The following is a 227,395-nucleotide window of genomic DNA, read 5'->3' on the forward strand; positions in this document are numbered from 1 at the left end:
CCTGGACCATGCCCAGGGACTGCGCGACGTCGGCCTCCTCCTTCAGGCTCAGCCCGAGCGAGTCCGTGGAGCGGCCGTCGGCGGTCACCAGGAGGGTGCGGCCCTGGGCATCGGTGCCGGCGAAGGTGCGCGGGTTCCGCTTGTGCACCCAGCCGTAGTAGAAGCTGTTGGAGTCACCCTGGTGGACCATCCCGTCCTGGCGTGCGGTGACGTCCTCGTGGCCGTCCTTGACGAGCAGGGGGCCGCCGTTGACGACGCTCGTGTCCTTCGTGGTGGGAAGGGCACGGCCGTCCTCGCCCACGACGTCGGTGCTGACGCGCAGCTTCTGCCCGACATGGGCGAGGGCACGCAGCTGGGGGATGGCGGTGCCGGTCGCCTGGACGGTGCGGCTCCCTGCGGGGACAGCGGTGCCGCGGGCGTCGGCGACGGCGGTGACGGTGCCGTGGGCGTCGACAGTGACCTCGAGGCCGTCCCCGGACGGGGTCGTGGCCCCGAAGTCGGGCGTGAAGGCCACGAGCTCGTTCGGGTTGGTGCAGGTGACGTCCTGCTGCGGGAGTCCGGTGGGCTGATCGCCCTTCTCGCCGCAGTTGCGGATGAGGCCAGCGGCCCGGTTGATGCCGGTCAGGGGGATGACAGCCTCGGCGGCGGACACGGTCCCGTGCCAGGTGAGGCGCTGGATGCTCGTGGCGTTGGTGTCGCCGTTGAGGACGAGGCCGGGTCGGTCGCCGACCGGTTCGCGGAGGGTCCTGCCGCTGTAGACGCCGACGCCCGCCGGGTCGCCGGGCGCGCCGGCGGCGGGGTCGAAGACGAAGAAGCCGGCGTTGACTCCGGCGACGGCGTGCTGGGCGGCGGCGAGCTGGCTGGTGGTCTCGGGATGCTCGAGGTCCGTGCCGAAGCTGGCCGAGAGCTCGCCGCGGTACTGCTTCGGGTCGATCGTGACGACGTCGAGGTTCCATGGACCGCGCGTGTGGCCGATGGTCCCGGCGTCGCCGTCCCACCCGGTGTAGACGAGCGAGGATGCGTAACCGGCGGCCTTGATCTGCGCGAGGAGGGACGCGCCGTCGGCCTTCGCCGTGAAGTGGCCAGCTCGGACCCGGTAGCCGAGCTGTCCGCCGGCGTCGGCGAGCTGCGGGGAGGTGACCTGCTCGACGCGGGCGTCGACCCCGGCTGTCTGGAGCTTCGCGGCCACGGCTTGGGCGGCCGTCTGGCTGGACAGGGCCGAGGCAGGGGCGTCGGGGTCGGGGGAGTCCGAGGGGATGGCGACTTCGGCGGTCCAGAACAGCGAGCTGTCCGGGGCGCCGCGGTGGATCGTGGTCAGGGTGACGCCGGGGGCGAGGGTCTTCTGGGTCCGGGTCTCGGGCAGGCCGGGGGCGCCGAGGTTCAGGTGTGCCGAGGACGTGGCGGCAGGTGCCGCGTCGTCAGCGTGGGTGGGGGCTGCGGGGCTGAGCAGTGCCGAGGAGACGGCGACCGACATGCCGGCGGAGGCGAGAATTCTGCGGGTTCTGGGGGAGAGCACCGTTCAAGGGTAGGAGCCGGTGCGGGGCGCCCGGCCCGGGTTGGGGAACAGTTGGTGCACGCTTCGCGCGATGTTCACCCCACCCCCTCAGACCGCCGACGGAGGGGGCCGCCCTCCGAGCGCCGGTCAGATGGATCCCGCGAGCTTGTACGCGTACGGCGGGGACCCCTTCTCCGGGTCGAGAGGGCTCAGCACGACGCGCGCACGGCTGCCGTCGCGATAGGCCATCGCCCAGGACACGGTCCTGCCGTCCCGGTCGTTCTGCTCGGCGCCCAGCCGGTGAGGCCAGCGCGCCGCGCGAAGTCGTCGAAGACGGCCTGGGGCGCCAAGGCGCTGGTGAAGGTGACCGTGCAGTCGCCGCCACCCCGCGGATCGCTGGGCGACGGGGTGCACTTCTGCGCGGTCCTGGTCGAGCCCGGCGGCAGGGTGACGAAGAAGAGGTCGGTGGTCAGGTTGTAGAGCGCGTGCTCCGCCGCGCCGCCCGGGTGGGGCCGCGCCGGCGCCGCGCTGTCGCCGCCCTGGCCGATGCCGGGCGCTGCCCTGACATCCGCGGCCGTGGTGCAGCCCATCAGCACGAGCGCGGCAGACGCGCCCAGGACTGCTGATCCCCAGCCCCTGCTCATCCTGCGCCCCGCGACGGCCCCCATGGCCGCGAGCATATTCCTCAAGTCGGGGAGGGTGGAAGGATGCATGGTGGGGAACCGAGGGCGCGACTCGGACTACGCTCAGTGGCAAGCGGAAAGGGGTCCTGACGTGCTCAACGGCGGAAGCGCGGGAATCAGTGCCGGCGCCCTGGTGGCGGTGGCCGTCGTCCTGGGGTCGGTGGCCGTTGCCCTCTATATCGTGCTGGTGGTGCGCCGCAGGAAGTGAGGGGGGTGGCGCCGACTCCGGCTCAGCCTTCGCAGTCGCGGCAGGACTCGACTCCGTCGGGCACCACCTCGGCGGCGCAGTCCGTCTAGACGCAGACCCGGCAGTACAGCCGGGCCCCGGACCTACGCGCGGTACGGGCGAGCTCGCTCAGCTCGTCGAGGCGGGAGGCGAGGACCTCAGGGTCCGCTTCTCCGAAGAACGCTTCCGTCTGCGCCCACTGGCGGGCAGCTGTGCGGCGGCCGTCTGCGGTCGAGAGGGCCAGCGCCGAGGTGAGCTCATCGGTGAGCGCCACGACGTACCGTTCCCCGCCGTCGTGCTCGGCTACGAGGCGGCCCCATCCGGGACTGGCTTCGATCTCCTCGTACGCGCGCCCGATGAGGATGGCCTCCAGTGTCCCGCACTGGAGGACCGGGTCGAAGCCTGCGTCCTCGACCGCGGGTGACCCGCTGAGTGGGAGTTCGGCGGCGTCGGAAGTGCCGGACTGGCGGATGGTGCTCGCCGCAAGCTCGTCAGCGGGCGCGGCGAAGTACGTGTAGACGACTCCTCCGGGGGTGAGCGTGTCCTCTGAACTGGCAGCGGGGGCGGGAGGCCCTGCTGCCGGCTCCAGCCCGCCGAGGATGTCCAGCACGGTCTTGCAGGGCCAGGGCTCGCGGCAGGCTTTGCAGGGCTCCCCGGCCACCACGCCGGCAGGGGCATGGATCTCCAGCAGGAGTTCGCAGACCGGGAGCGAGTGCTCGCTGTGCGCCATGCCGCGCCGGCGCGCCTCGTGCAGCATCTCGAGCATCGTCTCGTGCAGCGGCGAGGCTGGTTCCGGGTGCGGCATGGCGAGGGAATTACCCGGGCGGCGGGACGAGGAAACCCGGGGTGTCGCGGAACTCACGGTCGGGTCAGCCTTCGCAGTCCCGGCAGTAGTCGATCCCGCCCAACACCACCTTCTGGGAGCGATGGCGTACCAGGAAGCAGGACTGGCACACGAACTCGTCCTCGCCCTGGGGAATCACGTGCACGGTGAGTTCGTCGTTGACGAACTCACCCCCTGCGAGGCCGGCGTCCTCGCCGCTGTCGTCCCCATCGAGCTCAAGCACAACGCTGCGGGGGTCGGGCTTGTTGGCCGACTTCACAGCCTCGAGGGACTCGTGCTGGGATTCCTTCACATCGGAGCGCAGTTCGTCGTAGTCGGCGGCCACGGGCCTGGTGTTCCTCTCGGTCAGCGGGGTTGAGCGAGGCTAAGTTACACCTCCGCGGACCCCGCAGCCACACAAGGTGTCCAGCATCACGACTCAGATCGCCCGTCAGGGCCGGGCGCAGGCTTGTGTGACGGCCGCCGATTCCGGGAAAGCATGTTCCCAACAGAAAAGGGTTGGGAGCACATGATCGACAGACATGCGGCACAGGTGCAGAGGGCGCGGATTGAAGGCATCGCGGCGGAGTTGGGTCCCGACGAGTCGCTCTGGTTCGAAGTCCGAAGCACCCGCCACAGGCCGGGGACGCGGTGGAAGGCGGCCGTCGGCCGGCCCGACCGGATCGGGACGGCGTTCTCCGGGGAGAGCCCTGAGTGCGTGCTGTTCGAATTGGACTACCCGAGCCAGCTGCCCGAGTGGCTCGAAGCCATGGGCCTCAGGCCGCAGCAGCCCCTCCCCGTGAACTGGCGCGGGATGGCCTTCTTCGGCTGCGCGGTCGACTGCACCCGGCCCGGCCCCCACTCCACCCAGGACGCGGCCTGAGAGGGCCCCGACGACCGAAGGACAGGCAGAACCGCATGGAAGCTCCGATGCCCCCTCTCATCCGCAGCGTGGTCGAGGTCGATGGCGCCGAACTGTCCTACTTGGCCGCCGGAGAGGCGGACAGTCCACCGCTGCTGCTCCTGCACGGCACGTTCTGGAGCAGAGTCTGGGCGCCGGTGCTGCCGGCCCTGGGCACTGCGGCGAGATGCATTGCGCTGGACCTGCCGGGCTTCGGTGCCAGCGCTGGGGAACTGACGCCCGAGGAGGCAACTGTCCCTGCCCTGGCCCAGACCGTGGTCCATGCTGCGGAGGCCCTCGGCTTCGAGTCGTTCGACGTGGCTGGTCACGACATCGGCGGAGGCATCGCCCAACACCTTGCTGCGACCACAGGGCGGGTGCGGCGGATGGTGCTGATGAATGCGGTGATGTTCGACTCATGGCCCGTGCCCGCCGTCGAACGATTCCGGGCCCCTGAGGTGCGAGAGTCCACGAGCGCAGCCGACCTGCTCGAAGCCCGCGAGGCATCGACCCGGGGCAGCACCCTCCGGCCCCTTCGCGACGACGAGATCGCCGACTACCTCAGCCCCTGGCATGAGCCCGCACGGGTCCGCTCGTGGACGGCGATGGCCGCGTCCGCCGACGCCCAGTACACGGTGGCGCTCGTCCCTGCCCTGAAGCAGGCCGCAGTGCCCACGCGGCTCGTGTGGGGCCGCGACGACGACTTCCAGAAGCTGGACTACGGCCGCCGCTATGTGGCGGAGATCCCCAACTCGGACCTGGTGGTCGTCGAAGGGAAGCACATCCCGACCGAGGACTCGCCGCACGAGGTCGCGCAGGCGATCGTGGAGCACCTCACCGCCGCGTGAGGCCCGACGGCGGGGCATCCGGTCAGCGGGGGTTGCCCTCGCGGTCGTGGGAGGCGGGGCGTGACGCGTGGGTGGGCTTCAGGCCGCCGAGGACCCCCAGCACCGTGTGGCAGGGCCATCGCTCGAGGCAGCCCTCGCACGGTGTTCCGGTGGTCTGGCCCGCGGGCGCATGGGCCACCAGCAGGAACCGGCAGGCCTGCAGCGAGTACCTGCTGTGCGACATACCGCGTCGGCGGGCCTCATGGAGCACCTCGAGCATCGTCTCGTGCAGCGGCGAAGCTGGTTCTGGGTGCGGCATGGGAGGTGGATTACCCGAATCGCAGCACGGAGAAACGATGGGTCCGCGGACTTGACAGTTTCCGCCGGCCGGCTTGTCATGCCGATCGCGGCGGTGCCCCGCGGTGACCGATCTCGCGCGGCCTCGCGTTCGACAGGACCGCTCGGCCTGTGTGACAAGGGCCGAAGGGGCGGTCCGAAGGCAGCCCGAAGGCCCTTGTAGGGAGCGTTACCGCGGCGTTATCTTCACGATCACTGGGGGGCCAGTCGGCGCTGGCCCCGCTTCACATCCGGCTATTGGGGGTCGCATGAACAGGGATCTGCACACACGGTTCGGTCGGGACATCACGGGGCTGCCGGCACTGCGGCAGCAGGGCGAGCAGGAGTTCGCCGCCAGGGCCAACGAACTCTCGGCCTTCATGCGCGAGCGCGACCGGGCGCCGGAAGCCGCCGCCGCGCACGACGCCGCGGAGGCGAGGCTCGGATCCTGGCTGGACGGGCAGCGGGCCGCCGACCGTCGCGGGAGGCTGAGCCCTCATCGTGCCGACGCCCTCCAGGGCGTTCTGGGCAGGGGCTGGTCCTCGGCGCGCTAGCAGGACGCTCCCGAAAAACTGCTGGCCGCTCCCGGGAAGTTCCGTTCCCGGGAGCAGCCAGCGCCTTCAGCAGGACAACGGTCAGGGGCGGAAGAGCTCCTCGAGCGTGCCCGAGGTGGTGGGCGAGCAGGTGTTCGCCAGGCAGCCGAGGTGCCAGAGGTGCTCGATGGTCGAGAGCAGCGTGTAGTGGTCGGCGAGCTTGTCCGTGGTCTTGTGCGGCCCCTGGGCCGAGTTGATCACGATGAACGGGGCGTCGCCGCCGCCGAGCACCGTTCCGTTGGCGCCCACGGGGCTCCCAGGGCCGCCCGAGTAGCCAGAGTAGTCATTCTCGTCCCACGCCAGCACGATGCTCGAGTTCGTGGTCTTCCACGTCGGGGAGTCCATGATCTGCGTGACCTGCTGCTTGAGGTAGTCGTCGCCGAGCTTGATCGCGCCGTGGTCGAGCCCGGAGTCCGGGTAGCCGCAGGACGGGATGCCGATCAGGTTCGCGCCCGAGGGGGAGGTGCCGTGCATGTCGTGGCACTGGTCGGGGCTGATCCACACGAAATTGGGGACGTTCCCAGAGGAGAGGTCGCTGGCCAGGTTGTTCTCGAGCGGGACGATCTTCGAGGTGCGGGCGGGGTTGTCCGCGATGTCGGAGAAGTACATGAAGGGGTTGTGCTTCTCGGCGTAGAGCTTGACTGTCGTCGAGCCGATCGTCGGCGCGTACTCGACGGTGGATCCGGCCGAGGGCATCGACTGCATGTAGGCCTTCCAGGAGAGCCCCTTGGCCTCGAGCTGGTCGACGATGTTCTTTCCGGAGAACATGTGCGGCTTGGCGGAGGCGCTTGCGATCTGCGCGGGAGTGAGCGAGGCGGTGTCCGTGGAGTCCCCCGAGCCCGGCACGAACTCCTCCGGGGCGCACGTGACGTCGGCGCCGGCCTTGCAGTCGTCCCAGATTCCCTGGAAGTCGCCCGAGATCGCGGCGAGGTAGTTCGTCAGGCTCGGATGCGTCACCCCGTGGTAGTTGGTCGCGACGTTGTACTTCTGCGCGAGGGAGGTGATGTACGGCGCGTCGGCGGTGTTGCCGATGATCTGGTCGCGGCCGTGGTTCTCCATCATGATCACGAAGACGTGGTCGGGCCCGTCGGCGCCGTGTGCCGCCGGCGCGGCGGGAGTTCCGGGGGCCGCCGAGGCCGCGGAGGGGATGGCCGCAGCGGCTCCGGTGAGCGCCACTGCGGCGGCCATCGCCGCCGCTGCGCCAGCGGCGCGGCTTCTGAGCAGGTTGAGCATGGGATTCTCCTTTGTCGGGGTGCGTCCCGGGCGGGACGCATGGTGCCTCGTTGTCTCTGCCGGGCTGGGGTCTGCCCCAGCCCGGGCTCCGGTCACCGGCCGAGCTGCGGGTCGCTCGTGAGGGAGCCTGCGTTCTCGAGCCGCCCGGCGACGACGCGGACGAGCGACGGGTCCTGCGCGGACGTGACCGTGAGGTCGTACCAGCCGCCGGAGGTCGGGAGGACCACGGTCCTGGCTTGGCCCGGGTTGAGCGAGAGGGCCTGCGTTCCGGCGCCGTAGGCGTCCTTGAGCGTGAGGTCGGCCTTGGCGGATCCGGCGTTCTCGATCCGGAACCGGGCATGGCCGGCGGTCCCGTCTGCTGCGACGGCCACGCGGACATCGGCGGCGGCCGCGGTGCCCGCGAGGCGGCGGTACCAGCCGGCAGGGCCGTGCATCTGCACGTCATACTCGGTGCCGAGCGTCCACGCGGCGTCCAGCGCCGCGCCGGCGCCGATCGTGTAGGAGTACGGGGCGGCCGGCAGGAGATTCGAGCGGACCTGCACGTGGGCGCCCAGCGTTCCGGAGTTCTTCCACCGCGCGGCGAGCTTCCCGCCGTCGACCGTCGTCTCGACGTCGAGCGCGTAGCCGAGGCCGCGGGAGGGCCGCGTCCCCTTCTCCTGGCTGGGCATGGTGTTGGCCGCCGGCGGCGCAGGGACGTAGCTGGGGTACTTCTTGGCGGCCGCGATGTCCGCGTCGCTCGGCTTGTACGAGGCGGTGTCCGGCAGTGCCGGGGCCGTGCCGGCCGTGGCAGAGAAGTCGAAGGCGCTGGTGAGGTCGCCGCAGACCGCCCGCCGCCAGGGGGTGATGTTGGGCGACTTCACCCCGAACCGGGCCTCGAGGAAGCGCACGATCGAGGTGTGGTCGAACGTCTCCGAGCAGACCCAGCCGCCCATGCTCCACGGCGAGACCACGATCATGGGCACGCGCACGCCCAGTCCGAAGTGGCCGGGGACGTCCGCCTTGCCGGAGTACGTCATGCGGCCGTCGTACCACTCGCCGTCGGTGGGAACCGTTGAGGCGCCGGGAATCTGCGGGGTGTTGGGGTGCGGCGGGACGATGTGGTCGTAGAAGCCGTCGTTCTCGTCGTACATGAAGAACACCGCGGTCTTGCTCCACACGTCCGGGTTCGAGGTGAGGATGTCCAGGATGTTGGCGGTGTACCAGGCGCCGTAGTCGGCCGGCCAGTTCGAGTGCTCGGTGTACGCCTCGGGGGCGACGATGTAGGAGACCTGGGGGAGCGTGCCCTTGGCGACGTCGTCCCGGAAGATGCGGAAGAGGTCGTCGTGGGCGCCGAGGACGTCGGTGCCGGTGCGGGCCTTGTCGTAGAGCGGCGTCCCGGGCTTCGCGTTCTGGTACTGCAGGAAGTACAGCAGCGAGTTGTCGCCGTAGTTGCCGATGTACGGGTTGCCGGTCCAGCCCTCGTAGTGCGCCGGGTCGAGGCCCTGCCCGATGTCCTGGTAGACCTTCCAGCTCACGCCCGCCTTCTCGAGCTCCTCGGGATAGGTGCTCCACGTGTAGCCCGTCTCGGCGTTCCACAGGTCGGGACCGCCGCCCGTGCCGGAGCCGTTGCCCTTCCCCGACGGATCGTCGCCGCCGGCGAACATGAAGTAGCGGTTCGGGTCCGTGGGCCCCAGGACCGAACAGTGGTACTGGTCGCAGACCGTGAACGCGTCGGCGAGGGCGAAGTGGAAAGGAATGTCCCCGCGCTCGTAGAAGGCCATGGTCGCGTCGGACTTCGCGGGGAGCCACTTGTCGTACTTCCCGGCGTTGAACGCCTCGTGGGTCATCTTCCACGAGTGGTCGAGGTCTTCCACGAACTGGAGGCCGAGGTTGGGGGCACTCGGGTGGAAGGGGGTGATCTCGCGCGTGGCGTTGGCCTGGTGGAACGAGTCCTTCCCGCTCGGGAGGATCGCCGGGTGGGGGTCCGAGAACCCGCGCACGCCCTTGAGCGTGCCGAAGTAGTGGTCGAACGCCCGGTTCTCCTGCATGAAGACGATGACGTGCTCGACGTCCTTGATGGAACCGGTGGCCCGGTTCGCCGGGATGGTCGCGGCGCGGGCGATGCTCTGACCGAGCATCTGGGACATCGCAGTCCCTGCGGCCGTGGCGGCCGAGAGTTGGAGGAAACGACGACGGTTCAGGCTTGTCATGGACTGCTCCTAGTGCACGAAGGTGGCGTCCCCCGCGAGGCAGCTTCCTCCGCGAAGGTGAAGGCCGTATGGAGATGCCGTGAACTTTGGGCGACCGTGCACCCGGTGCGGGGCTGGGGTGCGCCAGCGACAGGAAGGGAGGGGACCCTAGACTGGCCTCGACCGACCGACGAAAGTGACGCCGCCAGTGAACTTCAAGCCCGCATCTCCTTTCCTCCTCGCGGCGCTCGCTGTGGGCCTGGCAGGCTGCTCGGCGCCAGCGTCGGCGCCAGCGCCGAGCGCATCCGCCACCGCGTCGGCGTCGGCTTCCGTCGCCGCCTCGGGCGGGGGACAGGCCACCGGTGCCAGCTCCGGCTGGCAACTGGTGCCCGCGAACGGGGCAGCGGGGATCAAGGCCGCGGGACTCCAGGTCCTCTCCGAAGAGGGAAGCGCCGAGCACTACCACGCGCACCTCGACGTCGTCTCGGACGGCAGACCCGTTCCCGTGCCGGCAGACATCGGCTTCAGCTTCGGGGCGGACGGACAGCCCAACGGCATCTCCGCGCTGCACACCCACGACCCCTCCGGCATCATCCACATCGAGGCCCCCACAGCCGGCGTCACCTATACCCTCGGGCAGGTGCTCACTGAGTGGGGCGTCCTGGACGGTTCGGGCGGCGCCCCGGGCAGTGCGCACTCGAGTGCGGCCGACTGGCAGGCGTACGTGAACGGGGTCAAGCAGCCCGGGAATCCCCGGGACATCAGGCTCAAGGCCCACGATGAGGTGCTGCTCGTGCACGGCGCGGCCCCGGCCACCGTCCCGAGTTCGTACAGCTTCCCCGAGGGCTACTGACGCCACGTGCCGCTGGCCCGGCTCGGAGCAGCCGAGCGCCCCTCTCCAAGGGCCAGCCAATGTTTGCCCAAGGGACAGCCGAGGATTGCGCGGCGTCCGCGTTGGACGCGTCCAAGGTCCCCTAGGATCGGAAGCGCAGTGATCCCGCCTTTGGAGGCCCCCTCATGCGCCGACGCGCCCCCCACCACCGTGCCCAGCCCGCCAAGAAGCGCCGTCCCCGACGACCCGTCCGGCAGGGCAACGCGCCCCGCGCCCTCGCCACGGCCGCCGTCGTCCTCGCCGTCGCCGCGGTCCCGATGATGACCGGGCAGGGGGTGGCCCCAGCACAGGCCGCCCCGCCGCCCGCGATCGCCCCGGCTATCGTCCCCGCTGTCCTCCCGCAGCGGACCGCGCAGCTCTCGGTCACCATCGTCACGCTGCAGACCAGCGACAAGACAGCTGCCGACGCCGCCGCGCTGGACGTCAATGCCTACGAGAACGCTGTCTCCTCGGCGAGTGCCTACTGGTCCACGATGTCGGCCGGACGCATCAGCATGCACGTCGACAAGGTCATGGCGGGGTTCAAGACCACCGCCTCCTCGAGCGACGACTTCACGGTCATCATGAACACGGTCGCCCAGGAGATCGGATGGACCCCGGGCTCGTCCAATGTGCTGGTCCTCGCCGTCCCCCGCACCGACGTGATCGTGTACGGGACGACCGGCAACCTGGGAGCCGGGGCTGAAACGGGCCAGACCAGCGGCCTCGTCCTCCTGCCGAGCCCGTCCAACTTCACCTCCCCGGTCACCGCGCACGAGTTCGGCCACGTCCTCGGGCTAGGTCATGCCAACGCCCTGCAGTGCACGGACGGGGCCGCCGACTCGACCCTCGCCGGCACCGACTTCACGGACCCGGCCTGCACCACCCGCTTCTACGGCGACCGCCTCGACCTCATGGGCATCTCGCAGTGGAGCACCCCGCAGCTGAACTCCGTCCTGTACGAGTACGGCGGGTTCGGCACCGGGAACGAGATCCGCAACGTCGGCACCGCCGGGGCGCCCATGTCGATTACCCTCACCCCGTGGGCCGGGACCGGGGCCAACCGTGCGGCGAAATTCCAGGACCCGCTCACGGGGGAGTGGTACTACCTCCAGTACAAGGCCCCGGTCGGGTACGACGCCCCGACCGCCGTCAACGGGAACCAGGGCGTGGAGATCCTCAAGGGCGGCCTCGAACAGGGAACGTCCCTGGTCATCGCCCCGAGCACGATGCCGTTCCTCGGCTACTACGCGTCCAACTTGGCGTGGCAGCCCGGCCAGACCTTCACCACCGCGGGCGGCACCCGGGTCACGGTCAACTCCGTCTCGGCCGCCTCCGCGACGGTCACGGTCACCGGCGGCAACGTGCCCCCGCCCGGCGTCGCTGACCTCATGGACGCCAAGGCCGCCCAGTTCGGCCTCGGCGCCGGATTCGGTGGCTACGGCATCTCCCGCAACGGCGGCTGGTACCACATGTACCAGGGCGGCGCGGTCATCTGGACCCCGGCCAACGGCGCCATGGTCTCCCACGGGGCCATCCGCTCCGTGTGGCAGGCCCTCGGGTTCGAGAACGGCAAGATGGGATACCCCACCACCGATGAGGTGGGCGGCCTCAAGGACGGCGGCGTCTACCAGATGTACGAGGGCGGGGCGATCGTCTGGTCCCCGGCGACCGGCGCCCACGAGTCCACCGGAGCGATCCGCGGCCGCTATTCGCAGCTCGGGTACGAGAACGGCGTCATGGGCTACCCCACCGGCGCCGAGACGTCGGGGCTGAAGGACGGCGGCGTGTACCAGCTGTACCAGGGCGGCGCGATCGAGTGGTCCCCGGCCACCGGAGCTTTCGAGTCCAAGGGCGCCATCCGGGCCCGGTACTCCCAGCTCGGGTACGAGAACGGCGTCATGGGCTACCCCACGAGCGGGGAGACGCAGGGCCTCAAGGGCGGCGGCGTCAGCCAGGCCTACCAGGGCGGCGCTATCGTCTGGTCTTCGGCCACCGGCGCGTTCGAGTCCAAGGGCGCCATCCGCGGCGAATGGCAGGCACTCGGCGCCCAGGACGGCGGCCTGGGCTACCCCACGACCGGCGAGGTTCCCGGCCTCAAGGACGGCGGTGTCTACCAGATGTACCAGGGCGGCGCCCTCGTCTGGTCCCCCGCCACCGGCGCGCACGAGTCCACCGGCGCGATCCGGTCCCGGTACGCACAGCTCGGGTACGAGAACGGGCCCATGGGCTACCCCACGGGCGACGAGGTCTCCGGCCTCACCGGCGGCGGCGTGATGCAGGCCTACCAGGGCGGGGCGATCGTCTGGTCCCCGACCACCGGGGCGTTCGAGTCCAAGGGCGCGATCCGGTCCGCCTGGCTGTCCTTGGGCGCCCAAGACGGCCGACTCGGCTACCCCACCAGCGGTGAGTACGCCGTCGCGGGAGGGGTCGCCCAGGACTTCCAAGGCGGCCGGATCGTCTGGAGCCCCACGTCCGGGATCACCGTCACTCCCAATGGCACCGCGGCCCCGGCTCCGAGCTCGCCGGCCCCGACCTCGACCGCGGCGCCGACACCCAGCCCGTCCGCCGCGCCGACATCGAGCCCGCTGTCCACGCCGAACCCCAGCGTGTCCGCCACCTCGAGCCCGACCGGTACGGCCACTCCGAGCCCGACCGCGGCCACGACCGGCACTGCGACGCCGACGCCCTAGGCAGGCTGTGGCCGGCAGGGGCCCCGGACTCCAGCGGAGTCCGGGGCCCCTGTCGCTGCCTCGCGGCAGGCACGTGCCGGCAGAGTGGTCAGCCGGCGCTGCAGACGGTGTGGAGGTGGCTGACGGCGCCGCTCACCTTGGACGTGCTCAGCGCCGACTGGTCGCCGTTCGCGTAGCCCTCGAGCCCCTCGGCGATGGCCGCGATGTCCTTCTTGACGTCATCGGAGGCCTTCTGCGCGAGCGTGCCCATCTGACTGGCCACCCCGCTGACCTGGCTGGAGCTGGGGGTGCCTCCGAGGGTCGAGACGTTCTTCTCGATCGACTGGTACTGGGCACAGGAATCCTTCGTGGACAGCTGGGCCGAGCAGCCGGACAGGCCGAGCGCGGCGGCTGTGAGCAAGGCGGGCACGAGCACGACGGTCTTCTTCAATCTGGTCCCTACAGGTAGCTGGCCGGGCCCGGTGCCCCGCCTCGAGAAGCCACACTACCTCCATCAGGCATAGCACGTGACGTGCCCTGATCAGCCCTCGCCGCCCTCAGGCGCGCGCCCGCCGCTCGCTGATGAGCTCCTTGCTCCGCAGCAGCCGGAGCGCCGTCACCAGCAGCAGGCCGCCGAGGACGTTGAAGGCGGCGGTGTAGGCGAACCAGCCCAGCCACTGCCCGTAGCCGAAGGACGCGCCGGCATGGAGTGCGCCGAAGATCAGCAGTGAATCGAGCACCGAGTGGAACAGGGGCAGGCCCGAGAGCAGGAACCCGCCCCCGACGGCGGCGGCGATCTTGCCCGGGACCGACTCGGTGCCCTGCTGCATGCGCGTCATCAAAGTGATGGTGCTCCCGCCCAGCGTGGCCAGGCAGAGGGACTGGAGGGTCGGCGGTGCCTCGGCGAAGCGCCGGGCGGAGTCGATGACCGTGGGGCCCCACTCGGGGAAGGCCTTCATGACGAGCCACATGAAGCACCAGCCGCCCACCAGGTTCGCTGCGAGGGTTCCGATCCACAGCTTGACGAGCTGTCCGAGCCGCGCCTGCCGGGCCGCCACCGCGGCGATGGGCACGAGGAAGCCTTCGGTGAACAACTCGCTCTTGGCCAGCAGGAGGGCGATGAACCCGATGCCGAAGCCCAGGCCGGCCAACAGCCTGCTCCCGGTGGAGTGCTCGACGGCGAGGTACGCCATGACGCCGAGCCCGACGTCGACGCCCCCGAAGAAGCCGGTGATGAGGACCGAGCGCCATGTGCGGTGGAGCCGCTGTGCGCCTTCGGCCACGATGCGGTCGAAGGACTCCTCGATCTCCTCTTCGACCGGGGCATCGTTGCTGCCGAGTTCTCGCCGGCGGTCCTCATCACTCATGCGCGGGCCTCCTCTCGCTGGGCGGTCCTTGATGCCAGTCCCTGTGACGAGGCGGCCCATGCGCGCCTTCCTGGCGCTCCGGCGTCCAATTTAGCGCCGCCGCCAGCGGGCCGCCATGCCCCTGGCCCTGAAGGAGCCACCCGGGAATACCGGGCGGTTCCCGTGGTTGCATCCCACATGACAACGATCGGATTCATCGGCAGTGGACACATCGGCTCACAGCTCGCACGCCTCGCCGTGCGCTCCGGCTACGACGTGGTGGTGAGCAACTCGCGCGGCCCCGAGACGCTCTCGGAGCTCGTCGCCGAGCTCGGCGCGCACGCGCGTGCGGCGACCGCCCGCGAGGCTGCGGCGGCCGCCGACATCGCCGTCGTCACCATCCCGCTCAGGAACATCGACCAGGTTCCGGTCGGAGAGCTCGCCGGGAAGACCGTCATCGACACCAACAACTACTACCCCCAGCGGGACGGGTCGATCCCGGCGCTCGACGCCGAGGAGACGACGACCGCCGAGCTGCTCCAGGCACACCTGCCGTCCTCGCACGTCGTGAAGGCGTTCAACCACATCTACGCCAGCGACCTCACCTCCGACCCGCTCCCGGCGGGCTCGCCGGGCCGCCGCGCCCTGGTGATCGCCGGCGACGACGAGCACGCCAAGACCCAGGTGAGCGGGCTGATCGACGAGTTCGGCTTCGACGTCGTCGACGCCGGACCGCTCGCCGAGGGCTGGCGCATCCAGCGGGACACCCCCGGGTACGGCCCCCGCCTCGACGCGGCGGGGCTCACACAGGCCCTCGCCGCCGCCAAGCGGTACCGTGACAGGTAGGGCGGCGGGGCGCTCGCAGGGACGTCCTGACCCCTCGGATTGAAGGGCCCGGCTCGGGGTAATGGTCGCCGGAACCCATAACTCCATCGAAGGGATGTTTCTCGTGTCCGGCGCGGCAGTGGTGCTCAGAGCAAGCGGAAAGCAGAGCGAGGCGTTCCTCACGAGGGTGGAGGGCCTGCTGGAGCGACTCTGGCACGACGACCCCTGGGCCGGGCTCGCGGACAGGACTGCCTTCGAGATCGCCGTCATCGAGGCCGTCTCCAACTCGATCCGCCATGCTCTCCCCGCGCCGGGCCGGTCGATGGTCCTGGAGGTCGAGCTCCGTCCCTCCTACCGCAGGCTCGAGGCGGAGGTGCGGGAGGTCGGCGCCGAGCCGACCCCCTTGGCCCGCCACGACACGGGCTCGGCGCCCGACGCCGGCCGCGGCATGGCCATGCTCAAGCAGCTGATGACCGACGTCCGGTACGAGCGTGCAGACGACGCCAACGTGTGGACCCTGGGCAGGGACCGGACCGACATCTGAGCGCGTCCTGGGACGCCTCACTTGCGGGCGGCCCTGCGGTGCATATGCTGCTCCCGTGGAGAAGGGGGCCCGCGGCGCCTGAACCACGCCCGGACTCCCTCCCACCGCTGGAGAGCTGATGAAGCCTGCCCTGAGGGCACTGCAGAGCCTGGTGGGCGCTGCGGCGCTCGTTGCCTCCTCCCTGCTCGGACTCGCTCCCGGCGCCGAGGCCTCGGCCCAGGTGTACAACCCGTGCGCACGGCTCAGTGCCGGCCAGGTCCGCTTCTCCGCCTACGGGGCCAACCGTGTCACCTTCGCCACGGCAACCGACCGGAGCTCCGACGTCGTCGCGATCACCGGCTGCGTCCGATCCGGGTCGGGCTACGCGCAGGAGTGGCAGGACTGGGGCTACGTCGGCCAGAAGGGCTTCGCCGCGGGCGGTACGTGGGAGGATACCTGGAAGTCCCCGAGCGGCTCCTTCAGCATCACGGAGGCGCTGGGGCGCCGCAATCCCGGGACGGCTCTGAGCTACCACACCGTCAAGCCCGACTCCCGGTGGGGCGGCGAGCGGGGAGCCACCTACAACCAGTACTTCGAGGGTACGGGCGGCGAGTCCGACGAGAACCTGTTCTCCCTCATGAACCAGGGCTACTACGAGCAGGCCGCGGTCATCAACTACAACCGGCTCCCGGACATGCCGACGGTCCAGGGCGCATCCTTCGCGATCTTCTTCCACGCGGGGCGCGTTCCCTCCGCGGGCTGCGTCTCCACCTCCCTCGCCACCGTGACCCGCCTGCTGCAGACCGACCGCCCGGGAGACAGGATCATCATGGGCGCGGTCGACGACGTCTTCACCCCCTACTCGTCCAACCCGTTCGGAGCCATCAGCGCAAAGTACGGCAGCACCGGGGGCACGTTCGGCAGGCTCGGCGCGCCCACCTCGAACGAGGTCGTCGGCCGCCGGGACGGCGGCGCCTACCAGCTCTTCCAGAATGGCGCCATCAACTGGTCGCCCCAGGCCGGCGCGCACGTCTCCCAAGGCGGCATCCGCTCGGCGTGGGCCCGCAACGGCTTCGAAGACGGCCCCCTCGGCTATCCGACCTCGGAAGAGACCGGCGGCCTGCCGGGCGGCGGCGTCTACCAGATGTACCAGGGCGGAGCGATCGTCTGGGGGCCCGGAGCGGGTGCCCATGCCACGCGGGGTGCGATCCGTTCTGCCTATGCCGCCGTCGGCTTCGAACGCGGCCCCCTCGGCTACGCCGTCAGCGACGAAGCCGGCGGCCTCAGGGACGGCGGCGCCTACCAGCTCTTCCAAGGAGGCGCCCTCTACTGGTCGCCGGGCACCGGTGCCCATCTCTCCCTCGGCGCGATCCGCAGCACCTGGGCCAGCACAGGCTCCGAGGCCGGGCCCCTCGGCTATCCGACCAGCGATGAGCTGCGGATCAGCGGCGGGGTCTACCAGCGCTACCAGGGCGGGGCGGTCTACTGGTCGCCATCCACCGGCGCGCATGCTGTCACCGGAGCGTTCACGGCCGCCATGGCCGGCGGAGGCTTCTCCGCCGTCGGATTCCCGACCGCGGAGAAGGTGGCCGGGCTCGTCCGGGGCGGTGCGTACCAGAGCTTCCAGAAGGGGCTCCTCGTGTCCTCGCCCGCCACCGGCGCGCATGTGAGCTCAGGCGCACTCCGTGCAGCATGGGGCAGCACGGACTACGAGCGCGGGCCGCTCGGGTACCCGATCAGCGACCCCTACGCGGGGGCCGGCGGGGCTGTGCTGCAGGACTACGAGCACGGGAAGATCGTCATCACGTCCGGCGGCGCGGTGACGATCGAGGGGCCCCAGCCGTAGCCGCGGTCTCGCCAGAAGGGAGCAGCGCAGCGATGCGGAGCACCCGGGCGGGGTCAGCTCCCCTGGAAGTGCAGCTGCACCATGGCCACGGCCGCGGCCAGCAGCAGCCCGAGCAGGACGAGGCCGGTGATGCCGGCGAGCGCCAGGGCCAGGCGGCCCACGGCCACGAAGGGTCCCTTCGGGATCAGCCAGGCCCTCTGCCGCACCGCCGCGAGATCTGGGGTGCCGGCCAGGAGGGGGGCGTCAGCCGTGAATGGGCCTTCGGCGTGCCGGACGGACCGGCGGGCGGCCTCGCGGCCCAGGGCTGCGCGGAGGCGCGCGGACTCGCTGCTCCCGCGCCGTTCGCTGTAGGCGCCGCTCACTGACGAGTCCATCGTGTCCCCCTGATCATGATGTCCGCGATTCTCTCGGCCGCGGCCAGCCGGTGTCCGCGGCGGCCGCCCTCGGGTCTGAACCCCGGGCGGCTGCGCGTGGACACGCTGTCCACCGGCAGGACCCCAGCTCCCGCAGATGGACATGTACAACATATCGCATCGCGGGGGTGCCGAGCTCGCCGCCCGGGGGGGGGGGGGGGCACCACGGGGCGGATCGGGTTCAACGGCCCACCCAGTGGGCAAACTCACAGCGTCCGGAACGTCTTACCGCCCTATCAGGAGGTTGCTGTCATGCTCGAGAAGCTGCACGAAATGGGGATCAGGAGCGAGTACGCCTACATGGCCGGCTTCGGGTCCATCGGATTCTCCTTCGTCTCGTGGCTCCTGAGCCGCATGAATCCGCGCCACGACCGGGCCCAGTCCGACCGCTGGGGAATCTTCGTGGGCCACTGGGCTCCGACGTTCTTCACGATCGGGATCGCCCTCAAGCTCGAGGAGAAGGGCCGCTGACGCTCCATCGCTGACCCGTCACAGGGGCGCGGTCGCCGGCTAGCGGCGCCCGCGCCCCTGTGGTGACCGGCCGCCGTCGGCCGCGGCATGCAGCACGGCGTCGACCGCCGCGTCCACGCCGTCCCGCCACGGCGCCCCGTGCCCCGGGAGCACCCACCGCGCACCGGTGGGCCGCAGGCGCTCGAGGGAGTCGAGGGCCTGCGCGGGATCGTCGGTGAACGGCGCCGGCTGCGGGCCCTCCTGCCCCGTGAGGACGTGGCGCGTGGTCAGCGCGTCCCCGACGAACACGGCCTCGACAGCGGGCACGTGGACCGCGACGCTGCCGGGGGAGTGGCCGGGCAGCGCGATGATCCGCGGCGAGCCGGGGAGGTCCAGCACGTCGCCGTCGGCAACCTCGCGGACCTCGGCGAGGTGGACGGGCCGCAGCGCGCCTTTGGCCACCGCGTAGGCGAGGAACCGCACGAGGGGACCGAGGCGCATCCGTCCCCAGCCGGGGCTCGTGGACCCCTGGCCGCGCGCCCTCGCGCTGTCCGCCGCGTGCACGTAGACGGGAATCCCGTGGTCGCGGCGCAGCCGTTCGGCGAAGCCGAGGTGGTCCGGATCGCCGTGCGTCAGGAGCACGGCCCGGATGTCCGCGACGGAGCGGCCGAGGCCGGCGAGCTCCCGCTCGAGGTCGCGCCAGTGGCCCGGAAGGCCCGCGTCGACCGCCGTGATGCCCGAGTCGTCGACCACGAGGTAGGCCGCGACGATGTCATTGCCGATCCGGTGGAGCCCGGGGCGCAGTTCCATGGCGCCCATCGTAGCCAGCCGCCCGCCGCGCGCCACCCCCCGATGCCGAACGCCTGCGCCCCCTTGATGTCTCGATAGACGAGAAATATGATCATCGAGAAGAAATCCGCCCCGCACCCCGGAGGCCCAGCCATGGCACCCCAGTCCCGTCCCCTCCCCGCGACTGAAGCGTCGGGCGTCTCCGCCCCGGCCCCGGAGGCGGGTGGCTCAGGTGGACGACGGCGATGGCTCGGGCTCGTGGTCATCAGCCTCGCCGTCTCGCTCATCATCGTGGACTCGACGATCGTCAACGTCGCGATCCCGTCGATCGTGAAGGACCTCGCCGTGGACTCGACCGGGGTGCAGTGGGTCCAGGAGTCCTACACGCTCGTGTTCGCGGCCCTCCTCCTCGTCTTCGGCACGCTCGGCGACCGCATCGGGCGCCGGCGCCTGCTGCTGCTCGGGGTCGTCCTCTTCGCCCTGTCCTCCGTGGCCGCGGCCTTCGCCCCCACCGGGGGCATCCTCATCGCCTCCCGGCTCGTCCAGGGCGTGGGCGGCGCGATGGTCCTGCCCTCCACCCTCTCGCTCATCAACGCCGGCTTCAGGGGGGCCGAGCGGGGGATCGCCTTCGCCGTCTGGGGCTCCACGATCGGCGGCATGTCTGCGGTCGGCCCCCTGCTCGGCGGGTGGCTGACCACCTCGTTCTCGTGGCGCTGGGCCTTCGGGATCAACATCCCGATCGCCGCGGTCATCGTCGTGGGTGCGCTCGCCGCGGTCACCGAGTCCAAGGACGGCGGCCGCCGGCCCCTCGACCCGGTCGGCGCCGCCCTCTCCGTCGTCGCCTCGGCCTCCCTTGTCTTCGCCCTCATCGAAGGCCGGACCTACGGGTGGTGGACCGTGGACCACCGACCCAGGATCGGATCCTGGGAATGGCCCGGACCGGTCTCGCCCATCCCCTTCGTGTTCGGCCTCGCGCTCGCCGGCATCGCCGCCTGCGCGCACTGGGCGGTCCGCCGGGAGCGCCGCGGCATGACCAGCATGTTCTCGGTCGAGCTCCTGCGCATCCCCTCGTTCCGCAACGGCAACCTCGCCGCGCTCATCGTCTCGCTCGGCGAGTTCGGCATCATCCTCGCGCTGCCGATCTGGCTCCAGAACGTCCTCGGCTTCAGCGCCCTGGACACCGGCCTGATCCTGCTGGCCCTCGCCGTGGGCTCGTTCGCGGCGAGCGGCCTCGCTGGGGCGCTCAGCCACCGCGCATCGCCGGTCGTGATCGTCCGGGTCGGCCTCGCGGCCGAGATCGTGGGTGTGGCCGGGCTCGGAGCGGTGATCGGGCCCGACACCCCGTGGGGGCTGTTGGTGCCGTTCCTGTTCGTCTACGGCTTCGGGGTGGGCCTGGCGACGGCGCAGCTGACCGGAGTGGTCCTCAAGGACGTCCCCGTCGCCCTGAGCGGACAGGCCTCCGGCACCCAGAGCACCGCGCGCCAGATCGGCTCGGCGCTGGGCATCGCCGTGCTCGGCACGGTCCTGTTCTCCTCGGCCTCGGGCCTCTTGGGCGGCTCCCTGGACGGCCGCGGTGTGCCGGCCGCGCAGCGGGACTCCATCGTCTCCGCGGTCGTGGACAGTTCGGGCGCCGCCATCGCCGGGCTCGCCGGCTCGCCGGCCACCGCGCCGGTGGCCGCGGACGCGAAGGCGGCGTTCTCCGAGGGCACCCGGTACGCGGCCTTCTCGGCCGCGAGCTTCCTCGCCGTGGGGCTCCTCGCGACCCTCTCCCTCGGCCCGGGGCGCGAGCGCCGGCGCGCCTCCCACGGGGCCGCGGACCGCGAGGCCCAGCGGGCCTGAACCCGCGCCCAGCGGCCGCCGCTATCCTGTGCCCATGTCTACCCAGCTCATCGAGATCTCAGCCCCTGACGGCACCGCCGAGGCCGTCGTCGCCCGGCCCAGCACCGGCGAGGGCCCCTTCCCGGGCGTCATCCTCTACATGGATGCCTTCGGCATCCGGCCCCGCATCGAGGAGATGGCGCAGCGCATCGCGGACTGGGGCTACGTGGTGCTCGCCCCGAACGTGTTCTACCGCGAGGGCAGCGTGGCCCAGCTCGCTCCGAGCCTCGACATGACGTCGGCCGAGGGGCGCGAGGAGGCCGGCAAGGCGGCGTTCCCGCGGGTCGGCCGGCTGACCGCCGAGAAGGCGCTGCCGGACATCGACGCCTGGGTCGCGGCGCTCCGCGGTCTCGAGGGGGTGGCCGCGGGTCCCGTCGGCGTGACCGGCTACTGCATGGGGGCGCGCCTCGCCGTCCGGACCGCGAACGCCCACCCCGAGGTCGCGGCGTGCGGCGGCTTCCACGGCGGCGGCCTCGCCACGGACGACGCCGACAGCCCGCACCTGGGGCTGCCCGGCGCCCGGGCCCGGTTCGTCTTCGGCCACGCCGACCACGACCGGAGCATGGGCCCGGAGGCCGTGGAGCGCCTCGGCGACGCGCTCGCCGCGGCCGGCCTCGAGGCCTCCAACGTCATCTACCCCGGCGCCTCCCACGGCTACTCGATGGCGGACACCTCGGCCTACAACGAGGAGGCCACCGAGCGCCACTTCCGCGAGCTCCGAGACCTCTTCGAGGCGACCCTCACCGCCTGAGGCGCCCCCAGCGCGAGGAGGGCGGACGACGCGGGTGGGGGCCGCCGTCGTCCGCCTGCCCCGGACGGCGGTCCCGGCAGCGCTACTTCTTCTTGTCAGGGCTGATCAGGCTCGGCGGCGGCGCGTCGAAGGCGCCGTGGTTGTACAGGCCGACCGCCTTCTGCATGTAGTACGCCCACTGGGGGCCGGCGATGTAGGCGCCGTCGATGGCGGGCCAGAACCGGCCGTTGACGTAGACGTTGCGGCCGAGGTGGTCCTCCGGATTGTGGAGCGCCTCGCCGAAGTACGAGGCGGTCGAGAGCCCGCGGGTGTAGCCGACGAGCCAGGTCTCGCTGTTGTACTGGTTGGTCCCGGTCTTGGCCGCGTCCGGCACCCCGAGCGTGATGGTCTTGCCGGCGTTGTCCTTGATGTTGTAGCCGGAGCCCTTGGTCAGCACGTCCTGGAGCACGTTCGTGACGGCCTTGGCCACATCCGGCTTGACGGCGCCCTCGCGACAGTCCTTCGACTGGCCGCCGATCTTGGTGCCCTGGGCGTCCTTGACCGAGGTGATCGACCGCGGCGTGCAGTACGTGCCGTCGGCGGCGAAGGTCGCGTAGGCGGAGGCCATGGTCAGCGGGGACACGTTCATGCCGCCCAGGAGGTTGCCCAGGGTGGACATGTCCAGCTTCTTGCCGCCGCCCTCGCCGTCATGCATGCCGAGCGCGTCGGTGGCGCGCTGGATGTCGCAGAAGTCGCTCAGCCCGGCAGCGGAGGCGAAGGTGGCCGTGTTGATCGACTGGTAGATGCCCTCGCGCACCGACATGGGGCGGTACCAGTTGGGCTCGTCGTTCTGCAGGTCCGGGGCGGTGTTCCAGGGTGGGCGTGCGGTCGTGTCGTCGTAGGCTCCGGTGACCTTGGCGCACGTGTCGTGCCACGGATGGTTCAGGGGGTAGCGGCGCTGGGCGGCGTTGACCTTCTCATCGGTCGTCTTGCCCTCGTTCAGCCACGCGGTCAGCGTCAGCGGCTTCGCTGACGAACCGGGCTGGAAGCCGCCCGCTCCGCCGATGTCGTTGCCGTGCGCGTCCGTCCGGTCCACGTTGAAGTTGTAGCTCGTGACGAAGCCGAGGCCCTGGCCGGGGAGCATCCGGGTGTTCTGGGCCATCGCGAGGATCTTGCCCGTGCCGGGCTGGACTGTCACGAGAGCCGTGCCCCACTTGTCCGGGTTGGCGCCTGCGGTCGCGTCGACCTGGGCCTGCGCCGGCCCCTGGAGGCGGGGATCGAGTGTCGTGGAAATGGTCAGGCCGTCGCGCATGACCGCCGCGTAGCGGTCGTCGGGGGTCTTCCCGTACGTCGGGTCGTTGAGGACCTGGTGGAGGACGTAGTCGCAGAAGTACTGGGCCTGGGCGGCATAGGCGCAGCCCTGATGGGGCGGGCTGACCTTCAGCTTCAGCGGGCTCTTGGCGGCGTCGTCGTGCTGCTTCTGCGTCACGTAGCCGTGCTTGAGCATGGCGTCGAGCACGAGGTTGCGGCGCTGGACCGAGGCCTCGGGGTGTGCGGTCGGATCGTAGACCGAGGGCCCGTTGACGACTCCGGCGAGGAGCGCCGCCTGGGGGAGCGTGAGGTCCTTGGCGTCCACGGAGAAGAAGTACCTGCTCGCGGCCTGGATGCCATAGGCGTTCGGGTTGAAGAAGACGAGATTGAGGTAGCCGGCCAGGATCTCGTCCTTGGAGTACTTCGTCTCCAGGGCGATCGCGAGCTTCATCTCCCGCAGCTTGTCCCCGAGGTCCTTCTGGCCGTTGAGGACCACGGTGGGGTCCTGGCCCTGGGCGATCAGGTTCTCCTTGAGGACGTTCGCCACGTACTGCTGGGTCAGGGTCGAGGCGCCCTGCCGGTCGCCGCGCAGGTTCGCGATGACGGCCCGGAGGATGCCGGTCGTGTCCACGCCGCCGTGCTCGTAGAAACGGTAGTCCTCGATGGCCACGACCGCGTTCTTGACGTCGGGCGAGATCGCGTTCAGCCCCACCGGCGTGCGGTTCTCGCTGAAGAGCGATGCGATCGGCGAGCCGTCGGCAGCGACGATGCTGGTCACCCGCGCCGGGGGCGTGACGGTGAGCTCCGAGGGAAGGCTGTCGAAGAACTGGACGGTGCCGTTGGTGGCGCCCCAGGCCGCCGCGGCGACGGGCATGAAGAGGCCCGCGGCGAGCGCCCCGCACAGCACGCTCACCACGACGAAGGCGACAAGCCGCCCGAGGACTGCGGCTGCTCTGAGGACTCGGGCCATGCTCAGCAGCTTAGGGGGTCGGGCAGGCCCGGACGAGCAGTCATCGGTGGTCCTCGCCGAGCCGCCGCAGGTACGTCTCGAGGTCGTAGGGGCTGCCCCGGGGCGGACCCTCCGGGGCTGGGGGTCGGGCGGGCGATGGCGGCCGGGCGGGTGCTGCGTGCGATGGGTGCCGGGCGGCCGGGACCTCCGGGCGGGCCCGGTCCCCGGTGCGGCGGCCGTCCCGGCGGCGTCCCCGCACGGCCGCGCTCCAGGTCCAGACGAGGACGATGAGCACGATCGGCACGCCGCCGGCCCGGGCGACGTCGAGCACGGCCAGGCAGAGGGCCGCGACAAGGAGCCACCGGAGCACGAGGGCGGCGAGGGGGAGCGGACGCACCCTCCTCAGGGCCGCCCATTCGAGGACCGGCTGCGGCTCGTCCCGGGCGGGCGTGGGCCGTGGGGCAACGAGGGCGCTCCGGTTCTGGCCGATGCGCCGCCGGTGCCGGACCCTGTAGTGCCTGCGTCCCACGGGAGCCTCCTGCTCGCCTCCCTCCAGTGTAGGAGCACCTACCCTTGAGGCAGGCGGGTGGTGCGCACCCGCGCCGCATTCCATGACGTCCCCAGGAGAAGGTGCCCCATGTCCACGCTCAAGGAGCGGCTCCAGGCCGACCTCGTCACCCATATGAAGTCCGGCGACCGGACCGCGCTCACCACGGTGCGCAACGTCCTCGGCGAGATCGAGACGCGGGAGAAGTCCGGCAAGACTCCGGTGACGCTCGACGACGCGCAGGTCACCTCGCTGCTGCAGAAGGAGGCCTCCAAGCGGCGCGAGACCGCCGAGATTTACGCCGGGGCCGGCGAGGACGCCCGCGCCGCGGCGGAGGTCGCCGAGGCCGAGGTCATCGAGGCGTACCTGCCGCAGCCGCTCACCCGGGAAGAGGTCGAGGGCATCGTCGACGACGCCATCGCCGCGCTCAGGGCCCACGGCGCCGAGCTGTCCATGCGGCAGATGGGCCAGGTCATGAAGCCCGTCACCGCCGCCGTCGCAGGCCGGTTCGACGGCAAGGCCGTCAGCGAGATCGTGCGGTCGAGGCTGGCCTAGGCCTCTTCGAACCGGCTCGCGTCCCCTGCCCCGTAGCGGGCGACCTCGGCGGCGCCCGAGGTGAAGTCCACCACCGTGGTCGGTTCGGAGCCGCATTCGCCGGCGTCGATTACCGCGTCGACCACAGTGTCGAGCCGCTCCTTGATCTCCCAGCCGTCCGTGAGCGGGTCTTCCTCCCCAGGCAGAAGGAGAGTCGAGGACAGCAGCGGCTCGTCGAGCTCCCGGAGCAGGGCGCGCACCACGGCGTTGTCCGGGATGCGCACCCCCACGGACTTCTTCTTGGGGTGGAGCATGCGCTTGGGCACCTCCCGCGTGGCCGGGAGGATGAAGGTGTAGGGCCCCGGCGTGACGGCCTTGATGGCCCGGAAGACGTCATTGGGCATCTCGACGAGCTGCCCGAGCTGGGCGAACTCCGCACACACGAGGGTGAAGTGGTGCTTGTCGTCGAGGTGCCGGATCTGCCGGATCCGTTCCAGCGCCTCGCGGTTGCCCATCATCGCCCCGAGCGCGTAGCAGGAGTCCGTGGGGTACGCGATGAGTCCGCCGTCGCGCAGGATCTGCACGACCTGGCTGATGGCCCGAGGCTGCGGGTCCACGGGGTGCACGTCGAAGAATCTCGCCATGCCCGCCAGCCTACGCCTGCCCAATCCGCAACTCTCCGAGGCCGTGTGCGAGAAATGTCGGACCCCCTGCCTAGCCTCGAATCATGAGCACAGCAACGGTCCTGACGCCGGTCCCGGGCCTCCACGGAACCGGTCCCCACCCCCTCGACCCTGCCCGTCCGGCCCCGAGGCGCGAGGACGACTGCGCCGAGTGCGGGAGCGCCCTCGCGGAGTCCGAGGAGCACCGCTGCGCGGACTGCACGGACCTCGCCGCCCGTGCGTGGTGCCGTGACTGCGGCGCGGTGCTCGCCGACACGGACCTCGACGCCGGCGCCTGCGCCTCCTGCGAGGCCTGAGCCGTCCTGTGAGCACGACCGTTCCACCGTCCCGTCTCCGACGGGAGGGTCCCGCAGCATGATGGGGCCCCACCACGCGGCCTGTGGCGCAGCAGCCTGGGTCGCGCTGACCACCCGTGTCCACTTCGACCTCTCCGCGGCCACCGCGCCGCTCGGCCTCGGCCACGTCGCCTTCGACCTCGGCTGGCCGCTGTTCGAGGCCTCCCCGGTCGGCGTCGTCGTCGGCGCGCTCGTCACGGCGGGAGCGGCCCTCCTGCCCGACGCCGACCACCGCAGCGCAACGATCGCCCAGTCACTCCCGCCCGTCTCGAACGCGGTGTGCGCGGGGATCGGGGCGATCGCCGGCGGCCACCGCAACGGCACGCATTCGCTCGTGGGCATCGCCGGCTTCGTCACGCTGGCGTGGTTCGCCGGGCACTGGACCCTCCAGACGCCCCTGTGGGGGACCGTCTACCTGGGTGCCGGACTCGTGTCGCTGCTCCTGGTCTCCTTCGCGGCCAAGGTGCTCGGCATCCTGCCAGACGGCGTCCAGAAGCTGCCCTGGATCCTGGCCGTGCCGCTGGCCGTCTTCGTGGCCCTGTGCGCCCCGGACGAGCAGGACTGGTTCCCGCTGGCCGTGGGCATCGGGAGCGCGGTCCATATCGCCGGTGACCTCCTCACGACCGGGGGCTGCAACCTCATCTGGCCGTTCCGCTTCCGCCGGCCGAAGTTCATGCACAAGACCCCCGTCATCCGCTGGATCTGGCGGCGCGGCGGCCATCTGAGCATCCCCGTCCTCGGCGACGCAGGATCCTGGAGGGAATGGCTCATGCTGGTCCCCGTGAGCGTCTACGCGATCGTCGGGGTCGTGACCTCGCTCGTGGACCTCGGCCGTCCGGGAGTCCTGTGGGCCATTGCCACGTGGGGGGTGGGCGGCCGATGACGACGGCTGTCGGACGGATAGGGCACAGTAGAACCGTGAGCACCGAGACTTCCCTGTCCCAGCCGTCCCCTGCCCTGCCCAGCCTCCCGGGGGAGGAGGAGACGGCCGAGGCGATCGCCCGGACGATCGCCGCCGAGCTCGGCGTGGCGCCCTGGCAGGTGAAGGCCGCGGTCGGTCTGCTCGACGGCGGCGCGACCGTGCCGTTCATCGCGCGGTACCGCAAGGAGGCCACGGGCACCCTCGACGACGCCCAGCTGCGCGACCTCGAGGAGCGGCTGCGCTACCTGCGCGAGCTCGAGGACCGCCGCCGTGCGGTCCTCTCCGCGATCGCGGAGCAGGGTGCACTCACGGAGGAGCTGCAGTCGGCACTGCTCGCCGCCACGACGAAGTCGGAGCTCGAGGACCTCTATCTCCCGTACAAGTCGAAGCGGCGCACCCGCGCACAGATGGCCAGGGAGGCAGGCCTCGAGCCCCTCGCGGACTCGATCCTCGCCGACCCTTCCCAAGATCTCGACGCCCTCGCCGAGTCCTTCCTGAACGAGGAGAAGGGCATCACCGGCGCCGCCGAGGCGCTCTCCGGCGCCCGCGCGATCCTCACCGAGCGTGCCGGCCAGAACGCCGCGCTCGTGGCCGACCTCCGCGAGCGGCTCTTCCGCGGCGGTCGGCTGCGCTCTGCTGCAAAGTCCGGTGGTGCCGCAGCCTCAGCCGAGGGCAAGTACGCGGACTTCGAGGACTACGTGCACCCCGTCGATGCGCTGCCCGGCCACCGGGTCCTCGCCCTGCTGCGCGGCGAGCGCGAGGGGGCCCTGGCGCTCGAGATTGCCGAGGCCGATCCGCGCGACGAGGCCGCCCGGTCCGAGGCACGGGCAGCCTACGAGGCTGCCGTGGCGCGGGCGCTCGGCGTTCGGGCGGCTGCCGGTACCCCGGCCGGGAAATGGCTCGCGCAGACCGTCAAGGTCGCCTGGCAGGGCCGGCTCCTGGCCAAGCTCGAGTCCGACCTCAGGGCGCGCCTGTTCGATGCCGCCGAGGAAGAATCGGTGAAGGTGTTCGCCGCCAACCTCCGCGATGTGCTCCTCGCGGCGCCGGCGGGCAACCGGGCGGTGCTGGGCCTCGACCCCGGCCTGCGCACCGGGGTGAAGGTCGCGGTGGTCGACGGCACGGGCAAGGTCCTGGACACTGCCACTGTCTATCCGCACGCCCCGGCGAAGAAGTGGGACGAGTCGCTGGCCGTCCTCGAGAAGCTCGCGCGTCGGCACACCGTCGAACTCGTGGCGGTGGGCAACGGGACGGCGAGCCGCGAGACGGACCGGCTCGCGGGCGACCTCCTGGCCCGGATCGGCCTTCCCCGTGGTTCCAAGGTGATCGTCTCGGAGGCCGGGGCCTCGGTCTACTCGGCGTCCGCGCTGGCTTCCGCCGAGCTGCCCGACCTCGACGTCTCCCTGCGCGGTGCGGTCTCGATCGCCCGCCGGCTCCAGGATCCGCTCGCCGAGCTCGTGAAGATCGATCCGAAGTCGATCGGCGTGGGCCAGTACCAGCACGATGTCACCCAGTCCAAGCTCGAGCGCACCCTCGACGCGGTGGTGGAGGACTGCGTCAACGCCGTCGGGGTGGACGTCAACACGGCCTCGCCCGCCCTGCTGGCACGGGTGGCCGGCCTGGGCCCGACCCTGAGCCGCAACATCGTCGAGTACCGCGACGCGCACGGCGTCTTCGCCTCCCGGGCGGAACTGAAGAAGGTCCCGCGCCTGGGCGCGAAGGCGTTCGAGCAGTGCGCGGGCTTCCTGCGCATCACCGGCGGCTCCGAGCCGCTGGACGCCTCCGCCGTCCACCCCGAGGCCTACGGGCTGGCCGGCCGCATCCTCAGGGCAGCCGGGGGATCGAAGGAGCGAGTGGCGACCCTGGACCCCTCGCAGTTCGCGGACGAGCGGTTCGGCCTGCCCACGGTGCGCGACGTCATGACCGAGCTGGTCCGCCCCGGCCGCGACCCGCGCCCCGAGTTCGTCACCGCCTCGCTCACGGAGGGCGTCGAGACGATCAACGACGTCCGGCCCGGCATGATCCTCGAGGGCACGGTCTCCAACGTTGCCGCCTTCGGCGCGTTCGTGGATCTCGGAGTCCACCAGGACGGCCTCGTCCACGTCTCCGCGATGAGCACCAAGTTCATCTCGGATCCCCGCGAGGTGGTCCAGTCCGGGCAGGTGGTCAAGGTCAAGGTCCTCGATGTCGACGTTCCCCGCAAGCGCATCTCGCTGACGCTGCGGCTGGACGACGAGCCGGGCGGCGAGCGGGGCGAGCGGAAGCCCGCGCGCGGCGGCGAGGACCGGCGTCGTGCGCCCGGCGGCGGCCAGCGCGGGGGGAACCAGAGCGGTGGCCAGCGGGGCGGGAACCAGAACGGCGGCGGCCAGCGCGGGGGGAACGAGAACGGCGGCCAGCGCGGCTCAAGCCAGAACGGCGGCGGTGGCCAGCGGGGCGGGAAGGCCCAGCCGGCCGCCGACACGGCCCTGGCCGATGCCCTGAGGAGGGCCGGGCTCGCCCGTTGATGCCGGCCCGGCGGGAGGAAGGCGCCCAGCCTCGGCCTGTAGGGTAGTCCGGATGAATTTTCCCGTGACCTTGAATGGCTCCCGCGTGGCCCTGCGGGACTGGACGCCGGACGATGTCGAGGGCCTGCGGCGCTGGATCGTGCCGCCCGCCGCCGGGGTGCACGAGTGGCAGCTCTACGACGGGCCCTTCTATGGGCGGTGGACAGCCGAGGGCGCCAACGGCTGGTGCGACGGGCTGCTGGCCCGGGCGCACGACGGCGCGTGGCCGGCCGTGCGCGAGCACCTCCCCATCGTGGACACCGCCTCCGGAGAGTTCGTCGGGCAGGTGTCCTGGTACTGGGAGGAGAAGCCCGGCCCCGAGTCTGAGGACGGGACGGCCCTGCTGCCCTGGCGCAGGCTCGGGCTGGCCGTCTACGACCCGGCGCGCTGGTCCGGGGGCTACGGCACCCAGGCCCTCCGGCTGTGGACCGGCTACCTCTTCGCCTCCACTGACAGCGGCCGGCTCGACTTCGCGACCTGGAGCGGCAACGCCGGCATGTGCCGGGTGGGGGAGAAGCTCGGGTTCACCCTCGAGGCCAGATACCGGAACGCGCGCAAGGTCCGCGGAGAGCTGTACGACGCGGTCGTGTACGGGATCCTGCGCGAGGAATGGGAGGCTGCCCATGGCGGAGCGTGACGAGGTGCTGACCGACGAACTGCCGGTCGCTGCCCGCGCCGCGCGCAGGCGGGGACCAGCTCCCCGACGCCGGGCAGGGCAGGGGAGGGTTCGGCCGATGCGCGCGATCGTGCTGGCCCTGGGCGTGGCCCTCGTCGGCCTCGGCGTGGCCACGGTGCCCGCGCTCGTCCTCGCCGCCGCGGCCCTGGTGCTCGGCACGGCCCTGTTCTGGAAGTCCCGGGCGCCGCGCTCCGCGGGGGCGGCGGTCGTCCCGGCCGCCGCCGTCTGGGGCGCGGGAGCTGCCTCGCTCCTCTCCCTCGCCGCGCTCTCGCTCCACGTCATCACGGGGGCGTGGCCCGCGCCCCAGGCCGCAGCGCACGGGCCGCAGCAGGACAGCATTCCGCCCGCCGCGCCGTCCAGTGCCGTGCCGGCCGTCCGGGCGTCCTCCGCGACGCCCGCGCCCTCGGCCTCCGCCCCGGCCACCGCCAGCGCCGCGGCGAGCGGGGCGGCCCGGCCCGACGGGCCGCCCCAGCCGGCCGCCCCGGCTCCGGCGCCGTACGAGGCCCCCGCGCGGCAGGCTCCCGTCCCCGCCCCGCTCGCGCCCGCGCCGTCGTCCGCCTCCACCCAGCCGGCGGCGGCCCCCTCCGCTCCCGCCCGTCCGGCCCCGACCGCGCCGGCCCCGTCGCCGACGTGGGGCGGCTCCCCGACGCGGCCGGCACCGGCCCCGACGACGTGCAGCCCCGACCCGACGACGAGCCTGCCCACGGTCCAGATCGGCATCCTCGGAGTCGGCGCCTCGGTGTCCACGGGCGGCGACGGAGGCTCCTGCCCCTAGGGCCCGGGCGCCCGTCCGGCGCCGACAGCAGGGGTGTGGCCGAATTCACACAGGCCCTGCCCTGATCCGCGCCATTCCGGGGATCGCGGGCCCTCACAATAGGTGGTGGGCCCCTATGGGAGGGGCGCGGATCGAGTGGAGCGATGTTCGAGTTCAACCTTCAGACTGCCGTGTTCTTCGGCACCGTGGCGCTGGGAGCGCTGCTGTTCACCCTGGCTGTCGTGGCGCTCTTCGGGGCGACCCTGATGCTCGGCGCATTCCGGGGCATCAGGCATACCACTGAGGCGGCGCAGGAGCGGCTGCACCGCGACCATTCGCGCCTGGCCGGCTGAGACAGCGGCTTCAGCACGGCCCCGATCCGTCGGATCGGGGCCTTTCGCGTCCCCAGGGGTTGACGGCGCAGCGCGTCCGCCGATACTTAAGTATATGATTAAGTATTCGGAGGGGGAGGCGGGCCGGCTCGACGCCGCGTTCCACGCCCTCTCCGATCAGCGCCGCAGGGCGATCGTCACCCGCCTCTGCGAAGGGCCCGCGTCAGTGAGCGCCCTCGCCGCCCCGCTCGGGGTGAGCCTCCCCGCCGTCGTCCAGCACCTCGCGGTCCTCGAGGCAGCGCGGCTGATCACGACGTCGAAGTCCGGCCGCGTGCGCACCTGCACCCTCGCCCCGGACGGCCTCCGTGCCGCCGAGTCCTGGCTGCACTCACGGCGCCTGCCGCAGGAGCGCGCCGTCGACCGTCTCGAGGCCTTCCTCTCCGAGGCCTCCGATCCGAAGGAACAGCCATGAGCCAGCAGCTCCAGTCCACGTTCAGCATCACCCGCACCCTGCCCGCGCCGCCCGAGCGGGTGTTCGCCGCGCTGTCCGACTTCGAGGAGAAGAAGCAGTGGTTCACCGGCCCGGCCGACTGGACCCAGGTCGAGGCCTCGCTCGACTTCCGCCCCGGCGGCAGCGAGGTGAACATCGGCCAGGGGCCCGACGGCGACCGCAGCGAGTTCTATGCGCACTACTACGACATCGTGCCGAACGAGCGCATCGTCTACACCTACGAGATGCACCACCGCGGGGTGAAGCTCTCCGTGTCCCTCGCCACCTTCGAGCTCGAGCCCGAGGGGGAGGGGACCCTGCTGACGCTCACCGAGCACGGCGTCTACCTCGATGGGCACGAGGACCCGGCCCTGCGCGAGCAGGGCACGCGGATGCTCTTCGACCAGCTGGCCGCGTACGTCGGGCGCGTCCGGGCCTGACCCCCCCCCCGCGCCCCGTCTGGGAGTCACCTCCTGCGGGTCACCTTCTGGAAGTCACGTCCTGGGAGTCACCTCCTGGGGGCCGCTCCCAGGAGGTGACGCCCAGATGAAGCGGGGGCGTCCATGTGGCCCGAGGCATTTGCCCCTGTGACCTCCCGCATAGCAGAATGGTGTGTGCAGTCCCCAGTTGCGCGTGTCCGCGCGCGGTGGGGCGGCGACAACTGAACACAGCCTCTGATCTGCGGCGGGAGAGTCCTGCGAGCAAGAGCAAGCAGGCGCCGTAGGAGCAACACCTCCCCAGGAATCTCTCAGGCACCTGTACCGCTGCGGCAAGGCAACTCTGGAAAGCAGCGCCCTTCACAGGACGTTCACCGACGGTGCAAGCCGGATACGATCCGGCGGAATCTCTCAGGTCCCATACAGAGCGGGGAGGAACTGGAGTCAAAAGCCAGCCCGGCCGGGCCGGCCTGATTGATGGAGTTCCCCGTGACGGACCTTTTCCCCGCAGCCTTCGTCGACCGGCACATCGGTGCCCGCCGCGAAGCAGACATCAAGCACATGCTCAACGCCGTGGGCCTCGACAGCGTCGACGCCCTCGCGGCCGCGGCGGTCCCGGACAGCATCAAGCAGGACGCGCCGCTCCAGCTCGGCCGTGCCCTCAGCGAGCCCGAGGCGCTCGCCGCCCTGCGGGAGCTCGCCGGCAAGAACACCCCCCGCGTCCAGATGATCGGCCAGGGCTACTACGACACCGTGACGCCGCCGGTGATCCGCCGCAACATCGTCGAGGACCCCGCCTGGTACACGGCCTACACCCCCTACCAGCCCGAGATCTCCCAGGGCCGGCTCGAGGCCCTCCTGAACTTCCAGACCGCGGTCGAGGACCTGACCGGGCTCGAGATCGCCAACGCCTCCCTCCTCGACGAGGCCACCGCCGTGGTCGAGGCCGTGCTGCTCATGCGCCGCGCCAACAAGAACAAGGCGGCCGCCGGCGGCAAGACCGTCCTCGACGCCGACCTCTTCCCGCAGTCGATCGCGATCGTCAAGGGCCGCGCCGAGGCGCTCGGCTTCGAGGTCGAGGTCGCGGACCTGTCCGCGGGCCTGCCCGAGGGGCCGATCAACGGCATCGTCCTCCAGCAGCCGGGCGCGTCCGGTCTGGTGGCCGACGCGACGGGGCTCATCGCCGAGGCCAAGGAGCGCGGCGCCATGGTCACGGTCGCCGCCGACCTGCTCGCCCTCACGCTCATCAAGTCCCCGGGGGAGCAGGGGGCCGACATCGCGGTCGGCAGCGCCCAGCGCTTCGGCGTCCCGCTCTTCTACGGCGGCCCCCACGCCGCCTTCATGTCCGTCCACAAGGGCCTCGAGCGGCAGCTTCCCGGCCGCCTCGTCGGCGTGTCGAAGGACGACGCCGGTGTCCCCGCCTACCGCCTCGCGCTCCAGACCCGCGAGCAGCACATCCGCCGCGAGAAGGCCACCTCGAACATCTGCACCGCGCAGGCCCTCCTCGCCATCGTCGCCTCGATGTACGCCGTCTACCATGGCCCCGAGGGCCTCAAGGCCATCGCCGAGCGCACCCACGCCCACGCCCGCTCCCTCGCCGCCGCCCTCGAAAGTGCCGGCGTGGAGGTGGCCCACCGCAGCTTCTTCGACACCGTGACCGCCCGTGTGCTCGGCCGCGCCGCCGCGATCGTGGACAAGGCCGAGAAGGCCGGCGTGAACCTGCGCCTCGTCGACGCCGACACCGTGGGCATCTCGTGCGACGAGACCACGACGGCGGACCACGTCGCCACCGTCGCGGGCGTCTTCGGCGCCGGCGCTGCCGGAGACGGCCTCGACGCGCACGCAAGCAGCGAGGCGGCGGCCTTCGCGATCGAGACCCCGGCCGTGCGCACGAGCTCCTACCTCACGCACCCGGTGTTCCACGCCTACCGCTCCGAGACCCAGATGCTGCGCTACCTGCGCAGGCTCTCCGACCGCGACCTCGCGCTCGACCGCACCATGATCCCCCTCGGCTCGTGCACCATGAAGCTCAACGCCACGGTCGAGATGGAGGCCATCACCTGGCCCGAGTTCGCGGGCATCCACCCCTTCGCGCCGGACTCCCAGACCGCGGGCTGGCGCGAGCTCATCGCCGGCCTCGAGGCCGACCTCGCCGCGATCACCGGCTACGACCAGGTCTCGATTCAGCCCAACGCGGGCTCTCAGGGCGAGCTCGCCGGCCTGCTCGCCATCCGCGGCTACCACCACTCCCGCGGTGAGGCGCAGCGCGACGTCTGCCTCATCCCGGCCTCGGCCCACGGCACCAACGCGGCCTCCGCCGTCCTGGCCGGCATGAAGGTCGTCGTCGTGGCCACCGCCGCGGACGGGACCATCGACCACGCGGACCTCGAGGCCAAGATCGAGGCCAACCGGGAGAGCCTCGCGGCGATCATGATCACCTACCCCTCCACGCACGGGGTTTACGACGCCGACGTGCGCGAGGTGTGCGAGCTGGTCCACGCCGCCGGCGGCCAGGTCTACATCGACGGGGCCAACATGAACGCGCTGGTCGGCCTGGCCCAGCCCGGGAAGTTCGGCGGGGACGTCTCGCACCTGAACCTGCACAAGACGTTCTGCATCCCGCACGGCGGCGGCGGCCCCGGCGTCGGCCCGGTCGCGGCCCGCGCCCACCTCGCCCCGTTCATGCCCGGCGACGCCGCGGCGTGGCAGGGCGGCCCCGGCGAGCACGGAGTGCCCGTCTCGGCCTCGCGCTTCGGCTCGGCCGGCGTCCTGCCCATCTCCTGGGCCTACGTGAAGCTCATGGGCGGCGAGGGGCTCACCGAGGCCACGAAGTCCGCGCTGCTCGCGGCGAACTACATCGCCAAGCGCCTCGACTCCTCGTTCCCCGTCCTCTACACGGGCGAGGGCGGCCTCGTGGCCCACGAGTGCATCCTCGACCTCCGCGAGCTCACCGCCAAGACCGGCGTGACGGCGGAGGACGTGGCCAAGCGCCTCATCGACTACGGCTTCCACGCCCCGACGCTCGCGTTCCCGGTGGCCGGCACGCTCATGGTCGAGCCGACCGAGTCCGAGGACCTCGGCGAGATCGACCGCTTCATCGACGCGATGATCGCCATCCGCGCCGAGATCGACCAGGTGGGCGCGGGCGAATTCGCCGTGGCCGAGTCGCCGCTGCGCCGCGCCCCGCACACGGCCGCCGCCGTGGTCTCGACCGAGTGGGACCGCCCCTATACCCGCGAGCAGGCGGCGTTCCCCGGCAAGGTCCGCACGCAGGACAAGTACTTCGCCCCCGTCGGCCGGATCGACGGGGCAGCGGGCGACCGCAACCTCGTGTGCGCGTGCCCTCCCCTCGATGCGTTCGAGGACTGAGAGAGCACGCCGGAGAACCGCTAGGAGACTGCCATGACTGAGACCACCACCGAGAAGCGCACCGCTCTCTACGCCGAGCACGCGGCGCTCGGCGCCGCGTTCACCGACTTCGGCGGCTGGCAGATGCCGCTCAAGTACGGCTCGGAGCTCGCAGAGCACCGCGCCGTCCGCGACGCCGCGGGCCTGTTCGACCTCTCCCACATGGGCGAGGTCTGGGCCACCGGCCCCGGCGCCGCCGCGTTCCTCGACTACGCCCTCGTGGGCAAGCTCTCCGCGATCGCGGTGGGCAAGGCCAAGTACTCGCTCATCTGCGCCGAGGACGGCGGCATCATCGACGACCTCATCGTCTACCGCGTGGCGGAGGAGGACTTCCTCGTCGTCCCCAACGCGGGCAACGCGGCCACCGTCGCGGCGGAGCTCGCCTCCCGTCTCGAGGCGTTCACCGCGGCCGACGCCGGGGCGGCGGCCGGCGCCGTCGCCCTCCGCGACGCCTCGGCCGAGACCTCCCTCATTGCGGTCCAGGGCCCGAACGCCGAGGCGATCCTGCTCTCCGTGGCCGGCTCCGAGGACCACGAGGACATCCGCCAGCTCAAGTACTACGCCGGCATCGAGGCGACCATCGCGGGCGTGCCCGTCTTCCTGGCCCGCACCGGCTACACGGGCGAGGACGGCTTTGAGCTGTTCGTCGGCAACGAGCTCGCGGCCCAGCTCTGGGCGGCACTGCGCGAGGCGGGCCAGGCCCATGGCCTCATCCCGTGCGGCCTCGCCGCCCGCGACTCGCTCCGCCTCGAGGCCGGCATGCCGCTCTACGGCAACGAGCTCTCCCGCGAGGGCTCCCCGTTCTCGGCGGGCTTGGGCGGCGTCGTCGCCCTCACGTCCAAGGAGGGCGACTTCGTGGGCCGGGCAGCGCTCGAGGCGAAGAAGGCCGCCGGCGAGGGCACCACGAGCGGCCGCCGCCTCGTGGGCCTCAAGGGCCTGGGCCGCCGCGCCGCCCGCGCCCACTACCCGATCCTCAAGGACGGCGTGGTGGTCGGCGAGGTGACCTCCGGCCAGCCCAGCCCCACCCTGGGCTACCCCGTCGCGCTGGCCTACGTGGACATCGAGCACGCGGAAGTCGGCACCGCCCTCGACGCCGACCTGCGCGGCAAGGCCGAGCCGTTCGAGGTTGTCGCGCTGCCGTTCTACAAGCGCCAGAAGTAGGCCCGGCGCCGCCCGCGCCCCACCGATTTCCCTTCAGAGAAGAACAGGAACACCGCCCATGAGCAAGGTCCAGACCGGTCTCCGGTACTCCGAAGAGCACGAATGGCTCGACACCGACGCCGCCCCGGCGAAGATCGGCGTCTCCCAGGTCGCCGCAGACGCCCTCGGCGACGTCGTCTACCTCGACCTGCCCGAGGCCGGCAGCACGGTCAGCGCGGGGCAGACCTGCGGCGAGATCGAGTCCACCAAGAGCGTCTCCGACCTCTACTCGCCCGTCTCGGGCACCGTCGTCGAGGTCAACCAGGAGGCGATCGACAACCCCGCGCTGGTCAACGAGGACCCGTACGGCGCCGGCTGGCTCTTCACTGTCGAGGTCTCCGAGGAGGGCCCGCTCATGAGCGCCGAGGAGTACGCGGGCAAGAACGGCGGCGAGCTGTGAGCGCCGCACCCGTGCAGAGCGCCGGGACCGCCGCGTTCGAGCAGGTGCGCTCCGCCTCGCTCGACGCCGACCTCGCCGCCCTCGACCCTGAGATCGCCCAGCGCATCGACGCCGAGGCGGCCCGCCAGCGGGGCGGCCTGGAGATGATCGCCTCCGAGAACCACACCGCGGTCGCGGTCATGCAGGCCCAGGGCTCCGTGCTGACGAACAAGTACGCCGAGGGGTACCCGGGCAAGCGCTACTACGGCGGCTGCGAGCACGTGGACGTCATCGAGCAGCTCGCGATCGACCGGGCCAAGGCGCTCTTCGGCGCCGAGTTCGCCAACGTCCAGCCGCACTCGGGCGCCCAGGCGAACGCGTCGGTGATGCACGCGCTCATCAAGCCCGGCGACACGATCATGGGCCTGAACCTGGCCCACGGCGGCCACCTCACGCACGGGATGAAGATCAACTTCTCCGGCAAGCTCTACAACGTCATCCCGTACCAGGTCCGCGAGGACGACCACCGGATCGACATGGCCGAGGTCGCCCGCCTGGCCGAGGAGCACCGGCCCCAGCTCATCGTCGCCGGCTGGTCCGCCTACGCGCGCCAGCTGGACTTCGCCGAGTTCCGCCGCATCGCCGACTCTGTCGGCGCCTACCTCATGGTGGACATGGCGCACTTCGCCGGCCTCGTGGCCGTGGGCCTGCACCCCTCGCCCGTGCCGCACGCCCACGTGGTGACCTCCACGACCCACAAGACCCTGGCCGGGCCCCGCGGCGGGATCATCCTCACCAACGATCCCGCGATCGCCAAGAAGGTCAACTCGGCCGTGTTCCCGGGCCAGCAGGGCGGCCCCCTCGAACACGTGATCGCCGGCAAGGCCGTCGCGTTCAAGATCGCCGCCTCGGAGGAGTTCAAGGAGCGGATGGAGCGCGTGCTCGCCGGCGCCAGGATCCTCGCCGAGCGTCTCACCGCCGACGACGTCAGGGCCGCCGGCATCGGCGTCGTCTCGGGCGGCACGGACGTGCACCTGGTCCTCGTGGACCTGCGCCACGCCGCCCTGGACGGCCAGCAGGCCGAGGACCGCCTCGCGGCCATCGACATCACGGTCAACCGCAACGCCGTCCCGTTCGACCCGCGCCCGCCGATGGTGACCTCCGGCCTGCGCATCGGGACCCCGGCGCTCGCGACCCGCGGCTTCGGCGAGGCAGCCTTCCGCGAGGTCGCGGACATCATCGCCGAGGCCCTCATCGCGGGCCCGGACGAGGACCTCTCCGGCCTGAAGGCACGGGTGGACGCCCTCGCGGCGGCACACCCGCTCTACCCGGGGGTCGCCGACCTGGCATGACCCCGCGTGCGGGCCCGGCACGCCCGGGCCCGCACGGTCACCCTTTTTCCGAGGAAGGAGACACCGACGATGGCAGTCGGCGTTTTCGAACTGTTCTCCGTGGGCATCGGCCCGTCCAGCTCCCACACGGTGGGACCCATGCGCGCCGGCGCGGTGTTCGCGCGAGAGCTGCGCGAGCAGGGCTTCCTCGAACAAGTCGCCTCCCTCCGGGTTGACCTGTACGGCTCCCTCGCGGCGACCGGCCACGGGCACGGGACCTTCACCGCCGTGCTCCTGGGCCTGGAGGGCTTCGAGCCCGAGGAGATCCTGCCCGAGCAGGTCGAGGAGCGCCTCGCCTCGATCTCCGAGACCGGCAAGCTGAATCTCGCCGGCGGCAAGGTCCTCGAGTACTCGGTCGAGGAGATGGTCCTCCACCCGCTCACGGTGCTGCCTCGGCACACCAACGGGATGAAGTTCCAGGTCTTCGGGGCCCCGGGCCCCGATGGTTCAGCGGCCCCGCTGCACGAGGCGACGTTCTTCTCCGTGGGCGGCGGCTTCATTGTCCGCGAGGGCGAGGAGGACACCGCCCGCAAGGAGCTCGAGGAGTCCAAGAAGGAGCTCCCGTTCCCCTTCCGGACGGCGGCCGAGCTGCTCGGCCGGTGCTCCTCCAAGGGGCTGTCGATCAGCGACATCATGCTCGTGAACGAGAAGGCCTCCCGCTCCGAGGAAGAGATCCGTGAAGGCCTGCTGCACATCTGGGCGGTCATGGAGGCCTGCGTCGAGTCCAGCCTCAAGCGCGAGGGCCTGCTGCCAGGCGGCCTCAAGGTGCGCCGCCGCGCGCCGGACTGGCACGAGCGGCTCCTGAAGGAGGACAAGGACCGCGACGCCAAGTACTGGCAGGAGTGGGTGAACCTCATCGCCCTGGCCGTCAACGAGGAGAACGCCTCCGGCGGCCGCGTGGTGACGGCCCCCACGAACGGCGCCGCCGGCATCATCCCCGCGGTCCTGTACTACGCCCTCAACTATGCCCCGGGCATGGACAAGGCCACGCAGGAGGACAAGGACGAGGTCGTGGTGAAGTTCCTGCTCGCCGCCGGCGCCGTCGGCGTCCTGTACAAGGAGCAGGCCTCGATCTCCGGCGCGGAGGTGGGCTGCCAGGGCGAGGTGGGGTCGGCGTCGTCGATGGCCGCCGCCGGCCTGGCCGAGGTCATGGGCGGCACGCCGGCCCAGGTCGAGAACGCGGCCGAGATCGCCATGGAGCACAACCTCGGCCTCACGTGTGATCCGATCGGCGGCCTCGTGCAGGTGCCGTGCATCGAACGGAATGCGATCGCGGCGGCGAAGGCCATCAACGCCGCCAAGATGGCGCTCTGGGGCGACGGCACGCACCGCGTCTCCCTCGACGAGGTGATCGTGACCATGCGCGAGACCGGCAGGGACATGAGCCACAAGTACAAGGAGACCGCGATGGGCGGCCTCGCCGTCAACGTCGTGGAGTGCTGACCGCGGCCGTGGAGCGCTGACTGCGGCCGCACACGCCACAGGGGCGCCCCTCCTCGAGGGGCGCCCCTGTGCGTGGCCGTGCCGAGGCCTCAGAGCTCGTCGTGGCGGCCCTCGGAGACCTCCTCGAGGATCTTCGCGCAGAAGGCCTCGAGGTCACCGGGGTTGCGCGAGGTGGTGAGGCCGCGGTCCGTCACGACCTCCTCGTCGACCCAGTCCGCGCCCGCGTTCTTCAGGTCGCTCTCGAGGGAGGCGTAGGAGGTCATGCGGCGGCCCTCCACGAGCCCGGCCTCGATGAGGATCCACGGTGCGTGGCAGATCGCCGAGATCGGCTTGCCGGCCTCGGCGAACCCGCGCACGAGCTGCACGGCGTCCTTCTCGAGCCGCATGGTGTCCGCGTTGACCGTGCCGCCCGGCAGCACGAGCGCGTCGAAGTCCTCGACGCGGGCCTCGGCGAGCGGGACGTCCACCGGGAACGAGTCAGCGTGGTCCCAGTCGCCCTTCATCGCGGTGATCGTGCCCGATTCGGGGGAGACCAGGACGGGCTGGCCCCCAGCCTGCTCGACGGCCTTCCACGGCTCCGTGAGCTCTGCCTGCTCCACACCATTGGTGAGGAGGAACGCGACCTTCTTGCCTGTGATGTTGTGTGCCATGCCCAGCAGTTTCCCCGCGGCGCGCCGGGGCAAACGGCCCCGGCCGCCCACCGGGACGCACCCCGGTGGCCCGGCCCCGCCCGCCCACTGGCTAGACTGGCAGGGCCCGCTTCTGCGATCGAAGGGACCCCCCTACAGTGACCACCCTCTCCGCCCGCACCGCCGCTCGCTACGCCGCACGGTTCGCCCACGAGGAGGAAATCGCCCACTGGGACGAGCACGTCACCGCGAACCCGAACGGCGGGAACCTGCTGCAGTCGGAGGCCTTCGCCGCGGTCAAGGCGAACTTCGGTTGGAAGGTGCGCCACCTCGTGCTCGATCCGGTCGGCGCCAGCGAAGAAGCACGCCCCAGCTACAACCTTGTCCTCGAGAAGTCGATCCCCCTGCTGGGCCGGTTCTGGTACCTCATCAAGGGCCCGGACGTCGCCGGGATCGAGGAGGTCCCCGCGGCCCTCGCCGCGATCAAGGAGTTCGTGGCGCGCGAGCGGCTGGGCGTGTTCGCCGTCAAGATCGAGCCGGACATCGTCGACTCGGAGGAGGCTCGCGCCGCCCTCGCCGGCGCCGGACTCGTCAAGGTGCCCAACCTCCAGCCCAACGACTCGACCGCGATCCTGGACATCAGCCCCGAGCCCCGGCTCGTGCTCAAGAGCCTGCACTCCCGCGGCCGCAACGCCGTGCGCCGCGCCGAGCGGGAAGGCGTCGAGGTCGTCGAGGCCGAGCCGACCCTGGAGAACTACCGGACCATGCACGCGCTCATGACCGGGACGCTGAACGCGAAGTCGAACACCGGCGCGCGGGTGCGCGGCTTCGAGTACTACCGCCAGTTCTGGACCGAGTTCACCCGGCGGGGGCAGGGCCGGCTCTACTTCGTCTACGAGAACGGACGCCCCTCCGTGGGCGCGTTCGTGATCAACTACGGCCGCAAGGGCACCTACAAGGACGGCGGCTCCCTCCAGCAGCGCACCCAGTACGGAGACTCGCACCTGGTGCAGTGGACGGCCATCCTGAAGGCGAAGGAGCTCGGCTGCGTCGAGTACGACTTCTGCGGCACCCCTCCCGCGGACCGCCTCAAGGACACCTCCCACCCGTTCCACGGGCTCGGCCTGTTCAAGACCTCCTTCACCAAGACGGTGACCGATTTCGTGGGCTGCTGGGACTTCGTGATCGACCCGCTGCGCTACAGGGCGTGGGCCAGCGCGGGTGAGCGCGTGGCACGGCAGCTCTACACGCGCCGCACCGGCCAGCAGTTCTACTGATCCGACGTCTCTGATGGCTGACGCGGAGCACGGCGCCCACGGCGTGACTCGGGACGAGGGCGCGGACGGCTACGACGCCCATGGGGACATCCCCGCGGGCACCATTCCCCAGATCACGCCGGTGGCGTTCACCACCGCGCCCACCGGCGCCGCCACCGGCCCTGCGGCCGCGGCCGAGTCCGGCCCCACCGCCGATGCCGCCCCCGCCGCGGGCCCCGCCCTCGGTGAGCGGACGACGCCGGCCGGGCCGCCGCCGTCGTCCGTCCCGGCCCCCGCCGGGGTCACGCAGGCGCAGCAGGTGGCCCCGACCGTCCCGGAGCCGGTCGAGCCCGCGCCCGGAGCGGTGCCCCCGGCGACCCAGCAGATCAGTGCCTCGCAGGTCCGCGCCAACGCCGCGGCCAAGCGCGTGCTCGCGCGGCTCATGCGCGGCGAGAACCCGCCCACGGCGCCGATGAGCCTCGTGGAGCGCCTCGCCGGCAGCCCCTACGCGAACCCGACCATCCCGGCCGGCGCCCACGAGTCGGAGCGGCGCACGCTCGACTTCGCCCTCGAGCTCGCCGAGACCATGTTCCGCTACGGCGCCGGCGCGCTCGAGGTGGAGACGTCCATGATCGCCGTCACCACCGCCCTCGGGCTCCGCCACGTCGAGGTGGACATCACCAACCAGTCGGTGGCCATCAACCACGCCCCCAAGGACGGCACCCCGAGCACCCTGCTGCGCGTGGTGCGCTCGTGGACGAGCAACTACGCCGGGCTCGTGCTCGTGCACCAGCTCGTGACCGAGATCGCGGCCGGGGGCGTGGGGCTGAACGAGGCCTCGCGCCGGCTCCAGGGGATCGCGCGGCGGGCCAAGCCCTTCCCCAAGTGGTCCGTCACGGTCGCGTTCGGCATGTTCGCGGCGCTCTTCGTGGGCGTGCTCGGCGGCGGCCAGCTGGCCTCGCTCATCGCGTTCGGCTCCAACCTGCTCGTCTCGCTCGTGTGGCGGGTCCTCGGCCGGTGGCGCGTGCCGGACTTCTTCGTCACGATGGCCAGCTCGTTCCTCGTGACGATCATCGCCCTGATGCTCTTCGCCGTGCACCTGCCCATCGCGCCCGCGATCGTGGTGGTGGGGGGCATCCTGCTGCTGCTGCCGACGGCCCGGCTCGTCTCGGCGACGCAGGACGCGATCAACGGCTTCCCCGTGACCGCCGCGGGCCGGTACCTCTCGGCCTTCCTGACGTTCGCCGCGCTCGTGGCCGGCATCGCCGTCGCCTCGGCGGTGGGGGAGATGCTCGGCATCGCCCGGATCAACGTCACGGAGACCTTCCCTGCCGCGTACCCCTACCCGGTGGAGGTGCTGATGATCGGCGCCTCGGTGGCGGCGATCGCGGTCACCGAGCAGACGTCCCGACGCCTCGTGCTGCCCACCGCGGCGGTCGGCGTCGTCGGCTACCTCGCACTGACGGGGGTGGGGCTCCTCGGGGTCGGGGACCGGCTCGCCCCGGCCGCCTCCGCCGTGGTCATGGGCTTCCTGGCACGGATCGTGGCGCTGCGGCTCGGGGCGCCCCAGCTCGTCGTCGCGGTCCCGGCCGCCCTCATCCTGCTGCCCGGCCTGACGATCTTCCGCTCGATGTACGTGGCGACCGTGGACGCCTCGCAGATCACGGCCGGCGCCGGCGGGATGCTCACGGCCATGGCGATCATCCTGGCCGCCGCGGCCGGCGTGGTGCTCGGAGACAACCTCGCGCGCCCCTTCACCCGCAGCGCCACCTCGCTCGAGCGTCGCCGCCGGTCCCGGCGCCGCTAGACCTTGCCGACCGGCAGCTTCTTCTCCGCCTGGAACTGGTCCTCGGCGCGGCCGTGCGCCCAGTAGCCGGACAGGGAGAGCTTCTCGCGCGGCACCCCGCGCTCCTTGAAGACGGCGCGCAGCTCCTTCATGGCCCCGCGCTCACCGTGGGCGAACACGCTCGGCGTCCCCTCCGGCCACTCGGCCTCGGCCACGGCCTCGGCAAGGACCAGGGTCTCGCCCGCCGGGCTGCCGTCCCGGGAGAGCCAGCGGACCTCCACGCCCTCCGGTGCCCGAAGCTCCACGGTCTCCTCGGCCGAGGCGACCTCGAGGAACGCGAGGCCCCGCGCGGCGGCGGGGAGCGCCTCGAGGGCCGCGGCGACGGCGGGGAGGGCGGACTCGTCGCCCGCGAACAGGTGCCACTCGGCTTCCGGATCGGGGGAGTAGGCGCCGCCGGGGCCCGAGCACACGAGCCGGTCGCCCGGGCGCGCCGCCGCGGCCCAGGGGCCCGCGAGGCCCTCGTCGCCGTGCACCACGAAGTCGATGGCGAGCTCGCCGGCCGCGGCGTCGAACCACCGCACGGTGTAGGTGCGGGTCACGGGCCACGCGGACCGCGGCAGCGAGGCCTTCAGGACGTCGAGGTCCACGGGGCCCTCGGGCCAGGCCCCGCCCGGCAGGGCGTGCGGGAAGGCGATCTTGACGTACTTGTCCGTGAACCCGTTGTCCGCGAACGCGGCGAATCCCGGGCCGCCGGCGACCACGCGGACCAGATGCGGGCTCAGCTGCTCGGTGCGCACCACCACGAGGTCGAGGGTCGGGCGGGTCCTCGGGGCCGGCGCGGCCGCGGGGGCTGCTGCCTGGGCGCCCGGCTGGGCCGCCCCCTCTGCTGGCGAAGTCATGCCGCCCAGACTACCGGCCGCCCGCGCGCCTCCCGCGGCACATGACGCCCCTCACACGAGACGGGGCTGCCGGAGCGCCCTACGCCCAGCGCACCGGCGCAGCCCCCTGCGCCGCGAGCAGCTCGTTGGCCCGGCTGAACGGCCGAGAGCCGAAGAACCCCCGGGAGGCGCTCAGCGGCGAGGGGTGCGCGGAGGCGACGACCGGCGTCGTCCCCAGCAGGGGCACCACCGACTGGGCGTCCCTGCCCCAGAGGATGGCCACGAGGGGCGCGCCGCGCTCGGCGACGGCGCGCACGGCGGCGTCGGTGACGCGTTCCCATCCGAGCCGCCGGTGCGACCCCGCGGCGCCGGCGCGCACCGAGAGGACCCTGTTCAGCAGCAGGACCCCCTCGTCGGCCCACCGGGAGAGGTCGCCCGTGGCGGGCGCCGGGACGCCGAGGTCCGCGGAGAGCTCGCGGAAGATGTTCGCGAGGCTGCGCGGGAGCGGGCTCACCGCGGGGCTGCACGCGAACGAGAGCCCGATCGCGTGGCCGGGTGTGGGGTAGGGGTCCTGGCCCAGCACGAGGACCCTGACCTCGCCCAGGGGCCGGCTGAACGCCCGCAGCAGGCGCGACGGGGCCGGGAGGATGCAGCCGCCGTCGTGGGCCTCCGCGGCGAGGGCGCGCAGGGCCGAGCGGAGCGTCGGCTCACAGGCCGAGAGCGCGGGGACCCAGTCGGGGTGGACGAGGTCCGCCAGCGGCGCGGCGGACATCGCCTCGAGGGTGCGGGCGTCCTCGGCGCACGACGCCGGCGCCTCGCCGCCCGCGTCCGGGCCGCCGGAGGCCTCGGGCAGGTCGAAGAGCGGTTCGGCGTCCATCACGCGAGCCAGTGTGCCAGAGATGCCGGGGCGGCGCGCCCCGGGCGGAGAATGACAGAGCTGTAGTTCCCGCTTAAACTGGAAGCCATGTCGTCAGCAGCAGCACACCACGCCCATGCCTTCGACGACGCCGTCGACCACGGGCCCGCGCCCGCGTCCGCCGAGCAGGAGGACACCCAGGCGGGCCGTCCGGCCGGGGGACTGACCGAGCGGGAGATCCAGATGCTCGCCCTCGAACGCGGCTGGTGGAAGTACGCCGGCGCCAAGGAGCAGGCCATCCGCGAGCTGTTCGACCTCTCCGCGACCCACTACTACCAGCTGCTCAACGCCCTCATCGACACCGAGGACGCGCTGGCGCACGATCCGATGCTGGTCAAGCGGTTGCGTAGACTGAGGACGTCGCGGCAGCGCGCGCGCACTGCCCGCCGGCTCGGCGGCGGCGCCTGACGCTGCGCGCCGTCCCCAGCCGGCCACCGACAAGGACCTGACGCACGCATGAACACCTATCCCCGCGACGAATTCGACGCTGTCCCCGAGGCGCCGCGCCGGCAGGGTGTGCACCGGACCCGTGACGAGAGCGTCCCGGACGACGGACCCAGCCCCTCCGGCCGGGGGCTGCGGTGGATCCTCGCCGCCGGCATCCTCGCCCTCGTCATCGGCGCCGTGTCCTTCTTCGTGCTGCCGCGGCTGGGCCTCTCCGGCCAGCCTGCGGCCGCGTCCGCCGCCACCTCGCCCGCAGCGTCCGCCGCGCCGAGCGCCTCCGCCCAGGGGAAGCCGTCCGCGGCCCCGAGCCAGGCGTCCTCGCCCGCGGCCCCCACCGCCACCCCCACCCCCACCGCCACCCCCACCGCCACCCCCACGGCCTCGGCCGGAGCCGACCCGTCCCTCGAGGTGGGCGTCTACAACGCGACCTCCACCGCGGGCCTGGGCAACCGGGTCGCGGCCACCGCGCGCGCGGCCGGGTGGTCCGTCTCCACCGTCGGCAACTGGAGCGGCGCCCCCGTCGACGGCCCTGTCGTCTACTACCGCTCGGCCGCGGACGCCGCCTCGGCGCAGGCCCTCGCGGCCGCGGTCGGCGTCCGGACGGTCCTCCAGGCTCCCGCGCTCGGGCTGCCGCTCGCCGTGGTGATCGGACCCGGGTACACCGGGTGAGCAGGCGGGCACCGAAGGCCAGGGCCGCGGCGGTCGCCGGGGTCCTCGCCCTCGGCCTGTCCGCCACCGCGTGCGGTGCCACCGGCGAGGCCCGCACCGCCCACCCTTCGCCATCCGGGGACGGCGTGCTGCGCCTCGGCCTCCTCCTCGACTCGACCGGCGACTCGGCGTACCTCAACGACGCCCAGCGGGCCGCCGTGGTCCTCGCCGTCCAGCAGGCGAACGCCGCGGGCGGCTACGGCGGCAAGCCCGTGGAACTGCTCCCGGTCCAGCCCGGGTCGGACACCGCCGCCGAGTCCCGCCGCCTGGCCCAGACCGGCGCCGACGCCGTGATCGGCCCGACAGACTCGAGCCGCGCGCCCGCCGCGATCGACGTGCTCTCGAAGGCCAAGGTCCCGCTCATCTCGCCGGCGAACAGGGCCGCCGCACTGACCGGCTACCGCAGCGGCGGGTTCTACTTCCGCACCTCGGCACCGGAGGGCGCCGAGGGGGCCGCCCTCGTGGAGCTCGCCCGGCGGTCCGGGGCGAAGCGCATCGCGGTCCTCCATCAGGCCGGCGACCACGGGAAGGCCGAGGCGGACGCCGCCTCGGCGGCCGCCCGCGCCGCGGGCGTGGCCGAGTCCGGCAGCGCCGAGTTCACCGGGCACTCCGCCGGGGCCGCCGCCGCTGCGGCGAAGGGTGCCGACGCGGTCCTCGTCATCGGTCAGGGCGACGGCCAGGCGATCCTCGCGAGCGTGGCGGACGCCGGGGTCCCGGGCTCGAAGCTCCTGCTCTCGAGCGGCGTCTACGGCCGCTACGGCTCGGCCCTCGCCGACCATGCGCTCGACGGCGCCCGCGCGCTCGTTCCCGGGGTGTACCCGACCCCCGAGTTCCAGGCCGACCTCCTCGAGCATGCGCCGGACCTGAAGGACCTGACCTTCGCCGGCGAGGCCTACGACGCGGCCTCGCTCGCGATCCTCGCCGCGGGCGCCGCGAAGGACGACGGCGGGGCCTCCATCGCCTCCAAGCTCATCGACGTCTCGGGCGGGGACGTGGCCGGTGCCATGGAGGGGAACCGCCAGAAGTGCACCGGGCTTCCAGCCTGCCTCGCGCTGCAGGCCAAGGGGACGCCCGTGGACTACGAGGGCCAGTCCGGGCCGATCAGCTTCGACGAGCACGGCGACGTCACCACCGCCCGCTTCATGGCCTTCACCTACGGCGCCGACAACCAGCCCGTCCGGGACGGCGACGTCACGGTCGCGCGATAGCCTTCGCGCCGGGCGTACAGGCTCGCCTGCGCTTGCACTCGGGGTGGGTGAGTGCTAATTATGGACCTAGCACTCCGGCGTCCAGACTGCTAAAGCGGTGTGGTCGCGGGGGCAGGATCACCTCGCTGGGGTGAGGCGTAGGCCGCCGTGGGAACGGGGGCCGCCGCCGGCCGTCGCGGGCGCTGCAGCAGGTGGCCTACCGACACACACGTCCCGAAAGGACCTCAAGCCGTCATGGCCAAGATCATTGCATTCGACGAGGAGGCCCGTCGCGGCCTCGAGCGCGGCCTGAACCAGCTGGCCGACGCTGTCAAGGTCACCCTCGGCCCGCGCGGCCGCAACGTCGTCCTCGAGAAGAAGTGGGGCGCCCCCACGATCACCAACGATGGCGTCTCCATCGCCAAGGAGATCGAGCTCGACGACCCGTACGAGAAGATCGGCGCCGAGCTCGTCAAGGAGGTCGCCAAGAAGACCGACGACGTCGCTGGCGACGGCACCACGACCGCCACCGTCCTCGCCCAGGCCCTCGTGAAGGAAGGCCTCCGCAACGTCGCCGCCGGCGCCGACCCGCTCTCGCTCAAGCGCGGCATCGAGAAGGCCGTCGACGCCGTCACGGCCGCACTGCTCGAGTCCGCCAAGGAGATCGAGACCAAGGAGGAGATCGCGGCCACCGCGTCCATCTCCGCCGGCGACACCCAGATCGGCGAGCTCATCTCCGAGGCCCTCGACAAGGTGGGCAAGGAGGGCGTCATCACCGTCGAGGAGTCCAACACCTTCGGCCTCGAGCTCGAGCTCACCGAGGGCATGCGCTTCGACAAGGGCTACCTCTCCGCGTACTTCGTCACCGACGCCGAGCGCCAGGAGACGGTCCTCGAGGATCCCTACATCCTCATCGTGAACTCCAAGATCTCCTCGGTGAAGGACCTCGTCGCGGTCCTCGAGCGCGTCATGCAGGCCAACAAGCCGCTCCTCATCATCGCCGAGGACGTCGAGGGCGAGGCCCTGGCCACGCTCATCGTCAACAAGCTCAAGGGCACCTTCAAGTCCGTCGCCGTCAAGGCCCCGGGCTTCGGCGACCGCCGCAAGGCCATGCTCACCGACATCGCGATCCTCACCGGTGGCCAGGTCATCGCCGAGGAGGTCGGCCTCAAGCTCGAGAACGCCACGCTCGACCTGCTCGGCAAGGCCCGCAAGGTCGTCGTGACCAAGGACGAGACCACGATCGTCGAGGGTGCCGGCGACGCCGAGCAGATCGCCGGCCGCGTGTCCCAGATCCGCGCCGAGATCGAGAACTCCGACTCGGACTACGACCGCGAGAAGCTCCAGGAGCGCCTCGCCAAGCTCGCCGGCGGCGTGGCCGTCATCAAGGCGGGCGCGGCCACCGAGGTCGAGCTCAAGGAGCGCAAGCACCGCATCGAGGACGCCGTCCGCAACGCGAAGGCTGCCGTCGAGGAGGGCATCGTCGCCGGCGGTGGCGTGGCCCTCATCCAGGCCGGCGCCAAGGCGTTCGCCAACCTCAACCTCGAGGGTGACGAGGCCACCGGCGCCAACATCGTCAAGGTCGCCATCGAGGCCCCGCTGAAGCAGATCGCCTTCAACGCCGGCCTCGAGCCGGGCGTCGTCGCGGACAAGGTCCGCGGCCTGCCCGCCGGCCACGGCCTCAACGCCGCCACCGGCGTGTACGAGGACCTCCTGGCCGCCGGCGTCAACGACCCGGTCAAGGTGACCCGCTCTGCGCTGCAGAACGCCGCCTCGATCGCCGGCCTGTTCCTCACCACCGAGGCCGTCGTGGCCGACAAGCCGGAGAAGGCCGCCCCGGCCATGCCCGGCGGCGACGACATGGGCGGCATGGGCGGCTTCTGATCCGCTAGCCTCCCCACCCGTTTCGGGTACAGATCTCGTCGCGGTTCTGCCCTTTCGGGTACGCGACGGCTCTGATGGACGACGGCGGGGTCCCCACTTCGGTGGGGGCCCCGCCGTCGGCGTTCCAGGAGTGAGGGCCGGGGCCCACTGGCCGTTCAGCCCGGGCGGCTCAGCCCTCCGAGGTGCCCTGGTGGAAGCGGAGGCGCCACCGGCCGTCGGTGCGCTGCCACAGCGACGAGCGCAGCGCCGAGCCCGTGCCGTTGACGGTGCGGTACACGACCTGGACGAGGTCGCTGCCGAGGGGCACGGCGTCCACGAGCTCGAAGCGCACGTGCGACTCGGGGGCCGCCACGAGCTCCTCGATGAGCTCCTCGCGTCCCCAGAGGCGGCCGGAGGCCCCGATCTCGCGGTACTCAGGGTGGAGGAGGAAGGCCAGCTGGCCGTAGTCGCCCCGGACGTCCGGATCGAGGAGCTCCTGCTCGAGCTCGACGACCGCCTCGACATCCCGCGCCCGCTCGGGCTGCTCAGGCTCCGCGGCGATCGCGTCGAAGAGTTCGGCCTGCTCGGGGACCGTGCCGAGGCCGAGCTCGCCCGAGGCCCCGGCGCCGCCGAGCGACGCGCCCCGGTCCGCCGGCCGCTGGCGGGCCGCCGCGGACGAGGGTGCCGGGGAACGCACGGCCCCTGCCTCGCCGCCGAACCCGGGGCCCTCGAGGGGGGCCCGTCCCGACTGGTACGCCAGCGCCACGGCGCGGGCCTTCGTGTCCGCAGCCTCGTTGAGCGGATGCCCGGCGTGGCCCTTGACCCACTCGAAGGTGTAGTTCCGGCCCGCGAGCTCCGCGTCGATCTGGCTCAGGAGGTCGACGTTGAGGACCGGCTTGCCGTCGGCCTTCTTCCAGCCCCGGCGCTTCCACCCTGGCATCCACTTGGTCACGCAGTTGATCACGTACTGGCTGTCGCACAGGATCCGGAGGGGTTCCTGGCCGAGGGCGGCGGTGGACCGGAAGAGGTCGAGCACGGCCATGAGCTCGCCCTGGTTGTTGGTCCCGTGCGGCCACCCGCCGGCATGCCACGTCTCCTCGTCGATGTACCAGGCCCAGCCGGCAGGTCCAGGGTTGCCGAGGGCCGAGCCGTCCGCGGCGGCAGTGATCGTCATGGAACCATCCTGCCAGAGAGCGCGCCCCGGGCCCGCGGCCCCGCCCTGCCCCAGCTGCGGGCAGGGCGGGGCCGCGGGCGGAAGCGATGCCGCGGCCCTCAGCCGGCGAAGCGCTGGGCGTTGCTCGCCTCGATGTCGCCGTACGCGCTGCCTGCGCTGCGCAGGGCGGCGCCGATCTGGCCGAGCGAGGCCTCGACCTGTGCCTGGGTCCGGGCCCAGTCGGCGACGAGGGCCTGGAAGCTGTTGGAGGCATGGCCCTCCCAGCTGGCGCGCAGGTTCTCGAGGTTGTTCCGCATCGACTGCACCTCCGCCCGTACGCGCTCGGAGGTCGCGAGTACCGCCTGGGCACTCGAGCTGATGGCCTCGGTGTCCACCTTCATGATTGCCATGGTTGTCCGCCTTTTCGATGGGGCCGCGGCCGGTCCGCGCCGTCCCTTCCGACCCTAGGCAGCGCGGGTGGCCGCCGCAGCGCCCGCCCGCGCTATGTGGACAACTCGGCACCGCCGGCACCTCAGCGGGCGGCACCGGCTGCGGCCGCAGCGCCGCCCCCCCCGAGTACCTCCTCAGCGGGGGAGGTGGCCGCCGGCGCCGCCGCCCGCCGTCGTGGGCTCGGAGCCCGCCGCGCCGGCCCGGTCAGCACCGGACGGGGGCTCCGCGGGCCGTTCCGGCAGGACGACGTACGGCAGCTCGATGACGAAGGTGGAGCCGCCGCCGGGGGTGTCGTGGTGCCGGACGGTGCCGTGGTGGGAGCCGACGATCGCGGCCACGATCGCCAGGCCGAGGCCCGTGCCGCCGGTGTCCCTGGTCCGGGACGAGTCCGCGCGGTAGAAGCGCTCGAAGATCTTCGCCGCGTCCTTCTCCCCGATCCCGGGCCCGTGGTCGCGCAGCTCGAGGACCGCCACGGCCTGCGGCCCGGCGCCGCGCGTCCCCACCGCCACCTCGAGCGGCGAGCCGGGCGGCGTGTACTGCAGCGCATTGCCCACGATGTTCCCCACGACCTGGCGGATCCTCGCCTCGTCCCCGAGGGTGGGTGCGGGGGCCGGGGTGTCCCTGTCGAGCCCCACGAGGCGCACGGTGCGGTCGGGCGCCGTGGCCCGCATGTCCACCACCGCGTCGTGGCCGATCGGCAGGAGGTCCAGCGGCTTGAGCGTGAGGGGCCGCTGCTCGTCGAGGCGTGCGAGGGTCAGGAGGTCCTCGACCATGGCGCCCATGCGCTTGGCCTCGCTCTCGATCCGGCCCATCGCCGTCGCGACGTCCTCGGGCTTGGCCAGGGCGCCGTGGCGGTAGAGCTCTGAGAAGCCCCGGATCGTCACGAGCGGGGTCCGCAGCTCATGGGAGGCGTCGGAGATGAAGCGGCGCATCCGCGCCTCCGAGGCCATGCGCGCCTGGAAGGCGACCTCGATGTGGGCGAGCATCGCATTCAGGGAGGTGGACAGGCGCCCGAGCTCGGTGCCGGGCGCCTCCTCGTCGACGCGCTGGGAGAGGTCCCCCGCGGCGATCGCGGCCGCCGTCTTCTCCACGCGCCGCAGGGGCCGGAAGGCGCGGGTGACCGTCCAGGTGGCGATCGCGAAGACGAGGGCGAGGGTCACGATCCCCACCCCGGCCGTGAGCCCGAGGGTGTGCTGGATCGCGTCCTCGACTTCGGTGAGCGGCAGGGCGATGACGATCGTCGCCGGCGTGTTGGAGGCCACGATGCGCACGGGGATCGCGGTATAGCGCCAGTCGACGGAGCTGACGGTGCCGCGGACCTCGCGGATCTCGCCGTGCTGCTGCATGGCGCGCGCCTCGTCAGGGGTGATCGAGGGGATGTCCGGGCGCCCGATCGACTGGTCGGGCGAGTAGTAGAAGCTCGGCGTGCCGCCCTGCGGGTAGATCACCAGGACGTAGTCCTGCGGGATCATCGGGTTGGCCGTGGTCAGCAGGTCGATGTCCTGGTTGTTCCTAGCGAACTCGGAAGCGTTGTCGAGGCGGGCGTCGAGCTGCCCCACGAGGTAGGTGCGCAGCTGGGTCACGGTGGCTGCCGCCGTCAGGAAGATGGCGCCCGTGAGCAGCACCATCATGATCGCGACGAGCTGCGTGCGCAGCGACGCCCGCTTCCAGGCAGCCAGCACGCGTCAGCGCTTCTCGGCCGTCCGCAGCACGTAGCCCACCCCGCGCTTGGTCTGGATCAGGCCGGGGCCGTTGACGTCGACCTTGCGGCGCAGATAGGAGATGTAGGACTCGACGATCGAGGCGTCCCCGTTGAAGTCGTACTCCCAGACGTGGTCGAGGATCTGGGACTTGGACAGCACCCGGTTGGGATTGAGCATCAGGTAGCGCAGGAGCTTGAACTCGGTGGGGGAGAGGTCGATGCTCACCCCGCCCCGGCGGACCTCGTGCGCGTCGTCGTCGAGCTCGAGGTCGTCCACCCGGATCACGGCGTCGTCGTCCAGCACGGGCTGGGTCCGGCGCAGGACGGCGCGGATGCGGGCCACGACCTCGTCGAGGCTGAACGGCTTGGTCACGTAGTCGTCGCCGCCCACGGTGAGGCCCTGGACCTTGTCCTCGGTCTCGTCCTTGGCCGTGAGGAAGAGGACCGGCACGTGGCGGCCCGCGGCGCGGAGCTTGCGCGTGACCGTGAAGCCGTCCATGTCCGGCAGCATGACGTCGAGGACCACGAGGTCCGGGGACTGCGCCTCGGCTGCGGCGAGGGCCTCGCGCCCGTTGCCCGCAGCGACGACCTCGAATCCCGCGAACCGCAGGGAGGTCGAGAGGAGTTCCCGGATGTTCGGCTCGTCGTCGACGACGAGGAGCTTGGCTTCGTGCTCGGTCTTCTTCACCCGTCCATGGTCTCCCCGGTTTCTGAGAATCGTCTGGAGGTTGGCTGTGCGATGGTCGCGGGTCGCCTCTCAGCTGCCGGGGATCTCCCCGGCGTCGAGGATGCGGTACGCGTACCCCTGCTCGGCGAGGAACCGCTGGCGCTTCGCCGCGAAGTCCTGGTCCAGGGTGTCGCGGGCGACGAGGGCGTAGAACCGCGCCGCGCGCCCGTCCGCCTTGGGCCGCAGGAGCCGCCCGAGGCGCTGCGCCTCCTCCTGCCGGGACCCGAACGAGCCCGAGACCTGGATCGCGACCGACGCCTCCGGAAGGTCGATGGAGAAGTTCGCGACCTTGGAGACCACGAGGCGGCGCTCCTGGCCGGCGCGGAAGGCATCGAAGAGCCGCTGGCGCTCCTTGACGGGCGTGGACCCGGTGATGACGGGGGCGCCGATGCGCTCGCCGATCTCCGCGAGCTGGTCGAGGAACTGCCCGATCACGAGCAGCTGCTCGTCCGCGTGCCGGGCCACGAGCCGCTCGACCACGTCCGTCTTCGTCTCGCTCGCGGCGCAGAGGCGGTACTTGTCCGCCTCGTCGGCCATCGCGTAGGCCATCCGCTCCTCGCGCGGCAGGTCCACCCGGACCTCGACGCAGTCCGCGGGGGCGATGTAGCCCTGCGCCTCGATGTCCTTCCACGGCGCGTCGTAGCGCTTCGGCCCGATGAGCGAGAAGACCTCGCCCTCGCGGCCGTCCTCGCGCACGAGCGTGGCGGTGAGCCCGAGCCGGCGCCGCGCCTGCAGGTCCGCGGTCATGCGGAAGATCGGCGCGGGCAGGAGGTGCACCTCGTCGTAGACGATCAGGCCCCAGTCGTTCGCGTCGAGCAGTTCGAGGTGCGGGTACAGGCCGCCGCGCTTGGAGGTGAGGACCTGGTAGGTCGCGATCGTGACCGGCCGGACCTCCTTGACGGCCCCGGAGTACTCGCCGATCTCCTCCTCGGTCAGCGTGGTGCGCTTGAGCAGCTCGTCGCGCCACTGCCGGGCCGAGACGGTGTTGGTCACGAGGATGAGCGTGGTCGTGGAGGACTGCGCCATCGCCGCCGCGCCCACGAGGGTCTTCCCTGCCCCGCACGGGAGCACCACCACGCCGCTGCCGCCCGCCCAGAAGTTCTCCGCCGCCACCCGCTGGTAGGGCCGCAGGGACCAGCCGCCGCCCCGGGCCGTCGGCGAGGCGGACGACGCCGGCGCGTCGCCGCCGTCGTGCGTCCCGCCCTCCGCGGGGGTGCTCGGTGCGGCCACCGTCTCCGTCAGGGCGATCGGGTGCGGCGTCCCGTCCACGTACCCCGCGCGGTCCTCGGCGGGCCAGCCGATCTTGAGCAGGGCCTGCTTGAGCGCGCCGCGCTGGGAGGAGTGGACCACGGTGGTCTGCGGATCGATGCGCGGGCCGAGCATGGGGGCGATCTTCTTGGCCCGGTGGACCTCCTCGAGCACGGGGAAGTCCTCGGAGCGGAGCACGAGGCCGTGGACCGGGTCCTTCTCGAGCCGCAGCCGCCCGTAGCGGGACATCGTCTCCTCGATGTCGATCAGGAGCGCGTGCGGGACGGGGAAGCGCGAGTACGTCAGGAGCGTGTTGAGGACCTGCTCGGCATCCAGCCCGGCGGCCCGGGCGTTCCACAGCCCGAGCGGCGTGATCCGGTACGTGTGCACGTGCTCGGGCGCGCGCTCGAGCTCGGCGAACGCGGCGATCGCGTGGCGGGCCTCGGTGGACTGGGAGTGGTCCACCTCGAGCAGGATGGTCTTGTCGCTCTGGACGATGAGCGGTCCGTCGGTCACGGGGCGCCTCCTTCCCGAACCGGCCGCCGCGGGCCGCCCGGGGGACGGCCCGCTCAGGCCAGCTCGACGTCGATGATCCGGTGGACGGAGAGGACGCGCTCCGTCTCGCGCTCCGGGTCGAAGACGCGCACCCGGCCGGCCGAGATGGAGACCGGACGGAGCTCCTCGATGCTCGAGTTGCCCAGCGCGTCGACGATGCTCAAGCGTACCGCCCGCTTGAGGCGGATCGCCTTCTGCAGGGTCTCGATGCCCATGGCCGGGGCAGCCTCGTCGCCGGCCGGGCCTACGGGGGACTGCGTCCGCAGGATCGCCAGCTGCGCCTCCACCGCCTCCTGGTCCGGGACGGGCGTCCGGGGCGCGGGCACCGGGAGGACGCCCGCGCCGGCGGCGCGCCGCAGCCGGACCACGGGGTCGAGGGAGGCGTCCACGGCGGGGGAGAGGCCCAGCTCGCGCAGCACGCCCGCGACCTCCTGCGGGCTGGCGTTGCTGACGAGGACCGTCGGCGCGATCTGGGTGAGCCCGAGCTGCCGCGCCGCGGGGTCGGCGAGGACCCCGGCGAGGGCCGCCTCGTCGTCGCTCGCGATGAAGCTTCCCGCCCGGCCCACGCGGATGCGGCCGTGCCGCGCGGCGGTGTCGTCGATCAGATAGGCCAGGGGCTGCGGGACCGCGGTCGAGGCGTGCTCCGTGAGGAACGCGTGGATCGAGGCCGCGTCCTCGCCGGCGTCCAGAGCCCGGCGGAGGCTGCCGGCCGAGAAGCGGTAGATGGTCGCGGGGCCGCGGCCCTCGGGATCGGCGAGGAGCGCGAGCCGGCGGGCCAGGACCGGGTCGAGGTACCCGGGCGCGACGGCGGTGAGGTCGGCCTGGAGCAGCACCTTCTCGACCCCGGCGGGCAGGAGCTCCGCGAGGCTCGCGCGGGCGGCGTCGAAGTCGTCGCGCAGCACGGCCTCGCCCACGCCGGTGAGGGCGCCGGACCCGGTGACGCCGAGCAGGGCTGCTTCCGCGAGGACCGCGTCGAGCAGGCCCCGCAGCCGGCGCGCGAGCCGCGGCTGGAGCCAGTCGATCCTGGTGCGGATCGACTCGGCGTCCACGACGGGCACGCGACCGTTGGACTGGGCGCTCTCGTGGGAGAGGGCCGCCGCCACCTCGAGGATCCGGCGCCGGACGCTGGGCGCGTCGGAGCGCTGGCCTTCCCCGGACAGCGGCGCAAGCTGGTCGCTGCCCTCGCCGGACATCGCCAGCGAGGCGACCCGGGGGGTGTCCAGCCATACTGTCGCGAGCACGAGCCACTGCTCGGGCCGCGACAGCGCGAGCCATGCCTCGGCCCCGGTGGCGCGCCACGTCGAGGTGTCCGGGTCCAGGCTCAGGACCCTGGACGCGGCCGCGAGCTCGAGCGCGAACACCGCGGCGTCGGCGTCGGTCCGCAGCGTCGCGGTGAGGCGGCGCATCTCGCGCGTGCCCACGCCGCCGGAGCGCAGCGTCTCGATGGGCCGCTCGGCGGCCTCGACGGCGAGGGCGCTCACCGTGCGCAGGACGTCCCCGATGGCCCCGAGCGCGGCGTTGCGGCGCAGGGCGGCCGTGGTGGTCGCGAGCGCGGCCGGCGGCGGGGACATCGCGAGGTCGGGGACGATCCGCCCGCCGCGGAGCGCGAGCCCGGCGGCGCGCGGGAGCTCCACATGCTCGTCGTCCAGGGCCACGAGGAGCCCGTGGGTCAGGAGCCAGTCGACCGGGTTGTCCGTCTTCTTCCCGGGCCGCACCCGGGCAGCGGCGTGGGGGACGGCGCCGACCGGCCAATGGGCAAACTTGGCCAGGACTTCGGCGGTGCGCGGCGGGGCGCCGTCGAGCGACTCGGGCAGCGCCGCCCACCGCTCGAGCGCGTAGGCCGCCGCGATGTGGTGCTCGACGGGCTGCTGCTGGCCCTCCGGCTGCAGGGCCGCGTTGGCGTTGACGATGCGGGCGGCCTGCTCGGCGAAGACTGCGGACGTCGTGGCGAGGTCCGTGTACGGCCGCCCGAGCCCCGCGGGGTAGCTGCCGAGGACCTCGCGGACGCGGGCCACGGGCTGGTAGTAGCGGCGACGGCTGCCGGAGGCCGAGTGGATCGTGTCCGGCGGATCGGCCCGGTACAGGAGGGCGAGCTGGGAGAGGGTGGCGAGGATGGTCTCCAGCGTTCCGAGCGTCGCATTGCCGACGGCGTGGCGCAGCTCGACGGCGCTGCCGCTGCGGCCCTCGTCCTCGTTCGTGGTGAGCACGAGGGCCTCGAGGACCTCGAGCTCCGGCTTGGTGAGCCCCTCCAGGGCCCGCTGCAGGCTGACGCGGGCACACGCGCGCGCCGCCAGTGCTGCGAAGTCGGGGACGCCGGGCATGATCAGGTCCGGGCGCGCCAGGAACAGGCGGCGGAGGGAATCGTTGCCGCGGGCCGACAGTTCCTCGGCGAGTGCACGGATCGATGACATGCTAGCGGCGCCTCCGTTCGATGACGGCCCCCACAATCGCTGCCCCCATGAGGATGAATGCCACGGGAAGCCCGTAGAGGGCCAGGGCGCCGACCCACGCCGGCTCGGACGCGCCAGCTGCGGCGGTGCCCAGCGTCACGGCCCAGGCCGCCACCGAGACCACCGCCACGATGACGCCGGCCGCCGTGACGGCCTTGCGCCAGCCGGGTGTGCCGGAGCCCTTCGCGGGCTCGTGGCGCGCCGGAGGGCCGAGGGGGTCCTGATGAGGCACGGATGGCACCATGGCTCCAACCTAACAGCGCCCGGGCCCGGGCGGGGGCAGCGCCCCGACTTTCCGCGCGCGAGCCGGTAGCCTAGAGGCAGTACAGCATCCCGCCGGTGAAGAGATCACCTCCCGCGGCCAGCGTCCGCGCTTGCGCCACGGCAGCGGCGCGGGCGTTTCCCTTCGAGTCCTCACAGATGGGGGTTGTGGCAGTGCCAACTGGCAAGGTCAAGTTCTTCGACAAGGCGAAGGGCTTCGGGTTCATCGCGGGCGACGATGGGCAGGAGGTCTTCCTGCCCGGTTCGGCCGTGCCCGCCGACGCAGAGGTCAGGACGGGCACCCGGCTCGAGTACGGTGTCGCGGACGGCCGGCGCGGTCCCCAGGCGCTCTCCGTGCGCGTCCTCGAGAAGCTCCCGTCGGTCGCCCGCGCCAAGCGCATGCCTGCCCGCGAGCTCGCGCCCATCGTGCAGGACCTCGTGAGCGTCCTCGACAACCTCTCCGGGCAGCTGGCCAAGGGCACGTACCCGGAGAAGGGCCACACCATCGCCGCCGCCCTGCGGCGCGTCGCCGACCAGCTCGACGCCTAGCCATGGCCGAGGAAACCTCCCGTTCCCAGCCCGCCGGACCGGCCGGCGCCGTGAAGCGCAAGGCGGGCGTGCCGGTGTGGCGCGTCGGCAAGCCGGACGCGTTCCTGGCCGGCGCGGTGGACACCGCCCGGTCGGCGCTCGCCGACATCGCGCGCCCCGCGGACATCGGCGAGCACCTCGCGGCCAAGAGCGAGGGCGAGCGCGTGGTCACGCACCTCTTCGAGTCCCGCCTCCCCGGGTACCGCGGCTGGCAGTGGTTCGTCACCGTGGCCCGGGTGGCCCGCTCCAAGAGGGCCACGGTGAACGAGATCGGCCTTGTGCCCTCCGAGGACGCCGTCCTCGCCCCCGAGTGGGTGCCCTGGTCGGAGCGCGTCCGCCCCGAGGAGCGCGCCGCGGCCCACGCCGACGCGGGCGAGGAAGCGCAGGATGCCGGGACGCACGACGGCGAGGGCTCGCCGTCCGAGGCTGGCTCGCCGGCGACGGAGGAGACTGCTGCGACGGCGGCGACCGGCACGGCGGCGGAGGTCGCTGCGGAGGCGGACGCTGCCTCCGCCCCAGAGGCCGCTCCGGAGGCCGACGAGGACTGACCCCGGCGCGACCGTCCGCGACTCGCCCACGACCCCGGCGGGCCCCCACCGCTCAAGGTGGGGGCCCGCCGTCGTGCGTCTTCTCCGCCAGTCTTCGCTGTGCGGCGCCGCGCTCTCTGCGGCGGTGGGCCTCAGCCCCGGAGCTGGGCGACGACGTAGTCGATCGCCTGCGTGAGCTTCGTGACGTCGTCCGGCTCGATCGCCACGAACGTGGCGATGCGCAGCTGGTTGCGGCCGAGCTTGCGGTACGGCTCCGTGTCCACGATCCCGTTGGCGCGCAGGACCTTGGCCACCTGGGCGGCGTCCACCGAGTCGTCGAAGTCGATCGTCGCGATGACGTTGGAGCGGTCGGCCGGATCTGCGACGAACGGCGTCGCGAAGTCCGAGGCCTCGGCCCAGCCATACACCCGTCCGGCCGAGTCGGCCGTCCGCGCGGCGGCCCACTCAAGGCCGCCCTGGGCGTTGAGCCACTCGATCTGGGCGTTGAGGCCCACGAGGGTCGTGAGGCTCGGCGTGTTGTACGTCTGGTTGAGCTTCGAGTTGTCGATCGCGGTCTTGAGGTCCAGGAAGTCCGGGATCCAGCGGCCGGAGGCCTTGATCTCCTCGGCGCGCTCGAGCGCGGCGGGGGAGAACAGCGCGAGCCAGAGGCCGCCGTCGGACGCGAAGTTCTTCTGCGGGGCGAAGTAGTACACGTCGCTCTGGGAGACGTCGACGGCGAGGCCGCCGGCAGCACTGGTCGCGTCGATGACCACGAGCGAGCCCGGGTCGGCGCCCTCGACCCGCTGCACGGGGGCAGCCACACCGGTCGAGGTCTCGTTCTGGGGCCACGCGTACACGTCCACGCCGGCCTCGGCGCGCGGGGCCGGCCGCGTCCCTGGCTCGGAGGTGATGATCGAGGAAGCCTCGAGGAACGGCGCCTTGTCCGTGGCCTTGGCGAACTTGGACCCGAACTCGCCGAAGGAGAGGTGCTGGGCCTTGGAGCGCACGAGCCCGAAGGATGCGACGTCCCAGAACGCGGTGGAGCCGCCGACGCCGAGGATGACTTCGTAGCCCTCCGGCGCGGCGAAGAACTCCTTGAGGCCTTCGCGGACGCTCCCCACGAGGTTCTTCACGGGGGCCTGGCGGTGCGAGGTGCCGAGGAGTGTCGAGCCCGCCGCGGCGATCGCGTCGACCTGCTCCTTGCGGACCTTGGACGGGCCCGCCCCGAAGCGGCCGTCCGCCGGCAGGAGCTCGGCGGGGATCTGAAGCTGGCTGGTATCGCTCACGGGGGCGCCTCCTAGGGGATCCGGGTTGGGGGCGGGGGCTCGAGCCCTCCCGCCCCGGATCAAGTGTGCCGCACCCGTGATGGGGCGTGCGAATCCATCGCCGCCTGGTATCCGGCAGCTAATCTGAGCAGATCAAAATAAGCTAGACTCGCTGTGGGGCGGTGAAGCGCACCGCCCGTCCCGCCGCCAGGAGCCCGCCCCGCGCATGTCCGACCTCATCGATACCACCGAGATGTACCTGCGAACCATCCTCGAGCTCGAGGAGGAGGGGATCACTCCCCTGCGTGCGCGCATCGCCGAGCGGCTCCGCCACTCGGGCCCCACGGTGTCGCAGACCGTGGCGCGCATGGAGCGCGATGGGCTGGTCGTCGTCTCGGGGGACCGGCACCTGCAGTTCACCGAGCAGGGCCACAAGCGCGCCGTCGAGGTCATGCGCAAGCACCGCCTCGCCGAGCGGCTCCTCTCCGATGTGATCGGCCTCGACTGGCCGTACGTCCACGACGAGGCGTGCCGGTGGGAGCACGTCATGAGCGAGCGCGTGGAGCGGCGCCTCTACGAGCTGCTGGGGCGCCCGAGCGAGTCGCCCTACGGCAACCCGATCCCCGGCCTGGAGGCCCTCGGCGGCGAGTCGTCCGGCGGGTTCGGGGACGGAGTGGTCACGCTCGTCGAGGCCATGGGGGAGTACTCGGCCGGATCCCGCGTCGTCGTGTGCCGCCTGGCCGAGCCGATCCAGGTTGACCCCGAGCTCCTCACCCAGCTCGAGGAGGGCGGCATCCGCCCGGGGGCGAAGGTGTCGCTCGAGCGGGTCGGCGACTACATCTCCGTGCGGGTCGCGAGCGTGGACGGCGCCCTCGAGCTGCCCGCAGAAGTCGCCTCGCACGTCTTCGTCTCCGTCGGCTGAGGCGTCCCGCGCAGTCCCGTGTGGCCTAGATCGCACAGGTCTTCACACAATCCGACAGAATCTCTACCCGGTGGACTAATTGCTACCGTCCCGTAGTTTGTGAGCGATATCTCACTAAAGGTCACGGCAATATTACGGTGCTCCGTCATGGGCCTATGCTGGAGGCGGCGGCGAGACATCGGCGCCGTTCCGCCCGCACGCCGAGCTCTGCCAGCGGGAAGGGACCACAGCACCCGACGGCAGAGGCGGGGGACCCACCGACGGCGGCCGCGTGCCGCCTTGGGGTGAAGCCGCAGCACGCTCGGAGTCCTGCCCCGGCCTCGGCCGCGGGGGCCCCGCGCGGCTGGGCCGAGTCCGGACTCTCTGCCTCGAACCCGACAGCTAACCACGCAGGCGATGACAGAGAGGGAATCGCTTGACCCAGTCAGCCGTGCGCGGCCGACGGCGCGCGGACGTGCCTCCGCGCCCGCGTGCAGCCGTCCCCGTTCCCGGCGCCGCCCGCCGAGGCCGCCGGGCTGCAGAACGCCGTGGCCCGATGCGCCAGCTGGCCGAGATCGCCAGCGTCGCCGGGGTGGGGCAGAAGGCGGGCGTCGCGCTCGCGGCCACCGGCCTCGTGCTCACCGTGACCGTCCCGACTGCCACCCAGGGCGCCGCCGCGACGGCCGCCTCCTCGGACCAGCCGCAGGTCACCGCCGCGGCGGATGCCGTGGTCCCCTTTGCCCGAGCCTCCGTGGGCAGCGCCGCGGACCCGGACGGGCGCCTCAAGCAGATGCTCGGCGCCGAGTCCGCGGGCGGCATCACGCCGGCCCAGGCGCAGCACGCCCTCGGCGCCCCGCTCGCCACGATGGAGCGGACCTCGCCGTTCGGCTACCGCGTGAGTCCCGTCACCGGCGCCCCGGACGAGTTCCACCGCGGCCAGGACTTCGCAGCGCAGTGCGGCACCGCCGTAAGGGCGGCGGCGGGCGGCACTGTGACCTTCGCCGGCTGGCACCCCTACGGCGGCGGAAACCGCGTGGTGATCGACCACGGCAACGGCCTCGAGACCACCTACAACCACCTCTCCTCCTTCTCGGTCTCCGTGGGGCAGAAGGTGGAGCGCGGGGCGGCCATCGCACTCAGCGGCACCACCGGCGCCTCCACCGGGTGCCACCTCCACTTCGAGGTCATGGTCAACGGCGAGGTCGTTGACCCCAACGGCTGGCTCTGAGGAGACGCCGGCGGGCACTCGCCGTCGTCTTCTTCCCCGCCCCGCAAGGGATCCGAGGGGCTCCCGGGAAACCGCCGTGTCCGTTTCGTGATGACCTGTTTTCTGGCTGTGATCCGAATGTGACATTTCGGGCGCCCTCAGGTAAGGTCGTTCCTGTTCCAGCTCCTACCAAGTTGGAACATCCGGGAAGAACGCCGAGCTCTGCCACTTCCCGGAGCCGTTCGCACATTCCGTCTGGCAGAGGCGGGGGAACCACTTTCGGCCTTCTGTTGTCTGGGAGGCCTTGGGGTTAAGCAGCCTGGCTCCGCCAGGCGGCCGGATACTTTCCATCCGAACCCGACAGCTCACCTCGTAGGCATTGGGAGAGGCTACAACTGTGTCGACTCGCACGTTGACTGCGCGCCATCGCGCCCTGCCGGTTCGCACGAGCCCACTTGAGGCTGTTGCGCACGCGGTTTCCGGCAACGCCGGCACCATCGGCCGCCAGGCGGCGGTCATTGCGGCGGCTTCGGGGCTGATCATCAGCGCCGGACTCCCCGCTCAGGCAGCAGAGACCTCCCGCGAGGCCTCCGCACTCTCCGACGTGGCCAGCGCCTCCGCGCCGAGCGTCGTCGCGTCCAATGAAGCCCAGGTCTCCTTCGAGCGCCCCGCCGTGACTTCGGTGGCGGCGCCGATCGTCGAGACGGCAGCCGGGCAGGCAGCACAGTCCACTGCTCCGGCCGCTTCCCTGGCCCCCGAGGGCAGCCTCAGCGTCCAGTCGTCTGCGCCGCGCCTCGCGGCCGCGGCCAGCGCTCTCGGCTCGACTCTGGCAGGCATCGCCTACACCGGCATCGGCCACCCCTACGTGTGGGGCGGCACGACCCCCGCCGGCTGGGACTGCTCGGGCTTCACTCAGTGGGTCTACGCTCAGGCTGGCATCAGCATCCCCCGCGTCCAGGCGTGGTCCATCATGCACCAGACGGCGACGCCCGCCCCTGGTGACCTGGTGGTCCAGAACGGCGGCGCGCACGTGGGCATCTACGTGGGCAACGGGATGATGATCAGCGCTCTCAACCCTTCCCAGGGCACGCTGCTCCATGCGGTGAACGCTACCGGCTCGTCCGTCTTCTACACCCTCAACTGAGACCAATCCGCATCTGGGCGGCGCGATGGACCGTGACCATGGCGCCCCTCCTTCAGGGCTGACCCCCTGCTGCCCTGAAGGACACGAAAACAGAGAGAGAACCCCCTGATATGACCACTCGTGCAGGCATTGCCCGTCACCGCGCGGACAACACCTCCTCGCTGGCCGTCATTGCGAAGGCCGTCACCGAGAACGCAGGCGGCGTCGGCCGCCAGGCCGCGGTCATCGCCGCGGCCGGCGGTCTCGTCCTCACCGGCGGCGTCGCTGCCAACGCCGAGGCGCCCTCGCAGCGCGAGGCCTCCGCCCCGGCCGCACTCGACGTCGCGAACGCCGTCCAGGCCCCCATCTCCGCCGAGGCCAACGCCAACGTGAGCTTCGAGCGCCCGGCCGTCCAGTCCGTCGCTGCCCCGGTCGTCCAGGCCCCCGCTCCCGCGCCGGCCGCCCCCGTCGCCCAGGCAAGCTCCGAGACGCAGGTCGCCCCGGCCCAGGTCCAGGCCGCCGCCTCCACCACGGTCAGCACCCCGGCTGCGAAGCCCGCCGCCTCCTCGGGCATGGGTGCCGCGATCGCCGCCGCCGCGTACGCGCAGCTCGGCGTGGCGCAGGACTGCACGATGCTCGTGACCAACTCGCTGGCTGCCGTGGGCATCCACTACCACGGCTGGCCGGCCGGCTACCTCTCCCTCGGCCGCACCGTGAGCGCCGCCGAGGCGCAGCCGGGCGACCTCGCCTACTACGCCGACGGCGGCATGGGCATGGCCCACATCGCCGTCTACGTCGGCAACGGCATGGCGGTCCACGGCGGCTGGAACGGCGGCACCACCGCGCTGTTCAGCGTCAACGTCGGCTCCGGCCCGGTGTTCATCCGCGTCGGCGGCTGAATCAGCTGATCCTCTGAGGGCAGCGAACGGCCCCAGATCGTCCTCGACGGCGCCCCTTCCGTGACGGGAGGGGCGCCGTCGGCGTCTGAGCCCCACGGGCTCCCCGGGGTCCTCGGAGAGTCCCTGGAGACCGCCCTCGGGAGGTGTCCGGCAGGTGAAGCTTGGCGGGCGCGTCGGTGCCCACGGCGCCCCCGTTCGTTGAATGGTGCGGCAGTTCAGTACTCTTGGAGAGTCAGCCCGGCTATGCACAGGGCAGCCGGCCCTGTGCCCCTGACCGGGTACGGCCGTGAGGAACGCGCATGCGCACACTCGTTCTCAATGCTGGATACGAACCGCTCGCGGTGGTCACCTTCCGCCGCGCGCTCGTCCTGGTGCTCGCCGGAAAGGCGAGCGTCGTGGCGGAAGACGGCGAGCCAGTCGTCGGACCGCGCGACGTGCTCGGGCGCCCGTCGGTGATCCTGCTCCATCGGTACATCAGGCCACGGCGGACCCATGTGACCGCCGTGAGCAGGCGAGGCGTGCTCCGCCGGGACGCCCACGCGTGCGCGTACTGCGGCAAGGCCGCCCACACGGTGGACCACGTGCTTCCCCGCTCCCGCGGCGGGGGCGAGTCCTGGGAGAACCTCGTGGCCTGCTGCCTGCGGTGCAACAACGTCAAGGGCGACCACACCCCCGCGGAGATGGGCTGGAAGCTGCGCTTCACGCCGTCCGAGCCCGTCGGCGTCGTGTGGCAGATCAAGGAGCTGGAGAAGCCGGTGGCCCAGTGGGGCCCGTTCCTCGCCCCGGAGTCGGCAGCCTGACGCCGCCGCAGCCGGGGCCCGCCTACGACGCGGTCGTCCTCGCGGGCGGCCGCGCTTCCCGACTGGGCGGCTTCCCGAAGCCCCAGCTGGCCTACCGCGGTGCGACCCTCCTCGAGCACGCCCTCGCCGCCGTCGCAGCGGCCCGCTCCGTCGCCGTCGTGGGACCGGCGCCCGGGGAGCCGGGCGGACCGCGCCCGGGCTCGGGCGCTTCCGGCGCCGGAGAACCCGGCCGCGTGCTGTTCACACGGGAAGAACCGCTGTACACAGGGCCGGTCGCGGCGCTCTCCGCGGGCCTCGAAGCCCTCCCTCTCGGGCACGGCGGCCGACCGGGCTGGATCGCGGTGGTCGCAGCGGACCTCCCGCGCCCCGCGGACGCCGTCGCCGCGCTGCTCGAGGCGGCCTCCGCCGAGCCCGACTGCGACGGGATTCTGGGCGAGGACGCCGACGGGCGCACCCAGCCCCTCCTCTCGCTGCTCCGCCGGGACCCGCTGGTGCGCGCCCTCGACGCGCTGTCCCGCGACGGCGGCCTCGCCAACCGTCCGATGAAGCACGTCATTGCTAGGCTGGGCCTGCTGCCCCTGCGGCTGCCGCCGGGTTCCTCGGCCGACGTCGACACCTGGGACGCCGCGCGGCGCTGGGGCATCGAGGGCCCGGACGTGCCGGGCCGAGCGCCACGGCAGGAGGATGCCCATGAGTGACCCAGAGAAGGACGCGCTGCTGCGCGCGTGGTGCGCGGAGCTCACGCAGGAGCTCGGGCTCGGAGACCTCGACGTCGACATCGACGCGGTCCTGGGGCTCGCCGGCGTCGCCGCCCACTCAGTGGTGCGCCCCGCCGCCCCCCTCACGACCTTCCTCGCGGCCTACGCAGCCGGCCTCGCGGCCGGGAGCGGGCGGGCCGAGCCCGCCGAAGCCATGCGGCGAGCAGTGGCCGAGGCCCTCGAAGCCGTGAAGTCCCGCAGGTCGGCCGGGACCGAGGAATGACCCCCGGCCCGGACGCGGCCGGCCCCCAGCACGCACTTCACCTCACGTGGTCCGAGGCCCGTGCCGTCGCCAGCGCGGCGGCCAGCCCGCTTCCGCCCGTAGAGGTCCCGCTCGCCCGGGCCCTGGGCCGCACCCTCGCAGGGCCCCTCACGGCGCTGCGGGACATGCCGCACTACACCTCCTCCGCGATGGACGGATGGGCCGTGTGCGGCACCGGCCCCTGGATCATGGCCGAGCCCGGCGAGCCGCTCACCGCCCACCAGGCCGTTCCCATCGTCACCGGCGGAGCCCTGCCGCCGGGGGCTCGCGCGGTGCTGCGGCGCGAGTACGGGGAAGTGGCCCCCGACGGGGAGGGCCTGCCCCACCTGCGCCTCTCCGCCGGCGCGCCCCCCGGGGCCCCCGGCGGCGGCGCGGACCTCCGCCCGGCCGGTGAGGAGGCCCGCGAGGGGGAGACCCTCCTGAAGGACGGGACAGAGCTCGGGCCGGCCCAGCTGGCCCTCGCAGCCCTGGCCGGCCATGACACCCTCCGCGTCGCAGGCCGGCCGCTCGTCAAGCTCGTGCGCACCGGCGGCGAGGTCGTCGAGAGCGGACTGCCCGGTCCGGGCCTCGTCCGCGACGTCTTCAGCTACCTCATCCCGCCGCTCCTCGAGGCCTACGGAGGCATCCTCGTAGCCCACGAGAAGATCGGCGACGACGCCGCCGAATGGGGCGCCGCCCTTGCCGACCGGCCCGAGCGGGGGCCGGGTGTGCCCGACGGCGGCGCGGCGGGGTCCGACGGCGGCGCGGCGGGGGAGCCCGGTCCCGCGGACGTCGTGGTCACCACGGGCGGGACCGGAAAGGGCGGATCCGACCACCTGCGGGACATCGTGGCGGCGATGGGCGGCCGCCTCCTCGTCGACGGTGTGGCGATGCGCCCCGGGCACCCCACCGTGCTCGCCGAACTGCCCGACGGGCGCTTCTTCCTCGGGCTGCCGGGAAACCCCCTGGCCGCGGTCGTGGGCCTCGCGACCGTGGGGGAGCCGCTGCTCGCGGCGCTGTCGGGCCGGACACCGGTGGAGCCCATCGAGCTTCCCTCGGGCGAGGCCTTCGAGCCGGAGCTCAGGCGCACCCGGGTGATCCCCTTCAGGCGCATGTACGGCATGGCCTCGCCCATGGCCGGGATCGGGTCGGGCATGCTGCGCGGGCTCGCCCGTGCCGACGGCTTCATGGTCGTCCCGCCCCACGGTCTCGAGCTCGCGGCCCCCGTGCCGTGCCTGCCGCTGCCGTGGGGTCGCCCCCTCGGCGGCCACGCGCCGTCGTCCGCATCCCTCGCGCAGAAGGCGAGGCCGAAGCGGCGCCCCGCGGCGTCCAAGGACCCGGTGGACTGGAGCGCGCTGGACGCCTGAGGCGGGTGCCGCGGCCGCCGTTGCGGCGCGCGCGGGACAATAGATGCCGAGGCACGTGCCTCGACCCGATGTGAGGAGGGCGCCGTGGGCCGGCTGAGCCAGCGCCGCAAGGTGCACAAGTACGTGCTGGGCAGCGAGTACCCGGTCCGGCACAAGGAGGACGTGCTCGCCGTCGAGGAGCCGCTCGAGATCCGGCTGACCGGTCCCGCGGGGACCATGACGTACAGCGTCACGATGCGCACCCCCGGCGACGACTTCGACCTCGTGGCGGGCTTCCTCGTCTCCGAGGGCGTGATCTGGGAGGCGGACCAGCTGGTCTCGGAGCGCTTCTGCGCCGGCGGGGACGAGGAGGGGCGCCAGACCTTCAACGTGGTCGACGCCCAGCTGCGCCCCGGCGTCGCCGTCCCCGAGCTCGGGCGGAATGTCGTGACCTCGAGTGCCTGCGGCATCTGCGGCACGGATTCCATCGAGTCGGTCCGCCGTACGTCGCGCCACAGCCCGGCCCAGGATGCCGTGAGCGTCCTCCCCGAGCTCCTGGCAGGGCTGCCCGAGCGCCTGCGCGAGGCCCAGGCCCTGTTCGACAAGACCGGCGGTGTCCACGCCGCGGGGCTCTTCTCCGTGCACGATGCAGGAACCCGCGCCGAGCTCGAGTGCCTCCGCGAGGACGTGGGGCGGCACAACGCCGTCGACAAAGTGGTCGGATGGGCGCTGCGCGAGGGCCGCCTGCCGCTCTCCGGCACGGTCCTGCAGGTGTCCGGGCGCGCCTCGTTCGAGCTCGTGCAGAAGGCCGCCATGGCCGGGATCCCGGTGCTCGCCGCCGTGAGCGCGCCGTCCACGCTCGCCGTCCAGCTCGCCGAGGAGGCCGGCGTGACGCTCATCGGCTTCAGCCGAGGCTCCGGCTTCAACGTCTACGCCGGACACGAGCGGCTCTCCGCCTAACCCCTTCCCGTTTCGGGTACGCATCTCGTCGGGTTTTCGCCGTTTCGGGTACACGTCCCCCGTCGACCAGGTCGGGGAACGGGCGGCCCGGGAGGAGCGCCGGGAGGGCCGGAGCGGTGAGGAGGCGCGACGGCGTCTGCGGGCCGTGCGCGCCGTCGTACCCGAAACCCGGAAAGCGCGACGAGATGCGTACCCGAAACGGGTCGGGGGTGGGGCGTTTCCCCGCGAGGGCTCGTGCGGTAGCGTGGGGCCAGGATTAATCAACTGATTGGACATTCCGTGCATGACGATCGGCTGATCACCGAGGCCCGGATCCACCGTTTCCTCCGCGAGCGGCTCGCCCCTGCCGTCTATCGCCGCACACTGCCGCTCACCGCGGAACGATGGGACGCTCCCGGAGAACCCGTGGGCCTCGAGCACGTGCTCGCGCAGCGCTTCACCCCGACGGGCCCGGGGGACCGCTGGGGTCCCGCATGGTCCACGACCTGGCTGCACCTCACCGGCCGCGTGCCCGAGGGCTGGGGCGGAGAGGGCGCGGACCTCGAGGTGCTGGTGGACCTCGGCTACACCGACGAGCTGCCGGGATTCCAGTGCGAGGGCCTGGCCTGGCTGCCGGGCGGCGAGATCGTCAAGGCGCTCAATCCACGGAACCAGTACGTGCCGCTGGCCGCGCTGGGAGGGGGCTCCGCGATCGACTTCTACGTCGAGGCCGCCGCCAACCCGGACGTCGCCCAGGGCTGGACGTTCCAGCCGACCGGGCTCGGGGAGCGCGCCACGGCGGGCCCGGAACCGCTCTACCGCCTCGGCCCGCTCCTGCTCGCCGAGCGGGACGTCGCCGTCTGGGAGCTCGTGCAGGACGTGCAGGCGCTGTGGGGGCTCATGCACGAGCTGCCGGACGACAGGCCGCGGCGCCATCTCATCCTCCGCGCCCTCGAGCGCATGGCGGACTCCGTGGACCCGTACGACGTCGGCGGCACGGCTGCCGCTGGCCGCGCGGCACTCGCCGGGGTGCTGGCCTCCCCGGCCGAGTCGAGCGCCCACCGGATCGTCGCCACGGGGCACGCGCACATCGACTCGGCCTGGCTGTGGCCCGTCCGCGAGACGCAGCGCAAGTGCGCCCGCACGTTCGCCAACGTGGTCGCGCTCATGGACCAGGATCCCGAACTGACGTTCGCATGCTCGTCCGCCCAGCAGCTCGCGTGGATCCGCGACGGATACCCGCAGCTGTTCGAGCGGATCAAGGAGAAGGTCGCGGACGGGCGCTTCGTGCCGGTGGGCGGCATGTGGGTCGAGTCGGACACCAACATGCCCGGCGGCGAGGCCATGGCCCGGCAGTTCGTGGAGGGCAAGAGGTTCTTCCTCGAGGAGTTCGGGGTCGACTGCCAGGAGGCGTGGCTGCCCGACTCGTTCGGGTACTCGGCGGCGCTTCCGCAGATTGTCCGGGCCGCCGGGAGCCGATGGTTCCTGACCCAGAAGATCTCCTGGAACCAGGTCAACCGGTTCCCGCACCACACGTTCCTGTGGGAGGGGATCGACGGCTCGCGCGTGTTCACGCACTTCCCGCCGGCGGACACCTACTCCTCCGAGCTGCGCGCCGCCGAGCTCGCCCACGCCGAGCGGACCTTCCGAGAGCACGGCCGGGCGGGCGTGTCCCTCGTGCCCTTCGGCTTCGGCGACGGCGGCGGCGGCCCTACGCGCGAGATGATGGCCTCTGCCCGGCGGTACCGCGACCTCGAGGGCTCCCCGCGCGTGGACGTCGGCACGCCCGCCGGCTTCTTCGCCGAGGCCGAGGCCGAGTACGCGCACCCGCCGGTGTGGACGGGGGAGATGTACCTCGAGAAGCACCGCGGCACCTACACGGCCCAGGCGCGCACCAAGGCGGGCAACCGGCGCAGCGAGCACCTGCTGCGCGAAGCGGAACTCTGGTGCGCCACCGCCGCGGTCCGCGCGGGCGCGGAGTACCCGGCCGAGGAGCTGCGCCGTATCTGGCGCCTGGTGCTGCTGCAGCAGTTCCACGACATCCTCCCCGGCACCGCCATCGCCTGGGTCCACCGCGACGCCGAGCGGAACTACGCCGCGATCGAGCGGGACCTCGAGACGCTCATCGCCGACGCCGCCGCCGCCCTGGTCGGCCCGGGCGAGAACGAGATCCTCCTCAACGCCGCGCCCCACGCCCGGGCGGGCGTGCCCGCGCTCGGGGGCGGCGTCGGCCGCCCGGGGCGCCCCGCCGAGCCGGCGGGCAGCGCGGTGCGCCCGACGCCGGCCGGCGGCTGGGCGCTCGACAACGGCACGGTCCGCGCGGAGGTGGACGCGCGCGGCCTCCTCGTCTCCCTCGTGGATGCCGCGAGCGGCCGGGACGCGATCGCGCCCGGGGCCGCGGGCAACCTGCTCGAGCTCCATCGGGACACGCCCAACGAATGGGACGCGTGGGATGTCGACGAGTTCTACCGGCACACCGTCGAGCGCCTCGACGAGGCGGTCTCGGTGGCCCCAGCGGAGGCCGGCGCGGGCGAGGCAGCGCTGGAGGTCCGCCGGGCGTTCGGTTCCTCGATGGTGCGCCAGCGGCTGGTGCTCGCTCCGGGAGCGTCGGGCCTGCGGATCGAGACGGAGGTGGACTGGCACGAGCGCCAGAAGCTGCTCAAGCTCGGGTTCGGCCTCGACCTGCGCGCGGACCGCAGCGCAGCCGAGACCCAGTTCGGGCACGTCTTCCGTCCCGTTCCGGTCAACACGTCCTGGGACGCGGCCCGCTTCGAGGTGTGCGCCCACCGCTGGGTCCACGTGGCCGAGCCGGGCTACGGCGTGGCGATCGCGAACTGCACCGCCTACGGCCACGACATCACGCGCGCGGTCCGCGAGGACGGGGGCACGACGACGACCGTCCGGCTCTCGCTGCTGAGGTCCCCGCTCTTCCCGGATCCCGGAGCGGACGCGGGGATGCACCGCTTCACCGTCACGGTGACGCCGAACGCCGGGATTGCCGAGGCCGTGCGGTCGGGCTACGAGGCCAACCTGCCGCTGCGCGCCGTGCGCGGACAGCGCGAGATCGTGCCGCTGGTGGCAGTCGACCATCCTGGGGCGGTGGTCGAGGCCGTCAAGCTCGCCGAGGACGGCACCGGCGATGTGATCGTCCGGCTCTACGAGGCCTACGGGACGCGGACCTCCGCGACGGTGCGTGCGGGCTTCGAGTGCACGGGCATCGAGTCCGTCGACCTGCTCGAGCGGCCGATGGGCGGCAACCACCTGCCCGGGGTCCGCGGCGGCGCTGTGACCCTCACGCTGCGCCCCTTCCAGCTGCTCACCCTGCGGCTGCGGCGCGCGTGAACGCTGCATCACGGGGCTTAAAAGACTGAGTGGTGGCGGCCCGAAGGCCGCCGCCACTCATCCCCCCAATGAAGAACAAACCGTGTCCCCCTGACAGGTCGTGTTCACACATTCATCATTGTGGCATGGAGTAATGAAAATGTGAACCGGGTTCCTCTCGTGAGTGGATTTATGACGTCTCGGCGCGTCGTCTGGCCATCAGCCCAGCGAGCCAGATGGTGGCGAGCCCCGTGAGCAGGAAGAGGAGCGAGCTGTAGTTCATGGCCTGCCGGGCCGCAACCCAGTCGTCCGGCATGAGGGGGAAGATCACGGTCAGTGCGAGCATCGCGTAGCCGGCGGCCAGCAGGCCCGCGGCCACCCGGAGCGCCGGGAGGCTCGCGCCCCGGAGTGCGCGCAGCAGGCTGGGGAGCAGGATCACGCCGGTGAAGCCCGGGTAGACCCGGCCGAGCTCGCCGTAGACGTCGAACCACGCGTGGTTGTCGCCAGCGCCGAGGCCCACGCTCGAGGGGAGGAGCCCCATCAGCAGGAACGACATCACGGTGCCTGCGCCGACGAGGGCCAGGGCTCCGAGCCCCCACGGCCCGAGCAGGGCGCTCTGCGCTGACCGCGCCGAGAACGCCCGGGCCACGCGCACCGCGAGCAGGAGGGTAATGGCGTAGATGAGGAACCGCAGCAGGAGGTTGGCGAGGTTGATGCCGCCCAAGGCTGCGTCGATGGCGAGGTAGGGGCCGCCGATGCTGAGCAGGACGGCGAGGGCGATGAGGCCGAACAGTGCCATCATGAGCCGGTTCTCGCCCCGCAGTGCCGACGGGATGCGCACGAGGGCGAGGACCAGGGCCAGTGCGAACGTGACCCACGCGAGCGCCGTCATCCGAGGTGCTCCCACACTCGACGCACGTCCCTTGCATCCGTGGTCTGCCGGCGCAGGGCGCGGCCGAGGGCCGCGAGCCGCTCCGCCGCCATGAAGGCGAGCTCCGCGTCGGGAAGGCGATGGACCGCCTGCTCCCACGCCTCGAGCGGCCACCCGGCCTCGGTGGCCGTGACGAGTCCCGTGACGACGAGACCGTTGGGCAGCCCCACCCCGGCCTCGCGCGCGGTGCTCACCGCGAGCTCGGGGCTGAGGCGGTTGGCCCGCAGCTGGGCCGAGAGGTTCTGCGGGGCAACGCCGGTGGCCTCGCTCACGCGCTGGCGCAGGTCGCCGTCGTCGATCGCATCGACCCACTGCCGGACGTCCGGCTCGCAGGAGGAGCACTCGCTCTCGGGCCGGGCGGCGGCCGGCCGCGCCCCGTGCGGGGGCACCTCGGACAGCTCGCCTCCGCGCACGAGCAGTTCCTCGAGCAGCCGAGCGGTGGAGACCTGGCTCAGCAGTTCTGCGTCGGTGGGCTTGGCGGTGCTCGCGGCAAGGTCCCGGTAGGGGGCGAACCGGGCGAGGCCGAGCACCGGATTCTCCCCGTACGCGCGGGCGACGGCGACGACGGTCGCCTCCGCGACCTTTCCCCGCACGAGCTGCTGCGCGAGCGTGCTGCGCTTGAGACCGGCCCGCCGGCAGATGTCCGCCGCGGTCTTGCCGGGCGCCAGCTCTTGTAGCCAGTCCCGGAACACCAACGCTGATACCGGCATGTACCCCCCCTTTTGATCCGGCGAGTGGCAGCCGTTTCGGCCCGCGCATCGCCTGTGCGTGTCGATTTTACGTGCTGGACGGGCTGGCCTATGCTGGATGAAGCCCGCTGGCTCGCGCACCCCCCAATCGCGAGTCGGCGGGCCTTTCACGTTCTCAGGAGAATCCCATGAGCATGCAGACCGCGGCGTGGAGTTCGCTGCATCAGATCTCCCGCGCCACCGAGGGCAGGAACCCGTTCAGCAAGGAGACCCTGCGGCGGGTGCTCACGTTCGCTGCGCCCCACCGTGGCCGCCTCGTCGCCTTCGTGCTGACCTCCATCGTCGCGGCGGTGACCGCCGTCGCCACCCCCGTGCTCGCTGGCCAGGTCGTGGACGCGATCGTGGGCCACTCCTCGGTCTCCACCGTGGTCTGGCTCGCGGTGCTCATCGCCGCCGTGGCCCTGGCCGACGCGGGGTTCGGGCTCCTGACGCGCTGGCTCTCGGCGACGATCGGCGAGGGCGTCATCCTGGACCTGCGCCGTGCCGTGTTCGACCACGTCCAGACCATGCCGATCGCCTTCTTCACCCGCACCCGCACGGGCGCCCTCGTGAGCCGCCTGAACAACGACGTCATCGGCGCCCAGGCCGCGTTCGCCGGCACCCTCTCGGGCGTGGTGAGCAACGCCGTCGCCCTGATCCTCACGGTGGCCGTCATGGCGCAGAAGTCCTGGCTCGTGACCGTCCTGGCGCTCATCCTCCTGCCGATCTTCCTCATCCCTGCCCGGCGCATGGGGGCGCGCGTCGCGGACCTGCGCCGCGAGGCAGCCGCGCACAACGCCACCATGAGCACCCAGATGACCGAGCGCTTCTCGGCGCCCGGCGCGACCCTCATCAAGCTCTTCGGGCGCCCCGACGAGGAGTCCCGCGAGTTCGCGCTGCGCGCGCGGCGTGTGCGGGACATCGGGATCCGCTCCTCGATGCTCTCCTTCACGTTCATCACCGCGCTCACCCTCGTCTCCTCGCTCGCCCTCGCGCTCGTCTACGGGGTGGGCGGCTGGCTCGCGATCGCCGGGCAGCTCGCGCCGGGCGACGTCGTCGTGCTCGCCCTGCTCCTGACGCGCCTCTACGCGCCGATCACCAACCTCTCCAGCGCCCGGGTGGAGATCATGAGTGCGCTCGTGAGCTTCGAGCGCGTCTTCGAGGTCCTCGACCTGACCCCGCTCATCCAGGAGAAGGCGGACGCACGGCCCCTCCCGGCGGGCCCCGTCGCGGTCGAGTTCGACGACGTCCGCTTCGGCTACCCGAGCGCCGACAAGGTCTCGCTCGCCTCGCTCGAGGAGGTCGCCGTGCTCGACACCCGCGGAGGGGAAGAGGTGCTCCACGGCATCTCCTTCCGGGTCGACCCGGGCCAGACGCTTGCACTCGTGGGATCGTCCGGCGCCGGCAAGTCCACGGTGGCGCAGCTGCTCTCGCGCCTCTACGACGTGGAGTCGGGGTCGGTGCGGATCGGCGGCATCGACGTGCGGGACACGAGCTTCGCCTCCATGCGGGGCACCGTGGGCATGGTCACCCAGGACGGCCACCTGTTCCACGAGAGCATCGCCGCCAACCTCCGCCTCGCCCGGCCCGAGGCCACCGAGGAGGAGCTCTGGGACGTGCTGCGGCGCTCGCGGCTCGAGGACATGGTGCGCTCGCTCCCGGACGGGCTCGAGACCATCGTGGGCGAGCGGGGGTACCGGCTCTCCGGCGGCGAGCGGCAGCGGCTCACGATCGCGCGCCTGCTCCTCGCCGCCCCGCGGGTGGTGATCCTCGACGAGGCCACCGCCGCGCTCGACTCGACCAACGAGGCGGCCGTCCAGGCGGCCCTGGGGGAGGCGCTCGAGGGGCGCACCGCCGTCGTGATCGCACACCGCCTCTCCACGATCCGCGCCGCGGACCAGATCCTCGTGGTGGAGGACGGCCAGATCGTGGAGCGCGGCACCCACGGGGAGCTGCTCGCCGCGGGTGGACGGTACGCCGAGCTGTACACCACCCAGTTCGCCGAGGCCGCGGCCACGGCGGACGACTACGCGCAGTAGCCTCGAACCGTGGAATCCCGGATCGTCGTCTCGGCCGTCTGCGTCTTCGCGCACGACGGGCGTCTCCTCACCGTCCGCAAGCGCGGCACCGATCGCTTCATGCATCCGGGTGGGAAGCCTGAGGCGGGCGAATCCGCCGCCGACGCCGCGAGCCGCGAGCTCGAGGAGGAGGTGGGGATCGTCGTCGGCCCCGGAGCCCTCGAGCCCGTGGGCACCTGGATCGCGCGCGCGGCGAACGAGGCCGGCATGGACATCGAGGCCACCGTGTTCGCGGCCCCCGGGACCTACGATCCGGGCGCCGTGCACGCCGCGGCCGAGATCGCCGAGCTGCGCTGGATCGATCCGGCGGCGGAACCCGGGCCGGACCTCGCCCCGCTCCTGACCGACCACGTGCTGCCGCTCCTTGCGCGGCGCCCCTGACGGCCACCCCTTCTCTGGGAGCCAGGTGGGAAGTCTGTGAACCCCCGGTGAACAGTGGGCAAAACCGCCCCTGACCGCTGCTACTGCACGGTAACTTGGTGGGCCGTGACCACCTCCCGCCGCAGTTTCCTCACGGCAGCCTCCTTCGCAGCCCTCGGCGCCGCAGCCCTCACCGGTGCCGCCGCGCCGGCCTCGACCCGGAGCCTCGCCCCTGCAGCCCTGCCCGCCGATCCCAGCACCGCCGGGATCGACCACATCATCGTGGTGATGATGGAGAACCGCTCGTTCGACCACTTCCTCGGCTGGCTCCCCGGCGCCAACGGGAAGCAGGGCGGCCTCACCTACACCGACCGCTACGGCGTCCCCCACTCGACGCACCACCTCACGGACTTCCAGGGGTGCAGGCACCCCGACCCCGACCACTCCCAAGAGGGCGGGCTCATCGAGTACAACAACGGCAAGTGCGACGGCTGGCTGCGCGCCGGGGACAATGACGAGTTCGCGATCGGGTACTACACCGACGCCGACCTCGCGTTCTTTGCCCAGGCCGCGCCGGGCTGGACCGTGTGCGACAACTACTACGCCGCCGTCATGGCCGAGACCTACCCGAACCGGTTCTACCAGCACTCGGCGCAGACGGACCGCATCCACAACTCGACCGCCAACGCGACGATCCCCACGATCTGGGACCGCCTCGCCGCAGCGGGGGTGAGCGGGAAGTACTACTACTCCGACGTGCCGTTCGTGGCACTGTGGGGCACCAAGTACCTGCCCATCTCCGCCCAGTACTCGGAGTTCCTCAGCGACTGCGCGGCCGGCACGCTGCCGTCGGTGAGCTTCGTGGACCCGCGGTTCACGGACGAGAGCACCGGCACATCCGGCGACGACCACCCCCACGCGGACGTCCGCTCGGGCGAGCTCTTCCTCAACGAGATCTACAACGCCGTCACGAAGTCTCCGGCGTGGTCCCGCACCATGCTCGTGGTCAACTTCGACGAGTGGGGCGGCTTCTACGACCACGTGGCCCCGACCACCGCCCCGGACGTCAGCCCCACCACCGCGCTGCGCGGCTTCCGCGTCCCCGCCCTCGTCGTCTCGCCGTTCGCCCGCCGAGGCGCCATCGCCTCCGGCGCCTACGACCACACCTCGGTCCTCAAGGCCATCGAGTGGCGGTGGAACCTGCCGGCCCTCACCCCGCGCGACGCGAACGCCGCCAACATCGCCGAGGTCCTCGACTTCGCCTCGGCCCCGAACCTCAGTGCTCCGGCGTACACCGTCCCGCCGTTCGCGGCCGGCGCGCCCTGCACGCCCCTGCCCGGCGGCGACCCCGAAGACGAGTGGAAGCCCCTCAAGGACCGCGCCATCGCGGAAGGATGGAAGCTCTCATGACCCGCAGATCCCTCGCCCCGGGCGCCCTCGCCGTCACCGCACGACGGCGGCCCCTCGCCGTCGTGCTCGCGGCTCTCGCCGTGCTGGTGCTCGCCGCCGTCGCCCTCGTGCGCGGGGGCGGAGGCCAGCCGGCCGAGGCCGCCGGATCGACCTCGCAGTACCTGCCCCCGAGCTCCCACGTGTTCGTCATCAACCTCGAGAACAAGGGCTATGACGAGACGTGGGGCCCGTCCTCGCAGGCGCCCTACCTTTCCCAGACCCTGCGCTCGCAGGGCGTCCTGCTCAACAGCTACTACGGGACCGGCCACAACTCGCTAGACAACTACGTCTCCGAGGTCTCGGGGCAGGGGCCGAACAGCCAGACCCAGGCGGACTGCCAGACGTATTCGCCGTTCGTCCAGACCGGCACGGCGGACCAGGGACAGGCGGTCGGCAGCGGGTGCGTGTACCCGTCCGGTGTGAAGACCATTGCGGACCAGCTCATCGCCGCGGGCAAGACCTGGAAGGGCTACATGGAGGACATGGGCACGCCCTGCCGCCACCCGCAGCTCGGCGCCGTCGACGACACCCAGAAGGCGCGGGTCGGGGACCAGTATGCGGCCCGCCACAACCCGTTCGTCTACTTCGCGGGCATCACCGGCTCACCGGACTGCGCGGCGGACGACGTCGACCTGTCCGCCCTCAGCGGCGACCTCGCCTCGGCCTCGACCACCCCGGACGTCTCCTTCATCACCCCCAACCTGTGCCACGACGGGCACGACTCCCCGTGCGTCGACGGCCAGCCCGGTGGACTCGTCTCGGCCGATGCGTGGCTCAAGCAGTGGGTGCCCGTCATCACGGGGTCGCCCGCGTTCAAGCAGGACGGGGTCCTGGTCATCACGTTCGACGAATCGGACGGCCCGCAGCAGGACGCGAGCGCGTGCTGCGGCGAGGGGCCTGGTCCCAACGCCGCGCTCCCCGGCATCACGGGGCTGGGAGGCGGCCGCGTCGGGGCGCTCGTGCTCTCGCCGTTCACGGCCGGCGGCACGTGGTCCACGACGCCGTACAACCACTACAGCCTCCTCGCGAGCATCGAGGACCTCAAGGGACTGCCCTACCTCGGGTACGCGGGCACCCCGGGTCTGAACCGCTTCGGGCTCGATGTGTACAACAAGGGGGTCTGACCCCGGGTCGCTAGGGACGTGACCCCGGATGGGGTGAGACGTGACCCCGGGTCGCGGTGGGGGATCAGGGGCGGGGGGTCAGGGGCGGGGGAGCCGGCGGAGGACGCTCGTCAGGAGCAGGTCCTTCGCCGGCCCCTTGACGTCCCACGCGTAGCGAAGCTCGTCCGGGCCGATCGCCTCGTAGCGGACCCGGTAGTCGTCGGGGGAACACCAGTGGGCGCCGTCGTCCGCGGAGCCGGTCAGGTCCACCGCATGGAACGGGCGCCCGTCGGGGAAGAAGACGTCCATGGTCCCCGCGTGGGCGCCCGGGCGCCAGAGGTACTCGCGCTCGGCCGGTCCCTCATGGGCACCCCAGCGGACGGTGCCCCGTTCGCGCTGCCGGAGTCCGCCGTCGTTCGTCGGCTCGAACGCGACCGTGCCGGCGAAGCTGCCCCGTGCGCCCGAGGCCCGGTCCACGAGCTCGCGCTCCACGGCCCAGGACCCGAGGAGGTAGGCGCGCAGATCGGGGACGGGATATGACAAGTGCCCCCGACCGGAATCGAACCGATGGCCTGCCCTTTAGGAGAGGGCCGCTCTATCCTACTGAGCTACGGGGGCCGGCCCGGATCGCGCCGGGCACGCTGACAAGCATACCGGCTGGCGGGGCGCCCGCGCCGCACGCCGCGGTCGTGGCTAGGCTGGGCCCGTGGCAGCGGCAGAGGCATCGACCGACCGGATCCGGCACTACCTGGGCGCGTGGTCGGCGGTGAGCGTCCTGCAGTTCTTCGCCGCGGAGGCGGCCACGATCGCCGGCTGGCGCGGCCCCGCCCCGTACAGCCGGCGGCTGAACTTCATCAGCGACCTCGGGCAGGTCAGCTGCGGCCTCCACGGCACCCGCGAGATCTGTTCGCCGCTGCACGCGCTCATGGACGTCTCCTTCGTCCTCCAGGGCGTGGGGATGGTGATCGCGGCGCTGCTCATCACCTCGGCCGTGCTCCGCGTCGCCGCCCAGGACCGGGCCGTCCTCGCCCAGGCGCGGCTCTCCCGCGCCCTCGTGGCGCGCGCGCCGAGGACGGCGCGCCCATCGCGCGCCGCGGGACGTGCACGCACGACGCCGGCCGCCGCCGCCCGCGGGAGCCTCGCCGCGGCGATCCGGTCGGGCCACCCGGCGGTCGCCGTGCCCTGGGCGGCGACGCTCGCGGTGCGGATCCTCCTCGGGCTCGCCGGCACGGGGGTGGCGGTCGTGGGACTCGTCCCGCAGGACTCCATCGAGGCCGTGCACCTGGTCGCGGCGGGCGCCTACTTCGTGGGCGGCTCGCTCGCGCTGGTGGTGCTCGGCCTGCTGTGGATCGGGCGCTCCGCGGCGGCGTGGCCCGTGCTGCTGTGCGGCGGCGCCTCGTTCGTCGCGACGCTCGTGGGCGGGGCCGTCCGCCTCCACGTCCCCGAGCCGGGGACCCTCGAGCGGTTCATGGGCTACCCCATCACGGTGGGCATCGCCCTGGTGGGCGCGGTCATCGCGTACCGTCTCGGCGTGCCGGCCCGGCAGGCCCGCGCCCTGCGCCGCGTGCGCGCCTGAGCCCGGGCCGCGCCCCCGACGTGCGGGGCGTCAGGCGCCCGAGGCGCGCTCCGGCGTCGTGCGCCTGCGGCGCGCGGCGAGCACCGCGGCCCCGGCACCGAGGAGGATGGCGAAGAGCAGCACCCAGCCCGCCACCACGAGGACCGAGGCGAGCACCGCGGCCCCGGCGTCCGCCCCGGGAGCGAGCGCGCTGTCCACCGCGATGTTGCCCCACAGCCGCACGATCGCGAACACGACCACCACGGCGAACGAGACCCGCCGCAGGACCTTGCCCTTCACCCACGTGCCGAAGACGAGCAGGAACGTGAAGCCGCTGATGAGCGGGAACAGCGTCCCGGCGGTCTTGTGCACGTAGCTGAGCTGGCCCCGGGCGGCGTCGTCCAGCGCTCCCTGCAGCCGGTGCGCGTAGTCCGGGGAGAACCCGCCCACGAGCGAGTCCGGCATGGCGAGGCCCCCCGAGAGCTGGGTCATCTGCGAGAGCGTGAGCAGGTGGTAGTACCAGAACATGAACACGCTGGCCACGAGGGCGGCGATGATGATCAGCCGTGCGTTGCCCTGGGCCTGCTCCGGCGTGCGCCGCGTGGTGGGGTTGGCGGGCAGGCCGGGGCGGGCACTCGGGGCGACGGCGGCGCGCTCGCCGTGCTTGCGGGCCCGCTGGGCAGGGGTCTTGGACATGGGTCCATTATCCGTCCCGCACGGCGGCGCCCCCGACCGCGGCCCCGCCGGGACAGCGGCCGGACGTGGGGCCCGCGGGTAGGCTGGGCGTGTGCCTGAGACCAGCGACATCGCCCGCACCCTGCCCGACCTCGACCCGGACCTGACCGACGCCGCACTGGCCGAGGCGCTCGTGCGCACGGCCGGGACGCTCGCGCTCCAGATGCGGCGCGAGGGCCTCGAGGCCCAGCGGAAGTCCTCCGTCTCCGACATCGTGACCGCCGCGGACAAGGCCGCCGAGGCGTACATCCTCGCCCAGCTGCGCCGCTGCCGCCCCGAGGACGGGGTCTTCGGCGAGGAGGGCACCGACGTGCCGTCCTCCTCGGGCCGGACGTGGGTCGTGGACCCCGTGGACGGGACGTACAACTTCTTCGCCGGATCGAGCTACTGGTGCTCCGCCCTGGCCCTCCGTGGGCCGGCCTCGAGCGCGGACGCCGACCCGGAGGCGCTCCTCGGCGCGATCTTCCAGCCCCAGGAGGACAAGCTCTGGATCGGCGGCGCCGGGGTCCCCGCCACGCTCAACGGCAATCCCCTCGAGGGGCCGGCCGACGCGCGCCTGGGCATGCTCGGGGTCGCGACGTCGATCCAGCCGCGCTGGCTCGAGCAGCCGCTCTCGGCGATGCCATGGCACGCCGCCGCCGTCCAGTCCGCCTCGATCCGCATCCTCGGCTCCGGCTCGTGCGACCTCGCCCGCGTGGCCCAGGGCGAGATCGGGGCGTGGTTCCAGCACTCGTGCCCGCAGTGGGACTGGCTCCCCGGCAAGGCGATCCTCACCGCTGCCGGCGGCACCACGGCGACCGTCGAGGTCAACGGGCTCACCTGGTTCGCGGCCGGAGGCGCGACGGCCGTCCGCGAGATCGTCTCGGCCCTGTCCTCGGCGCGGCTCGGCTGAGGCGCCCCTCCGGGGGACTCCAGACGGGCCGGCGGCGCCCTTGACCCCGCACCGGCCCGGTGCTGTGCTGGACTGAGCCAGAGGCCGGAAACGGTCCTGGGAGCGGGCCGGTCCCGCCAGACGAGGCGCACGGAGGATAACCATGGCCAGCATCGACAACCAGGATCCGGCACGCAGCCTCAGCGAGGAGGAGGACCCCTCGCTGGACTTCTCCGTCGAGCCCGACGAGAAGGTCTGGGACGAGGAGGACGGCCTGATCGACGCCGAGGACGTGGTGGTCGAACCGGGCCCGGCCGACGTCCCGGAGGCGGACCCGGCCGACGTCGCGGAGCAGCACCGCGGCCTGGACGAGTAGGGGCCGGACGCCGGGGCACTCCGTTGCCGCGGCAGGCGCCGCGGCGGAGAATGGTCGTAGGACAGGGGCGGACGTCGTCGAAGGATCCGCCGGAGCTTCGCGCCCGCCGCCGGCCCGCCGGGAAGTAGGTCCTGCCATGTTCGAGTACTTCTCCGAAGCCCACGAGCTCTTCGTGTACCGCCTGGGAATCGCCCGCGGAACAAGCCGCCGCTCGATCGTCACGTTGGGAGTCCTCGAGCAGGAGTCGCAGCGGCGCGAGGTCGCGGCCCTCATGCTCGACCTCAGCGAGGAGGCAAGGCTGCATGCGGCCGTCCTCGAGGACTGCTTCGCCGAGCTCGAGCGCAACGTCGCCGTCCCCCCGGGGCACGCCGCCGACGGGCTCGACAAGGAGGCGCACGCGATCCTGCGCAAGACGGCCGACGGCATCAAGGACCTCGCGGTCCTGCCGCTCGCCCTCGAGGTGCTCTACAGCGCGATCGCCGTGTACGAGCCGCTGACCGTCTACGCACGGGAGTGGATCAGTGCGCACCTCGCCGACCAGCTGGAGAAGTGCCTCATCGAGCAGCTCGCCTCGCGCAACCGCGTCCTCGAGCTCATGCGGGAGGTCTTCGCCAGCGCGGAGACCGTCCAAGCCAAGACGGACTGAGGCAGGAGGGAGGTGCGCACATGAACCACCACGAGCCGGGCCAGCAGGAGCCGGGCGCGCGCGAGAGCAGACCCGAGTCCTTCATGAGGACCATGGGCCGCCTGCGCGGGCTCTACGGGCCGGCCAACCGCCGGATCGCCACCGAGCCCGAGCGCCACGGCCACAATCCCGAGGACCTCAAGGAGGCGCGGGAGCTCGACGGGATCGACATCGAGACCGACAGCGAGGGGCACCGCTACGGCGTACGCCGCCCGAGCGGAGCCTGAGGGGCCAGGGTGTGGCCGGGGCGTCCATCGTCCCGGCCACGCCCGCGCCCTGGGCGGCCCCGAGAAGTGTCAGCCGCGCGGCCTAAAATAGAGGGATCATGGATATGCTCTTCGATCCCTACGCCCATCTGCCCAAGACCGGCCTGCCCGGCGGGGCGGAGGAACCAGACCCCGAGGAGCTTCCGCCCGCCCCAGAGGAGGAGACCGGCGCTCCCGAGGACCTGCCCGAGGACTGGCTGCCAGCCTCCGACCCGGCCGAGGACGCGCGCCGGGCGGCGGAGGCCGAGGCCGCCCACCTGCTCGAGGGGCTCAACCCGCAGCAGCTCGAGGCCGTGACCCACGCCGGCGCCCCCCTGCTCATCGTCGCGGGCGCCGGGTCCGGTAAGACGCGCGTGCTCTCGCACCGGATCGCCTACCTCATCGCGACAGGCCGGGCCCACCACGGCGAGATCCTCGCCATTACCTTCACGAACAAGGCCGCCGCCGAGATGCGCGAGCGCATCGAGGCCCTCGTGGGCGAGCGCGCGCAGCGGATGTGGATCTCCACGTTCCACTCCTCCTGCGTGCGCATCCTCCGCCGCGAGGCGAAGTCCGTGGGGCTGAACTCGAACTTCTCGATCTACGACTCCGCCGATTCGCTCCGGCTTATCACGCTCGTGCACAAGGGCCTCGAGCTGGACCCCAAGAAGGTGGCCCCCAAGGCGGTCCAGCACAAGATCTCCGCGCTCAAGAACGAGCTCATCGATGCGGACGACTTCGCCGGCCGCGCGAACATGAACGATCCGTTCGAGGCCGGCGTGGCCGAGGTCTACAAGGGCTACACCCAGCGCCTGCGCCAGGCGAACGCCATGGACTTCGACGACCTGATCGCGGAGACCGTGTACATGTTCCGGGCCTTCCCGGCGCTCGCCGAGACCTACCGCCGCCGGTTCCGGCACGTCCTCGTCGACGAGTACCAGGACACCAACCACGCCCAGTACGCCCTCGTGCGGGAGATTGTGGGCGAAGGGCCGGAGGCGTCCGAGCTCACCGTGGTGGGCGACTCCGACCAGTCCATCTACGCCTTCCGCGGCGCGGACATCCGCAACATCGTGGAGTTCGAGAAGGACTACCCCGAGGCCCGCACCATCAAGCTCGAGCAGAACTACCGCTCCACCCAGACGATCCTCTCCGCCGCGAACGCCGTGATCTCGCGCAACCCGAACCGGCCGCAGAAGCGCCTGTGGACCTCGGAGGGGGACGGCGAGAAGATCATCGGCTACGCGGCCGAGAACGAGCACGAGGAAGCGCGCTTCATCGCCAAGGAGATCGACCGGCTCACCGACACCGGCGAGTTCCGCCCCGGCGACGTCGCGGTGTTCTACCGCACCAACGCCCAGTCCCGCAGCCTCGAGGAGATCCTCATGCGTGTGGGCCTGCCCTACAAGGTGGTCGGCGGCACCCGCTTCTACGAGCGCAAGGAGATCAAGGACGCGCTCGCCTACCTGCGCGTGCTGGTCAACCCGGACGACGACGTCAACCTCCGCCGCGTCCTCAACGAGCCGAAGCGGGGCATCGGCGAGCGGGCCGAGGGCACCATCGCCGCCTTCGCCGAGCGGGAGCGCCTCTCCTTTATGGCCGCCGCCCGCCGCGCCGAGGAGGTCCCGGGCATGGCCACCCGCTCGCTCAACGCAGTGAAGGGATTCGTCAAGCTCCTCGACGACCTCGCCGCGGTGGCGGAGGGGTCGGGAGCGGCCGAGGCCCTCGAGGCCGTCCTCGAGCAGACCGGCTATCTAGCGGGCCTGCGCAGCTCGACGGACCCCCAGGACGAGTCGCGCGTCGAGAACCTGGCCGAGCTCGTCGCCGTCGTGCGCGAATACGAGCGCGACAATCCCGAGGGGAGCCTCGAGGAGTTCCTCGAGCAGGTCTCGCTCGTCGCGGACGCGGACCAGATCCCGGACACGCCGGACGGCGCCTCCCAGGCCGAGGTCGACGCGGCGGTCGCGGAGGCGCGGCGGCAGGGCGTCGTGACGCTCATGACCCTACACACGGCCAAGGGCCTCGAGTTCCCGGTCGTGTTCCTGACCGGCATGGAGCACGGGGTCTTCCCGCACCGCCGGTCCGCGACGGACCCCGAGGAGCTCGCCGAAGAGCGCCGGCTCGCCTACGTGGGCCTCACACGCGCCCGGAAGCGGCTCTACCTCACCCGCTCCGAGGTGCGCAGCCTCTGGGGCCAGAGCGAGTACTACCCGGCCAGCCAGTTCCTGGGCGAGGTCCCGGCCGAGCTGATCGACTGGAAGCGCGAGGGGTCCAAGCGGCCGCCCGCCGTGGGCAGCGCCGCCGACCGGTACGACCGGCTCGGCGGCCGGTACGGCGGCTCCTCCTGGGGCGCCGGGACGAGCCGGAACGCGAACTTCTCCTCGATCTCCCCGGCGTGGGCGCCCTCCGCGGCCACGACCAAGGGGCGGGTACAGCCGCAGAAGGAGGTCATCGCGGTCTCGGTGGGGGACAAGGTCAACCACACGGCGTTCGGCAACGGCACGGTGATCGGCGTCGAGGGCGCCGGCGACAAGACCGTCGCGAAGGTGAGCTTCGACGTCGGCGAGAAGCGCCTCCTGCTGCGCTATGCACCCCTGACCAAGGTGAGCTGAGCGCCGCCGCCCATTGAGCCTGGGCCCCGGCGGTCCTACCCTGTCGTCGAACGGTGTGGGGGACCGCCGGGGTAGCCGTGGGCAAGGAGGCGGAACGGTGGCCGAGTCGATTCCCGCGGGGTACAGCCCCCGCCTCTACAACGAGGACCTCGCGCCTGCCGAGCACAGGAGGTGGGGCTTCTACTCCCTGTTCGCGATGTGGATGTCGGACATCCATTCGCTCGGCGGGTACACGTTCGCCGCCGGGCTCTTCGCGATCGGCCTCGGCGCGTGGCAGGTCTTCCTCGCGCTCGTGGTGGGGATCGTCATCGTCTTCCTCCTCATGAACCTCTCCGGGTACGCGGGCCAGAAGACGGGCGTGCCCTACCCGGTGCTGGCCAGGATCTCCTTCGGCACGATCGGGGCCAACCTCCCCGCCCTCATCCGGGCCCTCGTCGCGATCGCGTGGTACGGCATCCAGACCTGGCTCGCGTCCCGGGCGGTGATCATCATCGCGCTGAAGATCTGGCCCGGCGCCCAGGGGCTGACCGAGAACAACTTCCTCGGCGAGTCCACCCTCGGCTGGCTCGGCTTCCTCCTCATGTGGGCACTGCAGCTCGTCCTCCTGCGCAACGGCATGGACACCATCCGCCGCTTCCAGGACTGGGCCGGCCCGGCCGTGTGGGTGGTCATGGGACTCCTCGTGGTCTACATCCTGCTCAAGGCCGGCTGGAAGGTCTCCTTCGAGCTGCAGGGCGGCACGGCCACGTGGGGAGTGGGGCACGCGTTCGCCGCGGCCATCGCGCTCACCGTCACCTACTTCTCCACGCTGCTGCTCAACTTCTGTGACTTCTCCCGCTTCGCACCGGACCGCCGGTCGGTGTGGTCCGCGAACCTGTGGGGCCTGCCCGTGAACTTCATCGCCTTCTCGGTCGTGTCCGTGGTGGTCACGGCCGGCACCTACCAGGTGTACGGGAAGCACATCTACGATCCGGTCGAGATCGTGGGCCGCATCGACAGCGTGTGGGCGCTCCTGCTCGGCGCCGTCACGTTCGCGGTCGCGACCCTGGGCATCAACGTCGTCGCGAACTTCGTCTCGCCCGCCTACGACCTGGCCAACGTCTGGCCGGAGAAGATCACGTTCAAGCGCGGAGGCCTGATCGCGGCGCTCATCGCCCTCGTGATCACCCCGTGGAACCTGTTCAACAGTCCGCTGGTCGTGAACCTCTTCCTGGGCGGCCTCGGCGCCCTGCTGGGTCCCCTCTTCGGAATCATCATGGTGGACTACTACGTGCTCAGGAGGCAGCATGTGGCGGTCGGCGACCTCTTCCGGGAGCGCGGCTACTACACCTACCGCAACGGCTGGAACCTGAAGGCCGTGGGCTCGTTCGCCGTCTCGGCGGTGCCCGCCGTCATCGTCGCGCTCGTCCCCGCCTTCGATTACCTCGCGCCCTTCTCGTGGTTCATCGGCGCCGCGATCGCCGCCGTCGTGCACTGGGCGATCTCCCGTCACGACACCTCCATCGCGGAGTCCGTCGCCGCGGCCGCAGCGGCCGAACCGGCGGCAGGAAGGCCGCCGGAAGCGCTGATCTGACCGGGAACGCGGCCCCCGACGCCTAGCGCACGGCGGGCTATTTCTACGAATTGTAGAGCTGTGCGGTTGGTCACGAACTGAGCCCCTGGGGAGCCCGCGCCGCCGCGAGGGATTAGAGTTTCCCCTTGGAGCATCAGGCCCGCCGAGGGGAGCTCCCCACGGCACACTCGTGCGTGCTCCGAGTCAGAACTACTTTCGACGTAGAGGACCTGAACCGTGGACCTGTTTGAATATCAGGCGCGCGATCTGTTCGAGGCGCACGGGGTTCCCGTGCTCGCCGGCATCGTTGCGCACACCCCCGAGGAAGCCAAGGCCGCGGCCGAGAAGATTGGCGGGGTCACCGTCGTCAAGGCTCAGGTGAAGGTCGGCGGCCGCGGCAAGGCGGGCGGCGTCAAGGTCGCCAAGACCGCGGACGAGGCGTTCGAGCACGCCACGAACATCCTCGGCATGGACATCAAGGGCCACACCGTCAAGCGGGTCATGATCGCCGCGGGTGCGGACATCGCCGAGGAGTTCTACTTCTCGGTCCTGCTCGACCGCGCCAACCGCAACTACCTGGCCATGTGCTCGGTCGAGGGCGGCATGGAGATCGAGCAGCTCGCCGTCGAGCGCCCCGAGGCCCTCGCCAAGGTTCCGGTCGACCCGGCCGTGGGCATCGACGCCGCCAAGGCCGCCGAGATCGTCGAGGCCGCCGGCTTCGCCCCCGAGCTGCGCGAGAAGGTCGCGGGCGTCATCGTCAAGCTGTGGGACGTCTTCAAGGGCGAGGACGCCACGCTGGTCGAGGTCAACCCGCTCGTCCGCACGGGCGCCGGCGACATCATCGCGCTGGACGGCAAGGTCTCCCTCGACGAGAACGCGGGCTTCCGCCACGCCGAGCACGACGAGCTCGTCGACAAGGACTCCGAGGACCCGCTCGAGGCCAAGGCCAAGGCCCTCGACCTCAACTACGTGAAGCTGGACGGCGAGGTCGGCATCATCGGCAACGGCGCCGGCCTCGTGATGTCCACCCTCGATGTGGTGGCCTACGCCGGCGAGAAGCACGGCAACGTCAAGCCTGCCAACTTCCTCGACATCGGCGGCGGCGCCTCGGCCGAGGTCATGGCGAACGGCCTCGGCATCATCCTGGGCGACGAGCAGGTCAAGAGCGTCTTCGTCAACGTCTTCGGCGGCATCACCGCCTGCGACGCTGTCGCCAACGGCATCGTGGGCGCCCTCAACAAGCTCGGTGACTCCGCGAACAAGCCGCTCGTGGTGCGCCTCGACGGCAACAACGTCGACGAGGGCCGCCGCATCCTCCACGAGGCCAACCACCCGCTGGTCACCCTCGCCGAGAACATGGACCAGGGCGCCGACAAGGCCGCTGAGCTGGCGAACGCTGCGAAGTAAGGACGAGAGAAAATGTCGATCTTCCTCAATAAGGACAACAAGGTCATCGTCCAGGGCATCACCGGCGGCGAGGGCTCCAAGCACACCGCCCGCATGCTCGCGGCCGGCACCAACATCGTCGGCGGCGTGAACGCCCGCAAGGCCGGCACCACCGTCAGCCACACGGACCAGCACGGCAACGCGGTCGAGCTCCCCGTCTTCGCCTCCGTCAAGGAGGCCATGGCGGAGACCGGCGCGGATACCTCCATCGTGTTCGTCCCGCCGGCCTTCACCAAGGACGCCGTGGTCGAGGCGATCGAGGCCGAGATCGGCCTCGTCGTGGTCATCACCGAGGGCGTTCCGGTGCAGGACTCGGCCGAGTTCTGGGCCCTCGCCCAGTCCAAGAAGGACGCCGAGGGCAACCAGGTCACGCGCATCATCGGCCCGAACTGCCCCGGCATCATCACCCCGGGCGAGGCCCTCGTGGGCATCACCCCGGCCAACATCACCGGCAAGGGCGGCGTGGGCCTCGTGTCCAAGTCCGGCACCCTGACCTACCAGATGATGTACGAGCTCCGTGACCTCGGCTTCTCCACGGCCATCGGCATCGGCGGTGACCCGGTCATCGGCACCACCCACATCGACGCTCTCGCCGCGTTCGAGAAGGACCCGGAGACCAGGGCGATCGTCATGATCGGCGAGATCGGGGGCGACGCCGAGGAGCGCGCGGCCGAGTTCATCAAGAACAACGTCACCAAGCCGGTCGTCGGCTACGTGGCCGGCTTCACCGCCCCCGAGGGCAAGACCATGGGCCACGCAGGCGCCATCGTCTCCGGCTCCTCCGGCACCGCGCAGGCGAAGAAGGAGGCCCTCGAGGCCGCCGGCGTCAAGGTCGGCAAGACGCCGTCCGAGACGGCCCACCTCCTCCGCTCGGTCTACCCGGTGCACCCGGCGGAGTCGAACCTCTGAGGTCCTGACCCACGCACGACGGCGGCCGGTCGCCTTCCCCACGGAAGGTGACCGGCCGCCGTCGTGCTCGCCCCGGAACCGGCGCCGAGTCCGATCATCATTCGCCCCTCTGTTGGCGCATCTGCCGGCGTGTCGGGGACTACGCGCCGCGAGTCGCCGCGAAAGCAGGTCGGACTCCGCGCCGCCCGGGGCCCGCGCCCCCACCACCCGTCTGAAGGTCACCTCCTGGAGGTCACCTCCTGAAAGTCATCTCCTGAAGGTCAATGTCCTGACCATGACTTCCAGGAGGTGACTTCAGACGCGCTGGCGCGAGCGGGCGCAGATCTGCTCTGCGACCACCTTGGCGTCCCGTCCCACGCCGCCCACCAGATGGGAGCTGAACGCCCTCTGGAAGAAGAGGCCCACGAAGTACAGGCCTGGGACGCCCTCGGCCGCGCCGTCGTGCTCGAGGGGGAAGCCGTCGGCGTCGAGGCGGACGGCCGGAACGAACGAGTAGTCCCGCCGGTAGCCCGTGCACCACAGGACGTTTGCGACGTCGAGGACGGTGCCGTCGTCGAGCTGCGGCTTCCCGTCGACCGCGGCGACGGTGCGTGCCTGGGTGCGGTGGACCCCGGCGGCGTCGAGGTGCGCGCGCCGGGTGCGGACGAGGGGCGCTCGACCGGCGGCCCTCATCGCGGCGCGGGCCCTCCGCCCCAGCGGGTTCCTGAGGGTCAGGACGTGGTTGGCCGCAAACCAGAACAGCGGTGCGCGGACGCGCTCGTTGCCGGGGATCTCGCCCGGGTGGTGGCCGGAGAGCCACGTCTCGTGGCCGGCGCCGACGGCTTCCATGGCCAGGTCCGCGCCGGAGGTGCCGGCCCCGACCACGAGGACCGGGCCGGGAAGGAGCTGGGCCGGATTCCGGTACTGGCTCGAGTGCAGCTGCCGGATGCCCGGATCGAGGGCGGCCGAGACCTGCGGCACCTTCGGCACGGCGTCGGAGCCGGTGGCAACGACCACGTTCTCGGCCGCGATCTGGCCCCTGCTCGTGGTGAGGCGGAAGCCGCCGCCGGCGAGGGGCTCCACGGAGAGCAGGCGGACGCCGGTGCGGACCGGCACGCTGAGCGATGCGGCGTACTGTTCGAGATAGTCGCCGAGTTCGCGGCCGGTGGGGAAGGCGGACTGGGGTCCGGGGAAGGGCAGGCCGGGCAGGCTGTCCACCCGCGCCGGGGTGAACAGGCGCAGCGAGTTGTACCGCCCGCGCCACTGCTCGCCGATCCGCTCCCGGTCTTCGAGCACGAGGCAGTCTCTGCCGGCCTTGGCGAGCCAGTGGGCTGTCGCGAGCCCTGCCTGGCCGCCGCCGACGACGACCGTCTCGACGCGCTGCCCCGCGGCGCGACCTGGCTCGGCGGGAAGGTGTGTCTGGGGCTGGGTGCTGGTCATGCCTCGACCGTACGGCGGGGCGCACCGCGGCCGCGTCGGGCGGATGGTGCATCCTCGGTGCGGACTGGATGAGTAATTCTGTGCAGAGAGGTGACCCCGGGTCGCGCGAGAGGTGACCTCGGGCCGGGTGGGAGGTGACCCCGGGTCGCGGGAGAGGTGACCCCGGGTCGGGTGGGAGGTGACCTCGGGTCGCGGGAGAGGTGACCTCGGGTCGGGTGGAAGGTGACCTCGGGTCGCTGGGGCGGCGGTCAGAGGAGGCCGTGGTCGTAGGCGTAGGCGGTCGCCGCGGCCCGCGAGGCGATGCCGAGCTTGGCGTAGACGTTCGCGAGGTGCCGCGCCACGGTCTTCTCGCTCAGCACGAGCTCCTTCGCGATGCCCCGGTTGGTGAGGCCCGCCGCCACGAGCCGCACCACCTGCACCTCCCGCTCGGTGAGCGGGCCCGCGGACGACGCCGCCCTGCCGCCTGCCGCTACGGCGCCCCCGCCGGCGGTGCGCGCCGGCAGGGCCGCCAGGTCCGGCGCCGCGCCGAGCGCTCCGAAGGCTGCCCGTGCCGCGTCGGTCTCGAGGGCGGCGGCCTCGTTGTCGCCCAGGGCTGCGTAGCAGCGGCCGAGGACCGCCCGGGTGCGGGCCTCGAGGTAGGGCAGGCCCAGCCGGTGCCAGGCGAGGGAGGCCTCCCGGAGGGTCTGAACGGCCTGGGCGGCCTCGCCGGCCGCGCACCGGGCCGTGCCCTGCGCGGTGAGCGCGCGGGCCGTGAGGACGCCGCCGACGCCCGGGCGGCCGCCCTCCGCCTTCTCGGCCAGGCGCGAGAGCTCCTCCGCGCCGGCACAGGCCGCCTCCGAATCCCCGGCGGCCGCCATGACCTCGACGTACGCCGGCAGGAAGTCCTCCCGCTCGGAGCGTCGGGTGAGCTCCGCGGCGAGGCGCCGGGCCGACGTGGACGCCACGTCCACACGGCCCTGCGCGAGCCGGAGCAGCATGAGGCCCGGTTCGGGACGGCGCCCGGCCGAATTGGCGCGGCGGTAGGCGTCCTCGGCCTCGGCGAACCGCCCGGTGAGCCGGTGGAGCTCGCCGAGCTGGTAGCTGGCCAGGCCCGCGTCGGCGGGGAGGAGCCGCTCGGCCGCGCGGGCGGCCTCCTCGAGCGCGCCCGGCCAGTCGCCGTCGAGCATCTTGACCTCGGCGCGGTGCACCAGGCACTGTCCCCGGAAGGGCACGAGCTCCTGGTTCCGCGCGCACCAGTCGGTGGCCGCGGAGGTCCATTCGCGGGCCCGGGAGAGGTCCTTGGCCCGCAGCGACGCCGAGATCACCGAGCAGTACGCGACCCCGTTCACGATCGGCGTGCTGACCTCTCCGGCCGTCACCGTGGCCATGGCCTCGTCGAGCTCCGCCAGCCCCTCGGCGTCGCTCCCGAGGCGCAGGAGCGCCCAGCCGGTGCTGAGGCGGGAGAAGACCTCCGTGTCCGTGTCGCGCGCGGCGTGCGCGATCAGGGCCGCCTCGCGGGAGAGCCCGAGCGCGCGGCGCGTCTCGGCCGGGTCCGGGGATGCGAGGGCCCGGTGCCCCATGCCGGAGAGGAGGAGCGCCCGCTCTGCCGAGAGCCCGGCCTCCTCGACGATGGCCGCGAGCCGGCGCCCCCAGGCCTCGGCGCGGCCGCGGTCGCCCCGGGCGTCGTGCGCGAAGCCGAGCCAGAAGGCGGAGCGGGCGGCAGCGGCGTCGTCGTGCGCGCCGAGGAAGTCCCGGAAGGCGCGGCCGAACAGGGCGATGCTGCGGTCTTCGAGGCCCAAGAGGTAGGCGCTGAATGCGGTGAGCATGAGGTCCGCCCCGGGCAGCGGCTCGGCCGAGTCAGCCCGTTCGAAGGCCTCGAGCGCGCTGCTCCACGCTCCGGCCTCGTAGAGCCGGCGTCCGTCGAGAGGCTGCGAGGGGCCGGGGAGCTGGGCCGTGGAGCCGTGGACCGCCACGCTTCGAGGATAGACCGGAGTAGGTTGTACCTGAATGCCATCCACGCAACGTCAGGAGCTCCCATGCGCGCGACCATGATCCACGGAACCCGAGACATCCGCGTCGAGGACCGGCCGGAGCCCGAGATCCGCCTCGCCGGCGACGCCGTGGTCCGTGTGACGGCGGCCTGCGTGTGCGGCTCGGACCTGTGGCCCTACCGTGGGGTGCGCGCCACGGAGGAACCGCACCCGATCGGGCACGAGTTCGTCGGGGTGGTCGAAGCCGTCGGCGACGACGTGACCGCGGTCAAGGTCGGCGACTTCGTCGTGGCCCCCTGGGCGATCTCGTGCGGCGAGTGCCCGCCGTGCCGCCACGGCGTGCAGGTCGCGTGCGAGCACCGCGCGGCGTGGGGCGGCAGCGACGAGCAGGGCCTGCCCGTGGACGGCGGCCAGGGCGAGCGGGTCCGCGTGCCGCTCGCCAACGGCACGCTCGTCCCCGTGGCGGGGGTCACCGACCCGGACGAGGCCCTCACCAAGAGCCTGCTCACGCTCTCCGACGTCATGGGCACGGGCCACCACGCCGCGGTCGCCGCGCAGGTGGGGCCCGGCCGCAGCGTCGTGATCGTGGGCGACGGCGCCGTGGGCCTGTGCGCGGTCCTCGCGGCCAAGCGCCTTGGCGCCGAGCGGATCATCGCCATGTCCCGGCATGAGGACCGCGCTGCCATCGCGCGCCAGTTCGGCGCGACCGACGTGGTGGCCGAACGCGGCCAGGAGGCGGCGGAGAAGGTCCGCTCGATCCTGGGAGGCCTCCTGGCCGACTCTGTGCTCGAGTGCGTCGGCACGAAGGAGTCCATGGAGCAGGCCTTCGCCTGCACGCGGCCCGGAGGCAGCCTCGGGTTCGTGGGCGTCCCGGCCGGGGGAGCGGAGCTGCCGATCGGCACCATGTTCTCCAAGAACATCTCGGTGGGCGGCGGCGCGGCGTCCACCCGCGAGTACCTTCCCGAGCTGCTGGCGGACGTCCTCTCAGGCGCGATCAATCCCGGCCTCGTCTTCGACTCGGTCATGCCGCTCGAGGACGCCGCCGAGGCGTACCGTGCGATGGACGAGCGCCGCGCGACCAAGGTCATGCTCGTCCCCGCCGGCGCACAGCGGTGAGCGAAGGCTTCGAGGCGGCCCTCGCGGCGGCCCGTGAGGGCCTCGCCCAGGGCGGCATCCCCATCGGTGCCGCCCTGGTCCGCGGGGGCGAGGTGATCGCCGTCGGCCACAACGAGCGCGTCCAGAGCGGCGATCCGATCGCCCACGGCGAGATGGCCGCGCTGCGGGCTGCGGGTCGGCAGCGCACCTACCGGGACACCGTGCTCTACACGACGCTGGCCCCCTGCGCGATGTGCACCGGGACGGTCATCCAGTTCAAGATCCCCAGGGTCGTGGTCGGGGAGGCGCGGACGTTCGGCGGCGAGCTCGAACTGCTGCGCTCGCGCGGGGTCGAGGTCGAGGTGCTCGACGATGAGCGGTGCGCCGAGATGATGGCGGACTTCCAGCGCGAGCACCCCGAACTCTGGGCGGAGGACATCGCCGAGTAGGGGAGGCAGGGGGCCGCTCCGCCCGTGCCTAGCCTGCGGCGGCGCGGCCTCCCGCGCTCCCGCCCAGCCGCCGGGTGATGTCGGCCGCGGCGCGGGCGCAGGCCTCGCAGATCTCTGCGAGCCGCTCGGGGGACACCCGGAAGTGCGGCGCCGAGATGAGCACGGCCGCCACCACGTCCCCGCGGTGGTCGTAGACGGGCGAGGCCACGCCCACCTCGTCGGGGGAGGTCTCCCCGTAGTTGACCGCATAGCCCTTGGCCTCGGCCTCCTCGAGCCGTGCGGCGTACGCATCGAGCGCCGCCTCGCCGGTGTCGGGGAGCTGCACCACGCCGGAGCGGAGCATCTCGCGGACCTTCTCGGGCGGCTCGGTGGCGAGGAAGACCTGGACGGAGGCGGACTGCCCGGTGGCGTAGCGGGTCCCGAGGGTCGTGGTGTGCTTGACCTGGTGCCGGCTCGGGATCTGCTCGACCGAGACCGCCTCGTGGCCGTTCCAGAGCAGCAGCGCCGAGGTCTCGCCGGTGCGCTCCCCGAGCTCGCGGAGCACGGGATAGGCGACCCGGCGCACGTCCAGGTCCGCCAGGAGCGGGCCGGCCACGGCGATGATGCCGAGCCCGAGGCGGAACCGGCGCGTCGGCTCGTCTCGTTCCACGAGGCCTTCGGACTCGAGCGTGCTCAGGATGCGCGAGACGGAGCTCTTGTGCAGGCCCACCTGCGCCGCGATCTCGGTGACGCCGAGGAGCGGCTCGTCGACCGTGAAGCAGCGCAGCACCGCCACGGCATTGGAGATGGGGGAGGCCGCGCGGCCCTCGCCGGTCTCGCCGTTCTCAGTCATGGCTCAACCCTATGCGTCCGGCGGCCGCTGTGGGCTCCGTCATGGTGGTCTCCTCTTTTTGTGGCGCACGGCGCACGACGACGGCGCCGCACCCCGCGCGAGGCGAGGTGCGGCGCCGTCGTGCCCACCCGGGACCGGTCCCCGTGACGAGCCGGTCCCCGGACGTGGCGCATCGGGCGCTGGTCAGGCCTCGATGATGTTCTTCTCCGGGCCGAACGGGAACTTGGTGATGTTCTCGACCGTGTCCTCGCCGATCACGAGGATGTCGTGCTCGCGGTAGCCACCGGCACCCGGGAGGCCGTCGGCGACCGTGATCATCGGCTCCATCGACACGACCATGCCCGGCTCGAGCACCGTCTCGATGTCCTCGCGGAGCTCGAGGCCGGCCTCGCGGCCGTAGTAGTGCGAGAGGACGCCGAACGAGTGGCCGTAGCCGAACGTGCGGTTGGCGAGCAGGCCGTGGGAGATGTAGATCTCGTTCAGCTCGGCGGCGATGTCCTTGCAGACGGCGCCGGGCTTGATGAGCTCGAGGCCGCGGCGGTGGACCTCGACGTTGATGTTCCACAGCTCGAGCGAGCGCTCGTCCGGCTGGCCCAGGAAGAGGGTCCGCTCGAGGGCCGTGTAGTAGCCGGAGGTCATCGGGAAGCAGTTGAGGGAGAGGATGTCCCCCTTCTGCAGCTTCCGGGTGGTGGCCCAGTTGTGGGCGCCGTCGGTGTTGATGCCGGACTGGAACCACACCCAGGTGTCGCGGACCTCGCGCTCTGGGAACGTCCTGGCGATCTCGTGGACCATCGCCTCGGTGCCGATGAGGGCCACCTCGTACTCGCTGATGCCCTCGCGGATCGCGCTGCGGATGGCCTCGCCGCCGAGGTCGCCGATGCGGGCGCCGTGCTTGATGACCTCGATCTCCTCGGCGGACTTGATCATGCGCTGGCGCATGGCGTCCTGGGAGACGTCGAGGAGCTCGGCGCCGGGGAAGGCGGCGGCGATCTTCTCGCGGGTCAGGGTCGGGAGCGCGTCGTCCTCGACACCGAGGCGGGCGGCCTTGACGCCGCGCTGGCGCAGGGCCTCCTGCAGGCCGAAGTAGAAGTTGTCCCGGCGCCAGTCGGTGTAGACGATGTTCTCGCCGTAGGAGGTGCGCCACGGCATGCCGGCGTCGATGTTCGCCGTGACCGTGACCGAGTCGTCAGCGGTGACGACCAGGGCGTAGTTGCGGCCGAACGTCGTGTACAGGAAGTCCGAGTAGTACTTGATGCCGTGGTAGCTCGTCAGGATGACCGCGTCCAGCTCCTTGGCGGCCATGATCTGACGGAGGCCGGCCAGGCGGCGTTCGAACTCGGCGTCGGAGAACGTCAGCGTGCCCTTGGTGCCGTTGTGGAGGACCTTGAGGCGCTCGAGCTCGGCGACGTTCGTGACGGCGGTGTCGATGGACATGGGAGTCTCCTTTTCAGGGGTTGTGTTGCGTCGGTTTCAGGTGGGTCAGGGAAGTCAGCGGGCGAGCGGCCTGCGGGAGGTCTCCTTGGCGCACAGCACGGCGATGAGCGAGACGATGGCCGCCGCCACGAGGTACCAGGCGGGCGCCAGCTTGGTGTGCAGGACGCCGATCAGCAGGGTCGCCATGAAGGGCGCCGTGCCGCCGAAGACGGCGTTGGCGAGGTTGAAGCTCACGGCGAAGCCGGAGTACCGGATCCGGGTCGGGAACAGCTCCGCGAGGAAGCTCGGGAGCGTTCCGTCGTTGAGGGTGAGCATCGCGCCGAGGAAGACCTCGACGAGCAGGATCACCGCGAAGTTGCCGGTGTCCAGGAGCATGAACGCCGGGACGGTGAGCAGGATGAACAGGACCGAGGCCGTCAGGAGCACGCGCTTGCGGCCGAATCGGTCCGACGCCAGCCCCGTGAGGAAGATGAAGCCGATGTAGGTCAGCAGCGCGATCGTGGTCGCGAAGAAGGACTCCGTGGCGCCGAAGCCCAGCTCGGTCGAGAGGTAGGTGGGCATGTAGGAGAGGATCACGTAGAAGCCGACGGCGTTGAGCAGCACGGCGCCGACCGCGAGCAGGAGCGAGCGCCAGTGCTTGACGAACATGTCCTTGACCGGCGCGTGGATGACCTCGTCCTCCGCCGCGAGTTCGCGGAACACCGGGGTGTCCTCGAGCTTGGTGCGGATGTACCGGCCGATCAGGCCCATCGGCGCCGCGAGCAGGAAGGGCAGGCGCCAGCCCCACGCGGCCATCTGGGCGTCGCTGAGGACGATCGAGAGCAGGGCCGCGAGGAGCGAGCCGAGCAGCAGGCCGGCGGCCGTGGAGGCGGGGACGACCGCGGCGTAGAGGCCGCGCCGGTGGGCCGGGGCGTACTCGACCAGGAAGGCCGAGGCGCCCGCGTACTCGCCGGCGGCGGAGAAGCCCTGGATGACGCGGATCACGAGGAGGGTGATCGGGGCGCCGACGCCGATCATGGCGTACGGCGGGATGAGGGCGATGCAGAACGTCGCACCGCTCATGATCAGGATGGACAGGGAGAGGGCCGTGCGGCGGCCGAGCCGGTCGCCGATGTGGCCCCACACGAAGCCGCCGAGCGGGCGGACGAAGAAGGAGATGGCGAAGACGGCGAAGGTCGCCAGCAGGGCCGTCTGCCTGTCGGAGTCGGGGAAGAATGCCGCCGCGATCGTGGAGGCGAGGTAGCCGTAGACCGCGTAGTCGAACCACTCGACGAAGTTGCCGATGAAGCTGCCCCACAGGACCCGGCGGCGGGCGTCTTTGCCGATGCCGCCGGGTGCTGCCGAGGAGGGCTGTCCGTTCAGCGACACGTCGGCCTCGAGCCCTGCGCTGGTCGGGGCTGCCAGGCGGGGGGAGTGTTCAGTGCTCATGGAAAACCACCAGAAGCTTGGGGTTGCGTTTACCGCAACTCGGTTGCACCAGAGTACGTGTGGTCTGGGTCACGGTCAATAACTCGCACCAAAGTTGCGTTCGTTGCAACTAGATGACGGCGAGCGGGGCGGTGGAGCGCAGCTCAGCGTCCACCTCCGCCGCGAGGGCAGCGGACGTCCGTTCGAGGAGCAGGGCGCCGGCCTCCCTCGACGCCGCCGCGCCCGAGGACAGGCACCCCGACGCCGGCGTCAGCTCGGCGCGCACCGGCAGGACGTCGTACTTGGGCAGCTGCGCGGCCGGGAGGTCCATGACCCTCTCCAGCTGCACCCCCTCGGGGTGGAGGTGGAGCATGAGCGAGGTCTCGAGGACGCCGCCGTGCTCCACGTCCCAGCCGGGGAAGGCGCCCCGGTAGATTTCCTCGATCGTGCCCTCGTCCACGAAGTCCCAGTAGGAGAGCAGGAGCGCCGAGACGTCCTGGCCGCGCAGGGCCAGCTCGGACGTGGCCTGCTCGACGCCCTCGTAGAGGAACTGGTAGTTCTCGAAGTGGCCGTTGAGGAAGACGAGCCGGCGGGCGCCGTGCCGGGCGAACTCGAGGGTGAGCGTGCGGGCGATCGAGATGAGCGTCGTCGCATCCAGGCTCGTCGTGCCGCCGAGGTGGTTTCCGCCGCCCGAGCGCTGCTGCGACTTGTAGCCGTACACGATCGGCGCCGCGACCAGGCCGCCGACGGCCTCGGCCAGCCGCTCGCTCATGGCCCGGGACAGGACGACGTCCGTGTTCAGCGGCAGGTGCGGGCCGTGCTGCTCGATCGAGCCCACGGGGATGACGATCGGTGCGCCCGCCGCGATGGCCTCGCGGTAGGTGAAGGCATCGATCTCCTCCATGAAGACGCTGCTGGGCATGGCTCCTCCTGGGAAGGGGGTGGTGGGTGTCGGTGGGCCGGCGGCGGGCGGGGCCCGCCGCCGGCGGTGATGGCAGCGCGCCGGGGGCTATGGGGCCACGGCGGCGGGCGAGCCGGCGGGCGACGCCGGGTGCTCGCCGTCGTGCGCCGAGGCGTCGCCGTGGGAGGCGAGGTACTCCTCGTCGCTCACGTCCGCCCGGATGCCGAGCGGCACGCCGTGGTGGATGCGGCTCTTGAACCGCGGGTAGCCGAGGGCGAGGTAGAGCAGGCCCGAGGTGAGGGTCCCGGCGAGCCAGGAGAGGTCCACGCCGCCCATCGCGGTGGCGACGGGGCCCTGGAGTGCCGGGTCTCCGCCGTACATGAACATCCAGGTCATGAACAGGCCGACCACGAAGGCGACGATCGCGATGGGGTTGACCGCCTTGAGGCGGGTGTCCTTCGGGTCCAGGAAGAGGTAGCCGAAGTTCTTGTGCCTGCGCTCGAAGACGAAGTAGTGGACCGCCATGATGCCGCCCCAGGTCGCGACCCACGCGACGATGGCGCCGAGCCAGCTGTCCAGGAGGGTCGCGAAGTCCTCGGCGAAGAGGAAGAAGATCACCGCGACCATGGACAGGCAGCCCACCACGATGGACAGGGCGCGGCGGCCGATGCGGATGTCGAGGGCCTGGGCGGCCACGCCGAACGTGTAGAGGTTGATGATGTTGGTGGCGATGGGGCCGTGGATCACGAGCAGGATCACCGGGATCGCCATGGCGCCGAAGCTCTTGACGATCAGCTCGCCCGGGTCCGCGGTGCCGTTCATGGTCGCCAGGCTCGCGCCGAGCAGGCCCAGCCACACGACCGGCAGGAACTGGCCCAGGACCGAGGTGAGGTAGAGCTTCTTCTTGGGGATGCTCTTGGAGACGAACCGGGAGTAGTCGGGCGCGTAGGTGAACCAGCCGATGCCCCAGCCGATGCCGATGGCGGTCATGATCCCGGACATCGCGGCGATGCGCTCGCCGCCGGTGAGGATCGCGCCGGCCGGACCGGCGTAGTGCCAGTCGATGGGCAGCTGCGTCCAGGCGATGATGGACATCGCGACGAGGACCAGGAGGGTGGGCGGCATGGTGATGCGCTCGAACTTCGCGATCGCGCCGTACCCGCGGTAGCAGATGGTGACCTGGATGCCCATGATGACGGCCGCGATGCCGATCTTCCAGGCCAGGTTCTGCTGTGTCGGGTCGACCCAGCCGATCATGCCGAAGAGGGCCATGACCAGGTCGAGGATGACCCAGGTGTTCACGGCGGACCAGCCCACGGCGACGAGGGCCTGGATCGCCGCGGGGAGGTAGGCGCCGCGGCGTCCGAACGCCCCGCGGGCCAGGAGCATGCCGGTCGCGCCGGTCTTCTGCCCGAGCAGGACGAAGAAGCCGAAGCCGACCATCCCGATGATGTTGCCGATGACGAGGACAGTCATCGTGTCCGCCAGACCGAGGCCCATGTTGATGCCGAGGGCGCCGAGGATCCAGTTGATGGGGGCAACGTTGGCCCCAGCCCAGATCCAGAACTGGCCGGAGACCTTGGTGGTGCGAGCTGACTCGGGGACGGGCTGCAGCACGTCTTCGACGACGTGGGTGGCGTCCTCAGTCTTGCTCTGAGTGCGAAGGCTCATGTGAGACTACTTTCTCGTGGTATTCGCTGGGGGAGCGAGTAGCCGGCTGCCTTCAAGCGTAGGTGTGTGGCCCGTCACCACCTAGACTCATTCTGTCGCCTACGGGGCGCATTCACCGTGACACTCTGTCACCCCTTCGGAGGTCTGTTGCCATGTCCCTGCCCCTGAGTTCCATCCTCGCCGGAGGCGTCTTGGCCGTGGGGGCGCCGGTGGTGGTGGGCGGCGGGGCACGGGTGGCCCAGGCCCGTGTCCGCTGGGTGCACTCGAGCGAGGTGCTCGAGATCGCGCCGCTGCTCTCCGGCGGGGAGCTGCTGCTCACCGGCGGCGCGGCGCTGCTCGCGCTCAAGCCGGCGGCGCAGGCCGAGTACGTGTGGAGCCTCGCCTCGCGCCGGGTCGCCGCACTCGCGGTCGAGACCGCGGGGACGGGGCGGCACCTGCCCGCCGAGCTGGTGGCCGCCGCTGATGAGGCCGGCCTGCCGCTCATCGAGCTGCGCCAGGTGGTCCCCTTCGTCGAGGTGGCCGAGGCCGTGAACCGGCGGATCGTCTCCGACCAGGTCACCTCCCTCCAGCTCGCGGACCGGCTCTCGCAGGCGCTCACCGAGCGGATCGCGAGCTCGGGCGCGCAGCTCGGGCCGCTCGTCGAGCTCATCGCCGAGACTCTGGGGCTGCACGCGCGCGTGGTCGACAGCCGCGGGGCCGTGCTCGCCTCCGGCGGCCCCGAGGCGCCCGAGGGCGCGCGCGGCCCGGACGCCGAACTCTCGGTGGGCGGGATCGGCGTGGCGCGTCTCGAGCTCGCGGGCGGCCCCGAGGCGGACACCGAGCTGCTCGAGACCGTGCTCGCGCGCGTGCGCAGCATCGTGGCGCTCGCCCTCGCGCAGCAGCACCGGCCGAGCCTGGCCAGGCTCGCCGAGGACGAGCTGCTGCGCCTCATCGGTGCTGGCGGCGGCGGCGACCGGCTCATCGAGCTCAGCCAGGCGGCCGGCATCCGTGCCGACCAGCCGGTGGCGATGGCGGTGGTGCGGCGGCCGGCCGACGGCCCCTCGGACATCGAGCAGCGGGCCCGCGCCGCCCTGCCCTCCGCGCTCCTGCTCGTGGACGGGGCGTGGGTGGACATCCTCATGCCCCTCGGTGGGGGCGGAGGCGAGGCCGAGCGCGAGCGGGTGCTCGGCCTCCTGCGCGAGGCCGTGGGCCGGGCCGGGCTCACGGGCGCCCTCGGGCCCACCGCGCCGTCCGTCCGCCAGGCGGCCTTCTCCCTCGCCGAGGCGCGCGCCACGTGGCGGCTGGGGCGCTCGTCCAAGTGGACCGACGCGATCCACGACGCTGCCGACTTCCTCGTGGAGCGCGTGGCCGAGAGGTCGCTCACCCGCGGTGCCGTGGACTCGATCGTCGAGGAGTCCCTCGGCGAGCTGATCCGGCTCGACCAGCGCACGGGCGGGGAACTGGTGCGCACCCTGGACGTGTGGATCACCGCCGGGTGCAACGCCTCGGAGGCGGCCGAGGTCCTCTTCCTCGAGCGCCAGTCGCTGCACAAGCGGCTCCGGCGCATCTTCGCGGCCATCGGCGGCGACCCCCGCGGCCGCGGGAAGCTCGGTGCGCTCGCCTTCGCGGTCAAGCTGGTCCGCGGCAACGCCCAGCTCCGCGAGGACCCCCGCCCCTGACCCGGCCTCTGACCCCGCCCGCCTTCCCCCTCCCGTTCTCCCCGTTTCGGGCACGCATCTCGTCGCGAATCTGGCGTTCCGGGTACGACGGCGGCCGCGGCCTCCCGGAGGCGGCGCCGGCCTTGGCGGCACGTCGGACCGGCGGACCCTGCCTCCGGGTGCACAGTGGGACCATGCAGCACGTGATACAGCTCCTTGCGGCCCTGGCGAACGGCCGTGCCCGCACGCGCTTCGCCCAGGTGGCCCTGGCAGGGGAGGCGGGCACCCCCGCAGATGCCGCAGCGGACCGGCTGCTGCGCGCCGCCGGGGTGCTCGAGGACCTCCCCGGCGGTGCCGTGAAGGTCGACGAGGCCGCGCTCGCGGCGCTGCTGGGAGAGGCCCGTGCCGCTGTCCCGTCCCGGCCCGCCGGGAAGGTAGACCTCCTCCCGCGCCAGCGTGCCCTGCGCATCCAGGTCCTGCGGGAGCTTGCCGCTGCGGTCCTCGGCGAGGACGAGCGCATCCCCGAACGCGAGCTCAATGCCCGCCTCGGCGAGCGCGCCCTCGACATCCCCGGGGTGCGCCGTGCCCTGGTGGACGAGGGGATCGTGGCCAGGGAGGCCGACGGCAGTGCGTACTGGCGGCCCGGCGAAGGCTGACCCCGATCGCGGCACACCGCCTTCCGGGCACGGACAGACGCCCCGCCGCCAGGGAGGACGCTTCAGCGCGTCCTCTGGGCGACAGGGCGTCTCGCGGGGCGAGCGGCGCTCAGGCGCGCTGGGAGGCGGAGCCGTGCGGCGCCGTCGTGCGTCCGTCCAGTGGTCGGTGCGCCGTCTCCGGGAGCAACCACGCCGCGATGAGCGCCCCGGCGGCGATGAGGGTCAGGTAGATCGCGGGCGCCATGGGGTTGCCGGTGGTCGCGATGAGCCACGTCGCCACGAACGGCGCGGTCCCGCCGAACACGGCATAGCTCACGTTGTACGTGATGGCCGACGCCGTGTAGCGCACCTCGGTGGGGAAGACCTCCGAGAGCAGCACGGCCGTGACGACGTTCGCGGTCACGGCGCCGACCGCGAGGAGCGCCTGCCCCCCGAGTGCCGCGCCGAAGGTCCCGCCGGAGGCGAGGAGGTAAGCAGGGATGGCGAGGCCACCGAGCAGGAGCGACGACGCGGCCATGGTGGGCTTGCGCCCGATCCGGTCGCACACCCTGCCCAAGACCGGGGCGAGGGCCGCGGCGAACCCGAGCGCGATGACGTTGCTGAACAGCACGAGGTCGGCGGGCATCTTCACGACCTCGCGCAGGAACGTGGTCATGTACGTGGAGAACGTGTAGAAGCTCAGGGCGGTGAGGGCGATGTACCCGCCCAGGATGAGCATCGGGCGCCACTGGAGGGCGAACGTCCGGCGGAGGGGAGCGTGCTCCTTGCCGCGCTGCGCTTCGAGGGCCGCCTGGAAGACCGGCGACTCGTCGAGCCGGCGCCGAATGTAGAACGCCACGATCCCCAGGGGCGCGGCGACGAGGAACGGAATGCGCCAGCCCCACGCGTTCATGGCGGCGGCACCGAGTCCCGCCGTGAGCCCCCAGCACAGCAGGGCGGCGCCAGAGAACGAGCCGAATGTCGCGGCGGGCATCCAGGAGGAGTAGCGCGAGCGCTCGCGGGCGGGCGCGTGCTCGATCACGTAGGCGACGGCGCCGGCGTACTCGCCGCCGGCGGAGAGGCCCTGGACGCTCCGAGCGAGGGTCAGCAGGAGAGGCGCGAGGACGCCCACCGCGCCGAACGTCGGCAGGAGGCCGATGGCCATGGTGGCGCCGGACATGAGGAGGACGGTCAGGGCCAGCACGCGCTTGCGGCCGATCCTGTCGCCGAGAACGCCGAAGACGGCGCCGCCGATGGGGCGGAGCGCGAACGCGACCGCGAAGACGGCGAAGGTCTGGAGCAGGCCGACGACGTTGTCGCCTGCGGGGAAGAAGGCATGCGCGAGCTGGGTCGCGAGGAAGCCGTACACGGCGAAGTCGAACCATTCGACGACGGTGCCGGCCGCTGCGGCGCCGGTGACCTTGCGGAGCACCGACTGGGTGACGGGGGCGGTCTGGCCGCCAGGGGTGGAGGGGTCTGCGGGGTTCATGTGGGGCTCCCGGGGAGGGTGGGGATCGTTCGGGGGCGTCCGAGGTGCTCGACGCCAGAGTATGCGCAGCGCCCGCCGTCGGACGAGGACGGCGGGCGCTGTACGGTGCGACTCAGGCCGGATCTGCGGGGGCCTCTACCTCACGCTGGGGATCCGAGAGGGTCTTCGGGACCGTGTCCTCGAACTGCGGGAGGCCGTTCAGGTACTCCACCACCGAATCCGTGGACTCCACGTCGCCGAACTTGTTGTCGATGTCGTAGAGGTTCCACTGCACGACGCCCGGGACGCGGTCGCCGATGGTCTCCTTGGCGATGATCGGGCGGAAGCCCTTCGCGATCGCGTCCTCGACCGTGTGGCGCACGCACCCGGCCGCGGTCGCGCCGGTCACGATCAGGGTGTCGATGCGGTTGGCGGTCAGAAAGAGCTCGAGGTTCGTCCCCGGGAACGCCGAGGCGCGGTTCTTCTCGATCACGACCTCGCCTTCTGCGGGCGCGATGCGGTCGTCGATCTGAGCCCAGTACGAGTCTGCCGGAAGGGTCTCCACGGGAATCTTCGAGTACCACAGACCCATGTCGTTCGTCCCGGAGGAGGCGTCGCGGTTGCGGTACACGTTCGTGGTGTAGAAGACCGGGACCCCCTTGGCGCGCGCGGCCTCGTTGATCCGCTGGACATTCGGGATGATCTCCTCCATGCCCGGGCAGCTGAACGGGTGGCCCGGCCGCGTCCAGGCGTTCGCGAGGTCGATGTGGATCACGGCGGGGCGGTTGCCGTAGCCGATCCGACGCTTGAAGCCGCGCTCGTTGTAGATGCCGGTGCCGGCTTCGAACGCCTCCTCCAGCACTGCGGCAAGACGGGTCTCGATGTCCTGGCCCACTGCGGTGTCCTGGCTCATGGTGCACTCCTTCGAATTTGCTCTGGGGGGATGTGTTTTGCTGGGCTAGCAACACGGAGAGGCTGTGATCTACCTCTCGTCAGTTGCTGTAGAAACAATCTATTTGCTTATAAAGCAACACACAAGAGGTGCGGCGAACCTTTTCTGCCGGCCCGGTCCTAGTCCTGGCGGACGGTGCGCGGGTTGACGTTGCGTGCCGCGAGAATGAGCAGCCCCGAGGCAAAAATGGGCACACAGCCGATCCAGAAGGCCGCCGTGCTCCACGTCCACCCGGCGCCCAGGGCGAGCGTGACGAGGAAGCTGCTGATGATCGCGCCGACTTGCCCGCCGGCGTTGATGATCGAGCCGCCGGTGGCCCTCGTCCGTACCGGGAAGCTCTCGCCGTTGAAGAACAGCAGCGCGGAGAACGGACCGATCAGGAAGAACAGGCCGGCGCTGTAGAGCGCGACGACGACTGCGAAGTCCCCCGACGGCGCGAGCAGCATGGCCGTGAAGGAGGCCCCGCACAGGATCCAGCCGATGGCGATCGTGTTGCGCCGGCCGATCCTGTCGCCCAGCCAGCCGTGGAACACGTAGCCGGCGAATGCGGTGGCGTTGGAGACCACGAGGATCACGAGGGCGTTCGTGAACGGGATGTCCTTGCCGTCCGGGGCGCTCAGGAGGGACGTCCCGAGGATTGCGAACACGAGCACGCCGACCCAGTTCAGCAGGAACGAGAGGCCGATCACCACGGTCGAGCGCAGCGACTCTCCCCGGAACGCCTCGGCGAGGGGGGAGCCGTTCGTGTTCGCGTGCCTGTGCGCCTCGAACTGCGGGCTCTCCTTGAGCCAGCGCCCCGCGATGACGATGAAGATGGCCGGGAACGCCGCCACGACGAAGCACAGCGCCCATCCGCCCACGGGGAACAGGAGGTAGATCGAGGCGGCCGCGAGCACCGAGCCGATCGGCCAGCCGGACTGGACGAGGGAGTAGATCAGGCCGCGGCGCCGTGCCTTGGCCGGATCGGCGTAGGCATGGGCGAAGAGCTCGTTGAGGTAGGCGGCGTTGACCGACTGCTCGGCGTAGCCGAGGCCGGCGGCCGAGCGCACGAGGATGAGCAGGACCACGCCGATCCCGCCCACGATGCCCACGGCCCAGCCCGCGACCGCGGTCAGGAGCGAGGCGATGGCCGCGCCGACGACGGAGATGAGGATGCCCTTCCGGCGCCCGATCCGGTCCACCAGGGGGCCGACGGCGAACGCCACGAGCGCCGTGCCGGCCGTGACCCACGTGTTGACCGCCGTGGACTGCGCCGGGGCCCAGCCCACCTCGGCGGCGAGGACCGGCAGCAGGTTGCCGAACAGGACGAAGTCGTACACGGCGAACGTCCACGCGAAGAAGCAGATCCACGTGGCGATGCGGACGTCCCGCGGTGTGAGCTGCCCCGCGGTGGCGGGCGCCGCCGTCGTGCGTGCGGCGGCCGACCCGGACGCCTTCGCCGGGTCGAGGGTGCTTTCCATCGGTTCCATGGGTACTCCTGGGGTGAGGTGGCTATGAGCCGGAGGTGTGGATGGGCATGGAAAGGGCGGCCGGGTGGGACGCTGTGCGTCCCCCCGGCCGCCCCAGTGACTGGATTCAATGCGGTACTGCTGGGTGTTGCGGAACTAGACGGTGGCGTAGATGGTCGTCGGGGACCGGCGCTCTGCGGTGCGTGCGGCGTCGACCGTCATTCTGGCGGGGTCGATCACCACTCCGTAGTCACGCTCGGCGGCCTCGAGGGTGGTGAAGCCGTCGAGGACGTCTTCGAGGACCTTCTCCGGATCCCGCCGGTGCGGGTCGCCGAAGCCGCCGCCGCTCGGAACGGTGATCTGGAGGGAGTCGCCTGCCAGCAGCTGGCGACCCGTGACCTTGGACGGCCAGGATTCCTCGCCGGCGCGGCCAGGGTTCTTCACGAGCGAGCCGTTGAGGCCTTCGTGCCCTCCGCACGCGCCCCACGGCACGTCCGACTCGTGGCGTTCGCCCTCGCAGGTGATTACGGTGTCCGTGAGGAAGGTGTTCTCCCGGACAATGCCGATTCCTCCGCGGAACTCACCGGCGGCCGCCGGCTCGGGCCGCAGCTCGTAGCGGTCGGTCCGCATCGGGAACCGCCACTCGAGCTCCTCGATCGGGTTGTTGCGGGTGTTGGCGATGAGGTTGTCCACGGAGTCCGGCCCGTCGCTCGTGGCGCGGGCGCCGTAGGAGCCTTCGTTGACCTCGAGGTACACCCAGTACTCGCCCTGCTTCTCGTCCCATCCCGAGTAGGAGATGAAGTGGATGTGGGCGGAGTTGCCAGCGGTGACGCGGTCGGGAATGACCGGGGCGAGGGCCCGGAGGGCAAGGTCGACGGCGCGCTGAACCTGGGAAAATCGCGAGAAGGTCGCAGCCGGGTACTTCGGGTTGAAGATGGTGCCCTCCGGGGCGATCACCTTCAGCGGCTTGAGCATCCCCTCGTTCTGCGGTACGAACACCGGGAACGCGACCTCGTCGAGGAACATCATCCGCGTGATGAAGGTGAACGCGGAGACCGTGGTGCCCTCGAAGGCACAGTTGTAGGCGGTGGGCACTTGTTCGGAGGACCCGGTGAGGTCGTAGGTGATCTCGTCGCCCTGCACGATCACCTTCACCGCGATCGGCAGTTTCTTGCCGTAGTTGCGGCCGTCGTCGTCCAGATAACCGACTTCGGTCTCGTAGACGCCGTCCGGGATCTTGGCGATCTCCTGGCGCAGCATCCGCTCCGAGTAGTCGATCCAGCTCTGGCCGGCATCGCGCACCGCGTCGAAGCCGTACCTCTCGATGAGGGCGAGATAGCGGGCCTTGGCCAGCTCGCAGGCTGCGATCATCGCTTGGAAGTCGCCCTCGTTGGAGGTAGGCGTCCGGGTGTTGTTGAGGATGTGGCGGATCAGCGATTCCTGTCGCACGCCCTTCTCGTAGACCTTGACAGCGCGGAAGATGGTGCCCTCGGACTGGATGTCCTGGATGTCCACCATCAGGCCGGAGTAGGCGCCGCCGTTGTCGATCAGCTGGCCAGAGGCGCCGGCGAAGCCCACGAGCTGGCCGTCGTGGAAGATCGGTTCAATGATCGCCACGTCGGGGGAATGGGTGGCGCCGAGGTATGGGTCATTGTGAAGGATGACGTCGCCCTCATGGATGTCGTCGCCGAGGACCGAGATGACGCCCTTGACGATCTTGGGCATGGAGCCCATGAACATCGGCGTGGAGTCGGACTCGGCCAGCACATTGCCGTCCCTGTCGAACAGGCCCGCGCCGAGGTCTTCGGACTCTCGGATGATCGAGGAGTAGGCCATGCGGAACAGCACCGAGGCCATTTCCTTCGCTGCGGAATTCAGCGCGCCGCCTATCACACGCATCAGGATCGGGGTGGCGAGCTTCTCGGCGGTCTGGGTGGCGGCCGGGCACTCGATGACGAGGTTGCCGGCCGGGTCCACGGTTCCGGAGAATCTCGGGGGAACAACAACGGTGGAGTCGTACTGCTCGATGATGGCGGGGCCAACGAAGGTGGTGCCCACTCCCATCTTGTCGCGGTCGTAGAAGCCGGTGTCCACGGTGACGGGCTTGCCATCCTGCTCGAACGTCACCGGGCGGGTCTCCACGAGCGCTTCCGCGAGGGAACCGGACGTCGTCGCTTCCGGCGTGGGCAGCTCGTCCATCACGGCGCTGGCGTCGACGCGGATGTTGATGACTTCCACGGCGCCGTCCTTGAAGCGGTGGCCGTACTCCTCGAAGTGGGCGTCGTGGAAGGAGGCTTCGGCCTTCTCCAGCCAGGCCTGGTCGACCGGCCCTTCGGGTGCAACGAAGCGGATCTCGTACCCCTGACCCTCGTAGCGCGCGTCGGCGAGCCAGACGAGCTTGCGTCGCCCGGCGGGCACGTCCTCGGCGTCGAGCTGCGCGTTGGCCTCCCGCTCCAGCGCCTCGTAGGAGGCCTGAATGGCGGCGGGGTCTGCGTTGGCGAACGTGAACCGTCGGGTCGCGACGAACTCGTACTTCTCGTCGGTGGCCAGCAGGCCCGTGGCGGCAATGATGCCCGGGTGGGCCGGAATCAGCACCTTCGGGACCTCGAGCTCGGCCGCGATCTCGCAGGCGAACAGGGCACCGGCACCGCCGGCGGCGACCAGGGTGAAGTCGCGCGGATCGTAACCGCGGCGTACGGAGTTCTGCTCGATCGCCTGGGTCATGCCGAACTTCTGGATCTGCAGGGCGCCGAGTGCAGCCTCCTCGATGCTCATGTCGAGGCGGTCTGCGACCTTGGCCATCGCGGCCCGGGCGGCGTCGACGTCGAGCTTCATGTCGCCGCCGGCAAGACTGCGACGGGCGCGCATGCGTCCGAGGATGAGCTGGGCGTCGGTCGACGTCGGCTCCGTGCCGCCACGGCCATAGCAGACCGGACCCGGGACGGCGCCCGCCGACTGGGGGCCGACGCGGAAGACCCCTCCGGCGTCGACATAGGCGATGGAGCCACCGCCAGCACCGATGGTGTCGATGTCCACCATGGGCACCATCGCCTGGTGGTCGCCGATCTTGGTGTCCAGCAGGTGGCGCATGCGCAGTTCACCCTGATAGGCGACGCCGATGTCCGCCGAGGTCCCTCCGATGTCCAAGGTGACGACGTTCTCGAAGCCGGACTGGCGACCGGCCCACATGCCCCCGATCAGGCCGCCGACTGGTCCGGACATCATCAGCGTGACGGGCCTCTTGGCGGCCTCTTTGATCGGCACCATGCCGCCTGAGGACTGCATGAGGAGGACCTCGCGCTGGTAACCGAGCGCCCTGACCTGGGAGGCGAGCCGGGCGAGGTACCTGGAAACCTTGGGTCCCACGAAGGCGTTGAGCGCGGTGGTGGAGAACCGCTCGTACTCCCGGTACAGCGGCACGATGTCGCTCGAGAGGGAGAGGTAGGCCTCGGGGAACTCTTCGGCCACGATCTCCCCGATCCGCTGCTCGTGGGCGGGGTTGAGGTAGGAGTGCAGGAGGCAGACCGCGATGGCCTCGACGCCGGCGTCCCTGAGCTGGCGGACGCGCTCGCGGACCTCGTCGGTGTCCAGGGGGATGAGGACATCCCCGTTCGGGGCAGTGACTCGCTCTTTGACGGTGAGACGATGACGGCGCTTGATGAGGGGCTTGGTCTGCCACGGCATGTCCTGCTGGAGCGAGAAGTTGTGCGGCTTCTTGTGCCGAGCGATGTGCAGGATGTCCCGGAAGCCCTCCGTGGTGATCATGCCTACTTCGGCGCCGGTGTGCGTCAGGGCGATGTTCGTCGCCACCGTGGTGCCGTGCACGAGCTGGTCGATCTCGGCGAGGTCGGTGCCGGCTTTGGCGACGAGCCGCTGGAGGCCCTCGATGACGGCCTCAGACGGATCGTGCGGAGTGGAGGGCACCTTCTCGATGACAGCCCTCCCGGCTTCATCGTCGGAGAAGTAGAGGTCGGTGAATGTGCCGCCGACGTCGACGCCGATACGCTTCATGTGGCTTTCCTTTCGATCGCTCCGCCCTGGGGCCGGCGGAAACGGGATGTTGTTGCTTTCCCGTCAAGCTAGTTGGGCGCTGAGCAACGTGGGTTTCGAACAGGTAAGACGTTTCGCACGTGAGCTGAATCACATATGCTGTTGCTGTGCTCCCAAAGTAGTTGCTTGGATAGCACCGCACAAGAGGTCACGCCGAGATGACACAGGACTCTAAGATGAGAGCCACGCACCCGGCCGGAAGAGGAGTGGACCGTGGCAGGACGACCGCGCACCAGTGATGACGCACCCCAGGGGGCGGCGGCGTCCCTTCTCAACGGCCTCGGCGTGCTCGAGGCGTTCTCCATCGAGAAGCCCGTGCTCGGGGTCACGGAGATCGCCCAGAAGGTCGGTCTGCACAAGAGCACCGTCTCGCGGATCCTGACTGGACTCGCCGATGCCGGCTACGTGCAGCGCGACGAGGCCACCGGGAGATACCGGCTCGGGCTCGGCCTGCTCGCCCTCTCCGGACCGCTCCTGGCCGACCTCGACGTGCGGCGGGCGGCGCTTCCCTACCTCGAGGACCTCACCGAGCGGACGGGGGAGACGAGCGCGCTCGCGGTGTGGAACGGCCAGGAGGCTGTTGTCGTCGAGCAGGTTCCGAGCCCGCACCAGGTCAAGCACACCGCGTCGATCGGGACGCGGTACAACAAGTTCGCCTCGTCGTCAGTGCGGGTGTTCCTCGCGGGTCTGGCCGAGGGCGCTGTGCGCGAACTGATCGGCTCGGGCGCCGTGCTGGTGGGTGCGCCCTACGACAGCGACGCTGCGGCGGCGGCAGAGCTCGCCGCGGTGGAGAAGGCGGGCGTGGCTGTCAATGACGGGGCGACGACCCCCGAGGAATTCGGTGTCTCGGCGCCCGTGTGGGATTACCGGGGGCGCATGGCCGGATGCGTGACGGCATCCGCTCCCCGCACACGCGTGCAGGGCGAGGTCGCGGCCGAGCTCGCCGCGGCGGTGATGGAGGCGGCTGCCGGCGTCTCGGCCCGCCTCGGGTACGGGGCGAAGCGCGCCGCGGAGGCCTGACCCGGCCCCCGCGTACCCGGAAACCGAAATGGGCCGCGAGATGCGTACCCGGAACCCGAAAAGGGCCACGAGATGCGTACCCGAAACGGGGAGGGCGGGGGAGGGGCGGGGTCAGAGGACGGTGCGGATCGTCGCCTCGAAGCTCGTGACGTGCTCGAGTGCCAGGCGGCTTGCGGCCTCGACGTCGCCGTCGGCGATCGCGCGCAGCAGCTCGGCGTGCTCGTGGATGTGCCCGGCCACCGAAGGGACCTTGTCCAGGACCAGGCACCAGATGCGGGTCGCGAGGTTGTCGTAGCGGATGAGGGCATCCGTGAGGTGCGGGTTGCCGGCGGCGGCGTAGATGAGCCGGTGCACCGTGATGTCGTAGCGCATGAGCTCGCGCTGGTCGATCGGCTCGCGCAGGGCCTCGATGGCGTCCGCGGTCTCCCGCAGCCGGGTCCTCATCGCCGCTGAGGCGTCCCGGGCCGCCCGCCGGGCCGCGAGCGGCTCGAGCTGCTCGCGGATCTCCGAGACGTCGGCCAGCTCGGTGATGTCCACGGCGGTCGCGAACGTGCCGCGGCGCGGGTAGGAGACCACGAGGCGGTCCACCTCGAGCCGCTTGAGCGCCTCGCGCACGGGGGTGCGCCCCACGCCGAGCTCCGCGGCGAGCGCCGTGTCGTTGATGGGCGCGCCCGGCTTGATCTCGAGCATGATCAGCCGGTCGCGGAGTGTCAGGTACGCCTGCTCCGCCAGCGAGACCGCCGACGCCGCATCCTCCAGTGCTGTGACCGTCACCTTCCGCCTCCTTCCGGGACTGCTTGACTCCGTGTGATCTCAACCATACTATCGATCGCAGAACTAATATATCAGTTGATTATTAGTCAGATATCAACGTCGATGTCAGACCGAAGGAGGCATGATGGAGAACCTTCTCGATCTCCCACTGACCCAGGCCGACCCCGAGGTGGCCGAGGCCATCGCCGCCGAGCTCCGCCGGCAGCAGGGAACGCTCGAGATGATCGCGAGCGAGAACTTCGCGCCCACGGCTGTCATGGAGGCCCAGGGCTCCGTGCTGACGAACAAGTACGCCGAGGGGTACCCGGGCAAGCGCTACTACGGCGGCTGCGAGCACGTGGACGTCATCGAGCAGCTCGCGATCGACCGGGCCAAGGCCCTGTTCGGCGCCGAGTTCGCCAACGTCCAGCCCCACTCGGGCGCCCAGGCCAACGCCGCCGCCATGCACGCGCTCATCACCCCGGGCGACACGATCATGGGCCTCGACCTCGCCCACGGCGGCCACCTCACGCACGGGATGAAGATCAACTTCTCCGGCAAGCTCTACAAGGTGGTCCCGTACCAGGTGTCCGAGAAGGACCACCGGATCGACATGGCCGAGGTCGAGCGCCTCGCCGAGGAGCACCGGCCCCAGCTCATGATCGCGGGCTGGTCCGCCTACAGCCGCCAGCTGGACTTCGCCGAGTTCCGCCGCATCGCGGACAAGGTAGGTGCGTTCCTTCTCGTGGACATGAGCCACTTCGCCGGCCTCGTGGCCACCGGCCTGCACCCGAACCCGGTCCCGCACGCCCACGTCACCACCACGACGACGCACAAGACCTTGGGCGGCCCGCGTGGCGGGATCATCCTCACCAACGATCCCGCGATCGCCAAGAAGGTCAACTCGGCCGTGTTCCCGGGCCAGCAGGGCGGCCCCCTCGAACACGTGATCGCCGGCAAGGCCGTGGCCTTCAAGTTCGCCGCGACCGAGGGGTTCGCCGACCGGCAGCGCCGCACCCTCGAGGGCGCCCGCATCCTCGCCGACCGGCTCACCCAGCCGGACCTCGCGAAGGCGGGGATCGGCGTCGTCAACGGTGGCACCGACGTCCACCTGGTCCTCGTGGACCTGCGGAACTCCGAGCTGGACGGCCAGCAGGGTGAGGACCGTCTCCACCGGATCGGCATCACCGTGAACCGCAACGCCGTCCCGTTCGACCCGCGCCCCCCGATGGTCTCCTCCGGGCTGCGGATCGGCACCCCGGCGCTGGCGACCCGCGGGTTCGGCGCCGCCGAGTTCACCGAGGTCGCCGACATCATCGCGGCAGCCCTGGCTCCCGAGTTCGACGACGAGCTCGCGGCCTCGCTGCGCTCCCGCGTGGCGGTCCTCGCCGACAAGCACCCCCTCTACCCGAACCTGACCCCGGCCGAGTCCGGGGCCTCCACCGAGAACGGAGCCCAGTGATGGCGGACCTCCTGCCCGAACACCCGGACTTCCTCTGGCGCAACCCGGACCCGAAGCCCTCCTACGACGCCGTGATCGTCGGCGGCGGCGGCCACGGCCTCGCCACGGCGTACTACCTCGCGGCCCACCACGGCATGACCAACATCGCCGTCCTCGAGCGCGGCTGGCTCGCCGGCGGCAACATGGCCCGGAACACGACGATCATCCGCTCGAACTACCTGTGGGACGAGTCCGCGGCGATCTACGAGCACTCCCTGAAGCTGTGGGAGGCCCTTCCCGACGAGCTCGAGTACGACTTCCTGTTCAGCCAGCGCGGCGTCATGAACCTCGCGCACACGCTCCAGGACGTGCGCGAGTCGGTCCGCCGCGTCGGGGCCAACAAGCTCAACGGCGTGGACGCCGAGTGGCTCGACGCCGACCAGGTCAAGGAACTCTGCCCGATCATCAACACCAGCGAGGACATCCGCTACCCCGTCCTCGGCGCGACGTACCAGCCGCGCGCGGGCATCGCCAAGCACGACCACGTGGCATGGGCGTTCGCCCGCAAGGCGGACGAGCTCGGCGTCGACATCATCCAGAACTGCGAGGTGACCGGCTTCGTCAAGGACGGCAACCGCGTGGTGGGCGTGAAGACGAACCGCGGCACCATCAACACCGGCAAGGTGGCGCTCTGCGCCGCCGGCCACTCGAGCGTCCTCGCCAAGCTCGCCGGCTTCGACCTGCCGATCCAGTCCCACCCGCTCCAGGCGCTCGTCTCCGAGCTCCACGAGAAGGTCCACCCCACGGTGGTCATGTCCAACCACGTCCACGTGTACGTCTCCCAGGCGCACAAGGGCGAGCTCGTCATGGGCGCCGGCATCGACTCGTACAACGGCTACGGCCAGCGCGGCGCGTTCCACGTCATCGAGGAGCAGATGGCCGCGGCCGTCGAGCTGTTCCCGATCTTCGCCCGCGCCCACCTGCTGCGCACCTGGGGCGGCATCGTGGACGTCACCCTCGACGCGTCCCCGATCGTGGGCAAGGCTCCGGTCGAGAACATGTACGTCAACTGCGGCTGGGGCACCGGCGGCTTCAAGGGAACCCCCGGTGCCGGCTGGACCATGGCCCACACGATCGCCACCGGCGAGCCGCACGCCCTCAACCTGCCCTTCGCCCTCGAGCGCTTCGAGACCGGCGCCCTCATCGACGAGCACGGCGCCGCAGCCGTCGCCCACTGAGCGAGACAAACACAGCCCCGAAAGGAGCACGAGCATGCTGCTCATCACCTGCCCGAACTGCGGGCCGCGGGACGAGACCGAGTTCCACTACGGCGGCCAGGCCCACATCGCCTACCCCGAGAACCCCGCTGAGCTCACCGACGCCGAGTGGTCCCGGTACCTCTTCTACCGGGAGAACCCCAAGGGCGCCTTCGCCGAGCGCTGGGTCCACACCGGCGGCTGCCGCAAGTGGTTCAACGCCGTCCGCGACACCGTCACCTACGAGTTCAAGAGCATCTACACGGGCGCCGCACCGGCGGCGACCGGCGCAGCTGCAGCAGCCACGAATGGAGGCCAGAAGTGAGCCCCGCATCCCAGAGCCACCGTCTCCCCGCCGAGAAGGCGCAGGGCGCGCGGATCGACCGCGAGAAGGCCCTGCGGTTCACCGTGGACGGGACAGAGTACACGGGCTTCGCCGGCGACACCGTCGCCTCGGCCCTGCTCGCGCACGGCGTCATCGAGACCGCCCCGTCCATGTACCTGGGACGCCCGCGCGGCATCCTCGCCGCCGGCGTCGAGGAGCCCAACGCCCTGCTCAAGGTCCTCCAGCGCGGTGCCGGCGGCGTCGACGAGTCGATGCTCCCCGCCCCCATCGTCGAGCTCACCGACGGCCTGGCCGCCCAGTACCTCGCGGGCCTCGGGCAGCTCGATCCGCGCAAGGACGAGGCGCTGTACGACAAGAAGCACGTCCACACCGACGTCCTCGTGGTCGGCGGCGGCCCCTCCGGCCTCACCGCGGCGCGCGAGGCGGCCAGGACCGGCGCCCGCGTGATCCTCATCGACGACCAGCCGGAGCTGGGCGGGTCGCTGCTCTCCGCCCCCGCGGAGACGGTCGACGGCGTGCCCGCGCCCGAGTGGGTCGCGGCGGCCGCCGCCGAGCTCGCCGCGGGGGACGAGGTCACGGTCCTGACGCGCACGAACGCGTTCGGCTCCTACGACTCGAACTACATCGTGGCCCTCGAGTCGCGCACCGACCACCTCGGCACCGAGCGTGCGCGCGAGCTGGACGCCCAGGGCGTCTCGCGCCAGCGGCTCTGGCACATCCGCGCCGCCCAGGTGGTCCTCGCGACCGGCGCCCACGAGCGCCCGATCGTGTTCGCCGACAACGACCGCCCGGGCATCATGCTCGCCTCGGCCGCGCGGACCTACCTCAACCGTTACGGCGTGCGCCCCGGCTCCGCCGCGGTCGTCTTCACCACCAACGACTCGGCCTACGCCACGGCCCTCGACCTGGCCGCGGCCGGCGTACCCGTCGGAGCCGTCGTCGACGCCCGGGCCGAGAAGACCGAGGCCGCGCTCGCGGCCGAGGCCGCCGGCATCCGCGTCATCTCCGGCTCCGCGGTGAGCGGCACCGAGGCGGGCGCCGGCACGCGGCTGGGCGCCGTCGTCGTCCGCGGGCTCAGCGCCGCCGGCGACGGAACAGCCGAGCTGACCGGCGAGGCCGAGCGGATCGAGGCGGACCTCCTGGCCGTCTCGGGCGGCTGGAGCCCCGTGGTGCACCTGTTCAGCCAGCGGCAGGGCAAGCTGCGCTGGGACGAGGACCTCGCGGGGTTCGTCCCCGCCGGCACGGTCGAGGCGCAGCAGGTCGTGGGCTCGGCCCGCGGCTCCTACGCCACGGCGGACGTCGTGTCCGAGGGCGCCCACGCCGGCGCCGTCGCGGCCTTCAACGCGGGCTTCATCACCGAGGCCGGCCAGCACGCCACCGCGGTGTCCTCCCACCCGGCCGTGGCCTCGGCCCCGACCCGCCAGCTCTGGCTCGTGCCGGGAGAGACCGGCGGCCCCGAGGACTGGAACACCCACTTCGTCGACTTCCAGCGCGACCAGACCGTCCACGACGTGCTCCGCGCGACCTGCGCCGGCATGCGCTCGGTCGAGCACGTCAAGCGCTACACGTCGATCTCCACCGCCAACGACCAGGGCAAGACGTCCGGCGTGAACGCGATCGGCGTGATCGCGGCGGCGCTGAAGGGCGACGGCGACGCGCCCGGCATCGGCCAGATCGGCACGACGACGTTCCGCGCCCCCTATGCCCCCGTCGCGTTCGCCGCGATGGCCGGCCGCAAGCGCGGGGACCTGTTCGACCCCGAGCGGATCACGTCGATCCACCCGTGGCACGTGGAGCACGGCGCGAAGTTCGAGTTCGTCGGCCAGTGGCTGCGCCCGTGGTACTTCCCGCAGGGCGAGGAGACCATGGACGAGGCGGTGCTGCGCGAGTGCGCCGCGGTGCGCGAGTCCGTGGGCTTCATGGACGCCACCACCCTGGGCAAGATCGAGATCTGGGGCGCCGACTCGGGCGAGTTCCTCAACCGCATCTACACGAACGCGTTCAAGAAGCTCGCCCCCGGACTGGGCCGCTACGGCGTCATGTGCGGCCCCGACGGCATGATCTTCGACGACGGCGTGACCCTGCGCCTCGACCAGGACCGCTACTTCATGACCACCACCACCGGCGGGGCCGCCAAGGTCCTCGACTGGCTCGAGGAGTGGCACCAGACGGAGTGGCCCGAGCTCGACGTGAACTTCACCTCCGTGACGGAGCAGTGGACCACAGTCGCCGTGGTCGGCCCGAAGTCCCGCGCAGTGATCGCCAAGGTCGCCCCGGAGCTCGACGTCGACAACGACGCGTTCGGCTTCATGGCCTGGCGCGACACCGTCCTCGCCTCCGGCATCCCCGCCCGCGTGTGCCGCATCTCGTTCTCCGGCGAGCTCGCCTACGAGATCAACGTCGCCGCCTGGTACGGGCTGCAGGTGTGGGAGGACGTGGCCGAGGCCGGCGCCGAGTTCGACATCACCCCGTACGGCACCGAGACCATGCACGTGCTGCGCGCCGAGAAGGGCTACCCGATCGTCGGCCAGGACACGGACGGCACGGTCACCCCGCAGGACGCCGGCATGGAGTGGATCGTCTCCAAGGTCAAGGACTTCGTGGGCAGGCGCTCGTACTCGCGCCTCGACACGGCGCGCACGGACCGCAAGCACCTCGTGTCCCTCCTGCCCGTCGATCCCGCCTTCCGCCTGCCGGAGGGGACCCAGCTGGTCGAGCAGGGGATCTCCCTCAACCCCGCCTACGGGCCCGTGCCCATGCAGGGCCACGTCACGTCGAGCTACCACTCGGCGGCGCTGGGGCGCTCCTTCGCCCTGGCACTCATCAAGAACGGCCGCAACCGCATCGGCGAGACGCTCACCGCCGTCGCCGGGGACCGGCTCGTTGACGTCCTGGTCGGTGAAACCGTCCTCTTTGACCCCGAAGGGAAGCGCCGTGATGGCTGAGACGATTGAAGTGACTGCGCCCGCGACCAGCTCCGGTGCGCCGACCCTGCGCCGCAGCCCCGCGGCCCACCTCGCCGGCGCGTTCGCCGCGGCGGCCGTCGCCGGTGACCGGGGCGTCTCGGTCCGCGAGGTCCCGTTCCTGGCCCAGCTGGGCCTGCGCGCGGTGCCCGGGTCCGAGGGGGCCGCAGCGCTCGAGGCCGCGCTCGGCGGCACCCTGCCCACCGGGCACGGGAGGACCACCGCCGGCGGCGGCTACACCATCCTGTGGATCGGGCCGGACGAGTTCCTCGCGGTGGCGGACGAGACCCCGACCTCCGCGGGCGAGGACCGCGGACCCGCCGAGGCCGCCCGGGTCGGCGCAGCGCTCGGCGAGGCCGGCACGCGCACCCCGGGCGCCGTCGTCGACCTCTCCGCCAACCGGACCACGTTCGAGCTCACCGGTCCGAGCGCCCGCGCGGTGCTGGAGAAGGGCGTCTCGTTCGACCTGCACCCTCGGCACTTCGCCGCCGGAACGGCCATCGCGACGGTCCTGGACCACGTGCCGGTCCTCGTGTGGAAGACGGGGGAGGAGACGTACCGCGTCCTGCCGCGCGCGTCCTTCGCCGACCATGTGGGCCGCTGGCTCATCGACGCGATGCGCGAGTTCGCGGCGCCGGAGGTGCGGTAGCCGATGGCCGGCCAGGCGCGCGAGTACGTCCTGACGCTCGACTGCGCCGAGGGACCCGGGATCGTGTACGCGGTCTCCGGGTTCCTCGCCGAGCGCGGGTGCGACATCGTTGACATCAAGCAGTTCGGGGACCGCCGCGGCGGCCACTTCTTCATGCGGGTCCACTTCGAGGCCCCCGCCTCCGCACACGGCGCCGCCGGCGCGGACGCGGACGCGGACGACGACGGCGATCGCCTCCGCGCGGAGTTCGCCCCGGTCGCGGAGCGGTTCGGGATGGAGTGGAAGCTGCGCCCGGAGGGCGAGCGGACGCGCGTGCTGCTCATGGTCTCCAAGTTCGGCCACTGCCTCAACGACCTGCTCTTCCGGGCGCGGGTGGGCGAGCTGCCGATCGAGATCGTGGGCGTGGTCTCCAACCACGAGGACCACCGCGGGCTGGTGGAGTGGCACGGCATCCCGTACCACCACATCCCGGTCACCAAGGAGACCAAGCCCGAGGCCGAGGCCAAGCTCCTGGCGCTCGTGGACGCGTACGCGGTGGAGCTCGTGGTGCTCGCCCGCTACATGCAGGTGCTCTCCGACCAGCTCGCCACGAAGATGGCGGGACGGGTGATCAACATCCACCACTCGTTCCTGCCCTCGTTCAAGGGCGCGAAGCCCTACCACCAGGCCTGGGAGCGCGGGGTCAAGACCGTGGGTGCCACCGCCCACTACGTCAACGCCGAGCTCGACGAGGGGCCGATCATCGCCCAGCAGGTCATCGACGTGGACCACACGCACGCTCCCGAGGACCTCGTGGCGGTGGGCCGCGATGCCGAGTGCAAGGCGCTGTCCAACGCGGTGCGCTGGCACTGCGAGGGGCGCGTGATCCTCAGCGGCAGCCGGACGGTGGTGCTGCGGTAGCCGCGGCGCCCGGGAAGGTCACCTCCCGGGGGCGTCCGTCCTGGCGACGGCGTCCCCCGGGAGGTGGCCTTCTGCCGTGCGGCCGGGCCTGCGACCGGCCCGCAGGCCCAGATAGCTGCCCACGAGCACGAGCAGGCCGCCGAGGAGGAGGGCCGGCGTGAGCGGCTCGGAGTCGAGCAGCGAGGAGACGATGACCGCGGGGATGGGCACGAACAGGAACTGGTAGGAGGTCGCCGAGGCGCTCCAGCGCCGCAGGACGTACAGGAACGCCGCGAAGAGGATGAGGGTCGAGACGACGAGAAAGCCGAACGCGGCGAACGTCGCCGCGCGCACGGGCACGGCCCAGCGCTCGCCGGCCAGAGGCGAGACCACGGCCAGGGCGGCAGCGCCCACCGCCATCCCCACGGCGTTGAGCGGCGCACCGGGGACCGGGGGGAACACCTTGACCACCACGGCCCCCGCGCCGATGGAGACCGCGGCTGCGACCATGCCCGCGATGCCCAGGAGCGAGGAGGCGGAGAACGCCGTCGTGCCCGCCCCGCTGACCACGGCGATGCCCGCGACGGCCACGAGGGTGCCCGCGAACCGGCGCCAGCTGAACCTCTCGACCCCGGCCCCGGCCGCGATCAGCAGCGTGGCGAGCGGCACCGAGGCGAGCACAATCTGCGCGAGGCCCGCGTGCACCTCGCGCAGGGCCTCGTAGATGAAGCCGTAGGCGAGGCCGAAGTTGAGCAGGCCGTACAGCAGCGCCCCCACGAGCGCCCGCCCTCGCGGCCACGCCTTCCGCCCGGCCGCCGCGATGGCGGCGAAGACCAGGCCGGCCACGGCGAACCGGACCGCTGCCCCGAACAGCGGGTCCAGCTCCCGGTTGCTGTAGCGGATGGCGACGGCGTTGCCGCCGGTGACCACCACGGCAGCGATGAACACGAGGACAGTACGCACGTCCACGCCCCGGCCGGCTGCAGCGCTCACGCCCCCAGTGTGCGCCCCGGGCGGCGTTCCCGGCTATCGGCGGTACTCGGGGTTCGGGTGGTCCGGGTTGGCCAGGTCCCAGTTCGCGACCACATTGCCATGCGCGGGGATGCCGCCGGCGTCCTTGAGCCGCCGGGCGGTGTGCAGCATGTTCCATGCCGCGAAGACCGCGTTCCGCGTGGTCCAGTGGTTGTGCGCGCCACGGTTGTCGTCGAGGTAGGACGGCCCCGGCCCGGCCTCGCCGTTCCAGTACGCGTCCGCCTGGGGCGGGATGGTGAAGCCGATGTGGCTGAGGGCGTACAGCAGCTGCGCGGCACAGTGCTTGCCGCCGTCCTCATTGCCGGTGACGATCACGCCGCCGACCTTCCCGTAGTACGCCCACTGGCCGCGCTCATTGGCCTCGCCCGAGTACCCGTACAGCCGCTCGACCACCTTCCGGGTCACGGAGGACTGGTCGCCCAGCCAGGTGGGGGTGGCGAGGACCACGATGTCCGCTGGCTCGATGAGCGAGCGGTACAGGTCCGGGAACGCGTCCGCCTCCCACCCGTGCTCGCGCATGTCCGGATAGACGCCCGGCGGGATGTCGTGGTCCACCGCCCGGATCTCGTCCACGCGCGCCCCCACGCCCTCGAGGACATGCCGGCTCACGGCGATGAGGCCGTCCGTGTGGCTCTGTTCCGGGCTGCGCTTGAGCGTGCCGTTGACGTACACGGCGCGCAGGTCCGAGAAGTCGGCGGTGCTCGCCGCGATCTCGGCGTCGATGAACGCCTGGACTGATTCCGGCAGCATGGGCCGACTCCTTCCGCGCAGGGTCCCTCCCCAGCCACGATGCTAGGCGGGGGAACCGCGGGAGGGGAGGGGCGGCGTCGTGCGCGGCTCAGGCCCGCCGCGGCGAGGCGCCGCGGGTGCGGATCGCGAGGAAGCCCGAGGCGACCATGACCACGAGCGCGCCGAGGACGAGCGCGAGCGGCGCCTGCCAGTTGCCCGCCGCCTCGTGGAGGCCGCCCATGATGATGGGGCCGGTCGAGGCGACCGCGTAGCCGACGGACTGGATGAGCGCCGTCATCCGGCGGTTCTCGTCGAGCGAGCGGGCCCGGTTGATGACCACGGTGAACACGACGGTGAACGTGCCGCCCTGGGCGATTCCGCCCAGCACCGCCCACAGGACCCACAGGCCGGGCGCCAGGAGCAGCCCGGCGGGGAGCACGACCCAGCACGCCGCCACGAGGGCGAACAGGCGCATCGGTCCCCACCCGAACAGGTGGGCCAGGGCCGGGACCAGCAGGGGGCCCGCGATGGCGAACACCTGCAGGAGGCTTGCGCCGAGGCCGGCGCCGGACGGGGTCATCCCCTGGGTCTGGACCAGGTAGCTGGGCAGCCACAGGGTCATGGCGTAGTAGCCCACATTGTGCAGGGCGAAGGTCACGGTGAACAGCCACATCATGCGCCGGTTGGCGGGGCTGATGCCGGGCGCCGGGGCGAGGGGAAGCGGGCCGGTCTCAGTTCCGGGCTGTGCCTGCGCCGCCTTGAGCTCCGCCCGGCGCCGCAGGGCCTCCTTGGCGAGCCGGCCGGGGAAGTCGGCGTCGGACCAGCGGGGGCCGTCCTTGCCCGGCGGGAAGACGAAGAACCAGGCGCCCGCCGCGATGGCCGTGAGGCCGAGCCACGAGACGAGCGAGCCCTGCCAGCCGATCGCCGCGGCGAGGGGAGCGGTGAGCGCGGACGCGAGGGTGGTGCCGACGTTCACGGCCGCGGTCGTGACCCCGGTCATGAGCGCCGCGCGGAGGGGGAAGTCGCGCCCCACGAGCAGCGGCGTGGCCACGTTGACGATCGTCATCGCCATGCCGATCACCACGGTGCCGAGCAGCGCCCCGGGCGCGCCCCCGAACGAGCGGATGGCGACGCCCGCGGCCAGGCCGCCGAAGAAGTACAGGACCGCGTGGTTGATGCCGATCCTGCCCATGAGCCACGCCGCGGCCGGGGTCACGAGCCCGAAGCACAGCACGGGGATCGAGGCGAGGAGGCCGACGACCGCGGAGCTCAGGCCCGTGTCGCGCTGGATGTCGCCCAGCACGGGGCCGAGGGCGACCACGGGGGCCCGGGAATTGAGGGACATGAGGCCGACGGCGATCAGTGCCAGCGCCGCGGTGCGGCTGATCCGGCGGGTCACGGGTGGTCCTTTCGGCAGGGGAGGGAGCTCCTTCACCTTCTCACGCCGCGCGCCGGCGGGAGCGGAGCGTGACGCCATGACCGGACAAATACTGACCCTGAGAAGTTTGTCAGGACAAAGTATTGCCTGCGTGGCCGGGGAGGAGTACGGTCTATTTGTTAGGACAAACTATCACCGAAAGGGACCCGTTCATGCCTCTCGTCCGCATCGACGTCGCCGCAGGCCGCACCCCCGAACAGCTCGCACGCATCAGCCGGGCCATCCACGAGGCCATCCTCGCCGAGTACCGCATCCCCGAGCGCGACTACTTCCACATCGTCACCGAGCACGCTCCCGGCCAGATCGTGGCGCAGGACGCGGGCCTGGGCTTCGAGCGCTCCAGCGGCGTGGTCATGGTCCAGATCTTCACGCAGGGCGGTCGGAGCCAGGAGGCCAAGGGGGCGCTCTTCGCGGCCGTGGCCCGCAACCTCGGCGACGCCGGCGTCGCCGGGGAGGACGTGTTCATCGGCTACGTCGAGAACACTGCCGGCGACTGGTCCTTCGGGTTCGGCCGCGCGCAGTATGTCACCGGAGAGCTGGCGGTCCCGGCCCGGTGATGCCCCGTCCTGTGTATGGCAAGTTGTCAGTACAAACCTTTGACAGGACATTAAATCTGTAGCAGAGTGGACCTGTGGCCGACGCCACAGGCAGCGAAGCCGGCCCGGCACCCGGGCGCATGAGGAAAGGCACCGCGAAGTGACCTACGACGTTCTCACGATGGGGCGCATCAGCGTCGACATCTACCCCAATGACATCGGCGTCGGCCTGGCGGACGTGACGAGCTTCGGAAAGTACTTGGGCGGCTCGCCGTCGAACGTCGCCGTCGCCGCCGCGCGCCACGGCCGCGCCACCGCCGTGGTGACCCGCACCGGCGATGACCCGTTCGGCGAGTACCTCCACCGCGAGCTGGCGAAGTTCGGCGTGGACGACCGGTTCGTGACCCCTGTCGCCGGCCTGCAGACCCCAGCGACGTTCTGCGCGATCATGCCGGCCACGCACGAGTTCCCGCTCTACTTCTACGGCCGCTTCCCCACGGCCCCGGACCTGCAGATCCGGGCCGAGGAACTCGACCTCGAGGCGATCAGGGACGCGAGGATCTTCTGGTCCACCGTGACGGGCCTGTGCCAGGAGCCCAGCCGCTCCGCGCACATCGCCGCCCACGAGGCCCGCCCCCGCACCGGGCTCGCCGAGGGCCAGTTCACCGTCCTCGACCTCGACTACCGCCCCATGTTCTGGGATTCCGAGGACGCCGCCCGCGAGCAGGTCGCCAGGGTCCTGCCGCACGTGACGGTCGCGATCGGCAACGAGGAGGAGTGCGCGGTCGCCGTAGGCCACGGCACCCCGGACGAGCAGGCGGACCGCCTCATCGCCGCGGGCGTCGAGATCGCCGTGGTCAAGCTCGGCCCCGAGGGCGTCATGGCCAAGACGCGTTCCGAGCGCGTGGTCTCCGCCCCCGTCCCCGTCGAGACGCTCAACGGCCTCGGCGCCGGCGACTCGTTCGGCGGGGCGTTCTGCCACGGCCTGCTGGCCGGCTGGCCGCTGGCCCAGGTCCTCGACTACGCCAACGCCGCCGGCGCGATCGTCGCCTCACGGCTCTCGTGCGCCGACGCGATGCCGACGCCGGCCGAGGTCACCTCGCTGCTGGCCGAACGCGGCCGGCTCGTCCCCGAGGCGGTGGCCCGGTGAGCGCCGCGACCGAGACGAACGCCGCCGGAGCGGCAACGCTGCGGGAAGCGCACGACGACGATCCCCGCCGCTACGAGCACCTGACCAAGATCCGGCTCGAGGATCCCCAGGCGATCGCCCGCGCCGCCAAGGCGCGCCGCCGCCACCCCGGGCCCGTGCTCGGCAAGCAGAACTTCATCGTCGCGGCGGACCACCCGGCCCGCGGGGCCCTCGCCGCGCAGGGCCGCCGCGAGGCGATGGCGGACCGGCGGGAGCTGCTCGACCGGCTCCAGATCGCCCTGGCCAACCCGGCCGTGGACGGCGTGCTGGCCAGCCCGGACATCATGGACGACCTCCTGCTCCTGGGCGCGCTCGAGGGCAAGCTCCTCTTCGGGTCGATGAACCGCGGCGGCCTGGCAGGGTTCGTCAACGAGCTTGACGACCGCTTCACCGGCCACACCGCCGAGGCCCTCGAGGCCCTCGGCGCGGACGGCGGCAAGATGCTGACCCGCATCGCGCTCGGCGACCCGGCCACGGCCTCCATCCTCGAGAACACGGCGAAGGCGATCGACGCGCTGGCCGCCCACGGCCTCATCGCGATGGTCGAGCCCTTCCTCTCGGGCTGGGTGGATGGAAAGGTCGTCAACGACCTCTCCCCGGAGTCCGTCATCAAGTCGGTCGCCATCGCGGAGGGCCTCGGTTCCACGAGCGCGTACACGTGGATGAAGCTGCCCGTCGTGGCGGAGATGGAGCGCGTCATGGCCGCGACCACCATGCCCACCGTCCTCCTCGGCGGCGACCCGACCGGGCACCAGGACGAGGTCTTCGCCTCCTGGGGCGCGGCGCTGGCCCTCCCCGGCGTCCAGGGCCTGACCGTGGGCCGGACCCTGCTGTACCCGGCCGATGGCGACGTGGCCGGAGCCGTCGCAGCCGCGGCCTCGCTGCTGCACACCGACGAGATCAAGCCGAAGGAGGCTTCCCAGTGAGCACCACCCGCAGGATGACCGTCGCCCAGGCGGTCGTCGAGTTCCTCGGCCGCCAGTACACGGTCGACTCCGTCGGCGGCCCGGGCGGCGGGGCTTACCGCGGCCGGCTCATCCCCGGCATGTTCGGCATCTTCGGGCACGGCAACGTGGCCGGCGTGGGACAGGCCCTCAAGCAGTGGCAGGTCGCCGACCCGGCCCTGATGCCGTACTACCAAGGCCGCAACGAGCAGGCCCAGGCCCACCAGGCCGTCGGCTACGCCCGCCACACCCGCCGCCGCCAGACCTTCGCGGTCTCGACCTCGATCGGCCCGGGCTCGTCGAATCTGCTCACCGGCGCGGCCCTCGCCACGGCGAACCGCCTGCCGGCCCTGCTCCTGCCCTCGGACACGTTCGCGACCCGCGCCGCGGACCCGGTCCTGCAGCAGCTCGAGCAGCCGCACGGCTACGACATCACCGTCAACGACGCGTTCCGGCCGCTCTCGAAGTACTTCGACCGCGTGAACCGGCCCGAGCAGCTCTTCTCGGCCCTCCTGCACGGCCTGCGTGTGCTCACCGATCCGGCCGAGACCGGCGCCGTGACCATCGCCCTGCCGCAGGACGTCCAGGCAGAGGTCTTCGACGTCCCCGAGGAGTTCCTCGCCGAGCGCGAGTGGCGCATCCGACGCCCCGAGCCCGAGGCGGAGGACATCGCCGAGGCCGCCCGCCGCATCCGCGCCGCCGAGCGCCCGGTCATCATCGCCGGCGGCGGCGTGCTGTACGCGTTCGCCACCGAGCAGCTGCGCGCGTTCGCCGAGGCCACCGGCATCCCGGTCGGGTGGACCCAGGCCGGCGTCGGCTCCCTCGCGTGGGACCACCCGCAGGCCCTCGGCGCGGTCGGCTCCACCGGCACGACGGCGGCCAATGCCCTCGTGCGGGACGCCGACCTCGTCATCGGCATCGGCACCCGCTACGAGGACTTCACCACCGCCTCCCGCACCGCGTTCCAGGCCCCCGGCGTGAAGTTCGTGAACATCAACGTCGCCCCGATCGACGCCTACAAGCACGGCACCTCGCTGCCGATCGTCGCCGACGCCCGCAAGGCGCTCGCCGCGCTCACGACGGCGCTCGGCGGCTACCGCGTCGGAGGCGAGCTCGAGCGCGTGGTCGCCGACGAGAAGGCCCGCTGGGACGACACGGTGGACGCCGCGTTCGCCGAGGACCACCAGCCCCTGGTGTCCCAGAACGCGATCATCGGCGCGGTCAACCGCGCGATGGACCCGCGCGACGTCGTGATCTGCGCCGCGGGCTCCCTCCCGGGCGACCTGCACAAGATGTGGCGCATCCGCGACCCGTTCGGCTACCACGTCGAGTACGCGTACTCCTGCATGGGCTACGAGATCCCCGGCGGCCTCGGCGTCAAGCGCGCTGCCCTCGACGCCGCGGCACGCCCCAGTGCGGAAGGCGGGGAGGAGAACCGCGACGTCGTCGTCATGGTCGGCGACGGCTCCTACCTCATGATGCACACCGAGCTCGTCACCGCCGTGGCGGAGGGCATCAAGCTCATCACCGTGCTCATCCAGAACCACGGCTACGCCTCCATCGGCGCGCTGTCCGAGCAGCTCGGTTCGCAGCGCTTCGGCACCAAGTACCGCACGCTGGACCACGAGCACCACACGTTCGACGACGGCGAGAAGCTCCCGATCGACCTCGCCACGAACGCCGAGAGCCTCGGCGTCACCGTGTACCGGATCGAGCCGGGGCCCAACGCGATCGCCGACCTCGAGGCTGCGATCGGCAAGGCCAAGGCGGCCCCCGAGGGCAGCGGCCCGATCGTGATCCACATCGAGTCCGATCCGCTGGTGGACGCCCCCAGCTCCGAGTCCTGGTGGGACGTGCCCGTCTCCGGCGCCTCCGAGCTCGAGTCCACCAAGGCGGCCTTCGCCACCTACGTCGACCACAAGTCCCGCCAGCGGCCCCTCATCGGCTGACCCCGGCATCCGCTCACGTCACATCAGGAGTACACCGTCATGACTGTCAAGACCATTCCGCATTTCCTCAACGGCGAGGAGACCCAGGGCGTCGGCGAGCGGACGCAGCCGGTGTTCAACCCGGCCACGGGGGAGCAGACGGGCGAGCTGCGCCTGGCGGACGCGGCCGACCTGGAGGCCGCGGTCGCGAACGCCCGCAAGGCCGCCGAGTCCTGGGGGGAGGTCTCCCTGTCCCGGCGGACCGCGGTGCTGTTCAGGTTCCGCGAGCTGGTCGCCGCCCACGTGGAGGACCTCGCGGCCCTGGTCACGGCCGAGCACGGCAAGGTGATCTCCGACGCCAAGGGCGAGATCGGCCGCGGCCTGGAGGTCATCGAGTTCGCCTGCGGCATCCCGCAGCTGCTCAAGGGCGCCTACTCCGACCAGGCCTCCACCGGCATCGACGTCTTCTCCTACCGCCAGCCCGTCGGCGTCGTCGCGGGCATCACCCCGTTCAACTTCCCCGTCATGGTCCCGCTGTGGATGGCCCCGGTCGCGATCGCCACCGGCAACGCCTTCATCCTCAAGCCGTCCGAGCGGGACCCCTCCGCCTCCCTGCTGCTCGCGCGGCTGTGGACCGAGGCCGGCCTGCCGGACGGGGTCTTCCAGGTCCTGCACGGCGGGAAGGAGACCGTCGACGGGCTCCTGACCCACCCCGACGTCGACGCGATCTCCTTCGTGGGCTCGACCCCGATCGCGAAGTACGTCCACGAGACCGCGACCGCGCACGGCAAGCGCGTCCAGGCCCTGGGCGGGGCGAAGAACCACGCGATCATCCTCCCGGACGCGGACATGGACAACGCCGCCGACCACCTCGCCGCCGCCGCGTTCGGCTCCGCCGGGGAGCGGTGCATGGCCATCTCCGTCGCCGTGGCCGTCGGGGAGGCCGCCGACGCCCTCGTGGGCAAGGTCGCCGACCGCGCCCAGGCCGTCCAGGTCGCCGAGGGCACCGAGCCGGACGCGGAGATGGGCCCGATCATCACCGCCGCCTCCAGGGACCGGATGGCCTCCATCGTCACCGCCGCGGCCGACGCCGGCGCCGCCCTGGTCGTGGACGGGCGGGAGTTCACCGTCCCCGGCAAGGAGGGCGGGAACTGGTTCGGGCCCACCGTGCTCGACCAGGTCGGCACGGACATGGAGGCCTACACCGAGGAGATCTTCGGCCCGGTCCTGTCCGTGGTCCGGGTCGAGACGGTCGAGGAGGCCATCGAGCTGATCAACGCCAACCCCTACGGCAACGGCACCGCGATCTTCACCTCCTCCGGCTCCAACGCCCGCAAGTTCCACCGCGGTGTGCACGTGGGCATGATCGGGGTCAACGTCCCCATCCCCGTCCCGGTCGCCTACCACTCCTTCGGCGGCTGGAAGAACTCCCTCTTCGGCGACAAGCACATCTACGGCGAAGAAGGCGTCGCCTTCTACACCCGCGCCAAAGTCATCACCCAGCGCTGGCCCGAACCCACCCACGCCTCCGGCGCCACCTACAACTTCCCCTCCAACTAGACCCACCCGCACGGAGCAGAGACATGACTGAGAACACGCTCATCATCGGCACCGCGCCGGATTCCTGGGGCGTCTGGTTCGCCGACGACCCAAAGCAGACCCCCTGGGAGCGCTTCCTGGACGAGGTGGCCGAGGCCGGCTACCGCTGGATCGAACTGGGCCCCTACGGCTACCTCCCCACCGATCCGTCCCGCCTCGCGGACGAGCTCAAGGCCCGCAACCTCCAGGTGTCGGCCGGCACGGTGTTCACGGCCTTCCACCGGGGACGCGACCAGTGGGAGGAGGCGTGGGCGCCGGCCCGCCAGGTCGCCGAGCTCACCGCGGCGATGGGCGGCGAGCACATCGTCGTCATCCCGGCGATGTGGCGCGACGACGTCACGGGCGAGGCGGTCGAGAACGAGGTCCTCACCCCCGAGCAGTGGGACTCCCTGTTCACGGGCCACGACGAGCTGGGGCGCCGCCTGTCCGAGCAGTTCGGCCTCAGGCAGCAGTTCCACTCCCACGCGGACTCCCACGTCCAGGGGCAGGCGGACATCGAGAGGCTGCTCGAGAACACCGATCCCGGGCTGCTCTCCCTGTGCCTGGACACGGGCCACGCGGAGTACGGCGGCGCGAACAGCGTGGACCTCATCCGCAAGTACCCCGAGCGCATCGGCTACCTCCACCTGAAGCAGATCGACCCGGACGTCCTCGTAAGGGTCCGCGCCGAGAACATGACCTGGGCGGCGGCCAACACCGCCGGCGTCATGGCCGAGCCGCCGTCGGGGCTGCCCGACCTGCGCGAGGTCATCGAGGCGGTCGAGGCGCTCGACCGCCCCATCTTCGGCATCGTCGAGCAGGACATGTACCCGGTGGCGTTCGACGTCCCGCTCCCGATCGCCAAGCGCACCCGCAACTACCTCCTCTCGTGCGGTTCCCGCACGCGAGTCTGACTGAGAAAGGCACATTCCATGGCTGAGAACCTGCGCGTCGCCGTCATCGGCGCCGGCCGCATGGGCGCGGACCACATCCACCGCCTCCACACGCGCATCCACGGCGCCGAGGTGGCCGCGGTGGTCGACATCGACCTTGATCGGGCCCAGGCCGCGATCGCGGAGATCCCGGGGGCGAAGGCCTATGCCACCGCCGCCGAGGCCTACGAGTCCGGCGACGTCAACGCCGTCCTCATTGCCACCCCCGGCTTCCTCCACGAGGCCGCCCTCCTCGAGGCGCTCGAGCGGGACATCCCCATCCTGTGCGAGAAGCCGCTGACCCCGGACGCCGCGTCCGCCTGGAAGATCGTCGAGGCCGAGCAGAAGCTGGGCCGCCAGCGCATCCAGGTCGGCTTCATGCGCCGCTTCGACGCCGAGTACGCGGCACTCGGCGGCATGGTCCGCTCGGGGGAGCTCGGCGAACTGCTCATGCTCCACTGCAGGCACCGCAACCCCGACACCCCTCCGGGCTTCACCAACGAGATGCTCATCAACGACTCCGTGGTGCACGAGTTCGACGTGATCCGGTACCTCACCGGCGAGGAGATCACCTCGGTGCAGGTGCGCCTGGGCAAGGCCACGTCGAAGGCGCCCTCGGGCCAGCACGACCCGCAGCACGTCCTGATCGACACCGCCTCCGGCGTCCTGGTCGACGTCGAGATCTTCGTCAACGCCCAGTTCGGCTACGAGGTGGCCACGCAGGCCGCCTTCGAGGACGGCATCGTGGACATCGGCGCCGACGCCGGACCGTACGTCCGCCGCGCCGGCCGGTGGGGCGGGCAGGTCACGCCGAGCTTCATCGAGCGCTTCGGCACGGCCTATGACGTCGAGGTCCAGTCCTGGGTCGACGCGGCGCTCCGCGGCGAGATCGGCGGCCCGTCGGCGTGGGACGGCTACGCGACCGCTGCCTGCTGCGAGGCGGGAGTCGAGGCGCAGAAGAGCGGCGAGCGGGTCGCCGTCGTCCTCAACGAGAAGCCGGCGCTGTACGCGGGCGGCGCGCCGAGGGCCGCGCAGTGAAGCTCGCCCTCGACCCCACGCCGTTCCACGCGACGCACTCGCTGCTCGAGTTCCCGGCCCTTGCGGCCGAGCTCGGGTACGAGTACCTCCAGATGACGCCCCACCGGGACTTCATCCCCTTCTTCACGCATCCGAAGGCCGACGACGAACTCGTGCGCGAGTTCCGCAAGGCCTGCGCAGACGCCCGCGTGCAGGTGGCCTCCGTCCTCCCGGTCCTGCGCTGGTCCGGGCCGGACGAGACGCTGCGCGAGGCCGCCGTGCGGTACTGGAAGCGCGCCATCCGGATCACGGCGGACCTCGGCTGCACCCAGATGAACACCGAGTTCTCCGGGCGCCCCGAGAAGCCGGAGGAGTCCGAGGCCTGCTTCTACAAGTCCATGGAGGAGCTCCTGCCGGTCTTCGAGCGCGAGGGCGTCCACGTGGCGATCGATCCGCACCCGGACGACTTCGTCGAGGAGGGCCTGGCCGCGCTGCGTGTGATCCGGGGCCTCAACTCCCCGAACGTCGGCATGGTCTACGTCGCCTCGCACACCTTCCACATGAAGGACGAGCCGCTGCAGATCATGCGCGCCGCGGGAGAGCGGATCCGGGTAGTGCACGTCTCCGACACCATGGACCACCACGCCTCCCACGGCCTGCGGTACATCACGAACCCGCCGGGCAACGACGTGCGCGTGCACCAGCACCTCAGGATCGGCGACGGCGACGTCAACTGGGACGAGTTCTTCGGCGGCCTGGCCGAGATCGGCTTCCTGGACCGCGAGGACACCGTCATGGTCTCGAGCGTCTTCGCCGAGAACGAGAACGCAGCCGAGGTCTCCCGCTACCAGCTCGCCCAGATGGCCGAGCGTTCCGGGCGTGCCCGCGCGGCGCGTGCCGGGGAGCCGGCCCGCGCGCACGCGTAGGGCACTCCCAACGAGCAGAAGGGCCAGGCCCGGGCACCGCCCCGGGCCTGGCCCTTCTGCTGTCACCGCCGTGGTTTGGGGGAGGCTCGGTATCGGGTAACGGCGCTGCCAGGGGAACGGAACGAGCGGAGGATGACCATGAACGGCATGACGAAGAAGGCCCTGGGCGCGGGATTCGCGGGAGTGGCAGCGCTGGCGCTGGCTGCCTGCTCGGGCGGGGGCGGCACGTCCGCCAGCCCAAGCGGGAGCGCGAGCCCCTCGGCGAGCCCGAGCGCGAAGGTCTACAGCGACTCGGACCTTCAGGCCCTGGTCTCCGGGCTGAAGGACTCGGACGGGAACGACCTCAAGCCCTACTCGAAGGACCAGGTCACCACGGGCAAGGACCTCGGGAAGGTGCTGCTCAGCACCGCGACCGTGGATCCCAGCGACTGCAAGTCGATTGCGACGGCCGGCCTGGTCAACAGCGTGGACAGCGGCTCCGTGGCGGTGGCCATCTCGGACAGCCAGAAGCCGCGGACGGTCTCGGCCCAGTCCGGGTCGCAGGGCCCCGACGCGCAGCAGGTCCTGAAGGACATCGAGGGCAAGATGGGCACCTGCGCCAAGTTCACGGTGTCCGCGCTGGGCCAGAAGGTCACGGTCGCGAGCAAGCAGCTCCAGGCCACGACGGATGCCGCCGAGACCTTCGGCACGGTCAGCACCCGCGGCGACAACAGCTCGGACATGCTCATGCAGGTTTCCGGCGCCCAGGGCAGGCTGCTCGTCGTCGCCACCAAGAGCGGCGGCAACCTCGGCGACACCGACCAGCATGAGCTCGAGGGCCTCGTGAACGACGTGCTGCACAAGGCCACCGGGTCCTCCACCGCGAGCCCGACTTCGGGCATGACCAGTTCGTCGTCGTCGACGTCCGGCACCACCGAGTCCAGCAGCCCGAGCTCCTCGAGCTCGCCGAGCAGCTCGGAGACCTCGGGCATGTCGTCGGGCACCTCGTCGAGCGCGAGCCCGTCTGCCTCGTAGCCTTCCTCGACGAGGTCGCCGAGGCCGGCTACCGCTGGATCGAGCTCGGCCCGTACGGCTACCTCCCCACGGACCCGTCCCGCACGATGCAGGAGTACGCGGCCCGTGCGGCGCGCTGACGGTCGGCTGCTCGGGCGACGCACGACGGCGGGTGCCTGGCCCAGGCGAGCCGGGTGCCCGCCGTCGCACGTCGTGATCAGCCGAGCGGGCGGACCCGGAGCCAGAAGTACTCCTGAGGCGGGATCGTCAGGCCCGCGGCGAGGTGGACGGCGGCGCCGGTGGCAAGGTCGGTGCCCTCGGGCTCGAAGCCGGACAACGTGCGGGCGGACACGCACTGGGCCCGGTCGCTGAAGTTCGCCAGGGCGAGGACGGCGGTGCCCTCGCCGGGGCGCTGGTAGCCGAGGACCGACGGATTGTCGGTGCCGAAGTCGATCAGCCGCGTGCCCTCGAACTCCGGGGTGTCGGCCCTGATCCGGCGCATGTGCTCGAGCCCTGCGAAGATGGCGCCGGCGGGGGTGGACGGATCGTGCCGCTGCCCGTACGCCTCGGCGGGGTAGTGGGGCCGGTGGACCCAGCGGCTGTCTGCCCCGTGGCCGGGCTCGTCGGCGTAGCCGTAGTCGTTGAGCTGGCCGACCTCGTCGCCCAGGAAGATGAGCGGGATGCCGCCCGTGCTGAACGGCACCGAATGGGCCAGGAGGACCCGGCGGACCGCCTCCGCCGAGCCGTCCTCGAGGCCGCACAGCGACGCTGTCGTGCCCGAGATCCGGCAGTCGCCGGTCTTGGGGTTGTCCTGGAAGGGCACGCCCCGCGCGAAGCTGCCCGGGAAGCGGTTGACGTAGAAGGCGTTGAGGAACCGGCGGTGGTCGAAGCCGTTGATGCCCAGCTCGGCCGCGTCCTCGTCGGCGAACGTCCAGCCGATGTCGTCGTGGCTGCGCACGTAGTTCACCCACGCTGTCCCCTCGGGCAGATTGTGCCGCCGGTGCAGCGCCTGGGCCAGGAGCGAGACGTCCCGCGTCGCGAGGGCATCCCAGAGGAGGGCCATCTGGAGCGGGTTGTAGGAGATCTGGCATTCCGTGGGGTCAATGTACTTGACGACGTCGTCGGGGTGGACGATCGCCTCCGACTTGAATAGCAGGGACGGGGCCGCGATCCGGCACACGGCGTTGAACGCCCGCAGCAGGGTGTGCGCCTCGGGGAGGTTCTCGCAGGATGTGCCGAGCTGCTTCCAGATGAAGGCGACGGCGTCCATGCGCAGGATTTCGATGCCCTGGTTGGCCAGGAAGAGCATCTCGCGGGCCATGGCGCGGAAGACGGCGGGGTTGGAGTAGTTCAGGTCCCACTGGAAGGTGTGGAACGTGGTCCACACCCAGCGGCCGTCGGGCAGCTGGATGAACGATCCGGGGTGGTCGTCCGGGAAGATCTCCCGGACGTTCCGCTCGAACGCGTCCGGCATGGTCCGGTCGGGGAAGATCCAGTAGTAGTCCTCGAACTCCGGGCTGCCGGCCGCCGCCTGCCGGGCCCACTCGTGCTCGTCCGAGGTGTGGTTGAAGATGAAGTCGACCACGAGGCTGATGCCATGCGCGCGCAGCTGGGCGGCCAGCCCGCGCAGCTGCTCCATCGTGCCCAGCGCCGGCTTGACCTCGCGGTAGCTCGAGACGGCGTAGCCCCCGTCCGAGTTCGGCTCGGGGGCCTGGAACAGCGGCATGAGGTGCAGGTAGGTCAGGCCGAGCTCCGTGAAGTAGGGGATCCGGGCCCGGACGCCCTCCAGGTCCTCGGCGTACCGGTCGACGTAGCAGACCCCGCCGAGCATCCTCCGGGACTGGAACCAGGCCGGCTCGGCCTCCCGCGCGGCGTCGAGCGCCTTGAGGTCTGCCGGGCGGTCCTGCCAGGCCTGGGCCGACTCCCGCACGAGCAGCGCGAGCTGTTCGGCGCAGTCCTCGCGACCGCCGTAGAGCGAGCGGAACAGGACGGCGAGCGTCGGAAGGTGCTCGTCGAGCCGGCGCTCGAAGTCGGCCCACGACGGCGCTGACCGGTCCAGTGCCGGGTCGTCCCGGAGCGCCATCAGGACGTGGTCCTGGGAGGACTCTTCAGCGCTCGCGAAAATCCCCACGGCAGGTCTCCTTCGACGGTGTCCGGCTGAACCCAGCCGCGTGTGAGCCACCCTACGTGCGCGTTCGGCCGGGGCGCCAGACTCTCGCGCCGGTGCGGGGCGGCCGGGGCTTCAGCGGCCGGCGGCCTACGCGGTGAACGGCAGACGCGGGTCCACCTGCTGGCCCTCCCAGGTCGAGCGCACCCAGCCGTGGTGCGGGTCGTCGCTGATGAGCCAGTCGCGGACGCGGCCCGGGCCTGCCATCACGTTGAGGTAGTACAGGTCGTACCCGGGCGCCGCCATCGCCGGTCCGTGCCAGCCGTAGGGGACGAGGACGACGTCGCCTGTGCGCACCTCGGCCTGGACGTCGATGGGGCGCTCGTCCGAGGCGTACACGCGGGCGTATCCCACTGGGTCCTCGCCGGCACCATCGTGGCCGGCGGTGGGGGAGCCGGGTGCGAGGCGCGTCTCGAAGTAGTAGATCTCCTCGAGCGAGGTCTCGCCGTCCTTCTCCTCATCGTGCTTGTGCGGAGGGTAGGAGGACCAGTTGCCGGCGGGGGTGATGACCTCGCAGACGATGAACCGGTCCGCCTCGAGGGCCGCCGGGGTGCCGAAGTTGTGCACCTGGCGCGAGCAGTTCCCGGCACCGCGCAGCTCCACCGGGGTCTCCTCGGCCCGGATCAGCCGGGTGGGGTAGTCCGCCTTGGCGGGGGCGAGCGCAACGGCGACCCTGCCGCCGTCGGCCGTCGTGATGGTGACGGCCTTCCCGATCCCCGTGTAGAGCACGTCGCTCGGGCCCGCGAAGACCGAGGCGCGGCCGCGGAGGAGGTGGGGCGCGCCGTCGACCGTCACCTCGAAGGCGCCCGAGAGCGGGACGACGATCCGTTCGACGCCGGCCGCCGGCAGGGAGACCGAGGCGCCGCCGGCCAGCTCAGCGACCTTGATGCCGGTGTGCGCCCAGCCGGGGACGTCCGGGGAGCCGTCCGCCTCGCCCGTCGCGCCCAGCGAGACCTGCCACGCGCCGTCCGCGGCGCTGCCGAGGGGGTAGACCCACTCTGCCATGCATGTTCCTTCCGTCGTGCCGGCCGCGCGTCAGCGCTGGACCAGGGTCATCTCGAAGCTGTAGGAGTCGGCCCGGTACACGTGCCGGCCGGTCTCGACGCTGCGGCCCGTGTCGTCCACCGCGGTGCGCTCCATGGTGACGAGCGCGGAGCCGGGAGCCACCTCGAGCAGGCCAGCCTGGTACTCGTCCGCGACGGCGGCGCCGATGCGCTGGTTGGCGAGGCGGAAGTTCACGCCCCCGTCCCGCAGGATCTGGTACATGCCGTGCTCGCGCAGGCCCACCTCGGTCAGCTCCGCGACGTCGTCCCGGACCCAGTTCTCCATGAGCGCGAGCGGCTTGCCCTCGACCGAGCGCAGGCGCGTGAAGTGGTACACGCCCACGCCAGCCGGCAGCTGCAGCGTCTCCGCGACGTCGGCGTCCGCGGGGCCGTGGCTGAAGTTCAGCACGCGGGTGCTGGGGCGCTTGCCGCCGCGGGCCAGATCGTCGAAGAGGCTCGAGAGCTCGAGGTGGCGGCGCACCTGGCTGGCCACGACCTGCGTGCCGACGCCGCGCTTGCGCACGAGGAGGCCCGCGCGGACGAGCTCGTCCATCGCCTTGCGCATGGTGGGCCGGGACAGGTTGAGCTGTGCCGCGAGCTCGATCTCGTTCTCGAGCTTCGAGCCCGGCTCGAGCTGGCCGCCCCGGATCATGGCCTCGATGCCCTGGACCACCTGGTGGTACAGCGGCACGGGGGAGGACCGGTCGATCGGGATGTTGAGGGTGGCTGCCATGACCCCTCCTTGGGTCCGGCGGGGCGCAGGCCCGGGCCGAATGTTTGGTTGATAGGACAAAACCTTCTTCTGATCGTAGCACCGCGCCTCCCGGCCGGGACAGGGTGCGGGTGTGATCCGACGGGGTTGTTCCGAAGGTTGACAGGACAAAGTCTGGGCCTCGGTCCCAGGGCGAAACCCACAGGAGGTGACCCGCAGGAGGTGACCTTCAGGAGGCGACTTTCAGATGGCCGGCCAGGCGGGAGGGGGCACCGTGGAGCCGCGGACCACGAGGTCGGGTGCGAGATGGTCCAGCTGGGCATCTCGACACAACTCACGGCGGAAACCGGCCCGGAAGCGGCCGATCGCGACCTGGGTTGTGTCGATCTGCCCGCTTCCCAGGACGAAACCCCGGGAGGTGACCCACAGGAGGTGGCCCGCAGGAGGTGACCTTCAGGAGGTGACTTTCAGATGGGCGGTCAGGTGGGGGGCGGGGCCGTGGAGCCGCGGACCACGAGGTCGAGGGCGAGGAGCTCGCGGTGCGCCGGCGCATCGGGGGAGTCGAGGCGGCGCAGCAGCGCCCGTGCGGCCGCGGCGCCCACGTCCGCGGAGTGGCCGTCCACGCTCGTCAGCGCGAGGTACCGGTAGGCGGCCAGCGGCGAGTCGTCGTGGCCCACCACCGAGACGTCCGCAGGCACCGAGAGCCCCCGCTCGCGCAGCGCGGCCAGGGCGCCGACGGCCATGACGTCGTTCGCGGCCACGATTCCCGTCACGTGGGGGTGTGCCTCCAGGAGTGCGCAGGCCGCGGAGTAGCCGGCCGCCTCCGTGGTCGCGCCCCCGCCCGTGGTGATCGGCTCGAGCCCCGCGGCCAGCATCGCCGACTCGTACCCGCGCCGCCGGGCGTCGCCGGGGCCGCTGTGCCCGGCAAGGTGGGCCACCCGCGTGTGGCCCAGGCGGAGCAGGTGCTCGGTCGCCAGCCGCCCCCCGAGCTCGTCGTCGCCGGCGACCACATCGACTGCCCGCCCGGCGTCGCGCGCGCCGAGCTCGCGGAGGCCCGCGACGACGATCGGGACGCCGACGCGCTCGAGCGTCCCGGGGGCGAGGTCCGCGGCGATCACGATCGCGTCGACGTGCTGGGCGAGGAAGCCGTCCACGGGCTTGCGGCCCGAGGCCGTCTCGAGGGCCAGGTCCGCGACGCTGGCCGTGTAGCCGGCCGGATCCAGGACAGAGCGGAGTCCGGCAAGCAGCTCGACGAACCAGGGGTTGTGGAAGTCGTCGATGAGGACGCCGACGGTGCGGGTGCGCTGGCTCGCGAGCGCGCTCGCGGCGCGCGAGGGGCGGTAGCCGAGCTCGTCGATGGCCGCGAGGACCGCGTCGCGCCGGGCTTCGCTCACATGGGGGGCATCGCGCAGGACGAGCGAGACGAGCGACTTGGAGACGCCGGCGCGCTGGGCCACGTCGTAGATCGTGGGGCGGGGCGTCGCGTCAGTGGGCACGGGACCATCATGGCATCCGCGGAGCGGTGCGAGGAGGCTATTGACAGGACAAAGTGTGCTTCCGTAGTGTGATTTGGAGCGCTCCAAAAACTCCCACCCTGCCCGGCCCCGCCGGACCCCTCGAAGGAGAGAACCATGAGCAAGCCCCTCGGCGTCGCCGTCATCGGCGCAGGCATGGCCGGCAAGGCCCACGCTGCCGCCTACCGCGCCGCGAGCACCCTCTACCGGCCCACGCTCCCGGAGATCCGGCTCGTCTCGATCGGCGACGTCAACGCCGAGTTCGGGCAGGCGGCCGCGACGCGCTTCGGCTACGCCCGGCACGACTCCTCCTGGCAGGCCATCGCCGAGGCGGACGACATCGACGTCGTCTCGGTGGTCATCGCCAACTCCCTCCATCGGGAGGTCGTCGAAGGGCTCCTCGCCGCCGGCAAGCACGTCCTGTGTGAGAAGCCGCTCTCCGACTCCCTTGAGGACGCCCGCGCGATGGCCCACGCCGCGGCCGCTGCCGAGGAGCGCGGCGTCCTGGGCCGCATCGGCTTCACGTTCCGCCGCACGCCCGGCATCGCCGCCATCCGTGAGCTCATCCAGGACGGCACGCTCGGGCGTCCGCTGCACTTCTCGGGCCGCTACTGGACCGACTACGGCTGCAGCCCGCAGGCCCCCATGAGCTGGCGCTACAAGGGCGGCCCCGGCTCGGGCGCGCTCGCCGACATCGGCAGCCACCTCGCCTACGTGGGCGAGTTCCTCTGCGGGGACATCCGGTCGGTCTCCGGCGGCGAGCTCTCGACCGCCATCACCCAGCGCCCGCTCCCGCTCGGGGCCGTCTTGGGCCACGACCACGCGGCCGTCTCGGAGACGTTCGAGCCGGTGGAGAACGACGACGTCGCCTCCTTCTCGGCCGAGTTCGCCTCCTGCATCGGCTCGCTGTCTGTCTCCCGCGTCGCCGCGGGGCACCCCAACTCGCTCATGTTCGAGGTCTTCTGCGAAAACGGCGCGGCCTCCTTCGACCAGCGCCGCCCCGCCGAGATCGGCCTCTTCCTCAACGAGGGCCCCTACGCCCAGAACGGCTACCGCCAGGTGATCCTCGGCCCCGACCACCCCTACATCGCCGGCGGCCTCGCCATGGACGCCCCGGGCGTCGGCTTCGGCCAGAACGACGCCTTCGGCTACCAGGCCCGGGCATTCCTCGAGGAGGTCGCGGGCCTGCCGGCGGCCGAGTCCCTCCCGCGCTGCGCGACGTTCGACGAGGGCGTGCGCAACATGGAGATCCTCGGCGCCGTCGCTGCCTCCGCCGCGGATGCCGGCCGCCGCGTCGAGGTCCCGTCCGCCGAGAAGCCCGCGCTCGCCGTCGTGCGCTGAGCCGACCGAAACGCTAGGAGAGAACCATGAAGCTCGGCGTCTACAACGCGATCCTGCACGACCGCTCCCTGCCCGAGGCGCTCGAGGTCATTGCCGGCCTCGGCCTCACGGGCATCGAGATCAACACCGGCGGCTTCCTGCCCGCCGTGCACGTGCCCACCTTCGACCAGATCCTCGAAAGCGACACGGCCCGGGACGACTACCTCGGCCTCTTCGAGGGCACGGGCGTGGGGATCGCGGGCCTGAACTGCAACGGCAACCCGCTGCACCCCAAGCCCGAGATCGGCCGGAAGCACGCGGAGGATATCCGCCGCTCCATCCGCCTCGCCGAGCGCCTCGGCCAGCACCGCGTGGTGACCATGTCCGGCCTGCCCGGGGGAGAGCCCGGCGCGACCGTGACGAACTGGATCGTCAACGCGTGGAACTCCGCCGCCCTGGACGTCCTCGACTACCAGTGGGGCATTGCCGCCGACTTCTGGCGCGAGACCGACCGGCTCGCCGCGGACCACGGCGTCAAGGTGGCCCTCGAGCTGCACCCGCAGAACATCGTCTTCAACACCGCAGACGTGTACCGGCTGGTGGAGCTCACGGGCGCCACCCACGTGGGCGTGGAACTGGACGCCTCGCACCTGTTCTGGCAGCAGATGGACCCGGTCGCGGTGGTCCGCGAGCTCGGCTCCCTCGTGGTCCACGCCGCGGCGAAGGACGTGCGCGTCAACCCCGAGAACGCGAGGCTCTACGGGGTCCTCGACAATCGCTTCCGCCGGCTCTCTCCGGACGAGCCGCGGACCAACCTCGGCGGCGACGAGTGGGCCAACGAGTGGCCCAAGGACTCCGCGTGGGACTTCGTGGCCCTCGGCCGCGGGCACGACGCCGCCTACTGGGCCGAGTTCCTGTCCGCCCTGCGCGACGTGGACCCGGACATGATGGTCAACATCGAGCACGAGGACGTCTCCCTCGGCCGGATCGAGGGCCTCGAGGTCGCCGCCGGCGTCCTGCTCGAGGCCGCACGGATGATCGGGGAGGACGCCCCAGCCCGGGTGTAGGCCGTGCGCTGTCGCCCCCGTCCCCATAAATGGTGGGTTGAGCACGGTCCGCGCCGCCGGCACCGTGCTCAGCCCACCATTTCGACTCCGGTTCCGCCGTTGGCGCCCGACGGCGGGCTGGCGCCGCCCGGTCGACCCGGGCTTGGCCCGGTGGGAGACTGGCGCCATGACGCTGAACATCACCGGCGACGCCGACGCCGACCGCCTGCTCACCGAGGACCCGCTCGCCCTGCTCATCGGCATGCTCCTGGACCAGCAGGTGCCGATGGAGACCGCGTTCGCGGGCCCGCTGAAGATCGCCCGGCGGGCGGGGACGCTGGACGCCGCCGCCCTCGCGCACACGAACCCGGACGAGTTCGCCCAGATGTTCAAGGAGCCGCCCGCGGTGCACCGCTTCCCCGGCTCCATGGCCGCCCGCGTGCAGGCGCTGTGCGCCGCGGTCGAGGACGAGTGGGGCGGCGACGCCGCGGCCCTGTGGACCCAGGGCGACCCGGACGGCGCCGAGGTGCTCCGGCGCCTGAAGAAGCTCCCGGGGTTCGGCGAGCAGAAGGCCAAGATCTTCCTCGCGCTGCTCGGCAAGCAGTACGGCTACGCCGGCGCGGGCTGGCGCGAGGCCTCCGCCCCCTACGGCGAGGACGGCTCGCACCGCAGCGTCGCGGACATCGTCTCTGCCGAGTCGCTGGCCAAGGTCCGTGAGTTCAAGCGCGCGCAGAAGGCCGCGGCGAAGGCGGGAGCGAAGGGCGCCGCCTCTCCGGCGTGATCCCGACGCCGCCGGCTGGACGGATCCTGGACGATCTGGGAGGATCGGGCCCAGCCGGATTCCCGGCAGGACCACGCCCTCGGCAGCAGACCAGGGCATCGAGGACGCGCCGGGCGGCGCCATGAGGGGGAGCAGACGTGATCGCTGCAGTGAGCGGGGTGGCCGTGACGGCCTGCTGCGCACCCCTGCGCCCGTCTGCCCCCGCTGCCTGACCAGGCTTCCCGAACCCTGAGCCCCTCCGCGGTGCGCGGCGCCGCTGCGTGCCGATCGCCGTCCCAGGGCACCCGCAGGCCCCGCCAGGGGCAGACACCGCCACGTCATGCCCCGCGCCGGATGGGCGCGGGCCCGAAGCGATGCCGCAAAGCGAGTGCTGCCATGCAGAAGACCACCCTGAACCAGATCCGTTCCTCCTTCATCAACGCCAGCCGGTCCGAGGCCGCCCGGCTCACCCCGCTGAAGGACTTCGACGAGCTCGACTGGGACGCCCTCGACGTCCTGGGCTGGCGCGATCCGAAGATGCCCCTGCGCGGCTACCTCGTGGTGCCGCAGCCGGGCGGCCGGATTGTCTCAGCCCTGCTCCGTGCGCCCGAGGGCGGGGCGCGGAAGAACCGCGCCGTGCTGTGCGACCTGTGCCGCGCCGTGGACACGCCCAACGACGTGCTCCTGTGGGTGGCCCGCCGCGCCGGGGCATCGGGCCGCAACGGCAACACCGTCGGCACGCTCATCTGCGCCGACTTCCAGTGCAGCGCCAACGTGCGCGTCCAGCCGCCGGCGGACCCCATCAACCCGGACCCCGCCCTCGTCGTGGCCAGGCGGATCGAGGGCCTGGGCACGCGGGCCGGGCTCTTCCTCGAGAAGGTGCGCGGCTAGGGGAGGCGCCCCGCGCACGACGCCGGCCACCCGGCGTCGTGCGCCGAGCCTCACCGCCCGCCGGGGGCGCCCGCCCGGGCGTGGCGCGGGCTGTCCGGGTTGAGCAGCGAGTGCCTGCGGGAGTAGCTGAAGTAGATCGCCAGCCCCACCACGAGCCACACCGCGAACCGCACCCAGGTCTCCCACGGCAGGGAGATGATGAGCCAGAGCGAGAACAGGACGCCGATCGCCGGCACCACGGGCATCCACGGGGTGCGGAAGGAGCGGGGGATCTCGGGGCTGCGGTAGCGCAGCACGATCACGGCCAGGCACACCACCACGAAGGCCGAGAGGATGCCGATGTTGGTCAGCTCGGCCACGGTGTTGATGGGCAGGACGCCGGCCAGGATGGCCGAGCCGACGCCCACGATCCACGTGACCCGGGTGGGGACGTGCCGCTTGGGGTCGGTCCGGGCGAACCACTTCGGCAGCAGGCCGTCGCGGCTCATGGAGAACCACACGCGCGTGACGCCGAGCATGAACGTGAGCATCACCGTCAGGATCGAGACGATCGCACCCACGGCGATCACGTCCGCGACCGCGGGGAGCCCCACGGCGGCGAACGCGCTCGCGAAGCCGGACTTCGGGTCGATCTGGGTGTAGTTCTGCATGCCGGTGAGCACGAGGGTCGCGAGGACGTAGAGCACCATGGCGATCGCGAGCGAGTAGATGATGGCCTTTGGCATGTGCCGGGTGGCGTCGCGGGACTCCTCGGCGGCGGTGCTCATGGCGTCGTAGCCGAAGACGGCGAAGAACACCGTGGCCGCGCCGGTCATCACCCCGCCGAAGCCGAAGGGGAAGTACGGGTGGTAGTTGGCGCTGTTGATGTGGAACACGCCGAGGACCACGATGACCACGACGAGCAGCACCTTCAGGGCCACGACCAGCAGCTCGAACCGGCCGGTGCTCTGGATGCCGCGGGTGAGGATCCAGGCCGTGAGCAGGCACAGGATGATGGCGAAGACGTCCACCACGTGCCCGGGACCGGTGCCGGGCGCGCCGAGCATCCACGCGGGCAGGTCGACGCCGAGCTGGCCCACGAGGAAGCCGAAGTACCCGGAGATGCCGATCGCGACGACGGCGACGATGGCCGTGTACTCGAGCAGCAGGTCCCAGCCGATGAACCAGCCCACCACCTCGCCGAGGGCCGCGTAGCCGTAGGTGTAGGCGGAGCCGGCCTTGGGGATCATCCCCGCGAACTCGGCGTAGGAGAGCGCGGCGGCCGCGCTGGCGACGCCGGCGACGAGGAAGGAGATGAGCACGGCCGGCCCGGCCGTCTGGTGCGCGACGGCGCCGGCGAGCGAGAAGATGCCGGCGCCGATGATCCCGCCGACGCCGATCGCGGTCAGCTGCCAGAGTCCGAGGGTCCGGGACAGGTGCCCGATGCCGGGCTCGTCCTCGATCTCACCGATTGGCTTGCGCCGGAGTATGGACTGGTTCTTCCCTGACATCGCAGCCTCCTGGTGGTTGGCTCTCGATCCTCGGATGCTCCGCAGGGTACTCCTGTCGCGCGCTCCTGTCGCCGCCGCACCGCGCGATCCGGAGGGCTCACCCGGCCTGCGCGGGGCGGGCCCGGCGGACGACGGCGGGCGGCGGCGCCGTGCTGGTGCGCACCTTCAGCTCCGGGTTGAGGAGGGTGGCCGCGGCGCCGGGACCGGCCCCTCCCGGGGGCCGGCCATGGCCGGCGATCATCTCGGCCAGGAGGGCCGCGGCCACGCGCCCGGCCTCCCTGCTGGCGTTGTCCACGCTCGTGAGCCCGACGGCCCGCAGCCGGGCCGCGGGCGTGTCGTCGTACCCGGCCAGCGAGAGGTCCTCCGGGACGCGCAGGCCGAGCTCCTCCGCGGCGGAGAGCGCGCCGAGGGCCGCCATGTCGTTCACCGCGAAGACCGCGGTGGGCCGGGGCTCGGAGCGCAGAACCCCGAGCGCCGCGAGCCGGCCCGCCTCCTCGGTGCGGCCGGCCGGGACCGTGACCGCGTCGAGCCCGGCGCGGCGCGCCTCCTCCTCGAAGCCGGCCCGACGGGCATCGCCCACCGACGTCCCGGGGTCGGCCAGGTGGGCGATCCTCGTGTGCCCCAGCCCCGTGAGGTGGCGGACCACGCGGCGGGCTCCCTCGGCGTCGTCGTTCGTGACGACGGCGGCGCCGGGCACCTGGGCGCGCGCGGCGCCGACCTGGACCACGGGCAGCGGCCCGAGCGGCGGCAGGAGCTCCTCGGCGCCGTCGAGCGTCCCCACCAGCACGAGGCCCTCGACCCGCAGCTCGAGGCAGCGCTCGGCGAGCGCGGCGCCCTCGAGGCGCCAGTCCCCGAGCAGCGGGCTCAGACCCGCCGCGTGGAGGCCGTCCGAGAGGCCCTCCACGGCGGGGACGTACCAGGGGTTGCGGAGGTCGTCGAGGATGAGTCCCACGATCCCGCTGCGGGCCGAGCCCATCGCCCGGGCGGCGGCGTTGGGCCGGTAGCCCAGCTCCTCGGCGGCCTCGAGCACGGCCCGGCGCCTGGCCTCGCTCACGTAGCCGGTACCGCGCAGCGCCAGGGAGGCGGCGGACTTCGAGACGCCTGCGCGGGCGGCGACGTCGAGGATCGTCACGGACTTCGCCACGGCACTCCTTCATGTTTGTCAGGACAAATCTTGACCGGCCGCAGGGGGACAGGGATACTCTAGACCTCACTGTTGGAACGTTCCCATACACGAAGGAGTGCCGCATGAAGGCCATCACCCTGGGGCTCGTCGGCGTCGGCCGCATCGGCGCTATGCATGCCCGCACCATCGCTGCCCTCGCCCCTGCCTTCGCCCGACGCGGGGTCGGGCTCCGCCTGGCCCTCACGGACGTCGCCGAGGACCACGCCCGCGCCGTCGCCGGCGAGGTCGGGGCCGACTTCGTCCCCGGGGGCGCCCCGGGCCTCATCGCCCACGGCGTGGACGCCCTCGTCGTCGCGACCGGGACGCAAACGCACCCCGAGCTCATCCGCGCCGGGGTGGACGCCGGCATCCCGGTGTTCTGCGAGAAGCCGGTGGCCGGCTCGGTCGCGGACTCCCTGCCCGTCCTCGAGTACATCGCGGCGAGGGGCGGCGTGGTGCAGATCGGCCACCAGCGCCGCTTCGACGCCGGTTACCTCGAGGCCAAGCGCCGCCTGGATGCCGGGGAGATCGGCTGGATCCACTCGCTGCGCGCCGTGACCGGGGACATGGCCCCGCCGCCGGTCGAGTTCCTCGCCACGTCCGGCGGCCTCTTCCGCGACTGCTCCGTGCACGACTTCGACATCCTGCGCTGGCTCACCGGCCGCGAGATCACCGAGGTCTATGCCAAGGGGTCCAACAACGGCGACCCGGCGATCGGCGAGGTCGGGGACGTGGACACGGCGCTCGCCGTCGTCACGTTCGACGACGGCACCGTGGGCACCGTCGCCGCGACCCGCTACAACGGGGCCGGGCACGATGTGCGCCTGGAGATCCAGGGCTCGGAGTCCTCGGTCATGGTGGGCCTGGACGAGAAGACGGCGCTGCGCTCCACCGAGCCCGGCGTGGCGTTCCCCGCGGGGGAGACCCACAGGACCTTCGCCGAGCGGTTCGCCGCCGCCTACCGCGCCGAGCTCGCCGCGTTCGTCGAGCTCGTCCTCGGCGAGCGGGAGAACCCCTGCACGCCCGAGGACGCCGTCGCCGCCTCCCGCGTGGCCGACGCCGCGCGGGAGTCCCTCGAGACCGGCGCCCCCGTGAGGGTGGCGGTTGCCGCGCGCGCCTGAGCGCGCCGCTGTCGGCGAGCACGACGCCGGCGGGCCGCCTCCCGTAAGGCGACCCGCCGGCGTCGTGCTTCCGGTGGTGCTACTTGGACCCGAGGAAGACCGGGTTCGTCAGGGCCGCCATCGGCCCGAGCGGGAGGTCCGGGCCCATCTCGGTGCCGCTGCCCGAGGTGCCGTCCGCCTTGGGGTGGCGGACCTCGACGCGGAGGTAGGCGGCCAGCTGCGGCGTCGTGGTCCACGTGACCGTGCCCTGGCCCGAGGCCGGGAGCGTGACCTGCCGCGTCTGGCCCTCGTCGGTGATGAAGCGGACCACCCCGTTCGGGACGCCGCCGACGTTCGCCGTCACCGTGACCGGGGCGTCCTGGGGCACGTCGAGCCGCTCGCCGATGCCCGCGGTCTTCCCGCCGGACTTCACGGTGAGGTCGAGGGTGATGTCCGCCGACTGCGCGATCCAGGATCGGCCGCTGCGGATGCCCTCCAGGATCGCGTCGTGCGAGAGCGCCGCGGCGTTGACCACGTTGTGCGGCCAGCCGATGACCTGCGGGGAGCTGTGCGCGTCGCTGTTGCCCATGGCCGGCAGCCAGCGGCCGTTGGTCCGCACGGAGTGGACGAGCATGGAGTCCCACGTGCTGATCGACATCTCGTCGTCGTGGGTCCAGGGGCCCGTCCAGACCTCGACCGCGTCGGCGTCGTCGTAGCCGAACTTCCACCGGCACGCGACGTAGGGGCAGTACGGGTGGGCCGGGACCACGAGGCCGCCGCGGGAGTGGATGAGCTGGGCGGCGTCCTCGAAGCCCTTGTCCCGGGCGCGGTAGCGCCAGTCGATCCAGTCCCCGGGCGGGAGGCCGAGCGCGAGGTAGTGGCCGTTGCGGGTGGTGACCTCTTCGCCGGTGAGGATGAGGAGGTCGTTGCCGGCCAGCGGGCCCCACACCCCGTGCGAGGCGGGCGTGTTGTGGTCGGTGGAGATCATGAAGTCGAGGCGGGCGGCCCGGGCGCCGGCGGCCACCTCCTCCGGGGTCCGCTTGCCGTCCGAGTAGACGGTGTGCAGGTGGGCGTCGCCGCGGTACCAGCCCGCGCCCTTGCCGGCCACGGCCTGGGCCGGGTACTTCGGCTGGAAGGGGGCGCCGTCCGGGCCGTAGTCGAGGGTGACGGTGACCGAGTAGTCGAGCCCGGCCTCGGCGACCTGGTACGGCCCGAGGGCGATGTTCCAGGTGCCCTTGCCGACCGGTCCGGGCAGGTAGCCGGGCGTGGCCTCGGCGGCGCTGATGAAGAACTCCGTCCGGAAGCCGCCGGACCAGCCGCGGAAGCCCTTGCCCTGGAGGCGGGTGCCCTGCTCGTCGAAGATGCCGATGTCGCACGAGTTGGAGAGCAGTCCCGGGGCCACCGTGGGCTTGCTGTACGTGTAGGAGACGCTGATCCTGTTCACGCCCGCGGGGACCTCCACGGGCAGGTAGACGAAGTCGGCCGCGCCCGGATCCAGGTGGCCGGTGATCGTCTTGGTCTTCTGCGTTCCGCTGTCCGCGGCCGCGAAGCTCATGGGCGCCAGGGTCAGCGCCGCGCCGGTGAGCGCGGCCGCCAGAAAGCCCCGGCGCGAGGGGGAGAGGGGGGCAGGGGTGTCGCCGCTGTGGGCCTTGCAGGGGGAAGTCACCCGCGACATCGTGGTGGCCGATACTTAACGGTAGGCAACGCGGGGAGGGCCGGGGCCTGAACACCGTGGGTGGATAGTCTGGCCACATGAACGCCACGCCCGCGCTGAGTCCGATGCCCCGGACGCTCGAGGTCGAGTCCCTTGAGCGCTTCGATGCACTCGTGGCCGGCGGTGCGACGGCGATGGCCGGATGGCACGTCCAGTCGGTGGACCTCACACAACGCTCCGGCGCGCTCAAGGCGCTCGATCCCTCGGGAGCGATGTTCCTCGGCTGCCGGCTCGCCGACGGCATGGAGCAGTCGCTGCGCACCCGCGGCGCCCTGGTCTTCCCGATCCTCCCCGGGGTGCCCTTCGATCCCTACCGGCCCACCCTCTACACCGGGCCAGAGCTGTATGCCGGCGTCACCGTCCGGCCCTACGAGCAGACGCCGGACGCCCTCATCTATGCCTGGACCAAGCGGCAGGGGCGCGCCGGGGTCGAGTCCGCGATCTCGGCAGCCCTCCACGACCACCACATCGGCGAGGCGCTCCAGGAGGCCCTCGACGGCGCGTTCGCCGGGCGCCGGATCGTGGGCGTCATGGGCGGCCACGTCGCTCCCCGCGGGAGCCGCACCTACGACGACGCCGCGCGCCTCGGGCGAGGGCTCGCGGCGGCGGGGCTCGTGGTCGCCACCGGGGGAGGGCCGGGGGCGATGGAGGCCGCGAACCTGGGCGCCTACCTCTCGGCCTTCCCGGAGCGGGCGCTCGACGCGGCGCTGCGGCAGATCGCCGTCGTGCCCCTCTTCCGCCCGTCCGTCAGTGCGTGGGCGCGGGCCGCGCTCGGGGTCCTCGGCGGGTTCCCCGGGGGCGCCGAGAACCTCGGGGTGCCCACGTGGTTCTACGGGCACGAGCCGCCCAACATGTTCGCGACCCACATCGCCAAGTACTTCGCCAACTCGGTCCGGGAGGCCGTGCTCCTCGAGAAGTGCACCGGCGGGGTGGTCTTCCTCCCGGGCGCGGCGGGGACGGTGCAGGAGGTGTTCCAGGACGCGTGCGAGAACTACTACGGCGCGGACGGGACCATCACCCCGATGGTGCTCCTCGGGGTGCGGCACTGGACCGAGGAACTGCCGGCGTGGCCGCTGCTGTCGAGGCTGGCCGAGGGGCGGGGCATGGCCGGGCGCGTGCACCTCGTCGACTCGGTGGACGAGGCGGTCGCGGTCCTGCGCTGACCCCGCGTTCAACGAGACCTGACCCCGCGTTCAACGAGACCTGACCCCGCGTTCAACGAGACCTGACCCCGCGTTCAAGGAGACGCGACCCCGCGTCCAGATCAACGGACGCGGGGTCAGGTTTGGGGTGACGCGGGGTCAGGTTTGGGGTGACGCGGGGTCAGTCGAGCTCGCGCCGGGTGCCCTCCGCCGTCGACAGGACGGCGACGAGGGCGACGAGCAGGACAGCGACCCAGAACACCGCGACCGGCCACAGCGCGCCGCCGGCGGCGAGGATCAGGCCCGTGATGATCATCGGCGTGAAGCCGGCGCCGAGCATGGAGGCCGTGTGGTACGCCACCGAGGCGCCCGTGTAGCGGTGCCGGGTGGGGAACTGCTCGGCGACGTACGCGGCGATGGGGCCGTAGAGGACGCCCTGGACGAGGCCGTTGCCGATCACGATCGCGAGCCCGAAGCCCCAGAGCGTGCCGTTGGTCATCAGCAGGACGGTCGGGTACGCCGCGACGATGCCGAGCAGCGCTCCGAAGGCGAGCACGCGGCGTCGTCCGAGCCGGTCGGAGAGGCGCGCCGAGATGAAGCACACCACGAGGGTCAGGACCGCCGCGGCGGCCTTGATGTTGAGCACCCCGTTCTTGTCGGCGCCCGAGGCGACGGCCACCGAGACGCCCCACACGGTCGTCATCGCCTGGCAGACGTAGAAGGCGGTGGTCGCGGCCAGCCCGAGCAGGACGGCGCGCTTGGAGTGGCGGAGCACCTCGGCGATCGGCACGCGGCGCTTCTCGCTGGCGGTCTCGAGGCGCTGGAAGGCGGGCGTCTCCGAGACCTTGAGCCGGATCACGAGGCCCACCCCGATCAGGACGGCCGAGAGGAGGAACGGCACCCGCCAGCCCCAGACGAGGAATTGGCTGCCGGAGAGCGCGGCGAAGAGGGAGAGGCCCAGCGTGCCGAGGATCGCGCCGGCCGGGCCGCCGGCGTTGGCGAAGGAGGCCGCGAAGCCCCGGTGGCGCTTCGGCGCGTGCTCGATGGCCATCAGCGCCGCGCCGCCCCACTCGCCGCCCACCGCGACGCCCTGGATGAGGCGGAGCACCACGAGCGTAATGGGCGCGGCCATGCCCACCTGCGCGGTGGGCGGCAGCAGGCCGATGGCGACCGTGCCCGCGCCCATGATCACCATCGACAGGACGAGCACCTTCTTGCGGCCCACGAGGTCGCCGAAGTGGCCGAAGACCAGGCCGCCGAGCGGCCGCGCCACGTAGCCGACCGCGAGCGTCACGAACGAGGCGAACAGCGCGAAGCCGGGCCCGAGGTTCGCGAAGAACACCTTGTCGAAGACGAGGGAGGCGGCGGTCGCGTAGAGCATGAAGTCGTAGTACTCGATGGCGCTGCCGATGAAGGACGAGGCCAGGATGCGGCGCATGTCCTTCGTGTTGAGCGTCCCGATGGGTGCGGCAGCCTGGGAGGCCGTCGTGGTGCTTTCAGTGGTCACGGGGAGTCCTCTTCCGATGATGGGCTGCGGCCGTCAGCGCTGGCGGCCAAAGGGAATGACGTCCAGATCCCTCGGGAGCACGAAGCGGCCCGAGAAGTGCTCGGCCGCCTCGGCCCACACGCGCTCGGGGGCGTGGCCGGGGACGAGGTGGTGCAGGGCGAGCGCGGCGGCGCCCGCGGCCTCGGCGGCCTTGGCCGCCTCGCGCACGCTCGTGTGCGACTTGTAGTGGTGGTCGCGGGCCGCGCGGGAGGCCTCGTCCGTCCGGTCCCCGTAGAGGGACTCGACCCAGTCGAAGTCGATCGCCTCGTGCAGGAGCAGGTCCGTGCCCTGCGCGAGGGCGACGAGGTTGGCGGTGAAGCAGGTGTCGCCGGAGATCGTCACCGAGCCCTCGGCGGTGTCGAAGCGGAACGCGAAGGCCGGGGCGATGGGCGGGTGCTCGACGAGGATCGCGGTGACGGCGACGAGCTCGTCGCGGTAGACCTCGAAGGGGGCCATCTCGGGGGTCGCGTTGGTGTTCGGGTGGTAGCCGATGCCGGCCGGAATCTCGATGTCCTCGGCATGGAACACGTCCAGGGGGCTCGGCTTGAGCGAGTCGAGGATGCGGTCGTTGAGGTCGGTGGCGTGCGCCGCCATGAGCGCCTCGAACATCTCCCGCGTCCCCGGGGTGGGGTTGTGCGGGGCGAGCGGGGCAGGAGGCACGACGGCGCGCGGGGACACCGGGGGCAGCTCGCCGCGGTTGCCGGGGCCGATGATGCGCACGGGGTCCGTGCCCGCCCGGTGCTGGAGGGCGTAGAGGCCGAAGATCCCGATCCCGGCGAGGTCGTAGACGTGGTCGGAGTGCAGGTGCGTGATGAACAGCGCCCGCATCCCGGAGAGGTCCAGCCCCGACTGCGCGAGCCGGCGGCCAGCGCCCTGGCCGGCGTCGACGAGGTAGAACGCGTCCCCGACCACCACGGCGGTGGCGATCCCGGTGCGTTCGCCGGAGTCGGCGGCGGCCCACCAGCGGGGGCCCCCGGCGGTGCCGAGGGTGACGATGCGGGGGGCGAGGCTCGGGGCCATGGGTACTCCTGGGCTCTGGACGGCGGGGTCTGGGTTCCAGTGTGGCCAGCGCCATAGCTTTTGTATAATCAATCAATCCGTACAGAACGATCAGGATTGCTTATGTCTTCGGAATTCACCCTCCGCCAGCTCGAGTACTTCGTCGCGGTGCTCGACGCCGGCTCCGTCACCGAGGCGGCCCGGCGCAGCAGCATCTCCCAGGCGGCCGCGTCCATGGCGATCGGCCAGCTCGAGCGCGCCCTCGGCGTCGACCTGTTCGTCCGGGCGCGGTCCAAGCGGCTCGTGCCCACAGAGGCCGGCACGGCGCTCGGCCTGCGGGCGCGGCGGGTGCTCGACGAGGCCGCCGAGATCCCCGCGAGCGTGCGCTCAGGCTGGGAGGAGCTGAGGGGGCGGGTCCGGCTCGGCTGCATGATCGCGATCAGCCCGCGCCTCATGCCCCGGCTCCTGGCCGAGACGGCGCGCCGGTGGCCGGAGATCGAGGTGGAGTTCGTCGAGGGCGCCGCCGAGGAGCTCCAGCGCGCCGTCGCCGACGGCGAGCTCGACGCCGCGGTGGTGTACTCGCTGCAGGCGGTGCCCGGGGTGGACTTCGTGACCCTCGCCGAGTCGCGGCCGCACTTCCAGCTGGCCGAGGGCCACCCGCTCGCGGGGCGTGCGTCGCTGCGCTTCGCCGACCTCGCAGAGTACGACGCGGTCCTCTTCGACGTCCCCCCGAGCGCCGAACGGGTCCTGGCGATGTTCGAGTCCGCGGGCGTGGCGCCGCGGGTGCGGTGGCGCAGCGTGGTGTCCGAGACGATCCGCGCGATCGTCGCGAGCGGGCTGGGCTATTCGGTGACCAACGTCTGGGAGGGCGTCGAGGAGCTGTTCCGCTCGAGCGGCGTGGTGCTCGTGCCCGTCGCGGACCCCACGCCGCACAACGCGGTGGTCGCCGCCGTCCCGCCGGGGCTGCGCCGCCCCCGCCGCGTCGACGCCGTCCTCGGGGCCGCCCGTGAGGTCACCGGCGGGTAGACTCAAAGTGATGTGATCCATGTCGCGGCATGCCGTTCCCCATAGGCGGGGACGGCGCCGTGCAGTCCTGGGGAGTCGTGACGATGAAGCCGGCCGCAGCGCCAACCCTCATCGCCTCGGTGAGCCGAGCGCTCGAGCTGGCCGACGCCGTCGCCCGTTCCTCGCGCCCGGTACCGGCCAAACAGCTCTCCCGGGCCACCGGGCTGAGCTTGGGGACCACGTACAACCTTCTCCGCACGCTCGTCCATGAGGAGTACCTCGCCCAGGAGCCCGACGGGTTCGTGCTCGGTCCAGCGCATCCCAGTCAGGCCGGTCTGGGTCCCGGCGCCCTCCTCGCCCGAGCGCGCGCTGCCCTCACTGGCCTTCGCGACCACCTCAACGCGGCCGCCTACCTGGGCAGGTACGCGGACGGGGAGATCGAGATCGTGGACATCGTGGACGGGCCCACCGCGCCGCGGGTGGACCTGTGGGTCGGGGTGCAGGAGAGTGCGCACGCCACCGCGTTCGGCAAGCAGATCCTCGCATCGCTGCCGGGCACGGAGCGCGCAGACTACCTCGCGCGGCACCCGCTCGTGTCCCTGACGCCCTACACCGTCCGCACCTCGGGGGAGCTCGAGCGGCGCGCCGTCCTCAGCCCCGGCCTCTCGGTGGACCAGCAGGAGTACGCGCTGGGCAGCAAGTGCCTGGCAGTGCCGGTGGCCGCCCGCGGCTTCATCGGCTCCCTCGCGGTGTCCCTGCCGATGGCTTCGAGGGCCTCGGCCGAGGATCTCGCCGGCCAGCTCGGCGTCGCCGCGGAGCGGCTCTCGGTGACCATCGGGACCGAGTTCACCATCTGAAATTCCGCCCATACCCCCTGCCCCCGCGCGCTCCTACGCTCAAGGCATCGGCACACCGCGGCAGTGAGGCCGCGGCCGAGCGTGATGGAGGAACCATGACAGTCCAGCATGCCGCCGCCCCTACGGGGCTCGCGGCCACGGAGCGCGTCGAACTGCTCCGCACCATGATCCTGATCCGTGCCTTCGAGGAGGCCATCCTGCGGGACTACCACGCGGACAAGAAGCCCGCCTGGGACATCGGCGCGGGCCTGATCCCCGGAGAGATGCACCTCTCCGCCGGGCAGGAGCCGGTCGCTGCCGGGATCTGCGCGCACCTCACCGCGGAGGATGCCGTGACAGCCACCCACCGCCCGCACCACCTCGCCATCGCCCACGGCATGGATCTGAACAGGCTCGCTGCCGAGATCTACGGCCGCGAGACGGGGCTCGGCCGCGGCCGCGGCGGGCACATGCACCTGTTCGACCCCGACACCCACTTCTCCTGCTCAGGGATCATCGCGGAGGGGTACCCGCCAGCGCTCGGGCAGGCGTTTGCGTTCCAGCGGCGCGGGACCGACCGGATCGCGGTCGCCGTGACGGGCGAGGGTGCGGCGAACCAGGGGGCGTTCCACGAGTCCCTCAACCTCGCGGCCCTGTGGAAGCTGCCGGTGGTCTTCGTCGTCGAGGACAACGACTGGGCGATCTCCGTCCCGCGCGCCTCCTCCACCTCGGTGCCCAGCAACGCGGACCGTGCGGCCGGCTACGGGATCCCGGGCGCGCGCGTGGAGGGCAACGACGTCGAGGCCATCCACGCCGCTGCCGGCGACGCCGTGGCGCGGGCGCGCGCGGGCGAGGGGCCGAGCCTGCTCGAGGTCCACACCCTGCGTCTGTGGGGTCACTTCGAGGGCGACGCGCAGGGGTACCGGCCTGAGCTTGCCGAGGTGCCCGAGCGCGATCCCATCCCCGCCTACGAGCAGGCGCTGACGGCCGAGGGCGTGCTGACCGCCGGCCGTGCCGACCAATTCCGGGCCGAGGCGGGACAGCGGGTTGGGGCAGCGCTCGAGTTCGCCAAGTCCTCGCCCACCCCCAGCCCGGAGGAAGCCCTCCGCTACGTCTTCACGGAAGGAGCCCCACGATGAGCATCACGGCAGAGAATCCGGCAGCGGCGGGCGCGCCGGCGCCGTCGTCCGTCCCCGTCGAACCCGAGGCGGGAACGCGGCGGCTCAATACGGCCAAGGCACTCCAGGAGGCCATCGCGTCCCAGATGGAGGCCAACCCGGAGGTGTTCGTCATGGGGGAGGACGTCGGAGTCTATGGCGGCATCTTCTCCTCGACCACCGGCCTCCTGGACAAGTTCGGGCCGCAGCGCGTCATCGACACGCCGATCTCGGAGACGGCGTTCATCGGCTTGGGCATCGGCGCTGCCGTGGAGGGCATGCGCCCGATCGTGGAGCTCATGTTCGTCGACTTCTTCGGCGTGTGCATGGACCAGATCTACAACCACATGGCCAAGATCCACTTCGAGTCCGGCGGCAACGTCAAGGTTCCGATGGTGCTCATGACGGCCACCGGCGGCGGCTATTCGGACGGTGCCCAGCACTCCCAGTCGCTGTGGGGCACGTTCGCCCACCTGCCGGGAATGAAGGTTGTGGTCCCGTCCACGCCGTATGACGCGAAGGGCCTCATGACCGCCGCCATCCTCTCCGACGACCCGGTCGTGTACATGTTCCACAAGGGCGTCATGGGCCTGCCGTGGATGGCCAAGAACAAGCGGAGCATCGGCGCGGTGCCCGAGCAGGACTATGTCGTGCCGATCGGCAAGGCCAAGGTGGCGCGCGAGGGCACGGACGTGAGCATCGTGACCCTCTCGCTGTCCGTGCACCACAGCCTCGACGTCGCCGAGAAGCTCGCGGGCGAGGGGATCAGCGTCGAGGTGCTCGACTTGCGCTCCGTCGTGCCGCTGGACCGCGAGGCCATTGCCGCGACCGCCGCCAAGACAGGCCGGGTGATCGTGGTGGACGAGGACTACCAGTCGTTCGGCCTCTCGGGCGAGATCGCCGCCACGCTCGCCGAGAACCCCTCGAGCCGCGGCGCCGCGTTCTCGCGGGTCTGCGTGCCGGACGTCCCGATCCCGTATGCGCGCGACCTCGAGTACGCGGTCCTGCCGACCCCCGCTCGGATCGAGGCGGCTGTCAGGGCGGCGGTGGCTGGATGAGCACGGAGGTCCGGTTCCCGAAGATGACGGACGCCGGCGACTCCTCGGGGGTGCTTGCGACCTGGTACGTCGAGGACGGGGAGCAGGTGTCCGAGGGACAGGTGCTCGCGGACGTCGCGGTGGAGAAGGTCGACGCTGAGGTCACCGCGCCCGTGGCGGGCACGGTGACACGCGCCGTGGACGAGGAGGCCGAGGTCGCCGAGGGGTCAGTGATCGCGACGATCGCGTAGGGACATGACCCCTCTAGCTAGGGAGATGACCCCTCAACGCAAGCACGGCGGTGAGGGGTCATGTCCCTGTGGTGAGTGGTCACGCAGGGGCCGGGCAACGAGCCCCGGCGACCACGCGGCGTCGTGCGGGGCTACGAGGGCCGCTAGCCCATGCCGACGCCGAAGAGGAACCCGAGCACGTACGTGACCGCGGCGGCGCCGAAGCCGATCGCGAGCTGGCGGAGGGCGCGGGTGAGGGGGGAGGCGCCGGCGAGCAGGCCCACGATCGCGCCGGTGCCCAGGAGCGCGAGGCCCACGAGCGCGGCGGCCACGACGAGGGCCGGGATCCCGACCATCCCGAACAGGAACGGCAGGATCGGCACGATCGCGCCGGAGGCGAAGAAGCAGAAGCTCGCGCCCGCGGCGCCCCAGGCGGAGCCGATGGCCTCGTGCTCGTCCTCGGACGTCTCGGCCTCGGGGTGCAGGGACAGGCTCGGGTCGCAGTCGCACGCGTAGTAGCCGAGGCGCTCGGCGGCGCGGTGCTCGGCGGCCTCCTGGCTCATGCCGCGCGCCTTGTAGACGAGCACGAGCTCGTTGGCCGTGAGGTCGAGGTCCGGCGCCGCAGCAAGGGTGACCTGCGTGGGCCGGGAGGCCGAGAGGAGCTCGCGCTGGGACCGGACCGAGATGAACTCGCCCGCGCCCATCGAGAGCGCGCCGGCGAGCAGCCCCGCGACGCCGGAGAGCAGCACCACGTGGCTCGCCACCCCGGACGCGGCCATCCCCGCCACGAGGGAGAGGTTGCTGACGAGGCCGTCGTTGGCGCCGAACACGGCCGCGCGGAACATGCCGGAAAGGCGCGTGCGGCCGCGGACCGCGAGGCCTCGGACCACCTCCTCGTGGATGCGCTCGTCCGCGGCCATCGCGGGCGTGGCGGAGGGATCGGTCGCGTAGGGGGAGCGGCCCTCGGCGCGCTGGGCCATCGCGAGCACGAACACGCTGCCGAAGTGCCGCGCCAGGAAGCCGATCAGCTGGCTGCGCAGCGACGCCGGGCGCGGGCGGCCCACCTTGTCGCCGAGCAGGGCCAGCCAGTGCGCCTCGTGCCGGCGCTCGGCCTCGGCCAGGCCCAGGAGGATGTCGCGCTCCTCGCCCGTCCGGCGGCTCGCGAGGGAGCGGTAGATCGCCGCCTCGGCCTTCTCATCGGCGAGGTACTGGCGCCAGCGGCGGATGTCGGCCGGGGTGGGCTCCCGACGGTGGCCGGGCTCCTGAGGGGTGGTGGTGTGCATGGGGTTCTCCTGCGGTGGACGGATGCTCGCGGCCCCGTTGCCCCAGACACTGTAGACCTTTTCGGGCACCGATTTCGGCCGGTGTCCCGTCATCCGGGACTTCGGCGCACCGCAATCCTGCGGTGCGCACGACGCCCGGCGGCGGCCCGTGCGGGCGGCGGGCGGCGCCGTCGTGCGCGCCACCGAAGCGCGGAGGTGCCCGGGAGGCAACAGACGTTGCTCTATGCTGGGGATGCAGCCCGCGCCGCCGCCGCGGGACCTGCCGCGCAGGAGAGAGAGCCCATGAAAGCACTGCCCGTCGAGCCGAGCAACGCCCCGGTGGCGATCGGCTCCCGCATCCGCGCCGCCCGGCAGTCCCAGCGCATGACCATCGAGCAGGTGGCCGACGCGACCGGCCTCACCAAGGGCTTCCTCTCGCGCGTGGAGCGCGACCTCACCTCGCCCTCGGTCGCCTCGCTCGTGACGCTGTGCCAGGTCCTCTCGCTCTCGATCGGCGAGCTCTTCGCCCAGCCGGAGACGCACCTCACGCGGGCTGCCGAGGCGCCGCGGATCTCGCTCGGGGGAGAGGGCATCGTCGAGCGGCTGCTCACGGCCCGCTCCGAGCGACGAGTGCAGGTGCTCCAGGCGGACATCGAGCCGCGCGGCGCCGGCGAGTCGGAGCTGTACGCGGTGGACTGCGATGTGGACGTGCTCCATGTGGTGCGCGGGCGGATCGACCTCATCATGGCCAACGAGCGCTACTCCCTCGCCGCGGGGGACACCCTGACGTTCCCCGGCCGCGAGCCGCACACGTGGGTCAACCCGTCGGATGAGCCGGCACGCCTCCTGTGGGTCCTCGTGCCCGCCGCCTCCCGCTGACCCTCCCGGTTTCGGGTACGCATCTCGCGGCCTTTTCCCGGTTTCGGGTACGCACCGCTGCGCGCCCGCGCGGGAGGCGGACGACGCCGCGCGGGCGCCGCACGCCGGCCCGTCGCCGGAGTGGGCGCCCGGGTGGTCTCCTGAAGCGGGCGGCGCGCGGGCGTGCAGCCGGAGGGGCGTCGGGCCGCGTACCCGAAACGGCGGAACGGCCACGAGATGCGTACCCGAAACGCCGGATCGCCCACGAGATGCGTACCCGAAACGGGGGGTGGGGCGGGGGCGTGTATCGCTTCGGCAACGGCGCCTCCCGCCTCTGGTCAAACGGTGACCGGGATGGAACAGTGGGCCTCGAGCGCGCGGTATCCATCGCGCTCAGGGGGATGACTCGATGCACTCCGCACCTCTTCGGGGGCGCCGGCGGCCTGCCGCGGTCCACACCGTCGTGGCGCTGTTCGCCGCCGGCGTCCTCGTCGGGTGCTCCGCCGGACCGTCCCCCGCTCCGCCGTCGGCCGCGTCACCAGGCGGCGCGTCACCGGGCGGGGCGACCTCCCAGGAGACCGCGGCGATCCACCGCTTCACGTCCCATCCGCTCTCCTTCCGCTACCCCTCCGACTGGTCGGTGGCGGCCGAGGTCCGCCCGATCGGGCCCGGCGGTGAGGTGCGCGAGACCGCCACGGTGGTCGACCGTGCGGGGCGCCGGCTCCTCGACGTCTTCGTCAACTGGGCCCCGCAGGACGTTGGCACGGAGGTCACCCGCGCCGTCCTCGACGCCGAGCCTGTGCCCGGGCTCGGCTCGGCGGCCGTGCGCCCGGGGTACTACGCCTTCTATGCGGAGACCGAGGCCGGCGCCGTGGGGCCGGATAGGGCTCCCGCGGTCACGTACTCGATGACGCTCTCCCCGGGGCGCCCGCTGGACGGCCCGGGCCAGCGGCACGGCGGCCCGTTCGACAGCACCGTCCAGATCGCCGCGGGGTACTCGGTCGGAGCCGACGCGAGCGCCGACCTCATGACGTTCCGCGACGCCGCCGAGGCCCTCCGCTGGCTCGGCTCGCCCGAGGGGCAGCGGCTGAAGGCGATCCTGACGAGCCTGACGGTGTACTAGGAGGCCGCGGCGGGCAGGACCACGAGGTCGGCCCTGCCGTCGGTGAAGAACTCGTCGCCGCTCGCGTTGTGCCCCATCTGCGGATCGGTCCGCTGGAACAGGCGCCCGGGAAGGCCGAGCGAGCCCGCGATGTAGCCCCGCTCGGCGTCCACATTGGGATCGATGTGATGGGTGGGCAGCTTGGCCGGGCCGGCGAACTCGATGCCGTCGTCGAAGCTGGCCGTCGCCTCCCACACGTTCCGGCCGTCCGGCGCGGTGAACCCGGTCCGCCAGATGCGGATGTGGTGGCGCTGGCGCAGCGAGTTCGCGGCGGTGGCCTTCTGGAACGCGAGGGTCTCGGGCTGGGCGTCCATGAACGCCGGCGTGACGGGCGCCGAGGCGTACTGGCCACCCTGGAACCCGACGGCGAAGGCCCGCAGGGTGTTGGCGAGTGTGGAGGGATCGGCCTCCTGCCATCCGGCGCGCGTGAAGGCCCGCACCACCTGCTCCTCGGAGCCGACGAAGACGAAGCTGGCCGGCTCCATGCGGCTCCCCGTGAGCGTCTCGCTGTAGAGCGGCAGCCGGGAGAAGGCCGCGGGGTCCAGCGACGGCAGTGCCTGGGTGGTCGCCTGCGCCGTGTGCTCCTGCGGGTGGACGAGCGCCGGCCCCAGCCCGGCCGCGAACACGAGCGCCGCCGCGGGGGCGAGCGCGATGGCCCGGCTCGGGATTCCGGGACGACGCCGGACTCGCCGGAGGGGGAAGCGGGCGGCGATCTCGAGCGCGCCGACGACGGCGGCGAGCAGCGCCGCTCCCAGGAGCATCCCTCCCCACACGTCGGAGACGTAGTGCGCCCCGAGGTACACCCGGCTCGCGGTCACGGCCAGGACCGCGAGGAGGTAGGCGGAGACCGTCAGGGTCCGCGCCCAGACCGAGCGGAGGGACTTGAACACGAGGTAGGCGATGATCCCGAACACCACCGTGGCCCGCACCGAGTGCCCGCTGGGGAAGCTCGGGGACGTCTCGACCACGAGCGCCAGTGCCGTGTCGGGTCGCGGCCGGCCGCCGATGTCCTTCGCGACCGTGAAGAGGAGCTCCTGCGCCGCCACGGTGCCCACCACGGCCGCCGCGAGGAGCCGTTCTCGCCGCCACCACAGGACGGCGACGGCGATCACCGCCATCACCAGGATGGACGGGAAGCTCCCGAGCGCCGTGGCTATGGTGAACACTGCCGTCTCGCCCGGCGTGCGGACCGACGGCATGAGGTGCTCGATCCGTGCGTCGACCTGCGTCAGCGGCCCCCGCGTGGCGACGGTGACGGCGAGCTTCAGGAACGCCACGAGTGGCACGGCGGCAATCACCGCGGTCGCGGTGAGCCAGAGGCCCGAGGCCCGGTCGAGACGGAACCTGTCCCGCAGCCAGGGGAGGGGCGCGGCCTCGGAGGTGAGGGCCCGCACCACGTGCTCGTTGGTGCGCAGCCCCGACCATGCGGACGCGGCAAGGGAGCGCATCACGGCCGTGGGCGCGGCGAGCGCGCGGACGAGCGCGAGCACGAAGACGGCGCCGAAGACCACCTCGAGGAAGACCGCTGCGAGGAAGAGCATCGGGGAGATGAACAGCGACAGGGTCCTGACCGCGTAGACGCCGGCCGCCATGAGCGCCGCCATCACGGCCGCCAGGGCGAGGTGCCGGCCGGGCCCGTGCGCGGTGCGGCTGTCCGTGCGGCTCTCCGGAAGGGTCTGCCGGTTCGCAGTCATGCCCCGATCCTTCCCCCGGGCGTCTCAGGAGAATCTAAGAAACGCGGGCGGCCGCGGCACGTCCCCGCGCCGAGGAGCTCAGCCGTAAACATCGGGTGCATATGGGGCAACCTGTGCGGTAGGGTGGGTCCACAGTTCCCCCACACTGGAAGGCCTGCCTTGGAAGAGCTGCGCATCGAGGAGAACGGCAACCTCGGTCCCATCGATTCGTCCCGCGTCCCCCGCTTCGCCGGGGCGGCGACGTTCGCCCGCCTGCCCCGCCTCGACCAGGTGGCCCGCGCGGACGTGGCGATCGTGGGCGTGCCGTTCGACGCCGGCGTCTCGTACCGCCCGGGCGCCCGCTTCGGCGCCAACCACGTCCGCGAGGCGAGCCGCCTCCTGCGCCCGTACAACCCCGCGCTGGACTCCTCGCCGTTCGCCAACGCCCAAGTCGCCGATGCCGGGGACATGGCCGTGAACCCGTTCAACATCCACGAGGCGATCGAGGCGATCCAGCAGGACGCGCTCGATCTGACGGCCGACGGCGCGCGCCTCCTCACGCTCGGCGGCGACCACACGATCGCCCTCCCGCTCCTGCGGGCCGCGTCCGAGCGGGCGGGGGAGCCCGTGGCGCTGCTGCACTTCGACGCCCACCTCGACACGTGGGACACCTACTTCGGCGCCGAGTACACGCACGGCACCCCGTTCCGCCGGGCGGTCGAGGAGGGCATCCTCGACACGGAGGCGCTCTCCCACGTCGGCACCCGCGGCCCGCTGTACGGCAAGCGCGACCTCGAGGACGACCGCCGCTTCGGCTTCGGGATCGTCACCTCCTCGGACGTCTACTACCAGGGCGTGCGCGAGGTTGTCGCGAAGCTGCGCGAGCGCATCGGCGCCCGCCCGCTATACGTCTCGGTGGACATCGACGTCCTCGACCCGGCCCACGCCCCCGGCACGGGCACCCCGGAGGCAGGGGGGATCACGAGCCGCGAGCTCCTCGAGATCCTGCGCGGCCTGCGCGGGCTCAACCTCGTCGGCGCCGACGTGGTCGAGGTCGCCCCCGCCTACGACGACGCCGAGGTCACCGCCGTGGCCGCGAGCCACGTCGCCTACGACCTCGTGACTCTCATGAGCGAGCTGCCTGCCGGCGGTGCCCGGTGAGTCCCGTCGAGTCGCCCTGGACGGGCGAGGCGCAGGCGCTCCAGGTCGCGGCCCAGGGAGCGCAGGCCCGGGAAGCATCCGCCGCGGTGGCGGCGGAAGGCGAGGAGGCCGGCGTCGTGCGCGGGGCCGGTCCCCGCAACGGCGGTGACCTCGTGGTCGAGACGCTCGAGGCGCTCGGTGCGAAGACCGTGTTCGGCATCCCCGGGCAGCACGCGCTGGGCCTGTTCGACGCCATGGGCCGGGGGAGCCTCTCCTTCGTCTCGAGCCGGGTCGAGAACAACTCGGCCTTCGCGGCGGACGGCTACTCGCGCGCCACGGGCGAGGTGGGGGTCCTCTTCCTCTCGACCGGCCCGGGCGCCCTGACCTCCCTCGCGGGCCTGCAGGAGGCCTACGCGACCGGCGTTCCGATGGTCGTCATCGCGAGCCAGATCCCGCTCGAGGGCCTCGGCGCCCGGCGCAAGGGCATGCTGCACCAGCTCGACGACCAGAAGGCCTCGGCCGCGAACGTCACCAAGAGCCAGCGGCTCATCCAGCACGCCTCCGGCATCCCCTCCGCCATCCAGGACGCCTGGACGGACGCGATCTCCTCCCCGCAGGGGCCGGTGTGGGTCGAGATCCCGCAGAACGTGCTCCTCGATCCCGTCATGGTCCCGCCCGTGGAGGACGCCCTCGCCGAGGCGGCGGACAACCCCCCGCGGGTCGAGCTGGTCCGCGAGGCGGTCAACTGGCTGCGCGGCGCGCGCCGGCCCGCCATCATCGCCGGCGGCGGCACCCGCCGCGGCCACGCCGAGGCCTCCCTGCGCCGCCTCGCCGAGCAGCTGCGCGCGCCCGTCATCTGCACCCCGGGCGGCAAGGGGGCCTTCCCCTGGGAGCACCCGCTCTCGCTCCAGTCGTGGATCGAGGACCGGCACATGACCGAGGTCCTCGAGGATGCCGACGTGCTCGTGGTGGTCGGCTCCTCCCTCGGCGAGGTCACCTCCAACTACTTCACGTTCGAGCCGCGCGGCCGGATCATCCAGATCGACGCCGAGCCCCGCGTGCTCGAGTCCAACCGGCCGGGCCTGGGCATCCGCGCTGACGCCGGGCAGGCCCTCGCCGCGCTCGAGACCGCCCTCGCGGCGCCCCCGGCCGGTGCGGCCGGCGCTGCCGCCGGGCGCGGCGCCGGCCCGGATTGGCACGGGAAGTCGCCCGAGGACGTGGTGGCGGAGGCGCTCGGGAAGGTCCGCGCGCGGCTCGAGTCCCAGGACCTGGCCAAGGAGCTGGCCTTCATGGCGGACGTCCGCGCCGCCGTGCCGGACGACATGCAGACCTTCTGGGACATGACCATCTCCGCCTACTGGGCCTGGAGCTGCTGGGACTCGCGCCGGGGCCAGTTCCACTCCGCCCAGGGCGCCGGCGGCCTGGGCTTCGGCTTCCCCGCCGCGATCGGCGGGGCCGTGGGCCTGGCCACGCTCGGGCGGCCGGCCCGGGTCCTGGCCGTCTCCGGCGACGGCTCGGCGATGTACTCGATCGCCGAGCTCGCCACCGCGCGCCAGCACAACGTTCCGGTCACCTGGCTCATCGTGGACGACGGCGGCTACGGGATCCTGCGCGAGTACATGGAGGACGCGTTCGGCAAGGCCACCGCGACCGAGCTCGCGCGACCCGACTTCGTGGCCCTCGCCCAGTCCTTCGGCGTTCCTGCCCGGCGCGTGCCGGTCGAGGGCGTGCGGGAGGCGCTCGAGGAGAGCCTCGCCGCGGACGGGCCCAACGTCGTCGTGGTCGAGACGCTCCTGAAGATGTTCGCCCCGACCCATCTCGGCTAGCCCCGCCCGGCCGGCCCCGCCTCCCGTCTGGGGGCGGCCCTCTAAGAGTCACCTTCTGGAAGTCACCTTCTGGGGGTCACGTTCTGGGAGTCACTCGATGTGACTCCCAGAACGTGACCCCCAGATGCGTATCGCCGCCGCGCACGACGCCGGTCCGTCGCCTCGTGTTACTAAGGTCACCTTCCGAATTAGTTTGCACAAGCAACCATCGACTGTATAGTTGTTGCAAGCAATCAATTGAGGAGGGGCGGCCCATGCCTGTCGATCCCGGAACGGCGCGCGAGCTGATCCACCGCGTCTTCGACCTGCAGCGGGTGGTCCGCTGCCTGTCGACCTCCGAGCTGAAGCACGGAGAGCTCGGCGTCGCATCGCAGGGCGTCCTGCGCGTGATCGGCGAGCACGGCGGCCGCGCCGTCGACCTCGCCGGCAAGCTCGGCGTGAGCGCCCCGGTGCTCAGCCGGCACCTCGCCGAGCTCGAGGGCCTCGGGCTCGTCGAGCGCCGCCGCGACCCCGACGACCGGCGCGCGCAGCTCGTCGGGCTCACCGAGCGCGGCTACCGGGTCCTCGAGGAGATCGAGGAGCACCGCATCCAGCGCCTCCAGGGCTACCTCGCCGACTGGGACGAGGGCCGCGCCGCGGCCGCCGTCGCCGCCATCGGACAGCTCTCCGAGGCCCTGCGCTCCAGCTCCGGCCACCGCCCCGCCCCGACCACCACACCGACCGACAAGGAGGAAGCCCTTGCAGCCCGCTGACGCGGCGGCTCCGCAGATGAGCCACAAGCAGATCCTCGAGGCCCTCACCGGCCTCCTGGCAGCATTCTTCACCGCGATCCTCTCGAGCACGATCGTCTCGAACGCCCTCCCGACGATCATGGCCGACCTCAAGGGCACACAGACCGACTTCGCGTGGATCATCACGGCCTCACTCCTCGCGAGCGCGGTCACGGTCCCCATCTGGGGCAAGCTGGCCGACCTGTTCGACAAGAAGCTGCTCACGCAGCTCAACATCATCATCTTCGTGATCGGGTCCGTGGTCGCCGGGATCTCCCAGAGCATCCCCGAGATGATCGCAGCCCGTGTAGTGCAGGGCATCGGCATGGGCGGTCTCATGGCGCTCGCCCAGGCGATCATCGGCGCCATGATCCCGCCGCGGGAGCGCGGACGCTACTCCGGCTACATGGGCGCCGTCATGGCCGTCGGCACGGCTGGCGGCCCGCTCCTCGGCGGCTTCATCGTCGACTCGCCCCTCGGCTGGCGGTGGACGTTCTTCGTGTGCGTGCCGCTCGCCGTCGTGTCGCTGATCCTGATCCAGGCCACGCTCAAGCTCAAGCATGTCCGCCGGCACGCGAAGATCGACTGGCTCGGCTCGCTGCTGCTGAGCGCCTCGGTGAGCACCGTGCTCATCTGGGTCTCGTTCGCGGGGCAGCCGGGCTACTACGACTGGTGGTCGTGGCAGACCGGTGCGATGCTGGGCGGCGCACTCGTCGGGATCGTGCTGCTCATCATCGTCGAGTCCAAGGTCGCCCAGCCGATCATCCCGCTGAAGATCATCGCGGACCGCACGACGGCGCTGAGCATCATCGCCTCCGCCGCGGTCGGCGTCTCGATGTATGCGTCCTCGTCCTTCCTCGGCCAGTACTTCCAGGTGGCGCGCGGCGCCACCCCGACCGAGGCGGGCCTCCTCACGCTGCCGATGATCGCGGGCAATTTCCTCGGCTCGGTCGTCACAGGCCAGCTCATCACCCGCTTCGGGCGGTGGAAGGGCTATCTCCTGGCCGGAACGGTGTTCACCGCCGGCGGCATGGGGCTCCTGGGCACGATCGACCACACGACCGACCTCGCCGTCACCGGCGTGTTCTCGTTCGTCCTCGGCCTGGGCCTCGGCATGACGATGCAGAACCTCGTCCTTGCGGTCCAGAACACGGTCCCGGTGGCCATCATCGGCACGGCGAGCTCCACCGTCGCGTTCTTCCGTTCGGTCTTCGGGGCCATCGGCGTCCTCGTCCTCGGCACGGTCCTCAACAATCGCTCGACTAATCTCATCACCCAGGGCCTCGCGGCCAAGGGGATCAAGGTCCCGGCCGGCTCCACCGGCGGCGCGAGCCTGGACTTCAACGACATGCCGGCCCCGTTGGCGGGCGTCGTCCGCGCGGCCTTCGGCGACGCCTCGGCCGAGTCCTTCCTGGTCGCAGGCATCATCGGCGTCGTCGCAGTGCTCGCCGTCCTCTTCATCAAGGAGGTCCCGCTGCGCCGCACCGTGGACATCGTCAAGCCCGCCCAGGCCGGCGGCGCCCCCGGCGCGAACCCGGCCACGGCCTCCCTTCCGTCCGTCGCCCCGATCGGAGCGCACGACGCCGCCGCCTCGCCCGAGGCGCCCGGCTCGCCGTCGTCCGTCCCCGCCGCAGACGAGGGCGAGCCCGTCAGGGCCGGACGGCCGGCCGCCGCCTCGGCGCGCCGGGCAGCGATCCGCGAGGTCCTCGCCGGCGCCGAGGGGGAGGGCGCGGCCCTGGACACCGAGCTGGCGCTGCTGCTCGCCGAGTCCGCCCCGGCCGCCGCGCAGGCAGCCGCACCCGCCGCCGCCGGCACGCTCGAGGCGCTGCAGGAGACCCAGCGCATCCTGGCGCGCCAGCAGGCCCAGCTCGCCTCGCTCATGGAGCGCCTCGCCGACCAGCTCGACGAGCAGCAGCGCCTCGCCGCCGAGCAGGGCGCTACCGCGAAGGCCCAGGGGGAGACCGCGGCCCAGCTCGCCCAGCTCCAGCAGGAGCTCGACGCCGAGCGGCAGCTGCAGAAGGAGGCGGCGCTGTACCTCGCCACGCGGGGGCGGCACAGCGCCAACTGACGGCACCGGACACAACGGGCAGCCTGCGGACAGAGCACGTCCGCAGGCTGCCCGTTTAGTCCTCAAGGCGGATGCCCGCGGGCGTGCGCCGGGCCTACGCTGGACACGCCCCGCTCGGCACCGGCGGGAGCCCGACCGCAAGGACCTCGATGCTCCTCACTCTCATCCGGCGCTACGGCGCCCGCTACTGGCCGTGGATCGCCGCCGTGGTGGTCTTCCAGCTCGCCACGACGATGGCCACCCTGTACCTGCCCAGCATCAACGCCCAGATCATCGACCAGGGCGTGGCCAAGGGGGACACGGACTACATCTGGCGCCAGGGCGCGCTCATGCTGGGCATCGCGTTCGTCCAGGTCCTCACGGCGATCGCCGCGGTCTACTTCGGTTCGAGGACGGCCATGGCGTTCGGGCGGGACCTGCGCCAAGGGGTGTTCCGCAGGGTCACCTCCTACTCCGCCCAGGACCTGCAGCGCTTCGGGGCGCCCACGCTCATCACGCGCGGCACCAATGACGTCCAGCAGGTCCAGATGGTCATGCTCATGGGGCTGAACTTCATGGTCTCGGCCCCGATCATGTGCGTGGGCGGCATCATCATGGCCCTCAACGAGGACGCCGGGCTGTCCTGGCTGGTCTGGGTGTCGGTGGGCGTGCTGTTCGCCGTCGTCGGATTCCTCGTCTACCTGCTCATGCCGCTGTTTAGGAAGATGCAGTCCCGGATCGACTCCATCAACGGCGTGCTGCGCGAGCAGATCATCGGCATCCGCGTGGTCCGCGCGTTCGTGCGCGAGCGGTTCGAGGAGGAGCGCTTCGCGGACGCCAACCGGGCCCTGACGGACATCTCGCTCAAGGTCGGGCAGATCTTCGTGCTGATGTTCCCGATCATCATGCTGCTGCTCCAGGCCGCCACCGCGGCGGTCCTGTTCTTCGGCGGCCACCGCGTCGACTCGGGGGACATGCAGATCGGCTCGCTGACGGCGTTCATGCAGTACCTGCTCCAGATTCTCATGGCCGTCATGATGGGCACCTTCATGGCGATGATGATCCCGCGCGCCACCGTATGCGCCGACCGGATCGGGGAGGTCCTCGGCGTCGAGCCCTCCATGGGCGAGCCCGCCGAGCCCGTGGTGCCGGAGAAGGCCGAGGGCGTCGTCGAGTTCCGCGATGTCTCCTTCGCGTACCCGGGCGCCGAGGCCCCCGTCCTCAGCGGCATCTCCTTCACCGCCCGCCCCGGACAGACCGTGGCCGTCATCGGGTCGACGGGCTCGGGCAAGACGACCCTGCTGAACCTGATCCCGCGCCTGTACGACGCGGCCGAGGGCGAGGTCCTGCTCGACGGGGTGCCGCTGGGGCGGATGCCGCGCCACGAGATCACCTCGCGCGTGGCCATGGTCCCGCAGCGGCCGTACCTGTTCTCCGGCACGGTCGCGCACAACCTGCGCTTCGGCAAGGAGACGGCGTCCGACGGCGAACTCTGGGACGCGCTCGAGGTCGCGCAGGGCGCCGAGTTCGTCCGCGCCAAGCCGAAGGGGCTCGACTCGCCCATCTCGCAGGGCGGCACGAACGTCTCCGGCGGCCAGCGGCAGCGGCTCTGCATCGCCCGCGCGCTCGTGGCCCAGCCCAAGGTGTACCTCTTCGACGACTCCTTCTCGGCCCTCGACGTCGCGACCGAGGCGCGGCTGCGGCGCGCCCTCAGGGACCGCACGCACGGGGCGACCATGATCGTCGTCGCCCAGCGCGTCTCCACCATCATGGGAGCCGACCAGATCCTGGTCCTCGACGGCGGGAAGATCGTGGACCGCGGAACGCATGAGGAGCTGCTCGAGACGTCGCCGACGTACCAGGAGATCGTCCAGTCGCAGATCAGCGCCGAGGAAGTCCAGAGCGTCGCGGGAGCCGCGGGAGCCACGGGGGAGCAGGCATGAGCCAGGACAGCACGCGCGCCGCGGCGCCGGACGCGGAGCCTGAGGAGACCGGGGCCGAGGAGGCCCCGGCGCCCAGGAGCGGCCACGGAGGCGGCGGGTTCGGGCAGCAGATGCCCACGCAGAAGGCCAAGGACTTCCGCAGGACCGCCCAGCGGCTCCTCGGACTGATCCGCTCGGAGATGGGCTGGATGGCCGTGGTGGTCGTCTTCATCATCGTCTCGGTGGTCCTGTCCGTGATCGCGCCCAAGATCCTCGGCAAGGCCATGGACGTCATCTTCGCCGGGGTGATCGGCAAGCAGATGCCGGCCGGAGTGACGAAGGACCAGGTCATCGCGGGCCTGCGCGCCCAGGGCCAGAACAACGTCGCGGACATGCTCTCGGCCATGAACCTCGTGCCCGGGCAGGGGATCGACTTCAACGAGCTGACCCTCCTGATCGCGGTCATCCTCGTCATGTACTTCGTGGCGAGCCTGTTCATGTGGGCGCAGGGGTTCATCCTCAACCGCGTCGTGATGCGGATCGTGTACCGGCTCCGCCGCGACGTCGAGGCCAAGCTCAACCGGCTGCCGCTCGGGTACTTCGACACCCGCCAGCGCGGAGACCTGCTCTCCCGGGTGACCAACGACGTCGACAACGTCCAGCAGGCGCTCCAGCAGGCCTTCTCCCAGCTGCTCTCCTCGATCCTGCAGGTGCTGGGCATCATCGTGATGATGTTCATCGTCTCGTGGGAGCTGGCCCTCATCGCCCTCGTGGCGCTGCCGCTCTCCGCGGTCGTGACGGGCGTGATCGGCACGCGCAGCCAGAAGCTGTTCAAGGCGCAGTGGCGGGACACGGGCATCCTCAACGGGCACATCGAGGAGTCCTTCTCCGGCCACGAGCTGGCCATCCTGTTCGGCCGCGAGAAGGAGATGGTCGAGGGCTTCGACGGCAAGAACGAGGACCTCTACCGGGCGTCCTTCGGCGCCCAGTTCGTCTCGGGCATGATGTTCCCGATCATGAACTGGATCAGCTACCTCGCGTACGTTGGCATCGCCGTCGTCGGCGGCCTGCGCGTGGCCGCCGGCCAGATGACGCTCGGCGACGCGACCGCGTTCATCCAGTACTCGCGGCAGTTCACCCAGCCGCTCGGCCAGATCGCGGGCATGGCGAACATGCTGCAGTCCGGCGTGGCCTCGGCCGAGCGAGTGTTCGAGCTGCTCGACGCCGAGGAGCAGGAGCCCGAGACCGCCACGCGCCACCTGCCCGCGGCCACGGACGGGCACGTCGACTTCGAGCACGTCTCCTTCTCCTACACGCCGGACAAGCCGCTCATCGAGGACCTGTCCCTCACCGCCGAGCCCGGCCACACCGTGGCCATCGTGGGCCCGACGGGCGCGGGCAAGACCACGCTCGTGAACCTCGTCATGCGGTTCTACGAGATCTCCTCCGGCCGGATCCTCTTCGACGGCGTAGACATCCGCGACCTCTCCCGGGACGAGCTGCGTTCCAAGGTGGGCATGGTGCTCCAGGACGCGTGGCTGTTCGGCGGCACGATCTACGACAACATCCGCTACGGCAACCTCGACGCGACCGAGGAACAGATCATGGCAGCGGCGAAGGCCACCTATGTGGACCGGTTCGTGCGGTCCCTGCCGGAGGGCTACAGCACCGTGATCGACGAGGAGGGGACCAACATCGCCGCTGGCGAGAAGCAGCTCATCACCATTGCGCGCGCGTTCGTGGCCAACCCCTCCCTGCTCATCCTCGACGAGGCCACGTCCTCGGTGGACACCCGCACCGAGCTGCTCGTGCAGAAGGCCATGCGGGCGCTGCGGACCGACCGGACCTCGTTCGTGATCGCCCACCGGCTCTCCACGATCCGGGACGCGGACACGATCCTGGTCGTGGAGAACGGCTCGATCGTCGAACAGGGCCGGCACGAGGAGCTGCTCGAGCGCGGGGGTGCCTACCACCGGCTCTACATGAGCCAGTTCGCCGGGGGCATCGACGTCGAGGCGGAGGAGGCGGCGGCCTCGGCCGGGGCGCCCCCCGCACCTGACCTCTCAGCCCACCCCACCGGGCCCGTCCCCGCCCCTCCCGTTCCCGCCCTCCCTCCCGTTTCGGGTACGCATCTCGTCGCGATTTCCGCCTTCCGGGTACGAGCGCGCGTACCCGGAAGGGGTTTTCGGCGACGAGATGCGTACCCGTAACGCTGCGGGGTGACATTCGGTGCTGGCCTGGTTCCTCACACCGCCGTATAGCCGCCGTCGACGGCAACCACGGCGCCCACCACGAAGGACGCCGCGTCCGAGGCGAGGAACGCGATGGCCTCCGCGATCTCCTCCGGCCTCGCGAGCCGGCCGATGGGCTGCTTCGCGGCCATCGAGGAGCGCACCGCCTCGGGAAGCCCGGCTACGAGGGGGGTATCGGCGTAGCCGGGGGCGACGGCGTTGACCCGGATCCCGCGCGCGGCGTAGGTCACGGCGGCAGAGCGGGTGAGGTTCGCCACGGCGGCCTTGGCCGCCGAATAGGAGGTGCTGTTGGGCTGGCCGACCGTGCCGAGGATCGAGGAGACGTTCACGATCGCCCCGCGCCCGGCGGCCACCATGTGCCGCAGGGCGTGCTTGCCGCACAGCGCCACGCCGGTGAGGTCGATCTCGACCACACGTCGCCACGCGGCCACATCGAGCTCGTGCAGCGGGGCCTTCGGTTCGGCGATGCCCGCGTTGGCCACGAGGATGTCGAGCGCGCCGAACTCGCTCGCCGCGCGGTCCATGAGCGCCGCGACCGAGTCCTCCTCGGTCACGTCCGTGGGGACGAACTGCGCGCGGTGACCGTCGTCGCGGAGGGCGCGCGCGACGTCGTGCGCCCCCTCCGCGACATCGCCGATCACCACGGCGGCTCCCTGGGCGGCGAGCAGCCGCGCCGTCGCCTCCCCGATGCCCGACGCCGCGCCCGTCACCACCGCGACCCGCTCCGCGAACCGCACTACGCGTCCTGGCGCAGGTTGTTTCCAGCGGTCTCGCCACCGTCGATGGCGAGGCTCGCCCCCGTCATGAAGAGCGACTCGTCCGAGGCGAGGAACAGGATCAGGTCCGAGATCTCCTGGGTGTCCGCGTCGCGGCCGAGGGGGATCTGGCCGAAGCCGCGCGCGAGGCCGGCCGTCATGGGCGTGCGGACCGAGCCGGGGTGGACCGAGTTGACCCGGATGCCATACGGGCCGAGGTCCATGGCGCTCGTCTTCGTGAGCCCCTGCACGCCCCATTTCGCGGCGGCGTACGCGGCGCGGTTCTTGAACCCGACGAGTCCGGCGATCGAGGAGATGTTGATGATCGACCCGCCCGCGGCCTTCATGTGCGGCACGGCGGCCTTCATACCCAGGAAGTTCCCGGTCAAGTCGATCTCGATCGTCCTGCGCCACTCGTCGACGTCGGCGTCCTCGACGGACCCGCGCGTGAAGATGCCCGCGTTGTTGACGAGCACGTCGAGCCGTCCGAAGCGGTCGACGGCGGCCTCCGCCGCCCGCTCCCAGCTCGCGTAGTCGGTGACATCGAGGTGCACGAACGACGCGACGTCGGCCCCCGTCTCGGCGTTGATCTTCGCCGCGAGCGCCCCGCCCTCCTCCTCGAGCAGGTCCGCGATGACGACGCTCGCCCCGTGGGCGGCGAGCGTGCGCGCATGGGAGGAGCCCATCCCGCGCGCCGCGCCGGAGATCAGCGCTACCTTCCCGGCCACGCGGTCCGACATCCGGGTCATCGCTCGGCCCCCTCGGTGACCGCGGGCCCCCGCTCGACCCCGCGTTCGGCGGCCAGTTGAGCGATGTCCCGCCCGGCACGGTAGCCGAACACGAGGGCCGCGCCGATGTGCGAGCCGTAGCCCGGGTAGCCGCCGCCGAACACGCTGCGGGCGGCCGCGCCCACGGCGAAGAGGCCGGGGATGGGAGTGCCCTCCTCGGTGACCACGACGTTGTCCGAGTCCACGGCGATGCCCGCGAACGTGCCGAGGTCGCCCATCTGGATCTTTGCCGCGTAGAACGGGCCCGCCTCCAGGGGCGCGAGGTTCGGATTGGGCTTGTGCTCCATGTCGCCGCGGAAATGGTTGTACTCGGTTGAGCCGCGTCCGAACTCGGGGTCCTCGCCCGCCCGTGCACCCACGTTGAACTCGGCGACCGTCTGCTGCAGCCCGGCGGCGTCGACGCCGATCCTGCCCGCGAGCTCAACCAGCGTGCCTCCCTTGACCAGGTACCCCGTCCTGTAGAAGTAGCCGCGCGGCATGGGCCACGGCTTGGCGTAGCCGATCCCGTACTTGTGCATCGTCTTCTCGTCCGCGATGACCCAGCCGAAGGTCTTGTCCTCCCCGGCGTTGTGGGCGATCATCTCCCCGCCGAAGTCGTGGTAGCTCAGGGCCTCGTTGCCAAAGCGTTTCCCGTGCCGGTCCACGGCGATGAGGCCCGGCAGGCCGATCGCGCGCAGGTGCGGGAAGAGCCGCTGGCGGCCGTCGCGGAAGCGGAACACGGTCACGGGAGCCCACGAGCCCACGGAGGAGACGGCGTCGTCGATGTGCCCGCCCGCCGCGATGGCCATCGTCGCGGCGTCGCCGCCGTGGCCCACCGTGGGGGTGAAGTGGTCGTCACCGGCCGCGTCGTGCGGAAAGTACCTCTTGCGCAGCTCGGTGTTGCCCGAGAAGCCGCCCGCGGCGAGGATCACGCCGAGCTTGGCCTCCACGCGCACGGGATGCTCGCCGCCGAGCACCGCCCCGGTGACGGCGCCGTCGTCGCCCCTCGTGAGCTCCAGGACGGGGGAGGACTTCCACATCCGCACGCCCGCGTCGTAGGCGCTCTTGACCATGAGGGTCATGAGGGCGTTGCCGTTCGAGCGCAGCACGGGGCGGCGGTAGCGGGCAGCGTCGAACCAGGTGCGCAGCAGCTTCTTGGCGACGTAGACGAAGGACTTCACGGACTGGTTGACGTGGAAGAACTCGTTGATGTCCGGGCCCACCTGGGGCATGTATCCGAACACGGTGTAGGAGGACATGTACGGCTGCATGAGCAGGCGCCTGTCGCCGAGGATCCGCGCGTCGGTGTCCTTGGGCAGGATCGCGCGGCCGCCGAGGCGCGCCCCCGGCAGGTCCATCTGGTAGTCGGGCGCCTTCTCGGGGTAGACGAACTCGACCGCGGTCTGGCGCTCGAAGAAGTCCAGCGCCTCGGGCACGGTGTCGAGGAATTGCGCGACGCCGTCGGCGTTGTAGGTGCCGGGGGCGAGGTTCTTCAGGTAGGTCTCGACCTCCTCGCGCGTGTCCCCGGCGGCCACGCCGGCGCGGTTGCCGGGCACCCAGGCCCAGCCGGCGGAGATCGCCGTGGTCCCGCCGAAGTACTCCTCCTTCTCTGCGACGATCACGCTGAGGCCCTGGCTGGCCGCCTTGAGCGCGGCCGCCATGCCCGCGGCGCCGGATCCGACGACGAGGACGTCGCAGGCTGCTGTCTTCTGTCCCATGGGGTTCTGAATCTCCTGGTTCACTTCGTGGACGTCGGGCGGCCTGAGACGGCCTTGAGGTAGGGGCCGCCGAGCTCGTCGACCGGGGTGTGCGCGGTCTCGCGGGAGCTCACGACGGCGACCACGGCCGCGAGCGCGCAGACGGCACCGAAGACGGCGACCGGCACCCAGCCCGTGGGCCCCACGGTCATGAGCAGGCCGCCGATCATGGGCCCGAAGCCGGCGACGAGGAGGCCGAGCTGGTTGCCCAGGGCCATGCCGGAATAGCGGACGGGGGCCGCGAACAGCTCGGCGAAGAAGCCCGGCCATACGCCGTTGAAGCCCGAGTAGAGCACGGTCATGAACACGAAGCTCGCCGCGGCGACGAGGATGAGGTTCCCCGTCCCGAGGGCCCAGAAGTAGGCGAAGAGCGCGCCCGAGCAGCCCAGCATGGAGATGATCAGCAGCGGCTTGCGGCCTACCCGGTCGGAGAGGGCGGCCACGGGCGGCATGACGAGCATCGAGAGCCCGATGGCCACGGCGTTGATCGTGAGGATGGCGCCCTTGTCCAGGCCGCCGTGCGCCGTCGCGTAGGAGAGGCCGAAGACCGTGAAGATGGTCTGCATGACCGAGAAGATCGACATGAACAGCACCCGGACCACGTCCGCGGCCTGGTAGCGGAGCACCTGGCCGAGCGGCAGCTTGCGGACGTCGCCCTCAGCGCGGGCCTCCTCGAAGACCGGTGTCTCCTCGAGATGGGTCCGTACCCAGTAGGCGATCGCGAGCACGGCCGCGGAGCACCAGAACGGGACCCGCCAGCCCCAGGCCATGAGGTCCTCCTTGGGCAGCGCCGTGATGGGCACGAACACGACGGTCGCCAGGACCATGCCGGACGCGTAGCCGGCCATCACGAAGGAGGTGAAGAAGCCGCGGCGGCCCTCCGGCGAGTGCTCGAGGGTCAGGGTGGAGGCGCCCGCGGACTCGGCGCCGGCCGAGAAGCCCTGGAGCAGCCGGCCGAGGGTGAGGAGCACCGGGGCGAGCAGGCCCACCGAGGAGTACGTGGGCAGGAAGCCGATCCCCAGCGAGGCCAGCCCCATGAGCGTGAGCGTCACGAGGAGCACGTTGCGCCGCCCGAGGCGGTCGCCGAAGTGGCCCATGACCATGCCGCCGAGCGGGCGGGCCACATAGGCCACGCCGAAGGTGGCGAACGCGGCTACAAGGCCGGCGGTGGGGTTGTCGCCGGGGAAGAACAGCGCCGGGAAGACGAGCGCCGCGGCGGTGCCGTAGATGAAGAAGTCGTAGTACTCCAGCGTGGAGCCGAGGAACGAGGCGAGGGCCGCCTTCTTGGGCGTCTTGCGCTGGGCGCCCGGGCTCTGGACGGAGGCTGCGGACGACGCCGCGTGGCCGGCCGAGGCTGTCGTGGCCGGGGTGGTACGAGCGACGTTGCTCATGGGGTGTCCTTGGGGATCTCGAAGTCGACGGAGATGATCTGCTCGCTGTTCGGGAAGGAGTACTCCTTCAGCGGTTCGTGCAGGGGATGGGTGTTGTACACCTCGATGTCCGCCACGGACTCGAAGTCCGCGACGATCGCGTAGTCGAAGGCCCGCTCCGAGCGGATGACGTCGGGCCCGTGCGTGAGGGCGATCAGGCCCGGGATGCTGCCGCGCATGCGGTCGAGCCCGGCGGTCCAGGCCTGGCGCTGCTCGGCGGGGAAACCGGGCTTGAACTTGAAGAGGACGGTGTGGCGGATCATCGGGCCTCCGCTCCGACGAGCGCGGCCCCTGCGCCGTCGTACCTCGCCGGCTCGCCGGCGATCGTGCGGCCCGCGAGGTAGCCCATGGTCATGAGCGGACCGAGCGTCGCGCCCGCGCCGGGGTAGCCCGCGGCGTAGGCGCTCTCGGTCGCGTTGCCGACCGCGAACAGGCCCGGAATCGGGGCGCCGTCGACATCGAGGACACGCGCCGAGCCATCGGTCGAGACGCCGCCGTTCGTGCCGAAGGCCCCGTTGACCACCTCCATGGCGTAGTACGGGCCGCGTTCGAGCGGAGCGAGGGAGGGGTTCGGCCACAGGTTGTCAGCGTCGCCCCAGTACCGGTCGTAGGCGGTCTCGCCGCGGTGGAAGTCGGGATCCTCGCCCTGGACCGCGAACGCGTTGAAGCGCTCGACCGTGGCGACGAGGGCGTCCGCCGGAACGCCGATCTTCGCCGCGAGCTCGGGCAGCGTCGCGCCCTCGGTGAGGTACTCCGGAGTCGGCTCGCCCGCGCGGTGGGCGAGGATCCCGTAGCGCTCGAGGTAGGCCTGGTCGAAGACCACGTGGGCGGGGGTGTTGAGCGTCGTGTTGTTCGGCGAATCCCACGATTGGAGGCACCGCGCCAAGTCGTTGTAGTTCTGCGACTCGTTCGCGAAGCGCCTCCCGCAGCGGTTGACCATGATCGAGCCCGGGCCCTGGCGCTCGAAGCGCAGCAGGGTGCCGATCGGCTGGCCGTCGCGCGTGTCGCCCGTGACGGACATCGGCGCCCACCACGCCTCGCGGGTCCCGCGGGTCTGCGCACCGATGCGCTGGGCCATGCGCAGACCGTCGCCCTCGTTCGTGGGCGGCGAGCACATCGTGTAGAGGCGGCTGGCCAGCATCGAGTCGGCCAGGGCCCGGTCCCACTCGAATCCACCGGTGGCGATCACCACGGCCTCGGCGGCGGTGATCTCCTCCCCGGTGGCCAGTGCCACTCCGGTGACCCGCGCGCCGTCGTGCCCCAGACCGCCGTCGAGGAGCAGGCGCTCGCCGCGTGCCTCGACCGCAAGGTGCACGCCCTCGCGCACCGCGGCAGCGAGGAGCATCGCCACGAGGGCGCGGCCCTTGGCCACGAGTCCGGACTCGGCCCGGGCGCCGAGCTCGTCCCAGGGGAAGCGGGTGAACGCGCCCCAGTTCTCGTACTCCTGCATGGTGAACGGGGCCCGGCCGTCGGAACGGACGTGCTCGCCGAGGTCGCCCAGAAGCTCGACGATGTTCGCCAGCTGCGGTTCGATGGTCCGGCCGCCGTCGACGGAGCCGGGAAGGTCCTGGCGGTAGTCCGGGAAGTTGTCGAGGAACAGGAATTTCACGCCGAGCTGCTCCTCTGCGTAGCGGAGCATTGAGTCGCCGTAGGAGACTGCGGCGTCGAGCAGCTCTTCGCGGCCCCGGCCTCGCGAGACGGCACGCACGTACTGCGCGGCTGCCTCGGCCGTGTCGTTGAAGCCGCCCTCGCGGGCGTAGTGGTTGGCCGCAATCCAGAGCATGCCGCCGGAAACGGCGCTCGTGCCGCCGAGGAGCGCGGCCTTCTCGAGGACGACGACGGATTTGCCGGCACGCGCCGCGGTGGCTGCGGCGGTGAGTGCGCCCGCGCCCGAGCCGAGCACGACGACGTCGTATCTGCTGTGCGGACTGCCGGTGAGGTACTTCATGGGGACTCTCCTTCGAGCCGGTGAACTGGCTACTGACGAGAGTCCCCGCCTGCGATGTATTGCACATCACAGATTCCCGATCATCGGGAAGAAAGTGCTGGCCGGTCAGAGGCTGCGCCGAATGGCGTCCCGGAGCGTGCCGTCCCAGCCGAGGGCGCGCGAGATGCCCCGGGCAGCCGTCTGAAGTGCGGTGATCGAGGCCTGCACGGGACCGCCCTCCCGGGGTATGACCACGCTGAGGCCGGCGATGGCCGTCCCGTCCGCTGAGAAGACCGGCACTGCGACGCCCGTCGATTCGGGCACGATCGTCCCCGGCATGACGCAGAAGCCTGAATGCCGGATGTCTGCGAGCATCCGCCGCAGCTCCTCCGGGTCCGTCACGGTGGTGTCCGTGAGCTTCGGCAGGCGGCGACGGAGGAACGTCTCCTGTGCCTCAGCGGAGCCGAACGCCGTCAGGACCAGGCCGGTGGACGTCGCGTGGATCGGGAGACGTCCCGCGACGCGGGTGATGTTGACCGTAGACGTGTCCGAACCCAGGCGTTCGATGTACAGCACGTCCTGCTGGTCGATCACGCCGAGGGTCGTGTGGTGCCCCACGACAGCCTGGACGTCCTCCATGAACGGCAAGGCTGCCTCCCGGAGTCCCAGAACCTTGGACCCGCGGGAGACGAGCTCCCACAGCCTCGTCCCGAGGCGCAGCCGCTGCCCGTCCCTGTCCAGCAGGGACTCAGCGAGCAGTTCGTCGACGATCCGGTACGCCGTGCTGCTCGGCAACCCCGTCCTGCGGGCGAGTTCGGCCGGACTCAGCGTCGGGTGCTCCTCATCGAAGGCTGCGATGATGCGCACCAGACGGTGGACCATAGAGTCGCCCGACGCCGAGTTCGCCATCGTGCCGCCGTACCCGGAACGCGGGGTCAGTAGTCCCGCGCGGTGGTCTCCTCGGGCTCGGCACCGAGCTGGAAGTGGCGGCCCTCGATCGAGGTGGGCGCGATCTCCACGTAGACGTTCTTCGAGGTGGGGAGCCACGTCTCGATGTTCGCGGCCTCGGCCTGGGCGATCTCGTCGGAGTGTTCGAGTACCCGGGCGGTGCCCTTGATGACCACGCTCCATGCCTCGTCCTGCATGATGCCGTCCGCCTCGAAGGCGACCTGGGGATGGATGGTCAGCTCTGCGAGCTTGGTGCCCGGCGTCGTCTTGAGGTACAGCTTGCCGCCCGCGGACCTGAAGTTGATGGGGACGATGTCGAGCTCGCCCGCGGCTGCCGTGGCGAGGCGGCCATGGCGGGCGTTGTCGAGGAGCTCCCAGCTCTCAGCGTCCGTCAGGACCCGGATCGGCTCGTCATCGTGGTGGTCGAACAGCATCGCGTTCCCTCTCTCCCCGGCCGTGTGGCCGGACACCGTCGCTTGATCTAGCCGGCGCCTCGCTCAAGCGGTCGGACGAGGGGCCCTGCATCCATCGGGAGCTGACTCCATCCTAGCCACGCACCTCCGCGGCCGGGACCGGCGCCACGTAACCGCGATTAAACGCACGCGTCACTCCCGCGCAAGATCGCCTCCCTAGGCTTGAAGCAGCCGCGGGGACGGCGTCGGCGGGGCACGGAGCGCCCCGGACGTCGCCCGCGGCAGGGACGCACCTCCCCCGGGAGACCGGCGGCAGTGTGGTAGACCGAAGGGGTGAGCAGCGAGCGGCTTCGCGTCATGGTCCCCATGCGATGGGGGGACATGGACGCCTACGGGCACATCAACAACGTCCAGATCGTCCGCATGCTCGAAGAGGCGCGCATTGCCGCCTTCGGGCCGCCCGGAGGCACGGGCGCGGCCGGCGTCGAGCCGCTCGTGCCGCTGTTCTCGGCGGTCCCGGACGGGACGCTCGCGCTCGTCGTCGAACACCGGGTCCGGTACGTGCGCCCGCTCGACTACCGCAACGTCCCGGCCCAGGTCGACGTGTGGGTGAGCGGCCTCAAGGCCGCCGCGCTGACCCTCGACTACCTCGTGCACGACCCCGTCGACGGCCACGAATGCGTGCGGGCGACGACGCAGCTCGCCTTCGTGGAGGAGTCCACCGGCCGCCTCATGCGGCTCACGGAGGACCAGCGCCGGCGGCTTGGACCCTACGTGGGAACCGGGCTCTTCGCGTAGGTGCACAGCCCCTTGGCATATCGCGATCCTCATCGACTGGAATTGCGGGATCCTCATCGACGGCAGGATCGTCTCGAAGAAGAGCGACACCGGGGCCTACGCCTTCGCGTACTGCCCGCCAGCTCGCTGTCCGGCGGGCGGGCAGCGCCCCGGTAGACTGGGGACCGGCGGAGACCTGAGCCGGCGGGCCATGCGCAGGACGCATGGACGTAACCCCGGCGAAACCAGGACGTGCCACGGTGGGACGCAGCTGCTGTACGGCGCGTCACACTCGGTCACCGACAAGGCGACCCAGGAGTAACCGGCCAGCATGGACACGGAGTGCGGCATGGGCTCCGCCGGAAACGCAAGGAAACAAGGGGAAGCAATGGCGAGGAACGCGAACGCGGCAGACAAGCTCGATCTCCGTCTCAAGGCGGTGCTGGACGGGCTGGCGGAGGCGGCATTCACTGATCAGACGGCCGACGCCCGGGAGGTCCTGACCGAGGCGGTCACCGCCGTGCCGTTCGACGAGCACGAGGCCGCCCTCCTCTCCGGAGGCATCCCGCGCGGCCACAAGGCGCTCACGGCCGCCACCGCCAAGCTCGTGAAGGCGGGCTGGATGGTCAAGGGCCGCAGCGGCTGGGCCATCACCGAGGACGGCCTCCGCGCCACGGTCGCCTTCCCGACGGCGCAGGCCCTCGCGGCCGCGCTCGCGGACGGCACGCCCGTGCCCGCCGACACCCCGGTCCCCGCGGCGGCGCCCACGAAGAAGAAGCCGGCGCGCAAGGCAGCGCCGAAGAAGGCTTCCGCTGTGAAGGCACCCGCTGCGAAGGCGCCGGCTGCTGAGCAGGCTGTGCCGGCCTCCGCGCCGGCCGCGGAGCCCCTCGTCGTGGACCTCGACCAGCCGGAGTCCGTGGCCATCGCGGGCGACTTCGCCTCGCACCTCGGCGCCGCCGCCGACTGGGAGCCGACCGCGGACGCCGTGCAGATGGGCCTCGACGCGGCCTCGCGCCGCTGGGTGCGCACCGTCGACCTCCCTGCGGGCCACTACGCGTTCAAGATCGCGATCAACCGCTCGTGGGACGAGAACTACGGCGCGTTCGGCGCCTTCGACGGCCCCAACCACGAGCTGACGCACGACGGCGGACCGGTCACCATCGCGTACGACCACGCCACCAAGGACATCGCCTACTCCTGACCGCGGCGGGGCGCCTTTCCACATAGGGGCGCCCGCGGCGCGGAGTGTCGGCGGCCTCCCGTACGGTGGAACAGTCATGTCAACCACCGGCGGGGGCCGTCCATGTTTCAGCGTTCATCTCGGCGCCTCCCGCGCGGCGGCCGGCGTCCCCGGGTCGCGGGCCTGACGGCGGCCGCGGCACTCGTGGCCGCGGTCCTCGGCTGGTTCGCCGGCCTCATCCAAGTGCCAGGGGTCGAGTCGCCTCTGACGGTCCAGGCGCAGATCGGTGGGGTCCCCGCGGCCCAGCTCACGGCGGCGAAGGCCTCGCTCGCCGCCATCCCCGTGAAGGGGCGCGCGCCGAAGACCGGGTACGCCCGCTCCGAGTTCGGCGAGGCGTGGGCGGACACCGACCACAATGGCTGCGACACCCGCAACGACGTCCTCGCGCGCGACCTCCGCGGCGCGGTGTTCAAGGCCGGAACCCGGGACTGCGTGGTCCTCTCCGGCAGCCTCGAGGATCCGTACACTGGCACCACGATCCCATTCCAGCGCGGCGAACGGTCGGCGCACGTCCAGATCGACCACATCGTGCCCCTCTCGGACGCATGGCAGAAGGGCGCCCAGCAGTGGACGGCGCAGCAGCGCCTCAGCTTCGCCAACGATCCCGCGAACCTGCGCGCCGTGGACGGCCCGGCGAACCAGCAGAAGAGCGACGGCGACCTCGCCACCTGGCTGCCGCCGAACAGGTCGTTCCGCTGCGAGTACGCGGTGGACGTCGTCGAGCTCAAGGCCGGCTACGGGCTGTGGATGACCCAGGCCGAGCACGACAAGGCCGCCGAACTGCTCGGCGCCTGCCGGGCCGAGTGACCCGGCCGGCGTTCAGGAGGCCTTGAGGTACCGATCGCGTGCGCCCCTGGGCAGCTTCTCGACCGCGTATCTGAGGGCCACCCGGGTCATCCGCGGGGCGCACCGGTCCAGGAACGCCTCGAGCCCCGGCGTCCCGACTGCACGCAGCGCCCACCCCGTGGCCTTCTGCACCGACTCGTCCGGGTCGTCGGCAAGCAGGGCGGCGATCTCGAAGAGGTCGTGCGGATCGCCGAGCCCCACGAAGTAGGTCGCCGCGACGATTGCCGTCCGCCGCTCGCTGGGCCGGGGCGAGTGGGCAAGCCCGTACAGCGGGTCCCGCGGCTTGTCCGCGAGATAGCTGCCCACCACGTGCACCGCCGCGCGGTCCACGAGGTCCCACGAGTCGATCCGGTCGTGGCGGCGCAGGTACAGGTCGTAGAGCTCCCGCCGCCGCAGCGGCGGAGTGCTGGGGCTGCGGGCCTGGAAGTCCATGATGCTCACGGCCCCCGCTCGGGCCTCGTGCCACGGGCTGTCGAGGAGGGCCTCCACCTCGTCGAGCGGCATGTCCGCAGAAGAGCGTGCGAGGTCGAACACGGTCCCCATCGGGACCCCGAGGAAGCGATCGCCGCCGCGCCTGGCGAGGGGGAACGCCCGCTTGTACTTCCTCAGCTCATCACCGGAGCTCAGCGATTCCAGGGCTGCCAGGAAGGCCCCCGCGGTATGCATTCCGAAGACCATCCGCACACCCCCGCGAGATGCCTGATTTGTACAGGTTTTAGGCTAACCCCGTGCAGCCCGAAAGTGCGGGGTCTAAATGCCCTTCCCCCGGGGCTTCACGGTGCTCTCGATCTCGGCGCGCCGCGCGGTGAAGATGGCGCGCAGGACCTCGTCCGGCACCGGGTGTGCGGCCGAGAAGCGGAGCGTCCCCTTGGACCAGTCGAAGCCCTCCAGGCGGTCGCCCAGGGCGGCGAGCACGCGGCCGCTGAAGGGGAACACCGAGAGGTGGTCCTTCGCCCTCAGTGCGCTCGCGTACCCCTTGCCGTGGAGGAGGAGGGCTGGCATGCCGTAGCTGAGCCCCTCGCCGGCCTCGGGCGAGACGTCGAGGGCAATGGCGTACACATGGCTGAGGGCCGCCCCGTCCGGCCCCTCCACGCCCGTGAGATAGTCCGTGACCTCGCCCATGCCCCATCGTGCACCGGAGCGGGACGGCCGGGCCAGCGGCTCAAGCCTCTGGCGTCGCCGAGAGGTAGGGCGTCACGGCCGCGATGAGCTGCTCCCGCACGCACACGGAGGCGACGGAGAGATCCACGGTGGCCGCGCCGAGACGGTGCCCCGAGGAGACGAAGGACTCCGCGAGCGGGCTGCCGGCGGAGGGGTACAGGAGCAGGCCCCCGGCGGCCAGGGACGCCGGGTCGGCGGAGGACTCCTGCTCCCGCACAGAGGTGTAGAGCTGGTAGAGGTGCCCCGAATCGAGGGTCTCGCGGGCGAAGCGCCCGGGCCGGATCGCGGCGGCGAACCGCGTGTCGACGATGAGGCGGCGCCCCGATGCAGGGGCGTCGATCCACACGTCGGTGACCATGTGCGGCAGGACGGCGGCCATGCCCAGGGTCGCCCCGCTGGCCTTCCACCCGACCTTGCGCCCGCGCTGGACGGACCACCCGCGGGAGCGTCCGTGCACGGCGTAGAAGCCGCCCACGGCGCGCTCGAACAGGTGGCGGAACTGCCGCTCGTCGAGGGTGCCGCGGCCGTGGCCGGGGTTGGTGCGCCCGAACGGCAGCGAGAGCTGGAGGGCCAGTCGGGCCGCGAGCAGCACCGAGCGGTCCTGCTGGTCGTTGCGGGTGAGCCGCGCCGCCACCGACGCGGACTGGTCGCGCTGGCCCGATCGGGGGTCGACGACGCCGACCCCGAGCTGGGCGAGGCGCTGCGACTGGGCCTGGCACCGGCGCACGAGCTCCTCGTCGCCGCACAGGCGCGCGATCGAGGCCAGCGCCGTGCGGATGAGCCGGTTGCGGGGGGTGTCCACGGTGAGCTCCTCGAACCGGCAGGCCACGAGCCCGCGCGAGAGCAGCTGGTGGGACTCGGTGCGGAGGGTGTCGATCCCGCCGCGCACCCGGGCGAGGTCGCGCGAGGTCTTGGCGAACGAGGGCGTGAGCGGCCTCCGCAGCCGGTCCTCGGCGCTCGCGACGAGCAGCTCGGCGAGCAGCTCGGGAAGCTTCTCGGGGTACTCCTCGATCCCGTCGAACGCCTCGGGCCCGGACTCGTAGAACTCCGAGGCGTACAGCAGCAGGAGCCAGACGTTGCGGACGGGGATGCGCACCCCGCCGGCGACGACGACGGAACCGTCGGCAGCCGCCGTCGTGCGCTCCGGACCGGAGGGGCCCGCAGGGCTCACGTGAGGCCCTCGAGGAGGGCGGCCGACGCCGACTCGGCCTTGGCCGCGTCGTCGAACCAGTACTCCTCGAGGGTGGGCACGATCTCGGTGTCGACCACGCCGCGGAACCAGTCCGCGAAGGAGGCCACGCGCTCCTCCGCCGGGGGAGTGACGAACGAGTGCCCGAGGCGGAACTCGGAGCCGAGCGCCGGGTCGTCGGCGATGCGGTCGTTGAGCGCCTCGAAGCGGAAGCGCACGAGCTCGAGTTCCTGGGGGTCCACGCCGTGCCGGGCGGACATCCACGCCTGCCACGCGTCATTCACGCTCGGCTCGAGCGAGACGAACGCGAAGCGGCGGCGGAACGCGAGGTCCATGATGGCCAGCGACCGGTCCGCGAGGTTCATCGTGCCGATGATGTACAGGTTGCTCGGCACGTGCACGCTCTCGGTGCCCGAGCGGGGGTAGGCGAGCTGGAGGGACTCGCGCGGGGAGCGCTTGCCGGCCTCGATCAGGGTCAGGAGCTCGCCGAAGACCTGGACGGGGTTGCCGCGGTTGATCTCCTCGATGAGCATCACGTGCGGCACGTCCGGGTTGGCGTTGGCCCGCTCGACCATCTCGAGGAACGGGCCGTCCACGAGGGTCAGCTTCCCGTCCGAGCCCGGACGCCACCCGCGCACGAAGTCCTCGTAGCTCGAGTTGGGGTGGAACTGGGTGGCGCGCAGGGCGGACTTGTTGTCCCGGGTGCCGATGAGCGCGTAGGCGAGGCGGCGGGCGAGCCACGTCTTGCCGGTGCCGGGAGGGCCCTGCAGGATGAGGTTCTTCTTGGACCGCCACCGGGCGAGGTACCCGTTGAGGTCGGACTCGTCGATGAAGCAGCCGTCCGCCACGATGTCCCGCACCGTGTAGCTGGCCTGCGGGGACATGGGCGTGGGGTCGTCCTCGGGTTCCGGCGCCTCCCCGGCGCTTCCCGAGTCTGCGTGGGCGCCGTGCCCGTAGCGCTCGAGGTAGGCGGTCCAGGACAGCTCGGGGAAGGAGTGGACCGCGAACTGCGGGTCCTCGAACTTGGAGGCGAGGGTGTCCAGCAGGGTCACGTACGCGGCGCCGTCGGCCGTGAAGAAGTCCTGGTCGAGCATGAGCTCGGTCTTGAGGTACTGGCGCGAGCGGCCGTCGAGCGGGAGGTAGTTCCAGGGGCGCACCCAGAACAGGCCCATGGTGAGCTTGGTGCCCACGCGGTAGATGTCCCGGGCCCTGTCGTAGGCCGCGGCGAGGCGGAAGCGCTCGTGGTCCTCGCTCGAGTCGGCGGCGGCGAGGGCGGCCTCGAAGACGTCCCAGAGGCTGTCGATGTCGTCCTTCTGGCGGGTGCCCGCAGGCGGGAAGAACCACGAGTTCTGGTTGTTCAGCAGCGGGATGCCGTCGAAGCCCGTCGGCGCAGGGGCGCTGACCCCGAGGAACGCGGCCCAGTCCGCGGCGATCTCGGTGCGCTTGGCCGGGCTCGCGCCGCGGTTGAACGTGCCCATGACGGTGAAGGGGCAGATGTCCTTCAGCGGCACGGGGTTGTCCCGCCAGTCGCGGTCCATGAGGAAGCCCAGCTCCTCGTGCCGCTCCTGCATCTCGCGCAGGTGCGCCAGCAGCTCGCCGCGGCGGCGGCGGAAGCCGAGCAGCGCCGTCGCCATCGCCTCGTAGAAGGCGGTCCACTCGAAGCGCTGCTCGGGCGTGGGGTCGACGTCGCCGAACCGCTTCGCCCACGCGGGGTCGTTGCGGAAGCGGTCGGTGTCCTGGGGCTCGCCGAGGAAGGTGAAGCGCAGGAGGGCCTCGCGCATCCAGTGTCCGGGCGTGACCTTCCAGATGGTGTGCCGGCCGGTGTAGAGGTACCACTCGCGCGGGCGCTCGGCGGGGGTCCAGTCGACGCCGATCTTGCGGCCGTCGCCCGGGTTGGCGGTGATGACGCCCACGGCCCGGATGGCCAGGACGGGGACGGCGTGTCCGCGGGCCTCGAAGGGCAGGCCCGTGCGGCGGACGTAGGTGGACTTGAGGGCGATCCTGTCGCCGACCTTCATCGACTTCACCGTGTCCAGGTAGCGGTCCTCGAAGCCGTTCTCCCAGATGCCCTGGGAGATGAACCGCTCGGCCTGGTCCTGGGACTCCCGGCCGGCGCCGGAGGACCCGACGAACCAGTACTGACCCTCGGGAACGCCCGCTTCCACCATTGACTGCCCTGCCTTCGAATCCATGCCGCGTCCACGGCACCCAGAGCATTAGATCATGTTCTGCTGGACGACGCGCCCGGGATTCGGGGGCGTGCGGGGGCCCCGGAGAGCCGGGCGGAGCTAGGTGCGGACGGTGTAGTGCACGTACACGAAGCGGCCGATCCGGCGCTCGTCGACGAGGTCCAGATCCAGCCTCGCCTCGGGCAGTGCGGGGGTCCCGCCGCCCACCGCGACGGGGGCGATGAACAGCCGCACGTCGTCCACGAGCCGCGCCCCGAACGCCTCCGCGGCCAGCCCCGCGCCGCCGACCTCGAGGTCCGTATGCTCCTTCAGCGCCCGGACCGCGGCCGGGTCGAAGCTGCGCTCGAGGCGGGTGCGCGCCGTCGTGACCTCCGGCAGCGTACGCGAGTAGACGATCTTCTGCGCTGCGCGCCAGATCTGCGCGAAGTCGCGGACGACGCCGGCGGGGCCGGCATCGATGACCGGGTCCGCCCAGGCGCGCATCACCTCGTAGACCCGCCGGCCGTACAGGTACGTGCCGACGGGCCGGAGGATGTCATTCACTGCCGCGTGGACGTCCTCGTCCGGCTCCGCCCAGTCGAAGGTGCCGTTGCGGTCGGCGATGTAGCCGTCGAGGGACGCGAGGTTCATGTAGAGGAGCCGGCCCATGGCTCCACTGTCGGCTCCGGGGCGCGCCCCGGCAAGGGCCCGCGCTCAGCCCACGTGGACCCAGGGCCGCTGCGTGACGTCCGGGACGGCCTGGCGGAGGACCTCCCGGGTCACCGGGGCGATCTCGCCCTCGCCGAAGAACATGAAGCGCAGCAGGTTGCGCACCGGGTTGCCCTCTGTCCAGCGGAAGTAGATGTGCGGCATGAGGCCCGTGACGTCGCGGATGTGCAGCAGCACCGAGGCGATGGTGTTGGGGACCACGGGCCCGTGGACCTCCAGGACCCGGTAGCCGTGGCGCATCACCCCGTGGACGTCGAGCTCGGTCTCGAAGTCCGAGGAGTCGTCCACCGTGACCTCGAGGAAGATGACGTTCTCGTCGAGGGGCAGGTGGCTGACCTCGCTCGCGGACGCGAGCTTGTCCCGGTACGCCTGGCTCGTGAGCCTGAGCGGCTCGTGGGCGATGATCTGGATCGGCCCGGATTCCGCCGAGGCGATGAACTCGATGGCCTTCTCGTCGAAGTGGATGCGCGTGGCGTGCAGTTCGAAGGAGCGCCGGGCCCGCGAGATGAAGGAGATGACGATGATGGCGGCGATGAAGATCGCGGCGATCTGGATGCCCTCGGGACGCTCGATCATGTTCGCCGCGGTGGTGTAGACGAACACGGCGGCGATCGTCCCGAACCCGATCGTGAGCTTGCGTTGCCCGCGGTGCCGCGCGGAGAGCGTCACCGCGATGGCGGCGGAGGTCATCAGGACGAGGACCCCCGTGGCGTAGGCGCCGCCCTGGGCCTCGACGCTGGCCCGGAAGATGAGGGTGACCATGAACGCGACGAACGTGAACACCAGCACGAGCGGCCGCGTGGCGCGCGTCCACTGGGGCGCCATGCCGTAGCGGGGGAGGTAGCGGGGCACGAGGTTCAGCAGGCCCGCCATGGCGGAGGCGCCGGCGAACCAGAGGATCGCGATCGTGCTGATGTCGTAGACGCTGCCGAAGCCCACACCCATGTACTCGTGGGCCAGGAGCGCCAGGGCGCGCCCGTCCGCCGCGCCGCCCGGCTCGAACTCCTTCTGCGGGATGAGGACCACGCTCGTGAAGCTGCTCGTGATGAGGAACGTGCTCATGATGATCGCCGCGGTGGTGAGCAGCCGCTTCGTGCCGCGGATGCGGCCGGCCGGGTTCTCCTCGGTGTCGCTCGCGTCGCCGCGGATCTGGGGCATGACGGCCACGCCGGTCTCGAAGCCGGACATGCCGAGGGCCAGCTTGGGGAAGACCAGGAGCGCCACGGCGACCATGAGGATGGGGCTGCCGTGCGAGGTGGTGAGTGCCTGCCACCAGTTGCCCACCAGGACCGGGTGGGCGAGCGCCTGGCCGAAGGTGACGACCACGAGGACGGCGTTGAGGATGAGGTAGGCGCCGACGAGGACGACGGCGACGCCGATCGCCTCCTTGAACCCGCGCAGGAACACGGCCGCGAGCAGCGCGAGGAGCACGAGGGTGACCACGAGGTTCTGGTCCTGCAGCCATCCGGGCACGAGCGGGTTCGCGATCAGGTGGGCGGCGGCGTCCGCGGCGGAGAGCGTCATGGTGATCATGAAGTCCGTCGCCGCGAACCCCAGCAGCGCGAGCACGAAGAACTTCCCGCCCCAGCGGGGGAGGAGGCGTTCGAGCATCGCGATGGAGCCGGAGCCGCTGTGGCTCTCGACCGAGACCCTGCGGTAGACGGGGAGCGCGCCGAAGAGGGTGACGATCACGAGCACCACCGTGGCCAGCGGGGACAGCACCCCTGCCGCGACCACGGCGATGGCCGGTGCGTAGCCGAGGGACGAGAAGTAGTCCACGCCGGTGAGGCACATGACCTGCCACCACCGGTGCTTCTTCTCATGGCCCTGCGGTATGGCGTGGGGTCCTTGGTGGACGGCCTGGGGCTGCTGCAGATCGTGCAGCAGCCAGGCCCGGAACGAGTGTGCCCTGGTCTCCCGCCCGAATCGGGGTTCGGCGGGTGGGCGGCTCAACGTGGTCACCGGGGGTACCTTCCTGCTCGCGCCGCTGGTGCGACAGCCGAAAACGTACCCCGTCCCGGGCTCGCCAGACCCGGAGTTTTACGGGATCTTTATGGCTCAGGCGGCCGCCGGCTCGGGACAGAGGACGAACACGTCCCCGCGGACGCCGATCCGCACCGCTTCGCGGACGGGCAGCGTGCTCATGACGTCGAGCCCCACCGCGAGCGTCCCGGAGCGCCGTTCGTCGCTGCGCGGGCTCCACAGGACGGAGCGCTCCACGCCGTGGACGGAGACCGTGACCACCGCGGGGGCGGTGGGGAACGCCGTGAGCGCGCTGCCCGGAATCCTCAGGACCTCCGAGGTGCGGTCGGATTCGGTGACGGGCTGCGAGGCCACCACGCGCTCATAGTCGTTCTCCCACGTCTGCATGCCTCAACGACTATCACAGACGGTTCACGGGCGGCGGGCGGCTGGCCGCGGAGGCCGGCCGGCCGCCGTCGTGCGCGTCAGGGCTGGGAGCCCACCGTCTTGACGATGTAGACGTCGCACGGGGCGGAGTGCGCCACCTTGTTCGCGACGCTGCCCAGCAGCCTCCCGAGGCCCTGCATCCCCCGGTTGCCGACCACGATCATCTGCGCATCGAGCCGCTCCGCCTCGGCGACGATCGCCTCGGCCGGCTTGCCGCGGGCGGCGGAGTAGGTCACCGTCAGGCCCGGTGCCTCGAGCGCACTGGCCGTCTGCTTCGCGATCGCGACGGTCGTGTCGGCGTCCGAGACGATCCACGTGTCGCTGCCGCTGCCGAGGACCTCGGTGCGGTCGGTGTCGAACGCGGAGACGATGTGCAGGCGCGCCCCCAGTGCCACGGCGAGCTGCTTGGCCCGGGCGGCCGCGCGCTCGGCGGTCTCGCTTCCGTCGACGCCGACCACGATGGGTCCAGTCATGATGTGCCCCTCCTCAAGGATGACCTGATGTGGCCACCGTACCCGGCGCCGGGGCGGGGCTGGGCGAAGCGGCCCGTCCGGCAGGTCAGAGCGAGGCGAGGGCGTCCGCGATCGGAGTCTCGCCCTGGTTGAACCCGACGAACTGGCGCACTGTGCGCGGCTCGTGCAGCACGGCTGCCGCGACCGCGGCGACGTCTTCCCGGCTCACGCTGCGCGAGTCGGAGGGGTCGGCGAGCTCGATCCTGCCGGTGCCGGGGTCGGACGTGAGCGTCGAGGGGCCGAGGATAGTCCAGTCCAGCGACGTCCCGCGGAGGTGCTCGTCCGCCGCCGCCTTGGCCTCGGCGTAGTGGAAGAACGGGTTCGACTCGGGGACGCCGTGGTCGGGACGGGCGCCGAGGTAGGAGACCATGATGTAGCGCGGCACGTCCGCGGTCGAGGCGGCGCGCATGGAGCGGATCGCGGCGTCGCGGTCCACGGCGCGGGTGCGCTCGGGGCTGCCCCCGCCGGCGCCGGCGGACCACACGACCGCGTTGTGTCCGCCGAGGATCTCGGCCAGGCCCTTCTCATCGAGCGACTCGACGTCCGCGACGACGGCCTTGGCCCCGGTCGCCTCGACCTCGGCCACGTGCTCGGGGTTGCGGACGATCGAGGTGACCTCGTCCCCGCGCTGGACGAGCAGGGGTGCGAGGAGGAGGGCCACCTTGCCGTGGCCTCCGATGATGGCGATGCGTGACATGCGCTGCTCCTTCTTGCCGGTGGGCTCAAGACCACGTCCCACCTTGCCACGGCGGGGGCCTTCCGCCCACTTCCGTGACCGCTCCGGCGCCGCGGGCCTACCCCCGCCGTTCGGCCTCCCACTCGTCGAGGAGCCCCGGGATCCGGCGTGTCAGGAAGCGGTAGAAGTCCGCCGTCTCCTGGGCCCGGGCCCGTGCCGGGCCGTCGGGGAGCTCGTCCGCGAGGGCGGCCGAGAGCCCCGCGAGCCGCTCGTACACGGGGTTCTGCCGCAGCGTGGCCACGTACCACGGGTCCTCCGGGAGGGCGTAGCGGTCGCGGCGGCTGCCCGGCTGCGAGACCCGGTGGACGAACCCGACCGTCTGCAGGTAGCGGACGGCGCCGGAGACCGCGGCCGCGCTCACCCCGAGTGCGTGGGCGAGTTCGGCGGCGGTCAGCGCGCCCTCGTCCGAGGCCACGAGGGCCAGGAGGGCCCGCGCGGGCATCTTGGGGAAGCCGGCGGCGGCCATGACCGCCGCGGAGGCCTCGGCCGCGTCGGCGAGGCGGGGCTGCTCCGGATCCGCGCTCATGCCGAGCCGACCTCGCGCCGCCGCATGAGGGCGAGCGCCGCGGCTGCGGCGGCCACCGCGATGCCGAGCATCCAGAACCCGCCGGTCCAGTCGGTCCCTCCCGGGCCCGGGACCGGAGTGTGCGAGAACGGCGAGAGGTCCTGGAGGGACCTGTCGACCCCGATGAGGCCGCCGAACACGCCCAGCAGCACGGCCGCCCCCAGGAGGGTCCACCCGGCAGGGATGGTCGCCGGCGGCCACAGCACGAACACGAGGGCCGGCACGGAGAGGAAGATCAGCGCGGCGGGGATCTGGTCGATGGCGGTCATCCACACCTCGCCCACCGTCGAGGAGGTGTCCCCCGAGGCGACGAGGGAGGCCCACGCGCCGAGGGCCGTCAGGAGCAGCACGGCGACGAGGGTGAACGCGCCGAGGGCGAGGTAGTCGGTGAACCACCGGACGCGGCCGAGCGGCTGCGACACGAGCCAGCCCCCCGTGCCCGAGGCCTCCTCCTGGCGGGCCCGGACCACGGCCTGGAGGGCGCACGCCGCGGCGAGGACCCCGGCGAGGAGGAAGAAGACCGAGACGAGGAGCTGGGAGGTCGAGGCGCCCTCGGCCGCGAGCATCTTCCGCAGCGCCGCGGTGGTGTCGGCGTTCGCGCTCGTGATCGAGGCGACCGCCGATCCGAGGCCGCCGGTGAGCAGCCCGGTCACGAGCCCGCCGGTGCACCAGCCGATGATGGACCCCATCTGGAGCCGCGCGGCGAGGGCGAACGAGCCGCGCAGGGCGCCGCGCGCGTCGGCGCGGCCGCTGCGCCCGGCGAGGAGCGAGGCGCCGACGTCGCGGCGGTCCATGACCAGCGCGGTGGCCACGGTGCACATGGCCCCGAGGGCGAGCGGCAGCACGAGCGGCCACCAGCGGTCGCCGGTGAAGGCGAAGGTCTGCTGGCCCCAGCCGATCGGCGAGATCCAGCTCGGCCACCCCGCTGTCATCGACATGCCGTCCGCACCCGGGGTACCGGCGGCGTCGCCGAAGCCGCGCAGCAGGTAGGCCACGAGCACGAGCGAGGCCGAGACCGCGTTCGCGCCGCGGGAGGTGCTCATGAACTCACCCGCGAGCAGGCCGATGCCGAGGAAGGCGATGCCCACGGCGCCGGCGGCGGCGCCGGTGAGGACTGATCCGGCGGGGTCGAGATTCCCGGCGATGAACGCCAGGGCGATGAGGGCCCCGGCGAGGACGTTCGCGACCACGCCGTGCAGGACGGTCGCGGCGAGCGGGAGCATGCGCCCGGCTGGGGTCGCGGAGACCAGCTCGGAGCGCCCGGCCTCCTCCTCGGCCCGGGAGTGCCGGACCGCCATGAACGTGCTCATCCACCCGGTGAGCATCGCGAGGAAGGTGTAGATCTCGAAGAAGGTGAACGCGCCGAGCCCTGGCCCGCGGGCCAGGCCGCGGAAGATGAGGATCTCCGGCGTCGCGAGCGCGACCTTGAGGATGCTGGACTGCTCGGCGACGTCGCCGTACGTCTTGGCGACGGCGGCTGCCGCGAACGCCGCCATCGCACCCGTGCCGATGACCCAGCCCGCCAGCTGCCAGCGGTCCCGGCGGAGCCGCTGCCGGTAGAGCGTGAGGAAGGTGCCCATCTCAGGCTCCCGCGCCGGTGGCCGAGCGGTGGCGCCGCGGCGGGCGGCCGGCGTCGTGCTCCCCGTTCTCCTGCCGGGCGACCGTGTCGCCGTAGTGCCGCAGGAAGAGCTCCTCGAGCGAGGCCGGCGCGATGAGGAGGCCCTGGACGCCCAGGCTGCCCAGCACGGGCAGGACCCCGGCGACCTGGTCGGAGTCGGCGCCGAACTTGACCCGGCCGTCCGCGACCGTGAGGTCGTGGACCTCGGGCCGCAGCCCGAGCGCCGCGGTGTCGATGTGGCTGGCTGTGCCCGGGGATCCGGCGGAGAACGAGATCTCGGTGCGGGTGAGGTGCCGGAGCGAGTCGAGGGTGCCGCCGTCGACGATCCTCCCGGCGCGGATGATGCTCACCCGGTCGGCGAGCCGCTCGACCTCCGAGAGGATGTGGCTCGAGAGGAGCACCGTGGCCCCGCTCTGGGCGAGCACGCGGACCTCGCGGGTGAACACCGCCTCCATGAGGGGGTCGAGGCCGCTCGTGGGCTCGTCGAAGAGGTACAGCTCCGCGTCGGTCGCGAGCGCCGCGATGAGGGCCACCTTCTGGCGGTTCCCCTTCGAGTAGGCTCGGCCCTTCTTGGTGGGGTCGAAGTCGAAGGTCTCGCACAGCTCCTTCTTGCGCGCCCGGTACCGCGCAGGATCCGCGGTGCCGCCGCGCAGCCGGGAGATGAGGTCGATCGCCTCGCCGCCGGAGAGGTTGGGCCAGATGCTCACGTCGCCCGGGATGCTCGCGATGCGGCGGTGCAGCTCGACGGCGTCCGTCCACGGGTCCCCGCCGAGGACCGTGGCCGTGCCCGAGGTGGCCCGCGCGAGCCCGAGGAGGATGCGCAGCGTGGTCGACTTCCCGGCGCCGTTGGGCCCGAGGAAGCCGTGGATCTCTCCCCGGGCCACCTGGAGGGTGAGGCCGTCGAGGGCGTGCACGCGGCCGAAGTGCTTGTGGAGCTCGGCGGTGGAGATGACGGTGTCCATGCCCGCAGTGTGCGCCGGCTTCACGGAATTGTGAATCTTCAGAAGCGCAAAGATTCCGCAAGGGTCCGTCCCCCTCGCGTGTGCGAAGGTAGAGCGCATGACGTCCCCCGCCCTGACCCTCCCCAAGGCCGAGCTCCACCTGCACGTCGAGGGCACGCTCGAGCCCGAACTCGCCTTCGAGCTGGCCGCCCGCAACGGGGTGCGGCTCCCGTTCGACTCGGTCGAGGAGCTGCGGGCCGCGTACCGGTTCACGGACCTGCAGTCCTTCCTCGACCTGTACTACGCGTGCATGGACGTGCTGCGCACGCGGGAGGACTTCCGCGACCTCGCCGCAGCCTACCTGCGCCGGGCCGCGGCCGAGGGCGTGCGGCACGCCGAGCTGTTCTTCGACGCCCAGGCCCATGCCGCCCGTGGCGTCCCGTACGCGGAGATCGTGGCCGGGCTGCGCGAGGCGCTCGACGACGCCGCGCGCCAGGGCGTCACCGGCGGCCTCATCCTGTGCTTCCTCCGCGACGCCCCGGTGGAGGAGGCCGAGGCCGTGTGGGCCGAGGCAAAGCAGAGCCCGGGGGAGCTGCTCGGCGTGGGCCTGGACTCGGCCGAGGTGGGCCACCGGGTCGGGCCGTTCGCGCACATCTTCGGCGAGGCCCGAGAGCTCGGCCTGCACGCCGTGGCGCACGCGGGGGAGGAGGGCGGCGCGGACTACGTCTGGGAGGCGCTGCGGGAGCTCGGCGCGGAGCGGATCGACCACGGCATCAGGTCCCTCGAGGACCCCGAGCTGGTCCGCCACCTCGCCGAGGAGCACGTGCCGCTGACCGTGTGCCCCTTCTCCAACGTGCGCCTGCGGGCCGTGGACACGCTCGCCGACCATCCCCTGCCGGCCATGCTCGCCGCGGGCCTGCATGTGACCGTCAACTCGGACGACCCGGCGTACTTCGGCGGCTACGCGGGGGAGAACCTCGCCGCCGTGGCCGAGCAGTTCGGCCTGGGCCGCGCGGAGCTGGCCCTGCTGGCCCGCAACTCGGTCACCGGCAGCTTCGCCCCCGAGGCCCGGCGGCGCGAGCTCCTGGCCCAGGTCGACGCGTGGGAGACCTCGGCCCGCTAGCCACCGCCCGGGCGATGGCCGCCGCAGCCGCCGGGTCGATCGCCCCGTGCGCCCCGCGCGCCGAGGCGTGCACCGCGTGCACGCCGGCGTCGACCAGCGCGGGCACGAGGCCGGCGGTCACCCCGCCGCCGGCCATGATCTGCAGGTCCGGCGCGTGCTCCCGCGCCAGCACGACGAGGTCGCGCAGGCCGCGGAGCCCCTGGCCGCAGTCCGGGGCGCCGGCGCTGGTCAGCACCCGGTCCGCCCCGGCCGCCGCGAGCCGGGCGAGGGCCCCGGCGGGGTCCGCGCCCCCGGCCAGCGCGGCGTCGAACGCGCGGTGGAACGTCACCTCCGCGCTGGGCTCCTGTCCGCGCACGACGCCGGCCGCCCGCCGGAGCGCCTCGGCGTCGGGGCCGCCGTCGGGCGCCAGCATCCCCACGACCACCCCTGCCGCGCCGGCCCGGAGGGCGAGGACGCAGTCCCGCTCGATGGCGCGCGCCTCCTCGGGCGAGTAGGCGAAGCCGCCGGGCCGCGGGCGGACGAGCACGTGCACGGGGAGCCCCACCGCGCAGGCCGCCTCGATCGTGGCCTGGCTCGGCGTGATGCCGCCGGTCGCGGCCAGCGCCGCGCACAGTTCCACGCGCGCGGCGCCCGCGGCGGCCGCGATCCGCACCCCGGCGGCGGACTCCACGGCGAACTCGAGGGCCGGCGAGGTCAGAAGCCCTGCCACGCCGGCTTCCGGCCGTAGGTGTACTGGTAGTACTCCGTATGCGCGAGCTCCGCGGCCGCGGCCGCGTCGACGAGCACCGTCACGTGCGGGTGCAGCTGGAGGGCCGAGGCGGGGCAGATCGCGGCGACGGGGCCCTCGACGGCGGCCGCGACCGCAGCGGCCTTCGCCTCCCCGAGCCCGAGGAGCAGGAGGTGGCGCGCCTCGAGGATGGTGCCGAGCCCCTGGGTCAGGACGTGCTCGGGGACCTCGTCCGGGCTGGCGAAGAAGCGCGCGTTGTCCCGCCGCGTCTGCTCGGTGAGGGTCTTGATCCGGGTGCGCGAGGCGAGCGAGCTCATGGGCTCGTTGAACCCGATGTGCCCGTCGGTGCCGATGCCGAGCAGCTGGACGTCCACCCCTCCGGCGGCGGCGATCGAGGCCTCGTAGCGGGCGGCCTCGGCGGCCGGGTCGGCGGCCTCGCCGTCGAGCCCGTGCACGGCGTCCGCCGCGAAGTCCACGTGCCCGGCGAACTCGCGCCGGATCACCGAGCGGTACGACTCGGGGTGCGCAGCGGGCAGGCCCACGTACTCGTCGAGCAGGAACGCCTGGGCCTCGGCGAAGCTGAGGCCGTGCCGGTGCCGTTCGATGAGCTCGCGGTACGTGCCCAGCGGGGTGGACCCGGTCGCGAGGCCCAGGACCGAGGGGCCGCGGCGCACCCGCTCCTCGATGATGTCCGCGGCCGTGCGCGCCACGGCGTCGGGGTCGGGAAGGACGATGATCTCCATGCCTACTTGGCCGCCTCGGTCTCGACCGTGACCTCGTCGTCCTCGCGCCCCGGCGTGCGCAGGTTCCAGCGCTTGATCACGAACGAGAAGAGGAAGTAGTACACGAGGCCGTAGCCGATGCCGATCGGGATGAGCAGCCACGCGTTCTGGGCCTTGCCGAAGTTGAGGATGTAGTCGATCAGGCCGGCCGAGAACGTGAAGCCATCGTGGATGCCGAGGGCGTTGACCAGGGCCAGCGAGGTCCCGGTGAGGAACGCGTGGACGATGTACAGCGGGAACGCGACGAACATGAACGAGTACTCGAGCGGCTCGGTGATGCCCGTGAGGAACGCGGTGAGCGCGGTGGAGAGCATGATGCCGCCCACGATCTTCTTCTGCGACGGCTTCGCGTGCCGCCAGATGGCCAGCGCGGCGGCCGGCAGACCGAACATCATGATCGGGAAGAAGCCGGTCATGAACACGCCCGCGGAGGGGTCGCCGGCGAAGAAGCGGTTGAGGTCGCCGCGGACGAGGTGGCCGGAGGCATCCGTGTAGTCGCCGATGAGGAACCAGACCACGGAGTTGAGGATGTGGTGCAGGCCGGCTGGGATGAGCATGCGGTTGGCGAACCCGTACACGCCGCCGCCCACCACGGAGTTCGAGGCCACGGCCTGGCCCACCCACGAGAGGGCCGAGTTGAAGAGCGGGTAGAGCAGGGAGAGCACGACGCCGGTCACGAGGCTGGTCACGGAGGTCAGGATCGGCACGAGCCGGCGTCCGGAGAAGAAGCCGAGGAAGTCGGGCAACTTGGTCCGGTAGAACCTCTGCCAGAGGCTCGCGGAGAAGAGGCCGACGATGATGCCGGCGAGGACGCCGTAGTTGATGACCGCCGGCTTGCCGGTCGGGTCCACCTGCCCGGCGAGGACGATCGGGGACATGGCCTTGAACACGCCGTCGATCACCATGTAGCCCACCACCGCGGCGAGCGCCGTGGAGCCGTCGGCCTTCTTCGCCCAGCCGATCGCGATGCCGACGGCGAAGATGAGCGGGAGCCACTGGAACACGGCGTTGCCGGCGGCCGAGATGACCGCCGCGCCCTGGCCGAAGCCGGGGATCGCGCCGAGGAGGTCGGCCTGTCCGAGGCGCAGGAGGATGCCCGCGGCGGGCAGGACCGCGATGGGCAGCATGAGCGTGCGGCCGAGCCGCTGCAGGGTCGCGAAGACCACGTTGGGCTTCTTTTCCGGCGCCTGGGCCGAGGTGTCAGTCGACATGGGATGCACCTTTGCGGGTTCGGGTCTGGGGGTCTTGTGGCCAACCGGTCTCTGCCGGTACTGTCTGGTTATGACCAGTTCAGTGTGAGACGGGCCACCGGGGGGTGTCAAGGGGGTGACCCCGCCGGCAGTACCGCCCACACTGGTCACAGACGGGAACCGGCTGGTCCCGGCATCACCGTCAGACCAGCAGCACAGTCAGAGAGGACATGCCATGTCGAAGGCAGAGAAGATCGTCGCGGGCCTGGGCGGCGCCGCCAACATCGTCGAGGTGGAGGCGTGCATCACGCGCTTGCGGACCGAGGTGAAGGACGCCTCGCTCGTGGACGAGTCCGCGCTCAAGGCGGCCGGGGCGCACGGCGTGCTCGCGGCGGGCCGCGCGGTCCAGGTCATCGTGGGGCCCGAGGCGGACACCCTCGCCGAGGACATCGAGGACCTCCTCTGATGGCCCAGGCGCTCGTGGTCCTGGCCCCGCTCGCGGGCCGCTCCCTGCCGCTCGCCGAGGTGCCGGACCCCGTGTTCGCGGCCCAGATGGTCGGCTCGGGCGCGGCCGTCGAGCCGCCCGCGGGCGAGCGGTTCGAGGTCGTCTCCCCGGTGGCGGGAACGATCGTCAAGCTCCTGCCGCACGCCTTCGTGGTGGTCGACGGCTCGGGCCGCGGCGTCCTCACCCACGTGGGGATCGACACCGTGAAGCTCAAGGGCGAGGGCTTCGAGCTGCTCGCCGCCAAGGGGGACACGGTCGACGCCGGCGCGCCCGTCATGCGGGTCGACCCGGCCGCCGCGGTGGCCGCCGGCTACTCGATGGTGAGCCCCGTCGTCGTGCTCGACACGAAGCCGGACACGGCGACCGTGCTGGCCTCCGGCCACGTGGACGCCGGGGCCGAGCTGTTCTCGGTCAACGGCGCCGGCTGAGGCAGCCCGGCAGCTGGGCGCGGCCGGAGCACCGGCGAGCCTACAGCCGCACCTCCATGCTGAGCGCGTACCGGTCCGAGCGGTACCACGAGCGGGCATGCTCGATCGGCAGCTCGCCCGAGTAGGAGACGCGGTTGAAGAACAGGATCGGGGCGCCGGTCCCGGTGCCCAGGAGCACGCCGATGTCCGAGGGTGCCCCCTCGGCGCGGACGGTCTGGCGGGCGCGGTCGATCTGGTGGCCGAACTCGGTGGCGAGCGCCTTGTACACCGAGCCGGTCAGGTCGATGCCCAGGAGGCCCGCCGCGTGCACCGGGTGGTACCAGGCGTCGTCGACGCTCACCGGGCGGCCGTCGGCCAGCCGCAGGCGCCGCAGATGGATCGCGTCGGTGCCCGGGGCGAGGCCGAGCGCCTCGGCGGTGTCCTCGGGCGCGGCCGACTGTTCGGCAGTGAGCACCACGGTGCTGGCGGTGAGCCCGCGGCCCTCCATCTCCTGGGTGAAGGAGGCCAGGTGGAGGGTGGACTGGATGGCGGAGTCCGCCACGAAGGTGCCCTTGCCCGGGGCGCGCACCAGGTGCCCCTCCGTGACGAGCCGGCCGATCGCGGCGCGCACGGTGATGCGCGAGACCCCGTAGGCGTCCATGAGCGCCCGTTCGCTGGGCAGCCGGTCGCCCGGGGCCAGCTCCTCCTTGGCGAGCCTGAGGATGATCGAGCGCAGCTGCTCGTGCTTGGGCACGCTCGAGTTGTTGATGGCGCCGCCCGCGGCCCGCACGTCAGACTCAGTCGCTGGCACCGGGGCCTCCTCGCTCGTGGTTCGCTACTCGTGGTTCGATCCAGATAGGACCACTAGGGGGATTATGCCATGTACCGTGGTGACACAGGAGGAGGATCCATGACCTTTGAGACCGTTTCCGCCCGCGCCGTCCTGCTCGACATGGACGGCACGCTCGTGAACTCCGACGCCGTGGTCGAGCGGCTCTGGGCCGAGTGGGCCGCCGAGCAGGGCCTCGCCTGGGACACCGTGGAGCCGCTCATCCACGGCCGGCAGGGATGGCTGACCATGTCCCTGCTGCTGCCGGAGCGGGCGCACGCCGCGAATCTCGCCGACGAGGCGCGCATGCTCGACGCCTCCCGCGAGGACACCGCCGGCGTGGTGCCGGTGCCGGGCGCCGCGGAGCTCCTCGCCGCGCTCGCGGGCATCCCGCACGCCCTCGTCACCTCCGCCGACGACGACCTCGCGCGCCGCCGCATGGCGGCCGCGGGGCTGCCCTTCCCGGAGCTGGCCGTGACCGCCGAGATGGTCGCCGCGAGCAAGCCCGACCCCGAGGGCTTCCTCCTCGCCGCCTCGAAGCTGGGCGCGCCGGCGGCCGAGTGCCTCGTCCTCGAGGACTCGGAGGCCGGGATCATGGCCGGGCTCGCCGCAGGGGCGAGGGTGCTCGGCGTCGGCGGGCGCGCCGCGTCCTACGCGCCGACCTACTGGGTTCCGGACCTGACGGCCGTCACCCTAGAACGGGCGGACGACGGCGCCGCCCTCCTCATGCTCGCGGGCTGAAGGTTCCGCGTCCGCCGGCTCGCGGCCCGCTACTTCGGGGGCCCCTGCTTCGGCGGCAGCGACGCCGCGTAGTCGACCCCGATCCGCACCCAGCGGGCAAGGTCCTCGTCCGCGGCGACCGCGGCATCGTCCACGCGCAGCCAGCCGTCCATGGGCCTGCCGCGCATCACCGCGCGCTCCACTCCCGGATGGGCGCACAGCGCATCGCTCGCCGCCGGGTCGGCGCGCAGGAGCAGGCCGCCCCGCGCCGCCGCGCTTACGGCCATGTTCCCGCCGACGAGGAAGGCGAGGCCTCCGAACATCTGCTGCTCCGTGGCGCCGCGGGCGCCGTCGATCCCGGCCAGGACAGCGCGGATGCGGTCCGCCAGCTCGTTGCAGTACACCACGCGCCCATGGTCGCAGGGGGCTCGGCCGCGGACAATGGGTGACCGCGGCGGTTCCCGGGTACGAGAACCAGCGTTTGGACGAGGCGACACAGGAGGACTACATGGCAACCACGGCAGCAGTGCTCGGGACCGGCATCATGGGCGCGGGGATGGCGAAGAACCTGGCGAAGGCGGGCTTCGACGTCGTCGTCTGGAACCGCAGCCATGACAAGGCCGCGGCGCTCGCGGACAGCGTCTCGCGCGTCGCCGAGAGCCCCGCGGACGCGGTCTCCGGGGCCGACATCGTGGTGACGATGCTCTTCAACGAGGACGCGGTCGCCCAGGTCATGGGCGAGGCGCTGCCCGCCATGAAGGACGGCGCGGTGTGGGTACAGAGCGCCACCGTGGGCGTCGACGGGGTGCAGCGGCTCGCCGAGCAGGCCCGCGCCGGCGGGGTCGACTTCGTGGACGCCCCGGTCGTCGGCACGCGACAGCCCGCCGAGGACGGGAAGCTCGTGGTCGTGGCCGGCTGCCCGTCCGACCTGCGCGAGGCCGTCAGCCCCGTCTTCGACGCGGTCGGGGCGAAGACGGTGTGGGTCGGCGACCAGCCCGGCGACGGGCAGCGGCTCAAGCTCGTGATGAACTCCTGGGTGCTCACGATCGTGGGCGGCACGGCCCAGGCGATCAGCCTCGCCCGCGGGCTGGGGATCGACCCGCAGCTCTTCCTCGACTCGATCGCGGGCGGCGGGACGGACAGCCCCTACGCCCAGCTGAAGGGCAAGGCCATGATCGCCGGCGAGTTCCCGCCCGCGTTCCCGCTCGACGGCGCCGCGAAGGACGCCGGGCTCATCGCCGACGCCCTGCGCGCCACCGGGGTGAGCCCCGAGCTGATGGACGCGCTGCGAGGCCGCTTCGAGGCGGGCATCGCCGCAGGCCACGGAGGCGAGGACATGGCCTCCGTCGTCGAGGCGTTCCGGCAGTAGGCGCCCCCGGACGCCCGGGGGCGGCCCGGGCTCAGGACCGCGCCCTGCGGTAGGAGTGCTCGCGCAGGCGGCGCGTCCATCCGTACGTGCCGGCCGTGGGCAGCGGGCTGAGCAGGGGGTCGAAGCGCAGCTCGGTGTCCACGACCGCGCCGTCGGGGCCGAGGGCGGGCACCAGGTGCAGCGCGCCGAAGCGGTGCCAGCGGCCCAGCGGGGTGGCCCAGGAGAGCGCGAGGTTCCACGTCGCCGTGTCTTTGACCCGCCCGGGCGCCCCCGGGTCGGGGCCGAGCGTCCGCGCCCCGATGAGGACCGGGCCGTGCGGACCCCGGTACGGCATGAGCGAGGTCAGGGCGGCGGCGCCCACCGTGCGGTGCGCCGTCAGGCAGAAGCGGCCGGGCACCCGCCAGCCCGTCGAGGCGAGCAGGAGGTCGGCGGCGCCGTCGTCCGTGGGGAAGCGCATCGCGAGCCCGAGGATGTCCGGCCAGCGCACCGGCAGGCCGAGCGAGCGGGACAGGCGCGCCGCCACCGTCCTCGAGGAGGGCGTGTCGAGGAAGGGGATGCCCGAGGCGCCCCCGGTGATCTCGAGCGTCCCGTTCATCGCAGCGCCCTGCGGGTGGATGGGGCGGTCCGGCCGGAGGGCCTTCACGGCGCCGAAGCCGGCGGCGAACAGGCGCCCGAAGGCGGTGGTCGGGTGGTGGGCCATGGCAGCGTCCCTCTCGGATCGGTGGGGCGGCGGAGCCGGTGGGTCACTCGGCCACCGTCTGGGTAATACCCACCGGCATCCCAGCAACCGAGACGTGGAGGAAGAATGAGCAGGATCTTGATGATCGTCACCGGCGCCACAGAGCTCCGCCTCGCCGACGGCACCTCGCACCCCACCGGCTTCTGGGCCGAGGAACTCGCCACCGCCCGCCGCGAACTGACCCGGGCCGGCCACTCCGTCGTGATCGCGACGCCGGACGGCGTGACCCCCACCCCGGATGCGGTCAGCCTCGACGCCGAGCAGGTCGGCTCCCAGGAGAAGGCCGACGACCTCGCAGCCTACCTCCGCGAGATCTCCGGGGAGCTGGAGGCCGCGGTGCCCATCTCCTCGGTGGACGCCTCCGAGTTCGACGCCGTGGTGCTCCCCGGCGGCCACGGCCCCATGACCGACCTCGCCTTCGACCCGCACACCGGCCGCGTGCTCGCCGCGGCGGACGCGGCCGGCACGGTCATCGCCCCGTTCTGCCACGGTCCGGCAGCCCTCCTGGCCGCCAAGGCCGAGGACGGCACCAACGTGTTCGCCGGGCGGCGGGTGACGGCGTTCACCGACGAGGAGGAGCGCACGGGCGGCACGGGTGAGAAGACCCCGTGGTGGGTCGAGTCCGCGCTGCGGGACGCCGGCCTCGAGGTCGAGACGGCGCCGGCCTGGAGCGACCACGTGGTCGTGGACGGGAACCTCATCTCGGGCCAGAACCCCCAGTCGAGCGCGTCCGTGGCCCGCGAGGTCATCGAGGCCCTCGGGCGCGGCACCGCCGGCTGAGGTTCCGGGCGCGCCCCGCCGCCCGCGCGGCGCTTGGCGGGGCGCGCCCGGCCTGCTTGACTGCCAGCAGCACACCCGTCCCGCCGAAGGAGTCCGCATGCCCGCCACCCGCCCCATCCGCGGCGCCGTCCTCAACAGCATGGGCGCCGAACCGCCCTACGCGGACTCGCGCCCCATCACCGTGGACGAGCTCGAGCTGGAGGGCCCCGGCCCCGGCGAGCTCATGGTCCGGATCGAGGCGGCCGGGCTGTGCCACTCGGACCTGTCCGTGGTCAACGGCTCGCGCCCCCGCCCGCTGCCCATGCTCCTGGGGCACGAGGCCGCCGGGATCGTGGAGGAGGTGGGCGACGGCGTCGAGTCCGTGCGCCCGGGGCAGCGCGTGGTCATGACGTTCCTGCCGCGCTGCGGCGAATGCGCCGCGTGCGCCACCGAGGGCAGGCTGCCCTGTGAGCGGGGCAGTGCGGCCAACGCGGCCGGCACCCTGCTCACCGGCGCGCGCCGGCTCACGCGCGCGGGGGAGACGGTCCAGCACCATCTGGGGGTCTCCGGCTTCGCGACCCACGCCGTGGTCGACGAGCGCTCCGTGGTCCCGGTCGGCGACGACGTCCCGCCGCACGTCGCCGCGCTGCTCGGCTGCGCCGTGCTCACCGGCGGCGGCGCGCTGCTGAACGCGGGCAGGATCACGCCCGAGACGACGGTGGCCGTGGTGGGGCTCGGGGGAGTGGGCATGGCGGGGCTGCTCACGGCGCTCGCGACGGGGTGCCGGGTCGTGGCGGTGGACGCGCAGGAGTCCAAGCTCGCCACTGCCCGCGAGTGGGGCGCGGCGGAGGCCCTCACGCCGGCCGAGGCGATGGAGCAGGGCGTGGAGGCCGACGTGGTCCTCGAGGCGGTGGGGCACCCCCGCGCGTTCGAGACCGCCTACCGGCTCCTCGGCCTCGGCGGCACGCTCGTGACCGTCGGGCTGCCGGCCCCCGGCGCGACCGCTCAGATCGAGCCGCTGCAGCTCACCGCCAAGGCCCAGACGGTGGTGGGCAGCTACCTCGGCTCGGCGGTGCCGAAGCGGGACGTGCCCGCGTTCGAGCGGCTCTGGCGCGAGGGCCGGCTCCCGCTCGAGCGGCTCGTCTCGCGCCGGATCGGCCTCGAGGAGATCAACGAGGGCATGGATGCGCTCGCCTCGGGCTCGGTGATCCGCCAGGTCGTGACGTTCGACGGCGCGTAGCCGCCCCCGCGCGGACCTCGCCCGGGCCCCGGCTCCGGGTCAGGCGTGGGCGTCGAGGAACTTGGCCCAGTCGCGCCGGAACCGGGCGCGGGCCTCGGCGGCGCGCTGCTCCTCGAGTGCGTGCAGGCGCCCGAAGCTGAACGCGCTCTCCCCGCTGGCCTGGGCGGCGGCCGCGAGCTCGAGCAGGTGGGCCCGGCTCACCACCGTGTCCTGCAGCTCGCCGAGCGTGTCCTGGATCCGCTCGGCGGACGCCGCGAGCCTGCTGGCGCGCTTTCCGAGGACGGGCTCGGCCGCCTCTCCCGCATAGCGCAGCCGCTTGGCGCTCTTGCGCACCTCGTGGAGGGCCGCCTCGAGCGCGGTGACGTCCGCGGCCTCGGCGCCGTCGAGGTCCTCGGCGACCCGGACGGCGTCCTGCAGGCGCCGGACGTCCCTCGCGAGCCGGCGGGCCACCGCCTTCCGTGCCGTCTTCCGGCCGCGGTCGGTGAGCGGGGGCGCGTCGAGGAAGGCGTCGAGCGAGTCGAGGAGGCGGAGGTAGCGCTCGCTGTCCAAGGCGACCAGGCCGGCGTCGTGCGCCTGCCGGTAGCGGAAGTCCGACTCCTCCTCGATCCGCGCCAGGACCGGGCCGAGCAGCAGGGCGGCCGGCTGGGAGGCCGCCAGATCGGCCAGCCGCGCGCGCATGACCTCGACGTCCCGGGCCCCTCCGACCGTGCCCGCGAGCCACTGGAGCTCGTCGCGGAGCCGGTTCGCGGCGTCCGCGTCGACGAACTTCCGGAACGAGGCGAGGGCCGAGCGCATGCGGCGGGCGCTGACGCGCAGCTGGTGCACCGCGTCGGGGGCGTCCAGGCGGACGCCGGGGTCACGGGCCAGGAGCTCCTCGGCGTGCTGGCGGAGGTAGGCCAGGAGCACGACGCCGGCCTCCCCCTTCCGCTCGGGCGTCGCCTGCTGTGGGGCGGCGTGCTGGAGCGCGGGCCCGAGGGCGCGGACGAGCTTGGAGGGGAGCGCGGCGGGGTGGATGCCGGCGGCGGCGAACAGCTCGTCGGCCGCCTCGAGCAGGTCCTCGGAGCCCGTGACGAGTTCGAGCTCCCATTCGCGCCACCGCTGCCCGGGGCCGATGCCCGGCGGGACCTGGGACTCGACATGGTCGTCGCTGAACTCGGCCAGGGCATGGCCGGCGGCGTCGAAGAGCTCGGTGGCGGTGCGGCGGGTGGACAGGCGTGCGATCGGCACGAGTCCGGCGCCGCGGGTGTGGGCGGCGACGAGGTTCCTGAGCCGGTCCGGGACGGTTGCGGTGTCCAGGCGCAGGGGCTCGTGGATCTCCTGCCGGGCGCCCGAGGCGGCCGGGAGCTTGAGGTGCCAGCCGGCGTCCGGGCCGCCGGTGCGGCGGCGCAGGGTGATCCGGTGCCGGGCCAGGGCGAAGTCCTGGGTGTCGAAGTACACGGCATCGAGCTGGCGGGTCTGGGGCGTGCCGATCCGGTCGACGCCGGGGAGCCCGGCGAGGTCGGGGACAGGGGTGTCCGTCTCGACGCTGTACTTGCGTTCTACCTCGAGGGCGTCCTGGCCGGCCATGCGCCCAGCCTACGGGGAGGCGGCAGGCAGCGCACCGGGCGCGGCCGGAGGAACGGGGCCGGTGGCCGCGCAGGCCGCCGCGATCCCGGGGGCGACCGCCCGGAAGACGGTGGTGCCCCCGGGCATGACCATGGAGGCGAGGAACTCCTCGTCGAAGGTGGTGATCCCCGCGTCGACCGCGTCGAGCTTGGCGCGGATGAGCGCGGAGAGCTGGCGCCACCCGCGCCGGGCGGACTCCTGGGCGCGGGGCAGATCAGAGGACGCGGCCGGGAGGGCCAGGAGGAAGTGGCGGCCTCCCGAACGGAAGGTGATCCTGGTCTTCCCGCGCTCGGAGGCGAACCGGATCCCGGTGGCCCCGGCGGCGGCGAGCATCGCCTGGATCTCGGCCTGGGAGGCCGAGCAGGTGACGGAGGCCCCGCGGATGTAGTTGCTTCTCATGGCTCGGAGTGCTCCCGAGGGCCTGCCCAGGTTCCGGGCGGCAATGTCGCAGCCTGCACATTCGGCACCGCGCTGGAATGCGGTCTGCGCGCTGCAGGGTGGGACATCACGCGCGCCGGTACTGGGCGGTGATGGGGCACTCGAACGGATCGCGGGCGGCGAGCCCGACCCGGTTGAGGTAGGCGATGACGATCCCGTAGGAGCGCCACAGGGTCGTCTCGGTGTAGGGGACCGCGAGGGTGCGGCACTGGTCGCGGACGATCCTGCGTGCCCGGCCCAGATGGGGCCGGGGCATGCTGGGGAAGAGGTGGTGCTCGACCTGGTAGTTCAGGCCGCCCATGAGCCACGTGGCCCACCAACCGCCGGAGATGTTGCGGGAGGTGCGGACCTGCTTGCTGAAGAAGTCGAGCCTCGCCTCGCGGGCGATCACCGGCATCCCCTTGTGGTTGGGGGCGAAGGTGGCGCCCATGTAGAGGCCGAAGACGGCGAGCTGGACGCCGAGGAACGCGAAGGCCATGCCGACGGGGAGGAGCCAGAAGAGCGGGACCAGCAGGATGCCGAACCGCAGCGTCAGGAGGCCGAGCTCAGCCCACCGTCCGCGGACGGGGCCGCGGGAGACCAGGTGGCGGAAGCTGAGGAAATGGAGGTTGAGGCCCTCGAGCGTCAGCAGGGGGAAGAACAGCCAGCCCTGGTGCCGCGTGATGACTCTGCGCAGGCCGCGGGCCTGGGACGCGTCCTCCTCGACGAACGAGATGGTGTCCACCTCGATGTCCGGGTCGCGGCCCACCCGGTTCGGGTTGGCGTGGTGCCGGGAGTGCTTCGAGTCCCACCACGAGTAGCTCATCCCGACGACGGCCGCGAGTGCACGGGCGAGCCTGTCGTTGGCGGGCCCCGTGGAGAGGATCTGCCGGTGGGCGGCCTCGTGGGCCATGAAGGCGACCTGGGTGAAGAGGATCCCCAGCCCTGCGGCGATGAGGAGCTGGAACCAGCTCTGGCCGAGGAGGAAGGAGCCGGTGAGGAAGCCGCCGAGAACGGTGAGGAGTGCCGCACCGAGGAGCGAATAGAACCACGGCGTACGCCGCAGCAGTCCGTCCTCGCGCACCTTCTGGGCCACCTGGAGGTAGGCCTTGGTCAGCGGCGGGAAGGTCTCGGTGCCCGCGTGGGGCGCACGAGTCGAGGGGACTGCGGGGCTGGAAACTGTGGTTATCAGGAGACCTTCAGGTGGGGGGAGGTGCTGGGGGTGGAAACGATGCCTGCGGGCGGGCCGCCGGTGGGGGCCCGCCCGCGGCGTCGTTCAGATCAGAGGGCGCGGATGTTCGCAGCCTGGGGGCCCTTGGGGCCGCGCTCGGAATCGAACTCGACGCGCTGGCCCTCTTCGAGGGAGCGGTAGCCGGACGAGTTGATGGCGCTGTAGTGGGCGAAGACGTCGGGAGTGCCGTCTTCAGGCGCGATGAAGCCGAAGCCCTTTTCGGAGTTGAACCATTTCACGGTGCCAGTGGCCATGTTGCTTTCCTTCTGTGTGGATGTGACCCCTGTGCAGGGGCCGGTTGCCGGGCCGACGACGTCGGCGCGGACAGCTGTGGTGGTGAGGGGAATGATGTGCGAGGCGCTGTGCGCGGTGCGGGCGGCCACACGGGGCCGCGGCCCGGCGGCCGAAGGCCTGGCAGCAAGAAGTCTGAAGGGGCCCTCAACCTGAGGGCGGTGACCAGCCGCTCTTCTGACAGCTGGCGTTTGTATCACTCTACAGGTTTCCCGGCCCTGTGTCCCGTCAGCCCCAGAAGGGCGATGCCGACGGCGGCGATCCACACCCACAGGAGCGGTCCGTAGACCGCGTAGAGGGCGGTGACGGCGAACCGCAGCACCTCGCTCGCCAGGCCGAGCGCCCCGGTCGCGATCCCGAGCCAGCCGATCCAGCCGGGGAGCGGGCCCCGGACCATCGGCAGGCTGATGAGGAGCACGCCCAGCGGAGTGAGGGTCCCGGCGAGGGCGACGGTGTTGTTCTCGGCCACGAGCGCCTCCGCGGCCGCAGCGAAGGCCGGCCGCGCGGCGTCGTCGGCGGCGGACCACGCATCGCTGAGGGTGACGAGGGAGAGGCTGCCCACGCTCGAGGTCGGCACCGCGAGCAGCGCCGTCCACGATGCCGCGCCCACCGCGAAGCCCAGCAGCGCGAGGCTCGGGTTCGTGGGCAGGAGGGCGACCAGGAGCGCGGCGAACACCACGAGCCCGAACAGCGACGGGACGAGCCAGAGCAGCTGCTGGGCGATGTAGGAGGCCTTGTGCCCGGCGATGAAGCGCAGCGTCGCCTCGCCGCCCGAGACTGGGGGCGCGTCCACGGTGTAGAGGGCGAGCGCGGCCAGGTCGAAGAGCACGAGCAGGAGCGCGGCGACGCCCGCGACCCGGTAGAGGGGAATCCAGGAGAGGGAGGCCCACCAGGCGCGGGCACTGGGCTGGGCTGGCGCCGTCATGCTCTTCAGGCTAGGGCCGGCGGCGTGAAGCTGCTGGGGGCGAAGGGCTCTGAACGTCGGCCCGCGCCCGGCCTAGCCTGAAGATCAGGTTCCGCGCAGAGTCCGGGAGTGATCGCCATGAATCCGTTGGTCCAGATGGTGGTGTTCTTCATCTTTGCCGTCCCCGCGTTCCTCGGCAGCGTCCTGGCGGCCTGGTTCCCGTGGGCGCAGTGGGTGGGGCGCGTGGGGACGGGGCTGACCATGCTGCTCGGCGGGGCCGCCGTGAACGCCTCGTTCCTGATCGGGGGCGCCACCTACGCAGACTTCGCCGACGATGCGAAGTTCGCCTGGGTGACCTATGCCTGGCGGGCCGTGGTGCCCGGGAACTACGCGCTCTGGATCGGGCTGCTCATCGCGTTCGAGGCCGTGACGGGCCTCCTGATCCTCTCCGGCGGCTGGCCGACCCGCGCCGGGCTCGTGGCGGCGATGGCGTTCCACCTGGGGCTGGGGACGTTCTTCTCCTGGTTCCTGACCTACTACGCGGCGGTCATGCTCGTGGGCATGGCGCTCCTGCTGCGCGCCGAGTGGAGGGGGCAGATCGCGACCGGCCCGGCGCCGCGGCGGCGGCACCGCCTCGCATAGGCGCGGACCCTAGTCCTCGTCGTCGTCCTCGTCCTCCGCCTCGGCCAGGTTGAGGGAGGCCGCCTGCAGGATGCCCGCGACGTCCGCGTCCGGCGCGTCCTGCCGGTAGGCCTCGGCCACGGACTTGAATCCGATCGCCATCCCGAGGACCAGGCGCGTGTAGTCGGGGGCCAGCGCCTCGATGATCTGCCGGATCACCTGGGGCAGGACCTCGCGCAGCGCCGCCGCCTGCTCGGGCGAGCCGCCGCTGAACGTCACCGAGACCGCATCGTCCACCCGGGCGAGGGTCTTGAGGGATTCCTTGAACATTTCGGTTGCCGCAGGGTCTTCCGGTTCCCAGGACAGGGCTGCCGTGAGGACGCCGATGCCGCGCTGGATCATCTCCGTGTCATCACTCATGCCTCCATCCTGCCCCGCGGCGCCCCGCCGCAATCCGTGCGGCGCGGGGATTCGATGGCGCCTGCCGTAAACCAGCCGGTTCGGGCGCCGGACAGGCTGTCTCTTGGCGGCGCGTCAGCTCGGGCCGACGGCCTCCAGCGCGCGCACGACGGCGGCCCTCGCCTCCGCGTCCAGCGGCCGCAGGGGCCGGGGGAGGCTGGGGGACGCCGTGAGCCCGAGGACCTCGGCCGCCGCGGCGGCCACGCGCAGGCTCCCGTGCTCGGCGAAGAGGTCCCAGACGGGCGCGAGCCGGGCCGAGAGCGCGCGGGCCGGATCGGCGTCGTCCGCGCCTGCCGCGCCACTTGGCCGCCCCGGCCCGCGCAGGGCCGCGCGCGTGAGCGCGACGCAGACCTCCGGCAGGATCCCTGCGAGCACGCTGCACCAGGCGTCGGCGCCGTGGGCGAGGGCCGTCGCGGCGCACGCGTCGCCGCTGATGCCGATCGTCACCGTGTCCGGGAGGAGGGCCCGGAGCGCGCCGAGGCGTGCAGCGGCGGCGTCCGGATCCGCCGGCACGGGCGGGATCTTCACGGACGCGACGCCGGGGAGCGTGGCGATCGCGGCGTGGAGCTCGTCGGTGAAGGCGAAGCCGGTGGTGCGCGGGTTGTCGTAGACCACGAGCGGGACGGAGAGCTCCGCGGCGGCGTCCTCGTAGAGGCCGTACACCTCCTCCGGTGTGAGCGGCTGGTAGGAGACGGGCGCGAGCAGGACGGCGGCGGCGCCGGCCTCCTGCGCGTCCGCTGCGTGGGCGAGGACGTCGCGGGTGCGGAGCGCGCCGATGCCGGCCAGCACCGGCGTCGCCCCGGCATGGGCGACCGCGGTATCGAGCACGCGGCGGCGCTCCTCGCGGCCCAGGTACGCGTAGCTGCCCGTGGAGCCGAGCACGCCGAAGCTGTCGACGCCGGCCGCGGCCGCGCGCTGCACGAGCCGGCCGAGCGCGGCCTCGTCGATCCCGTGCTCGTCGAGCGGGGTCAGGGGGAAGGCGCTCAGGCCGGTGAACACGGGCGGTCTCCTCGGATCAGGTGCTGTCCCAGCAACCTACCCGACGCCAGCCGGTGCGCCCGGGCGGCTCAGCCGAGGGCGACCGTGAGCTCGGGGGAGTGGGTCAGGGTCGCATGGACGGGACAGTGCTGGCCCGCGCGCAGGAGCGCCTCCCGGTGCTTCTCGCTCAGGCCCTCCGGGAGCACGAGCTCCACGCGGATCTCGCCCACGCGCCGCGGCCGGCTGGCCATGGCCCCGGCTACCCTGACGCTGACCTCGCCGGGGAGCCCGATCCCGTTGCGCTCGGCGTAGTCCACCACCGTCCACAGGATGCACGAGCTCAGCGAGGCCAGCAGCAGTTCGCTCGGCCGCAGCCCCGTGTCCGAGACGACGGTCGTGGTGCCGGTGGACACGGTGAACTGCTCGGTCCCGGTGCGGGTCGCGGTGGCGGTGTAGGAGTCGGCCATGGGGGTCCCTTCGGTTGGATGGTGCAGCGTGTGGGCGCTGCGGCGCCGCTCGCACCTACTCGAGAACGGGAGGGAGGCGCGACCCTATTCCCCGGCGAGGGCCCTCGCCGAAGCGTCCAGCTCTTGACCGGGGCGGGGTGGATCCCTAGTCTGATATATGAGACGTATGTCACGCTGCCGTCCCCGACTGGAGGTCCTGATCTCGACGGGTCGGCGCGAAGGTGCGGGAAACTGAGCGGCTGTCCGCGTCCAGGCAATGGCGCTCTCGCGCCGTCAGTGGATTGTGCTGAAGCCAGAAGGGAACACATCTCAATGATCTATCCGACCAGGACAACGGCGTCCGTCGACACCTCGATGTTGAAAGAGACCAGCTCCACGTTCAAACGCCGCTTCATGGTGCGGCTTGTCGCTGTGTTCATCGGCGGGATGTTCCTCGACGGTTACATCCTCGGAATCATCGGCCCCGTCACCGGACCCATGCGGTCAGATCTCCAGCTCGACTCACTGTCCCTGGGGATGATCGCTGCAGGCCCGCTGGCAGGTATCTTCGTCGGCGCGCCGCTGGCTGGCTGGGCCACTGACAAGTTCGGGCGCAAGCCCATGTTCCTCGTGGACATGGGCCTGTTCCTGCTCGCCTCAGCGGCCCAGTTCTTCGTAGCCTCCGGAGACGGGGCCGTGGTCCAGCTGGCCGTCATCCGGTTCTTGATGGGCGTCGCGATCGGCGGCGAGTACTCAATTGGTGGACCCCTGCTGTCAGAGTTCTCCCCGCCAAAGCTCCGCGGGCGCTTGCTCGGGCTGACTCTGATCGCCTGGTACGTCGGCTTCATGATGGCATTCATCATCGGCACCCTCCTGCACGACGCCGGAACCCCATGGCGCCTCGTCATCGGCACGAGCACGATCCTCGCCCTGGTCCTGTTCCTCGCCCGCTTCGGCCTCCCCGAATCGCCGAGCTGGCTCATCACGAAGGGACGGCGCGAGGAAGCGCTCGCGATCGCACGCAGATACGTCGAATCGCCCCAGATGCACCACAGCATCACCGAAGAGATCGATCTGAGGAGGATCCAGGAGGCCCAGGCCGCGCAGGGCAGGACAAAGATCAAGAGCGCCTCCGTCGGAATGCTGTTCTCGAGGCAGCACTGGCGCGCCACCCTCTTCACCTCAGGTTTCTGGTTCTGCGCGGTCACTCCGTACTTCGCGATCGCGACCTTCGCCGACGACGTGCTCAACCATTTCGGCTTCGGCGGCGGCTGGGCCGGCGGAGTGGGCCTGTCCGCCCTTGCGACCGCGGGCGTTGTCACCACTGTGCTTCTGATTGACAAGCTCGGCCGCCGAATCCTCACCGTGCCCGGGCAGTGGCTCTGCGCAGGCATCCTGCTGGTCATCGGACTCTGGGGGAACGCACCGGCGATCCTCGTGCTCGCCCTGTTCCTCGCCTTCTCCTACTTCAATGCCGGCTACACCACGCTGACCCAGGTCTATCCGGCCGAGGTATTCCCCGGCCACCTGCGCGGCATCGGCATGGGCTTCGCCGCGGCCTTCAGCCGCATCGGAGCCGCACTCGGCACCTTCGCCCTGCCATGGGCGATCAGCAACATCGGCATGGGCCCAAGCATGGTCGCCGCCGCCGCCGTCGCATTGCTCGGCGCAGTCCTCTCGCAATGGCTCGCACCTGAAACAAAGGGGCGCACCCTCGCAGAGATCTCCGCAAACTTCTCCCACTGACACCGGGACTGCCCGGTGACGACGTGCTGACGGCGCGGCCGGACCTGCCGATAGGAGGGAGATGCAACATCGGTCGGACCACAACGCGCTGCCAAGCATCAGGGGGGCTCCATGAAGGGCATCATCTTCAACCTGCTCGAGGAAGCCGTCGTGGAGCGCCACGGCGCCGACGCCTGGGACGGGCTGCTCGACGGCCTCGGCCTGGACGGGGTCTACACCTCGCTGGGCAGCTACCCCGACGCGGAGGTCTACCAGATCGTCGAAGGCGCCGGCCGCCTGGCCGGGCTGAGCCCCGCCGAGGCGCTGCGCTGGTTCGGCCGCGAGGCCATGGCGCTAATGGCGGGACGGTTCCCCGCCTACTTCTCCGCCCACACCACGGCGCTTCCCTTCCTGCTCAGCGTCAACAGCATGATCCATCCGGAGGTGCGCAAGATCTATCCCGGTGCCGACGTGCCCACCTTCGGGTTCCGCACGGAACCGTCCGGGGCGCTGCTGATGGCCTACACCTCCCCGCGGCGGCTCTGCGCGCTCGCCCATGGATTCATCGACGGCGCGGCGGCTCACTTCGGGGAGACGGCCCAAGTGGACCACCTCGAGTGCATGCACCGGGGCGACAGCGAGTGCCTCTGCCGGGTCACCTTCCGCGCCGCGGAGGCAGCGTGAGCGGGCTGCCGGCGCAGCATGAGGCGCAGATCGCCGCGCTCGAGCGCCGCCTCGAGCGCGAGCGGCGCACCCGCCTCGCGGCCGAGCGGATCGCGGAGAAGGGGCTGCGGGAGCTCTACGACCGGCAGCAGCAGCTGGGGCTGCTCGAGGCGGTCGCCGATGCGGCCAACCAGTCGAGCACCGTGGCAGAGGCCCTGCAGTACGGGGTGCGGACGGTGTGCGAGTTCAGCGACTGGGAGATCGGCCACGCCTACCTGCTCGACGAGGGCGGCCGGAGCATGCGGCCCACCGCCATCTGGCACGGGGTGGGGGAGGGCCGGTTCAGGGACTTCTACGGGGCCACCGAGGCCACCGGCTTCGAGGCGGGGCAGGGGCTGCCCGGGCGGGTGCTGGCCAGCGGCGCCCCGGCGTGGATCCCGGACATCGCCGCAGACCCCGGGTTCCCGCGGGCCGAGGCGGCCCTGCGCGACGGGCTCCGCTCGGCGGTGGCCTTCCCGATCCTGCTCGGGACGGAGGTCACCGCGGTCCTGGAGTTCTTCGCCGCCCACACCCTCGAGCCCGACGAGACGCTCCTGCGGCTGCTGGCGAAGATCGGCGCCCAGCTGGGCCGCGTCGCGGAGCGCGAGCGCGCCCGGGACCGCCTCCTGCACGACGCCCTCCATGATGCCCTCACCGGGCTGCCCAACCGGGCCCTCCTCGCGGACCGGCTCGCCCATGCCGTGGCCCGCACCGTCCGGGACCAGGGGAGCTCCTTCGCCGTCCTCTTCGCCGACCTGGACCGGTTCAAGCTCGTCAACGACAGCCTCGGCCACCCGGTCGGGGACGCCCTCATCACCGAGGTCGCCCGGCGGTGGGGCCGTGCGCTGCGCCCCGGGGACACGCTGGCGAGGATCGGGGGCGACGAGTTCACGGTCCTGCTGGACGGGATCGAGGACGTCAACGACGCCGTGCGCACCGCGGCGGGCATGATGGAGGCCCTCGCCGAGCCGGTCCTCATCGGCGGCCAGCAGCTGTTCGTCAGCGCGAGCATCGGCATCGCCACCAGCGCCATGGGCTACGACTCGGCGGACGAGATCCTCCGCCACGCGGACCTGGCCATGTACCGGGCGAAGGTGCTGGGCAAGGGCCGCTACGAGATCTACGATCCCGTGATGCACGAGCTCGCCGTGGGCCGTCTCTCGCTCGAGTCGAGGCTGCGCCAGGCCCTGCACGAGGAGGAGTTCGTGCTCCACTACCAGCCGATCGTCTCCCTGGAGGACGGGGCGATCGTGGGGGTCGAGGCGCTGGTGAGGTGGCGCAGGTCCGAGTCGGAGCTGGTCTACCCGGACCAGTTCATCGCGGTGGCGGAGGAGACGGGGATCATCGTCTTCCTCGGCATCTGGGTGCTGCGCGAGGCGTGCCGGACCATGGTCCGCTGGCAGCAGGAGTTCCCCCGCGACCCTGCCCTCACGGTGGCCGTCAACGTCTCGGCCCGGCAGTTCGCCCAGCACGACTTCGTCGAGCAGGTGGCCCGGGTTTTGGCCGAGACCGGCATCCGCCCGGACACGGTCAAGCTCGAGATCACCGAGAGCGTGTCGATGATGGACACCGAGTACACCGTCGAGGTCCTCACCCAGCTCCAGCGGCTCGGCGTCTGCGTGAGCATCGACGACTTCGGCACGGGGTACTCGTCGCTCGCGTACCTGCACAGCTTCCCGATGGACACGCTCAAGATCGACCGCTCCTTCGTGGCCCAGCTCGACCGCGGCGAGCAGGGCCGGCAGATCGTGGGGACCATCATGAACCTGGCCCGGGACCTGAGGATCCGGGTCATCGCGGAGGGGGCCGAGACGTCCCGGCACGTGGAGGAGCTGAAGACGCTGGGGTGCGACTTCGCGCAGGGGTACTACTTCTCCCGGCCCGTGGAGCCGGCCGTGATCTCGGGCCTGCTCGCGGCCCGTCCCGCGGCCGGGTCAGCCCAGGGACCGCTGGATCGCGAGGCAGGCCGCGCCGCGGGCCCAGAGGTTCACGTCGGCGGAGTCGATGCGCAGCCGCTCGAGCGCCCGGGCGCCCTCGAAGGCGCAGCTGCCCAGGCCTGAGGCGATCCCCTCGGAGAGCAGGTCGTAGGCGGCGATGCCCTCGCCGGAGAGGAGGATCAGCTCCGGCGCAAGGATGTTGTCGATGACGGCCAGCCCACGGCCGATCCACTCGCCGGCGCCGCGGAAGGCGCGGCGGGCGCTCCGCTGCGCGGTGCCCTCGCCGCTGCGGGCGAGGTCTGCCGCCGCGGCGACGCTGGGCATGCCCGCCGCCCGGGCGATCGCGTCGTCGCCCGCCAGCGCCTCGAGGCAGCCCCGCCGCCCGCAGTGGCACTGCGGCCCCTCCGGCAGCAGGGGGATGTGGCCGAACTCGCCCGCGAGCCCCTCGGCGCCGTCGTGCAGGCGGCCGCCGATCACGAGGCCGAGCCCGATCCCGGGGCCGAGGGTGACGACGGCGAAGTCCTCCGCCTCCCGCCCCGCGCCGAAGAGGTACTCGGCCACGGCGAGGGTGTTGACGTCGTTGTGCACGCTCACGGGAAGGCCGGCCGCCCGGCCGAGGGGGGTGGCGATGTCGACGTCGTGCCAGCCGAGGATGGGGGAGAACCGGCACGTGCCGGTGGGCGGGTCCACGTGCCCGCTGACGCCGACGCCGATGCCGAGGGCGCGCTCGCGGGACCCGGGCACCGCGTCCAGGAGGCTGCCGACGAGCTCGGCGACGGCGGCCAGCGCCTCCTCGGGGCCCGGCCGGTCCACGGCCGTCTCCTGCCGGGCGATCACCTTGGCCCCGAGATCGGTCAGGACCCCCGAGATGGCGTGGGGGCCGATCTTGATGCCCACCGCGCACAGCTTCTCGACCGCCACGCGGATGACCCGCCGGGGCCGGCCACGGCCGGCGGGGGCGGCGGGGGACTCGGTGACGTAGCCGCTGTCGATGAGCGGCTTGAGGGTGCGGGTGACGGTGGACTGGTCGAGCGAGGCGAGCTCGGCCAGATCGGCGCGGGTGAGCGGCTCGTTGCGGAGGACCAGGGAGAAGAGCTCTGCCCGGTGCGGGTCCTTCACCGCGGGAAGGTGGAAGGCCAGTCGCCCGGCTGCCTCCATACCCATGGCCTCCACTCTATCGGCAGGGGCGGCCGCCGCCTCCACGGGCGGCTCCCGGCTGGGAGCGCCCGTGGAGGCGGCGCCGCACCTAGGCGCCCAGCTCGATCCAGTTCAGGTTCACGGCGCCCACGTCGGAGCGGCCGCGGCCGAGCGTGATGAGGTTGTCGCCGGCCTCCAGGGTGATCCCGGCGGTCGCCACGCCCCAGGTGTCCCACGTGGCGAGCGCAGGGAAGTCGACGTGCCGGGGCCCGTCGACCACCGAGTGGTCGGCCCGCTCCGCGGAGACGGTCAGGGTGCTCGTGGCCCCGGTGGCGTTCGCGTAGCGGTACCGGATCGTGTACTCGCCGCGGCGGGGGGCCCGGACGGCGAAGGTCACGAGGGGGTCGGCGCTGCCCGCGGTGGCGGCGAGCCCGTCGACGAAGCCGCTGCCGTCGTGGCCGGCGTGGTCGTTGTTGAAGCCGGCGCCGCCTCCCCACGCGGCGTAGGCGGCGGGGTAGCGGGTGGCGCCCCGGTCCTTCAGCGGGGTGATGCGGAACAGGGCCGAGGCGTGCGGGGCGAGCGTGGCCGTGGCCTCGGTCCGGACGCCGAGGTCCCGGTGGGCCCACAGGTCCCTGACGTTCGCCGCGCCGGAGAGCCCGAGGTCGTTGGCGAAGTCGATGGTCTTGGTCTGGGTGGTGCTGTCGGAGCGGTTGAAGAGCGCCACCGCCCAGGACCCGTCGGGGAGCTGGCCGGCCCAGCGCTCGCTGTCCCGGGAGCCGGGGTCGACCGAGTAGGGGGTGGCGGAGCGGTAGAGCGGCTTGCCGACCAGGCCCTCCTGGTTGAGCTCGAGCACGTCCTTGTTCGTGTAGACCCAGGCGTCGTTGCCGATCTGCTGGTACGTGTCCGCGATGGCCAGGGGCGATCCGGCGATGACCATGAGGTTCATCATGGTCCGGCGCTCGTCGTCGCTGGCGAAGGTGCTGGCGCGCATGAAGTCGCCGTCGAGGATCAGCTGCCCGCGCCCGTTGCGGTGCGACCAGCCCGTGAAGCCCGCGAACGGGTTGAACCAGTTGGGCCAGGCGTCCTGCCAGCCCTGGCGGCCGCCGCTGAGCCGGTCCCAGCCGCCGCGGTCGGCGTCGGCGTCGATCCGGACGAGGTCGCCGTTGGCGAGCTCGGCGGAGGCGTCGTCGAACAGGTGCGGCATCACGAGGGAGAGCTCGAGGTCCTCGCCGGCGGCCTCGTTGAGCCAGGCCAGGGCCGTCTCGTAGTTGGCGCGCCCGTGCGGGGCGTTGACCTGCCCGATGTTGGCGTCCATCCCGTTCTCGTACCAGGAGAGGAAGTCCACGCGCAGGTATGGGACCCGGAGGCGCTTGAAGTAGGCCACATAGCCCTGGAGGTACTCCTTGGCACCGGGGCGCGTCACGTCCAGCCAGTAGAGGGTGTTGCCGCCGATGTTCTTGGCGAAGAAGTCGCCCGGGGCGACGATGTCCGCGATCTTGATGTCCGGCCGGCCCACCACGGTCTTGGACGGGTCCTCGACGGCCGCCTTGTGGACCCAGAGCGGGTTGTAGTAGACCCCGAGCTTCATGCCGCGTTCGGCAAGGTAGTGGGACCAGTAGGCCCAGTCGTGCTGCCACGAGTCGTTGTAGGTGACGATGTAGCCGTTGGGGGTGGTGCGGCTCGAGCCCTCGATCCACCCGTCCGTGCAGGCCATGTCGTAGCCGTACGGGGCGAGGTCGGAGGCGAGCCAGTCGATGTTGGCCTTCCACTCGTCCTCGGGGATCGGGGCGTTGTGCGGGAAGGCGTAGCCGTAGATGTTCCAGTACCGGGGGCCGGCGCCGCGGCGGGTGAACACGCTGTTGCGGCTCGCGAGCCTCAGCGGCGGCGCGGGGGACGTGGGCACCGTCAGGTCCGTCGAGGCGGCGCGGGCGGGGGCCTCGACCGCCGCCGTGCACGCGAGCGCGGCTGCGCCCCCGAAGGCCAAGAGGGAGCGTCGGGACAGGTTCTTCATCGATCAGTCCTTTGGGAGGGGTTGCGGTCACCACAGTCTGCTTGCGAGCATATAAATGCGTCAAGCATAAAAATAGAAGGTGTTCGGACTCCGCCCCGCGGACGGCCCACGGACGCCGCCAAGGAGAAGCCATGACCGCCGCAGGCACCGCCCGTCCCCACACCGATTCCGCCGCCGATCCGCAGTGGTTCCGCAGCGCGGTCGTGTACCAGATCTACCCGCGCAGCTTCGCGGACTCGGACGGCGACGGGGTGGGCGACCTGCGGGGGATCATCGGCAGGCTGGACTACCTCCATCGTCTCGGGGTCGACGTCGTGTGGCTCTCGCCCGTATACCGCTCCCCGCAGGACGACAACGGCTACGACATCAGCGACTACCGGGACGTCGACCCGATCTTCGGCTCGCTCGCCGACCTCGACGAGCTCATCGAGGGCCTGCACGCCCGTGGGATGAAGCTCGTCATGGACCTCGTGGTCAACCACACCTCGGACGAGCACCCCTGGTTCGCCGAGTCCCGCGCCTCGAAGGACTCGCCCAAGCGCGACTGGTACTGGTGGCGCCCCGCCCGGCCCGGCCACGAGCCCGGCACCCCCGGCGCCGAGCCGAACAACTGGGCCTCCTTCTTCTCCGGGCCCGTCTGGGAGTTCGACGAGGCCAGCGGCGAGTACTACCTCCACCTCTTCTCCCGCAAGCAGCCGGACCTGAACTGGGAGAACCCCGAGGTCCGCCGGGCCGTCTACGCGATGATGAACTGGTGGCTGGACCGGGGCGTGGACGGCTTCCGCATGGACGTCATCAACTTCCTCTCGAAGGACCCCGCGCTCGCGGACAGGCCCCTCGCCCAGGGGGAGCTCTACAGCCACGACCGCAGTGGCTACGTCTGCGGCCCGCGCATCCACGAGTTCCTCCAGGAGATGCACCGCGAGGTGTTCGCCGAGCGCGGGGCCGGCCTGCTCCGGGTGGGCGAGATGCCGAGCGTGACCGTCGAGGATGCTGTCCTCTTCACCGACCCCGCCCGCGGGGAGCTGGACATGGTCTTCCAGTTCGAGCACGTGAACCTGGACCACGGCAACGGCAGCAAGTGGCAGCCCGGCACGCTCCGCCTCACCGAGCTCAAGGCCTCGCTCAACCGCTGGCAGGAGGGCCTCGAGGAGCGCGGCTGGAACAGCCTCTACTGGGGCAACCACGACCAGCCGCGCGCCGTCTCCCGCTTCGGCGACGACGGGGAGCACCGCGAGCTCTCGGCGAAGATGCTCGCCGGCGTCCAGCACCTGCACCGCGGCACGCCCTACGTCTACCAGGGCGAGGAGCTGGGCATGACCAACATGGCCTTCGGCGGGATCGACGCGCACCGGGACATCGAGGTCCTCAACCACTACCGCGAGGCCACCGACGGGCTCGGCCTCGACCCGGTCCAGGTCCTCGAGGCCATCGCCCCGCTCAACCGGGACAATGCGCGCACCCCTGTCCAGTGGGACGCCGGCCCCAACGCCGGGTTCACCACCGGCACGCCGTGGATCGCGGTCAATCCCAACGCGGCGGAGATCAACGCCGCCGACCAGGTGGACCGTGACGACTCCGTCTTCGCCTTCTATCGCGAGCTCATCCGGCTCCGCCACGAGCTGCCGGTCATCGCGGACGGCGATTTCACGATGCTCCTGCCCGAGCACGAGGCCGTCTACGCATTCACCCGCCGCCTCGACGGCACCGAGCTGCTCGTCCTCGGCAACTTCTCCGGCGAGCCCCAGCGGGTCGACGTGGGAGACCCGGGCTGGGCCGACGCCGAGGTGCTGCTCGGCAACTACCCCGACAGCCCCGGGCTGGACCTGCGGCCGTGGGAGTTCACCTGCCGCCTCCGCACCGTGGCGGCCGGCTGAGAGGGGCCGGAACCACGACGCCGGTGACGCGCCCGCGCGGGTGCGTCACCGGCGTCGTGCGCGGGTAAGGGGAGTGGGTTGCGGCCCTGACGGGCCGGAGGCAATAATTTAGCTCGGCCATCTAGCAATACGACAGTCGAGAAGAATTCCTCGGCTTCCCCCAGTCGGCGCCAAGGCGCCATTGCTAGCCTGTGCCGCGGTCAAGCAAGCCCTTCGACGAAAGGTGTCCCCATGCGAGCCATCCAGATCCCCGCCGCCGGCGAGTCCCTCGAAGCCGTGGACCGCGACGTCCCCGAGGTCCCGCGCGGGCATGTGCTCGTGCGCGTCTCCGCGTGCGGCGTCTGCCACAGCGACGTGATGCCGGGCGCCGGCATGGCGTCCTCCTACCCGCGCATCCCCGGGCACGAGGTGGCCGGCACCGTCGAGTCCGTCGGCGAGGGCGTGGAGCAGTGGAAGCCCGGCCAGCGGGTGGGCGTGGGCTGGTTCGGCGGCGCGTGCTTCGTGTGCGACGCCTGCCGCGACGGCGACTTCATCTCCTGCCGCGTCGGCAAGGTCACCGGCCTGACGTCCGACGGCGGCTATGCCGAGTTCGTCGTCGCCCCCGCGGACGCGCTCGCCGCCGTCCCGGACGGGCTCAGCGACGCCGAGGCCGCCCCGCTCATGTGCGCCGGCGTGACCACCTTCAACGGGCTGCGCGAGAGCGGCGCCCGCCCCGGCGACGTCGTGGCCGTCCTGGGCCTCGGCGGCCTCGGCCACCTCGGCGTGCAGTTCGCGGCCCGCATGGGCTTCGAGACGGTCGCGATCGCCCGCGGGGCCGAGAAGGAGAAGTTCGCCCGCGAGCTCGGCGCCCATCACTACATCGACAGCACGGCGGACGACGTCGCGGGCTCGCTCGCCGCGCTCGGCGGCGCCACGGTGGTGCTCGCCACCGTGACGGACGCCGAGGCGATGACCGCCACGATCGGCGGCCTCGCGCCGCGCGGGAAGCTCGTGGTGCTCGGCGTCCCGCAGGAGCCGCTCTCCGTCCACGCCGGGGCCATCATCGGCGGCAGCCAGGCGGTGGCCGGGCACGCGTCCGGGTCCGCGAAGGACTCCGAGGACACCCTGAAGTTCGCGGCGCTGACCGGCGTGCGCCCGCTCATCGAGGAGTACCCGCTCGAGAAGGCCGCCGACGGATTCGACCGCATGATGTCCGGCAAGGCCCGCTTCCGCGTGGTCCTCACCGTCGACTGACGCCGACTGGACGGAGCGCGGCAGGGTGGAAACCTGCGGCCTGGAGGCGGCGCCCCTACGCGGGTGTCGCCTCCAGCTCTGCCGCGAAGTCCTCGGCGAACCGCCGCACGCCGTCCCACTCCGTGTAGACGTAGTCGCGCGAGGTGTCGGTGCCGAGGTCCCCGGGCTTGTCCTCCACGATCCGCTTCATCACGTGCCGCATGAGGAAGTTCAGGTGCTTGTAGGGCAGGCCGCCGCCGAACAGGGCGATCCTCTTGGGGAGCCAGCCTGACTGCTCCTCGAACTTCTTGACGTAGCCCTCCGCCTCCTCGGTGTCGCCGCCCGCCGCGGAGAGGCTGACCGAGAAGAACGCCGACGGCACGCCGACGAGGGCGTGGCGGTTGCGGCGGACGTAGTCGACCACGTGCTTGTCGTGCTTGCCGCCGTGGACGGACCCGCCCACGATCACGCCGTCATAGTCGAAGAGCGCGGGATCGGCGCTCTCCTTGACGTCGCAGGTGTCGGCCTCGACGCCCCGGGTGCGCAGGACGCCTGCGATGAAGTCCGCGATCTTCGCCGTCTGCCCCTCGTGGGTGCTGTAGGCGACCAGGACCTTGCTCATGGCGGTTCCTCCTCGGGCTGGGGCTGGCTTCATGCTGCGCCCGGCTCGGCCCGGCATGAAGTGTCCAAGGTCCCGCGCCGGTCAGCCGTGGAGGACGGGGTAAGCGGCTGCACAACTATGCGTTCGCCTAGTTCATCCGCGAAGAGGGGGCCGGAAAGATGCTGACGGCGTCAGCGCCGGTCCAGCAGCTCCCCGAGCCGCACGATCGCCGCCACGATCTCGTCGCGCGAGGAGACGGTGAGCTGCTGGAGGACGAGGCCGTCGAGCGCGGCGAACACGGCGCGCGCTGCCGCGCGGTCCGGGCGGTGGCCGTAGTGGGCGAGGAAGTGCTCGACCAGGCTGATGTAGCTCTCGTAGAGGTTGTTGGCCATCCTGCGCAGCTCGGGACTGCGCCGCGAGGCCAGGATCATGTAGTACTGGAAAATCTGGAGGTTCGGCTCGTCGGCCACGACGCGCGTGAGCGACGAGGCGAAGTCCGCGTCCAGTTCCGAAGCGAGGGTCAGGTCGGCGAGCTGCTGCGACCTCTGGACTGCCCACACGGTCGCGGCCTCCAGGAGGGCTTCTTTCGAGCCGAAGTGGTGGGAGATGAGCGTGTTGTTCACCCCTGCCCGCTGGGCGACCTTCCGGTAGCTCAGTCCGTTCAGGCCTTCCTCGGCGACGACGTCCACCACGGCCCGGATGAGCGCCTCTCGGCCTGAGCCGTACCGGACCTCGCTGATCGTCATGGGAGCGATCCTACCGGCGATGCCCTAGAAACTCTGCACCTGCAGAGCTTGACACTGCAAACTAAGCAAGTGCAGAGTTGAGGAACGTGATGCACGCCACCACAAGGCGGCACATGACCCAAGCCATCCCCTTCGCAGAGGAGCGACCCCATGAGCGCCCCCATCTTCCACACAGCCACCGACCGCGCGCTGGCCGAGCCCTTCGCGGTGGGCCGCGTCCAGTGGCTCCGCAAGCCGGGCGACGGCGAGCGGCCTGAGCTCTCCGGCGGGCTCTGGACCGTGACGCCCGAGGACGCGCCGGAGACGTTCGACCTCATCTTCGACGAGGACGAGACGCTCTACATCGTCGAGGGCCACCTGCGCATCGAGGTGATCGGCGGCGAGACCTTCGACCTCACCGACGGGAGCATGGCCTCGTTCAACAAGGGGGCAAAGACGCGCTGGACCGTGGTCAAGCCGACCACCGAGTTCTTCGTCTACAGCTGACGGGACCGAGCGACCATGCAGAACACCTCAGACGTCATCGTCATCGGCGCCGGCTTCGCCGGCCTCGTCGCAGCCCGCGAGCTGGGACGGAAGGGCCTGAGCGTCCAGATCCTCGAGGCCCGCGACCGCATCGCCGGCCGGACTTGGCTCGAGCCTCGGATGGGCCGCACCCTCGAACTCGGCGGGACCTGGGTCCACTGGAGCCAGCCCCATGTCTGGGCAGAGCTCACCCGCTACGGCATCGGCGTGGTCACGGCCCCGGAGTTCGAGAAGGCCTACTGGCATGCCGACGGCAGGCTCCACGCGGGCACGCCGGATGAGCTGATGGCGATCCTCGATGGGCCGAACCGCAGTTTCCTCGCCCCGTCCCGGCAGCTCATCCCCCTGCCGTACGAGCCGCTCTCCAACCCGGCGGTGAAGGAGGCGGACCAGCTGACTGTCGCCGAGAAGATCGACGAACTCGGCCTCGACACGGTCGCGGACGAGCTCATGCGCAGCTTCTGGGCCCTGAACTTCAACGGTCGCATCCAGGATGCCGCCTACACTCAGGCCCTCCGCTGGGCCGCGGCCGCCTTCCATGAGTGGCCCGTCATGTTCGAGACCTGCGCGACCTACAAGGTCCAAGGCGGCACCCAGGCCCTCGCCCGGGCCATCCTCGACGACAGTGGCGCAACGCTGACGCTCAACACCCCCGTCGCACAGGTGCGCCACGACGAGAAGGGGGCCGTCGCCGTCGGACGCGACGGCACCGAGTACACCGCCCGGGCCATGGTCGTGACCGTGCCCCTGCACACCCTGGACGGCATCCGCTTCGAGCCGGAGCTCTCCGCCGGCAAGCGGGAGGCCGCCGAGCGCGGACAGCTCGGCCTCGGGGCCAAGCTCTGGGTCAAGGTCAAGGGCCGCCACGAGCGCTTCGTGGCCATGGGCCCCCAGGAGTGGCCGCTGAACTTCGTCCAGGCCGAGTACCTCGATGCCGAGAGCACCACGCTCGTGGCCTTCGGCCCGGACGGGCGCGCGGTCGACGTCGAGGACGCCGCAGCCGCCCAGGAGATCCTGCGCCGGTGGATTCCCGAGATCGAGGTCCTCGAGGTCTCCGGCCACAGCTGGGTCGAGGACGAGTATGCCCGGGAGACCTGGCCCATGCACCGTGCCGGCTACCTCTCCGAGAGCCTGTCCGAGCTCCAGCGTCCCGAGGGCCGGATCCACCTCGCCGGGTCCGACTACGCCAACGGCTGGGGCGGATTCATCGACGGCGCCATCGAGAGCGGGCTCACCGCAGCCCGGAACATCACCGAGCAGCTCCACATCCGGCAGCGGCAACAGGCCGCCAACCCGGCCCGGTGGGCAGGCTAGTCGCGTGTCCCAGAGGGGGTGCCGACCGCGACACCCAGGGCCTCGACCGCCTCCGAGAGCTGTTCCGCGGTGATCGCCCTGCAGAAGTACTGCAGTGTGAGCCCGTCCAGGGCGGCGAACATGGCCAGGTTCAGGCCGGGGTTGTCCTCGGCCCCGAGGGCAGCGCGGCCTGCCGCCAGGGCTGCCACGTACCGGCCGTACAGCTTGCGGACGGCGTCCTGGAGCTCGGGCCTCCGCGTCGCCTCGATGACCATCTCGAACTGGAAGATCTCGATGTCCGGTTGGGACAGGACGTTCCGTACGAGGGCCTCGCGGAAGGCAGTGGAGTCAGTGGCGTACTCACTGAGGTCCGCGGCACTGATCAGCCGGTCGACGGTCCATTCCAGGGCTGCGGCGAGCAGGCGGTCCCGGGTGCCGAAGTGGTGCGCGATGAGGCTGTTGTTCAGGCCGGCTTCCTCTGCCACGGCGCGGAAGGTCAGCCCGCGCAGGCCCCTGCGGGCTCCCACCCGCACAGCGGCCTCGAGGAGCGCCTCCCTGCCCTCGCCGTGGCTGGGCTGTCGTTTCTCGCGGCTCACAGCTTCAGCTTAGGCGGTCCTGGAGCATCGCAGGCCCCCTTGACACCCCGTCCAGGCACTCGTAATCTCTATCACTAAGCAGATGCTCAATATGGGTCCAGGGATCCCATTCCGCATCGGACGTCCAGCTCGCAGCCTCGGCACTCGCGCCCGACGAGGCGTCCCAAACTCTCCCGCCCACTCAGGGCTATCGCAGTAGGTCCAAAGGAGGACCCGTGAGCAATACCCAGCACGAGGTCGTGGTGCCGCCGTCCGTCGGCGAGACACGACTGAAGTCCAACAGCCTCGGCTTCATCGGAATCGCCTTCTTCGTGGTCTCCGCCGCGGCGCCAATGGCGGCGTTCGTCGGTGCGAGCCCGGTGATCTTCTCCGTCATGGGCCCGGGCGTCCCGCTCGTCTACGTCCTGGTCGCCCTCGTGATCGCAATCTTCGCGGTCGGCTACCTGAAGATGAGCCGCCACATCGTCAGCGCGGGGGGCTTCGTCGCCTACATCTCGCGCGGCCTCGGGCGGCACGCGGCCACCGGCGCGGCAGGGATCGTGATCGTCACCTACGTCTCGCTCCAGGTGGGCCTGTGGGCCCAGTTCGCGGTGTTCGCACAGCAGCTCGCCTCGCGCCTGTTCGGCCTCGACCTCCCGGTGTGGGGGTGGGTGCTGGCATTCCTCATCATCACTACGGCGCTCACCATGCGCGGGGTGGACCTGAACCTGCGCATCCTCGGGGTGCTGCTGGTCCTGGAGATCATCGCCATCGCGGCCCTGGTCATCGGGATCGTCGCGGGATCGGGCGGCAAGGACATGTCGCTGGTGAGCTTTGCCCCGTCACAGCTCGTCCAGCCCGGACTCGGCGTGGCCGTGCTGTTCGTCTTCGCCTGCTTCACGACCTTCGAGGCCACGACCGTCTTCGCCGAGGAAGCCCGCGAGCCCCGCCGCACCATTCCCCGCGCGCTGTTCGCCGTGATCGTCTTCGTCGGGATCTTCTACACGGTGGCAACATGGGCCGTCAGCGTGGCGGTCGGCCCGGACAAGGTCCAGGACGCAGCGACGAACGACCTGGCCGGCATCATCTTCTCGGTCGCCGCCAAGTACGTCGGACCGTGGCTGGACATCACGATGCAGGTCCTGGTTGTCTCGAGCTTCATCGCGATGCTCATCGGGGTGCAGAACATGTTCTCCCGCTACGTCTTCGCCCTCGCACGCGGAGGGGCACTGCCCAGGCAGCTCTCACGGGTCTCGAAGAAGGCCCAGGTCCCCGCCACTGCTGCGCTGGTGAACGGCATCGTGATCGCCGTGATCCTCATGGCCTTCCTCTGGTCCGGAGCAGACCCGATCGTGATCGTCTTCTCCTGGTTCGTCGCCCTGGGCACCGTGGGCTTCAT

207 protein-coding genes, 1 tRNA gene, 2 pseudogenes and 3 riboswitches (2 of these 213 running past the window's edge) are annotated in these 227,395 nt (G+C 71.8%); of the genes and pseudogenes, 115 read left to right on the plus strand and 95 right to left on the minus strand.

Going from position 1 to position 227,395, the window contains the following annotated elements:
• The 4 genes from SA2016_RS05060 to SA2016_RS05075 form a co-directional block, all read right to left on the minus strand.
• Positions 1-1,516: the 5' portion of a phosphodiester glycosidase family protein gene (locus SA2016_RS05060; RefSeq protein ID WP_229710757.1), read on the minus strand. Its footprint begins 146 nt before the window's first position; the window shows 1,516 of its 1,662 coding nt (coding positions 1-1,516); its start codon is at positions 1,514-1,516; its stop codon lies beyond the left edge, outside the window.
• Between the two features lie 188 nt (positions 1,517-1,704).
• The gene (locus SA2016_RS05065; RefSeq protein WP_157089116.1) at positions 1,705-2,163 is read right to left on the minus strand and encodes a hypothetical protein; all 459 of its coding nucleotides are present in this window, start codon (positions 2,161-2,163) and stop codon (positions 1,705-1,707) included.
• Positions 2,164-2,471: 308 nt separating this feature from the next.
• On the minus strand, positions 2,472-3,209 hold the full coding sequence (locus SA2016_RS05070; protein ID WP_141305705.1) for a hypothetical protein: 738 nt from the start codon (positions 3,207-3,209) through the stop codon (positions 2,472-2,474).
• Between the two features lie 64 nt (positions 3,210-3,273).
• Positions 3,274-3,573, minus strand: a complete 300-nt coding sequence (locus SA2016_RS05075) for a DUF4193 family protein (protein ID WP_066496092.1) — start codon at positions 3,571-3,573, stop codon at positions 3,274-3,276.
• A 183-nt stretch (positions 3,574-3,756) separates the two neighbouring features.
• On the opposite strand from SA2016_RS05075, the gene SA2016_RS05080 reads away from it, so the two are divergent.
• Together SA2016_RS05080 and SA2016_RS05085 are read left to right on the plus strand one after the other, a co-directional pair.
• Positions 3,757-4,110, plus strand: coding sequence for a hypothetical protein (locus SA2016_RS05080; RefSeq protein ID WP_066496093.1), 354 nt, complete (start codon positions 3,757-3,759; stop codon positions 4,108-4,110).
• 47 nt (positions 4,111-4,157) lie between these two features.
• Positions 4,158-4,976, plus strand: a complete 819-nt coding sequence (locus SA2016_RS05085) for an alpha/beta fold hydrolase (protein ID WP_066496095.1) — start codon at positions 4,158-4,160, stop codon at positions 4,974-4,976.
• 22 nt (positions 4,977-4,998) lie between these two features.
• Here SA2016_RS05085 and SA2016_RS05090 read toward each other — a convergent pair whose 3' ends face one another.
• The gene (locus SA2016_RS05090) at positions 4,999-5,274 is read right to left on the minus strand and encodes a hypothetical protein (protein ID WP_141305704.1); all 276 of its coding nucleotides are present in this window, start codon (positions 5,272-5,274) and stop codon (positions 4,999-5,001) included.
• A gap of 286 nt (positions 5,275-5,560) precedes the next feature.
• On the opposite strand from SA2016_RS05090, the gene SA2016_RS05095 reads away from it, so the two are divergent.
• Positions 5,561-5,845, plus strand: a complete 285-nt coding sequence (locus tag SA2016_RS05095; RefSeq protein ID WP_066496098.1) for a Helicase associated domain protein — start codon at positions 5,561-5,563, stop codon at positions 5,843-5,845.
• Between the two features lie 81 nt (positions 5,846-5,926).
• On the opposite strand, the gene SA2016_RS05100 is transcribed toward SA2016_RS05095, so the two are convergent.
• Positions 5,927-7,117: an alkaline phosphatase family protein gene (locus SA2016_RS05100; protein ID WP_066496100.1), complete on the minus strand. Its 1,191-nt coding sequence runs from the start codon at positions 7,115-7,117 to the stop codon at positions 5,927-5,929.
• Between the two features lie 92 nt (positions 7,118-7,209).
• On the minus strand, positions 7,210-9,306 hold the full coding sequence (locus SA2016_RS05105; protein WP_066496101.1) for a phosphocholine-specific phospholipase C: 2,097 nt from the start codon (positions 9,304-9,306) through the stop codon (positions 7,210-7,212).
• Positions 9,307-9,670: 364 nt separating this feature from the next.
• On the opposite strand from SA2016_RS05105, the gene SA2016_RS05110 reads away from it, so the two are divergent.
• Complete coding sequence (locus SA2016_RS05110) at positions 9,671-10,138, plus strand: hypothetical protein (protein ID WP_229710758.1); 468 nt, start codon at positions 9,671-9,673, stop codon at positions 10,136-10,138.
• Positions 10,139-10,302: 164 nt separating this feature from the next.
• Entirely contained in the window at positions 10,303-12,849 is a 2,547-nt protein-coding gene (locus tag SA2016_RS05115) for a M43 family zinc metalloprotease (protein WP_066496108.1), read from the plus strand.
• Between the two features lie 88 nt (positions 12,850-12,937).
• On the opposite strand, the gene SA2016_RS05120 is transcribed toward SA2016_RS05115, so the two are convergent.
• Both SA2016_RS05120 and SA2016_RS05125 read right to left on the minus strand, forming a co-directional pair.
• Positions 12,938-13,279 carry a hypothetical protein gene (locus SA2016_RS05120; protein ID WP_141305703.1) on the minus strand — a complete coding sequence of 114 codons (342 nt, stop codon included), beginning with the start codon at positions 13,277-13,279 and terminating at the stop codon, positions 12,938-12,940.
• 106 nt (positions 13,280-13,385) lie between these two features.
• Complete coding sequence (locus SA2016_RS05125; protein WP_066496110.1) at positions 13,386-14,195, minus strand: formate/nitrite transporter family protein; 810 nt, start codon at positions 14,193-14,195, stop codon at positions 13,386-13,388.
• A 162-nt stretch (positions 14,196-14,357) separates the two neighbouring features.
• On the opposite strand from SA2016_RS05125, the gene SA2016_RS05130 reads away from it, so the two are divergent.
• From SA2016_RS05130 to SA2016_RS05140, 3 genes are all read left to right on the plus strand, one after another.
• Positions 14,358-15,020 carry an NADPH-dependent F420 reductase gene (locus SA2016_RS05130; protein ID WP_371326651.1) on the plus strand — a complete coding sequence of 221 codons (663 nt, stop codon included), beginning with the start codon at positions 14,358-14,360 and terminating at the stop codon, positions 15,018-15,020.
• A 103-nt stretch (positions 15,021-15,123) separates the two neighbouring features.
• Positions 15,124-15,543 carry an ATP-binding protein gene (locus SA2016_RS05135; RefSeq protein ID WP_169803053.1) on the plus strand — a complete coding sequence of 140 codons (420 nt, stop codon included), beginning with the start codon at positions 15,124-15,126 and terminating at the stop codon, positions 15,541-15,543.
• A 118-nt stretch (positions 15,544-15,661) separates the two neighbouring features.
• Positions 15,662-17,368 carry a hypothetical protein gene (locus SA2016_RS05140; RefSeq protein WP_066496118.1) on the plus strand — a complete coding sequence of 569 codons (1,707 nt, stop codon included), beginning with the start codon at positions 15,662-15,664 and terminating at the stop codon, positions 17,366-17,368.
• A 53-nt stretch (positions 17,369-17,421) separates the two neighbouring features.
• Here the strand turns inward: SA2016_RS05140 and SA2016_RS05145 are convergent, their stop codons facing one another.
• Positions 17,422-17,742, minus strand: coding sequence for a hypothetical protein (locus tag SA2016_RS05145; protein WP_141305702.1), 321 nt, complete (start codon positions 17,740-17,742; stop codon positions 17,422-17,424).
• Positions 17,743-18,033: 291 nt separating this feature from the next.
• Between SA2016_RS05145 and SA2016_RS05150 the strand changes: the two genes are divergently transcribed.
• Positions 18,034-18,252 (plus strand): hypothetical protein, encoded by a 219-nt coding sequence (locus SA2016_RS05150; RefSeq protein ID WP_066496121.1) that lies wholly within the window; start codon positions 18,034-18,036, stop codon positions 18,250-18,252.
• Between the two features lie 39 nt (positions 18,253-18,291).
• Here SA2016_RS05150 and SA2016_RS05155 read toward each other — a convergent pair whose 3' ends face one another.
• Positions 18,292-19,041, minus strand: a complete 750-nt coding sequence (locus SA2016_RS05155) for an MBL fold metallo-hydrolase (RefSeq protein ID WP_066502023.1) — start codon at positions 19,039-19,041, stop codon at positions 18,292-18,294.
• Between the two features lie 87 nt (positions 19,042-19,128).
• Here SA2016_RS05155 and SA2016_RS05160 point away from each other — a divergent pair, with 87 nt between their 5' ends.
• On the plus strand, positions 19,129-20,859 hold the full coding sequence (locus SA2016_RS05160; protein WP_244932827.1) for a DHA2 family efflux MFS transporter permease subunit: 1,731 nt from the start codon (positions 19,129-19,131) through the stop codon (positions 20,857-20,859).
• Positions 20,860-20,893: 34 nt separating this feature from the next.
• Positions 20,894-21,649: a dienelactone hydrolase family protein gene (locus SA2016_RS05165; protein ID WP_066496125.1), complete on the plus strand. Its 756-nt coding sequence runs from the start codon at positions 20,894-20,896 to the stop codon at positions 21,647-21,649.
• Positions 21,650-21,731: 82 nt separating this feature from the next.
• On the opposite strand, the gene SA2016_RS05170 is transcribed toward SA2016_RS05165, so the two are convergent.
• Positions 21,732-23,909: a transglycosylase domain-containing protein gene (locus SA2016_RS05170; RefSeq protein WP_066496127.1), complete on the minus strand. Its 2,178-nt coding sequence runs from the start codon at positions 23,907-23,909 to the stop codon at positions 21,732-21,734.
• Between the two features lie 40 nt (positions 23,910-23,949).
• A complete protein-coding gene (locus SA2016_RS05175) occupies positions 23,950-24,417 on the minus strand; it encodes a hypothetical protein (RefSeq protein ID WP_066496131.1) in 468 nt (155 codons plus the stop codon).
• Between the two features lie 108 nt (positions 24,418-24,525).
• Between SA2016_RS05175 and SA2016_RS05180 the strand changes: the two genes are divergently transcribed.
• A complete protein-coding gene (locus SA2016_RS05180; RefSeq protein WP_066496132.1) occupies positions 24,526-24,990 on the plus strand; it encodes a GatB/YqeY domain-containing protein in 465 nt (154 codons plus the stop codon).
• On the opposite strand, the gene SA2016_RS05185 is transcribed toward SA2016_RS05180, so the two are convergent.
• On the minus strand, positions 24,987-25,613 hold the full coding sequence (locus SA2016_RS05185) for an L-threonylcarbamoyladenylate synthase (protein ID WP_066496133.1): 627 nt from the start codon (positions 25,611-25,613) through the stop codon (positions 24,987-24,989). The two genes, SA2016_RS05180 and SA2016_RS05185, sit on opposite strands and share 4 nt — an antisense overlap.
• Positions 25,614-25,696: 83 nt before the next feature.
• Here SA2016_RS05185 and SA2016_RS05190 point away from each other — a divergent pair, with 83 nt between their 5' ends.
• The 13 genes from SA2016_RS05190 (at position 25,697) to SA2016_RS05250 (ending at position 39,959) form a co-directional block, all read left to right on the plus strand.
• Positions 25,697-25,948, plus strand: coding sequence for a hypothetical protein (locus SA2016_RS05190; protein ID WP_066496134.1), 252 nt, complete (start codon positions 25,697-25,699; stop codon positions 25,946-25,948).
• Between the two features lie 58 nt (positions 25,949-26,006).
• Positions 26,007-26,870, plus strand: coding sequence for a metal-dependent hydrolase (locus SA2016_RS05195; protein WP_066496136.1), 864 nt, complete (start codon positions 26,007-26,009; stop codon positions 26,868-26,870).
• The gene (locus SA2016_RS05200; protein WP_084249331.1) at positions 26,867-29,410 is read left to right on the plus strand and encodes a Tex family protein; all 2,544 of its coding nucleotides are present in this window, start codon (positions 26,867-26,869) and stop codon (positions 29,408-29,410) included. The genes SA2016_RS05195 and SA2016_RS05200 overlap by 4 nt, the downstream gene beginning before the upstream one ends.
• A gap of 64 nt (positions 29,411-29,474) precedes the next feature.
• Positions 29,475-30,086, plus strand: a complete 612-nt coding sequence (locus SA2016_RS05205) for a GNAT family N-acetyltransferase (RefSeq protein ID WP_066496139.1) — start codon at positions 29,475-29,477, stop codon at positions 30,084-30,086.
• A gap of 97 nt (positions 30,087-30,183) precedes the next feature.
• Positions 30,184-30,900, plus strand: coding sequence for a hypothetical protein (locus SA2016_RS05210; RefSeq protein WP_066496142.1), 717 nt, complete (start codon positions 30,184-30,186; stop codon positions 30,898-30,900).
• Positions 30,901-31,043: 143 nt separating this feature from the next.
• Positions 31,044-31,232: a hypothetical protein gene (locus SA2016_RS05215; RefSeq protein ID WP_066496145.1), complete on the plus strand. Its 189-nt coding sequence runs from the start codon at positions 31,044-31,046 to the stop codon at positions 31,230-31,232.
• A 94-nt stretch (positions 31,233-31,326) separates the two neighbouring features.
• Positions 31,327-31,683 carry an ArsR/SmtB family transcription factor gene (locus SA2016_RS05220; RefSeq protein ID WP_066496150.1) on the plus strand — a complete coding sequence of 119 codons (357 nt, stop codon included), beginning with the start codon at positions 31,327-31,329 and terminating at the stop codon, positions 31,681-31,683.
• Entirely contained in the window at positions 31,680-32,141 is a 462-nt protein-coding gene (locus SA2016_RS05225) for an SRPBCC family protein (protein ID WP_066496161.1), read from the plus strand. Before SA2016_RS05220 ends, SA2016_RS05225 begins: the two co-directional genes overlap by 4 nt.
• A gap of 235 nt (positions 32,142-32,376) precedes the next feature.
• A riboswitch (glycine riboswitch) is annotated at positions 32,377-32,475 on the plus strand.
• 1 nt (position 32,476) lies between these two features.
• A riboswitch (glycine riboswitch) is annotated at positions 32,477-32,574 on the plus strand.
• 41 nt (positions 32,575-32,615) lie between these two features.
• Positions 32,616-35,507: an aminomethyl-transferring glycine dehydrogenase gene (gene gcvP / locus SA2016_RS05230; RefSeq protein ID WP_066496162.1), complete on the plus strand. Its 2,892-nt coding sequence runs from the start codon at positions 32,616-32,618 to the stop codon at positions 35,505-35,507.
• A 33-nt stretch (positions 35,508-35,540) separates the two neighbouring features.
• Positions 35,541-36,707 carry a glycine cleavage system aminomethyltransferase GcvT gene (gcvT, locus tag SA2016_RS05235; RefSeq protein WP_066496164.1) on the plus strand — a complete coding sequence of 389 codons (1,167 nt, stop codon included), beginning with the start codon at positions 35,541-35,543 and terminating at the stop codon, positions 36,705-36,707.
• Positions 36,708-36,765: 58 nt separating this feature from the next.
• The gene (gene gcvH / locus SA2016_RS05240; protein ID WP_066496166.1) at positions 36,766-37,146 is read left to right on the plus strand and encodes a glycine cleavage system protein GcvH; all 381 of its coding nucleotides are present in this window, start codon (positions 36,766-36,768) and stop codon (positions 37,144-37,146) included.
• Entirely contained in the window at positions 37,143-38,477 is a 1,335-nt protein-coding gene (gene glyA, locus SA2016_RS05245) for a serine hydroxymethyltransferase (protein ID WP_066496168.1), read from the plus strand. Before gcvH ends, glyA (SA2016_RS05245) begins: the two co-directional genes overlap by 4 nt.
• Positions 38,478-38,546: 69 nt before the next feature.
• Positions 38,547-39,959 carry an L-serine ammonia-lyase gene (locus SA2016_RS05250; protein ID WP_066496173.1) on the plus strand — a complete coding sequence of 471 codons (1,413 nt, stop codon included), beginning with the start codon at positions 38,547-38,549 and terminating at the stop codon, positions 39,957-39,959.
• An 89-nt stretch (positions 39,960-40,048) separates the two neighbouring features.
• On the opposite strand, the gene SA2016_RS05255 is transcribed toward SA2016_RS05250, so the two are convergent.
• Complete coding sequence (locus SA2016_RS05255) at positions 40,049-40,609, minus strand: type 1 glutamine amidotransferase domain-containing protein (RefSeq protein ID WP_066496175.1); 561 nt, start codon at positions 40,607-40,609, stop codon at positions 40,049-40,051.
• A gap of 137 nt (positions 40,610-40,746) precedes the next feature.
• Between SA2016_RS05255 and SA2016_RS05260 the strand changes: the two genes are divergently transcribed.
• Both SA2016_RS05260 and SA2016_RS05265 read left to right on the plus strand, forming a co-directional pair.
• Positions 40,747-41,865 carry a lipid II:glycine glycyltransferase FemX gene (locus SA2016_RS05260; RefSeq protein ID WP_066496183.1) on the plus strand — a complete coding sequence of 373 codons (1,119 nt, stop codon included), beginning with the start codon at positions 40,747-40,749 and terminating at the stop codon, positions 41,863-41,865.
• Positions 41,866-41,878: 13 nt separating this feature from the next.
• Entirely contained in the window at positions 41,879-43,651 is a 1,773-nt protein-coding gene (locus SA2016_RS05265; RefSeq protein ID WP_244932830.1) for a threonine/serine exporter family protein, read from the plus strand.
• Here SA2016_RS05265 and SA2016_RS05270 read toward each other — a convergent pair.
• Positions 43,648-44,529, minus strand: a complete 882-nt coding sequence (locus tag SA2016_RS05270; RefSeq protein WP_066496184.1) for a siderophore-interacting protein — start codon at positions 44,527-44,529, stop codon at positions 43,648-43,650. The genes SA2016_RS05265 and SA2016_RS05270 overlap by 4 nt on opposite strands.
• A 79-nt stretch (positions 44,530-44,608) precedes the next feature.
• Positions 44,609-45,385 carry a uracil-DNA glycosylase gene (locus tag SA2016_RS05275; protein WP_371326657.1) on the minus strand — a complete coding sequence of 259 codons (777 nt, stop codon included), beginning with the start codon at positions 45,383-45,385 and terminating at the stop codon, positions 44,609-44,611.
• Between the two features lie 87 nt (positions 45,386-45,472).
• Between SA2016_RS05275 and SA2016_RS05280 the strand changes: the two genes are divergently transcribed.
• The 4 genes from SA2016_RS05280 (at position 45,473) to groL (ending at position 49,647) form a co-directional block, all read left to right on the plus strand.
• A complete protein-coding gene (locus tag SA2016_RS05280; RefSeq protein WP_066496186.1) occupies positions 45,473-45,832 on the plus strand; it encodes a DUF3263 domain-containing protein in 360 nt (119 codons plus the stop codon).
• 48 nt (positions 45,833-45,880) lie between these two features.
• Positions 45,881-46,537 (plus strand): LytR C-terminal domain-containing protein, encoded by a 657-nt coding sequence (locus tag SA2016_RS05285; RefSeq protein WP_066496187.1) that lies wholly within the window; start codon positions 45,881-45,883, stop codon positions 46,535-46,537.
• On the plus strand, positions 46,534-47,784 hold the full coding sequence (locus SA2016_RS05290; RefSeq protein WP_066496189.1) for an ABC transporter substrate-binding protein: 1,251 nt from the start codon (positions 46,534-46,536) through the stop codon (positions 47,782-47,784). The genes SA2016_RS05285 and SA2016_RS05290 overlap by 4 nt, the downstream gene beginning before the upstream one ends.
• Positions 47,785-48,018: 234 nt before the next feature.
• On the plus strand, positions 48,019-49,647 hold the full coding sequence (gene groL, locus SA2016_RS05295) for a chaperonin GroEL (protein ID WP_066496194.1): 1,629 nt from the start codon (positions 48,019-48,021) through the stop codon (positions 49,645-49,647).
• 169 nt (positions 49,648-49,816) lie between these two features.
• On the opposite strand, the gene SA2016_RS05300 is transcribed toward groL, so the two are convergent.
• The 7 genes from SA2016_RS05300 to SA2016_RS05330 form a co-directional block, all read right to left on the minus strand.
• Positions 49,817-50,800: a ribonuclease HI family protein gene (locus SA2016_RS05300; protein WP_066496198.1), complete on the minus strand. Its 984-nt coding sequence runs from the start codon at positions 50,798-50,800 to the stop codon at positions 49,817-49,819.
• Between the two features lie 98 nt (positions 50,801-50,898).
• Positions 50,899-51,189, minus strand: coding sequence for a WXG100 family type VII secretion target (locus SA2016_RS05305; protein ID WP_066496200.1), 291 nt, complete (start codon positions 51,187-51,189; stop codon positions 50,899-50,901).
• A gap of 174 nt (positions 51,190-51,363) precedes the next feature.
• Positions 51,364-52,911, minus strand: coding sequence for a sensor histidine kinase (locus SA2016_RS05310; RefSeq protein ID WP_174835477.1), 1,548 nt, complete (start codon positions 52,909-52,911; stop codon positions 51,364-51,366).
• Between the two features lie 3 nt (positions 52,912-52,914).
• On the minus strand, positions 52,915-53,619 hold the full coding sequence (locus tag SA2016_RS05315) for a response regulator transcription factor (RefSeq protein WP_066496202.1): 705 nt from the start codon (positions 53,617-53,619) through the stop codon (positions 52,915-52,917).
• A gap of 69 nt (positions 53,620-53,688) precedes the next feature.
• On the minus strand, positions 53,689-55,422 hold the full coding sequence (locus SA2016_RS05320) for a DNA repair helicase XPB (RefSeq protein WP_066496211.1): 1,734 nt from the start codon (positions 55,420-55,422) through the stop codon (positions 53,689-53,691).
• Positions 55,423-55,475: 53 nt separating this feature from the next.
• Complete coding sequence (locus SA2016_RS05325; protein ID WP_066496213.1) at positions 55,476-57,872, minus strand: helicase-associated domain-containing protein; 2,397 nt, start codon at positions 57,870-57,872, stop codon at positions 55,476-55,478.
• Position 57,873: 1 nt separating this feature from the next.
• Positions 57,874-58,143: a hypothetical protein gene (locus SA2016_RS05330; RefSeq protein ID WP_141305766.1), complete on the minus strand. Its 270-nt coding sequence runs from the start codon at positions 58,141-58,143 to the stop codon at positions 57,874-57,876.
• A gap of 203 nt (positions 58,144-58,346) precedes the next feature.
• Between SA2016_RS05330 and SA2016_RS05335 the strand changes: the two genes are divergently transcribed.
• A complete protein-coding gene (locus SA2016_RS05335; protein WP_066496221.1) occupies positions 58,347-58,721 on the plus strand; it encodes a cold-shock protein in 375 nt (124 codons plus the stop codon).
• A 2-nt stretch (positions 58,722-58,723) separates the two neighbouring features.
• On the plus strand, positions 58,724-59,308 hold the full coding sequence (locus SA2016_RS05340; protein WP_066496224.1) for a DUF3027 domain-containing protein: 585 nt from the start codon (positions 58,724-58,726) through the stop codon (positions 59,306-59,308).
• A gap of 131 nt (positions 59,309-59,439) precedes the next feature.
• Here the strand turns inward: SA2016_RS05340 and serC are convergent, their stop codons facing one another.
• A complete protein-coding gene (gene serC, locus SA2016_RS05345; protein ID WP_066496226.1) occupies positions 59,440-60,573 on the minus strand; it encodes a phosphoserine transaminase in 1,134 nt (377 codons plus the stop codon).
• A 205-nt stretch (positions 60,574-60,778) separates the two neighbouring features.
• On the opposite strand from serC, the gene SA2016_RS05350 reads away from it, so the two are divergent.
• The 10 genes from SA2016_RS05350 to SA2016_RS05395 all read left to right on the plus strand — a co-directional run bounded on the left by SA2016_RS05350 (position 60,779) and on the right by SA2016_RS05395 (position 72,108).
• Positions 60,779-61,474: an iron-dependent transcriptional repressor DtxR gene (locus SA2016_RS05350; RefSeq protein ID WP_066496228.1), complete on the plus strand. Its 696-nt coding sequence runs from the start codon at positions 60,779-60,781 to the stop codon at positions 61,472-61,474.
• A gap of 415 nt (positions 61,475-61,889) precedes the next feature.
• On the plus strand, positions 61,890-62,681 hold the full coding sequence (locus SA2016_RS05355) for a M23 family metallopeptidase (protein WP_066496229.1): 792 nt from the start codon (positions 61,890-61,892) through the stop codon (positions 62,679-62,681).
• A 205-nt stretch (positions 62,682-62,886) separates the two neighbouring features.
• A riboswitch (cyclic di-AMP (ydaO/yuaA leader) is annotated at positions 62,887-63,053 on the plus strand.
• A gap of 19 nt (positions 63,054-63,072) precedes the next feature.
• Complete coding sequence (locus SA2016_RS05360) at positions 63,073-63,804, plus strand: C40 family peptidase (protein ID WP_229710918.1); 732 nt, start codon at positions 63,073-63,075, stop codon at positions 63,802-63,804.
• A 110-nt stretch (positions 63,805-63,914) separates the two neighbouring features.
• The gene (locus SA2016_RS05365) at positions 63,915-64,682 is read left to right on the plus strand and encodes an NlpC/P60 family protein (RefSeq protein ID WP_066496231.1); all 768 of its coding nucleotides are present in this window, start codon (positions 63,915-63,917) and stop codon (positions 64,680-64,682) included.
• A 299-nt stretch (positions 64,683-64,981) separates the two neighbouring features.
• Positions 64,982-65,482 carry an HNH endonuclease gene (locus SA2016_RS05370; RefSeq protein WP_066496234.1) on the plus strand — a complete coding sequence of 167 codons (501 nt, stop codon included), beginning with the start codon at positions 64,982-64,984 and terminating at the stop codon, positions 65,480-65,482.
• Positions 65,446-66,180 (plus strand): nucleotidyltransferase family protein, encoded by a 735-nt coding sequence (locus tag SA2016_RS05375; protein ID WP_066496236.1) that lies wholly within the window; start codon positions 65,446-65,448, stop codon positions 66,178-66,180. Before SA2016_RS05370 ends, SA2016_RS05375 begins: the two co-directional genes overlap by 37 nt.
• A complete protein-coding gene (locus SA2016_RS05380; protein WP_066496238.1) occupies positions 66,173-66,463 on the plus strand; it encodes a DUF6457 domain-containing protein in 291 nt (96 codons plus the stop codon). The genes SA2016_RS05375 and SA2016_RS05380 overlap by 8 nt, the downstream gene beginning before the upstream one ends.
• Complete coding sequence (locus tag SA2016_RS05385; protein WP_066496240.1) at positions 66,460-67,848, plus strand: molybdopterin molybdotransferase MoeA; 1,389 nt, start codon at positions 66,460-66,462, stop codon at positions 67,846-67,848. Before SA2016_RS05380 ends, SA2016_RS05385 begins: the two co-directional genes overlap by 4 nt.
• 84 nt (positions 67,849-67,932) lie before the next feature.
• Entirely contained in the window at positions 67,933-68,787 is an 855-nt protein-coding gene (fdhD, locus tag SA2016_RS05390; protein ID WP_066496242.1) for a formate dehydrogenase accessory sulfurtransferase FdhD, read from the plus strand.
• Between the two features lie 279 nt (positions 68,788-69,066).
• Positions 69,067-72,108 (plus strand): alpha-mannosidase, encoded by a 3,042-nt coding sequence (locus tag SA2016_RS05395; protein ID WP_066496245.1) that lies wholly within the window; start codon positions 69,067-69,069, stop codon positions 72,106-72,108.
• 169 nt (positions 72,109-72,277) lie between these two features.
• Here the strand turns inward: SA2016_RS05395 and SA2016_RS05400 are convergent, their stop codons facing one another.
• Positions 72,278-72,979: a hypothetical protein gene (locus SA2016_RS05400; protein WP_066496246.1), complete on the minus strand. Its 702-nt coding sequence runs from the start codon at positions 72,977-72,979 to the stop codon at positions 72,278-72,280.
• Complete coding sequence (locus SA2016_RS05405) at positions 72,976-73,728, minus strand: hypothetical protein (protein WP_066496255.1); 753 nt, start codon at positions 73,726-73,728, stop codon at positions 72,976-72,978. The genes SA2016_RS05400 and SA2016_RS05405 overlap by 4 nt, the downstream gene beginning before the upstream one ends.
• A 167-nt stretch (positions 73,729-73,895) precedes the next feature.
• Here SA2016_RS05405 and SA2016_RS05410 point away from each other — a divergent pair, with 167 nt between their 5' ends.
• From SA2016_RS05410 to SA2016_RS05425, 4 genes are all read left to right on the plus strand, one after another.
• On the plus strand, positions 73,896-75,785 hold the full coding sequence (locus tag SA2016_RS05410) for an ABC transporter ATP-binding protein (protein ID WP_066496257.1): 1,890 nt from the start codon (positions 73,896-73,898) through the stop codon (positions 75,783-75,785).
• A gap of 9 nt (positions 75,786-75,794) precedes the next feature.
• Positions 75,795-76,205 (plus strand): NUDIX hydrolase, encoded by a 411-nt coding sequence (locus SA2016_RS05415; protein ID WP_066496258.1) that lies wholly within the window; start codon positions 75,795-75,797, stop codon positions 76,203-76,205.
• A 105-nt stretch (positions 76,206-76,310) separates the two neighbouring features.
• On the plus strand, positions 76,311-77,594 hold the full coding sequence (locus SA2016_RS05420) for an alkaline phosphatase family protein (protein ID WP_066496259.1): 1,284 nt from the start codon (positions 76,311-76,313) through the stop codon (positions 77,592-77,594).
• Positions 77,591-78,757: an alkaline phosphatase family protein gene (locus SA2016_RS05425; protein ID WP_084249335.1), complete on the plus strand. Its 1,167-nt coding sequence runs from the start codon at positions 77,591-77,593 to the stop codon at positions 78,755-78,757. The genes SA2016_RS05420 and SA2016_RS05425 overlap by 4 nt, the downstream gene beginning before the upstream one ends.
• A 78-nt stretch (positions 78,758-78,835) precedes the next feature.
• Here the strand turns inward: SA2016_RS05425 and SA2016_RS05430 are convergent, their stop codons facing one another.
• Positions 78,836-79,279: a DUF6314 family protein gene (locus SA2016_RS05430; protein WP_066496268.1), complete on the minus strand. Its 444-nt coding sequence runs from the start codon at positions 79,277-79,279 to the stop codon at positions 78,836-78,838.
• Position 79,280: 1 nt separating this feature from the next.
• Positions 79,281-79,354: transfer RNA gene (locus tag SA2016_RS05435), tRNA-Arg, on the minus strand.
• A gap of 88 nt (positions 79,355-79,442) precedes the next feature.
• Between SA2016_RS05435 and SA2016_RS05440 the strand changes: the two genes are divergently transcribed.
• Positions 79,443-80,312, plus strand: a complete 870-nt coding sequence (locus tag SA2016_RS05440) for a hypothetical protein (protein ID WP_066496271.1) — start codon at positions 79,443-79,445, stop codon at positions 80,310-80,312.
• Positions 80,313-80,342: 30 nt separating this feature from the next.
• Here SA2016_RS05440 and SA2016_RS05445 read toward each other — a convergent pair whose 3' ends face one another.
• Positions 80,343-80,987 carry a hypothetical protein gene (locus tag SA2016_RS05445; RefSeq protein ID WP_066496274.1) on the minus strand — a complete coding sequence of 215 codons (645 nt, stop codon included), beginning with the start codon at positions 80,985-80,987 and terminating at the stop codon, positions 80,343-80,345.
• A 91-nt stretch (positions 80,988-81,078) separates the two neighbouring features.
• On the opposite strand from SA2016_RS05445, the gene SA2016_RS05450 reads away from it, so the two are divergent.
• The 8 genes from SA2016_RS05450 to sucD all read left to right on the plus strand — a co-directional run bounded on the left by SA2016_RS05450 (position 81,079) and on the right by sucD (position 89,722).
• Positions 81,079-81,918 carry an inositol monophosphatase family protein gene (locus SA2016_RS05450; RefSeq protein WP_229710880.1) on the plus strand — a complete coding sequence of 280 codons (840 nt, stop codon included), beginning with the start codon at positions 81,079-81,081 and terminating at the stop codon, positions 81,916-81,918.
• Between the two features lie 142 nt (positions 81,919-82,060).
• Positions 82,061-82,273, plus strand: coding sequence for a hypothetical protein (locus tag SA2016_RS05455; protein WP_066496277.1), 213 nt, complete (start codon positions 82,061-82,063; stop codon positions 82,271-82,273).
• A gap of 136 nt (positions 82,274-82,409) precedes the next feature.
• Complete coding sequence (locus tag SA2016_RS05460; protein WP_066496285.1) at positions 82,410-82,919, plus strand: DUF892 family protein; 510 nt, start codon at positions 82,410-82,412, stop codon at positions 82,917-82,919.
• Between the two features lie 20 nt (positions 82,920-82,939).
• Positions 82,940-83,185 (plus strand): hypothetical protein, encoded by a 246-nt coding sequence (locus SA2016_RS05465; protein ID WP_066496287.1) that lies wholly within the window; start codon positions 82,940-82,942, stop codon positions 83,183-83,185.
• Positions 83,186-83,289: 104 nt separating this feature from the next.
• A complete protein-coding gene (gene pcrA, locus SA2016_RS05470; RefSeq protein WP_141305658.1) occupies positions 83,290-85,815 on the plus strand; it encodes a DNA helicase PcrA in 2,526 nt (841 codons plus the stop codon).
• 97 nt (positions 85,816-85,912) lie between these two features.
• On the plus strand, positions 85,913-87,388 hold the full coding sequence (locus tag SA2016_RS05475; protein ID WP_066496291.1) for an NCS1 family nucleobase:cation symporter-1: 1,476 nt from the start codon (positions 85,913-85,915) through the stop codon (positions 87,386-87,388).
• Positions 87,389-87,604: 216 nt separating this feature from the next.
• A complete protein-coding gene (gene sucC / locus SA2016_RS05480; protein WP_066496299.1) occupies positions 87,605-88,774 on the plus strand; it encodes an ADP-forming succinate--CoA ligase subunit beta in 1,170 nt (389 codons plus the stop codon).
• Positions 88,775-88,786: 12 nt separating this feature from the next.
• Complete coding sequence (gene sucD / locus SA2016_RS05485; RefSeq protein WP_066496303.1) at positions 88,787-89,722, plus strand: succinate--CoA ligase subunit alpha; 936 nt, start codon at positions 88,787-88,789, stop codon at positions 89,720-89,722.
• A 294-nt stretch (positions 89,723-90,016) separates the two neighbouring features.
• Here the strand turns inward: sucD and SA2016_RS05490 are convergent, their stop codons facing one another.
• Positions 90,017-91,141, minus strand: coding sequence for a flavin-containing monooxygenase (locus tag SA2016_RS05490; RefSeq protein WP_066496306.1), 1,125 nt, complete (start codon positions 91,139-91,141; stop codon positions 90,017-90,019).
• 248 nt (positions 91,142-91,389) lie between these two features.
• Positions 91,390-93,093, minus strand: coding sequence for a helix-turn-helix transcriptional regulator (locus tag SA2016_RS05495; protein ID WP_066496309.1), 1,704 nt, complete (start codon positions 93,091-93,093; stop codon positions 91,390-91,392).
• 63 nt (positions 93,094-93,156) lie between these two features.
• Here SA2016_RS05495 and SA2016_RS05500 point away from each other — a divergent pair, with 63 nt between their 5' ends.
• Both SA2016_RS05500 and SA2016_RS05505 read left to right on the plus strand, forming a co-directional pair.
• Complete coding sequence (locus SA2016_RS05500; protein WP_066496316.1) at positions 93,157-94,227, plus strand: zinc-dependent alcohol dehydrogenase family protein; 1,071 nt, start codon at positions 93,157-93,159, stop codon at positions 94,225-94,227.
• Positions 94,224-94,655, plus strand: a complete 432-nt coding sequence (locus tag SA2016_RS05505) for a nucleoside deaminase (RefSeq protein WP_066496319.1) — start codon at positions 94,224-94,226, stop codon at positions 94,653-94,655. The genes SA2016_RS05500 and SA2016_RS05505 overlap by 4 nt, the downstream gene beginning before the upstream one ends.
• Before the next feature lie 28 nt (positions 94,656-94,683).
• Here SA2016_RS05505 and SA2016_RS05510 read toward each other — a convergent pair whose 3' ends face one another.
• The 5 genes from SA2016_RS05510 to SA2016_RS05530 all read right to left on the minus strand — a co-directional run bounded on the left by SA2016_RS05510 (position 94,684) and on the right by SA2016_RS05530 (position 100,900).
• The gene (locus SA2016_RS05510; protein WP_066496322.1) at positions 94,684-95,487 is read right to left on the minus strand and encodes an IclR family transcriptional regulator; all 804 of its coding nucleotides are present in this window, start codon (positions 95,485-95,487) and stop codon (positions 94,684-94,686) included.
• A 183-nt stretch (positions 95,488-95,670) separates the two neighbouring features.
• Entirely contained in the window at positions 95,671-96,921 is a 1,251-nt protein-coding gene (locus SA2016_RS05515) for an aminopeptidase P family protein (protein ID WP_066496324.1), read from the minus strand.
• A gap of 54 nt (positions 96,922-96,975) precedes the next feature.
• Positions 96,976-98,349: an MFS transporter gene (locus tag SA2016_RS05520; RefSeq protein WP_066496325.1), complete on the minus strand. Its 1,374-nt coding sequence runs from the start codon at positions 98,347-98,349 to the stop codon at positions 96,976-96,978.
• A 109-nt stretch (positions 98,350-98,458) separates the two neighbouring features.
• The gene (locus SA2016_RS05525) at positions 98,459-99,250 is read right to left on the minus strand and encodes a creatininase (RefSeq protein WP_066496327.1); all 792 of its coding nucleotides are present in this window, start codon (positions 99,248-99,250) and stop codon (positions 98,459-98,461) included.
• Positions 99,251-99,337: 87 nt separating this feature from the next.
• A complete protein-coding gene (locus SA2016_RS05530; RefSeq protein ID WP_066496330.1) occupies positions 99,338-100,900 on the minus strand; it encodes a purine-cytosine permease family protein in 1,563 nt (520 codons plus the stop codon).
• A gap of 152 nt (positions 100,901-101,052) precedes the next feature.
• Here SA2016_RS05530 and SA2016_RS05535 point away from each other — a divergent pair, with 152 nt between their 5' ends.
• Positions 101,053-102,558 carry a PucR family transcriptional regulator gene (locus SA2016_RS05535; protein WP_066496332.1) on the plus strand — a complete coding sequence of 502 codons (1,506 nt, stop codon included), beginning with the start codon at positions 101,053-101,055 and terminating at the stop codon, positions 102,556-102,558.
• A 173-nt stretch (positions 102,559-102,731) separates the two neighbouring features.
• The gene (locus SA2016_RS05540; RefSeq protein ID WP_066496333.1) at positions 102,732-103,193 is read left to right on the plus strand and encodes a DUF2087 domain-containing protein; all 462 of its coding nucleotides are present in this window, start codon (positions 102,732-102,734) and stop codon (positions 103,191-103,193) included.
• Positions 103,194-103,302: 109 nt separating this feature from the next.
• Here SA2016_RS05540 and SA2016_RS05545 read toward each other — a convergent pair whose 3' ends face one another.
• The 4 genes from SA2016_RS05545 to SA2016_RS05560 form a co-directional block, all read right to left on the minus strand.
• Entirely contained in the window at positions 103,303-104,661 is a 1,359-nt protein-coding gene (locus SA2016_RS05545; protein WP_066496336.1) for an MFS transporter, read from the minus strand.
• 112 nt (positions 104,662-104,773) lie between these two features.
• Positions 104,774-105,553 (minus strand): N-carbamoylsarcosine amidohydrolase, encoded by a 780-nt coding sequence (locus SA2016_RS05550; protein WP_066496337.1) that lies wholly within the window; start codon positions 105,551-105,553, stop codon positions 104,774-104,776.
• Positions 105,554-105,711: 158 nt separating this feature from the next.
• A complete protein-coding gene (locus SA2016_RS05555) occupies positions 105,712-107,061 on the minus strand; it encodes an MFS transporter (RefSeq protein WP_229710882.1) in 1,350 nt (449 codons plus the stop codon).
• Positions 107,062-107,196: 135 nt separating this feature from the next.
• Complete coding sequence (locus SA2016_RS05560) at positions 107,197-111,051, minus strand: hydantoinase B/oxoprolinase family protein (protein WP_066496339.1); 3,855 nt, start codon at positions 111,049-111,051, stop codon at positions 107,197-107,199.
• Positions 111,052-111,303: 252 nt separating this feature from the next.
• Here SA2016_RS05560 and SA2016_RS05565 point away from each other — a divergent pair, with 252 nt between their 5' ends.
• Positions 111,304-112,110: an IclR family transcriptional regulator gene (locus SA2016_RS05565; RefSeq protein WP_066496342.1), complete on the plus strand. Its 807-nt coding sequence runs from the start codon at positions 111,304-111,306 to the stop codon at positions 112,108-112,110.
• Between the two features lie 111 nt (positions 112,111-112,221).
• Here the strand turns inward: SA2016_RS05565 and SA2016_RS05570 are convergent, their stop codons facing one another.
• On the minus strand, positions 112,222-112,884 hold the full coding sequence (locus SA2016_RS05570; protein ID WP_066496351.1) for a GntR family transcriptional regulator: 663 nt from the start codon (positions 112,882-112,884) through the stop codon (positions 112,222-112,224).
• 121 nt (positions 112,885-113,005) lie between these two features.
• Between SA2016_RS05570 and glyA (SA2016_RS05575) the strand changes: the two genes are divergently transcribed.
• From glyA (SA2016_RS05575) to purU, 6 genes are read left to right on the plus strand one after another with little or no spacing between them, the layout of a single operon-like run.
• Positions 113,006-114,325 (plus strand): serine hydroxymethyltransferase, encoded by a 1,320-nt coding sequence (glyA, locus tag SA2016_RS05575; RefSeq protein WP_066496358.1) that lies wholly within the window; start codon positions 113,006-113,008, stop codon positions 114,323-114,325.
• Positions 114,325-115,542 (plus strand): sarcosine oxidase subunit beta family protein, encoded by a 1,218-nt coding sequence (locus tag SA2016_RS05580; protein WP_066496360.1) that lies wholly within the window; start codon positions 114,325-114,327, stop codon positions 115,540-115,542. The genes glyA (SA2016_RS05575) and SA2016_RS05580 overlap by 1 nt, the downstream gene beginning before the upstream one ends.
• A 34-nt stretch (positions 115,543-115,576) precedes the next feature.
• Entirely contained in the window at positions 115,577-115,885 is a 309-nt protein-coding gene (locus SA2016_RS05585) for a sarcosine oxidase subunit delta (RefSeq protein ID WP_066496364.1), read from the plus strand.
• Complete coding sequence (locus tag SA2016_RS05590) at positions 115,882-118,851, plus strand: FAD-dependent oxidoreductase (protein ID WP_066496366.1); 2,970 nt, start codon at positions 115,882-115,884, stop codon at positions 118,849-118,851. Before SA2016_RS05585 ends, SA2016_RS05590 begins: the two co-directional genes overlap by 4 nt.
• A complete protein-coding gene (locus tag SA2016_RS05595) occupies positions 118,844-119,518 on the plus strand; it encodes a sarcosine oxidase subunit gamma (protein WP_066496368.1) in 675 nt (224 codons plus the stop codon). Before SA2016_RS05590 ends, SA2016_RS05595 begins: the two co-directional genes overlap by 8 nt.
• 3 nt (positions 119,519-119,521) lie before the next feature.
• Complete coding sequence (gene purU / locus SA2016_RS05600) at positions 119,522-120,418, plus strand: formyltetrahydrofolate deformylase (RefSeq protein ID WP_066496371.1); 897 nt, start codon at positions 119,522-119,524, stop codon at positions 120,416-120,418.
• Positions 120,419-120,436: 18 nt separating this feature from the next.
• Here the strand turns inward: purU and SA2016_RS05605 are convergent, their stop codons facing one another.
• The 3 genes from SA2016_RS05605 to SA2016_RS05615 form a co-directional block, all read right to left on the minus strand.
• Positions 120,437-121,390, minus strand: a complete 954-nt coding sequence (locus SA2016_RS05605) for a DMT family transporter (RefSeq protein ID WP_084249336.1) — start codon at positions 121,388-121,390, stop codon at positions 120,437-120,439.
• A 33-nt stretch (positions 121,391-121,423) separates the two neighbouring features.
• Positions 121,424-122,179 carry a flavodoxin family protein gene (locus SA2016_RS05610; protein WP_066496376.1) on the minus strand — a complete coding sequence of 252 codons (756 nt, stop codon included), beginning with the start codon at positions 122,177-122,179 and terminating at the stop codon, positions 121,424-121,426.
• A gap of 88 nt (positions 122,180-122,267) precedes the next feature.
• Entirely contained in the window at positions 122,268-123,557 is a 1,290-nt protein-coding gene (locus SA2016_RS05615) for an MFS transporter (protein WP_066496378.1), read from the minus strand.
• Positions 123,558-123,748: 191 nt separating this feature from the next.
• Here SA2016_RS05615 and SA2016_RS05620 point away from each other — a divergent pair, with 191 nt between their 5' ends.
• The 10 genes and pseudogenes from SA2016_RS05620 to SA2016_RS22130 all read left to right on the plus strand — a co-directional run.
• Positions 123,749-124,153, plus strand: coding sequence for a tautomerase family protein (locus tag SA2016_RS05620; protein ID WP_066496380.1), 405 nt, complete (start codon positions 123,749-123,751; stop codon positions 124,151-124,153).
• A 139-nt stretch (positions 124,154-124,292) separates the two neighbouring features.
• Positions 124,293-125,282, plus strand: coding sequence for a 5-dehydro-2-deoxygluconokinase (gene iolC / locus SA2016_RS05625; RefSeq protein ID WP_066496382.1), 990 nt, complete (start codon positions 124,293-124,295; stop codon positions 125,280-125,282).
• Between the two features lie 38 nt (positions 125,283-125,320).
• Entirely contained in the window at positions 125,321-126,247 is a 927-nt protein-coding gene (locus tag SA2016_RS05630; protein WP_066502051.1) for a Cgl0159 family (beta/alpha)8-fold protein, read from the plus strand.
• A gap of 14 nt (positions 126,248-126,261) precedes the next feature.
• A complete protein-coding gene (iolD, locus tag SA2016_RS05635) occupies positions 126,262-128,214 on the plus strand; it encodes a 3D-(3,5/4)-trihydroxycyclohexane-1,2-dione acylhydrolase (decyclizing) (protein WP_066502048.1) in 1,953 nt (650 codons plus the stop codon).
• Between the two features lie 39 nt (positions 128,215-128,253).
• A complete protein-coding gene (locus SA2016_RS05640; RefSeq protein WP_066496384.1) occupies positions 128,254-129,753 on the plus strand; it encodes a CoA-acylating methylmalonate-semialdehyde dehydrogenase in 1,500 nt (499 codons plus the stop codon).
• A 23-nt stretch (positions 129,754-129,776) separates the two neighbouring features.
• Positions 129,777-130,685, plus strand: coding sequence for a sugar phosphate isomerase/epimerase family protein (locus SA2016_RS05645; protein ID WP_066496386.1), 909 nt, complete (start codon positions 129,777-129,779; stop codon positions 130,683-130,685).
• An 18-nt stretch (positions 130,686-130,703) separates the two neighbouring features.
• The gene (locus tag SA2016_RS05650) at positions 130,704-131,741 is read left to right on the plus strand and encodes a Gfo/Idh/MocA family protein (protein WP_066496390.1); all 1,038 of its coding nucleotides are present in this window, start codon (positions 130,704-130,706) and stop codon (positions 131,739-131,741) included.
• On the plus strand, positions 131,738-132,646 hold the full coding sequence (locus SA2016_RS05655; protein ID WP_066496396.1) for a sugar phosphate isomerase/epimerase family protein: 909 nt from the start codon (positions 131,738-131,740) through the stop codon (positions 132,644-132,646). Before SA2016_RS05650 ends, SA2016_RS05655 begins: the two co-directional genes overlap by 4 nt.
• Positions 132,647-132,784: 138 nt before the next feature.
• Positions 132,785-133,660, plus strand: a complete 876-nt coding sequence (locus SA2016_RS05660) for a hypothetical protein (RefSeq protein ID WP_229710895.1) — start codon at positions 132,785-132,787, stop codon at positions 133,658-133,660.
• A 2-nt stretch (positions 133,661-133,662) separates the two neighbouring features.
• A pseudogene (locus tag SA2016_RS22130) lies at positions 133,663-133,767 on the plus strand (2-keto-myo-inositol dehydratase); the annotation flags it as partial.
• Positions 133,768-133,856: 89 nt separating this feature from the next.
• On the opposite strand, the gene SA2016_RS05665 reads toward SA2016_RS22130, so the two are convergent.
• The 4 genes from SA2016_RS05665 to SA2016_RS05680 form a co-directional block, all read right to left on the minus strand.
• A complete protein-coding gene (locus tag SA2016_RS05665) occupies positions 133,857-135,722 on the minus strand; it encodes an amylosucrase (RefSeq protein ID WP_066502056.1) in 1,866 nt (621 codons plus the stop codon).
• A 174-nt stretch (positions 135,723-135,896) separates the two neighbouring features.
• Positions 135,897-136,811 (minus strand): 5-deoxy-glucuronate isomerase, encoded by a 915-nt coding sequence (iolB, locus tag SA2016_RS05670; RefSeq protein ID WP_066496397.1) that lies wholly within the window; start codon positions 136,809-136,811, stop codon positions 135,897-135,899.
• A gap of 30 nt (positions 136,812-136,841) precedes the next feature.
• On the minus strand, positions 136,842-137,582 hold the full coding sequence (locus SA2016_RS05675) for a GntR family transcriptional regulator (protein WP_066496399.1): 741 nt from the start codon (positions 137,580-137,582) through the stop codon (positions 136,842-136,844).
• Positions 137,583-138,040: 458 nt separating this feature from the next.
• Positions 138,041-139,057: a LacI family DNA-binding transcriptional regulator gene (locus SA2016_RS05680; RefSeq protein WP_066496409.1), complete on the minus strand. Its 1,017-nt coding sequence runs from the start codon at positions 139,055-139,057 to the stop codon at positions 138,041-138,043.
• A 135-nt stretch (positions 139,058-139,192) separates the two neighbouring features.
• Between SA2016_RS05680 and SA2016_RS05685 the strand changes: the two genes are divergently transcribed.
• From SA2016_RS05685 to SA2016_RS05700, 4 genes are all read left to right on the plus strand, one after another.
• Entirely contained in the window at positions 139,193-140,416 is a 1,224-nt protein-coding gene (locus SA2016_RS05685; RefSeq protein WP_066496412.1) for a Gfo/Idh/MocA family protein, read from the plus strand.
• A 26-nt stretch (positions 140,417-140,442) separates the two neighbouring features.
• Positions 140,443-141,462 (plus strand): sugar phosphate isomerase/epimerase family protein, encoded by a 1,020-nt coding sequence (locus SA2016_RS05690; protein WP_066496414.1) that lies wholly within the window; start codon positions 140,443-140,445, stop codon positions 141,460-141,462.
• 166 nt (positions 141,463-141,628) lie between these two features.
• Complete coding sequence (locus SA2016_RS05695) at positions 141,629-142,222, plus strand: HhH-GPD-type base excision DNA repair protein (protein WP_066496417.1); 594 nt, start codon at positions 141,629-141,631, stop codon at positions 142,220-142,222.
• 375 nt (positions 142,223-142,597) lie between these two features.
• Complete coding sequence (locus SA2016_RS05700; protein ID WP_066496420.1) at positions 142,598-143,092, plus strand: FBP domain-containing protein; 495 nt, start codon at positions 142,598-142,600, stop codon at positions 143,090-143,092.
• Positions 143,093-143,142: 50 nt separating this feature from the next.
• Here SA2016_RS05700 and SA2016_RS05705 read toward each other — a convergent pair whose 3' ends face one another.
• Both SA2016_RS05705 and SA2016_RS05710 read right to left on the minus strand, forming a co-directional pair.
• Positions 143,143-144,582, minus strand: coding sequence for an amino acid permease (locus SA2016_RS05705; protein WP_066496423.1), 1,440 nt, complete (start codon positions 144,580-144,582; stop codon positions 143,143-143,145).
• 97 nt (positions 144,583-144,679) lie between these two features.
• A complete protein-coding gene (locus tag SA2016_RS05710) occupies positions 144,680-145,726 on the minus strand; it encodes a LacI family DNA-binding transcriptional regulator (protein ID WP_066496424.1) in 1,047 nt (348 codons plus the stop codon).
• A 104-nt stretch (positions 145,727-145,830) separates the two neighbouring features.
• Between SA2016_RS05710 and SA2016_RS05715 the strand changes: the two genes are divergently transcribed.
• Positions 145,831-146,868: a Gfo/Idh/MocA family oxidoreductase gene (locus SA2016_RS05715; RefSeq protein ID WP_066496425.1), complete on the plus strand. Its 1,038-nt coding sequence runs from the start codon at positions 145,831-145,833 to the stop codon at positions 146,866-146,868.
• A 79-nt stretch (positions 146,869-146,947) separates the two neighbouring features.
• Here the strand turns inward: SA2016_RS05715 and SA2016_RS05720 are convergent, their stop codons facing one another.
• Complete coding sequence (locus SA2016_RS05720; protein ID WP_218030635.1) at positions 146,948-148,513, minus strand: CehA/McbA family metallohydrolase; 1,566 nt, start codon at positions 148,511-148,513, stop codon at positions 146,948-146,950.
• A gap of 86 nt (positions 148,514-148,599) precedes the next feature.
• Between SA2016_RS05720 and SA2016_RS05725 the strand changes: the two genes are divergently transcribed.
• Positions 148,600-149,724, plus strand: coding sequence for an LOG family protein (locus SA2016_RS05725; RefSeq protein WP_066496429.1), 1,125 nt, complete (start codon positions 148,600-148,602; stop codon positions 149,722-149,724).
• 160 nt (positions 149,725-149,884) lie between these two features.
• Here SA2016_RS05725 and SA2016_RS05730 read toward each other — a convergent pair whose 3' ends face one another.
• Both SA2016_RS05730 and SA2016_RS05735 read right to left on the minus strand, forming a co-directional pair.
• The gene (locus tag SA2016_RS05730) at positions 149,885-151,210 is read right to left on the minus strand and encodes an MFS transporter (RefSeq protein WP_066496435.1); all 1,326 of its coding nucleotides are present in this window, start codon (positions 151,208-151,210) and stop codon (positions 149,885-149,887) included.
• A 33-nt stretch (positions 151,211-151,243) separates the two neighbouring features.
• Complete coding sequence (locus SA2016_RS05735; RefSeq protein ID WP_066496437.1) at positions 151,244-152,269, minus strand: MBL fold metallo-hydrolase; 1,026 nt, start codon at positions 152,267-152,269, stop codon at positions 151,244-151,246.
• 102 nt (positions 152,270-152,371) lie between these two features.
• On the opposite strand from SA2016_RS05735, the gene SA2016_RS05740 reads away from it, so the two are divergent.
• The 5 genes from SA2016_RS05740 to SA2016_RS05760 all read left to right on the plus strand — a co-directional run bounded on the left by SA2016_RS05740 (position 152,372) and on the right by SA2016_RS05760 (position 156,534).
• The gene (locus SA2016_RS05740) at positions 152,372-153,274 is read left to right on the plus strand and encodes a LysR family transcriptional regulator (protein ID WP_066496440.1); all 903 of its coding nucleotides are present in this window, start codon (positions 152,372-152,374) and stop codon (positions 153,272-153,274) included.
• Between the two features lie 29 nt (positions 153,275-153,303).
• Positions 153,304-154,110, plus strand: a complete 807-nt coding sequence (locus tag SA2016_RS05745; protein ID WP_218030615.1) for an IclR family transcriptional regulator — start codon at positions 153,304-153,306, stop codon at positions 154,108-154,110.
• A 95-nt stretch (positions 154,111-154,205) separates the two neighbouring features.
• Positions 154,206-155,228, plus strand: coding sequence for a thiamine pyrophosphate-dependent dehydrogenase E1 component subunit alpha (locus SA2016_RS05750; RefSeq protein ID WP_066496441.1), 1,023 nt, complete (start codon positions 154,206-154,208; stop codon positions 155,226-155,228).
• Positions 155,225-156,304, plus strand: coding sequence for an alpha-ketoacid dehydrogenase subunit beta (locus SA2016_RS05755; protein WP_084249338.1), 1,080 nt, complete (start codon positions 155,225-155,227; stop codon positions 156,302-156,304). Before SA2016_RS05750 ends, SA2016_RS05755 begins: the two co-directional genes overlap by 4 nt.
• Positions 156,301-156,534, plus strand: a complete 234-nt coding sequence (locus SA2016_RS05760; RefSeq protein WP_066496443.1) for a biotin/lipoyl-containing protein — start codon at positions 156,301-156,303, stop codon at positions 156,532-156,534. Before SA2016_RS05755 ends, SA2016_RS05760 begins: the two co-directional genes overlap by 4 nt.
• Before the next feature lie 143 nt (positions 156,535-156,677).
• Here the strand turns inward: SA2016_RS05760 and SA2016_RS05765 are convergent, their stop codons facing one another.
• Positions 156,678-157,796 (minus strand): VIT1/CCC1 transporter family protein, encoded by a 1,119-nt coding sequence (locus SA2016_RS05765; protein WP_066496449.1) that lies wholly within the window; start codon positions 157,794-157,796, stop codon positions 156,678-156,680.
• Positions 157,797-158,078: 282 nt separating this feature from the next.
• Between SA2016_RS05765 and SA2016_RS05770 the strand changes: the two genes are divergently transcribed.
• A complete protein-coding gene (locus SA2016_RS05770; protein WP_066496452.1) occupies positions 158,079-158,654 on the plus strand; it encodes a cupin domain-containing protein in 576 nt (191 codons plus the stop codon).
• Between the two features lie 388 nt (positions 158,655-159,042).
• Complete coding sequence (locus SA2016_RS05775; RefSeq protein WP_066496454.1) at positions 159,043-159,756, plus strand: hypothetical protein; 714 nt, start codon at positions 159,043-159,045, stop codon at positions 159,754-159,756.
• On the opposite strand, the gene SA2016_RS05780 is transcribed toward SA2016_RS05775, so the two are convergent.
• Entirely contained in the window at positions 159,753-161,489 is a 1,737-nt protein-coding gene (locus SA2016_RS05780) for an LssY C-terminal domain-containing protein (RefSeq protein WP_066496457.1), read from the minus strand. The genes SA2016_RS05775 and SA2016_RS05780 overlap by 4 nt on opposite strands.
• 159 nt (positions 161,490-161,648) lie before the next feature.
• Here SA2016_RS05780 and speB point away from each other — a divergent pair, with 159 nt between their 5' ends.
• From speB to SA2016_RS05810, 6 genes are all read left to right on the plus strand, one after another.
• Positions 161,649-162,629 (plus strand): agmatinase, encoded by a 981-nt coding sequence (speB, locus tag SA2016_RS05785; RefSeq protein ID WP_084249339.1) that lies wholly within the window; start codon positions 161,649-161,651, stop codon positions 162,627-162,629.
• A gap of 86 nt (positions 162,630-162,715) precedes the next feature.
• On the plus strand, positions 162,716-164,434 hold the full coding sequence (locus tag SA2016_RS05790; RefSeq protein ID WP_066502065.1) for a thiamine pyrophosphate-binding protein: 1,719 nt from the start codon (positions 162,716-162,718) through the stop codon (positions 164,432-164,434).
• Positions 164,435-164,688: 254 nt separating this feature from the next.
• Positions 164,689-165,186 carry a MarR family winged helix-turn-helix transcriptional regulator gene (locus SA2016_RS05795; protein ID WP_066496458.1) on the plus strand — a complete coding sequence of 166 codons (498 nt, stop codon included), beginning with the start codon at positions 164,689-164,691 and terminating at the stop codon, positions 165,184-165,186.
• 16 nt (positions 165,187-165,202) lie between these two features.
• Positions 165,203-167,272, plus strand: coding sequence for an MDR family MFS transporter (locus SA2016_RS05800; RefSeq protein WP_084249340.1), 2,070 nt, complete (start codon positions 165,203-165,205; stop codon positions 167,270-167,272).
• A gap of 149 nt (positions 167,273-167,421) precedes the next feature.
• Positions 167,422-169,194 (plus strand): ABC transporter ATP-binding protein, encoded by a 1,773-nt coding sequence (locus SA2016_RS05805; RefSeq protein WP_066496462.1) that lies wholly within the window; start codon positions 167,422-167,424, stop codon positions 169,192-169,194.
• Positions 169,191-171,383 (plus strand): ABC transporter ATP-binding protein, encoded by a 2,193-nt coding sequence (locus SA2016_RS05810; protein ID WP_084249341.1) that lies wholly within the window; start codon positions 169,191-169,193, stop codon positions 171,381-171,383. The genes SA2016_RS05805 and SA2016_RS05810 overlap by 4 nt, the downstream gene beginning before the upstream one ends.
• A gap of 35 nt (positions 171,384-171,418) precedes the next feature.
• On the opposite strand, the gene chcB2 is transcribed toward SA2016_RS05810, so the two are convergent.
• From chcB2 to SA2016_RS05850, 8 genes are all read right to left on the minus strand, one after another.
• Entirely contained in the window at positions 171,419-172,162 is a 744-nt protein-coding gene (gene chcB2, locus SA2016_RS05815) for a cis-4-hydroxycyclohexanecarboxylate dehydrogenase (RefSeq protein WP_066496464.1), read from the minus strand.
• Positions 172,162-172,929: a trans-4-hydroxycyclohexanecarboxylate dehydrogenase gene (gene chcB1, locus SA2016_RS05820; RefSeq protein ID WP_218030616.1), complete on the minus strand. Its 768-nt coding sequence runs from the start codon at positions 172,927-172,929 to the stop codon at positions 172,162-172,164. Before chcB1 ends, chcB2 begins: the two co-directional genes overlap by 1 nt.
• On the minus strand, positions 172,926-174,665 hold the full coding sequence (gene chcC2 / locus SA2016_RS05825; protein ID WP_066496465.1) for a 4-oxocyclohex-2-ene-1-carboxylate 5-dehydrogenase: 1,740 nt from the start codon (positions 174,663-174,665) through the stop codon (positions 172,926-172,928). The genes chcB1 and chcC2 overlap by 4 nt, the downstream gene beginning before the upstream one ends.
• A gap of 20 nt (positions 174,666-174,685) precedes the next feature.
• Positions 174,686-176,095, minus strand: a complete 1,410-nt coding sequence (locus SA2016_RS05830) for an MFS transporter (protein ID WP_084249342.1) — start codon at positions 176,093-176,095, stop codon at positions 174,686-174,688.
• The gene (locus SA2016_RS05835; protein WP_066496472.1) at positions 176,092-176,397 is read right to left on the minus strand and encodes a Dabb family protein; all 306 of its coding nucleotides are present in this window, start codon (positions 176,395-176,397) and stop codon (positions 176,092-176,094) included. The genes SA2016_RS05830 and SA2016_RS05835 overlap by 4 nt, the downstream gene beginning before the upstream one ends.
• Positions 176,394-178,082, minus strand: coding sequence for a 4-oxocyclohexanecarboxylate 2-dehydrogenase (gene chcC1, locus SA2016_RS05840; RefSeq protein ID WP_066496474.1), 1,689 nt, complete (start codon positions 178,080-178,082; stop codon positions 176,394-176,396). The genes SA2016_RS05835 and chcC1 overlap by 4 nt, the downstream gene beginning before the upstream one ends.
• Positions 178,083-178,187: 105 nt before the next feature.
• Entirely contained in the window at positions 178,188-178,928 is a 741-nt protein-coding gene (locus SA2016_RS05845) for an IclR family transcriptional regulator (RefSeq protein WP_306505425.1), read from the minus strand.
• Positions 178,929-178,996: 68 nt separating this feature from the next.
• A complete protein-coding gene (locus tag SA2016_RS05850; protein ID WP_066496478.1) occupies positions 178,997-179,443 on the minus strand; it encodes a pyridoxamine 5'-phosphate oxidase family protein in 447 nt (148 codons plus the stop codon).
• A gap of 312 nt (positions 179,444-179,755) precedes the next feature.
• Here SA2016_RS05850 and SA2016_RS05855 point away from each other — a divergent pair, with 312 nt between their 5' ends.
• The 3 genes from SA2016_RS05855 to SA2016_RS05865 all read left to right on the plus strand — a co-directional run bounded on the left by SA2016_RS05855 (position 179,756) and on the right by SA2016_RS05865 (position 182,246).
• Complete coding sequence (locus tag SA2016_RS05855; protein WP_229710921.1) at positions 179,756-180,220, plus strand: acyl-CoA thioesterase; 465 nt, start codon at positions 179,756-179,758, stop codon at positions 180,218-180,220.
• Positions 180,221-180,587: 367 nt separating this feature from the next.
• Positions 180,588-181,400 carry a pullulanase X25 domain-containing protein gene (locus SA2016_RS05860; RefSeq protein ID WP_066496482.1) on the plus strand — a complete coding sequence of 271 codons (813 nt, stop codon included), beginning with the start codon at positions 180,588-180,590 and terminating at the stop codon, positions 181,398-181,400.
• 102 nt (positions 181,401-181,502) lie between these two features.
• Positions 181,503-182,246 carry an HNH endonuclease family protein gene (locus SA2016_RS05865; RefSeq protein ID WP_084249343.1) on the plus strand — a complete coding sequence of 248 codons (744 nt, stop codon included), beginning with the start codon at positions 181,503-181,505 and terminating at the stop codon, positions 182,244-182,246.
• Between the two features lie 12 nt (positions 182,247-182,258).
• On the opposite strand, the gene SA2016_RS05870 is transcribed toward SA2016_RS05865, so the two are convergent.
• From SA2016_RS05870 to SA2016_RS05925, 12 genes are all read right to left on the minus strand, one after another.
• Positions 182,259-182,951: a DNA alkylation repair protein gene (locus tag SA2016_RS05870; RefSeq protein ID WP_084249724.1), complete on the minus strand. Its 693-nt coding sequence runs from the start codon at positions 182,949-182,951 to the stop codon at positions 182,259-182,261.
• Positions 182,952-183,035: 84 nt separating this feature from the next.
• Positions 183,036-183,407, minus strand: coding sequence for an iron chaperone (locus SA2016_RS05875; protein WP_066496490.1), 372 nt, complete (start codon positions 183,405-183,407; stop codon positions 183,036-183,038).
• A 40-nt stretch (positions 183,408-183,447) separates the two neighbouring features.
• Positions 183,448-184,617, minus strand: coding sequence for a 5-methylcytosine restriction system specificity protein McrC (locus tag SA2016_RS05880; protein ID WP_066496491.1), 1,170 nt, complete (start codon positions 184,615-184,617; stop codon positions 183,448-183,450).
• On the minus strand, positions 184,614-186,827 hold the full coding sequence (locus tag SA2016_RS05885) for an McrB family protein (protein WP_218030617.1): 2,214 nt from the start codon (positions 186,825-186,827) through the stop codon (positions 184,614-184,616). The genes SA2016_RS05880 and SA2016_RS05885 overlap by 4 nt, the downstream gene beginning before the upstream one ends.
• Before the next feature lie 96 nt (positions 186,828-186,923).
• Positions 186,924-187,472 (minus strand): dihydrofolate reductase family protein, encoded by a 549-nt coding sequence (locus SA2016_RS05890; RefSeq protein ID WP_066496493.1) that lies wholly within the window; start codon positions 187,470-187,472, stop codon positions 186,924-186,926.
• 45 nt (positions 187,473-187,517) lie between these two features.
• The gene (locus tag SA2016_RS05895) at positions 187,518-189,494 is read right to left on the minus strand and encodes an APC family permease (protein WP_066496495.1); all 1,977 of its coding nucleotides are present in this window, start codon (positions 189,492-189,494) and stop codon (positions 187,518-187,520) included.
• A 96-nt stretch (positions 189,495-189,590) separates the two neighbouring features.
• Positions 189,591-189,902, minus strand: coding sequence for a hypothetical protein (locus SA2016_RS05900; protein WP_066496498.1), 312 nt, complete (start codon positions 189,900-189,902; stop codon positions 189,591-189,593).
• A gap of 77 nt (positions 189,903-189,979) precedes the next feature.
• A complete protein-coding gene (locus SA2016_RS05905) occupies positions 189,980-190,414 on the minus strand; it encodes a universal stress protein (protein WP_066496500.1) in 435 nt (144 codons plus the stop codon).
• A gap of 85 nt (positions 190,415-190,499) precedes the next feature.
• Complete coding sequence (locus SA2016_RS05910) at positions 190,500-191,150, minus strand: SDR family oxidoreductase (RefSeq protein ID WP_066496507.1); 651 nt, start codon at positions 191,148-191,150, stop codon at positions 190,500-190,502.
• A gap of 97 nt (positions 191,151-191,247) precedes the next feature.
• Positions 191,248-191,715 (minus strand): GbsR/MarR family transcriptional regulator, encoded by a 468-nt coding sequence (locus tag SA2016_RS05915; protein WP_066496510.1) that lies wholly within the window; start codon positions 191,713-191,715, stop codon positions 191,248-191,250.
• Positions 191,712-193,334, minus strand: a complete 1,623-nt coding sequence (locus tag SA2016_RS05920) for an ABC transporter permease (RefSeq protein WP_141305689.1) — start codon at positions 193,332-193,334, stop codon at positions 191,712-191,714. The genes SA2016_RS05915 and SA2016_RS05920 overlap by 4 nt, the downstream gene beginning before the upstream one ends.
• Before the next feature lies 1 nt (position 193,335).
• Positions 193,336-194,334, minus strand: coding sequence for an ABC transporter ATP-binding protein (locus SA2016_RS05925; protein ID WP_066496513.1), 999 nt, complete (start codon positions 194,332-194,334; stop codon positions 193,336-193,338).
• A gap of 97 nt (positions 194,335-194,431) precedes the next feature.
• Here SA2016_RS05925 and SA2016_RS05930 point away from each other — a divergent pair, with 97 nt between their 5' ends.
• Complete coding sequence (locus tag SA2016_RS05930; RefSeq protein WP_066496518.1) at positions 194,432-195,436, plus strand: adenosine deaminase; 1,005 nt, start codon at positions 194,432-194,434, stop codon at positions 195,434-195,436.
• Here the strand turns inward: SA2016_RS05930 and SA2016_RS05935 are convergent.
• The 3 genes from SA2016_RS05935 to SA2016_RS05945 are packed head-to-tail and all read right to left on the minus strand — an operon-like array spanning position 195,357 to position 198,156.
• Complete coding sequence (locus SA2016_RS05935) at positions 195,357-196,145, minus strand: copper homeostasis protein CutC (protein ID WP_084249345.1); 789 nt, start codon at positions 196,143-196,145, stop codon at positions 195,357-195,359. The genes SA2016_RS05930 and SA2016_RS05935 overlap by 80 nt on opposite strands.
• Positions 196,130-196,906: a glucosamine-6-phosphate deaminase gene (gene nagB, locus SA2016_RS05940; protein WP_066496520.1), complete on the minus strand. Its 777-nt coding sequence runs from the start codon at positions 196,904-196,906 to the stop codon at positions 196,130-196,132. Before nagB ends, SA2016_RS05935 begins: the two co-directional genes overlap by 16 nt.
• 2 nt (positions 196,907-196,908) lie before the next feature.
• Entirely contained in the window at positions 196,909-198,156 is a 1,248-nt protein-coding gene (locus SA2016_RS05945; protein WP_066496521.1) for a PTS transporter subunit EIIC, read from the minus strand.
• Between the two features lie 115 nt (positions 198,157-198,271).
• On the opposite strand from SA2016_RS05945, the gene SA2016_RS05950 reads away from it, so the two are divergent.
• Together SA2016_RS05950 and SA2016_RS05955 are read left to right on the plus strand one after the other, a co-directional pair.
• Positions 198,272-198,601, plus strand: a complete 330-nt coding sequence (locus SA2016_RS05950; RefSeq protein ID WP_257125852.1) for a PTS sugar transporter subunit IIB — start codon at positions 198,272-198,274, stop codon at positions 198,599-198,601.
• Complete coding sequence (locus tag SA2016_RS05955) at positions 198,601-199,068, plus strand: PTS sugar transporter subunit IIA (protein WP_066496524.1); 468 nt, start codon at positions 198,601-198,603, stop codon at positions 199,066-199,068. Before SA2016_RS05950 ends, SA2016_RS05955 begins: the two co-directional genes overlap by 1 nt.
• 40 nt (positions 199,069-199,108) lie before the next feature.
• Here the strand turns inward: SA2016_RS05955 and SA2016_RS05960 are convergent, their stop codons facing one another.
• Positions 199,109-199,858, minus strand: a complete 750-nt coding sequence (locus SA2016_RS05960; protein ID WP_066496527.1) for a GntR family transcriptional regulator — start codon at positions 199,856-199,858, stop codon at positions 199,109-199,111.
• Between the two features lie 99 nt (positions 199,859-199,957).
• Here SA2016_RS05960 and SA2016_RS05965 point away from each other — a divergent pair, with 99 nt between their 5' ends.
• A complete protein-coding gene (locus SA2016_RS05965; protein WP_066496529.1) occupies positions 199,958-200,617 on the plus strand; it encodes an HAD-IA family hydrolase in 660 nt (219 codons plus the stop codon).
• Positions 200,618-200,646: 29 nt separating this feature from the next.
• On the opposite strand, the gene SA2016_RS05970 is transcribed toward SA2016_RS05965, so the two are convergent.
• Positions 200,647-201,003 (minus strand): TfoX/Sxy family protein, encoded by a 357-nt coding sequence (locus SA2016_RS05970; RefSeq protein ID WP_066496531.1) that lies wholly within the window; start codon positions 201,001-201,003, stop codon positions 200,647-200,649.
• A gap of 38 nt (positions 201,004-201,041) precedes the next feature.
• Here SA2016_RS05970 and SA2016_RS05975 point away from each other — a divergent pair, with 38 nt between their 5' ends.
• On the plus strand, positions 201,042-201,965 hold the full coding sequence (locus SA2016_RS05975; protein ID WP_257125853.1) for an NAD(P)-dependent oxidoreductase: 924 nt from the start codon (positions 201,042-201,044) through the stop codon (positions 201,963-201,965).
• Between the two features lie 31 nt (positions 201,966-201,996).
• Here the strand turns inward: SA2016_RS05975 and SA2016_RS05980 are convergent, their stop codons facing one another.
• On the minus strand, positions 201,997-202,665 hold the full coding sequence (locus SA2016_RS05980) for a hypothetical protein (protein WP_229710971.1): 669 nt from the start codon (positions 202,663-202,665) through the stop codon (positions 201,997-201,999).
• Positions 202,666-202,770: 105 nt separating this feature from the next.
• Between SA2016_RS05980 and SA2016_RS05985 the strand changes: the two genes are divergently transcribed.
• Both SA2016_RS05985 and SA2016_RS05990 read left to right on the plus strand, forming a co-directional pair.
• A complete protein-coding gene (locus SA2016_RS05985; protein WP_066496536.1) occupies positions 202,771-203,484 on the plus strand; it encodes a type 1 glutamine amidotransferase domain-containing protein in 714 nt (237 codons plus the stop codon).
• Positions 203,485-203,581: 97 nt separating this feature from the next.
• A complete protein-coding gene (locus SA2016_RS05990; protein WP_066496539.1) occupies positions 203,582-204,703 on the plus strand; it encodes an alcohol dehydrogenase catalytic domain-containing protein in 1,122 nt (373 codons plus the stop codon).
• A 39-nt stretch (positions 204,704-204,742) separates the two neighbouring features.
• Here the strand turns inward: SA2016_RS05990 and SA2016_RS05995 are convergent, their stop codons facing one another.
• The 5 genes from SA2016_RS05995 to SA2016_RS06015 all read right to left on the minus strand — a co-directional run bounded on the left by SA2016_RS05995 (position 204,743) and on the right by SA2016_RS06015 (position 209,172).
• Positions 204,743-206,269, minus strand: coding sequence for a CYTH and CHAD domain-containing protein (locus SA2016_RS05995; RefSeq protein ID WP_066496541.1), 1,527 nt, complete (start codon positions 206,267-206,269; stop codon positions 204,743-204,745).
• A 9-nt stretch (positions 206,270-206,278) separates the two neighbouring features.
• Positions 206,279-206,707 carry a hypothetical protein gene (locus SA2016_RS06000; protein WP_066496543.1) on the minus strand — a complete coding sequence of 143 codons (429 nt, stop codon included), beginning with the start codon at positions 206,705-206,707 and terminating at the stop codon, positions 206,279-206,281.
• 106 nt (positions 206,708-206,813) lie between these two features.
• Positions 206,814-207,917, minus strand: a complete 1,104-nt coding sequence (locus SA2016_RS06005) for a fatty acid desaturase family protein (RefSeq protein ID WP_066496545.1) — start codon at positions 207,915-207,917, stop codon at positions 206,814-206,816.
• An 89-nt stretch (positions 207,918-208,006) separates the two neighbouring features.
• The gene (locus tag SA2016_RS06010) at positions 208,007-208,210 is read right to left on the minus strand and encodes a cold-shock protein (protein ID WP_066496547.1); all 204 of its coding nucleotides are present in this window, start codon (positions 208,208-208,210) and stop codon (positions 208,007-208,009) included.
• Between the two features lie 233 nt (positions 208,211-208,443).
• Entirely contained in the window at positions 208,444-209,172 is a 729-nt protein-coding gene (locus SA2016_RS06015) for a DUF4386 family protein (RefSeq protein WP_066496549.1), read from the minus strand.
• A gap of 108 nt (positions 209,173-209,280) precedes the next feature.
• Between SA2016_RS06015 and SA2016_RS06020 the strand changes: the two genes are divergently transcribed.
• The gene (locus SA2016_RS06020; RefSeq protein WP_141305688.1) at positions 209,281-209,793 is read left to right on the plus strand and encodes a hypothetical protein; all 513 of its coding nucleotides are present in this window, start codon (positions 209,281-209,283) and stop codon (positions 209,791-209,793) included.
• A gap of 9 nt (positions 209,794-209,802) precedes the next feature.
• Here SA2016_RS06020 and SA2016_RS06025 read toward each other — a convergent pair whose 3' ends face one another.
• The 3 genes from SA2016_RS06025 to SA2016_RS06035 form a co-directional block, all read right to left on the minus strand.
• Positions 209,803-210,192 carry a hypothetical protein gene (locus tag SA2016_RS06025; RefSeq protein WP_066496551.1) on the minus strand — a complete coding sequence of 130 codons (390 nt, stop codon included), beginning with the start codon at positions 210,190-210,192 and terminating at the stop codon, positions 209,803-209,805.
• A gap of 114 nt (positions 210,193-210,306) precedes the next feature.
• Entirely contained in the window at positions 210,307-211,230 is a 924-nt protein-coding gene (locus SA2016_RS06030) for a dihydrodipicolinate synthase family protein (protein WP_066496553.1), read from the minus strand.
• 68 nt (positions 211,231-211,298) lie between these two features.
• Positions 211,299-211,676, minus strand: a complete 378-nt coding sequence (locus tag SA2016_RS06035; RefSeq protein WP_066496555.1) for an OsmC family protein — start codon at positions 211,674-211,676, stop codon at positions 211,299-211,301.
• Positions 211,677-211,988: 312 nt separating this feature from the next.
• Here SA2016_RS06035 and SA2016_RS06040 point away from each other — a divergent pair, with 312 nt between their 5' ends.
• The 3 genes and pseudogenes from SA2016_RS06040 to SA2016_RS21965 form a co-directional block, all read left to right on the plus strand.
• Positions 211,989-213,401 (plus strand): MFS transporter, encoded by a 1,413-nt coding sequence (locus SA2016_RS06040; protein WP_066496559.1) that lies wholly within the window; start codon positions 211,989-211,991, stop codon positions 213,399-213,401.
• A gap of 111 nt (positions 213,402-213,512) precedes the next feature.
• A complete protein-coding gene (locus SA2016_RS06045; RefSeq protein WP_066496561.1) occupies positions 213,513-214,064 on the plus strand; it encodes a heme NO-binding domain-containing protein in 552 nt (183 codons plus the stop codon).
• Between the two features lie 182 nt (positions 214,065-214,246).
• Positions 214,247-215,953 (plus strand): annotated as a pseudogene (locus tag SA2016_RS21965) (putative bifunctional diguanylate cyclase/phosphodiesterase); the annotation flags it as partial.
• 63 nt (positions 215,954-216,016) lie between these two features.
• Here SA2016_RS21965 and SA2016_RS22135 read toward each other — a convergent pair.
• Entirely contained in the window at positions 216,017-217,183 is a 1,167-nt protein-coding gene (locus SA2016_RS22135) for an ROK family transcriptional regulator (RefSeq protein WP_084249347.1), read from the minus strand.
• 82 nt (positions 217,184-217,265) lie between these two features.
• Entirely contained in the window at positions 217,266-219,167 is a 1,902-nt protein-coding gene (locus SA2016_RS22480; protein ID WP_066496569.1) for a hypothetical protein, read from the minus strand.
• A 131-nt stretch (positions 219,168-219,298) separates the two neighbouring features.
• Here SA2016_RS22480 and SA2016_RS06060 point away from each other — a divergent pair, with 131 nt between their 5' ends.
• Positions 219,299-221,044: a glycoside hydrolase family 13 protein gene (locus SA2016_RS06060; protein ID WP_066496576.1), complete on the plus strand. Its 1,746-nt coding sequence runs from the start codon at positions 219,299-219,301 to the stop codon at positions 221,042-221,044.
• Between the two features lie 231 nt (positions 221,045-221,275).
• Positions 221,276-222,277: an alcohol dehydrogenase catalytic domain-containing protein gene (locus SA2016_RS06065; RefSeq protein ID WP_066496578.1), complete on the plus strand. Its 1,002-nt coding sequence runs from the start codon at positions 221,276-221,278 to the stop codon at positions 222,275-222,277.
• Positions 222,278-222,332: 55 nt separating this feature from the next.
• Here the strand turns inward: SA2016_RS06065 and SA2016_RS06070 are convergent, their stop codons facing one another.
• Together SA2016_RS06070 and SA2016_RS06075 are read right to left on the minus strand one after the other, a co-directional pair.
• On the minus strand, positions 222,333-222,878 hold the full coding sequence (locus SA2016_RS06070) for a flavodoxin domain-containing protein (RefSeq protein ID WP_066496580.1): 546 nt from the start codon (positions 222,876-222,878) through the stop codon (positions 222,333-222,335).
• Positions 222,879-223,048: 170 nt separating this feature from the next.
• On the minus strand, positions 223,049-223,603 hold the full coding sequence (locus SA2016_RS06075) for a TetR/AcrR family transcriptional regulator (RefSeq protein WP_066496581.1): 555 nt from the start codon (positions 223,601-223,603) through the stop codon (positions 223,049-223,051).
• Between the two features lie 150 nt (positions 223,604-223,753).
• Here SA2016_RS06075 and SA2016_RS06080 point away from each other — a divergent pair, with 150 nt between their 5' ends.
• Positions 223,754-224,089: a cupin domain-containing protein gene (locus SA2016_RS06080; protein ID WP_066496584.1), complete on the plus strand. Its 336-nt coding sequence runs from the start codon at positions 223,754-223,756 to the stop codon at positions 224,087-224,089.
• A 15-nt stretch (positions 224,090-224,104) separates the two neighbouring features.
• A complete protein-coding gene (locus SA2016_RS06085) occupies positions 224,105-225,442 on the plus strand; it encodes a flavin monoamine oxidase family protein (RefSeq protein WP_066496588.1) in 1,338 nt (445 codons plus the stop codon).
• Here SA2016_RS06085 and SA2016_RS06090 read toward each other — a convergent pair.
• On the minus strand, positions 225,439-226,017 hold the full coding sequence (locus SA2016_RS06090; RefSeq protein WP_066496589.1) for a TetR/AcrR family transcriptional regulator: 579 nt from the start codon (positions 226,015-226,017) through the stop codon (positions 225,439-225,441). The genes SA2016_RS06085 and SA2016_RS06090 overlap by 4 nt on opposite strands.
• 215 nt (positions 226,018-226,232) lie before the next feature.
• Between SA2016_RS06090 and SA2016_RS06095 the strand changes: the two genes are divergently transcribed.
• Positions 226,233-227,395, plus strand: the 5' portion of a protein-coding gene (locus SA2016_RS06095; RefSeq protein WP_084249348.1) for an APC family permease. 283 nt of this gene lie beyond the right edge of the window; only the first 1,163 of its 1,446 coding nucleotides appear in the window; its start codon is at positions 226,233-226,235; its stop codon lies off the right edge, out of view.

Origin of the sequence: Sinomonas atrocyanea (genome assembly GCF_001577305.1) — a bacterium.
In the GTDB taxonomy this organism is placed as follows: domain Bacteria; phylum Actinomycetota; class Actinomycetes; order Actinomycetales; family Micrococcaceae; genus Sinomonas; species Sinomonas atrocyanea.

Bases quoted from the DNA above. Each gene is read 5' to 3' on its own strand.
- SA2016_RS05955 (WP_066496524.1), top strand. From the start codon at position 198,601: ATGGCCCAGGCGCTCGTGGTCCTGGCCCCGCTCGCGGGCCGCTCCCTG.
- SA2016_RS05930 (WP_066496518.1), top strand. From the start codon at position 194,432: ATGACGTCCCCCGCCCTGACCCTCCCCAAGGCCGAGCTCCACCTGCAC.
- SA2016_RS05890 (WP_066496493.1), bottom strand. From the start codon at position 187,472: ATGGGCCGGCTCCTCTACATGAACCTCGCGTCCCTCGACGGCTACATC.
- SA2016_RS05100 (WP_066496100.1), bottom strand. From the start codon at position 7,117: ATGCTCAACCTGCTCAGAAGCCGCGCCGCTGGCGCAGCGGCGGCGATG.
- SA2016_RS05200 (WP_084249331.1), top strand. From the start codon at position 26,867: ATGACGACGGCTGTCGGACGGATAGGGCACAGTAGAACCGTGAGCACC.
- SA2016_RS05225 (WP_066496161.1), top strand. From the start codon at position 31,680: ATGAGCCAGCAGCTCCAGTCCACGTTCAGCATCACCCGCACCCTGCCC.
- SA2016_RS05160 (WP_244932827.1), top strand. From the start codon at position 19,129: ATGATCATCGAGAAGAAATCCGCCCCGCACCCCGGAGGCCCAGCCATG.
- SA2016_RS05715 (WP_066496425.1), top strand. From the start codon at position 145,831: ATGAAGGCCATCACCCTGGGGCTCGTCGGCGTCGGCCGCATCGGCGCT.
- SA2016_RS05675 (WP_066496399.1), bottom strand. From the start codon at position 137,582: ATGGCAGCCACCCTCAACATCCCGATCGACCGGTCCTCCCCCGTGCCG.
- SA2016_RS05115 (WP_066496108.1), top strand. From the start codon at position 10,303: ATGCGCCGACGCGCCCCCCACCACCGTGCCCAGCCCGCCAAGAAGCGC.
- SA2016_RS05325 (WP_066496213.1), bottom strand. From the start codon at position 57,872: ATGTCATCGATCCGTGCACTCGCCGAGGAACTGTCGGCCCGCGGCAAC.
- SA2016_RS05990 (WP_066496539.1), top strand. From the start codon at position 203,582: ATGCCCGCCACCCGCCCCATCCGCGGCGCCGTCCTCAACAGCATGGGC.
- gcvT (WP_066496164.1), top strand. From the start codon at position 35,541: ATGACTGAGACCACCACCGAGAAGCGCACCGCTCTCTACGCCGAGCAC.
- SA2016_RS05875 (WP_066496490.1), bottom strand. From the start codon at position 183,407: ATGGGCGAGGTCACGGACTATCTCACGGGCGTGGAGGGGCCGGACGGG.
- SA2016_RS05380 (WP_066496238.1), top strand. From the start codon at position 66,173: ATGAGTGACCCAGAGAAGGACGCGCTGCTGCGCGCGTGGTGCGCGGAG.
- SA2016_RS05530 (WP_066496330.1), bottom strand. From the start codon at position 100,900: ATGAGCCTTCGCACTCAGAGCAAGACTGAGGACGCCACCCACGTCGTC.
- SA2016_RS05810 (WP_084249341.1), top strand. From the start codon at position 169,191: ATGAGCCAGGACAGCACGCGCGCCGCGGCGCCGGACGCGGAGCCTGAG.
- gcvP (WP_066496162.1), top strand. From the start codon at position 32,616: ATGGAGTTCCCCGTGACGGACCTTTTCCCCGCAGCCTTCGTCGACCGG.
- SA2016_RS05490 (WP_066496306.1), bottom strand. From the start codon at position 91,141: ATGACCAGCACCCAGCCCCAGACACACCTTCCCGCCGAGCCAGGTCGC.
- SA2016_RS05870 (WP_084249724.1), bottom strand. From the start codon at position 182,951: ATGCATACCGCGGGGGCCTTCCTGGCAGCCCTGGAATCGCTGAGCTCC.
- SA2016_RS22480 (WP_066496569.1), bottom strand. From the start codon at position 219,167: ATGAAGAACCTGTCCCGACGCTCCCTCTTGGCCTTCGGGGGCGCAGCC.
- SA2016_RS05700 (WP_066496420.1), top strand. From the start codon at position 142,598: ATGCAGAAGACCACCCTGAACCAGATCCGTTCCTCCTTCATCAACGCC.
- SA2016_RS05265 (WP_244932830.1), top strand. From the start codon at position 41,879: ATGGCTGACGCGGAGCACGGCGCCCACGGCGTGACTCGGGACGAGGGC.
- SA2016_RS05765 (WP_066496449.1), bottom strand. From the start codon at position 157,796: ATGCACACCACCACCCCTCAGGAGCCCGGCCACCGTCGGGAGCCCACC.
- SA2016_RS05695 (WP_066496417.1), top strand. From the start codon at position 141,629: ATGACGCTGAACATCACCGGCGACGCCGACGCCGACCGCCTGCTCACC.
- SA2016_RS06065 (WP_066496578.1), top strand. From the start codon at position 221,276: ATGCGAGCCATCCAGATCCCCGCCGCCGGCGAGTCCCTCGAAGCCGTG.
- SA2016_RS05910 (WP_066496507.1), bottom strand. From the start codon at position 191,150: ATGTCACGCATCGCCATCATCGGAGGCCACGGCAAGGTGGCCCTCCTC.
- SA2016_RS05460 (WP_066496285.1), top strand. From the start codon at position 82,410: ATGTTCGAGTACTTCTCCGAAGCCCACGAGCTCTTCGTGTACCGCCTG.
- SA2016_RS05555 (WP_229710882.1), bottom strand. From the start codon at position 107,061: ATGGAACCGATGGAAAGCACCCTCGACCCGGCGAAGGCGTCCGGGTCG.
- SA2016_RS05365 (WP_066496231.1), top strand. From the start codon at position 63,915: ATGACCACTCGTGCAGGCATTGCCCGTCACCGCGCGGACAACACCTCC.
- SA2016_RS06025 (WP_066496551.1), bottom strand. From the start codon at position 210,192: ATGAGTGATGACACGGAGATGATCCAGCGCGGCATCGGCGTCCTCACG.
- SA2016_RS06010 (WP_066496547.1), bottom strand. From the start codon at position 208,210: ATGGCCACTGGCACCGTGAAATGGTTCAACTCCGAAAAGGGCTTCGGC.
- SA2016_RS05685 (WP_066496412.1), top strand. From the start codon at position 139,193: ATGAGCAAGCCCCTCGGCGTCGCCGTCATCGGCGCAGGCATGGCCGGC.
- SA2016_RS05190 (WP_066496134.1), top strand. From the start codon at position 25,697: ATGAGCACAGCAACGGTCCTGACGCCGGTCCCGGGCCTCCACGGAACC.
- SA2016_RS05745 (WP_218030615.1), top strand. From the start codon at position 153,304: ATGCCGTTCCCCATAGGCGGGGACGGCGCCGTGCAGTCCTGGGGAGTC.
- SA2016_RS05540 (WP_066496333.1), top strand. From the start codon at position 102,732: ATGCAGCACGTGATACAGCTCCTTGCGGCCCTGGCGAACGGCCGTGCC.
- SA2016_RS05080 (WP_066496093.1), top strand. From the start codon at position 3,757: ATGATCGACAGACATGCGGCACAGGTGCAGAGGGCGCGGATTGAAGGC.
- SA2016_RS06015 (WP_066496549.1), bottom strand. From the start codon at position 209,172: ATGACGGCGCCAGCCCAGCCCAGTGCCCGCGCCTGGTGGGCCTCCCTC.
- SA2016_RS05705 (WP_066496423.1), bottom strand. From the start codon at position 144,582: ATGTCAGGGAAGAACCAGTCCATACTCCGGCGCAAGCCAATCGGTGAG.
- SA2016_RS05610 (WP_066496376.1), bottom strand. From the start codon at position 122,179: ATGCTGCCGGAATCAGTCCAGGCGTTCATCGACGCCGAGATCGCGGCG.
- SA2016_RS05070 (WP_141305705.1), bottom strand. From the start codon at position 3,209: ATGCCGCACCCGGAACCAGCCTCGCCGCTGCACGAGACGATGCTCGAG.
- SA2016_RS05965 (WP_066496529.1), top strand. From the start codon at position 199,958: ATGACCTTTGAGACCGTTTCCGCCCGCGCCGTCCTGCTCGACATGGAC.
- SA2016_RS05690 (WP_066496414.1), top strand. From the start codon at position 140,443: ATGAAGCTCGGCGTCTACAACGCGATCCTGCACGACCGCTCCCTGCCC.
- SA2016_RS05105 (WP_066496101.1), bottom strand. From the start codon at position 9,306: ATGACAAGCCTGAACCGTCGTCGTTTCCTCCAACTCTCGGCCGCCACG.
- SA2016_RS05535 (WP_066496332.1), top strand. From the start codon at position 101,053: ATGTCCCTGCCCCTGAGTTCCATCCTCGCCGGAGGCGTCTTGGCCGTG.
- chcC1 (WP_066496474.1), bottom strand. From the start codon at position 178,082: ATGAAGTACCTCACCGGCAGTCCGCACAGCAGATACGACGTCGTCGTG.
- SA2016_RS05180 (WP_066496132.1), top strand. From the start codon at position 24,526: ATGTCCACGCTCAAGGAGCGGCTCCAGGCCGACCTCGTCACCCATATG.
- SA2016_RS05800 (WP_084249340.1), top strand. From the start codon at position 165,203: ATGAGCCACAAGCAGATCCTCGAGGCCCTCACCGGCCTCCTGGCAGCA.
- SA2016_RS05900 (WP_066496498.1), bottom strand. From the start codon at position 189,902: ATGCAGACGTGGGAGAACGACTATGAGCGCGTGGTGGCCTCGCAGCCC.
- SA2016_RS05770 (WP_066496452.1), top strand. From the start codon at position 158,079: ATGAAAGCACTGCCCGTCGAGCCGAGCAACGCCCCGGTGGCGATCGGC.
- SA2016_RS05340 (WP_066496224.1), top strand. From the start codon at position 58,724: ATGGCCGAGGAAACCTCCCGTTCCCAGCCCGCCGGACCGGCCGGCGCC.
- SA2016_RS05445 (WP_066496274.1), bottom strand. From the start codon at position 80,987: ATGTCCAAGACCCCTGCCCAGCGGGCCCGCAAGCACGGCGAGCGCGCC.
- SA2016_RS05145 (WP_141305702.1), bottom strand. From the start codon at position 17,742: ATGGACTCGTCAGTGAGCGGCGCCTACAGCGAACGGCGCGGGAGCAGC.
- SA2016_RS05595 (WP_066496368.1), top strand. From the start codon at position 118,844: ATGGCTGAGACGATTGAAGTGACTGCGCCCGCGACCAGCTCCGGTGCG.
- SA2016_RS05830 (WP_084249342.1), bottom strand. From the start codon at position 176,095: ATGAGCAACGTCGCTCGTACCACCCCGGCCACGACAGCCTCGGCCGGC.
- SA2016_RS05185 (WP_066496133.1), bottom strand. From the start codon at position 25,613: ATGGCGAGATTCTTCGACGTGCACCCCGTGGACCCGCAGCCTCGGGCC.
- SA2016_RS05515 (WP_066496324.1), bottom strand. From the start codon at position 96,921: ATGTCCATCGACACCGCCGTCACGAACGTCGCCGAGCTCGAGCGCCTC.
- SA2016_RS05780 (WP_066496457.1), bottom strand. From the start codon at position 161,489: ATGACTGCGAACCGGCAGACCCTTCCGGAGAGCCGCACGGACAGCCGC.
- purU (WP_066496371.1), top strand. From the start codon at position 119,522: ATGGCCGGCCAGGCGCGCGAGTACGTCCTGACGCTCGACTGCGCCGAG.
- SA2016_RS05370 (WP_066496234.1), top strand. From the start codon at position 64,982: ATGCGCACACTCGTTCTCAATGCTGGATACGAACCGCTCGCGGTGGTC.
- SA2016_RS05860 (WP_066496482.1), top strand. From the start codon at position 180,588: ATGGCGAGGAACGCGAACGCGGCAGACAAGCTCGATCTCCGTCTCAAG.
- SA2016_RS05085 (WP_066496095.1), top strand. From the start codon at position 4,158: ATGCCCCCTCTCATCCGCAGCGTGGTCGAGGTCGATGGCGCCGAACTG.
- SA2016_RS05665 (WP_066502056.1), bottom strand. From the start codon at position 135,722: ATGGCGCTCCGGGACGACCCGGCACTGGACCGGTCAGCGCCGTCGTGG.
- nagB (WP_066496520.1), bottom strand. From the start codon at position 196,906: ATGGAGATCATCGTCCTTCCCGACCCCGACGCCGTGGCGCGCACGGCC.
- SA2016_RS05660 (WP_229710895.1), top strand. From the start codon at position 132,785: ATGAACGGCATGACGAAGAAGGCCCTGGGCGCGGGATTCGCGGGAGTG.
- SA2016_RS05835 (WP_066496472.1), bottom strand. From the start codon at position 176,397: ATGATCCGCCACACCGTCCTCTTCAAGTTCAAGCCCGGTTTCCCCGCC.
- SA2016_RS05150 (WP_066496121.1), top strand. From the start codon at position 18,034: ATGCTCGAGAAGCTGCACGAAATGGGGATCAGGAGCGAGTACGCCTAC.
- SA2016_RS05885 (WP_218030617.1), bottom strand. From the start codon at position 186,827: ATGGATTCGAAGGCAGGGCAGTCAATGGTGGAAGCGGGCGTTCCCGAG.
- SA2016_RS05525 (WP_066496327.1), bottom strand. From the start codon at position 99,250: ATGCCCAGCAGCGTCTTCATGGAGGAGATCGATGCCTTCACCTACCGC.
- SA2016_RS05455 (WP_066496277.1), top strand. From the start codon at position 82,061: ATGGCCAGCATCGACAACCAGGATCCGGCACGCAGCCTCAGCGAGGAG.
- SA2016_RS06040 (WP_066496559.1), top strand. From the start codon at position 211,989: ATGATCTATCCGACCAGGACAACGGCGTCCGTCGACACCTCGATGTTG.
- SA2016_RS06070 (WP_066496580.1), bottom strand. From the start codon at position 222,878: ATGAGCAAGGTCCTGGTCGCCTACAGCACCCACGAGGGGCAGACGGCG.
- SA2016_RS06035 (WP_066496555.1), bottom strand. From the start codon at position 211,676: ATGGCCGACTCCTACACCGCCACCGCGACCCGCACCGGGACCGAGCAG.
- SA2016_RS05980 (WP_229710971.1), bottom strand. From the start codon at position 202,665: ATGGCCCACCACCCGACCACCGCCTTCGGGCGCCTGTTCGCCGCCGGC.
- chcB1 (WP_218030616.1), bottom strand. From the start codon at position 172,929: ATGACCCGGATGTCGGACCGCGTGGCCGGGAAGGTAGCGCTGATCTCC.
- SA2016_RS05095 (WP_066496098.1), top strand. From the start codon at position 5,561: ATGAACAGGGATCTGCACACACGGTTCGGTCGGGACATCACGGGGCTG.
- SA2016_RS05620 (WP_066496380.1), top strand. From the start codon at position 123,749: ATGCCTCTCGTCCGCATCGACGTCGCCGCAGGCCGCACCCCCGAACAG.
- SA2016_RS06080 (WP_066496584.1), top strand. From the start codon at position 223,754: ATGAGCGCCCCCATCTTCCACACAGCCACCGACCGCGCGCTGGCCGAG.
- SA2016_RS05985 (WP_066496536.1), top strand. From the start codon at position 202,771: ATGAGCAGGATCTTGATGATCGTCACCGGCGCCACAGAGCTCCGCCTC.
- SA2016_RS06085 (WP_066496588.1), top strand. From the start codon at position 224,105: ATGCAGAACACCTCAGACGTCATCGTCATCGGCGCCGGCTTCGCCGGC.
- SA2016_RS05995 (WP_066496541.1), bottom strand. From the start codon at position 206,269: ATGGCCGGCCAGGACGCCCTCGAGGTAGAACGCAAGTACAGCGTCGAG.
- SA2016_RS05735 (WP_066496437.1), bottom strand. From the start codon at position 152,269: ATGGCCCCGAGCCTCGCCCCCCGCATCGTCACCCTCGGCACCGCCGGG.
- SA2016_RS05925 (WP_066496513.1), bottom strand. From the start codon at position 194,334: ATGGACACCGTCATCTCCACCGCCGAGCTCCACAAGCACTTCGGCCGC.
- SA2016_RS05795 (WP_066496458.1), top strand. From the start codon at position 164,689: ATGCCTGTCGATCCCGGAACGGCGCGCGAGCTGATCCACCGCGTCTTC.
- SA2016_RS05215 (WP_066496145.1), top strand. From the start codon at position 31,044: ATGTTCGAGTTCAACCTTCAGACTGCCGTGTTCTTCGGCACCGTGGCG.
- SA2016_RS05775 (WP_066496454.1), top strand. From the start codon at position 159,043: ATGCACTCCGCACCTCTTCGGGGGCGCCGGCGGCCTGCCGCGGTCCAC.
- SA2016_RS05945 (WP_066496521.1), bottom strand. From the start codon at position 198,156: ATGTCGACTGACACCTCGGCCCAGGCGCCGGAAAAGAAGCCCAACGTG.
- SA2016_RS05580 (WP_066496360.1), top strand. From the start codon at position 114,325: ATGGCGGACCTCCTGCCCGAACACCCGGACTTCCTCTGGCGCAACCCG.
- SA2016_RS05385 (WP_066496240.1), top strand. From the start codon at position 66,460: ATGACCCCCGGCCCGGACGCGGCCGGCCCCCAGCACGCACTTCACCTC.
- chcC2 (WP_066496465.1), bottom strand. From the start codon at position 174,665: ATGGGACAGAAGACAGCAGCCTGCGACGTCCTCGTCGTCGGATCCGGC.
- sucD (WP_066496303.1), top strand. From the start codon at position 88,787: ATGTCGATCTTCCTCAATAAGGACAACAAGGTCATCGTCCAGGGCATC.
- SA2016_RS05500 (WP_066496316.1), top strand. From the start codon at position 93,157: ATGCGCGCGACCATGATCCACGGAACCCGAGACATCCGCGTCGAGGAC.
- SA2016_RS05425 (WP_084249335.1), top strand. From the start codon at position 77,591: ATGACCCGCAGATCCCTCGCCCCGGGCGCCCTCGCCGTCACCGCACGA.
- SA2016_RS05850 (WP_066496478.1), bottom strand. From the start codon at position 179,443: ATGCTGTTCGACCACCACGATGACGAGCCGATCCGGGTCCTGACGGAC.
- SA2016_RS05465 (WP_066496287.1), top strand. From the start codon at position 82,940: ATGAACCACCACGAGCCGGGCCAGCAGGAGCCGGGCGCGCGCGAGAGC.
- SA2016_RS05155 (WP_066502023.1), bottom strand. From the start codon at position 19,041: ATGGAACTGCGCCCCGGGCTCCACCGGATCGGCAATGACATCGTCGCG.
- SA2016_RS05285 (WP_066496187.1), top strand. From the start codon at position 45,881: ATGAACACCTATCCCCGCGACGAATTCGACGCTGTCCCCGAGGCGCCG.
- SA2016_RS05220 (WP_066496150.1), top strand. From the start codon at position 31,327: ATGATTAAGTATTCGGAGGGGGAGGCGGGCCGGCTCGACGCCGCGTTC.
- SA2016_RS05550 (WP_066496337.1), bottom strand. From the start codon at position 105,553: ATGAGCCAGGACACCGCAGTGGGCCAGGACATCGAGACCCGTCTTGCC.
- SA2016_RS05250 (WP_066496173.1), top strand. From the start codon at position 38,547: ATGGCAGTCGGCGTTTTCGAACTGTTCTCCGTGGGCATCGGCCCGTCC.
- SA2016_RS05920 (WP_141305689.1), bottom strand. From the start codon at position 193,334: ATGGGCACCTTCCTCACGCTCTACCGGCAGCGGCTCCGCCGGGACCGC.
- SA2016_RS05065 (WP_157089116.1), bottom strand. From the start codon at position 2,163: ATGGGGGCCGTCGCGGGGCGCAGGATGAGCAGGGGCTGGGGATCAGCA.
- SA2016_RS05300 (WP_066496198.1), bottom strand. From the start codon at position 50,800: ATGACGATCACTGCCGCCGCGGACGGCTCGGCCCTCGGCAACCCTGGA.
- SA2016_RS05725 (WP_066496429.1), top strand. From the start codon at position 148,600: ATGAACGCCACGCCCGCGCTGAGTCCGATGCCCCGGACGCTCGAGGTC.
- SA2016_RS05905 (WP_066496500.1), bottom strand. From the start codon at position 190,414: ATGACTGGACCCATCGTGGTCGGCGTCGACGGAAGCGAGACCGCCGAG.
- SA2016_RS05090 (WP_141305704.1), bottom strand. From the start codon at position 5,274: ATGCCGCACCCAGAACCAGCTTCGCCGCTGCACGAGACGATGCTCGAG.
- SA2016_RS05915 (WP_066496510.1), bottom strand. From the start codon at position 191,715: ATGAGCGCGGATCCGGAGCAGCCCCGCCTCGCCGACGCGGCCGAGGCC.
- SA2016_RS05255 (WP_066496175.1), bottom strand. From the start codon at position 40,609: ATGGCACACAACATCACAGGCAAGAAGGTCGCGTTCCTCCTCACCAAT.
- SA2016_RS05305 (WP_066496200.1), bottom strand. From the start codon at position 51,189: ATGGCAATCATGAAGGTGGACACCGAGGCCATCAGCTCGAGTGCCCAG.
- SA2016_RS05270 (WP_066496184.1), bottom strand. From the start codon at position 44,529: ATGACTTCGCCAGCAGAGGGGGCGGCCCAGCCGGGCGCCCAGGCAGCA.
- iolD (WP_066502048.1), top strand. From the start codon at position 126,262: ATGACCGTCGCCCAGGCGGTCGTCGAGTTCCTCGGCCGCCAGTACACG.
- pcrA (WP_141305658.1), top strand. From the start codon at position 83,290: ATGCTCTTCGATCCCTACGCCCATCTGCCCAAGACCGGCCTGCCCGGC.
- groL (WP_066496194.1), top strand. From the start codon at position 48,019: ATGGCCAAGATCATTGCATTCGACGAGGAGGCCCGTCGCGGCCTCGAG.
- SA2016_RS05350 (WP_066496228.1), top strand. From the start codon at position 60,779: ATGTCCGACCTCATCGATACCACCGAGATGTACCTGCGAACCATCCTC.
- iolB (WP_066496397.1), bottom strand. From the start codon at position 136,811: ATGGCAGAGTGGGTCTACCCCCTCGGCAGCGCCGCGGACGGCGCGTGG.
- SA2016_RS06045 (WP_066496561.1), top strand. From the start codon at position 213,513: ATGAAGGGCATCATCTTCAACCTGCTCGAGGAAGCCGTCGTGGAGCGC.
- SA2016_RS05640 (WP_066496384.1), top strand. From the start codon at position 128,254: ATGACTGTCAAGACCATTCCGCATTTCCTCAACGGCGAGGAGACCCAG.
- SA2016_RS05650 (WP_066496390.1), top strand. From the start codon at position 130,704: ATGGCTGAGAACCTGCGCGTCGCCGTCATCGGCGCCGGCCGCATGGGC.
- SA2016_RS05140 (WP_066496118.1), top strand. From the start codon at position 15,662: ATGAAGCCTGCCCTGAGGGCACTGCAGAGCCTGGTGGGCGCTGCGGCG.
- SA2016_RS22135 (WP_084249347.1), bottom strand. From the start codon at position 217,183: ATGGGTATGGAGGCAGCCGGGCGACTGGCCTTCCACCTTCCCGCGGTG.
- SA2016_RS05755 (WP_084249338.1), top strand. From the start codon at position 155,225: ATGAGCATCACGGCAGAGAATCCGGCAGCGGCGGGCGCGCCGGCGCCG.
- SA2016_RS05405 (WP_066496255.1), bottom strand. From the start codon at position 73,728: ATGCCGGTATCAGCGTTGGTGTTCCGGGACTGGCTACAAGAGCTGGCG.
- SA2016_RS05400 (WP_066496246.1), bottom strand. From the start codon at position 72,979: ATGACGGCGCTCGCGTGGGTCACGTTCGCACTGGCCCTGGTCCTCGCC.
- SA2016_RS05410 (WP_066496257.1), top strand. From the start codon at position 73,896: ATGAGCATGCAGACCGCGGCGTGGAGTTCGCTGCATCAGATCTCCCGC.
- SA2016_RS05865 (WP_084249343.1), top strand. From the start codon at position 181,503: ATGTTTCAGCGTTCATCTCGGCGCCTCCCGCGCGGCGGCCGGCGTCCC.
- SA2016_RS05165 (WP_066496125.1), top strand. From the start codon at position 20,894: ATGTCTACCCAGCTCATCGAGATCTCAGCCCCTGACGGCACCGCCGAG.
- SA2016_RS05760 (WP_066496443.1), top strand. From the start codon at position 156,301: ATGAGCACGGAGGTCCGGTTCCCGAAGATGACGGACGCCGGCGACTCC.
- SA2016_RS06060 (WP_066496576.1), top strand. From the start codon at position 219,299: ATGACCGCCGCAGGCACCGCCCGTCCCCACACCGATTCCGCCGCCGAT.
- SA2016_RS05805 (WP_066496462.1), top strand. From the start codon at position 167,422: ATGCTCCTCACTCTCATCCGGCGCTACGGCGCCCGCTACTGGCCGTGG.
- SA2016_RS05510 (WP_066496322.1), bottom strand. From the start codon at position 95,487: ATGACTGAGAACGGCGAGACCGGCGAGGGCCGCGCGGCCTCCCCCATC.
- SA2016_RS05560 (WP_066496339.1), bottom strand. From the start codon at position 111,051: ATGAAGCGTATCGGCGTCGACGTCGGCGGCACATTCACCGACCTCTAC.
- SA2016_RS05645 (WP_066496386.1), top strand. From the start codon at position 129,777: ATGACTGAGAACACGCTCATCATCGGCACCGCGCCGGATTCCTGGGGC.
- glyA (WP_066496358.1), top strand. From the start codon at position 113,006: ATGATGGAGAACCTTCTCGATCTCCCACTGACCCAGGCCGACCCCGAG.
- SA2016_RS05280 (WP_066496186.1), top strand. From the start codon at position 45,473: ATGTCGTCAGCAGCAGCACACCACGCCCATGCCTTCGACGACGCCGTC.
- SA2016_RS05585 (WP_066496364.1), top strand. From the start codon at position 115,577: ATGCTGCTCATCACCTGCCCGAACTGCGGGCCGCGGGACGAGACCGAG.
- SA2016_RS05520 (WP_066496325.1), bottom strand. From the start codon at position 98,349: ATGAGCACTGAACACTCCCCCCGCCTGGCAGCCCCGACCAGCGCAGGG.
- SA2016_RS05195 (WP_066496136.1), top strand. From the start codon at position 26,007: ATGATGGGGCCCCACCACGCGGCCTGTGGCGCAGCAGCCTGGGTCGCG.
- SA2016_RS06075 (WP_066496581.1), bottom strand. From the start codon at position 223,603: ATGACGATCAGCGAGGTCCGGTACGGCTCAGGCCGAGAGGCGCTCATC.
- SA2016_RS05740 (WP_066496440.1), top strand. From the start codon at position 152,372: ATGTCTTCGGAATTCACCCTCCGCCAGCTCGAGTACTTCGTCGCGGTG.
- SA2016_RS05275 (WP_371326657.1), bottom strand. From the start codon at position 45,385: ATGGACGCCGAACCGCTCTTCGACCTGCCCGAGGCCTCCGGCGGCCCG.
- SA2016_RS06000 (WP_066496543.1), bottom strand. From the start codon at position 206,707: ATGAGAAGCAACTACATCCGCGGGGCCTCCGTCACCTGCTCGGCCTCC.
- SA2016_RS05545 (WP_066496336.1), bottom strand. From the start codon at position 104,661: ATGAACCCCGCAGACCCCTCCACCCCTGGCGGCCAGACCGCCCCCGTC.
- SA2016_RS05750 (WP_066496441.1), top strand. From the start codon at position 154,206: ATGACAGTCCAGCATGCCGCCGCCCCTACGGGGCTCGCGGCCACGGAG.
- SA2016_RS05210 (WP_066496142.1), top strand. From the start codon at position 30,184: ATGCGCGCGATCGTGCTGGCCCTGGGCGTGGCCCTCGTCGGCCTCGGC.
- gcvH (WP_066496166.1), top strand. From the start codon at position 36,766: ATGAGCAAGGTCCAGACCGGTCTCCGGTACTCCGAAGAGCACGAATGG.
- SA2016_RS05170 (WP_066496127.1), bottom strand. From the start codon at position 23,909: ATGGCCCGAGTCCTCAGAGCAGCCGCAGTCCTCGGGCGGCTTGTCGCC.
- SA2016_RS05125 (WP_066496110.1), bottom strand. From the start codon at position 14,195: ATGAGTGATGAGGACCGCCGGCGAGAACTCGGCAGCAACGATGCCCCG.